This window comes from Kitasatospora sp. NPDC051164, assembly GCF_044455625.1.
Taxonomy (GTDB): Bacteria; Actinomycetota; Actinomycetes; order Streptomycetales; family Streptomycetaceae; genus Kitasatospora.
Map to the genome: position 1 here is coordinate 1 of NZ_JBITFB010000013.1, position 224,372 is coordinate 224,372.

194 protein-coding genes and 5 pseudogenes (1 of these 199 running past the window's edge) are annotated in these 224,372 nt (G+C 73.4%); 91 read left to right on the forward strand and 108 right to left on the reverse strand.

Translation table 11 applies throughout. The features are described from left to right. The first annotated feature begins 442 nt into the window (after window positions 1–442). Together ACIBEC_RS20160 and ACIBEC_RS20165 are read left to right on the forward strand one after the other, a co-directional pair. Complete coding sequence (locus ACIBEC_RS20160) at window positions 443–1,678, forward strand: glutamate--cysteine ligase (RefSeq protein WP_360502008.1); 1,236 nt, start codon at window positions 443–445, stop codon at window positions 1,676–1,678. A gap of 13 nt (window positions 1,679–1,691) precedes the next feature. After that, window positions 1,692–2,693, forward strand: coding sequence for a PHP domain-containing protein (locus ACIBEC_RS20165; RefSeq protein ID WP_360502006.1), 1,002 nt, complete (start codon window positions 1,692–1,694; stop codon window positions 2,691–2,693). 68 nt (window positions 2,694–2,761) lie between these two features. Here ACIBEC_RS20165 and ACIBEC_RS20170 read toward each other — a convergent pair whose 3' ends face one another. Next, window positions 2,762–3,631, reverse strand: a complete 870-nt coding sequence (locus ACIBEC_RS20170; RefSeq protein ID WP_360502004.1) for a hypothetical protein — start codon at window positions 3,629–3,631, stop codon at window positions 2,762–2,764. Window positions 3,632–3,757: 126 nt separating this feature from the next. Beyond that, entirely contained in the window at window positions 3,758–4,699 is a 942-nt protein-coding gene (locus ACIBEC_RS20175) for a TIGR01777 family oxidoreductase (RefSeq protein ID WP_360502001.1), read from the reverse strand. Between the two features lie 181 nt (window positions 4,700–4,880). On the opposite strand from ACIBEC_RS20175, the gene ACIBEC_RS20180 reads away from it, so the two are divergent. Further along, complete coding sequence (locus ACIBEC_RS20180) at window positions 4,881–6,140, forward strand: cytochrome P450 (RefSeq protein ID WP_360501998.1); 1,260 nt, start codon at window positions 4,881–4,883, stop codon at window positions 6,138–6,140. 126 nt (window positions 6,141–6,266) lie between these two features. On the opposite strand, the gene ACIBEC_RS20185 is transcribed toward ACIBEC_RS20180, so the two are convergent. Beyond that, entirely contained in the window at window positions 6,267–9,503 is a 3,237-nt protein-coding gene (locus tag ACIBEC_RS20185; protein ID WP_360501996.1) for a BTAD domain-containing putative transcriptional regulator, read from the reverse strand. A 351-nt stretch (window positions 9,504–9,854) separates the two neighbouring features. Here ACIBEC_RS20185 and ACIBEC_RS20190 point away from each other — a divergent pair, with 351 nt between their 5' ends. After that, entirely contained in the window at window positions 9,855–12,281 is a 2,427-nt protein-coding gene (locus tag ACIBEC_RS20190) for an RICIN domain-containing protein (protein ID WP_360501993.1), read from the forward strand. A gap of 189 nt (window positions 12,282–12,470) precedes the next feature. Here the strand turns inward: ACIBEC_RS20190 and ACIBEC_RS20195 are convergent, their stop codons facing one another. Further along, a complete protein-coding gene (locus ACIBEC_RS20195; protein ID WP_360501991.1) occupies window positions 12,471–12,893 on the reverse strand; it encodes a hypothetical protein in 423 nt (140 codons plus the stop codon). A gap of 178 nt (window positions 12,894–13,071) precedes the next feature. Between ACIBEC_RS20195 and sigJ the strand changes: the two genes are divergently transcribed. Then, window positions 13,072–14,067 (forward strand): RNA polymerase sigma factor SigJ, encoded by a 996-nt coding sequence (sigJ, locus tag ACIBEC_RS20200; RefSeq protein ID WP_360501989.1) that lies wholly within the window; start codon window positions 13,072–13,074, stop codon window positions 14,065–14,067. 181 nt (window positions 14,068–14,248) lie between these two features. After that, window positions 14,249–14,992 carry an SOS response-associated peptidase gene (locus ACIBEC_RS20205; protein WP_360501986.1) on the forward strand — a complete coding sequence of 248 codons (744 nt, stop codon included), beginning with the start codon at window positions 14,249–14,251 and terminating at the stop codon, window positions 14,990–14,992. Window positions 14,993–15,131: 139 nt separating this feature from the next. Here the strand turns inward: ACIBEC_RS20205 and ACIBEC_RS20210 are convergent, their stop codons facing one another. The 10 genes from ACIBEC_RS20210 to ACIBEC_RS20255 form a co-directional block, all read right to left on the reverse strand. Further along, window positions 15,132–15,905: a GNAT family N-acetyltransferase gene (locus ACIBEC_RS20210; RefSeq protein ID WP_360501983.1), complete on the reverse strand. Its 774-nt coding sequence runs from the start codon at window positions 15,903–15,905 to the stop codon at window positions 15,132–15,134. Window positions 15,906–16,038: 133 nt separating this feature from the next. Beyond that, window positions 16,039–16,542 (reverse strand): SagB/ThcOx family dehydrogenase, encoded by a 504-nt coding sequence (locus tag ACIBEC_RS20215; protein WP_360501980.1) that lies wholly within the window; start codon window positions 16,540–16,542, stop codon window positions 16,039–16,041. An 811-nt stretch (window positions 16,543–17,353) separates the two neighbouring features. Next, window positions 17,354–20,023, reverse strand: a complete 2,670-nt coding sequence (gene lanL, locus ACIBEC_RS20220; RefSeq protein ID WP_360501977.1) for a class IV lanthionine synthetase LanL — start codon at window positions 20,021–20,023, stop codon at window positions 17,354–17,356. A 77-nt stretch (window positions 20,024–20,100) separates the two neighbouring features. Continuing rightward, a complete protein-coding gene (locus tag ACIBEC_RS20225) occupies window positions 20,101–20,268 on the reverse strand; it encodes an SflA family class IV lanthipeptide (RefSeq protein ID WP_360501975.1) in 168 nt (55 codons plus the stop codon). A 325-nt stretch (window positions 20,269–20,593) separates the two neighbouring features. Beyond that, window positions 20,594–21,850, reverse strand: a complete 1,257-nt coding sequence (locus ACIBEC_RS20230) for a sugar ABC transporter permease (RefSeq protein WP_360501972.1) — start codon at window positions 21,848–21,850, stop codon at window positions 20,594–20,596. Then, on the reverse strand, window positions 21,847–22,635 hold the full coding sequence (locus ACIBEC_RS20235) for an ATP-binding cassette domain-containing protein (protein ID WP_360501970.1): 789 nt from the start codon (window positions 22,633–22,635) through the stop codon (window positions 21,847–21,849). The genes ACIBEC_RS20230 and ACIBEC_RS20235 overlap by 4 nt, the downstream gene beginning before the upstream one ends. Window positions 22,636–22,798: 163 nt before the next feature. Continuing rightward, window positions 22,799–23,893, reverse strand: coding sequence for a substrate-binding domain-containing protein (locus ACIBEC_RS20240; protein WP_360501968.1), 1,095 nt, complete (start codon window positions 23,891–23,893; stop codon window positions 22,799–22,801). Between the two features lie 451 nt (window positions 23,894–24,344). Beyond that, window positions 24,345–25,265 (reverse strand): phytoene/squalene synthase family protein, encoded by a 921-nt coding sequence (locus ACIBEC_RS20245; RefSeq protein WP_396288243.1) that lies wholly within the window; start codon window positions 25,263–25,265, stop codon window positions 24,345–24,347. Window positions 25,266–25,375: 110 nt separating this feature from the next. Beyond that, on the reverse strand, window positions 25,376–25,921 hold the full coding sequence (locus ACIBEC_RS20250; RefSeq protein WP_360501963.1) for a hypothetical protein: 546 nt from the start codon (window positions 25,919–25,921) through the stop codon (window positions 25,376–25,378). 130 nt (window positions 25,922–26,051) lie between these two features. Continuing rightward, a complete protein-coding gene (locus tag ACIBEC_RS20255) occupies window positions 26,052–27,290 on the reverse strand; it encodes a styrene monooxygenase/indole monooxygenase family protein (RefSeq protein WP_360501960.1) in 1,239 nt (412 codons plus the stop codon). A 223-nt stretch (window positions 27,291–27,513) separates the two neighbouring features. On the opposite strand from ACIBEC_RS20255, the gene ACIBEC_RS20260 reads away from it, so the two are divergent. Further along, entirely contained in the window at window positions 27,514–28,227 is a 714-nt protein-coding gene (locus ACIBEC_RS20260; RefSeq protein ID WP_360501957.1) for an SMI1/KNR4 family protein, read from the forward strand. Window positions 28,228–28,261: 34 nt separating this feature from the next. Here ACIBEC_RS20260 and ACIBEC_RS20265 read toward each other — a convergent pair whose 3' ends face one another. Further along, window positions 28,262–29,299 (reverse strand): ArsR family transcriptional regulator, encoded by a 1,038-nt coding sequence (locus ACIBEC_RS20265; RefSeq protein WP_360501955.1) that lies wholly within the window; start codon window positions 29,297–29,299, stop codon window positions 28,262–28,264. Window positions 29,300–29,425: 126 nt separating this feature from the next. On the opposite strand from ACIBEC_RS20265, the gene ACIBEC_RS20270 reads away from it, so the two are divergent. Beyond that, window positions 29,426–30,637, forward strand: coding sequence for an MFS transporter (locus tag ACIBEC_RS20270; RefSeq protein WP_360501953.1), 1,212 nt, complete (start codon window positions 29,426–29,428; stop codon window positions 30,635–30,637). Window positions 30,638–30,718: 81 nt separating this feature from the next. On the opposite strand, the gene ACIBEC_RS20275 is transcribed toward ACIBEC_RS20270, so the two are convergent. Next, window positions 30,719–31,108: a pyridoxamine 5'-phosphate oxidase family protein gene (locus ACIBEC_RS20275; protein ID WP_360502023.1), complete on the reverse strand. Its 390-nt coding sequence runs from the start codon at window positions 31,106–31,108 to the stop codon at window positions 30,719–30,721. 677 nt (window positions 31,109–31,785) lie between these two features. Here ACIBEC_RS20275 and ACIBEC_RS20280 point away from each other — a divergent pair. Further along, window positions 31,786–32,601 carry a slipin family protein gene (locus tag ACIBEC_RS20280; RefSeq protein WP_360502020.1) on the forward strand — a complete coding sequence of 272 codons (816 nt, stop codon included), beginning with the start codon at window positions 31,786–31,788 and terminating at the stop codon, window positions 32,599–32,601. A gap of 186 nt (window positions 32,602–32,787) precedes the next feature. After that, the gene (locus ACIBEC_RS20285) at window positions 32,788–34,152 is read left to right on the forward strand and encodes an FAD-dependent oxidoreductase (protein ID WP_360501950.1); all 1,365 of its coding nucleotides are present in this window, start codon (window positions 32,788–32,790) and stop codon (window positions 34,150–34,152) included. A 180-nt stretch (window positions 34,153–34,332) separates the two neighbouring features. Here ACIBEC_RS20285 and ACIBEC_RS20290 read toward each other — a convergent pair whose 3' ends face one another. Continuing rightward, complete coding sequence (locus tag ACIBEC_RS20290; protein WP_360501947.1) at window positions 34,333–34,950, reverse strand: TetR-like C-terminal domain-containing protein; 618 nt, start codon at window positions 34,948–34,950, stop codon at window positions 34,333–34,335. A 535-nt stretch (window positions 34,951–35,485) separates the two neighbouring features. Here ACIBEC_RS20290 and ACIBEC_RS20295 point away from each other — a divergent pair. Further along, complete coding sequence (locus ACIBEC_RS20295) at window positions 35,486–35,707, forward strand: hypothetical protein (RefSeq protein WP_360501944.1); 222 nt, start codon at window positions 35,486–35,488, stop codon at window positions 35,705–35,707. Window positions 35,708–35,812: 105 nt separating this feature from the next. Here the strand turns inward: ACIBEC_RS20295 and ACIBEC_RS20300 are convergent, their stop codons facing one another. Both ACIBEC_RS20300 and ACIBEC_RS20305 read right to left on the reverse strand, forming a co-directional pair. Continuing rightward, on the reverse strand, window positions 35,813–37,876 hold the full coding sequence (locus tag ACIBEC_RS20300) for an ATP-binding protein (RefSeq protein ID WP_360501941.1): 2,064 nt from the start codon (window positions 37,874–37,876) through the stop codon (window positions 35,813–35,815). Between the two features lie 134 nt (window positions 37,877–38,010). Beyond that, the gene (locus tag ACIBEC_RS20305) at window positions 38,011–38,205 is read right to left on the reverse strand and encodes a hypothetical protein (protein WP_360501938.1); all 195 of its coding nucleotides are present in this window, start codon (window positions 38,203–38,205) and stop codon (window positions 38,011–38,013) included. 224 nt (window positions 38,206–38,429) lie between these two features. Here ACIBEC_RS20305 and ACIBEC_RS20310 point away from each other — a divergent pair, with 224 nt between their 5' ends. The 7 genes from ACIBEC_RS20310 to ACIBEC_RS20340 all read left to right on the forward strand — a co-directional run bounded on the left by ACIBEC_RS20310 (window position 38,430) and on the right by ACIBEC_RS20340 (window position 46,943). Beyond that, on the forward strand, window positions 38,430–39,800 hold the full coding sequence (locus tag ACIBEC_RS20310) for an amidase family protein (protein WP_360501935.1): 1,371 nt from the start codon (window positions 38,430–38,432) through the stop codon (window positions 39,798–39,800). Window positions 39,801–39,925: 125 nt separating this feature from the next. Further along, window positions 39,926–40,786 carry an alpha/beta hydrolase gene (locus ACIBEC_RS20315; protein ID WP_360501933.1) on the forward strand — a complete coding sequence of 287 codons (861 nt, stop codon included), beginning with the start codon at window positions 39,926–39,928 and terminating at the stop codon, window positions 40,784–40,786. Between the two features lie 356 nt (window positions 40,787–41,142). After that, window positions 41,143–43,932: a LuxR C-terminal-related transcriptional regulator gene (locus tag ACIBEC_RS20320; RefSeq protein WP_360502017.1), complete on the forward strand. Its 2,790-nt coding sequence runs from the start codon at window positions 41,143–41,145 to the stop codon at window positions 43,930–43,932. A gap of 140 nt (window positions 43,933–44,072) precedes the next feature. Continuing rightward, window positions 44,073–44,570 (forward strand): SsgA family sporulation/cell division regulator, encoded by a 498-nt coding sequence (locus ACIBEC_RS20325; protein WP_360501930.1) that lies wholly within the window; start codon window positions 44,073–44,075, stop codon window positions 44,568–44,570. Between the two features lie 128 nt (window positions 44,571–44,698). Next, window positions 44,699–45,127 carry a hypothetical protein gene (locus ACIBEC_RS20330; protein ID WP_360501928.1) on the forward strand — a complete coding sequence of 143 codons (429 nt, stop codon included), beginning with the start codon at window positions 44,699–44,701 and terminating at the stop codon, window positions 45,125–45,127. 304 nt (window positions 45,128–45,431) lie between these two features. Next, window positions 45,432–45,899, forward strand: coding sequence for an SsgA family sporulation/cell division regulator (locus tag ACIBEC_RS20335; protein ID WP_360501925.1), 468 nt, complete (start codon window positions 45,432–45,434; stop codon window positions 45,897–45,899). Between the two features lie 174 nt (window positions 45,900–46,073). After that, a complete protein-coding gene (locus ACIBEC_RS20340; RefSeq protein ID WP_360501923.1) occupies window positions 46,074–46,943 on the forward strand; it encodes a Bax inhibitor-1/YccA family protein in 870 nt (289 codons plus the stop codon). A 407-nt stretch (window positions 46,944–47,350) separates the two neighbouring features. Here ACIBEC_RS20340 and ACIBEC_RS20345 read toward each other — a convergent pair whose 3' ends face one another. From ACIBEC_RS20345 to ACIBEC_RS20355, 3 genes are all read right to left on the reverse strand, one after another. Further along, window positions 47,351–48,964: a tannase/feruloyl esterase family alpha/beta hydrolase gene (locus ACIBEC_RS20345; RefSeq protein WP_360501921.1), complete on the reverse strand. Its 1,614-nt coding sequence runs from the start codon at window positions 48,962–48,964 to the stop codon at window positions 47,351–47,353. A gap of 171 nt (window positions 48,965–49,135) precedes the next feature. Then, the gene (locus tag ACIBEC_RS20350; protein ID WP_360501918.1) at window positions 49,136–49,843 is read right to left on the reverse strand and encodes a cytochrome b/b6 domain-containing protein; all 708 of its coding nucleotides are present in this window, start codon (window positions 49,841–49,843) and stop codon (window positions 49,136–49,138) included. Then, complete coding sequence (locus ACIBEC_RS20355; protein ID WP_360501916.1) at window positions 49,791–50,513, reverse strand: molybdopterin-dependent oxidoreductase; 723 nt, start codon at window positions 50,511–50,513, stop codon at window positions 49,791–49,793. The genes ACIBEC_RS20350 and ACIBEC_RS20355 overlap by 53 nt, the downstream gene beginning before the upstream one ends. Before the next feature lie 433 nt (window positions 50,514–50,946). On the opposite strand from ACIBEC_RS20355, the gene abc-f reads away from it, so the two are divergent. The 3 genes from abc-f to ACIBEC_RS20370 all read left to right on the forward strand — a co-directional run bounded on the left by abc-f (window position 50,947) and on the right by ACIBEC_RS20370 (window position 53,877). Beyond that, complete coding sequence (abc-f, locus tag ACIBEC_RS20360; protein ID WP_360501914.1) at window positions 50,947–52,581, forward strand: ribosomal protection-like ABC-F family protein; 1,635 nt, start codon at window positions 50,947–50,949, stop codon at window positions 52,579–52,581. A gap of 134 nt (window positions 52,582–52,715) precedes the next feature. Further along, window positions 52,716–53,279, forward strand: coding sequence for a CGNR zinc finger domain-containing protein (locus ACIBEC_RS20365; RefSeq protein ID WP_360501911.1), 564 nt, complete (start codon window positions 52,716–52,718; stop codon window positions 53,277–53,279). 130 nt (window positions 53,280–53,409) lie between these two features. Then, on the forward strand, window positions 53,410–53,877 hold the full coding sequence (locus tag ACIBEC_RS20370) for a hypothetical protein (protein ID WP_396288244.1): 468 nt from the start codon (window positions 53,410–53,412) through the stop codon (window positions 53,875–53,877). 380 nt (window positions 53,878–54,257) lie between these two features. Here the strand turns inward: ACIBEC_RS20370 and ACIBEC_RS20375 are convergent, their stop codons facing one another. Beyond that, window positions 54,258–54,683: an Ohr family peroxiredoxin gene (locus ACIBEC_RS20375; RefSeq protein WP_360501905.1), complete on the reverse strand. Its 426-nt coding sequence runs from the start codon at window positions 54,681–54,683 to the stop codon at window positions 54,258–54,260. A gap of 265 nt (window positions 54,684–54,948) precedes the next feature. Here ACIBEC_RS20375 and ACIBEC_RS20380 point away from each other — a divergent pair, with 265 nt between their 5' ends. The 4 genes from ACIBEC_RS20380 (at window position 54,949) to ACIBEC_RS20395 (ending at window position 58,890) form a co-directional block, all read left to right on the forward strand. Next, window positions 54,949–56,442 carry a DUF2079 domain-containing protein gene (locus ACIBEC_RS20380; protein ID WP_360501902.1) on the forward strand — a complete coding sequence of 498 codons (1,494 nt, stop codon included), beginning with the start codon at window positions 54,949–54,951 and terminating at the stop codon, window positions 56,440–56,442. Between the two features lie 100 nt (window positions 56,443–56,542). Continuing rightward, window positions 56,543–56,950 carry a GntR family transcriptional regulator gene (locus ACIBEC_RS20385; RefSeq protein ID WP_360501900.1) on the forward strand — a complete coding sequence of 136 codons (408 nt, stop codon included), beginning with the start codon at window positions 56,543–56,545 and terminating at the stop codon, window positions 56,948–56,950. A gap of 36 nt (window positions 56,951–56,986) precedes the next feature. Further along, the gene (locus tag ACIBEC_RS20390; RefSeq protein ID WP_396288245.1) at window positions 56,987–57,889 is read left to right on the forward strand and encodes an ABC transporter ATP-binding protein; all 903 of its coding nucleotides are present in this window, start codon (window positions 56,987–56,989) and stop codon (window positions 57,887–57,889) included. Next, window positions 57,886–58,890: a hypothetical protein gene (locus tag ACIBEC_RS20395; RefSeq protein ID WP_360501896.1), complete on the forward strand. Its 1,005-nt coding sequence runs from the start codon at window positions 57,886–57,888 to the stop codon at window positions 58,888–58,890. The genes ACIBEC_RS20390 and ACIBEC_RS20395 overlap by 4 nt, the downstream gene beginning before the upstream one ends. Window positions 58,891–58,984: 94 nt before the next feature. Here the strand turns inward: ACIBEC_RS20395 and ACIBEC_RS20400 are convergent, their stop codons facing one another. Further along, window positions 58,985–59,359, reverse strand: coding sequence for a zinc ribbon domain-containing protein YjdM (locus ACIBEC_RS20400; RefSeq protein ID WP_360501893.1), 375 nt, complete (start codon window positions 59,357–59,359; stop codon window positions 58,985–58,987). Between the two features lie 169 nt (window positions 59,360–59,528). Between ACIBEC_RS20400 and ACIBEC_RS20405 the strand changes: the two genes are divergently transcribed. After that, a complete protein-coding gene (locus tag ACIBEC_RS20405) occupies window positions 59,529–60,377 on the forward strand; it encodes a universal stress protein (protein WP_360501890.1) in 849 nt (282 codons plus the stop codon). 25 nt (window positions 60,378–60,402) lie between these two features. On the opposite strand, the gene ACIBEC_RS20410 is transcribed toward ACIBEC_RS20405, so the two are convergent. After that, window positions 60,403–61,494 carry a hypothetical protein gene (locus ACIBEC_RS20410; protein ID WP_360501887.1) on the reverse strand — a complete coding sequence of 364 codons (1,092 nt, stop codon included), beginning with the start codon at window positions 61,492–61,494 and terminating at the stop codon, window positions 60,403–60,405. A 103-nt stretch (window positions 61,495–61,597) separates the two neighbouring features. Here ACIBEC_RS20410 and ACIBEC_RS20415 point away from each other — a divergent pair, with 103 nt between their 5' ends. The 3 genes from ACIBEC_RS20415 to ACIBEC_RS20425 all read left to right on the forward strand — a co-directional run bounded on the left by ACIBEC_RS20415 (window position 61,598) and on the right by ACIBEC_RS20425 (window position 63,220). Next, the gene (locus ACIBEC_RS20415; protein ID WP_360501884.1) at window positions 61,598–62,065 is read left to right on the forward strand and encodes a nucleoside deaminase; all 468 of its coding nucleotides are present in this window, start codon (window positions 61,598–61,600) and stop codon (window positions 62,063–62,065) included. Window positions 62,066–62,102: 37 nt separating this feature from the next. After that, window positions 62,103–62,666 carry a YbaK/EbsC family protein gene (locus tag ACIBEC_RS20420; RefSeq protein ID WP_360501881.1) on the forward strand — a complete coding sequence of 188 codons (564 nt, stop codon included), beginning with the start codon at window positions 62,103–62,105 and terminating at the stop codon, window positions 62,664–62,666. A gap of 116 nt (window positions 62,667–62,782) precedes the next feature. Next, the gene (locus tag ACIBEC_RS20425) at window positions 62,783–63,220 is read left to right on the forward strand and encodes a universal stress protein (protein ID WP_360501879.1); all 438 of its coding nucleotides are present in this window, start codon (window positions 62,783–62,785) and stop codon (window positions 63,218–63,220) included. Window positions 63,221–63,298: 78 nt separating this feature from the next. Here the strand turns inward: ACIBEC_RS20425 and ACIBEC_RS20430 are convergent, their stop codons facing one another. Further along, window positions 63,299–63,598: a hypothetical protein gene (locus ACIBEC_RS20430; protein ID WP_360501876.1), complete on the reverse strand. Its 300-nt coding sequence runs from the start codon at window positions 63,596–63,598 to the stop codon at window positions 63,299–63,301. Between the two features lie 123 nt (window positions 63,599–63,721). On the opposite strand from ACIBEC_RS20430, the gene ACIBEC_RS20435 reads away from it, so the two are divergent. The 3 genes from ACIBEC_RS20435 to ACIBEC_RS20445 all read left to right on the forward strand — a co-directional run bounded on the left by ACIBEC_RS20435 (window position 63,722) and on the right by ACIBEC_RS20445 (window position 66,748). Beyond that, window positions 63,722–64,981 carry an MFS transporter gene (locus ACIBEC_RS20435; protein WP_360501873.1) on the forward strand — a complete coding sequence of 420 codons (1,260 nt, stop codon included), beginning with the start codon at window positions 63,722–63,724 and terminating at the stop codon, window positions 64,979–64,981. A 35-nt stretch (window positions 64,982–65,016) separates the two neighbouring features. After that, complete coding sequence (locus tag ACIBEC_RS20440) at window positions 65,017–66,201, forward strand: CopD family protein (protein ID WP_360501870.1); 1,185 nt, start codon at window positions 65,017–65,019, stop codon at window positions 66,199–66,201. Window positions 66,202–66,364: 163 nt separating this feature from the next. Then, the gene (locus tag ACIBEC_RS20445; protein ID WP_360501868.1) at window positions 66,365–66,748 is read left to right on the forward strand and encodes a hypothetical protein; all 384 of its coding nucleotides are present in this window, start codon (window positions 66,365–66,367) and stop codon (window positions 66,746–66,748) included. 19 nt (window positions 66,749–66,767) lie between these two features. Here ACIBEC_RS20445 and ACIBEC_RS20450 read toward each other — a convergent pair whose 3' ends face one another. The 4 genes from ACIBEC_RS20450 to ACIBEC_RS20465 all read right to left on the reverse strand — a co-directional run bounded on the left by ACIBEC_RS20450 (window position 66,768) and on the right by ACIBEC_RS20465 (window position 71,059). Continuing rightward, window positions 66,768–67,967, reverse strand: coding sequence for a sn-glycerol-3-phosphate ABC transporter ATP-binding protein UgpC (locus ACIBEC_RS20450; protein ID WP_360501865.1), 1,200 nt, complete (start codon window positions 67,965–67,967; stop codon window positions 66,768–66,770). A gap of 40 nt (window positions 67,968–68,007) precedes the next feature. Next, complete coding sequence (locus ACIBEC_RS20455) at window positions 68,008–68,841, reverse strand: carbohydrate ABC transporter permease (protein WP_360501863.1); 834 nt, start codon at window positions 68,839–68,841, stop codon at window positions 68,008–68,010. Next, window positions 68,838–69,683, reverse strand: coding sequence for a sugar ABC transporter permease (locus tag ACIBEC_RS20460; RefSeq protein WP_360502014.1), 846 nt, complete (start codon window positions 69,681–69,683; stop codon window positions 68,838–68,840). The genes ACIBEC_RS20455 and ACIBEC_RS20460 overlap by 4 nt, the downstream gene beginning before the upstream one ends. A gap of 98 nt (window positions 69,684–69,781) precedes the next feature. Further along, window positions 69,782–71,059, reverse strand: a complete 1,278-nt coding sequence (locus tag ACIBEC_RS20465) for an ABC transporter substrate-binding protein (RefSeq protein WP_360501860.1) — start codon at window positions 71,057–71,059, stop codon at window positions 69,782–69,784. Between the two features lie 273 nt (window positions 71,060–71,332). On the opposite strand from ACIBEC_RS20465, the gene ACIBEC_RS20470 reads away from it, so the two are divergent. Continuing rightward, window positions 71,333–71,734, forward strand: a complete 402-nt coding sequence (locus ACIBEC_RS20470; protein WP_360501858.1) for a hypothetical protein — start codon at window positions 71,333–71,335, stop codon at window positions 71,732–71,734. Between the two features lie 182 nt (window positions 71,735–71,916). On the opposite strand, the gene ACIBEC_RS20475 is transcribed toward ACIBEC_RS20470, so the two are convergent. Together ACIBEC_RS20475 and ACIBEC_RS20480 are read right to left on the reverse strand one after the other, a co-directional pair. Beyond that, window positions 71,917–72,531: a cytochrome b/b6 domain-containing protein gene (locus tag ACIBEC_RS20475; RefSeq protein ID WP_360501855.1), complete on the reverse strand. Its 615-nt coding sequence runs from the start codon at window positions 72,529–72,531 to the stop codon at window positions 71,917–71,919. Continuing rightward, window positions 72,515–73,228 (reverse strand): molybdopterin-dependent oxidoreductase, encoded by a 714-nt coding sequence (locus ACIBEC_RS20480; RefSeq protein ID WP_360501854.1) that lies wholly within the window; start codon window positions 73,226–73,228, stop codon window positions 72,515–72,517. Before ACIBEC_RS20480 ends, ACIBEC_RS20475 begins: the two co-directional genes overlap by 17 nt. A gap of 517 nt (window positions 73,229–73,745) precedes the next feature. Here ACIBEC_RS20480 and ACIBEC_RS20485 point away from each other — a divergent pair. From ACIBEC_RS20485 to ACIBEC_RS20515, 7 genes and pseudogenes are all read left to right on the forward strand, one after another. Then, window positions 73,746–74,549, forward strand: coding sequence for a hypothetical protein (locus ACIBEC_RS20485; RefSeq protein WP_396288246.1), 804 nt, complete (start codon window positions 73,746–73,748; stop codon window positions 74,547–74,549). Then, window positions 74,546–75,928: a lanthionine synthetase C family protein gene (locus ACIBEC_RS20490; RefSeq protein ID WP_360501849.1), complete on the forward strand. Its 1,383-nt coding sequence runs from the start codon at window positions 74,546–74,548 to the stop codon at window positions 75,926–75,928. The genes ACIBEC_RS20485 and ACIBEC_RS20490 overlap by 4 nt, the downstream gene beginning before the upstream one ends. Further along, entirely contained in the window at window positions 75,925–79,299 is a 3,375-nt protein-coding gene (locus ACIBEC_RS20495; RefSeq protein WP_360501847.1) for a lantibiotic dehydratase, read from the forward strand. The genes ACIBEC_RS20490 and ACIBEC_RS20495 overlap by 4 nt, the downstream gene beginning before the upstream one ends. 237 nt (window positions 79,300–79,536) lie before the next feature. Then, complete coding sequence (locus ACIBEC_RS20500; protein ID WP_360501844.1) at window positions 79,537–81,078, forward strand: MFS transporter; 1,542 nt, start codon at window positions 79,537–79,539, stop codon at window positions 81,076–81,078. A gap of 125 nt (window positions 81,079–81,203) precedes the next feature. Continuing rightward, on the forward strand, window positions 81,204–81,593 hold the full coding sequence (locus tag ACIBEC_RS20505; protein ID WP_360501842.1) for an SCO5389 family protein: 390 nt from the start codon (window positions 81,204–81,206) through the stop codon (window positions 81,591–81,593). Window positions 81,594–81,834: 241 nt separating this feature from the next. Continuing rightward, window positions 81,835–82,870: pseudogene (locus ACIBEC_RS20510) on the forward strand (LLM class flavin-dependent oxidoreductase). A 159-nt stretch (window positions 82,871–83,029) separates the two neighbouring features. Further along, window positions 83,030–84,055, forward strand: a complete 1,026-nt coding sequence (locus ACIBEC_RS20515) for an NADP-dependent oxidoreductase (protein ID WP_360501839.1) — start codon at window positions 83,030–83,032, stop codon at window positions 84,053–84,055. Between the two features lie 100 nt (window positions 84,056–84,155). Here the strand turns inward: ACIBEC_RS20515 and ACIBEC_RS20520 are convergent, their stop codons facing one another. Beyond that, window positions 84,156–84,617: an SsgA family sporulation/cell division regulator gene (locus ACIBEC_RS20520; protein WP_360501837.1), complete on the reverse strand. Its 462-nt coding sequence runs from the start codon at window positions 84,615–84,617 to the stop codon at window positions 84,156–84,158. 436 nt (window positions 84,618–85,053) lie between these two features. On the opposite strand from ACIBEC_RS20520, the gene ACIBEC_RS20525 reads away from it, so the two are divergent. Beyond that, window positions 85,054–87,870 carry an AAA family ATPase gene (locus ACIBEC_RS20525; protein ID WP_360502011.1) on the forward strand — a complete coding sequence of 939 codons (2,817 nt, stop codon included), beginning with the start codon at window positions 85,054–85,056 and terminating at the stop codon, window positions 87,868–87,870. An 89-nt stretch (window positions 87,871–87,959) separates the two neighbouring features. Next, entirely contained in the window at window positions 87,960–88,421 is a 462-nt protein-coding gene (locus ACIBEC_RS20530; RefSeq protein WP_360501834.1) for a hypothetical protein, read from the forward strand. 91 nt (window positions 88,422–88,512) lie between these two features. Here the strand turns inward: ACIBEC_RS20530 and ACIBEC_RS20535 are convergent, their stop codons facing one another. The 6 genes from ACIBEC_RS20535 to ACIBEC_RS20560 all read right to left on the reverse strand — a co-directional run bounded on the left by ACIBEC_RS20535 (window position 88,513) and on the right by ACIBEC_RS20560 (window position 93,458). Beyond that, window positions 88,513–89,346, reverse strand: coding sequence for an alpha/beta fold hydrolase (locus tag ACIBEC_RS20535; protein WP_360501831.1), 834 nt, complete (start codon window positions 89,344–89,346; stop codon window positions 88,513–88,515). 200 nt (window positions 89,347–89,546) lie between these two features. Next, window positions 89,547–90,155: a response regulator transcription factor gene (locus ACIBEC_RS20540; protein ID WP_360501829.1), complete on the reverse strand. Its 609-nt coding sequence runs from the start codon at window positions 90,153–90,155 to the stop codon at window positions 89,547–89,549. Next, window positions 90,152–91,405: a histidine kinase gene (locus tag ACIBEC_RS20545; RefSeq protein ID WP_360501826.1), complete on the reverse strand. Its 1,254-nt coding sequence runs from the start codon at window positions 91,403–91,405 to the stop codon at window positions 90,152–90,154. Before ACIBEC_RS20545 ends, ACIBEC_RS20540 begins: the two co-directional genes overlap by 4 nt. A 15-nt stretch (window positions 91,406–91,420) precedes the next feature. Continuing rightward, window positions 91,421–91,876 (reverse strand): hypothetical protein, encoded by a 456-nt coding sequence (locus tag ACIBEC_RS20550; RefSeq protein WP_360501823.1) that lies wholly within the window; start codon window positions 91,874–91,876, stop codon window positions 91,421–91,423. A 69-nt stretch (window positions 91,877–91,945) separates the two neighbouring features. Beyond that, window positions 91,946–92,512 (reverse strand): N-acetyltransferase, encoded by a 567-nt coding sequence (locus ACIBEC_RS20555; RefSeq protein WP_360501821.1) that lies wholly within the window; start codon window positions 92,510–92,512, stop codon window positions 91,946–91,948. A gap of 10 nt (window positions 92,513–92,522) precedes the next feature. Continuing rightward, complete coding sequence (locus ACIBEC_RS20560) at window positions 92,523–93,458, reverse strand: class I SAM-dependent methyltransferase (RefSeq protein WP_360501818.1); 936 nt, start codon at window positions 93,456–93,458, stop codon at window positions 92,523–92,525. Between the two features lie 429 nt (window positions 93,459–93,887). Here ACIBEC_RS20560 and ACIBEC_RS20565 point away from each other — a divergent pair, with 429 nt between their 5' ends. The 5 genes from ACIBEC_RS20565 (at window position 93,888) to ACIBEC_RS20585 (ending at window position 98,556) form a co-directional block, all read left to right on the forward strand. Continuing rightward, entirely contained in the window at window positions 93,888–95,564 is a 1,677-nt protein-coding gene (locus tag ACIBEC_RS20565) for an ATP-binding protein (protein ID WP_360501815.1), read from the forward strand. Window positions 95,565–95,581: 17 nt separating this feature from the next. Next, window positions 95,582–95,968, forward strand: a complete 387-nt coding sequence (locus ACIBEC_RS20570) for a roadblock/LC7 domain-containing protein (protein ID WP_199807809.1) — start codon at window positions 95,582–95,584, stop codon at window positions 95,966–95,968. A 95-nt stretch (window positions 95,969–96,063) separates the two neighbouring features. Beyond that, window positions 96,064–96,423 carry a DUF742 domain-containing protein gene (locus ACIBEC_RS20575; protein WP_360501812.1) on the forward strand — a complete coding sequence of 120 codons (360 nt, stop codon included), beginning with the start codon at window positions 96,064–96,066 and terminating at the stop codon, window positions 96,421–96,423. Further along, complete coding sequence (locus tag ACIBEC_RS20580; RefSeq protein WP_360501809.1) at window positions 96,404–97,027, forward strand: ATP/GTP-binding protein; 624 nt, start codon at window positions 96,404–96,406, stop codon at window positions 97,025–97,027. The genes ACIBEC_RS20575 and ACIBEC_RS20580 overlap by 20 nt, the downstream gene beginning before the upstream one ends. An 11-nt stretch (window positions 97,028–97,038) precedes the next feature. Continuing rightward, window positions 97,039–98,556, forward strand: a complete 1,518-nt coding sequence (locus tag ACIBEC_RS20585) for a cytochrome P450 (RefSeq protein ID WP_360501806.1) — start codon at window positions 97,039–97,041, stop codon at window positions 98,554–98,556. 239 nt (window positions 98,557–98,795) lie between these two features. On the opposite strand, the gene ACIBEC_RS20590 is transcribed toward ACIBEC_RS20585, so the two are convergent. The 3 genes from ACIBEC_RS20590 to ACIBEC_RS20600 form a co-directional block, all read right to left on the reverse strand. Then, complete coding sequence (locus ACIBEC_RS20590) at window positions 98,796–100,430, reverse strand: metallophosphoesterase family protein (protein ID WP_360501803.1); 1,635 nt, start codon at window positions 100,428–100,430, stop codon at window positions 98,796–98,798. 179 nt (window positions 100,431–100,609) lie between these two features. Further along, entirely contained in the window at window positions 100,610–101,437 is an 828-nt protein-coding gene (locus tag ACIBEC_RS20595; protein WP_396288295.1) for an SAM-dependent methyltransferase, read from the reverse strand. A gap of 206 nt (window positions 101,438–101,643) precedes the next feature. Continuing rightward, window positions 101,644–102,996, reverse strand: a complete 1,353-nt coding sequence (locus ACIBEC_RS20600) for an MFS transporter (RefSeq protein WP_360501797.1) — start codon at window positions 102,994–102,996, stop codon at window positions 101,644–101,646. Between the two features lie 148 nt (window positions 102,997–103,144). Between ACIBEC_RS20600 and ACIBEC_RS20605 the strand changes: the two genes are divergently transcribed. Then, window positions 103,145–104,749 carry an alpha/beta hydrolase gene (locus tag ACIBEC_RS20605; RefSeq protein ID WP_360501794.1) on the forward strand — a complete coding sequence of 535 codons (1,605 nt, stop codon included), beginning with the start codon at window positions 103,145–103,147 and terminating at the stop codon, window positions 104,747–104,749. Between the two features lie 77 nt (window positions 104,750–104,826). Here the strand turns inward: ACIBEC_RS20605 and ACIBEC_RS20610 are convergent, their stop codons facing one another. Together ACIBEC_RS20610 and ACIBEC_RS20615 are read right to left on the reverse strand one after the other, a co-directional pair. Beyond that, window positions 104,827–105,177, reverse strand: a complete 351-nt coding sequence (locus ACIBEC_RS20610) for an isomerase (protein WP_360501792.1) — start codon at window positions 105,175–105,177, stop codon at window positions 104,827–104,829. Window positions 105,178–105,584: 407 nt separating this feature from the next. After that, window positions 105,585–106,655 (reverse strand): phosphatidylinositol-specific phospholipase C domain-containing protein, encoded by a 1,071-nt coding sequence (locus tag ACIBEC_RS20615; protein WP_360501790.1) that lies wholly within the window; start codon window positions 106,653–106,655, stop codon window positions 105,585–105,587. 318 nt (window positions 106,656–106,973) lie between these two features. Between ACIBEC_RS20615 and ACIBEC_RS20620 the strand changes: the two genes are divergently transcribed. Then, entirely contained in the window at window positions 106,974–107,618 is a 645-nt protein-coding gene (locus ACIBEC_RS20620; protein ID WP_360501787.1) for a dihydrofolate reductase family protein, read from the forward strand. Window positions 107,619–107,698: 80 nt separating this feature from the next. On the opposite strand, the gene ACIBEC_RS20625 is transcribed toward ACIBEC_RS20620, so the two are convergent. Beyond that, on the reverse strand, window positions 107,699–108,577 hold the full coding sequence (locus ACIBEC_RS20625; protein ID WP_360501784.1) for a geranyl diphosphate 2-C-methyltransferase: 879 nt from the start codon (window positions 108,575–108,577) through the stop codon (window positions 107,699–107,701). A gap of 83 nt (window positions 108,578–108,660) precedes the next feature. After that, complete coding sequence (locus ACIBEC_RS20630) at window positions 108,661–110,049, reverse strand: family 2 encapsulin nanocompartment cargo protein terpene cyclase (protein ID WP_360501782.1); 1,389 nt, start codon at window positions 110,047–110,049, stop codon at window positions 108,661–108,663. A gap of 646 nt (window positions 110,050–110,695) precedes the next feature. Between ACIBEC_RS20630 and ACIBEC_RS20635 the strand changes: the two genes are divergently transcribed. Further along, complete coding sequence (locus tag ACIBEC_RS20635) at window positions 110,696–112,021, forward strand: radical SAM protein (RefSeq protein ID WP_360501779.1); 1,326 nt, start codon at window positions 110,696–110,698, stop codon at window positions 112,019–112,021. 116 nt (window positions 112,022–112,137) lie between these two features. Here the strand turns inward: ACIBEC_RS20635 and ACIBEC_RS20640 are convergent, their stop codons facing one another. Continuing rightward, window positions 112,138–112,941: a thioesterase family protein gene (locus ACIBEC_RS20640; protein ID WP_360501777.1), complete on the reverse strand. Its 804-nt coding sequence runs from the start codon at window positions 112,939–112,941 to the stop codon at window positions 112,138–112,140. A 161-nt stretch (window positions 112,942–113,102) separates the two neighbouring features. Continuing rightward, window positions 113,103–114,098: a sphingomyelin phosphodiesterase gene (gene sph / locus ACIBEC_RS20645; protein ID WP_360501774.1), complete on the reverse strand. Its 996-nt coding sequence runs from the start codon at window positions 114,096–114,098 to the stop codon at window positions 113,103–113,105. A gap of 312 nt (window positions 114,099–114,410) precedes the next feature. Here sph and ACIBEC_RS20650 point away from each other — a divergent pair, with 312 nt between their 5' ends. Together ACIBEC_RS20650 and ACIBEC_RS20655 are read left to right on the forward strand one after the other, a co-directional pair. Then, window positions 114,411–115,112 carry a hypothetical protein gene (locus ACIBEC_RS20650; protein ID WP_360501771.1) on the forward strand — a complete coding sequence of 234 codons (702 nt, stop codon included), beginning with the start codon at window positions 114,411–114,413 and terminating at the stop codon, window positions 115,110–115,112. Between the two features lie 75 nt (window positions 115,113–115,187). After that, window positions 115,188–115,760: a PH domain-containing protein gene (locus tag ACIBEC_RS20655; protein ID WP_360501769.1), complete on the forward strand. Its 573-nt coding sequence runs from the start codon at window positions 115,188–115,190 to the stop codon at window positions 115,758–115,760. Window positions 115,761–115,835: 75 nt separating this feature from the next. Here the strand turns inward: ACIBEC_RS20655 and ACIBEC_RS20660 are convergent, their stop codons facing one another. Further along, the gene (locus ACIBEC_RS20660; RefSeq protein WP_360501766.1) at window positions 115,836–116,576 is read right to left on the reverse strand and encodes a hypothetical protein; all 741 of its coding nucleotides are present in this window, start codon (window positions 116,574–116,576) and stop codon (window positions 115,836–115,838) included. A gap of 460 nt (window positions 116,577–117,036) precedes the next feature. On the opposite strand from ACIBEC_RS20660, the gene ACIBEC_RS20665 reads away from it, so the two are divergent. Then, complete coding sequence (locus ACIBEC_RS20665; RefSeq protein WP_360501763.1) at window positions 117,037–118,227, forward strand: hypothetical protein; 1,191 nt, start codon at window positions 117,037–117,039, stop codon at window positions 118,225–118,227. 65 nt (window positions 118,228–118,292) lie between these two features. On the opposite strand, the gene ACIBEC_RS20670 is transcribed toward ACIBEC_RS20665, so the two are convergent. Together ACIBEC_RS20670 and ACIBEC_RS20675 are read right to left on the reverse strand one after the other, a co-directional pair. Next, complete coding sequence (locus ACIBEC_RS20670) at window positions 118,293–118,508, reverse strand: hypothetical protein (RefSeq protein ID WP_360501760.1); 216 nt, start codon at window positions 118,506–118,508, stop codon at window positions 118,293–118,295. 86 nt (window positions 118,509–118,594) lie between these two features. After that, window positions 118,595–119,284, reverse strand: a complete 690-nt coding sequence (locus ACIBEC_RS20675; RefSeq protein ID WP_360501757.1) for a ribonuclease H — start codon at window positions 119,282–119,284, stop codon at window positions 118,595–118,597. Between the two features lie 189 nt (window positions 119,285–119,473). Here ACIBEC_RS20675 and ACIBEC_RS20680 point away from each other — a divergent pair, with 189 nt between their 5' ends. After that, the gene (locus ACIBEC_RS20680) at window positions 119,474–119,710 is read left to right on the forward strand and encodes a hypothetical protein (RefSeq protein ID WP_360501755.1); all 237 of its coding nucleotides are present in this window, start codon (window positions 119,474–119,476) and stop codon (window positions 119,708–119,710) included. On the opposite strand, the gene ACIBEC_RS20685 is transcribed toward ACIBEC_RS20680, so the two are convergent. Beyond that, window positions 119,686–121,404: a histidine decarboxylase gene (locus tag ACIBEC_RS20685; protein ID WP_360501753.1), complete on the reverse strand. Its 1,719-nt coding sequence runs from the start codon at window positions 121,402–121,404 to the stop codon at window positions 119,686–119,688. The two genes, ACIBEC_RS20680 and ACIBEC_RS20685, sit on opposite strands and share 25 nt — an antisense overlap. Before the next feature lie 160 nt (window positions 121,405–121,564). Between ACIBEC_RS20685 and ACIBEC_RS20690 the strand changes: the two genes are divergently transcribed. Beyond that, the gene (locus ACIBEC_RS20690) at window positions 121,565–122,056 is read left to right on the forward strand and encodes an Lrp/AsnC family transcriptional regulator (protein ID WP_360501750.1); all 492 of its coding nucleotides are present in this window, start codon (window positions 121,565–121,567) and stop codon (window positions 122,054–122,056) included. 79 nt (window positions 122,057–122,135) lie between these two features. On the opposite strand, the gene ACIBEC_RS20695 is transcribed toward ACIBEC_RS20690, so the two are convergent. Next, window positions 122,136–122,777, reverse strand: a complete 642-nt coding sequence (locus ACIBEC_RS20695; protein WP_360501747.1) for a TetR/AcrR family transcriptional regulator — start codon at window positions 122,775–122,777, stop codon at window positions 122,136–122,138. A gap of 89 nt (window positions 122,778–122,866) precedes the next feature. Here ACIBEC_RS20695 and ACIBEC_RS20700 point away from each other — a divergent pair, with 89 nt between their 5' ends. Both ACIBEC_RS20700 and tsaA read left to right on the forward strand, forming a co-directional pair. Further along, window positions 122,867–123,502: an NAD(P)H-binding protein gene (locus ACIBEC_RS20700; RefSeq protein ID WP_360501745.1), complete on the forward strand. Its 636-nt coding sequence runs from the start codon at window positions 122,867–122,869 to the stop codon at window positions 123,500–123,502. A gap of 85 nt (window positions 123,503–123,587) precedes the next feature. Then, window positions 123,588–124,034, forward strand: a complete 447-nt coding sequence (gene tsaA / locus ACIBEC_RS20705) for a tRNA (N6-threonylcarbamoyladenosine(37)-N6)-methyltransferase TrmO (RefSeq protein WP_360501742.1) — start codon at window positions 123,588–123,590, stop codon at window positions 124,032–124,034. 54 nt (window positions 124,035–124,088) lie between these two features. On the opposite strand, the gene ACIBEC_RS20710 is transcribed toward tsaA, so the two are convergent. The 8 genes from ACIBEC_RS20710 to ACIBEC_RS20745 all read right to left on the reverse strand — a co-directional run bounded on the left by ACIBEC_RS20710 (window position 124,089) and on the right by ACIBEC_RS20745 (window position 134,571). Then, complete coding sequence (locus tag ACIBEC_RS20710; protein ID WP_360501740.1) at window positions 124,089–125,246, reverse strand: hypothetical protein; 1,158 nt, start codon at window positions 125,244–125,246, stop codon at window positions 124,089–124,091. A 104-nt stretch (window positions 125,247–125,350) separates the two neighbouring features. Continuing rightward, window positions 125,351–125,791, reverse strand: a complete 441-nt coding sequence (locus tag ACIBEC_RS20715; RefSeq protein WP_360501737.1) for an ATP-binding protein — start codon at window positions 125,789–125,791, stop codon at window positions 125,351–125,353. A 57-nt stretch (window positions 125,792–125,848) separates the two neighbouring features. Then, window positions 125,849–126,475 (reverse strand): hypothetical protein, encoded by a 627-nt coding sequence (locus ACIBEC_RS20720; protein ID WP_360501734.1) that lies wholly within the window; start codon window positions 126,473–126,475, stop codon window positions 125,849–125,851. 106 nt (window positions 126,476–126,581) lie between these two features. After that, a complete protein-coding gene (locus tag ACIBEC_RS20725) occupies window positions 126,582–129,023 on the reverse strand; it encodes a SpoIIE family protein phosphatase (protein WP_360501732.1) in 2,442 nt (813 codons plus the stop codon). A 22-nt stretch (window positions 129,024–129,045) separates the two neighbouring features. Further along, window positions 129,046–132,909 carry a HAMP domain-containing protein gene (locus tag ACIBEC_RS20730; protein WP_360501729.1) on the reverse strand — a complete coding sequence of 1,288 codons (3,864 nt, stop codon included), beginning with the start codon at window positions 132,907–132,909 and terminating at the stop codon, window positions 129,046–129,048. A 219-nt stretch (window positions 132,910–133,128) separates the two neighbouring features. Beyond that, entirely contained in the window at window positions 133,129–133,500 is a 372-nt protein-coding gene (locus tag ACIBEC_RS20735) for an STAS domain-containing protein (protein WP_360501726.1), read from the reverse strand. Between the two features lie 160 nt (window positions 133,501–133,660). Beyond that, the gene (locus tag ACIBEC_RS20740; RefSeq protein ID WP_396288247.1) at window positions 133,661–134,119 is read right to left on the reverse strand and encodes an ATP-binding protein; all 459 of its coding nucleotides are present in this window, start codon (window positions 134,117–134,119) and stop codon (window positions 133,661–133,663) included. A gap of 11 nt (window positions 134,120–134,130) precedes the next feature. Next, window positions 134,131–134,571 (reverse strand): STAS domain-containing protein, encoded by a 441-nt coding sequence (locus ACIBEC_RS20745; protein WP_360501444.1) that lies wholly within the window; start codon window positions 134,569–134,571, stop codon window positions 134,131–134,133. A gap of 366 nt (window positions 134,572–134,937) precedes the next feature. Between ACIBEC_RS20745 and ACIBEC_RS20750 the strand changes: the two genes are divergently transcribed. The 3 genes from ACIBEC_RS20750 to ACIBEC_RS20760 all read left to right on the forward strand — a co-directional run bounded on the left by ACIBEC_RS20750 (window position 134,938) and on the right by ACIBEC_RS20760 (window position 137,692). Beyond that, entirely contained in the window at window positions 134,938–135,615 is a 678-nt protein-coding gene (locus ACIBEC_RS20750) for a phosphoribosyltransferase (RefSeq protein WP_360501441.1), read from the forward strand. A gap of 76 nt (window positions 135,616–135,691) precedes the next feature. Beyond that, the gene (locus ACIBEC_RS20755; RefSeq protein ID WP_360501439.1) at window positions 135,692–136,294 is read left to right on the forward strand and encodes a GNAT family N-acetyltransferase; all 603 of its coding nucleotides are present in this window, start codon (window positions 135,692–135,694) and stop codon (window positions 136,292–136,294) included. Window positions 136,295–136,789: 495 nt separating this feature from the next. Further along, window positions 136,790–137,692 (forward strand): S1 family peptidase, encoded by a 903-nt coding sequence (locus ACIBEC_RS20760; protein ID WP_360501436.1) that lies wholly within the window; start codon window positions 136,790–136,792, stop codon window positions 137,690–137,692. A 130-nt stretch (window positions 137,693–137,822) separates the two neighbouring features. Here ACIBEC_RS20760 and ACIBEC_RS20765 read toward each other — a convergent pair whose 3' ends face one another. Next, on the reverse strand, window positions 137,823–141,044 hold the full coding sequence (locus ACIBEC_RS20765) for a cytochrome P450 (protein WP_360501434.1): 3,222 nt from the start codon (window positions 141,042–141,044) through the stop codon (window positions 137,823–137,825). Window positions 141,045–141,213: 169 nt separating this feature from the next. Between ACIBEC_RS20765 and ACIBEC_RS20770 the strand changes: the two genes are divergently transcribed. Continuing rightward, entirely contained in the window at window positions 141,214–141,882 is a 669-nt protein-coding gene (locus tag ACIBEC_RS20770) for a LuxR C-terminal-related transcriptional regulator (RefSeq protein ID WP_360501430.1), read from the forward strand. 181 nt (window positions 141,883–142,063) lie between these two features. On the opposite strand, the gene ACIBEC_RS20775 is transcribed toward ACIBEC_RS20770, so the two are convergent. From ACIBEC_RS20775 to ACIBEC_RS20785, 3 genes and pseudogenes are all read right to left on the reverse strand, one after another. Then, entirely contained in the window at window positions 142,064–143,587 is a 1,524-nt protein-coding gene (locus ACIBEC_RS20775; RefSeq protein WP_360501427.1) for a helix-turn-helix domain-containing protein, read from the reverse strand. Between the two features lie 235 nt (window positions 143,588–143,822). Further along, window positions 143,823–144,986: pseudogene (locus ACIBEC_RS20780) on the reverse strand (xanthine dehydrogenase family protein molybdopterin-binding subunit); the annotation flags it as partial. Window positions 144,987–145,042: 56 nt separating this feature from the next. Further along, window positions 145,043–145,852: an SAM-dependent methyltransferase gene (locus ACIBEC_RS20785; RefSeq protein ID WP_360501424.1), complete on the reverse strand. Its 810-nt coding sequence runs from the start codon at window positions 145,850–145,852 to the stop codon at window positions 145,043–145,045. Here ACIBEC_RS20785 and ACIBEC_RS20790 point away from each other — a divergent pair. The 4 genes from ACIBEC_RS20790 to ACIBEC_RS20805 all read left to right on the forward strand — a co-directional run bounded on the left by ACIBEC_RS20790 (window position 145,851) and on the right by ACIBEC_RS20805 (window position 149,856). After that, entirely contained in the window at window positions 145,851–146,318 is a 468-nt protein-coding gene (locus ACIBEC_RS20790; RefSeq protein ID WP_360501421.1) for a helix-turn-helix domain-containing protein, read from the forward strand. The two genes, ACIBEC_RS20785 and ACIBEC_RS20790, sit on opposite strands and share 2 nt — an antisense overlap. A 131-nt stretch (window positions 146,319–146,449) precedes the next feature. Further along, window positions 146,450–147,145, forward strand: coding sequence for a hypothetical protein (locus ACIBEC_RS20795; protein ID WP_360501418.1), 696 nt, complete (start codon window positions 146,450–146,452; stop codon window positions 147,143–147,145). Window positions 147,146–147,438: 293 nt separating this feature from the next. After that, window positions 147,439–148,902, forward strand: coding sequence for an NAD(P)/FAD-dependent oxidoreductase (locus tag ACIBEC_RS20800; RefSeq protein WP_360501416.1), 1,464 nt, complete (start codon window positions 147,439–147,441; stop codon window positions 148,900–148,902). A 204-nt stretch (window positions 148,903–149,106) separates the two neighbouring features. After that, window positions 149,107–149,856, forward strand: a complete 750-nt coding sequence (locus ACIBEC_RS20805; RefSeq protein WP_360501413.1) for a phosphatase PAP2 family protein — start codon at window positions 149,107–149,109, stop codon at window positions 149,854–149,856. A gap of 28 nt (window positions 149,857–149,884) precedes the next feature. Here the strand turns inward: ACIBEC_RS20805 and ACIBEC_RS20810 are convergent, their stop codons facing one another. The 4 genes from ACIBEC_RS20810 to ACIBEC_RS20825 form a co-directional block, all read right to left on the reverse strand. Continuing rightward, a complete protein-coding gene (locus ACIBEC_RS20810) occupies window positions 149,885–150,562 on the reverse strand; it encodes a response regulator transcription factor (RefSeq protein ID WP_360501410.1) in 678 nt (225 codons plus the stop codon). Further along, window positions 150,559–151,866, reverse strand: a complete 1,308-nt coding sequence (locus tag ACIBEC_RS20815; RefSeq protein ID WP_360501407.1) for a sensor histidine kinase — start codon at window positions 151,864–151,866, stop codon at window positions 150,559–150,561. Before ACIBEC_RS20815 ends, ACIBEC_RS20810 begins: the two co-directional genes overlap by 4 nt. A gap of 141 nt (window positions 151,867–152,007) precedes the next feature. Then, window positions 152,008–152,856: an ABC transporter permease gene (locus ACIBEC_RS20820; RefSeq protein ID WP_360501404.1), complete on the reverse strand. Its 849-nt coding sequence runs from the start codon at window positions 152,854–152,856 to the stop codon at window positions 152,008–152,010. Then, on the reverse strand, window positions 152,853–153,812 hold the full coding sequence (locus ACIBEC_RS20825) for an ATP-binding cassette domain-containing protein (protein ID WP_360501402.1): 960 nt from the start codon (window positions 153,810–153,812) through the stop codon (window positions 152,853–152,855). Before ACIBEC_RS20825 ends, ACIBEC_RS20820 begins: the two co-directional genes overlap by 4 nt. A 205-nt stretch (window positions 153,813–154,017) precedes the next feature. Between ACIBEC_RS20825 and ACIBEC_RS20830 the strand changes: the two genes are divergently transcribed. Beyond that, complete coding sequence (locus ACIBEC_RS20830) at window positions 154,018–154,401, forward strand: hypothetical protein (protein WP_360501399.1); 384 nt, start codon at window positions 154,018–154,020, stop codon at window positions 154,399–154,401. 183 nt (window positions 154,402–154,584) lie between these two features. Here the strand turns inward: ACIBEC_RS20830 and ACIBEC_RS20835 are convergent, their stop codons facing one another. After that, window positions 154,585–155,265: a TetR family transcriptional regulator gene (locus tag ACIBEC_RS20835; RefSeq protein ID WP_360501396.1), complete on the reverse strand. Its 681-nt coding sequence runs from the start codon at window positions 155,263–155,265 to the stop codon at window positions 154,585–154,587. An 80-nt stretch (window positions 155,266–155,345) separates the two neighbouring features. Between ACIBEC_RS20835 and ACIBEC_RS20840 the strand changes: the two genes are divergently transcribed. From ACIBEC_RS20840 to ACIBEC_RS20855, 4 genes are all read left to right on the forward strand, one after another. Further along, window positions 155,346–156,221 carry an SDR family NAD(P)-dependent oxidoreductase gene (locus ACIBEC_RS20840; protein ID WP_360501393.1) on the forward strand — a complete coding sequence of 292 codons (876 nt, stop codon included), beginning with the start codon at window positions 155,346–155,348 and terminating at the stop codon, window positions 156,219–156,221. Window positions 156,222–156,418: 197 nt separating this feature from the next. Continuing rightward, window positions 156,419–157,252 (forward strand): PIG-L family deacetylase, encoded by an 834-nt coding sequence (locus ACIBEC_RS20845; RefSeq protein WP_360501391.1) that lies wholly within the window; start codon window positions 156,419–156,421, stop codon window positions 157,250–157,252. Between the two features lie 220 nt (window positions 157,253–157,472). Beyond that, window positions 157,473–157,595, forward strand: a complete 123-nt coding sequence (locus ACIBEC_RS20850; RefSeq protein ID WP_360501388.1) for a hypothetical protein — start codon at window positions 157,473–157,475, stop codon at window positions 157,593–157,595. Window positions 157,596–157,707: 112 nt separating this feature from the next. Continuing rightward, window positions 157,708–158,082 carry a hypothetical protein gene (locus tag ACIBEC_RS20855; RefSeq protein WP_360501385.1) on the forward strand — a complete coding sequence of 125 codons (375 nt, stop codon included), beginning with the start codon at window positions 157,708–157,710 and terminating at the stop codon, window positions 158,080–158,082. A gap of 62 nt (window positions 158,083–158,144) precedes the next feature. Here the strand turns inward: ACIBEC_RS20855 and ACIBEC_RS20860 are convergent, their stop codons facing one another. Further along, window positions 158,145–159,692 carry a long-chain fatty acid--CoA ligase gene (locus tag ACIBEC_RS20860; RefSeq protein ID WP_360501382.1) on the reverse strand — a complete coding sequence of 516 codons (1,548 nt, stop codon included), beginning with the start codon at window positions 159,690–159,692 and terminating at the stop codon, window positions 158,145–158,147. Window positions 159,693–160,101: 409 nt separating this feature from the next. Here ACIBEC_RS20860 and ACIBEC_RS20865 point away from each other — a divergent pair, with 409 nt between their 5' ends. After that, the gene (locus ACIBEC_RS20865) at window positions 160,102–160,752 is read left to right on the forward strand and encodes a lytic polysaccharide monooxygenase auxiliary activity family 9 protein (RefSeq protein WP_360501380.1); all 651 of its coding nucleotides are present in this window, start codon (window positions 160,102–160,104) and stop codon (window positions 160,750–160,752) included. A 147-nt stretch (window positions 160,753–160,899) separates the two neighbouring features. Here the strand turns inward: ACIBEC_RS20865 and ACIBEC_RS20870 are convergent, their stop codons facing one another. The 4 genes from ACIBEC_RS20870 to ACIBEC_RS20885 form a co-directional block, all read right to left on the reverse strand. Further along, window positions 160,900–162,597 (reverse strand): phospholipase D-like domain-containing protein, encoded by a 1,698-nt coding sequence (locus ACIBEC_RS20870; RefSeq protein WP_360501377.1) that lies wholly within the window; start codon window positions 162,595–162,597, stop codon window positions 160,900–160,902. A gap of 250 nt (window positions 162,598–162,847) precedes the next feature. Further along, window positions 162,848–165,598: an alkaline phosphatase family protein gene (locus ACIBEC_RS20875; protein ID WP_360501374.1), complete on the reverse strand. Its 2,751-nt coding sequence runs from the start codon at window positions 165,596–165,598 to the stop codon at window positions 162,848–162,850. Window positions 165,599–165,677: 79 nt separating this feature from the next. Continuing rightward, window positions 165,678–167,027, reverse strand: a complete 1,350-nt coding sequence (locus ACIBEC_RS20880) for an ABC transporter permease (RefSeq protein ID WP_360501371.1) — start codon at window positions 167,025–167,027, stop codon at window positions 165,678–165,680. Next, window positions 167,024–167,983 (reverse strand): ABC transporter ATP-binding protein, encoded by a 960-nt coding sequence (locus ACIBEC_RS20885; RefSeq protein WP_360501369.1) that lies wholly within the window; start codon window positions 167,981–167,983, stop codon window positions 167,024–167,026. The genes ACIBEC_RS20880 and ACIBEC_RS20885 overlap by 4 nt, the downstream gene beginning before the upstream one ends. A gap of 215 nt (window positions 167,984–168,198) precedes the next feature. Here ACIBEC_RS20885 and ACIBEC_RS20890 point away from each other — a divergent pair, with 215 nt between their 5' ends. Beyond that, a complete protein-coding gene (locus ACIBEC_RS20890) occupies window positions 168,199–169,359 on the forward strand; it encodes a polyprenyl synthetase family protein (RefSeq protein WP_360501366.1) in 1,161 nt (386 codons plus the stop codon). A 48-nt stretch (window positions 169,360–169,407) separates the two neighbouring features. On the opposite strand, the gene ACIBEC_RS20895 is transcribed toward ACIBEC_RS20890, so the two are convergent. After that, window positions 169,408–170,025: a TetR/AcrR family transcriptional regulator gene (locus ACIBEC_RS20895; protein WP_360501363.1), complete on the reverse strand. Its 618-nt coding sequence runs from the start codon at window positions 170,023–170,025 to the stop codon at window positions 169,408–169,410. A 133-nt stretch (window positions 170,026–170,158) separates the two neighbouring features. On the opposite strand from ACIBEC_RS20895, the gene ACIBEC_RS20900 reads away from it, so the two are divergent. The 3 genes from ACIBEC_RS20900 (at window position 170,159) to ACIBEC_RS20910 (ending at window position 172,969) form a co-directional block, all read left to right on the forward strand. Then, window positions 170,159–170,992: a class II aldolase/adducin family protein gene (locus tag ACIBEC_RS20900; RefSeq protein ID WP_360501360.1), complete on the forward strand. Its 834-nt coding sequence runs from the start codon at window positions 170,159–170,161 to the stop codon at window positions 170,990–170,992. 80 nt (window positions 170,993–171,072) lie between these two features. After that, on the forward strand, window positions 171,073–172,095 hold the full coding sequence (locus ACIBEC_RS20905) for a 2-dehydropantoate 2-reductase (RefSeq protein WP_360501357.1): 1,023 nt from the start codon (window positions 171,073–171,075) through the stop codon (window positions 172,093–172,095). Window positions 172,096–172,207: 112 nt separating this feature from the next. Then, window positions 172,208–172,969 carry a maleylpyruvate isomerase family mycothiol-dependent enzyme gene (locus ACIBEC_RS20910; RefSeq protein WP_360501355.1) on the forward strand — a complete coding sequence of 254 codons (762 nt, stop codon included), beginning with the start codon at window positions 172,208–172,210 and terminating at the stop codon, window positions 172,967–172,969. 152 nt (window positions 172,970–173,121) lie between these two features. On the opposite strand, the gene ACIBEC_RS20915 is transcribed toward ACIBEC_RS20910, so the two are convergent. After that, complete coding sequence (locus ACIBEC_RS20915; protein WP_360501352.1) at window positions 173,122–174,318, reverse strand: TIGR03364 family FAD-dependent oxidoreductase; 1,197 nt, start codon at window positions 174,316–174,318, stop codon at window positions 173,122–173,124. Between the two features lie 162 nt (window positions 174,319–174,480). On the opposite strand from ACIBEC_RS20915, the gene ACIBEC_RS20920 reads away from it, so the two are divergent. Both ACIBEC_RS20920 and ACIBEC_RS20925 read left to right on the forward strand, forming a co-directional pair. Then, entirely contained in the window at window positions 174,481–175,242 is a 762-nt protein-coding gene (locus ACIBEC_RS20920; RefSeq protein ID WP_360501349.1) for a GntR family transcriptional regulator, read from the forward strand. 4 nt (window positions 175,243–175,246) lie between these two features. After that, window positions 175,247–175,936 (forward strand): phosphonatase-like hydrolase, encoded by a 690-nt coding sequence (locus ACIBEC_RS20925; protein WP_360501346.1) that lies wholly within the window; start codon window positions 175,247–175,249, stop codon window positions 175,934–175,936. Window positions 175,937–176,028: 92 nt separating this feature from the next. On the opposite strand, the gene ACIBEC_RS20930 is transcribed toward ACIBEC_RS20925, so the two are convergent. Continuing rightward, a complete protein-coding gene (locus tag ACIBEC_RS20930) occupies window positions 176,029–177,561 on the reverse strand; it encodes an FAD-dependent monooxygenase (protein ID WP_360501343.1) in 1,533 nt (510 codons plus the stop codon). Window positions 177,562–177,806: 245 nt separating this feature from the next. Between ACIBEC_RS20930 and ACIBEC_RS20935 the strand changes: the two genes are divergently transcribed. After that, window positions 177,807–178,862 carry an NAD-dependent epimerase/dehydratase family protein gene (locus tag ACIBEC_RS20935; protein ID WP_360501340.1) on the forward strand — a complete coding sequence of 352 codons (1,056 nt, stop codon included), beginning with the start codon at window positions 177,807–177,809 and terminating at the stop codon, window positions 178,860–178,862. Here the strand turns inward: ACIBEC_RS20935 and ACIBEC_RS20940 are convergent, their stop codons facing one another. After that, window positions 178,863–179,999, reverse strand: a complete 1,137-nt coding sequence (locus ACIBEC_RS20940; protein ID WP_360501338.1) for a HAMP domain-containing sensor histidine kinase — start codon at window positions 179,997–179,999, stop codon at window positions 178,863–178,865. Continuing rightward, entirely contained in the window at window positions 179,996–180,778 is a 783-nt protein-coding gene (locus ACIBEC_RS20945) for a response regulator transcription factor (protein WP_360501335.1), read from the reverse strand. The genes ACIBEC_RS20940 and ACIBEC_RS20945 overlap by 4 nt, the downstream gene beginning before the upstream one ends. Window positions 180,779–180,975: 197 nt before the next feature. Between ACIBEC_RS20945 and ACIBEC_RS20950 the strand changes: the two are divergent. The 3 genes and pseudogenes from ACIBEC_RS20950 to ACIBEC_RS20960 form a co-directional block, all read left to right on the forward strand. Then, window positions 180,976–181,707: pseudogene (locus ACIBEC_RS20950) on the forward strand (glycosyltransferase family 2 protein); the annotation flags it as partial. Window positions 181,708–181,875: 168 nt separating this feature from the next. Next, entirely contained in the window at window positions 181,876–182,331 is a 456-nt protein-coding gene (locus ACIBEC_RS20955) for a DUF2064 domain-containing protein (RefSeq protein ID WP_396288297.1), read from the forward strand. After that, a complete protein-coding gene (locus ACIBEC_RS20960) occupies window positions 182,328–182,996 on the forward strand; it encodes an SAM-dependent methyltransferase (protein WP_360501332.1) in 669 nt (222 codons plus the stop codon). The genes ACIBEC_RS20955 and ACIBEC_RS20960 overlap by 4 nt, the downstream gene beginning before the upstream one ends. A 15-nt stretch (window positions 182,997–183,011) precedes the next feature. Here the strand turns inward: ACIBEC_RS20960 and ACIBEC_RS20965 are convergent, their stop codons facing one another. Beyond that, window positions 183,012–184,364: a glycosyltransferase 87 family protein gene (locus ACIBEC_RS20965; RefSeq protein WP_360501329.1), complete on the reverse strand. Its 1,353-nt coding sequence runs from the start codon at window positions 184,362–184,364 to the stop codon at window positions 183,012–183,014. A 114-nt stretch (window positions 184,365–184,478) separates the two neighbouring features. Here ACIBEC_RS20965 and ACIBEC_RS20970 point away from each other — a divergent pair, with 114 nt between their 5' ends. Further along, window positions 184,479–185,675 (forward strand): molybdopterin-dependent oxidoreductase, encoded by a 1,197-nt coding sequence (locus ACIBEC_RS20970; protein ID WP_360501326.1) that lies wholly within the window; start codon window positions 184,479–184,481, stop codon window positions 185,673–185,675. Next, window positions 185,672–186,148 (forward strand): hypothetical protein, encoded by a 477-nt coding sequence (locus ACIBEC_RS20975; protein WP_360501323.1) that lies wholly within the window; start codon window positions 185,672–185,674, stop codon window positions 186,146–186,148. The genes ACIBEC_RS20970 and ACIBEC_RS20975 overlap by 4 nt, the downstream gene beginning before the upstream one ends. On the opposite strand, the gene ACIBEC_RS20980 is transcribed toward ACIBEC_RS20975, so the two are convergent. The 7 genes from ACIBEC_RS20980 to ACIBEC_RS21010 all read right to left on the reverse strand — a co-directional run bounded on the left by ACIBEC_RS20980 (window position 186,114) and on the right by ACIBEC_RS21010 (window position 195,161). Then, on the reverse strand, window positions 186,114–186,971 hold the full coding sequence (locus ACIBEC_RS20980; protein WP_360501320.1) for an S-methyl-5'-thioadenosine phosphorylase: 858 nt from the start codon (window positions 186,969–186,971) through the stop codon (window positions 186,114–186,116). The two genes, ACIBEC_RS20975 and ACIBEC_RS20980, sit on opposite strands and share 35 nt — an antisense overlap. 283 nt (window positions 186,972–187,254) lie before the next feature. After that, window positions 187,255–189,879: a TIM-barrel domain-containing protein gene (locus tag ACIBEC_RS20985; RefSeq protein WP_396288255.1), complete on the reverse strand. Its 2,625-nt coding sequence runs from the start codon at window positions 189,877–189,879 to the stop codon at window positions 187,255–187,257. Between the two features lie 169 nt (window positions 189,880–190,048). Further along, the gene (locus ACIBEC_RS20990; RefSeq protein ID WP_360501317.1) at window positions 190,049–190,990 is read right to left on the reverse strand and encodes an SIS domain-containing protein; all 942 of its coding nucleotides are present in this window, start codon (window positions 190,988–190,990) and stop codon (window positions 190,049–190,051) included. 56 nt (window positions 190,991–191,046) lie between these two features. Continuing rightward, the gene (locus ACIBEC_RS20995) at window positions 191,047–191,919 is read right to left on the reverse strand and encodes a carbohydrate ABC transporter permease (protein WP_396288258.1); all 873 of its coding nucleotides are present in this window, start codon (window positions 191,917–191,919) and stop codon (window positions 191,047–191,049) included. Beyond that, entirely contained in the window at window positions 191,895–192,830 is a 936-nt protein-coding gene (locus tag ACIBEC_RS21000) for a sugar ABC transporter permease (protein WP_360501311.1), read from the reverse strand. Before ACIBEC_RS21000 ends, ACIBEC_RS20995 begins: the two co-directional genes overlap by 25 nt. A gap of 106 nt (window positions 192,831–192,936) precedes the next feature. Continuing rightward, a complete protein-coding gene (locus tag ACIBEC_RS21005; RefSeq protein ID WP_360501309.1) occupies window positions 192,937–194,223 on the reverse strand; it encodes an extracellular solute-binding protein in 1,287 nt (428 codons plus the stop codon). A 179-nt stretch (window positions 194,224–194,402) separates the two neighbouring features. Continuing rightward, window positions 194,403–195,161 (reverse strand): DeoR/GlpR family DNA-binding transcription regulator, encoded by a 759-nt coding sequence (locus ACIBEC_RS21010; protein ID WP_360501307.1) that lies wholly within the window; start codon window positions 195,159–195,161, stop codon window positions 194,403–194,405. A gap of 292 nt (window positions 195,162–195,453) precedes the next feature. Between ACIBEC_RS21010 and ACIBEC_RS21015 the strand changes: the two genes are divergently transcribed. Beyond that, window positions 195,454–197,691 carry an HAD-IIB family hydrolase gene (locus ACIBEC_RS21015; protein WP_360501304.1) on the forward strand — a complete coding sequence of 746 codons (2,238 nt, stop codon included), beginning with the start codon at window positions 195,454–195,456 and terminating at the stop codon, window positions 197,689–197,691. On the opposite strand, the gene ACIBEC_RS21020 is transcribed toward ACIBEC_RS21015, so the two are convergent. Further along, window positions 197,679–198,758, reverse strand: coding sequence for an inosamine-phosphate amidinotransferase 1 (locus tag ACIBEC_RS21020; RefSeq protein ID WP_360501301.1), 1,080 nt, complete (start codon window positions 198,756–198,758; stop codon window positions 197,679–197,681). The two genes, ACIBEC_RS21015 and ACIBEC_RS21020, sit on opposite strands and share 13 nt — an antisense overlap. A 478-nt stretch (window positions 198,759–199,236) precedes the next feature. Continuing rightward, complete coding sequence (locus ACIBEC_RS21025) at window positions 199,237–201,108, reverse strand: hypothetical protein (protein WP_396288262.1); 1,872 nt, start codon at window positions 201,106–201,108, stop codon at window positions 199,237–199,239. 244 nt (window positions 201,109–201,352) lie between these two features. Between ACIBEC_RS21025 and ACIBEC_RS21030 the strand changes: the two genes are divergently transcribed. From ACIBEC_RS21030 to ACIBEC_RS21040, 3 genes are read left to right on the forward strand one after another with little or no spacing between them, the layout of a single operon-like run. Beyond that, window positions 201,353–202,300: a CoA ester lyase gene (locus ACIBEC_RS21030; RefSeq protein WP_360501296.1), complete on the forward strand. Its 948-nt coding sequence runs from the start codon at window positions 201,353–201,355 to the stop codon at window positions 202,298–202,300. Window positions 202,301–202,302: 2 nt separating this feature from the next. Beyond that, on the forward strand, window positions 202,303–203,538 hold the full coding sequence (locus tag ACIBEC_RS21035; protein WP_360501293.1) for an aminotransferase class I/II-fold pyridoxal phosphate-dependent enzyme: 1,236 nt from the start codon (window positions 202,303–202,305) through the stop codon (window positions 203,536–203,538). 18 nt (window positions 203,539–203,556) lie between these two features. After that, the gene (locus ACIBEC_RS21040; RefSeq protein WP_360501290.1) at window positions 203,557–204,087 is read left to right on the forward strand and encodes a MaoC family dehydratase; all 531 of its coding nucleotides are present in this window, start codon (window positions 203,557–203,559) and stop codon (window positions 204,085–204,087) included. A 78-nt stretch (window positions 204,088–204,165) separates the two neighbouring features. Here ACIBEC_RS21040 and ACIBEC_RS21045 read toward each other — a convergent pair whose 3' ends face one another. The 5 genes from ACIBEC_RS21045 to ACIBEC_RS21065 form a co-directional block, all read right to left on the reverse strand. Continuing rightward, window positions 204,166–205,143 (reverse strand): zinc-binding dehydrogenase, encoded by a 978-nt coding sequence (locus tag ACIBEC_RS21045; protein WP_360501288.1) that lies wholly within the window; start codon window positions 205,141–205,143, stop codon window positions 204,166–204,168. After that, window positions 205,140–206,465, reverse strand: a complete 1,326-nt coding sequence (locus ACIBEC_RS21050; protein ID WP_360501285.1) for a peptide ligase PGM1-related protein — start codon at window positions 206,463–206,465, stop codon at window positions 205,140–205,142. The genes ACIBEC_RS21045 and ACIBEC_RS21050 overlap by 4 nt, the downstream gene beginning before the upstream one ends. Before the next feature lie 152 nt (window positions 206,466–206,617). Next, the gene (locus tag ACIBEC_RS21055) at window positions 206,618–208,162 is read right to left on the reverse strand and encodes an FMN-binding glutamate synthase family protein (protein ID WP_360501282.1); all 1,545 of its coding nucleotides are present in this window, start codon (window positions 208,160–208,162) and stop codon (window positions 206,618–206,620) included. Window positions 208,163–208,420: 258 nt separating this feature from the next. Next, window positions 208,421–209,101: a GPP34 family phosphoprotein gene (locus ACIBEC_RS21060; protein WP_360501279.1), complete on the reverse strand. Its 681-nt coding sequence runs from the start codon at window positions 209,099–209,101 to the stop codon at window positions 208,421–208,423. Between the two features lie 419 nt (window positions 209,102–209,520). Beyond that, window positions 209,521–209,874 carry a hypothetical protein gene (locus ACIBEC_RS21065; protein WP_396288266.1) on the reverse strand — a complete coding sequence of 118 codons (354 nt, stop codon included), beginning with the start codon at window positions 209,872–209,874 and terminating at the stop codon, window positions 209,521–209,523. 363 nt (window positions 209,875–210,237) lie between these two features. Between ACIBEC_RS21065 and ACIBEC_RS21070 the strand changes: the two genes are divergently transcribed. Further along, entirely contained in the window at window positions 210,238–211,452 is a 1,215-nt protein-coding gene (locus ACIBEC_RS21070) for a saccharopine dehydrogenase NADP-binding domain-containing protein (protein ID WP_360501273.1), read from the forward strand. An 83-nt stretch (window positions 211,453–211,535) separates the two neighbouring features. On the opposite strand, the gene ACIBEC_RS21075 is transcribed toward ACIBEC_RS21070, so the two are convergent. From ACIBEC_RS21075 to ACIBEC_RS21095, 5 genes are read right to left on the reverse strand one after another with little or no spacing between them, the layout of a single operon-like run. Next, window positions 211,536–212,303 carry a 3-oxoacyl-ACP reductase gene (locus tag ACIBEC_RS21075; protein ID WP_350520760.1) on the reverse strand — a complete coding sequence of 256 codons (768 nt, stop codon included), beginning with the start codon at window positions 212,301–212,303 and terminating at the stop codon, window positions 211,536–211,538. A gap of 5 nt (window positions 212,304–212,308) precedes the next feature. After that, window positions 212,309–213,682 carry an aldehyde dehydrogenase family protein gene (locus tag ACIBEC_RS21080; protein WP_360501270.1) on the reverse strand — a complete coding sequence of 458 codons (1,374 nt, stop codon included), beginning with the start codon at window positions 213,680–213,682 and terminating at the stop codon, window positions 212,309–212,311. Beyond that, the gene (locus ACIBEC_RS21085) at window positions 213,679–214,434 is read right to left on the reverse strand and encodes a gamma-glutamyl-gamma-aminobutyrate hydrolase family protein (protein WP_360501267.1); all 756 of its coding nucleotides are present in this window, start codon (window positions 214,432–214,434) and stop codon (window positions 213,679–213,681) included. Before ACIBEC_RS21085 ends, ACIBEC_RS21080 begins: the two co-directional genes overlap by 4 nt. Next, window positions 214,431–215,789: a glutamine synthetase family protein gene (locus tag ACIBEC_RS21090; protein ID WP_360501264.1), complete on the reverse strand. Its 1,359-nt coding sequence runs from the start codon at window positions 215,787–215,789 to the stop codon at window positions 214,431–214,433. The genes ACIBEC_RS21085 and ACIBEC_RS21090 overlap by 4 nt, the downstream gene beginning before the upstream one ends. Further along, window positions 215,786–217,387, reverse strand: coding sequence for an amino acid permease (locus tag ACIBEC_RS21095; protein WP_396288269.1), 1,602 nt, complete (start codon window positions 217,385–217,387; stop codon window positions 215,786–215,788). Before ACIBEC_RS21095 ends, ACIBEC_RS21090 begins: the two co-directional genes overlap by 4 nt. Before the next feature lie 214 nt (window positions 217,388–217,601). Between ACIBEC_RS21095 and ACIBEC_RS21100 the strand changes: the two genes are divergently transcribed. Beyond that, a complete protein-coding gene (locus ACIBEC_RS21100; protein WP_360501261.1) occupies window positions 217,602–218,351 on the forward strand; it encodes an FCD domain-containing protein in 750 nt (249 codons plus the stop codon). A gap of 397 nt (window positions 218,352–218,748) precedes the next feature. After that, on the forward strand, window positions 218,749–219,042 hold the full coding sequence (locus ACIBEC_RS21105) for a hypothetical protein (protein WP_360501258.1): 294 nt from the start codon (window positions 218,749–218,751) through the stop codon (window positions 219,040–219,042). Between the two features lie 329 nt (window positions 219,043–219,371). Here the strand turns inward: ACIBEC_RS21105 and ACIBEC_RS21110 are convergent, their stop codons facing one another. Both ACIBEC_RS21110 and ACIBEC_RS21115 read right to left on the reverse strand, forming a co-directional pair. Next, window positions 219,372–220,064 carry a VOC family protein gene (locus ACIBEC_RS21110; protein ID WP_396288272.1) on the reverse strand — a complete coding sequence of 231 codons (693 nt, stop codon included), beginning with the start codon at window positions 220,062–220,064 and terminating at the stop codon, window positions 219,372–219,374. Between the two features lie 114 nt (window positions 220,065–220,178). Further along, complete coding sequence (locus ACIBEC_RS21115) at window positions 220,179–220,487, reverse strand: hypothetical protein (RefSeq protein ID WP_360501254.1); 309 nt, start codon at window positions 220,485–220,487, stop codon at window positions 220,179–220,181. A 103-nt stretch (window positions 220,488–220,590) separates the two neighbouring features. On the opposite strand from ACIBEC_RS21115, the gene ACIBEC_RS21120 reads away from it, so the two are divergent. Then, window positions 220,591–221,163, forward strand: coding sequence for a TetR/AcrR family transcriptional regulator (locus ACIBEC_RS21120; protein WP_360501252.1), 573 nt, complete (start codon window positions 220,591–220,593; stop codon window positions 221,161–221,163). 485 nt (window positions 221,164–221,648) lie between these two features. On the opposite strand, the gene ACIBEC_RS21125 is transcribed toward ACIBEC_RS21120, so the two are convergent. The 6 genes and pseudogenes from ACIBEC_RS21125 to ACIBEC_RS21150 all read right to left on the reverse strand — a co-directional run. Continuing rightward, window positions 221,649–222,182 (reverse strand): hypothetical protein, encoded by a 534-nt coding sequence (locus ACIBEC_RS21125; protein WP_360501250.1) that lies wholly within the window; start codon window positions 222,180–222,182, stop codon window positions 221,649–221,651. Between the two features lie 261 nt (window positions 222,183–222,443). Continuing rightward, complete coding sequence (locus tag ACIBEC_RS21130; RefSeq protein WP_360501248.1) at window positions 222,444–222,965, reverse strand: CinA family protein; 522 nt, start codon at window positions 222,963–222,965, stop codon at window positions 222,444–222,446. Window positions 222,966–223,045: 80 nt separating this feature from the next. After that, window positions 223,046–223,159 (reverse strand): annotated as a pseudogene (locus ACIBEC_RS21135) (amino acid decarboxylase); the annotation flags it as partial. A gap of 100 nt (window positions 223,160–223,259) precedes the next feature. Beyond that, window positions 223,260–223,370, reverse strand: a pseudogene (locus ACIBEC_RS21140) (transposase); the annotation flags it as partial. A gap of 407 nt (window positions 223,371–223,777) precedes the next feature. Next, window positions 223,778–224,044, reverse strand: coding sequence for a hypothetical protein (locus ACIBEC_RS21145; RefSeq protein WP_360501245.1), 267 nt, complete (start codon window positions 224,042–224,044; stop codon window positions 223,778–223,780). Window positions 224,045–224,131: 87 nt separating this feature from the next. Next, window positions 224,132–224,372 carry the 3' portion of a plasmid stabilization protein gene (locus tag ACIBEC_RS21150; protein ID WP_360501242.1) on the reverse strand. 83 nt of this gene lie beyond the right edge of the window, so only the last 241 of its 324 coding nucleotides appear in the window; the start codon falls outside the window, past its right edge; it ends in the stop codon at window positions 224,132–224,134.

Consider the following 224,372-nt stretch of genomic DNA (forward strand, 5'->3'; position numbering starts at 1 on the left):
CACCAACTGCCGCTCCTCGTCGGCGGTCGGCAGCCAGTGCCAGGACCGCAGCACCTGCCGGCTGAACGCACGGCTGCGCTGCACCGCACCGGCGCCGACCCAACTGCCGCCACGGCCGGGAAAGACGAGCCTCCTGCTCACCTCCGCGCTCGGTGCCCCGATGGGGCGTGGGAGCGACACATGTCCGAAGAGGTCCATACCGTCCCCCTCACGCCGATCCGGGGTCGACGGACCCACCCGGATCCCGCGGCGCCGGACCCGGCGGGTCCGTCCCGGAGGTGGCCTGGCAGGCCGCCTGGTCCTCGTCCATGACCAGCGTCTGCCCGGCGCTCCTGCGCCTACACGCGCGCCTGCACGCGCCCGGGCGCGGGGCCGGCGGCGGCCTCGGGCGCAGGCCCGTCGGACGACGTTTCGGCGCCGGCCGCCCGGCAAGACGCCCGCCATGCGGATCCACATCCCTCCGAGTCCCGGCCTCGCGACCGACGCCGGGCCCGGGCCGATCGACGTCAAGGGCGCCGCGTGCGGCGCACCCGCCCCGGCGCGGCGAGCCGCGGTCACCGGGGGAGCAGCCAGGCGGGTTCTGCCCACCTTCGGGGTGGAGGAGGAGTTCCTGCTGGTCGACCGGCACACCCGGCTGCCCGCCGAGCGTGCGCCCCAGGTCATCGCGGACGCCGCGACCGTGCTGGGCGAGCAGGTCCAGGCCGAGTTCTTCGCCGTTCAGGTGGAGGTGTGCACGCAGCCTGCCACCCGGCTCGACGAGTTGCGGGCCGACCTCGTCCGCCTGCGCTCGGTCGTCGCGGCCGCGGCGGCCGACGCCGACTGTCTGCTGGTGGCCTCGGGCACGCCGGTGCTCGGCGACCCGCGGCCGGGCCGGGTCACCGACGACCCGCGCTACCGGGCGATGGCGGCCCGCTACGAGGGGGTGGTCGACGGCTACGCCGGCGCGCTCTGCGGCTGCCACGTCCACCTGGGGACGGTGAGCCGCGGACAGGCGCTGGCACTGGGCAACCACCTGCGTCCCTGGCTTCCGGTCGTCCAGGCCATCGCGGTCAACTCCCCGTTCACGGAGGGCCGGGACAGCGGGTACGCGAGCTGGCGCACCGTCCGGTGGGCACGCTGGCCCACCGTCGGCCCGGCCCCGGTGCTGGACGAGGAGCAGTACGAGGCCCTGGTGGCCGCCCTGGTGAGGTCCGGCGTCCTGCTCGACCGCCGGATGGTCTACTGGTACGCCCGGCCGTCGGAGCACGTCCCGACGCTGGAGGTCCGGGTCGCCGACGTCAACGCCGACCTGCGGACCGTCCTGCTGCTCGCCGCGCTGCTGCGGGGGCTCGCCGTCGTCCTGCTCGACGAGATCGGCGAGGGACGGCCGGCCCCCGTGTGTCCGGCCGCGGTGGTCCGCGCCTCCCACTGGCAGGCCGCCCGCAGCGGTCTGTCCGGGAACGGCGTCGACCCGCTCACCGGACGGCACGTCCCGATGGCCGCGCTCGCCGACCGCCTCCTCGAACGGGCAGCCCCCGGCCTGGCCGCCGCCGGTGACCTGGCCACGGTGGAAGCCGCCCTCACCCGGATCCACCGGCACGGCACCGGCGCCGACCGCCAGCGGCGCGCGCTGCGCCGCCGGGGCCGGCTGACCGCCGTGGTCGACGAGCTGGCGGCGCTCACCCTCGCGGCGCCCTGAGGCGGTCACGGCCGTGGACCCGACCGAAGCACTGCGGCGGATCGCCTTCCTGCTGGAGTGGAACGGAGCCTCGCCCTACCGGGTCCGGGCGTTCCACACGGCCGCCGACGCGGTCCACGGCCTGGCGCCCGGGCCGGTGGACGCCGCCCGGGTCCGTCGGCTGCGGGGCGTCGGACCGGTCACCTCCGAGGTCATCGCGCAGGCCTCCACGGGCGTGACACCGCCGTACCTGGCCCGGCTGGAGGCCGAGGCGGGTCCCGCCGCGGCCGCCGGGTGGCAGCTGCTCGGCACCGCGCGGGGCGACTGCCACCTGCACTCCGACTGGTCCGACGGCGGCCGCCCGATCGGGGAGATGGCCGAGGCCGCCCGCACTCTCGGGCACCGCTGGGCCGTGCTCACCGACCACTCGCCCCGGCTGACGATCGCCCACGGCCTCGAACCCGAACGGCTGCGGCGCCAACTCGACGCGGTCGCGGCCTGGAACGAGCAGGACGGCCCGTTCCGGCTGCTGACCGGGATCGAGTGCGACATCCTCGAGGACGGCTCCCTCGACCAGGAGCCGGACCTGCTCGGACGGCTCGACCTCGTGGTGGCCTCCGTGCACTCGAAGCTGCGCGCCGACCCGGAGCAGATGACCGCCCGGATGCTGGCGGCGGTCCGCGACCCGCGCACCGACGTCCTCGGGCACTGCACCGGGCGGATCGTCACCGGGCGGGGCCGGCCACCGTCCCGCTTCGACGCCGAGGCCGTCTTCACGGCCTGCGCCGAGGCCGGCACGGCGGTGGAGATCAACTGCCGCCCCGAGCGCCGCGATCCGCCCGACGAGCTGCTGCGCCTGGCCGCCGAGACGGGCTGCCTGTTCGCCGTCGACACCGACGCCCACGCGCCCGAGCAGCTCCACTGGTTCACCTCCGGGTACGCCCGCGCCGCCCGCCTCGGCCTCGGCCCCGAACGGCTGGTCACCACCTGGCCACGCGAACGCCTGCTGGCGTGGGCGGGACCGACCCGGGGCTGATCACGCCTCCGTGCCCGGGCAGCTCCGGCAGCGCTGGCGGGTCCGGGCCCAGCCGGGTCAGCAGGGGGTCAGCGGCCCGATCGTCGGCGCCAGTCCAGGTACTGCCGGCGGACGTACCCGCGCGGGTCGCCGTCGGCGGTGACGCCGTCGTGGTCGGCCAGTTGCTCGGCCGCGAGCCGCGCGCCCGCCACCGCCTCCAGGTCCGCGTCGCCGGTGCCCACCGCCACCCGGTCGCACAGCGCGGCGCGGCGCAGCAGGTACTCGCGCCGCCGCCGGGGCCGCTCGTTGCCGCTGCGCCGGTACGCGTCGAGGTGCCGGTTCTCCTCCGCGACAGCGGGCGCGTCCGCGTACGCCTCCCCGGGCGTGGGCACCGTCCCGACCGGCACGGTCCGTGCGGGTGGGGGTGGGAGCGGCGGCAGGCCGTGGGCGGAGAGCACGGCGTCCGCGAACTCCGGGCGGTCGACGGGCAGGCCGTGCCGACCGAAGAGGGCGAACAGCTCGGCGAGGGCGCGCGGTTCGACTCCACGCGGCCGGTCGTCGTCCGTGATCGTGAGTTCGCCGAGGAGCGGACCCCAGAACCGGCCGGGCGGGTCGACGAGACGCAGCCGCAGACGGACCCGATGGGCGCTGTTCTCCTGCTCCTCGTCGAAGTCCATGGCCATCCCCCGGATCTCCGACCAGGTGTAGTGCTTCGCGACGAGCAGGCGCACCACGGTGAGGCCCGACTCCGTCTCCCGCAGCCAGAACGTGCGCGGCGCGCCGACCGTCACGGCGGCGACGATCGCGGCGCCGATCAGCAGGGTCGTCCCGACGCTCGTGGCGCCGGTCGAGCTCAGCACGATCGCCGCGATCAGGGCCGGCAGGCAGCCGACCCCGATGACGTCCGCCCGTCGCCGCATGAAGGCCAGCCGTATCAAGGCCAGTTGTCCCGTCGCCATCCCGCCCCTCCCCGGTCGTGCTCCCACCCTCGCGGTCGGCGCGCGGCCCGGACAAGCGCGGGCCGGCAGCTGTGACGGCTCCGTGACGAACCCGCCCGCCACACCGGCCCGCTGCCCGCTACCTCCCTACCTCCCGCGCAGGCGCCGGACGAGGTCGCGGGCAGCGGCCGGCCAGCGCGGGTACTCGAAGGTGAAGCCGGCCTCGAGCAGCCGGGTCGGGACGACGCGGCGGCTCTTCAGCAGCAGTTCGGACTCGGAGCGCAGGGTGAAGGCGCCGATTTCGGCCATCCAGCGCGCGGCGGGCAGGGCCAGCCGCATGCCCCAGGCCGTGCGCAGGTCGCGCATGAACTCGCGTTGGGGCAGCGGGTTCGGGGCGGCGAGGTTGACCGGACCGGTCAGCTCCTCGTGGGCGATCAGGAAGTCGACGGCGCGGGCGAAGTCGTGTTCGTGGATCCAGGAGACGTACTGCGCGCCGCCCGCGATCGGGCCGCCGGCACCGAGGCGGGCCAGCCAGGAGAGCGAGTCGAAGGCGCCGCCGCGTTCGGGGCCGAGGACGACGGCAGTGCGCAGCGCGACCTTGCGGGTGGCCGGGGTGTCGGCTTCCGCCTGGGCCGCTTCCCAGGCCCGGGCAATGTCGATGCTGTACCGCCAGGAGGCCGGGGCGTCCGGTTCGGCGCCGCCGATCAGGCCGTCGTGCTCGCCGTTCGGGGCGTCGTGGCGGTGGGCGTAGACGGTGGCGGTGCTCATCTGCAGCCAGACGGCGGGCGGGCGGCGCGCGGCCGCGACGGCCAGGCCGACGGCGCGGGTGGAGAGGACCCGGGAGTCCATCATCTCGCGCCGGTTCTCCTCCGTGTAGCGGCAGTTGACGCTGCGCCCGGCGAGGTTGACCACGACGTCGCTGCCGTCGATCTGCTCCGCCCAGGCTCCGAGCGTGCGCCCGTCCCAGCCGACCTGCCGGGGTCGGGCGGGCCTGCGGCTCAGGGTGACCACCTGGTGTCCGGCGGCGGTCAGGCTGCGGTCGAGCAGCATGCCGAGGGCGCCGGATCCTCCGGGAATGACGACCTTCATGCGTTCCCCCTCTTCTTCTCGGAACAGCCTAGCCCAGAGTTCTGAACGCGTTCAATTAAACCGGTCCCCTGATTCCTGACACCACGCTCGCATCCTGAAACCGCGCTGAAACCACGCTGAAGGCGGCTCCCGGCAGGCTCTGGGACGTCGGAAACCCCACCTCACGAAACGAGAAACCCACGTGACCAGCACGCCCGCCACCCCCGTCCGGCTGACCCCCGAGGACATCGAGAACCCCGTCGGCGCCTACGCCGCCTTTCGCGAGCAGGCCGAGCTGCCCCACGTCGTCCTGCCCGGCCTGGAGAGCCCGGTGCGGCTGGTCACCCGCTACGCCGACGTCAAGGCCGCGCTCACCGAGCCGCGCCTGGTCCGGGACCGCAGCGGCATCGCCGCCCCGGCCGGCGCCGAGTCCGACCCGCAGGACGAACTGCTGGCCGCCGCCTTCGAGGGCTTCCCCGCTGACTACGCCAAGTACCTCTGCGGCCACCTCGCACTCTTCGACGGCGAGGACCACGCCCGCCGCCGCGCCCCGCTCACCCGCGCCTTCACCGCCCGCCGGATCGCCGCCCTGCGCGGCTTCGTCGAGCGCACCGCCGCCGAGCTGATCGCCGGCCTCGCCGCCCGGGGCGAACCCGCCGACCTGCTGGGCGAGTTCGCCTACCCGCTCACCACGTACGTGGTCTGCGAGCTGGTCGGCGTCGAGGCGGCCGACCGGGCCAGGGTCTGCGAATGGATCCGCGACTTCGCGTACGGCGACGGCAGCCGGATGGTCGAGGGCCTGGTCGGCATCGTCGACTACGTCAAGGAGCTGATCGCCCGCCGCCGCGCCGAGCCCACCGAGGACCTCATCTCCGCGCTGGTGCACGACACCCGCGACGGCGAGGAGCCGCTGGCCGAGGACGACCTGGTGACCGTCGTGTTCCTCCTGATCAACACCGGCATCACCCCGCCCGCCCTCTTCCTCGCCCACGGTTTGCTCGCCCTGTTCGACCACCCCGACCAGCTCGCCCGGCTGCGCTCCGAGCCGCAGCTGCTGGAGCGCGCCGTCCCCGAACTGCTGCGCTACATCAGCCTGGTGCGGATCGGCGCCACCCTCTACGCCACCGAGGACTTCGAGTTCGCCGGGACGGCGCTGAAGGCCGGCGACCCGGTGACCGTCGCCCTGCTGGCCGCCGACCACGACCCGCAGGAGTACGGCGAGACGCCCGAACGGCTGGACATCGCCCGGGAGTTCGGGCGCGGCGACGGCCACCTGGCGTTCGGCCACGGCGCGCACTACTGCCTCGGCGCGGCCCTCGGCCGACTGGTCACCTCGGTGGTCCTCGACCAGGTGCTCGTCCGGCGGCCGGACGCGGCGCTCGGCGTCGGACGGGGCGAGCTGGAGTTCGGCCACTGGCCGGCCGACGGCTTCCACCTACTGCGGCTGCCGGTGCGGCTCTGAGCAGGGGCGTCCCGCCAGGGCCCCGGGACCGCACCAGCGCCGACGCCTCCGCCGCCAGGGCGTCAGGGCGTCAGGGCGTCAGGGCATCAGGGCATCAGGGCATCAGGGCATCAGGGCATCAGGAAGTCAGGGTCGCACCAGCGCCAGCGCCAGCGCCAGCGCCTCCGCTGCCAGGGCGGCCCGGTCCAGCGCCGCGTAGCCGGTGACCGCCCGGTGGTACTCCCCCGCGTCGGCCCGCTCGGCGTCGCGCCGGGCCGGGGCCGATCCCATGGTCGGCTGGAAGCTGCGCAGGCAGCGGAAGCGCTCGGCCAGCGCGACCATCCGCACCCCGGCCCCGGCCCGCTCGGCGTCGGACTCGCGGGCACCCCGGTCCAGCTCGGCCAGGCCGAGTGCGAGCAGCAGTGCCCCGGCGAGCGGGCCCGCCACCAACACCGCCTGGCCGTCCTCGCCGTCGCCGGCCAGCAGTGCGGCCAGCCGCTCCGGGAGGGCGGCGGCCAGCGGCGCGACCCGCTCCAGCTCGCCGTGCCGGGCGTGCGCGGCCACGCAGACCGCCGCCAGTTCCAGCGCCCAGGACGGGTCCGTAAGGGGGCCCGCGGGCGGCTCCGCCCCACGGGCCGACAGCCCGGCGGCCCGCCGCCACAGCGCCAGTCCTGCCGCCGACTCGCCCCGGGCGAGCGCCAGTTCCGCCCGGACCCCAAGCTCGGGAGCCACCAGGTCGACCGCCTCCTCCGGCCGGTGCCGTACCGCCAGCTCCAGCCAGTGCTCGGCGCCGTCCGAGTCCCCGGCCTGCAGGCTACCGATCACCATGCCCCAGCGTAGGCCCAACATGTCCTTCCAGTCGCCGAGTTCGTCCAACACCGCGATCGCCGCGCGCAGCAGCGGCAGCGCCTCCGAACCCCGCTCATCCTGCAGGTACAGCTCGCCCAGGCGGGCCGGCGCCAGCACCCGCAGCCAGGGCACCCGCAGCGACTCGAAGGCCGCCAGCGTCCGCCGCGCCGAGGCGATCGCCCGCTCCACCTGCCGTGCGCCCTCCCACCGGTAGCCGGCCACCGCCTCGGCCACGCCCGCGAGCAGTGGCTCGGACGCGGCGCACAGCTCCGCCAGCCGGGTGCCGTCCGGGCCCAGCACCTCGGGCACGGCCGCCATCACGGCGGCGATCGCCCGCACGGGGGTGTCGGGCACGGCCGGGGGCAGCCGCCGCAGGGTGGCCAGCAGGCGCAGCGCGCCGGTGCCGGCGCCGAGGCCGCCGCCTGCGGTGAGCAAGGTGTTGACGGTGCTCAGGGCGGTGAGGGTGCGCACTGCATCCGCCAATTCTTGGGCGGTGTCGGCCCGTTCGAGCTCGGTCCAGTGCCGGGAGACCGGGCCGCCGGTGTCCTCGGCCAAGGCCAGCAGTCGGACGTAGTTGCCCTCGGTCGTCCACAGCGCGGCGAGGACGGCGGCGATCGCGGCGATCGCCGGACCAACCCCGGTATCCCCGACATCCCCGGTGCCCCCGGCGTCTCCCGCGCCCCCGCCGTTCTCGGCGTTCTCGGCGGCGAGGGCCAGTCGCAGCGCGCGGACCAGATTGTCCTGCTCCGCCCGGATCAGCCGCCACTGCACCACTGCCGCAGGACCGAACGGTCCGTCGTGGTGAGCGAGGCCGAACTCCCGTGCCCAGTCGAGGAATCGGCTGGTGACGGACTCCTCCTCCCCCTCGTCCGCGCGCTGGGCGGCGCCGAACTCCCGTACCGTCTCCAGCATCCGGAAGCGCCCGCCGGTCGGAGTGTCGACCAGTCGCAGCCACGACTGGTCGACCAGGTCCTCCAGCACGGTCAGCGCGTCGGGGTCGTCCAGCAGGTGCTCGGCGGTCCGGGCGGTGAAGCCGCCGGGGAAGACGGAGAGCGCGCGCAGCGCCGCCCGGCCCGGCGGCTCCAGCAGGTTCCAGCTCCAGTCGACCACCGCCTGCAGGGTACGGTGGCGCTGCGGCGCGTCCCGGGGACCGCCGCGCAGCAGGGCGAAGCGGTCCGCCAACCGTCCGGCGATCTCGGCCACCGACAACACCCGCACCCGGGCCGCCGCCAGCTCCACCGCCAGCGGCAGCCCGTCCAACCGGGCGCACAGTTCGGCGACCGGCCCGGCGGGCAGCTCCACGTCGGGGCGCGCGGCGCGGGCCCGCTGGGTGAACAGTTCGACGGCGGCGTCCCGGCCCAACTCCGGGAGCAGGTAAACCGATTCGGCGGAGATACCGAGTGGCGCACGGCTGGTGGTCAGCACCCGGACGTCCCGGCGGGCGGCCACCAGGGCGTGCGCCAACTCGGCGGCACCGCGCACCACCTGCTCACAGTTGTCCAGCACCAGCAGCGCCGGCCCGGGGCCCAGCGCGCCGGAGATCCCGGCCGGATCGCCCACGCCGAGCGCCGCCGCCACCTCCCCGGCCACGTCCTCGTCCGCCACCACCCCTGCCAGCGGCACCAGGTGCACCACCCGCTGCGCCGCCTCCCGCGCCATGGCCGCCGCCAGCCGGGTCTTCCCCAGCCCGCCGGGGCCCACCACCGAAACCACCCGGGCGGTCCGCAGCAGCTCGGCCACGGCGGCGAGGTCGGCCTCCCGGCCCACCAGCGCGTTCGGCTCGTGCGGCACCCCGCGCCGCACCGGGGCCGCCTCACCACGCAGCAACTCCTGGTGCAGCGCCCGAAGTTCGGGCCCCGGGTCGGTGCCGAGCGTGTCCCGCAGCCCACGGCGGTAGCGGTCGTACCGGCCGAGCGCGGACGCAGCCCCGGCGGTCCGGGCCTCGCAGCGCAGCAGCTCCAGCAGCACCTCCTCGTCCCGAGCCCGGCCGGTCGCCTCCACGGCGAGGGCCTCCACCGCCTCCGCGTGCCGTCCGGTCCGCGCCAGTGCGAGCGCCCGCGCCCGCCGCAACGCCCGGTAGGTGCGCGCCCGTTCGGCACGCAGCACGGCGACCGGGTCCGCCCCCGCGGGTTCGTCCTCGATGTCCCCCGGGCCCCAGAGCTCCAGCCCGGCCTCGGCCTCGGCGAGTGCCCCGGCATGATCCCCGGCCCGCGCCTTCTCCGCGCAGGCGGCGGCGTGCAACAGCACCGCCGAGGCGTCCACCCGCTCCTCCCCGAGCCCCAGCCGGTACCCGGTCGGGGTGCTGACGATCAGCTCCGCCCCGAACCTCGCCCGCGCCCGCGACACCAGCACCTGCAGCGCCTTCCCCGGCCGCTCGGGCCCCTCCTGCGGCCACAGCCCGTCCACCAGCCGCCCACTGCCGCACCCACCGCGCACCTCCCCCGCCAACAACGCCAACAGCCCCCGCAGCCCGGGCGCGGTGACCTCCTCGCCCCGGCAGGAGACCGTCGACAGAATGCGCAGCTCGATCGTCACCGCGCCAGATTAGCGATCAGGAACGATCACCGCTTTCCCAGTATTTGACCTGACCGAACAACCGTGCTCTCTGCACGGAGCATTGTCCGTGCCCCTCGCCGGAGGACACGCTCGCCGCGCTCGGGCGCCGAGCCCGGACCGCGCGGCCTCGCGAGGGCCCCTAGAAACCCCCGTCGGGCAGGGGCCCTCGCCGCTTCTTTTCGGACAGCCGGTGCCGCACGGCCCGTTGACGCGACTTGTCTGAACATGTGAAATATCACCCATCACACGCGATGCACCATCCGACGATTTGAACGTTCAAACAATTCCCGACCACCCAGCACCCCGCCCCCGACCGGAAGAGGATCCGCCATGCCGCCCCGCACCCGCGCCTTACCGTCCGGTCTCCTGCTCCTGGCCGTCCTCGCCGCCCAGGCCCTCGGCAGCGTCCCGGCGTTCGCCGACGACCCGGCGTTCGCCAACAACCGGGCACCGCTCGTGGACGGCGGCAGCTACGTCCTCGGCTCGGCCCTGGACGGCAGCTGCCTCGGCCCGCAGTACGCGCAACCGGCCCCCGGCACCCCCGTCGTCGGCGCGGACTGCCAACGACTGCTCAGCCAGCGCTGGCAGCTGCGCCGCACTGGCGACGACTACCTGCTCGTCAACGCCGCGAGCGGCCGCTGCCTCACCCTCGACGGCCCGGGTCGCCTGCCTGCCACCGGCGACTGCGGCACCGCCCCCGACGCCGAGCGCTTCACCGTCTCCCGTGGCCCCCGGGGTACGTACACCCTCGCCGTACGCGGCACCGGCGCCTGCCTGAGCACCGAGCCCACGCCGACGCCGACTTCGACCGCTACTCCCACGGTCGCTCCCACCCCGGCGCACGGCGGCTGCGACGCCCGTCCGGCCCACCGCTGGACGCTCACCCGCACCGAACCCCTCGTCCTCGCCAACCCCGGCTTCGAGCAGGGCGCCGACGGCTGGACCCTCACCGGGCACACCGGCATCGCCACCAACAACCCGCACGGCGGCGCCCGCCTCGCCTACCTCGACGCCGGGCCCGGCTACGCGATCACCCACCAGGCGACCGCCGCCGACGCGGGCAGCTACGACCTCTCCGCCTGGATCGCGACCGGCGGCCCCGGGGGCACCCTCTCGGTCAGCGTCAACGGCGCCGTCGTGCGCTCGCTCACCCTCCCCGAGCAGTCCACCTACGCGAAGTACACCCTCCCCCGGATCCGGGTCGCCGCCGGCGACCGGCTCGTCCTCACCGTCGGCTCCTCGCCAACCGGCTGGGTCAACGTGGACGACGCGGCCGTGGCCCCGTCCGCCCCCAACGACCCGGTCGCCACCTCCTCCGACCCCGAGGTCGCCGCCCTGTTCGACTGGGCCAAGACCAAGGCCAACAGCTGGGTACAGCAGGCCGGCACCACCGGCGTCCTCGACATGGACGAGAACCACCCCGGCGGCACCGGCAGCACCGCCTACGACACCACGTACTGGGCCGGCTACCCGTTCCGATCCGCCTTCTACAGCCGGGACTTCGCCCACCAGCTGGTCGGCGCGCACCTGCTGGGCCTGGACGCCGAGAACAAGACCATGCTGCGCGGCTTCGCCGCCTCCGCCACCGAGGTCAACGGGCTCTACCCGGTCTGGGCGCTCAACTTCGACGCCCGGACGTACGGCGCCATCGACTACCGCGGCCCGAACCGCTTCGTCCGCGAGCTGCCCGCGCCCTTCGAGCTCGTCCAGAAGGCCGGTGAGGCCTACCGCTGGACCGGCGACCGCGACTACGCCGACGACCCGGTCCTCGGAACCTACGTCCGCAACACCCTCGGCCCGTTCATCGCCGGCCACCCGGGCCCGGTCGACAACGGCGGCCTGCCGATCCCACAGGCCACCAGCCGCAGCATCTTCGCCGGCACCGCCAGCTACGCCGAGAACGCCGCCGGGACCTACGCCGAGGCCGGTGACGCGCTGGGCGCCCAGTACCAGGCCTACCTCGCCGCCGCCACACTGGCCGACGCCCGGGGCGACGGCACCTCCGCCGCCGGCTACCGGCAGGCCGCCGAGGCGCTCCGCTCGTACGTCAACTCCACCTGGAGCGTGGACAGTCAGCACCCCGGCGAGGTCGTGCACGGCTACGACACCGCCGGCCGGCCGGTCACCGGCTGGGGTTACGAGGCGAGTGTGCTGATGCCGGTCAAGCGGCTCATCGACCCAGGGCCCCGCCGGGACGCCCTCCTCGCCGCCGTCGACGCCGCCGACTCCGGCCCGGAACGCTCGGTCAACCTGGAGGCCTACACCTACCTGCCGGACGCCTTCTTCGCCAACCAGGACGGCACCACCGCCTGGAAGTGGATGCGATACGTCTACGAGAGCGTCGGCGCCCAGCACGCCAGCGGGCAGATGCTCAACGGCGACTACCCCGAGGTTCCGTTCACCCTGCTCGCCCAGACCGTCCAGGGCCTGCTCGGCGTCGAGCCGGACGCGGCCACCGGCACGCTCGCCACCACCTCCCGGCTACCCGTCTCGATGGGCTGGCTGCAGGTCGCGTCCATTCCGGTCGGCGACGGCACGGTGACCGTCCGCCACGACGGCGAACGGGCCAGCACCGTCACCAACACCGGTACGAAGCCGCTCACTTGGGAGGCCCGCTTCCGAGGGCCGCACGCGCGCGTCACCGTCGACGGCCAGGCGCGGGAGGCGCACACCAGGGTCGTCGACGGCGTCACGTACACCTACGCCACCGTCACCCTCGCCCCCGGCCGCTCCGCGACCGCGGCGGTCACCGACTGACCCCCGCCACACCACTGACCCCCACATCGCACCACCCGCGGCCGGCCGGCCCCACCCGGCCGGCCGCGGCTCCCCCAAGCTTCCTGACGGGCTGTCGCATCCCCCACACCCACAGGAGTGCGCGCATGCGCCCCCCGCCGACCCGCTCGGCAACGGCAACGCCCTGACCCCGCCGACGGGATGGCACCCTCAGCTCCTGAGCCACCCCGACCGGGTGCCGGCCGCCTGCGCGACGCGGGCGGCCGGCGCCCGCACCAGCACCGCCACGCTCAGGCCGAAGATCAGCACCCCCAGCGGGACGTGGACCGACGGAACGCGCGCGATGCCCAGGACCACCTGCGCCGAGGCCAGCACCAGGAAACCGGACGCGTACAGGATCGGCCGGGGCGATCCGCCACCCGGCCGCCACGCCAGGATCGCGGCCAGCACGTACAGCATCGACGCCCCGTACATCACCCGCGCCCCGACGCCGTGCAGCACCTCACCGTAGGAGGTGGACAGCAGCAGGCCGGCTGTGACCGCCTGGAAGAGGACGGCCGCGGTCTGCAGGGCGATCGCGGCCCGCAGGAACGTGACGCTGCGCGGTTCTGCTGCCGTCGTCGGTGTGACCATGACGCGGTCCCCTCTTCTGCCTCGCGGCGGTGATCGATAGTGTCTCGGTCAGCCGACGACGTAGGGCCGCCGAGTGTGAGGTCCGGTCCGGCCTCACAGCCCGGTGCGCTTCCTCGTCGACACGGCGAACGCCGCGACGGGCTGAAACGAACGAGCGGACCAGGGAGCGGCCCCGACCATGAGCACCCCCTCCGAGCCCGGACCCGGCCGGTCGCACGACGGACCGCAAGACCGACCGCACGACAGTCCCTTCGAACCGGACCTGAGCGTGATCGTCGGCGAGCGGCGGCAGCTGATCAACCTCGCCTACCGGCTGCTCGGTTCACTGGCCGAGGCCGAGGACGCCGTCCAGGAGACGTACGCCCGCTGGTACGCGATGCCGCGGGAGCGGCAGGAGGCCGTCGCCGCGCCCGGCGCCTGGCTGACGACGGTGGCCACCCGCGTCTGCCTGGACCTGCTCGGATCGGCGCGGGTCCGGCGCGAGCGCTACGTCGGCGAGTGGATACCCGAGCCACTGCCCGACCGTACGGAGTGGATCGGCGGGCCGGGCGGCGGCCGGGAGAGGGCGGCCGACCCGGCCGACTGGGTCACCCTGGACGAGTCGGTGAACATGGCCTTCCTCGTCGTCCTGGAGGCGATGACCCCGGCCGAACGCGTGGCCTTCATCCTGCACGACGTCTTCCGGTACCCCTTCCCCGAGGTCGCCGAGATCGTCGGCCGCACCCCCGCGGCCTGCCGGCAGCTGGCCTCCTCGGCCCGCCGCAGGGTGCGCGACGCTCAGCCGCCGACCGTCCCCAGGGCCGGGCAGGCCGGTCTGGTGCGGCACTTCAAGGAGGCCTGGGAGGCCAGGGACATCGAGGCCCTGGTCGGCCTGCTCGCCCCCGACGCCACGATGGCCGCCGACGGCGGCGGCCTGGTCGGCGCCGTCCTGCGCCCCGTCCTCGGCGCCGAGCGGATCGCGCAGTACCTGATCCACATCGCCGACAAGGCCCCCGGGCTCACCCTCCTGGAGCGGACGGTCAACGGCCGACCCGGCCTGGTCGCCCAGCTCGCCGGTGTCACCGCGACCGTGGCGGCCTTCGGAGTGGACGGCGGCCGCATCACCCGCATCTGGGCGGTCCGCAACCCGGAGAAGCTGCGCCCGTGGACGGAGCACGGGCAGCTCCCCCGCTGAGGCGCCACGGCTCGTCCACCACCAGCTGCGCGCCTCGCCCCAGCTGCGGCTGCACCACGCCCACACGGCGGCCACGAGCCGCGCTGACCCCTGCCCCTTCGGCCCGGTCATGGCCCGGATGCAGTCCGGCGATGGCCCCGTCGCGGCCCGGTTGTCCGTCGGGGGTGGCAGGCTGGGGGGCATGTGCGGCCGCTTCGTCTCCACCACCACGCCCCAGGACCTCGTCTCGCTCCTCGGAGAACTCCGCTGGGACCCGGCCGAGAGCTTCGCGCCGAGCTGGAACGTCGCCCCCACCGACCCGGTCCCCGCCGTCCTGGAGCGCGTCGACCGGGACACCGGCGAGCTGCTACGCCAACTGCGCCCGCTGCGCTGGGGACTGGTCCCGCCCTGGTCCAAGGACCCGTCCGGCGCCGCCCGCATGATCAACGCCCGTTCGGAGACGGTCGACACCAAGCCCGCCTTCCGCAAGGCCTTCACCGCCCGCCGCTGCGTCATCCCCGCCGACGGCTACTTCGAGTGGCGCGAGGTCCCCGCCACCGCCGACCGCAAGAAGTACAAGCAGCCGTACTTCCTGAGCACCGGCGGCCTGATGCTGATGGCCGGCCTCTACGAGTTCTGGCGCGACCGCACCCGCCCCGACGACGACCCGCTCGCCTGGCTCGCCACCGCCACCGTCATCACCACCGACGCCACCGACAGCGCCGGCCGCATCCACGACCGGATGCCCCTCACCATCACCCCCGACGACCTCCCCGGCTGGCTCTCCCCCGCCCACACCGACCCCGCCGAACTCCACCACCTCCTGCACCGCCCCGCCGACGGCGACCTGCGCGTCCGCGCCGTCTCCCCCACCGTCAACAGCGTCCGCAACAACGGCCCCGAGCTGCTGGAGAGCGCCCCCGACCCCCTGGGCCTCGCGGACTGACCCGTCCTGACCACGCCGCCCGGCTCTTCGCGCCTTCGCACCTCCGCCAACGGTGGCGCGGCGCGGCGCCGGACGTTCCTCAGCGGTCCGCAGAGCCGCCGAAGGCGCGTAGTGAGGGAATCGCGCCGGTTCGTCCGGGTCAGGTGCGCTCGAAGCCGTGGGTGTGCCCGATGACCTCGAAGCCCCGGCGCGCGTACCAGTTTCGCGGCCAGTCGTCGGACTCCGCGATCAGGAAGCGCGTGCCGCAGCCGGCGTCCGTCGCACGGCGCAGGGCGGTGGCCAGGACGGCATCGGCGTGGCCGCGCCGGCGGTGTGCCTCGGCGGTGAGCAGGTCCTCGACCTGGGCGATCCCGAGGACGGGTTCGAGGTAGAGGTCGGTCCAGGCGGCCACCTCGCCGTTGTCCGCCCGTGCGCCGAGGAGCTGGACGCGTTCGGCCCCGCGCCGGAACGTCACCCGCCGGTCGACCAGCGACCGGACCACCTCCTCGCCCGCCGCCGGAAGCGCCGTCCGCCAACTCGCCGAGAGCGGCTCCCGGATCGCCTCCAGGTCGACCTCCTCGACGCGGCGCCCTTCGCCGACGGCGGGGGTCGGGCCGGTGTGCAGCATCACCAGGTAGGTGCTGTGCCGGTACCCTGCCCGCCGGAACGGCTCGACGCACGCCTCCCCGAACTCCCCGTCCAGTACGGACACCAGACGGAACGGCCGCTCGCCCATCACCTCGTCGACGAGGCCGGGCAGGGCGGCCGGCTCCGTGTCGGTGCGGTCGACGAAGACCTGGTTGTTCGACCACGAGCCCGCGAAGCGGTCGTCGAACACCGCGAACCCGCCCGGGAGTTCGACCGTTCGCTCGGCCCGCCGACGCGCGAAAGCGGCCAGGAAGGCGTTGATCCGCCGCACTTCGTCATCCGACATGCCAGGCACTCTACGGCGTCCCGCCGACCGGGCCGCAGCGAGCGCGGGCCCGCCCATCTCCACCTCCCGATCGTGGTCCTGCCTCCAGGACGTGGGCGGCGGTACGCGAGCACCATTGGTTGGTGCCACGGCTTCACGCCACCGCCGGCCGACCCAGCGGGAGGAGGTACTGGATGGGCTCCTCCAGGTCGTCGAGGCCGAGGAGTTCGTGGGCGAGGTCGTCCTGGAGGCCGCCGAGGGGGGTGGTGCCGAGGCCGTGGGCGGCGGCGGTGAGGAGGAGGTTCTGGGTGAGGTGGCCGGCTTCGAGGAGGCCGAGGCGCAGGGCGCGCAGGCCGTAGTGGCGGCGCAGGAGGGCGAGGTCGAGGTAGACGGCGAGGACGGCGGGGGCCCGGTCGATGCCGATCGCCGCCGGGTCGGCGGCCGGCCGGAAGAGGTAGGAGGAGAGGGCCTTGAGGTCGTCGAGGGCGGGCGGCGGCCCGAGGGGGCGCAGGCGGCGGTGTTCCGGGAGGCACTGGTAGGTGCCGGCGGGCAGGCCGTCGACGGCGAGGGCGACCAGGCGGAGGCGGACGGTGTGCAGGGCGCCCGCGCTGGGTACGGGCGGTGGCCGGTGTCGGGACCCTGGGCGTGGGCGGACCACAGGAGGCTGCCGAGCGTGGTGGCGGCGAGCGGGCCGGTCAGGACGCCGCGGGTGGAGCGGCAGGTGTGCAGCGCGTCGGCGAGGGTGACGACCGGCAGGGGGTCGGCGGGCAGTGGGACGTCGCCGGGCCGGGGCTGTGGGGCGGGGGTGGGCGGCAGGTCGCGCAGGGTGGTGTCCTCGGTGCGGCCGATCCGGAACTTGCTGCGCTCCAGGTCCTGGTGGTCCGGGGCGTGGTGGTCGGCGGGGAAGAAGGTGAAGGACTGCTCGGTCTCCAGCAGGGTCCGGGCGGCGAGGCGACAGACCGCCCGTTCCTCGTCGGGGCCGACGCCGAGCCGGTTGAACAGCATGTGCAGCTGGGAGGCCCAGACCCAGGAGAGGCGTTCGGCGCCTCCCGTCGGCGGGACTGCCCGCATCCGGGCGGCGGCATCCGCCACGCAGGCAGCCCAGTCGCCGAGCCACGGTGCGTTCCAGCAGGTCGGTCAGGTCGGTGACCGGTGCGGGGGCGCCGGGCAGGCGCTCGGTCGAGGGCACCGGGGGCGGGCCGGTGAAGAGGAAGTCCAGCCGGGGCTGCGCCTCGGGCAGGGCGTTGAGGCCGACGTGGTCGTCCAGGCTGACGACCAGGTCGGGGCCGGTAGTCCGTGCACCGGCGGCGCATCCCCGTCACTCCTTCAGCCGCGCTTGAGCGATCCGCGACCGACATGCCACGTGCCACCGACGAAGGTGCCGAACATTCCTTTCATCACCTGGAGTTGGGAGTACACCGAAGCGCGGGTGCGGCCGGTCCCCACCCGCGAAGACCCTCCAAAGCTTCTCAGCGCAGCGGCAGCAGCCCCGGCACCGGGCCGCCGCGCCGGGACAGGCGGCGCAGGAAGGTGGCGACGCCGGGGGTGCCGACCGCCCAGGCGCGCGCCTCCGCGTCCGGTTGCCGGCCCGGGAAGACCGGCCGGTTCGGCGGGCCGCCGGCACGGGTGAGGAGGAGGCCCGCCAGGTCCTCGGCCGCCGCCCAGTGGCGGGCGTCTGCGGTGGCGTCCGCCAGGTCGATCAGGAGGTCCCCGACACCGGCCAGGCCGCAGCAGCGGAACACCTGGGCGGTCCTCGGGGCGACGGTTCGGCAGGTGGCGGCGGCGTCGGCGGCCAGGGCGAGCAGGTCCTCGTCGCCGTACCGGAGGCCGGCCTGGACCAGCAGCGTGCCGAGTCCGGCCAGTCCCCGGCACCAGGAGAGGTAGCGGCGGGTCGCGCCGGGCCGGCGGGCGGCGTCCGCGATCCGGGGGAGGTCGGCGGCGAGGCCGTCGACGATCCGGCGGGCGGTGTGCTGCGACGCCTCGTCGGGCATCGCGAGCAGGAAGTGGGCGACGCCGGCCCGGCCGTGCGCGAAGCCCTCCGCGAGGGCGGCGGTGCCGGGGTTGGGCGGGTCCTCGGGTTCGTCGAGCGGTCCGGTCGTCAGCCGTGCGGCGCAGCGGGCGGCAGCCGCGCGGTGCCGGTCGGCGCGCTGCCGGTCTCCCGCCGAGCCGACGGCCGCCGAGCCGCCGACGGCCGAGCCCACGGCCGCGAGCAGCAGGTGCCCGGTGCCGATCCCGGCCGCACCGGCGATCTGGTCCGTCCCCATGCCCAGGCCGGGCGCGGCACGCAGACCGGAGGGGAGCGGTTCCGTCCCGAGTGCGGCCGCCGCTTCGGCGAGGAACAGCTCGACGCCCGTACGGCCTTGGTACAGGGAGTCGTCGAGGCGGTCGAGGGCCGGGTGGGCGGCGGTCCAGCGGGCGAGGTCGACGGCGGCGGAGCGGGCGTCCGGGCGGTCCGCGTGCTGCAGCAGTTCGAGGCCGAGCCCGGCCGCGCCGTCGTAGAGGGAGAGCAGGGTGCGGGGCCGCTCCGCGCCGGGGCCGGCGGCGACCAGCTCGCGGGCCATCCGTACGCACGTGGTGACGGCGTGGTCGAGGGCCTCGTCCGGCAGCGCGCGCCCGGGCCGCGTCGGCCGCCGCCGTACGGGAGCGGCGTCCGCACGCGCGCGGCGCAGTCGCGAGGCCGCTGCGGCGCGCTGCGCCGGGTCGAAGCTCAGCAGCCCCGCGACCAGGTCCACCACCGGGTCGGCCTCGGGGAGGGCGGCGCGCAGGCAGGCGAGGGTGCGGTCGCGGTTGGTCGCCGGGTCGGGGTCGATGACGACCGGGTCGAGGCCGGTGAGGGCGTAGTGCAGGGTGGTGCCCAGCGCGTAGTGGTCTTCGGTGGGGTCGTCGCCGGTGCCGCCCGGCAGGCCGTAGCCGGCGGTGGCGCCCGGTGGGCGGTCGCCGGCCAGGGCGCTCACGCCGAAGTCGACCAGTGCGGCACGGCCGTCGGGGTCGAGCACCACGTTGGCGGGTTTGAGGTCGCACACCACCACGCCGCGCGCGTGCACCGCGTCGAGGGTCCGCAGCAGCCCGCGCGCCAGTGTCCACCCGTCGCGCCCACCGTCCCCGGGGCCTGCGACCGCAAGGGCGCTGTACGGGCCGGAGGTGAGGACGTCACGGCGCAGGTCCTGTCTCCCGCACGCGCCGCTGACCAGGTATTCGTCGGTGCCGTGCCGGAAGTAGTCGACCAGCGGCGGCACTCCGGGCACCCCGGCCAGTGCGGCGAGCACTCGGTGTTCGTGCCGCAGCCGGCCGCGTGCGTCGGTGCCGGCGCCGTCCTCGGCGACGAAGGCCCTGGCCTGTTTGACCACCACCTCGCGCCCGGTGGCGAGTTCGACCGCGCGGTAGACGTGGCCGCTCGGCGCGCGGGTGATGCCCGCCGTGATGCGGTAGCGCCCGTCGCCGACCCGGGTGGTCGCCGGACGGGCAGGGGCACCCTGCGGGGTGAACGGGTCCCTCGCCCAGGGTGGTTGGCGGTAACGGGCTTCGGCCAGGCCCGGGAACGGCGAGCCGTCGGGGCCGGTCATCCCGCGTTCCGCTTCGTCGTCCGTGACGCGGAACGGTCCGTAGCGGTAGTACAGCGGGGCGTCCGGCCGGATCCGGCGGTCGCTCACCACCGCGGGGCCGGCCCATCCGGTCAGGGCCCGCGCCAACTCCGTGCCCAGGGCGTGGACTTCGTCCGGCCGGGGGTAGAGCGTCACGGCTTTGCCGACGGCGGCGGCGCCGTGGCGGCCGCTGTTGAGTTCCTGCAGCACCGCCGCGCTCCGGGCGAACTTCGCGTCGCAGGTGTGGCGCAGCAGGATCGGGACCACCACGTCCAGCAGGTCCGCCAGTTCGCCCGGACGGGTGGACACGTGCAGCTTCCATCCGTGGGCCAGCTCCGGCATCCGCGGGTCCTGGAGGTACCACCACGGCCCGTCCTCGCGCAGTGGCCCGCGCGGGACGGGAGTGGCGGCGTCGAGCGCCTCGCCCCTTCTCGGCGGCGCCTCACCCCTCCGCTGCGGCACCTCGCCGCTTCGCTGCGGCACCTCGCCGCTTCGCAACAGCTCTTCGACTCTGCGTCGCAGCGACTCGGCGGAGCCGGGGTCGGGTGGTGCGTCCATGGTCCGTCCCTTCCCCGGTTCCGCTTCGTGCCCGGCTGATCGCTCGGGTCAGGCGTTCATCTCGCAGGGGAAGCGGGTCAGAAGTCGACCTCGCACGGGAAGCGGGTCGGAACGTACGTGACCCACGGGTCGGCGAGACACGCGACCGGCGTGAGGTCCGCGTCGAGCTCGTCCTCGAAGGTGAGGGTGTCCTCGTCGATGTCCAGCAGGCCTGCGTCGCGGATGTCGGTCATCAATGCGCTCATGTGGATCCTCCCGGTGATTCTGGTCATTGGGATCTCTGACTGGGCTGCCTCATGCTAGCCACGCCCACCGGGCCGTCACAGGGGTCGGACAGACCTGGCAACTCGCCTACGACAAAGGACGGTTCCGTTTGTGGACGCCGTCTGCGTCCACCCTCACACCTCGCCGCCTCCGCCCGGGTCCGCCCTCGACGAGGCGGTGAGCCGTCAAGCCCGGACCGGAGCAGTCAGCGCGGGCAGGGTTGCTCCCGGCCGGTACGACACGGCGGGCCGGCCCGGTACCCGAGGGGTGGGTACCGGGCCGGCCCGTGCCGCGTGTCACGCCGGGTCAGCGCGCGGCGGTCTTGCGGGTGCGGCGGGAGACGGAGTCCAGGACGACGGCGGCGAGCAGGACGGCACCGGTGATCATGTACTGAATGGCCTGGTTGACGTGGACCAGGTCGAGTCCGGTGATGATCGACTGGATGACCAGGATGCCGAGGAGCGCGGACCAGGTCTTGCCGCGCCCGCCGAACAGGCTCGTGCCGCCGATGACGGCCGCGGCGATGGAGTTCATCAGGACGTTGCCGCCGCCGAGGATCTTGTCCGCGGAACCCTGCTGGGAGGCGATGAACAGGCCACCGAGGGCCGCCATGCCGGCGGAGATCATGAAGACGGAAATCCGGATCCAGGCGACGTTGATGCCCGCACGGCGGGCGGCCTCCACGCCACCGCCGACGGCGAAGACCTGCCGGCCGTAGCTCGTGCGGCGCAGGACGAAGTCGGTGATGACGACGACGGACAGGAAGACGAGCAGGGGCAGCGGCAGGCCGCGGTCCTGGTTGAGCATGTAGGCGGCGGTCAGCGCGATGACGGCGAGGACTCCGGTGCGCAGCGCGATCTCGCTCATCGGGCGCGCGGCGAGGCCGGCGGTGGCGCGGCGGCGGGCGTCGAGGATCTGCCCGGCGGCGAAGAGCGCGACGCCGAGGACGGCGAGGCCCCAGGTGTAGGCGATGTCGCCGTCGCCGAGGAAGTACGTGTCCAGGTTGGCCACCACGCCGTCGTTGACGACGTTGACGGTGCCCTTGTCGCCCAGCACGTACTGCTGCAGGCCGCTCCAGGCGAGCAGGCCGGCGAGCGTGACGACGAAGGCCGGGACGCCGATCTTGGCGAAGAAGAAGCCGTGCAGGGCGCCGATGGCGACGGCGGCACCGATGGCGATGAGGCAGGCGACCCATTCGTTGTAGCCGGAGCGCACGGACAGGACGGCGGCGATCGAGGCGGAGACGCCGGCGACGGACCCCAGCGAGAGGTCGATCTCGCCGAGGAGGAGCACGAAGACGATGCCGACGGCGATCAGGCCGGGGCCGGCGATCCACTTGGTGATGTTGGTGAGGTTGTCGGCGTTGAGGAAGTCGCCGGTGATGCCCTGGAAGATGGCGCCGATGAGGATCAGGCCGAGGACGACGGGCACGGAGCCGAGATCGCCGTTCTTCATCTTCCGCTTGAACTCGGCGAGGTAGCCGGCGAGGCCGGCCTCGCGGACGAGCAGGCGGGGGTCGACCGCGGGGGCGGCCGGGGCGGGGGTGGTCTGTTCGGTGGTCACTTCGCTTCTTCCGCGATTCGGGCCTGACGACGGGTGACGGCGTTCTCGGTGGCGCCGGTGATGGCGGAGATGATCACCTCGTGCGAGGTGGTCGCCACCTCGAAGACGCCGTTGTTCCGGCCCAGGCGCAGGACGGCGACGGTGTCGGCGACGGCCTTGACGTCGGCCATGTTGTGGCTGATCAGGATGACGCCGAGGCCGCGGTCGCGCAGGCGCTCGACGAGGTCGAGGACCTGGGCGGTCTGCTCGACGCCGAGGGCGGCGGTGGGCTCGTCCAGGATGACGATCTTGGGGTCGCCGACGAGTGCACGGGCAATGGCGACCACCTGGCGCTGGCCGCCGGAGAGGGCGGCGATGGGGATGCGCACGCTCGGGATGCGGATGGAGAGGGTGTCGAGGAGTTCACGGGCGCGCTTCTCCATCGCGACCTCGTCGAGCGTGCCGAAGCGCTTCAGCTCACGGCCGAGGAAGAGGTTTCCGACCACGTCGAGGTTGTCGCACAGCGCGAGGTCCTGGTAGACGGTGGCGACGCCGAGGGCCTGGGCGTCGTGCGGGCGGCCGATGGAGACCGCCTGGCCCTCCCACTCGATCGCTCCCTCGTCGATCGGGTGGACGCCGGCGATGGTCTTCACCAGCGTGGACTTTCCGGCGCCGTTGTCGCCGACCAGGGCCACCACCTCGCCTGCGTGCACCTCCAGGTGCACGTCGGTGAGTGCCTGGACAGCGCCGAAGCGCTTGGAGACCCCGCGCAACGCCAGTACGGGTGCGCCTGTCACGTGAACCATCTCCTTCTTCCCGCGCGCCGTGATGGTGGGTCGGCGGCCGGGGTGGCCCGCGCGCCGTGCGGGCGGGCGGGTGAGCGTCAAAAGGGGTTGTCGGGGCGGGCCGAGGTCCGCCGCGGCTGCGGGCGGGCTCCCCGGGGATGCGGGGAGCCCGGCCCGGGCGGTGCTACTTCAGGCCGGCGGTGGCGCAGGCGGCGGCGTAGTCCGCGGTGCAGATGTCGGCGGCCTTGTAGAGGCCGTCGGCGATGACGGTGTCGTTGATGTTGGCCTTGGTGACGACCTTGGGGTCGAGCAGCTTGGCCGGGATGCCCTTGTCGGTGGCGCTGTCGACGCTGGCGGTCGCGACGGTCTTGACGTCCTTGCCCTGCAGGAGGTCGACGGCCAGTTCGGCAGCGCTGTCGGCGAGCGGCTTGTAGGCCTTGTAGATCGTGTAGGCCTGGTCCCCGTTGACGATGCGCTGGATGGCGTCGAGGCCGGCGTCCTGACCGCCGACCGGGACCTTGATGCCCGCACCCTGGAGCTGGGTGATGATGGCGCCCGCCATGCCGTCGTTGGCGGAGTAGACGGCCTGGAAGCCGTCCTTGCCGAACTGGGTGATCGCGGCACCGATCTTCTGACCGGCGACGGTGGGCTTCCACTCGCCCGACTGCTCGTAGACGACCTTCTTCACCTTGCCGTCGAGCACCTTGTGCGCGCCGGACTTGAACTGGCCGGCGTTCGGGTCTGCGTCGTCGCCGTTGATCATGACGATGTTGGCGTCGGCGGCCTGCGCGCCGAGCGCGTCGACCAGGGCCTGGCCCTGGAGTTCGCCGACCTTCTCGTTGTCGAAGGAGGCGTAGGCGGCGACTGGGCCGGTGGCCAGGCGGTCGTAGGCGACGACCTTGACGCCCTTGGCGGCGGCCTCCTTGACCCAGGACTGGGTGGAGGTGGCGTCGAACGCGTCGAGGACGATCACCTTCACGCCCTGGGCTATCAGGGTGTCGAACTGCTGCTTCTGCTTGGCGGCGCTGCCCTCGGCGTTGTTGTAGAGCACCTTGCAGTCCGCGCACAGGGCCTTGACCTTGGCCTCGATGAACGGCTTGTCGAAGGACTCGTAGCGGGTCGAGGACGCGTTCTCGGGCAGCAGCAGACCGATCGACTTGGTGTCACCACCCGCGGCGGAGTCCTTCTTGTCGCCGCCGGCCTTGCCGCAGGCGGCCATGGACAGGGCCATCGAGACGGCTGCGGTGGCGATAACGGCGCGACGCATCGTTGCGTTCATGTGGGGGTGCCTCCCTGACGTCGCCGCGACGGTGCGGCGGAGTGGGAGGGAGTCAACCCGCAGATGTCAGATGGAGTCAAGAAGTAAATCCAAGACGAGATCATGTTGGCTTTTTTGTTATCTTCCTGAACGCATGAAGGGCCGGGTTCTGCACCCGCGAACACGCAGAGAAGCATGAACGGGACTATCGGTGACGAAATCGACTGCAGGCCGGGCAGACTGCCGGAGGCGCTCCGCGGGCTGGGTGCCCTGGGTGCGGAGCGGCTTCCTACGGGGCTGGTGCGTTCAAGATGTGTCGACCGGGGTATAGTCCGCAGGTCGGCTACGGACTCCGCCGAGGAAGCCCCGTCGGGCAGGCATCTGCCCTGGCCCGCGCTGCCGGCCCGACTCGCCTGCCCGGAAGGCTTTCTGGCGGAACGTCAGCGGCGGCTCGCGTGAATGGCTCGGCCCGTCAGCCGCGGAGCCGCCGGGCCCGGAGGTACTCGCGGCCGAGCAGGCGCAGCGCGGCGGCCTTGGCGGGGCTCGCGGAGCGGCGGAGCAGCGCGCCCAGGTCGGCGCGGGCGGCGGCGCTGATGAGCTCGTCCACCCCGAGGAGGCAGCGGACCATCGGCCGGTGGGCGGGCGGCACCAGCTCGCTGACGGCCCTGCCCTCGGCGAGTGTGCGGTCGGCCCGGTCGAGCAGGTCGCCGAGCAGCGTCCGGACGGCCGGCAGGTCGCGGGCCTGTTCCAGGTCGGCCCGGGTGACGCCGTGCTCGCGCAGGGTCTGCTCGGGGACGGTCAGCCGGCCCTCGGCCAGGTCCTCCGCGAGGTCGTTGACGAAGTCGAGCCGCTGGGCGCCGTCGATGTAGGTGCGGCAGGCGGCGCGGAAGACCGCCTGGTCGCCGGCCGGGCCGAGCAGGCCGGCGACGACCATGAAGCCGGGCAGCGAGTACCCGTCCACGTACGCCTGGTACTCCGCCTCGGTGGCGAACCCGGTGAAGTCGAGGTCCGCGTCCGCCGCGGCGAGGAAGTCCAGGACGCGCTCGCGCAGGGCGGGGTGCGCGCCGACGCTGTTCAGCAGGGGGCGCAGCTCGGGGTCGTCGGTGCGGCCGGCGGCGAGGCTCTCGGTGACCTCCCGCTGCCAGCGGGCGGACGCCGCCCGGCGCTGCGCGAGGGGGCCGCTGTCGAGCAGGGTGTCGGTGCGGTGCATGAAGGCGGCCGCCGCGATCACGTGCGGGACCGTGCGGTCCGGCAGCAGCAGGCCGGCCGCCAGGGTGACCTCCCGCTTGTACCGGGTGACCTGTTCCCGCTGCCGGCCGTAGTCGGCCCGCAGTCCGGGGTCCTGCACGCCGGCGGCGTCCAGCGCCCGCTCCCACCTGCCCACTCGGTTCACCCAATCACTTGTTCGATCGGGGCCGAGCGTAGTCGGTGGGAGCCGGGCGACCTATTCGAGCCTCCCGCCTGAGAGGGTCGCCACCCGCCGAACGCCCAGGGACCGGACGGTCAGCGCTGGCGGATCGTGGAGAAGCCGCAGGCGGGGGTGCAGAGGGTGACGATGCCGCTGTAGCGGTAGGTGGTGCGGCCCTTGGTGACGCTGTGGACGGTGACCTTCTCCCGCAGGTTCAGTTCCCGGCAGCGCGGGCAGGCCGCGCTGACCGGCTTGCCCCAAGGGCGGTTCGGGTCCAGCTTGCTGTAGGAGACCACCATCAGGACGACGGCGAGGCCGGCGCCGCCGAAGCCGATGTACCGCCACACGCTGCTCGAGGACTCCCGGCGGTCGATCATCTCGTCGTAGGAGTAGGTGCCCCCGCCGCCGTGGTTGGACCAGATCCGGCACTCGCTGTCCCGGGTCATGGTCTTGCCGTCGCAGGTCGGCGCGGAGTTCGGGTCCGACTTCCCGACCACCAGCGCCAGGAAGAGGCCGACTGCGGCCAGCAGGCCCAGCACGACCACGGCGGTGGTCCGGCTACGGCCGGTGTGCAGCCGTTTGCGCTCGTTGTACGCCGTATCGATCACTGCCTGGGCCATGTTGCCCCCGTCGACCGCCACCACGTGTCTCCTGTTGTCCGGATGTCCGTACGGCTCGTGTCCCGAGCCGCATACCCGCTCGGCGAGGGGGCGACACGAACCCACCATGATCAACGCGTGTTCGCACCCGATTCGGAAAGGTTGTGACCTTTCAGTTATCGGCCGTGACCGAGGCCAGGTAGGCGGCGGCCTTCGCCGGGTCGAGGAACCACCGCTCCACGTCCGCCGGATCGTTGAAGTTGTTGGCGAACCGGTCGGCCACGGCCGGGTGTTCGCCCGCCGCGACGAGCAGGTCGAGGACGTGCGGGGGCGGCGGGGCGAGCATCGCGTTGGTCCACGTGGTGACCGGGCCCGCGGTCTCCCAGAAGCCGTCGAAGGCGGCCTGCTGGAAGTCGCGGTCGAAGGGCTTGTCGCCGTGGGCGAGGATCGCCGCCAGGTAGCCCGCCGCGCACTTGGCGGCGTTGTTGGCGCCCTGCCCGGTGATCGGGTCGTTGGTGACGACCACGTCCGCCACGCCCAGCACCGTGCTGCCGCCGGGCAGTTCGCCGACCGGGTGGCGGACCACCGGGGTGAAGCGCCCGGCCAGGGTGGCGCCAGCGTCGGTGAGTTCGACGCCGGACCGGGCCCGGTCGTACTCCCAAGGGGTGAAGGTCTCCATCAACTCCAGGGTCACCCGCAGGTGTTCCGCCGGGTCGCGGATCCCGTCGAAGGCATCCGCCGGTCCGCCCGGCACGGCCTCCCAGAGCAGGATGTCGCAGGGCCCCGACAGGGTCAGGGCCGGCATCACGAACAGCTCGGCGATGCCGGGCACCAGGTTGCAGCGCACCGCCGGGAAGTCGTGCTCGGGGCGCGGCGCGAGCCCGTGCACGTAGGCGGCGGCCAGCGCGCGCTGGGGCCGCTCGTGCGGCGAGCGCGCGTGGTCGCGCTCGAACAGCGAGCCCAGCGGGCCCTTGCCGGAGGCGATCAGCACCAGGTCGTACGAGCCGGCCAGGTGCTGCAGGTCGGCGGCGGTCACCTTGCGCAGCTCCACCCGGCCGCCGCGCTCGGCGAAGGTCTCCAGCCAGGCGGCCATCTTCAGCCGCTGGTCGACGGAGTGCGCGGAGGCGTCCAGCCGTCCGACCCAGTCGATCACCCGTGCCGACTCCGGCCCGGTCACCGACACCCCGACGCCCTCGATCCGGGGCGCCTCGTCGGCCCACAGGTCCAGGCCGAGGGCGCGTTCGGTGCGCAGCGCGGAGTCGAACATGCACTGGGAGGAGAGCACCCGCCCGGCCCGCACCTCCTCCGCGCTGCGGTCCGTCAGCACCGTCACGTCGTAGCCGTGGGACTGCAGCCCCAGGGCCAGTTGGAGTCCGGCCTGCCCGGCGCCGACGATCAGAACTCTGCGCATCGCCCCTGCTCTCCTGCTGGTACGTCCCGGTGGTGGTACGTCCCGGCATCGCGTACGTCCCGGCTCGGCGGCCGGCTCCGCCCGGTTACCCAGTGGCCTGGATACCAGTCATCGGCGCGCGCGTCCACGGGCCGAGCAGGGACCGTACGCAACGCCGGGGGGCCGCCGGGGGCCGCCGGGGTCCGCCGGGATCCGGCTCCCAGCCGCCTGACACAATCCGATCATGCGAACATCGGAGGTGGACTGGGACGACGTCCGGCGGCGGACGCTCGCCCTGCGGGCGAAGCGGGAAGCCGAACAGGGCGGTCCGCGTCCTCCCCTTCCGCCGCCGCTGACCGAGGCCCACATCCGGGAGGCCGAGGAACAGTTCGGCCTCGCCCTCCCCGCCGACTACCGCCGGTACCTGCTGCACGTCAGCGCGGGCAGCGAGCACAACCGCATCCGCGAGCTGCACCGCTCCGACCACGGCTGGCGCTGGCGGGGTGACCACGACACCCTCCTCGCCCGGCTCGGCACCCCGTTCCCCGACCACGACACCGCCCTCGCCGCCGAGGAGGAGGTCTGGGACCGCGCTCCGAAGGAGGAGGACCACGCCGACCCCGCCGCCTTCGCCGCCGCGCACGCCGCCTGGAGCGAGGAGGCGGAGGCCGCCGCCGAGGCCCGCGTCAGCGGGGCGGTCTTCCTGGTCGCGGGCGGCTGCAGCTTCTCCACCCTGCTCGTGGTCAGCGGCCCGCAGCGCGGCACGATGTGGTTCGACGGCCGGGGCACCTGCGACCGCCTCAACCCGCTGCTCACCGACGACGACCGCCCGGCGACCTTCACCGAGTGGTACCTCGACGACCTCGCGCACGCGGAGCGCCCCGACTCCCCGGAGAAGCGGGCCCACACCCCGATCTCCGGCCGCTGGTTCGACGACTGGCGGCAGTACCGCTCGTAGACGCCCCTCCTGAAACGCCGCCACGAACCCGCCGCTACGAACCCGCCGCGCGCCCGGCCACCACCTGGTCGCCCAACGCGCTGCGCCGGTACAGGACGTGCCGCCCGTCGCGCGCCCGGGCGACCAGGCCTGCCGCGTACAGGACCCGCAGGTGCTGGGAAACGGCGCTCGGCGTAACCCGCAGTCGGCGGGCGACCTCCACGGTGGCCGACGGCTCCGCCAGCAGAACCAGCAGCCGGGCGCGCGGCGCGCCGAGCAGCGCGGTCAGGGGTGACGGGCCGGTCGGGGAGGCCAGGCCGGTCAGGCCGCGCGGCCCGATCAGGCCCTCGGCCGGCGGGGAGTCCCACAGGGTGGCCACGCCCCGGCTCGGGTAGACCAGGCTCGGCGGCTCCTCCGGGCTGAGCGGCGGCGCGGGCTTGTGCGCGAACACGGACGGTATGAGCAGCAGCCCCCGGCCCGCCGCCGCGACACGGTGCCGGCTGATCATCCGGTCGATGTGCAGCACGCCGCCCCGCCAGCGCAGGTCCGGGTGCATGTCGGCGAACAGCAGGCGGGCGCCGCCGAGGGCGAGCCGCCGAGCCCGGTACGTCATGTCCGCCTCCAGCACCAGGCGCATCGTCGGCCACTCCGGCGCGATCGCCGACTCCCAGTACCGGCGCAGGAGTTCGCACAGGGCGTCGCGCAGCCCGGCGACGGCTTCGTCATCGCCCTCCGCCGCGACCCGCAGGGCCTCCGGCACCGGGTCCGGTGCGTGCGTCAGCCGCAGGTCGCGGCGGACCAGGGCCGGGGAGGTCCGGCGCACGACCGACAGCTCCTCCTCGAAGCCCGGCGCGAAACTCCCGGGAATCGGCGTCAGGAAGTCGGGGACGGTGCGCCGGCGGGCGACCAGGGACATCAGCAGCCCGGTGTCGAGCGCCCCCAGCCGGCCGAGGACCGACCTGCGCCACGGCAGGTGCAGCGCCGACAACCCCGGGTCCTGCAGCACCCGCAGGCTCAGCACGGCCTCGTGCAGCGGCGACAGCGCGAACCGGGTGTCCGCGAGGTCCTCGACGTCGAGTACGAAGCTGATCATCAAGCACCACGCTACATCGATTGGCGGCGCCACGACGATGCCGTGCACTGGCGCCATGACACCGACGACCCCGCTCACAACTCCCGTACGGCGCACCGCCGCCGGAGCCCCCGCGCGGGGTGACGGATGACCCGCCGACTGGTCCTGCTGCTGTCCGTCACCTGCGCCGTCGCGGTCGGCAACCTCTACTTCCCGCAGGCCGTCGGCCCGCTGATCGCCGCCGGACTGCACGTCCCCCCGGACGCGGCGGCCCTCGTCGTCACCGCCACCCAGCTCGGCTACACCGCCGGAATCGTCCTGCTCGTCCCGCTCGGCGACCGGCTCCCCCACCGCCCGCTCCTCGTCGCCCTGCTCACCCTCACCGGCCTGGCCCTGCTCGCCGCGGGCTGCGCGCCGACCCTGCCCGTCCTGGTCGCGGCGAGTGCCGCCGTCGGCCTCACCACGGTCGCCGCCCAGATCGTCGGGACGCTCGCGGCCGGCCTGGCGGGCCCCGACCGCCAGGGAAGGGTGACCGGCGCCCTGCTCAGCGGGTCCACCGGCGGCATGCTGCTGGCCCGCACGTTCAGCGGCACCCTCGGCGAGTGGCTGGGCTGGCGGGCCCCCTACCTGGCCGCCGCCGCCCTCACCCTGCTGGTCGCCGCCGTCCTGGCCCGCACCGTCCCGGCCACCGCCCCCACCTCCCACGCGCCGTACCCGGCCCTGCTCGCCGCACCGCTGCGCCTGCTGCGCGACGAGTCCGAGCTGCGCCGCTCCTGCATCTACCAGGCGACCGTCTTCGCCGGGTTCTCCGCCGTCTGGACCTGCCTGTCCCTCCTGCTCACCGGCCCCACGTACGGGCTGGACGCCCGGGCGGTCGGCGGGCTCGCCCTGGTCGGCGCGGCCACCGTGCTCTGCACCCCGTACGCCGGCCGGCTGGTGGACCGCCACGGCCCCGACCCCGTGAACCTGGTCTGCCTGCTCGGTGTCCTCGTCTCCGCCGCCGTCCTCACCGCGGGCGGCCGGGGCGGCCCGCTCGGCCTGGCCGCCCTGACCGTCGGCACCCTGCTGCTCGACGTGGCGATGCAGTGCGGCATGGTCGCCAGCCAGACCCGGGTCAACGCCCTGCGGCCGAAGGCCCGAGGCCGCCTCAGAACCGCCTACATGACCTGCGCCTACCTGGGCGGCAGCGCAGGCTCCTGGCTCGGCGTCCGGGTATGGAACCGGACCGGCTGGTGGGGCGTGTGCACACTCCTCGCCGCACTCGCCACCCTCGCCCTGGCCCGCCACCTCGCGGCGGTACGCGGCGCGGGCCGCACCCGGTCACCTGCCGACGGTGAGCAGCACTGCCTGACCCGATGACGGACGGACGCGCCCCGACCCCGCGGCAGCGCCGACACCCCGTCCCGCCCCGGCCACCCCTTCGCCCGGCGACCCGCCGCCTCAGCCCGAGACCAGCCGTCGCCCGGTGATCTCCTGCGGGCGGATCCGGACCCAGCACGGCCGGTCGCCGCCCGCCCAGGGTGCCGCGCCGGGCAGGCCGGCCAGGCGTTCCAACTCGTCCGGGTCGTCCACGTAGTGCGCCGGGCCGAGGGCGAGCACGCTCCAGCCGCGGCCGAGGTACTCGTCGATGTGGTCGACCTCGAAGGAGACCACGGCGCCCTCGTCCGGGGCGGTGCCCGCGTGCGCGCCGGTGCGGTAGGCGAAGGAGGCCCGGTCGACGACGTAGTTGACGGGCAGGACCTGCGGTCCCGGCTCGACCGGCAGGCCGATCCGGCCGATACCGTGGGTGCCGACGAGCTCCCAGCATTCGACTTCGGTGAGGTTCTGCAGCCGGGGCGCGGGCCGGGGCCGCCCTGTCCGGGCGGAGAGTCGGTGCGGCCCTCCAGGATTTCGGCCCGGCTGCTGCCGAGGGCGGCAGCGATCCGCAGGAACCCTCCGGGGTCGAAGACGGGCCCGGCTTCGAGCAGGTGCCGCAGGTAGCGGGGGGCCATCGCGGCCCGGCGCGCCAGGTCCTCCTCACTCAGGCCGAGTTGCTCGCGCCGTTCGGTGATCCGGCGGGCCACGGCGGCGGCATCGGGGGTGTCGTTCACGGTGGTGACTCCTCGGCTGGCCGGGGGCCGTCGGGTTGGCCAGGGCGCACCCATCCAAGCGTCCGGCCTGCGGCAAGTCGAGCAACAGCGCGGCCCCGTGCGTGTCGGTGAGCACCGTCGACAGCCCGGGGTTCCGACCTCGATCCCGGTCGACGGCCCCGGGTTCCGACCTCGATCCCGCAGGCCCGCACCGGGCCGGCAGCAGACCGCCACCCCGACCGGCCACCGTCCGCTAAAGATCTGTCAAAACCGGTGTGCACACGCCTGTCACCCCTCCCTCCCCCGGCGCATACTGTCCTGCGCGGCTCGCAGCGCGCGACAGGGCCCATCCGGTCCCGGCCCGGCTGCGCCGCGACGGGGGAGGTCGAAATCGTGGCAGTGGTCGTGATCGTGGTCGTGGTGCTCCTGCTCTGGCTGATGACCGGCGTGCGGGTGGTGCAGCAGTACGAGCGCGGTGTGGTCTTCCGGCTCGGGCGGGTGCGCGAGCAGGTCCGCGAGCCGGGCGTCACCCTGCTGATGCCGGTGCTGGAGCGGATGCGCAAGGTCAACGTGCAGGTCATCACCATGCCGGTGCCCGCGCAGGAGGGCATCACCAAGGACAACGTCTCGGTCAGCGTCGACGCGGTGCTGTACTTCCGCGTGATCGACCCGATCAGGGCCACCGTGGACGTGCAGAACTACGCCTTCGCCATGCTGCAGGTCGCCCAGACCTCGCTGCGCTCCATCATCGGCAAGAGCGAACTGGACGACCTGCTCTCCGGCCGGGAGAACCTGCACCAGGGGCTGGAGGTCATGCTGGAGAGCCCGGCCACCGGCTGGGGCGTGCACATCGACCGGGTGGAGATCAAGGACGTCAGCCTGCCCGACTCGATGAAGCGCTCGATGGCCCGCCAGGCGGAGGCCGACCGCGAGCGCCGGGCCCGGATCATCACCGCCGACGGCGAGTTCCAGGCCGCGGCCAAGCTCTCCGAGGCGGCCGCCAAGATGGCCGAGACCCCGGCGGCGATGCAGCTGCGGCTGCTGCAGACCGTGGTCGAGGTGGCGGCGGAGAAGAACTCGACGCTGGTGCTGCCGTTCCCGGTGGAGCTGCTGCGCTTCTTCGAGGCCTCCGCCGCCCGGATCGCCGACGGCTCGGCCGGCACGGACGGCACAGGCGGCTCGGACGCCTCGGCCGTCAGGGCCCCGGCCCAGCCGCCCGCCGTTCCGGCGCAGCCCTCGGCCGACGGGAGCTGACCGCGCGCTGCCCGACCGGTGACCGGGCGGGCGGCCCGCGCCGCCAGCCGGCCACCGGTCCTCGCCGTCATAGCTTGTCTCTATGGCCCCATAGACCGGAACCGACTACACCCCCGTCCCACCACCGGGTTGGCTGCAAGGGTCCAGACCACCTCCCGCTGCGCCCGACCGGAGGGACCGCCCGTCATGCCCCGCCCGATCAGAGTCGCGATCGTCGGTGCCGGCCCCGCCGGCATCTACGCCGCCGACGCCCTGCTGAAGTCCGACGCCGCCCAGACGCCCGGCGTCTCGATCGACCTGTTCGAGCGGATGCCCGCCCCGTTCGGCCTGATCCGCTACGGCGTCGCGCCCGACCACCCGCGCATCAAGGGCATCGTGTCGGCCCTGCACCAGGTGCTCGACAAGCCGCAGGTCCGCCTGTTCGGCAACGTCGACTACCCGTCCGACCTCGCCCTGGACGACCTGCACCGGTTCTACGACGCCGTCGTCTTCGCCACCGGCGCGACGGCCGACCGCCCGCTGGACCTGCCCGGCATCGAGCTGGACGGCTCCTACGGCGCGGCCGACTTCGTCTCCTGGTACGACGGCCACCCGGACGTGCCGCGCAACTGGCCGCTGGAGGCCGAGAAGGTCGCGGTGCTCGGCGTCGGCAACGTCGCACTGGACGTCGCCCGGATCCTCGCCAAGACCGCCGACGAGCTGCTGCCCACCGAGATCCCCGGGAACGTCCACGAGGGCCTGCGGCACAACCGCGCCCGCGAGGTGCACGTCTTCGGCCGCCGCGGGCCGGCCCAGGCCAAGTTCAGCCCGATGGAGCTGCGCGAGCTGGACCACTCCCCGACCATCGAGGTGATCGTCAACCCCGAGGACATCGAGTACGACGCCGGCTCGATCGCCGAGCGCCGCGCGGTCAAGCACGTCGACCTGGTCGCGGCGACGCTGGAGAACTGGGCGATCCGCGACGTCGGGGACCGCCCGCACCGGATCTTCCTGCACTTCTTCGAGTCCCCCGTGGAGGTCGTCGGCGAGGACGGCCGGGTGGTCGGGCTGCGCACCGAGCGCACCGAGCTGGACGGCACCGGCAACGTGCGCGGCACCGGCCGCTTCACCGACTGGGACGTGCAGGCGGTCTACCGGGCCGTCGGCTACTACTCCGACGAGCTGCCCAAGCTGCCCTTCGACCCGGTCTCGGGCACCGTCCCGCACACGGCCGGCCGGGTCGAGGACGGCGACGGCTCGCACCGCTCCGCCACGTACGTCACCGGCTGGATCAAGCGCGGCCCGGTCGGCCTGATCGGCCACACCAAGGGCGACGCCAACGAGACCGTCGCCTGCCTGCTGGACGACCACGCGGCCGGCCGTCTGCCCGGAGCCGTCGAGCCGGACCCGGCGGCGGTCGAGGAGCACCTGCGCGGCCAGGGCGTCCGGTACACCACCTGGGCGGGCTGGCAGCTGCTCGACGCCCACGAGCGCGCGCTTGGCGAGGCCGAGGGCCGCGAGCGGGTGAAGGTCGTCGAGCGCGAGGAGATGCTCCGCCACAGCGGGGCGTGAACGCGGCCCGCGCCTTCACCGAAAATCCCGGGAATTACCCCGGATCGAGCACGGGAGCGAGCACCGGAACAGACACCGGAACGAGCACCAGGCCGATAACCGGATGGGCACCGGCCCGATTCCGGCCGATTCCGGGGCCGGAATTCCGAGGGCTGCTGCCGATCGTCCTACCCGCGCCCGTCACGGACGGACGATCGGCAGCAGCAGCTCGTCGACGATCTCCTCCGGATCGAGCTGCACCGCGTCCCCGCCGCACATCTTGATCCGGTACAGCATCAGTGCCGGCACCAGGTCGGTGACCAGCGGGGTGACCGCCCCGGGGCGGACCTCGCCGCGTGCGGCGCCGTGCTCCAGCACCTCGGCCATCAGTGCGGTCGTCGGCTCGACCACCCGCTCGAACACGATCTCCACGAAGGCGTGCGCCCGCTGGTGGTCGAGCTCGCTCATGATCGCCCGGACGGCGGCGCCCAGCTCGCTGAACATCGCGGCGCGCAGCCTGGCCACCACCTCCAGCAGGTCCCCGCGCAGGCTGCCGGTGTCGGGGGCCGACGCGCCGGGCGGCAGGCTGTTCCGCAGCGCGTCCATGACCAGTTCCTCCTTGGAGGACCAGCGGCGGTAGAGCGCGGCCTTCCCGGTCTGCGCAGCGGCGGCCACCCCCTCCATGGTCAGCCGGGCGTAGCCGTCGGTGGTGAGCTGCTGGAGGACCGCCTCGTAGATGGCGCTCTCCAACGCCTCGCCGCGTCGCCGCAGCGGGGCGCCCGTCACCGGTCCTCGCACGGCATCCGTATCAGTGGTCATGGCTGCGCACCTTCTTCAGTCGCCCTTCCTCGATCCCACCGGTACACACATTCTCCCGCGCCGTGGTTCTCCGATCCGCCAGTATCCGCGAATGGTGAAAGGCGCTCGGCCGCCCACGCAATGGCGAATGCGTTTCTCCCTCACGGGCCCACTGTCATGGGCCTACTGTCGATGTTAGTGAACGAACCCGTTCCCTCCCACCCCCTCCGCCTTTGCACCCTTGCACCGAGTTCCCAAGTGGCCGAGTTGCAAAGGATGTTCGCCCCGCTACGCTTCCAGAAGAGGCTCCCGCGGTTGCGAAACCACCCCCCGACCGGAACGCGGGGGTGTCCCGTGCAACTCAGCGGAGCCCGGCCGCGGAGGTGCCGGACACCAGACCAGCTGCCGCCCGCACCGGCATCACGCACAGTGACCGTCCTCGCGCTCAGCGGGACCGGAACAGGACCCTCGCCCCATGCGGATGGGGCAGGACCGGCGGTGGTATGGAGGAGCAGGTCGGAGCGGCCGGCCTGCGGAACCCACCGTGGAGGTCACCATGACCGACAGAACGGTCGGCACGGCGCTGATGGCGGCCGGTGCGGCCGCGCTCTTCGCCGCCGTGAGCCTCGCCGCAGCCGCCCGGGCGTGCAGGTGCCCGGTCAGGAGCGTCGAGAGCGTCAAGGGCAGCCGCAGGCCGAAGCCGCGACCCCACCTCGGGCACGGTCACGGCGGCGGCCCGGCCAAGCCCCATTGCCCCAATCCGCCGAACTGCAATTGATTCCGTTGTCAACCCTTGTGCTCCTTGATCCCCCGCAGGTCCCGCCCCCGGCCGACCGCCCGTCGCGCCGGGGGCGGTGGCGTGCCACCGAAGGGGCGTCCGCACTCAGCCGCCCGCGGGCCGGCGCGGGAGGACCGCGTGCACCCGGGTGCCGCGGCCCAGGGCGTCGACGGTGCAGCTGCCGCCGATCTCCGCGGCCCGCTCGGACATCGACCGCAGTCCCACCCCCGGGTGCGCCGGCCCACTGCGGCCCGGGCCCTGGCCGTCGTCCTCGACGACGAGTTCCAGCGCCCCGGCGTCCACCCGGACGGACACCGTGGCGCTGCTCGCCCGGGCGTGCCGCAGCACGTTGTTGAGCGCCTCCGCGGTGATCCGGTAGACGGCGACCTCCACGGCGGCGGGCAGTTCCGGCAGCGGATCCGGCTCCAGCCGGGCGGTGACGGCGAGGTCGGTGCCGCTGAAGGTCTCCGCGAGCCGGTCCAGCGCCCGGGACAGTCCGTAGTCGCCCAACGCGGTGGGCCCGAGCCGGTCGGTGACCCGCCGGACCTCCCGGACCGCCGAGGCGAGGTCGTCCGCGACCCGCTCCAGCGCGCCGGAGAACAGCGCCGGGTCGTCCACCGCGGCCGCCCCCTGCAGCCGCAGCCGCAGGCCGGCCAGCAGCGGGCCGAGTCCGTCGTGGATGTCGCGGCGCAGCTGGCGGCGCTCCTCCTCGCGGGCCGCGACGATCTGCTCGCGGCTCGCCCGGAGGTCCTCCATCAGCTGGAGGGAGGCGACGGCGGGCGCGGCCTGGTCGGCGAGCGAGCGCAGGATGTCGCGGTCGCTGTCGTCGAGGGTCTGCTGGCCGGGGCGCGGGGCGACGGTGAGCCGTCCGATCTCGGCGCCCCGGTGGACCAGGGCGAAGCCCTCGCCGCGGCCGGAGCGGTCGCCGACGGCGGCCAGCGGGCGTTCGCCACCACGGGTGGAGACGGTCAACGCCACACCGGACAGCCGGAGTTCGTCACTGACCGTGGCGCACAGCACGGCCGGCACGTCCTGCGGGTCGACGGTCTGGCTGACCCGTCCGGCGAGGCTGCGCAGCACCTGGTACGGCTGGGCGCGCGCGCCGTAGTACCAGCGGTCGACGACGCCGGAGGCCCAGCCCACGCCCCGCGGCAGGCCGGCCGCGAGCAGGAAGACGAGGGCGACCAGCAGCAGCGCCCCGGCACCGCGCCGCCCGGGCATCAGCATGGTGGAGAGCACACAGGCCACCAGCACGAACACCACGACCAGTCCGGCGGCGATCAGCAGGCCGACCAGGACCCTCCGGGCCGCCCGGTCGAGCCGCCAGGAGCCGTCCCGGACGACGACGGCAGCCAGGGTGAGCGTCCACAGCGCGGAGGCGACCGCGAAGGCGACGTACGAGGGCGTGCTCTGGTCGTCGAAGTAGTAGCCGAGTTCGGCGCCGCCCCACAGCAGGTAGACGCCGAGGGCGAGCAGGACGTTCTGCCGGCGCCGCTTGGGCACCCCCCGGGTGCGGGCGAGCGGGACCAGGATCACCAGGACGGTCAGCACCACGAACACGACGAGCTGGGTGAGGTGCATCCGGTCGTTGAACGTCCGCAGCCACTCGGCGACGGTGCTGCCGGCGAGCGGGTTGGGCCGGCCGAACACCGTGGGCTGGTAGACGTAGTAGCCGGCCTGGGGCAGCATCCACAGGGCCAGGGCGCCGATCGCGTACCACCACCGGCGGCTCGGCAGGGTCCCGTACGGCAGCCACAGTGGCAGCGCGTGCCAGATGGTGCCGCTGACGGTGTATCCGGCCGACACCAGGACCACCACGGCTCCGACGACCCGCGAGTCGCCCACCTCGCCCCAGACCGGGGCCTGGGCGGCGAGCGGCACGATCAGCGCCGTCCCGTACGCGAGCAGCACCCAGCCGAGCTGGTTGCCCGGGCGGTGCGCATGCAGCAGCACCCCGCCCGCGACGGCGGCGAGGCCGTAGCCCAGGACCGCCAGGTGGTGGGCGGGTTGGGAGATCCCGGGGACGCCCTGGTGGCTCAGGACGTAGCCGATCCACAGACCCCCGGCCACCAGGCAGACGACGGCGCACAGGCCCGCCATGACCAGTTGCCGCTCCGCCGGGCCGGACCGGGGCCGCCCCCAGGCTCTCCGCGCACTCTCCGCAGCCATGAGCACCCCTTCCTCTCCGCGACCCACCGGATGCCAGCAGTCTCCTGCACCCGGTGTCCCGGGCACATGAGGCAGTGGCCCCGGCGGGGCGCGGCACCCCGGACGGGGGCCGAGGGGGTGGTCTCCGCCGGCGCCTACAGGCTCAGGTCGACGGCGAGGCAGTTGTAGAACGTCCAGGAGCCTTCGGGGTTGTACGGGTCGCCTGCCTGGCCGCTCGGCCCGGTGTCCACCCCTTCGGTCATGTCCTCGAAGCGGATGCGCTCGGGCAGGCTGCCGTAGCGCGCGTGCCGCGCTTCGGCGGCGGGGTCGCGGGCGAGGTCATCGTTCATCCGCTCAGCGTGCGCCTTGATACATCACCTGTCAAGGTGGTGACGATTCCGAGATGCCCCTCGCCGAGCCGGCCGGCCACACGTGTTTGACCGATTCCCCACTCTCCGAGGCCCTGCCTGAGGCATCGTTACCCGGGGCGGGCCACGGCGGACTCATTCACGACACACTCGTCCACGAACACACTCGTCCACCCACACGAAGAGCAGTGCGAAGGAGAACGTTCATGGTCAACCCGGACACGGCCGGCCAGGGCCTCGCGCAGGAGACGGTGTCGGCGGCGCTCGACCGCGCCGCTGCGACCGCCCACCTCAACGCGTTCATCACACTCGACGCCGAGGGGGCACTCGCCGAGGCAGCCCGTCACGACGCCCGGGGCGACGCTCGGGGTGATCGTCGGGGCGAGCAGGCCCACTGGTGCCTCGTCGTCAAGGACAACATCCATGTCGCGGGGCTGCCCAACACCGCGGGCACCCCCGCGCTCAAGGGCTTCGTCCCCGACGCCGACGCGCCGGTGGTCCGATCCCTGCGCACGGCGGGGGCGATCGTCCTCGGCAAGACGAACATGCACGAGCTGGCCCTGGGTGCCACCTCCTGCAACCACACCTTCGGCGCCGTCGGCAACGCCACCGACCCGGCCCTGTTCGCGGGCGGCAGCAGCGGCGGTACGGCCGCGGCGGTGGCGGCGGGCGTCGCGGAGGCCGGGCTCGGCACCGACACCGGCGGTTCCATGACCATCCCGGCCGCCCTCAACGGGATCTACGGCCTGCGCCCCAGCGCCGGGCGCTACCCCTCGGCGGGTCTCACGCCACTGTGCCCCACGCGGGACACGCCCGGTCCGATGGCGAACACCCTCGACCGCCTCCTGACGCTGGACACCCTCCTCACCGGGGAGACCGGGAGTCCGCAGGACCCGGAACGCCCGCTCCGGCTGGGCCTGCCGAGGCACGTGTTCACCGAGGACCTGGAGGGCCCCGTCCGGGACGCCTGGGAGGCGGCCGTCGACCGTCTCGCCGCGGCGGGGCACACCTGGGTCCCCGTGGACACGGCGCACCTGGTCGCGTACGACTCCCGGATCGGATTCCCGCTCGTCTTCGGCGAGTTCGCCGCCGCTCTCGGCCGCTACCTCGAGGAACACCGCGCCGGGCTCACGCCGGCCGACGTCCTCGACGCGGCGGGCGACCCGGTCATGGCGGAGACGCTCAAGGCGACCGCCCTGCCCAGCGGCCCGGGCCACCCGGGGCCCGCCGCGCTGCAGGGGGCGCTCGCGCAGCGGCAAGCGATGCAGGCGGCCTACGCGGACCTGTTCGCGGCCGACGGCCTGGACGCGATCCTCAGCCCCACCGTCCCGGTGTGCGCCCGGCCGCTGCGCCGCTTCGAAGACTCCCTCCCCCTCAACGGGCAGGACGCGCCCACGTTCTTCACCCTGATCCGCAACACCTCCCCCGCGGCCACGGCCGGTCTGCCCTCGGTGACGGTGCCGCTTCCCGTCACCGCGTCCCCGCCGGTCGGACTGCAGCTGATCGGGCGTCGGATGGCCGACCGGGACCTGCTGTCGGTGGCCGTGCGGGTCGACGCCCGCCTGCGGCGCGGGTAGCCGGCCCGACCCGTCACCACCTTGACAGGTGACTCGACGCCACGACAAACTCATCACCAGTCAGAGCGGTGACGGGTCGGCGCGTCCGGCCCGTCCACTGCCGAAATGTCCGAAAGGGGTTTGTCGTGGTGAGCATCAAGGGTGGACGCAAGCGAGTAGTGACGGGTGCGGTCTCGGCGCTCACGGCGGGTCTCGCGCTCTGCGCGCTCACCCTCCCGAGCTCCGCCAGCGGCGCGACCGGCGCCGCCGAGGCCGACGGCTTCGGCGGCCGCGCCAAGCCGACCATCGTCCTGGAGCACGGCGCCTTCGCCGACGGCTCCAGCTGGAACGCCGTCGTCGCCGAACTGCGCGCCGACGGCTACCCCGTAGTCGCCGCCGCCAACCCGCTGCGCGGTCCGGCCTCCGACGCCGCCGCCCTGCGCACCGTCCTCGACCACATCAAGGGCCCGAAGATCCTCGCCGGACACTCCTACGGCGGCAACGTCATCAGCGAGGCCGCCACCGACGACCCCGACGTCAGGGCCCTCGTCTACGTGGCCGCCTTCCTGCCCGCCCCCGGCGAGACCGCCCTGGAGCTCACCGGCAAGTACCCGGGCTCCACCCTCCCCGACGCCCTCGACCCCGTCACCTACCGACAGGGTGACGGCAGCACCGGCACCGACCTGTACATCCGGCAGGACAAGTTCCGCCACCAGTTCGCCGCCGACGTCCCCGCCGGCCAGGCCGCGCTGATGGCCGCCGAACAGCGCCCGATCGCCCAGGCCGCGCTGGAGGAGAAGGCCACCAGCGCCGCCTGGCAGACCAAGCCCAGCTGGTCCATCGTCACCACGCGCGACCTCAACATCCCCGCCGCGGTGCAGCGTTACATGGCCGAGCGCGCCCACGCCCACACCACCGAGGTGGTCGCCTCGCACTCCGTCGCCGTCTCCCACCCCCGCCTCGTCGCGGACGTCATCGAGCAGGCCGCCCGCGCCACCGCCCGCTGACCGCCCCACGCCCGGTCCCGCCGCCCAGTACCGCCGGAAACGGCCGTACTGGGCGCAGCCGTACGGCGGTCCGCAGCGGGTCGCGACGGGTCGCACCGGGCCGCGGCGGCTTCGGGCAGCACACATGTGTCTCGGCCCGGGCGCGGCCGGAGGCTGCGCCACCCGAATATGTCGGCCTGTACCAGGTGACGGAACACCTGCGGGACATCTAGTCTCTTGCGTCAGGGTGGCGGACATGTGTCGGACGGCCACCGGCTCGGAAGACCGCACGCAGCGTGTGGACGAAGACGCGTCGGCGGGTGTCAGTCGCCGCGGCGCGAAGGATGTGGGGAACGTTGGAATCGATCGACTGGACCATGGTCGGCCGCGCACACGAGCAGGAGGTGCTGTCCGACTTCGTGACGGCCTCCGGGGGCCGGGCCCTCGTCCTGCAGGGTGACACGGGGGTGGGAAAGAGCACCCTGCTGGACCACGTCGCCGACCTCGCGTCGGGCCGACGGCTCAGCGAGGAGCACGCCAAGGAGCACGGCGAGCCGCACCGGGTGATCAGGGCGGTCGGGGTCGAGGCCGAGTGGGAGCTGCCGTTCGCCGGCCTGCACCAGTTCCTCTACCCGCTGCTCCCCGACATGGACCGGCTGGACGACGGCCACCGGGCGGTCCTGGACGTCGTGTTCGGCCGGAGCGAGGGGCCGCCGCCCTCGGTCATGACCCTCGGCATCGCCGTCCTCGACCTGCTCTCCCTCGCGGCCTCGCGGCGGCCCCTCCTGCTGGTGCTCGACGACGGCCAGTGGCTGGACACCCCGAGCACCGAGGTGTGCGGGTTCGTGGGGCGGCGGCTGACCGGCAGTTCGGTGAAGCTCGTCGTCGGCCTGCGTTCCGACGTGCCCTCCGGCTTCGACACGGCCGCGCTGCCCCGACTGCCGGTGACCACGCTGTCGGAGCGCGCCTCGGAGGAGCTCCTGGACCTGCACCACCCCGGCCTGGCCCCCCAGGTCCGCCGCCTGGTCCTGGACGAGGCCCAGGGGAACCCGCTGGCGCTGCTGGAACTGCCGCCCCACGTACTGCGCAGCGGCCGACCGGCCGGCGACCGCGCAGAGCCCTTCGGGTACGCCGGCATCCCTTTGCCCCGGCGCCTGCAGCAGGTGTACGGCGCCCGCATCGAGGCGCTGGGTGGGGCCGTGCGCGCGGAGCTGCTGCGCGGTGCCCTGGACGGCGCCGGCGCGGGCACGGCGGGTGCGGCCGGCAACTCCCGCCGTACCCGCTATCGGATGACGGACGCCGCCGAGGCCGCGGACGGCGGGCTGCTGGACGTCGACCCGTTCAGCGGCGACCTGGTCTTCCGGCACCCGCTGGTGCGGTCGACGGTCGTCCAGCTGGCGACCCCCAACGAGCGGCGCGCGGCGCACGCTGTCCTCGCGCGGGTGCACCGCGAGGACGTGGAACGGCACGCCCTGCACCTGGCGGCCTCGATGGTCGACCCGGACGAGCGGGTCGCGGCCGCGCTGGAGGCCGCCGCCGACTCCGCGACCCGGCGCGGCAGCGCGGTGGCCGCCGTGGCCTGGCTGACCCGGGCGGCGGAGCTGAGCGAGGGTCACCGGGAGCGGTCCCGGCGGCTGGGCGACGCGTCGTTCATCGCCGGTCACGCCGGTCTGCTGGACCGGGCCCAGCAGCTCGTCCGCTCGGACGGCGCGGCCGGGACGGGCGAGTCGCCGGCCTCGGTGGTCGCGTCGGCCTACGTCGCGCTGTACGAGGACGGGGACGTGCGCTCCTCGCGGCGCCAGGTCCTGGCGGCGATCGAGGGCGTCCGCGACAGCGGGGTGCGGGAGCCGAGCGAGGTGCTCACCCGGCTGGTCAACCTGCTCCTGGCCATCAACCAGTACGCGGGCGACGAGACGGCGTGGGAGCGGACCCACGAACTCCTCGGCTCGCTGGGCGACCTGGTGTCCGCCAACTCCCGGATCTACCAGGACGCGTGGGGCGACGTGGTCCGGCGCGGGGCCGGCGTGCGGGCGCGGGTGGAGCGGGAGTTCGCCGACCTCGGCAGGCTCGAGCCGTGGGACATCAGCCGGCTGTCCGTCGCCGCGTACCATGTGGACACCCTCAGCCAGTACCGGCCGCACCTGCAGCGCACCGTCGACCGCGAGGTGGAGACCGGCGCCATGGTGTCCGGCATGACCATGCTTCACCTGATCATGCTCGACCAGATCGCCGTCGGTGAGTGGGACGAGGCCGAGCGGACCGGAGAGCGCGGACTGCGGCTGACGACGGCGCACGGGCACGCCCTCTTCGCTCATCACACCCGCGCGTACCTCGGCCTGCTGGCCGCGCTGCAGGGCCGGGCGGAGCGCGCGCGGGAGCTCCAGGCCGCCGTCGACGCCTGGGCCCGCCCGCGCGGCGTCGGCTTCCTCACCCAGATAGCCGACGCGATCGGCACCACCGCCGCCCTCGGCGAGGGCGACTACGAGGCCGCCTACCTCCACGCCATCGGCATCACGCCCCCCGGCTCCTTCGCGCCCTACGCCCACCAGGCCTCCCGCACGCTCCTCGACCTCGTCGAGGCGGCGCTGCACACCGGCCGCTCCGAGCAGGCCCGTCGGCACGCGCTCGCCGCCCGCGAGGCCGACCTGCCCGACATCTCGCCCCGCCTCGCCGTCATCACCCACGGCGCGCTGGCCATGACCGCCGCCGACCCGGCCGAGGCCGCCGAGATGTACCGTCGCGCCGAAAGCCACCCGGCCGCGCCCGGCTTCCCGTTCGAACTCGCCCGCATCCGCCTCGCCCACGGTGTCCGCCTGCGCCACTCCCAGGGGCGGAAGGCGGCCCGACCGGCGCTGACCCTCGCCGCCGAGGCGTTCGAACGGCTCGGTGCGGCCGCCTGGGCCGAGCGCGCCCGGGTCGAACTGCGCGCCGCCGGCGCCTCCCCGCTCGCCTCCTCGACCCATCTCGCGGCCCTGACCTGGCAGGAACGCCGGATCGCGGACCTCGCCGCCGGCGGTCTCACCAACAAGGAGATCGGCGCCCGGATGCACCTGTCGCCGCGCACGGTCAGCTCCCACCTCTACCGCGTCTTCCCCAAACTGGGCATCACCTCCCGGGCCGCCCTGCGCGACGCCCTGGGCGCGCTGCCCGACGAGCGGAACGCGTGAACTCCAGGATCGCCCGGACAGGGGCCGCGGACGACAGTCGAATGACTGAAGATCGACGGTCGACTTACCTATGAACGGCGACGCCGGGACGGCGAGAGTGGGGCGGACCGACGTCCGCCACAGGGAAGGACCCACCCGTCATGAGCGGCCACCGGCCAGGTGCCCGGGCGAACCGAACGACACCCGGCGTACCCGACCTCACCCTGGACATCGAGCGCGTCCTTGGCCTCTCCGCCCGGCAGGCGGTCCGGGCCGGGTTCCGGTACGACCCGGAGCACCCCTTGGTGGTGTCCGTGGAGTTGCGCGTCGACGGCGGCCCCTGCGTGCGGTGGCGCATCGGTCGGGACTTGCTCCGGCGCGGGCTGTCCGCGCGCAGCGGGCTCGGCGACGTCCAGGTCCGGCCGTCGGAGCGCGCGGACGGTACGGAAGGGGCGGAGGGTACGGAAGGGGCGGACGGTACGGACCGGGCGACCGCGTGGCTCCGGCTGGTCTCCGCCGACACCGCGGCCCTGTTCGAACTGCCCGTCGCACCCCTGGCGAAGTGGCTGGCGCACACCTACGAGGCGGTCCCCGCGGGACACGAACTCGCCGCCGTCGACTGGGACACCATCACCACCGGCCTGCTCGACGCCCGGTGACCCCGGCCCCCTCTCCCCGAGCGGCATCATGACACCTCAGCATCGTCACCTTCTTGACTGGTGACGCCTTGCCATGGAACCCTGTCGTCACCGGCCAGAACGGTCACTCTTCGGTGAGGAAACCCCACATGACAGTCGTACGGTTCCATCTCGTCTCCACGCTCGGCCCGGAGGAGGTCCTGGCGGTACTGACCGACTTCGGCCCCTCCCGCACCGAGACCTGGCCCACGATCGACGCGAAGCACTTCGAGGTCCACGACCTCGGCGACACCTGGGCCGAGGTCACCGAGGGCACCGCCGCCGCCTGGGAACGCGCACGGTACGAGTGGAAGCCGGGCGGCGACACCGTCACCATCACCACCCTCGACTCCAAGCTCTTCGGAGCCGGCGGCGGCTGGGTCTTCCGGATGACCCCCGAGGGCAACGGCACCCGGGTCGACGTCGAGCTCACCCGGCAACCCGCCACCGTCAAGGGCAAGGTGCTCGCCGCCCTCCTCCCGGTGGCCGCTCCCCCGTCCCTGCGCAAGTCCTTCGCGGGGCCCCTGCGGGCCAAGTGACCTGTCCCGCAGCCCTGTTCGGCGGGGCCACGGCGGAAAACGGAAGACCGAGAGGGGCCGACAGCGCGAGCTGTCGGCCCCTTCGCCATGCCCATTCCGGGCCCCGAGGTCGACGCGGCCGGGCGGTGGAACCGTCAAATGACGGTGCGTCCGACAGGCCGCGCGCGGCACGCCGAGCCGTCGCGGCCGCGTGAACTCCCCCGCATCGCACCGGGCCTTCACCGTCAAGTGACCGATGTGCGGGGGCCGCCCCGGGCGAAGAGTGGGGGCCGCACAGTTCGCACCTCGGAGGGGAACGCCTGCCATGTACCGCGACCAACCGCCTCTGCGGGCACGTTCGACGCCCGCACACCTGCCCTCGCTGCTCCTGGACATCGACCGGATGCTCGACGAGTTCACCCGGCTTCCCGTGCAGGCGGAGTTCCGGTTCGATCCGGCGACGCCCGCGGTGATCACCGTCGAATTCCTCGCGGAACGCGGCCCGATCCTCATCTGGCGGTTCGGCCGCGAGCTCCTGCACCGCGGCCTGACGACGATGAGCGGCTGCGGCGACGTCCGGATGTGGCCGGCACAGCCCGACGAGCGGGCCTCCTCCTGGCTGCTCCTCGAAACCCCGGAGCTGGAAGCCATGTTCGAGCTGCCGACCGGGCGGCTGGCGGCCTGGCTGGACGCCACCTACCGGATCACCCCGGCCGAGGCGGAGCTGGACGGGATCGACTGGGACGGATTCCTCCGCGGGCTGCTCGACCGCCCGGGAGCGCCGTCCGAATGAGCCCGGCCGGCCGCTTGCCGTGAGGATGACTTGCCGCCCCGCGCGTCACCTGTCAGAGTGGTGACGAATAGGTGTCGTCGATCCACGGGCGAGCATGTTCACACGTGTGCCGCCCCGGTGGCCCATGACGACGCCGCACCGCAGGCCGCACACGCGGCGACCAGGAGGAATGACATGAAGAGCACCAACCCGGTCTTCTCCCGTTGGGGCGCCGCCCGCGCCGCCACCCTCACCGACGCCTCGGTGCGTCAACCGGTCGGCGCCATGGCCGGAGGCCCGTCGGCGGGCGGCTTCCGGACCGCCGACACCCCCGCCGACACCCTCACACCTGACGCTCCGACCGCTTCCACCGCTTCCACCGCGATGACCCTGGACGACGTCGTCGTACGCACCGCGACGACGCTCGGCACCGTGACGCTGGCGGCGGTGCTCTCCTGGCTCCTCCTGCCGGTCGACGAGGCGCACCTCGGCCTCTCGTACGGGATCGCCGTGGGTGCCGCCGTCGTCGCATTCGCGCTGTCGATGCTCCAGGCCGTCAGGCGGCTGCCGTCCCCGGCCCTGATCCTCGGCTACGCGGCGTTCGAGGGCGTCTTCCTCGGCGTGGTCTCCAGCGCGACCTCGACCTACCTCGCCCCGGGCGTGGTCGTTCAGGCGGTCCTCGGCACCTTCACCGTGTCGGCGGCCGTGCTCGTCGCCTACCGGATGCGCTGGATCCGGGTCACCCGCCGGTTCGCCGGGTTCCTCACCGCCGCCGCGGCCGGCTTCCTCCTGCTGCTCCTCGCCGACCTCCTCTTCTCCGCCTTCGGCGCGGGCCACGGCCTCGGCTTCCACAGCGGCGGCCTCGGCCTCCTTTTCGGCGCGATCGGGGTCCTGCTCGGGGCGGGCTTCCTCGCCCTGGACTTCCGGCAGGTGGAGGACGCCCTCGCCGAGGGCGCGCCCCGCGAGGACGCGTGGCTGGCCGCCTTCGGTCTCACCACGACGCTGGTGTGGATCTACCTCGAGGTGCTGCAGGTCCTGACCATCTTCAACAACAACGACAACTGAGCTTCCCCGCTGGGGTTTTCCCCGACTGGGTTCCCCCGACGCCGGAGGGGCATGCGCGGCGCGCATGCCCCTCCGGCGTGTCCGCCCACGGGTCGATCGACGCGCTGCCGCCGTCGGGCGAGCTCGACCCCTCCGAGGCCTCCGAGGCCTCCGAGGCCTTCGACGCCCCTCTGCCCCTCTGCCCCTCTGCCCCTCTGCCCCTCTGCCCCTCTGCCCCTCTGCCCCTCTGCCCCTCTGCCCCTCTGCCCCTCTGCCCGCCACGATCATCGCCGATGCCACGCACCCGGGCCAGAGAGCGATGCCACGCACGCAGGCCCCGGAGCAACGCGACGGACCCGGGCCGCGGGAACGCAAAGGTCCCGGCCCGCGACACGGGGGGCGCGGGCCGGGACGGTACCGGAGGGGATTCAGTGCCGGGAGGGAAGGACGCAGCGGAAGCTGCTGGCGGCGGCCGGGTCGCCGTGGCCGGTGTAGCGGGACACCTTGGGGTAGGCGCACACGTCGCGGCTGACGTTCTGCCCGGCGGCGTCGACCAGGGTGGCGGGCAGCGTCCTGGGGGCCTTGCCCTGCTCGACCCAGGCGGTCAGCGCGGCGAGGTCGTCGATGGTGCCGGCGCCCTTGTTGAGGCCGCAGTGGCCCGCGCCCGGGACGAGGAAGAGCCGGTAGAAGTCGTCGACCCGCTTGGTGCCGCCCATCGTCCGCTCGACCTGCCGGCGGTAGTCGACGGTTCCCTGGGTGGGGATGTACTGGTCGGCTTGGCCGTGCCAGGTCAGGAGCTTGCCGCCGGAGTCGCGGAAGGCGGAGAGGTCGGGGTCGTCGGTGCCGATGATCCGGTCGTACTCGGCCCGGGACTGCTCGAACAGCTGGGTGAACTGGTCGTAGGTGATGGTCGAGACGTCGAACGACGGCTGCTTCTTCAGCCAGGTCGCGACCCAGAGCTCGGGCACCGGGAACGGTGCGCCCTTGGCCACGCCGTTCGCGTCGGGGGCGGTGCCGGCCAGTGCCGACAGGTCGGCCCCGACCGGGACACCGGGCCACAACTTCCGGCCCGAGGCGGTGCGCGGGCCGTCCCATATCTTGCGCACCACGGCCGCGTCGGCCGCCGTGATGGTCAGCTCCTTGCCGTTGCACACCACCTTGGTGCCGATCAGCCGGCGGGGGTCGAAGTCGCACCGCGCCGCGTCGTTGAGGAGGTGGTCCTTGACGCCGTCGAGTGGGTCGCAGGCCTCGACGGCGGCGTCGGTGAAGGCCTTGAACTCGCAGGCGGACGGGTAGGTATTCTCGTTGTTCATGACGACCTGCGGCCACAGGGTGGCGACTTCGAACTCGTCCCAGTTGACGGCGGGCGCGTTGGCGAGGATGCCGTCGAAGTCGTCGGGGTAGCGCTGGGCTTCCATGTAGCCCTGGCGTCCGCCGGTGGAGCAACCGTTGAAGTAGGAGTAGGCGGCGCCCCGCCCGTACGCGGCGGCGACGACCTCCTTGCCGACGATCGCCGCCTCGTGCTGGGACCGGGAGGCGAGGTTCTCGAGCAGCGCGGTGTTGACCTGCCCCTTGCCGTTCAGCGCCCAGCTGACGTCGATGGCGTCGCCGAGCCCGGCATCGGTGGTGGTCCCGGCGTACCCGTTCTTGACCGCGGTGCCCAGTCCGACGTTGTTGTCCCCGGCCGCGTAGGCGCTGCCGCCGACGGCCTGGAAGCGGCCGTTCCAGCCGCTCAGGGGGAGCCAGGTCCGCACCTTGGCATGGTCGTTGTCGCCGGGGTGGGTGATCGTGACGGTCACCTCGCAGTAGGCGGGGACGCCGGTCACCATGCCGCCCACGACCCCGGTCCCGTCGATGGTGCCGCCCTCCTGGCGAAGCGCCGTCACGGACTCCACCGTGGTGCCGGCGGGGGCCCGCACCGACACCGGCGAGCAGGAGAACGTGGCGGGTACGGAGCCGCTCCGGGCCTCCGCCGCCGCCATCGGCAGGTTCGCCGCGGCCAGGGCGGCGCCGGTCGCGAGCACGATCAGGAATCTCTTCATGGGTATCCCGTCCAGGTAGGTAGGTAGGTAGGTAGGTAGGTGCCCGGCCGCGAAGAAAGCGTGTGCGCGGCACATGAGCAGGGGGCTGGTCGAAAACATATCACCGGTCAAACAGGTGACGGTAGAGGTGTGGTGACGACAGGTCCGGTGGCGACGAGGGTCCGGTGACGCTCAGGCGTCCGACCGGTCCCGGGGCAGCCACCGGGAGTGGTGCCGCTCGGCCCAGGACCGGCGGACGTACCCGGTACGCATGCCGCGCCTCGACTCGGGGTCCTGGAACGCCTTGCACAGATGCCCGATCACCACGATGGCGATCGCCCAGGCCAGGACGTCGTGGACGAAGATCGCGCTGGTGCGGGAGATGGACGGCAGCAGCCCCGTGAACCACATCAGAAGTCCGGTGAACGCCATCACCAGCACGGCGCCGGCGATCCAGCCCGCGTAGAGCTTCTGCCCCGCGTTGAACTTGCCCGCCGGGCGCGCCCCGGGTTCCGTCCGGCGCCTGCGGGCGGCCCGCAGCCACTCCCGGTCGTACGGCGCGAAGCGGTTGAGCCTGCGCAGGTCCGCGCGGAACTCGGCGGAGAGCAGCCCGAGCAGGAAGGGCAGCGGCAACAGGATGCCCGACCACTCGTGGATCGTGACCATCAGGTAGCGCCGGCCGACGAGTTGGGCCAGCGGCCCGAAGTAGAGGCAGGCGGCGGAGGCCAGGCAGGCGAGCATCAGCCAGCCGGTGGCCCGGTGGACCATCCGCTCGGCGGTGCTGAAGCGGCGGACCCGGTCGACGCGGTGAGGCCGCCTCGCCGGGCCGGTCCGCCCGCGCGTCGCGTCAGGCCGCCTCGCCGTGCCGGTCCGCGTCGTCGAGCCAGCCGTCGACCGCATAGCCGCGCTCCTCCCAGTAGCCGGGGACGACCTTGTCGGTGACCGAGATGCCGGACAGCCACTTGGCCGACTTGTAGAAGTACATGGGCGCCACGTAGAGGCGGACCGGTCCGCCGTGGGCGTGGGTGATGGGCGCGTCCTGCATGGTCAGCGCCACCAGGACGTCCGCGCGGCGGGCCTGCTCCAGGGTGAGGCTCTCGGTGTAGGCGCCGTCGAAGCAGGTGAACCGGACCGCCGCGCCCGGGGAGCGCACTCCGGCGGCGTCGAGGAGGTCGGCCAGCTTCACCCCCTCGAAGGGCGTCCGGTCCACGCGCCAGCCGTCCGTGCAGAGCACGTCGTGGACGACCCGGGTCTGCGGCAGGGCACGCAGGTCGCCGAGCGTGTAGGTGGCCGGCCGGTCCACCAGTCCGTCGATCCGCAGTTCGTAGGTGGTCTCGTCCTTCTGCGGCACCGAACCGACGACGCTGTAGTAGCGGAAGCCGCCCGGGTTGGGCAGCAGTCCGGTCAGGCCCGTCGCGTCGTGCTCGGAGGCGGCGGCCAGGAACCGCTCCCAGCCGCGTTGGAGGTACGGCGCCGCGGCGAGCCCCGCGGCGCCCGCGCCGAGCATGCCGAGCACGGCACGCCGCCCGACCGGCGCGCCCTCGGCTCTCCGCTTCGGTTTTCCCGTCATGGTCAGTGCGCTCCTTCGAGGTGGCAGCCGCGCCGACGAGGCCGGGAACCCAGGCCGTCCGTGGTCGCGGGCACGTACACACGTGTGAACATCGTCGAACCGTCCCAGCATCATCACCGGTTCAATTGGTGACGATGCTGACATGGCCCTCCACGGCTGTCAACGAGCCGACACCGCCGGGCCGGTGAGAAATGACGGCCGCCTGCGAGCAACACCTGCTAGGCTGCATGTGACCTGACGTTCGTGTGATCGAGGAGTGGCAGACATGGCGGGTGACGACGACATCTCCGGGTGAGACCCGGATCTAACGGCCACCGGCCGGCGCTTCAGGAGCGCCGCAGCCGAAGTGGTCCGTTTCGTCGTACCCCCTTCCCCGTGCCTGCCCAGGGCAGAGCTCTCACTCCTGCCCTCAGTCTCCTTCGAGGTCACCTCCATGTCCGACGCCGCCATCGTCTGCTCCAACCTCTCCTTCGCCTGGCCGGACGACACTCCGGTCTTCCACGACCTGTCCTTCACCGTGCCCGCCCGCCGGACCGGCCTGGTCGCCCCCAACGGCTCCGGCAAGAGCACCCTGCTCAAGCTGATCGCCGGCGAACTCACGCCCACCACCGGCTCGGTGACCGTCGGCGGCACCCTGGGCTACCTCCGGCAGAGCCTCCCCCTGACCGGAGACCTCACGGTCGCCGAGGTACTCGACATCGCCGAGGTCGTCCGGGCCATCGACGCCGTGGAGTCCGGCGACGTCGACGAACGGCACTTCACCACCATCGGCGACGACTGGGACATCGAGGAGCGCACCCGCGCCCAGCTCGACCGGCTCGGCCTGGGCCACCTCGCCCTCGACCGCAGCCTGAGCACGCTCAGCGGCGGCCAGATCATCTCCCTCGGCCTCGCCGCCCAACTACTCAAGCGCCCCGACGTCCTGCTGCTCGACGAGCCGACCAACAACCTCGACGCCGACGCCCGGCACAAGCTCTACGACGTGCTGACGGACTTCAGCGGCTGCCTGCTGCTGGTCAGCCACGATCGCGCGCTGCTCGACCGCATGCAGGGCATCGCCGAACTCGACGGCGGCGAACTGCGCTTCTACGGAGGCGACTTCACCGAGTACGAGGAGGCCGTGCGGGCCGAGCAGGAGGTCGCTGAGAAGAACGTCCGCAACGCCGAGCAGGAGCTGAAGCGGGAAAAGCGCGAGATGCAGCAGGCCCGCGAACGCGCCGAGCGCCGCGCGAGCAACGCCGCCCGCAACCTCAAGAACGCCGGTCTGCCCCGCATCTTCGCGGGCACCATGAAGCGCGGCGCCCAGGAGGCGGCGGGCCGGTCCGGCCAACTGCACGCGGCCCGGGTCAGCGACGCCAAGTCCCGGCTCGACGAGGCCGGGCGCGCGCTACGCGAGGAGCAGCGACTCTCCCTGGAGCTGCCCGACACCCAGGTACCCGCCGGGCGCAACCTCTTCCTCGGCGAGGGCCTGCAAGTCCGGCACGCCGGCCGGGCCGTGTTCGCCGACGGCGGCGTCGACCTGAACATCCGCGGCCCCGAACGCATCGCGCTCACCGGGCCCAACGGCGCGGGGAAGTCCACCCTGCTGCGGCTGATCACCGGCGACCTCACGCCGGACGACGGGCAGGTCACCCGCAGCGACGGCCGGATCGCCTACCTCTCGCAACGGCTGGACCTGCTGGACCCGGACCTCACCGTGGCGGAGAACTTCGCCGCGTTCGCGCCCGAGCGGCCCGAGACGGAGCGGATGAACCTGCTCGCCCGCTTCCTGTTCCGCGGCGCCCGGGCGCACCTGCCCGTCCGGGTGCTCTCCGGCGGCGAGCGGCTGCGCGCCACCCTGGCCTGTGTGCTGTGCGCCGAACCGGCCCCCCACCTGCTGCTGCTCGACGAACCGACCAACAACCTCGACCTGGTCAGCGCCGGCCAGTTGGAGAGCGCGCTCCAGGCCCACCAGGGCGCCTTCCTGGTGGTCAGCCACGACGAGCGGTTCCTCACCGAGATCGGGGTGAACCGCCGGCTGCGGCTGGCCGACGGGGCACTGCGGGAGACCGGGGGCCCCGGGGTGTGACCCGCCGGTGTGTGGCGTGGCCTGCGTCCGAGGCTTCGTGCCCGGCGGGCCCGCCACCGCTCACAGCCCGTAGGCGGCCCCCACCCGCCTGCCCGGTTCTTGCGCCCCTCACAGTCACCTGTCAGGATGGTGATGTGAACCTTGACCATGTCTTCGTGTGCGGGCACCCGGCCCTCGACTTCGCGGCGACCCTCCGCGCGCGGCGCTCGACCCGGTTCGAGATGTTCGTGACGCCCGAGCGGCTGAACGCCTGGTACCTGGACTGCGGACTCGTGGACACCATCACGCCCGGCGACGAGCAGGACGTCCGGGACGCGAAGACCGTGCGCGAGGCCGTCTACCGCCTCGTCACCAACCGCCTCTCCGAGGAGGAGTTCGACCGCGAGGCCCTCGCCGTGCTCAACGGCGCCGCGCGCAAGGCCCCCGTGACGCCGCAACTCACCATGACCGGGCGGCACAACGAGGCGACGCCCGAGCAGGCCCTGGCCACCGTCGCGCGGCACGCCGTCGAACTCCTCAGCGGCCCGGACGTCCCCTTGATGAAGGAGTGCGGCAACCCGGAGTGCACGCGGATCTACATCGACCGCTCCCGGGGCATGCGCCGCCAGTGGTGCGGCATGGATTCCTGCGGCAACAAGATCAAGGCCGCCGCCTACCGCGCCCGGAAGAAGACCGCGCCGGCCCTGGGTGTGCGCTGACCCCACCGACCGACATGTTCCGCCCCGACCGCGCCGGCACCCTCGGCATGGGTACCATGCAACACCACCCATCTCGAGGAAGTGAACGGTTGTGACCCGCCAACCAGCCTCCACACTCCGGTCCCGGTACGTGGAACAGGTCGCATCGGACCTGGAGAAGAACCACCGGCGACAGCAGGAGCTGGAGGAAGCGATCAGGGTGCTGAAGCAGGAGGAAGCCCTCCTGGTCGACATCCTGTCCCTCGCCGAGCGGTACGAGGGTTTCTCGGACCCGTCGCGTCTGCCCGAACAGACCCAGGACGAGCCCGTCGCCGCGCAGGCGCGACCGGCGGCGCACGCGACGAAGGCCGACGCGAAGGAGAACTCGCGCCGGCCTCTGCTCGGTGACCTCCTGGCGGACCTGCTGGGTCACCACGACGAGCCCTGCCCCGCGAAGGAGTTGCGCGAGGAGCTCATGGCGACGTACCCGAAGCGCAACCCCACGCCTCAGGTGGTACGGAACACCCTGGAATCCCTCGTGGCCAAGGGGCGCGTCCGGCGCCACAAGCAGGAGCGCACCGTCCTGTACACCCTCGTGACGCCGGGCGTTACCGACTGACCCACCGGCCCGCCGGCGCCACCACCCTCACCTGCGGCAGGTCACACGCGCCGCGTCACACGAAGTACCACGCTCCGGGACCGTACCCCGACGACACCACGGTTTCCGCCCAGTTCCACACCTGTGCGCCGTCCGGCCAAGGCCACTCCCCTGAACGCTCCGGGCCCCGGCTCCGGCTGCGCCGCTCCGCAGGGCCCGTGGAACACCGGTCAGGGGCGTGACGACGGTGCGCGGCCGCCCGTTGATACGTGTGTGTCGTGGCGGCCATCTCCGGCCCTCGCTCTCCGGTCGGCGGTGCGGTGTGACGGCGGTGCTGCGTGACGGTGGGAGCGGGTCCCGTGCGGCGGGGGTTCCGCACGGGACCCGCCGTCTTGGGGGGATCAGGCGGCGGCGGCGTTGATGGTGACGGGGATGTTGTCGCGCGTGGCCTTGGAGTACGGGCAGATCTGGTGGGCGGCGCGGGCGAGTTCCTCGGCGGTGGCCTGGTCCACGCCGCCGAGTAGCGGGGTGAGGACCGCGGAGAGCGAGAACTCGTCGTCGTCGCCGTGGGTGAGCGTGATCTCGGCGGTGATGGTGGTGCTGGTCAGCCGGATCCTGCGGAGGGAGGCGGCGCGGCGCAGGGCGCCGAGGAAGCACGCGGCCCAGCCGGCGGCCAGGAGCTGCTCCGGGTTGGTCGCGGTGCCGGCGCCGCCCAGCTCCTTCGGGAGGGCGAGGCCGGTCTCCAGCAGGCCGTCGGAGGACCGGACGCGACCGCCGTTGCGGCCCTCTCCGTCGACGTTGACGACGGCGGTGTAGCTGACTGCCATGGTGCGCTCCCCATCTGGGTCGAAAGGTATCCGTCCGCCGTCCGACCGGGACCAGGCCGGGGCCGGCGTCGAGACACGTTTCTCGTCACTGGTTGAGGCGGTGATGAAATGATGGCAGCCACTCACATCACCAGTCAAGACAGTGACGCACACCTGCCCCACACTCCGACCCGAACACCGACCCGCACCGGCCACCCGATCTTGACGCCCGCTCAGACCTTCCATCACCCTTCCACTAATCGAATAGTGAAAGGGTTCTTTGTCGATGCCCCTGGCCCTCTCCCCGCACAGCCCGCCCCGCCCCCTCCCGCCCGCGGCCCCGCTCCGACGGGCCGCCCTGCTCGCACGCCGCCCTGCCGCACTGGCCTGGGGCCTGGCGGCGGGCTTCGCCGCGCTCTACGCCTGCGTCGCCGTCAACCGGCACCGGCGCGGCCTCACCAAGGCCTACGACCTGGGCATCTTCGAACAGGCCATCCGGGCGTACGCGCACCTCCGGCCGCCGATCGTCCCGCTCAAGGGGCCCGGCTACCACCTGCTCGGGGACCACTTCCACCCGCTGACCGCCGTCCTCGCCCCCGCGTACCGGGCCTTCCCGACCCCGCTCACCCTCGTGGTCGCCCAGGCGCTGCTCATGGCGCTGGCCGTCGTCCCGCTCACCCGCTGGGCCCACGAGGTGGCCGGGCCGCGGGTGGCACTGCTCGTCGGCTGCGCCACCGGGGCCTCCTGGGGGATCGTCAGGGCGGCGGCCGACGACTTCCACGAGATCGCGTTCGCCGTCCCGCTGCTCGCCTTCGCCGCCACCGCGCTCGGCCGGCGCCGCCCGCTCGCCGCCGCGCTCTGGTCGCTGCCGCTGCTGCTGGTCAAGGAGGACCTGGGGCTGACGGTAGCCGCCGTCGGCCTGCTGATCGCCTGGCAGGCCCGGCAGGACCGGCGCTCTCCACTGCCGGGGCTCGCCCTGGCCGCCGTCGGCGTCGCCGCGACCGCGCTGACCGTGCTCGTGGTGCTGCCCGCGTTCAACCCGAGCGGGGGCTTCGACTACTGGCAGCAGTTGGGCGGCGGCGGACAGCCCTCGGTCTGGGCCCTGCCGTTGCGGCTCGGGTGGCCGCCGGTCAAGTGGCTGCTGTTGTTCCTGCTCGCCGCCACGGCCGGCTTCCTCGGCCTGCGCTCGCCGCTCTTCCTGCTCTGCGTGCCCACCCTGGTCTGGCGGCTCTTCTCGGCCAACCCGCACTACTGGGGCGTCAGTTACCACTACAGCGCGGTGCTGATGCCGATCGCGCTCGCCGCCCTGGTCGACGCCGTGCGCCGCTGCGGCGGCCCGCGCCCGGCCGACCCACCGACCCTGACCACCCGACCCGCCCCGCTCCCCCGCCGCGCACGGCACGCACTCACCGTCAGCACCCTGGTGACGGCCGTGACGCTGCCGCTCTACCCGCTGCACGAGGTGGTGATGCCGGAGGCCTGGCGCACCTCGCCCCGGCTCACCGAGACCCGGGCGATGCTCCGGCTGATACCGGACGACGCCACGGTGGCCGCCTCCAACCGGCTGGCGGCCCAGCTCACCAGCCGGGCGGAGGTCACCCTGGTGTGCCGGGAGCCGGTGTGGCCGGGGCCGGAGTGGGTGGCCGTCGACCTGCGCGACCCGAGTGTCCAGGCCCCGTGCGCCATCGCCGACACCACCCGGATGCTGACGGTGTACCAGAGTTTCGGCTACCGCCGGCTGGTCGAGCAGGACGGGCTGCTCCTGCTCAAACGCCCCTGACCGGGCTGCTCCTCCCGCCCCCGCCCCCCGGTCCGCCTTGACCATCGCGCCGCAGTGGGCCACCATTCCACTATTGAACTAGTGAAAGGCCGGAACGCCGGTGATCGAGTACCGCATCGAGCGGCGCAGCGGCGTCTCCACGTACCAGCAGATCGTGCAGCAGACCAAGCAGGCTCTGCGGCTCGGGCTGCTGCAGCCCGGAGACAAGCTACCGACCGCCCGTGAGGTGGTGGAGCTGACCGCGATCAACCCCAACACCGTGCTGAAGGCCTACCGCGAACTCGAGCGCGAGGGGCTGGTCGAGCCCCGCCCGGGGCTCGGCACCTTCGTCCGGCGCTCGCTCGCCCGGCCGGAGGCGGCGGCCGACGGTCCGCTGCGCGCGGACCTGGTCGGCTGGGTGGACCGGGCCCGGGAGGCCGGGCTGGAGCGCGAGGACATCTCCGCGCTGATGGCCTCCGTCCTGGAGCAGCGTTTCGACACCGGGGTCTCCCCGGAAACACCGAACTGAGAACAGTGGGGGGACCGGGTGGAAGACCCGACAATCATGACGCCCGCGCTGGAGGCCGCCGGCCTCGGCAGGCGATTCCGGGGCGACTGGGCCCTGCGCGACTGCGACTTCACCGTCCCGGCCGGGCGGATCTGCGGCGTGGTGGGCCCCAACGGCGCGGGCAAGAGCACCCTGCTCTCCCTCGCCGCCCGCCAACTCTCCGCTACTGAAGGTGAGTTGCGCGTGTTCGGCGAACCGTCCGGCACCCCGGACGAGCGCGCCCGGGTCGCGTACGTGGCGCAGGACAAGCCGCTCTACCCGGGCCTCACCGTCGCCGAGACGCTACGGATGGGCCGCGAGCTCAACCCGGCATGGGACCACGAGACGGCCCAACGCATCGTCGACCAGGGCGAGTTGCGACCCAAGGCGCGGATCGGCTCGCTCTCCGGCGGCCAGCGCACCCGGGTCTCCCTGGCGCTCGCCCTCGGCAGGGTCCCCGACCTGCTGCTGCTCGACGAGCCGATGGCCGACCTCGACCCGCTCGCCCGGCACCAGCTCATGGGCACCCTGATGTCGGCCGCCGCCGAACGCGGCACCACCATCGTGGTCTCCTCGCACATCCTCCCCGAGCTGGACGGCGTCATCGACCACCTGCTGCTCGTCCAGCGCGGAGGGATCCGGCTGGCCGGAGACCTGGACGATGTCCTGGACGGGCACCAGCTGCTCACCGGGCCCGCCGAGGCCGCCGACCTCCCGGCCGATCTGGTGGTGGAGCACCGCGTCGGCGGCCGCCGGGCCACCGCGCTGGTACGCACCGGGGAACCACTGGACGGCCCGTGGGAGAGCGAGCGGCCGAGCCTGGAGGACCTGCTGCTCGGCTATCTGCGCGCACCGGCCGATCCGCGACCGGACACCACCCCGGCGAACGACCAGCACCGGAACGAGAAGGCCGCCGCATGAGCACGAACGTCCTGCCCGACCGCGCCACCGCGCCCGTGGGCCGCCGCCCCGCCACCCCTCGACTGCGCGGACTTCTCTGGCTGTCGATCCGTCAGAATCGCGCCCTGCTATGGGTATTGGCCGCACTGCTGGTCCTGGTGGGGGCCGACCTCCTCTGGATCCACCTCGTCAGCAGCCACATCGTGGGCGTACTGCGGCGGACCGGCTGCTACAGCCCCGAGAGCTGGTCCGGCGCCCGGTGCTGGAACCTGCTCTCGCCGATCGACCGGCCGACCTTCTGGTACACCCAGGTCCTCCAGCCCGGGGTGACCGCCGTCCCGCTGCTCATCGGCGTCTTCGTCGGCGCGCCACTGCTGGCCCAGGAGTACGAGCGCGGCACGATCCGGCTGATCCGCGCGCAGTCCGTCAGCCCGATGCGCTGGCTGGCCGCCCGCCTCGCGGTGCCCGGCCTCGCCGTGCTGGCCTTCAGCGGCACGCTCGCCGCCCTGATGACCTGGGTGTGGTGGACGGACATCGTGCACGGGCCGGCCGCCTTCGATCCGCCGTTCCAGTTCTTCACCTATCCGGCGCTCGGGGTCGCGCCGGTCGCCTGGTCACTGTTCGCGCTGGCGCTGGGCGTCCTCGTCGGCCGGCTGGTGCGCCGGACACTGCCCGCGATGTTCCTCACCGGCGCACTGGTCGCGGCCGCCCACGGCCTGATCCGCTGGGCCCGCCCGTACTTCCATCCGATCGTGGACGAAGTTGTCCCGCTGGGCCCCGCGCACCGGTACATCGCGCAGCCCACCAACGCGTGGCTGATCGACCGCGGCGCCGTCCTGGCCGACGGCAGCCGCGTCGGCGACGACGCGTGCCGGTACACCACGTGCGACGGAGCCACCGGCTCCTGGCTGCGGTACCACCCGGTCGGCCACCTCGTACCGATCCAGCTCGTCGAGGCCGGCATCCTGCTGGCGCTCACCGCCGTCATCCTGGTGGTCGCCTTCCGCCGGATCCGCACCTGACGAGCCGGCACGGCCGGGCGGGACAGGCGGGTCGGAACAGGGCAGGTCGAACAGGCGGGGCAGGTCAAGGCGGGGCGGGTCAAGGCGGGGCGGGTCAGGCCTTCTTGACCACGCTGGACTTGAGCTGCATCGCCCCGAAACCCTCGACCCGGCAGTCGATGTCGTGGCCGTCGACGCCGTCGACCAAGCGGATGTTGCGGACCTTGGTGCCGGCCTTGATGCCGGAGGCGCTGCCCTTGACCTTCAGGGCCTTGATGACGGTCACGGTGTCGCCGTCGCTCAGCACATTGCCGACCGCGTCCTTGACCACCCGCTCGCCGGCCCCGGCGGAGACGGCCCCGGCGGAGGCGGCCTTGTCGGCGTGGGCGGGCGCCCACTCGTGGCCGCACTCCGGGCAGACCATGAGGGCGTTCATCTCATAGGTGTACTCGCCGGCGCACTGCGGGCAAGGGGGAAGGTTGTCGCTCATGTGATCAGGATATCCAGTCACCCGAGGGGCGTTTCCCGTGGTCAGCGGGCACGAGGCGCTCGGCGCCGCCTCCCCGGGAGGCGCCGGGCGCGCCCACTGCCGATACTGGGGCCGCACCCGAGGCGGCCGGGCACCGCCCCGATCGAGCACGGGAACCGAGGAGGACGCCATGACCGGATCCGTGGTCGCCGGCTTCGACGACTCGCCCGAGAGCCTGGCCGCCACCGAATGGGCCGCCCGGGAGGCGCGGCGCCGCGGCCTCCGGCTCGAACTCCTCCACGCCTGGCCCTGGCCGAAGCGGGACGTGGTCGGCAGCGACCAGAGCTACCGGCACACCCTGTCGCGACTCGCCGCCCGCGAGGCCGCCCTGCGCGCCCTGGCCCCCGGGCTGACGGTCTCCTCCTCGTCCGTGTCCGCCGAGCCCACCGAGGCACTGGAGGCCGCCGCGCAGAGCGCCGCCGTGCTCGTCCTGGGCTCACGCGGGCTGGGCACCGTCCGCGGTTTCCTGGTCGGCTCGGTCAGCCAGGAGGTGCTGCGCCGGGCCGCCTGCCCGGTGGTGCTCGTCCGGGCGGGCGAGGAGGAGGCGGACGGCGCGGTGACGGTCGGCCTCGACCTGGCGCATCCGGCGGACCCGGTGCTGGCGTTCGCCTTCGAGGCCGCCGCGCTCCGCTCGGCGCCGCTGCGTGTGGTCCACGTCTGGGCCCCGCCGGCCGGCAGCGAGCACATGTCCTACGGCGCCATCGGCGGACTGGAGGGCGAGGTGTCCGCCGACGAGCGGGCCGATCTCGCCGAGGCCCTGGAGTCCTGGCGGGCCCGGCACCCCGAGGTGGCCGTGAGGGCCGACCTGGTCCGGGGCAAGCCCACCGTCGAACTCGTGGACGCCGCGGCGACGGCCCGGCTGCTCGTCGTCGGCCGCAGAACCCACAGGATGCCGCGCCTCCACCACCACCTCGGCCCGGTCGCGCACGCCGCGATCCACCACGTCCACTGCCCGGTCGCCGTCGTCCCGTACGGCTGACCCGGCCGCCGCCGGAAGCGCCCCGTCAGCTGTCGCGGGCGCCACCCTCATGCGCGAAGCACGGGTAGCCCGGCAACGGCTCCACCTGCCATCCGTCGGCGACCTCCCGCAGCAGTCGCCGCATCGTCTCCGTGAACGCGGGGAACCCTTCGAGCCGCGCCGCCGTCTCCCAGCGGTGCCTGAGCACCTGGCGCCTGGTCGCCACCGGCCGCCGGGTGCGGTGCATCGGGCCGTCCTCGGCGGTGCGCGGCAGCAGGCGCAGGGTCGCGTTCGTCGTCCACACGGCCACCGCCCGCGTCATCCCTGCCTCCCACACCGCGTCCTCGGCCAGCGCCGGATACACCGGGACGACCTCGGCCCGGTACGCCGCCTCGATCCGCCGGGCGATCCCGGCCGGCAGGGCGAAGACGCACCAGCAGGTGGCGAACGGCATCCGGCAGTACGCCGCGGTCAGGAACACCGACTGGTAGCAGGCGACCTCGAAGTCGAGCAGCCGCAGACCGTCCGGGGTGAGCAGGTTGTTGTCCGGGCAGGTGTCGCCCGGGGAGAACGCCGGGTACTCCTCCGCGCCCGCCGTCCCGATCCGCGCGAGCTCCTCGACCAGGCCGCCCGGCACGGCGACACCGGCCGCTTCGAGCACGCCGGGGAGGTCGGCGGCGTTGCGGGCGATCCACGGCTCGTCCGCCCAGGTCGGCAGGCCGGTGTCGTACCGCGCCCACAGCCGGGTGAGGTCGGCGCGCCGGTCCACCGACCGTGCCGCCAGCCGGCCGAGCCCGACCGCCCAGGCCAGCAGTCCGTCCTCAGCGGCCTTCGGGTCGTCCCCGAGCAGCACGTCCGCGAGCGTCGGCGCGTCGCCGAGGTCGGCCAGGACCAGCAGCGGCACCTCCGGGTCCACCCCGAGCACCGGCGGGCCGGCCAGGCCGAGCGAGAGCCCGGCGGCCTCCGCCGTGAAACCGCGCAGGGCGTCCGGTCCGCCGGTGTAGGCCTTGACGACGACGCTCCGTCCGTCGGCCGTCCGACAGCGCAGCACACTGGTGCGGCTGCTCCCGCCCAGGTCGACGGGATCGGACAGCCGGGTGGCGAGCAGGCGCTCGGCGGCACGCATGATGTCGTTCACCCGGGCATCCTGTCACCCACACGCCCGGCGTCGGAGCGCTTTCGTCCGGAGACTGACGTCGTACGTTCGACCCCACCACCCGGCCCACCCTGAGGAGTACGCCATGGCCGACCGCGACCACCTGCTCGCCGCCCTCGAACTCGCCCACAGCGCGCGAGCGCACGGCAATCACCCCTTCGGCGCGCTGCTGACCGACTCCGACGGGAACGTCCTGCTCAGCGCCGAGAACTCGGTGCTGTCGGACCGCGACGTCACCGCCCACGCGGAGACCAATCTGGTGCGGCAGGCATCCCGCACCCTGGCCCCGACACAGCTGACCCGGGCCACCCTGTACAGCAGCACCGAGCCGTGCGCGATGTGTGCCGGCGCGATCTACTGGAGCGGCATCCGGCGGGTCGTCTACGCGCTCTCCGCCACCGAGCTGAACGCCATCGCGGGGGTCGACCCGGAGGAGCCGGTGCTCGACCTGCCGTGCCGACAGGTCTTCGCGGCCGGCGGCAACACCGTGGAGGTCTCGGGGCCTCACCTCCCGGAGGAGGCCGCCGCGGTGCACACGGGGTACTGGGGGTAGCCGGGCGGGGGTGAGGGACCGCGCTACAGTCCGTCCCATGAGCGAGTCCGCACCCCCGCCCTTCGGAAACGTCCCAACGGCCTTCGCCGCCCTGGAGGTTCGCGACGACCTGGCCGCCCCCGTGGCCGACGCCCTGAAGAACTGGGACGCCCGGGACGCGGCCGCGGCCGTGCTCTACGTGGATACCGACCCCGAGAAGGCGGACACCGCGGTGTTCTGCGCGGCCTACGACACGCCGCCGGAGCTCTCCGCGAACTGCGTGGTGGTCGCCGCCAAGCGCGCCGGCGAGGTCACGCACGCCGCGTGCCTCGCCCTGGCCACGACCCGGGTGGACGTGAACCGGACGGTCCGTACCCACCTGGGGGCCCGGAAGGCGTCCTTCGCCCCAATGGACACCGCGGTCGAGCTGACCGGCATGGAGTACGGCGGCATCACCCCCGTCGGCCTGCCCGACGCCTGGCCACTGCTCCTCGACGAGGCCGTGGCCGCCGCGCCGTACGTCCTGGTCGGCAGCGGTCGGCGCCGGGGCAAGCTGATCCTCCCCGGGTGGGCGCTGGCCCGGCTGCCGGGCGCCGAGGTGCTGCCGGGCCTGGCCGGCTGAGCGGTCGGCCGACGACCGGGTGCCGCCGTCGTCACCCGGGTGCCGGACCGTACTGGCGGCGGCATCGGGTGGCCCGCACCGTGGTGGAAGGGGCGACGACCGACAGGACGGTAGACATGGACGCGAACGACTCCGCTCCCCGCGTGGTGGTCGGCGTCGACGGCTCGCCGTCGTCGCACGCCGCGCTGCGCTGGGCGGTCCGGCACGCCACGCTGATCGGCGGGGTCGTGGAGGCGGTGGGCGCGTGGGATCCGCCGAGCCACGTCGGCTGGTCGGCGCCGGTGGTCGACATGTCCTTCGACCGGGACCTGGCCGGGCGGCGGTTCGCCGAGGAACTCCGCACGGTGCTCGGCACGGACCGCCCGGTGGAGGTCCGGCCGACGATGGTGATGGGCGACCCCTCGGACGTCCTGCTGGACGCGTCGAAGGGCGCCGAGGTCCTGGTGGTCGGAAGCCACGGCCGCGGCGGCTTCACCCGGGCCCTGCTCGGCTCGGTCAGCACGCGCTGCGCGCAGCACGCCGCCTGCCCGGTGGTCATCGTCCGCGCGCAGTGACGACCCGCGGCCCTCGCCCGGGCGTCCGGGCCCTGCGGGGGCGCGCGGGTGCTCGCGGGGAGCACCCGCGGCTTCCGGCTACGCGGCGCCGCTGACGCCCGGGGCGACGAAGCGCCGATGCAGCGGGCTGAACACCGTCTCGGGCTCCCCGGGGATGCCGGCCTTCTCGATCGCGGGTGCCAACCGTTCGGCGAAGAACGTCTCGAACGCCTGCTGGGACTCCCACACATCGGTCACGTGCAGGCCCTGCGCGTCGAACCAGGCGACGTGCAGCTGCCCACCGGCCGGCTCGACCTCCTCCCAGCGGACTTCGTCACGCACCGTGTCGTACTGCTCGGGCGTGGCCTCGGCCCACCGCATCGACATCACCACAGCCATGTCACCGCTCCCTTGCTCTCGTCCCTGCTCTCGTCGCGGTTCCCAACCCCCGGTGCTTCCAGCCAACTCCCGCTCCCGCCCGCGCGCACCTCGACCGGCCCGCGCAGCCGATAGGGTGTGGGGATGAACCGGCCCACCCCGGCGGAGCGGTCGACGGGTATGCGACCGTGGCGGTTCGTCGTGTGGTTCGGGATCGTGAGCCTGCTCGCCGACTTCGTCTACGAGGGCGCCCGGTCCGTCACCGGGCCGCTGCTCGCCTCCCTCGGCGCTTCCGCGCTGGTGGTCGGCGTGGTCACCGGAGCCGGGGAGGCCGCGGCGTTCGGCCTGCGGCTGGTGTCCGGGCCGCTGGCGGACCGCACCGGCCGGTTCTGGGCGCTGACCATCGCCGGGTACGCGCTGACCGTCGCCGCGGTGCCGCTGCTGGGCGTGGCCGGGACGCTCACGGCCGCGTGCGTGCTGGTGGTGGCGGAGCGGGTCGGCAAGGCCGTCCGGTCCCCGGCCAAGGACACCCTGCTCTCGCACGCCACCGCCGCCACCGGCCGGGGTCGGGGGTTCGCGGTGCACGAGGCACTCGACCAGTTCGGCGCGGTGATCGGCCCGCTCACCGTGGCCGGGGTCCTGGCCGTGACCGGTAGCTACGCGCCCGCGCTGGGCGTCCTCGCCGTGCCGGGCGTCGCGGCGCTCGCCGTGCTGGTGTGGCTGCGCGCCCGCGTGCCCGAACCCGCCCGCTACGAGCCCGCCTCCACGCCCGGCCACCCCTGCGGCGGCAACAGCGACGGCGGCGAAGAGGCCGAACCGCCGCGGCTGCCACGCGCGTTCTGGGTGTACGCGGCCTTCACCGCGGCGACGACCGCCGGCTTCGCCACCTTCGGCGTGGTCTCCTTCCACCTGGTCCAGCGCCACCTGGTGTCCGTGTCGTTGGTGCCGGTGCTGTACGCGGCCGCGATGCTCGCCGACGCCGTCGTCGCGCTGGCCACCGGCTGGCTGTACGACCGGGTCGGGCCGCGCGTCCTCGCGGTGCTGCCGGTGCTGGTCACCGCGATGACCGCGCTCGCCTTCAGCGGCTCGCGGGCCGCCGTGGTCGCGGGCGTCCTGCTGTGGGGAGCGGTGATGGGAGTTCAGGAGTCGACGCTGCGCGCCACCGTCGCCGACCTCGTGCCCGCCGCCCGACGGGCCACCGCCTACGGCGTCTTCGCCGCCGTCGTCGGCGCCGCGACCCTGGCGGCGGGCGCCCTGACCGGCGCGCTGTACGAGGTGTCCGTGCCGGCCCTGATCGCGGCGGTGACGGTCGTCCAGGCGGGCGCCCTCGTCCTGCTCGTGGCCGTCCGACCCGACCGCGAGTCACAGATTGATGACGGTAGAACAATCAAGGGCAAAGAATGAGGGAAGGCTATCCTTAGAAAGGTTAGCCTTCCCTCATGAACAGTCTGCTGTCGGCCGCGAACACGGCCGGATACGCCACGCCCCAGCTCTGGCGGGTCCTCACCAAGACCGGCTACTTCATCGGCCTCAGCGGAGCCATCGGCACCACCGTCACGTACGCCACCACCGTCCGCCCCGCCCTCAGGACCGCCGAGCGCAGCGGGAACAGCGACGACGCCGCGGTCCTGAGGTTCGGATCGGCGGCCTGCCTCGCCGGGGCGGGCGTGGTGCTGCTGGTCGCCGGCTACTTTCAGCTCGCCGCCCGCGTCGCCCGCTCCGGCAAGGGCATGCCCTTCGGCGACGCCCTGGCCCCGGGCCGGATCCGGGACTTCCTCCAGGCCCCCGCCGCCAAGGACGCCTGGGTCGCCCAGGGCACCGTCTACCTGGTCCAGAACCTCGTCCTCCTGGCCACGGCCGCCGCGCTGATCGCCCTGTTCGTCCCGGCCGCCCGCCGGCACACCGACCGCATCGTCTTCGCCGTCCTGCCGGCCGCGCTCGCCGCCACCCTGGTCGCCGCCGTCCCGACCACCTCGCCCGCCGACCTCGACCGCTGGCTCGACCTGGCCCTCGACCAGGTCCACATCGTCTCCGGCACCGTCTGGCTCGGCGGCCTCGCCCTGCTCGTCGCCCTCGCCGGCACCCGCGGCCGCCTCGGCGACGGCGCCGGCCTGCTGTGGGCCGACCTGTGGCGCCGCTTCGGCCTCGTCGCCATGGTCTGCGTCGGCGCCGTCCTCGTCTCCGGCCTGTGGCTCAGCTGGAAGCACGTCGGCTCGGTCTCCCAGCTGTGGACCACCGGCTACGGCCTCGCCCTGCTCGTCAAGGTTGTCCTCGTCCTCGGCCTGGTCGCCGCCGGCGCCGTCAACCAGTTCTGGCTGATGCCGCGCATCGCCCGGGCCCGCCGCGCCGACGACACCGCCTCCCTGCGCCACCTCACGCTGCGCCACTTCCCCCTGGTCGTCTGGGGCGAGGTCGCCCTCGGGGTCACGGTCCTGGTGGTCGTGCCGTTCCTCGCCGGGTCCGCCCGCACCGAGGCCTGCAGCGCCAAGGCCGTCTCCTCCGGCAGTGTCTTCGCCGCCGGCGCCGCCCTGGTCGTCGCCCTGGCCATCTCCTTGTACGCCACGGCCAAGGCCTCCGAGGCGATGGCCCGTCGCCCGTCTGCCACCCCGGCGGCGACTGTCTGACACCACCGGTCCTCACCTCCCCCGCGCGCGTCGCCGACCTGGGTGTCCTCCGGACCGGCAGCTCGCGTTGGGGCGTCCGCCTCCGGATGCGCCCGGCCGTCCGGGGTGGTCGACTCGACACGACGGGAAGTCTCGGGGGGCGTCACCGAGAGGAGCCGTAGCAATGCCGAAGGTTTCCAAGCAATCCGCGCCGCAGGTCCAGGAGTTCGGGCCGGTGACCGACCGCCGGGCGGAGATGGACGGCTACACCGTCGAATTCGTCTCCTTCGCCGCCGACGCCGACCTCGACGGGCCGCTGCAGGCGCTGCCCGACGGGTCGTGCCAGTGCCCGCACTGGGGCTACGTCATCGCCGGCCGCATGCGCTTCGTCTTCGGCGACCAGGAGGAGGTGTACGAGGCCGGCGACGCCTTCTACCAGCCGCCGGGCCACCGGCCGTACGTCGACGCCGGCACCGAACTGCTGCAGTTCAGCCCGACCGACAAGCTCGCCCGGACCGAAGAGGCCATCTCGGACTGGATGAGCCGCCAACAGGGCGGCACGCCGTAGCCCCTGCCCCCGCCCCGCGCTAGTCCGGCAGGCGTTCCGGGTGGGTCAGGTTGGCCCCGCTTCGGGGGTCGAAGACGTGGATCCGCGCGGTGTCGACCCACAGTTCCAGCGGGCTGCCCTCGGTGGCGCGGGTGGCGGTGTTCAGCCGTGCGACGACGCGGTGCTCCTGCATGCCGGTGTCGGCCCGGCCCGAGTCCGCGGCGAGTTCGGCGAGTTCGTCCGTCGGCGCCGGCCCGCCCTCCTCGGCGAAGTGGACGTAGACGTCCGAGCCCACGGACTCCCTGACCTCGACGGTGACGGTGCAGGTGACCCCGCCGGTGTGCCCGACCCCGGCGTGCTCGGTCAGGGAGGCGTCCTCGAAGTCCTCGGGGCGGATGCCGACGATCAGTTCGCGCGGGGCGTCCGCGTGCTCGAGGGCGCGCCGGGTGCGGTCGTCCAGCGGCAGCGCGCCGAGTGAGGTGCGCAGCGCGTTCTCCTCCAGCGCGGCGCCGAGGAAGTTCATGCCGGGCGAACCGATGAACCCGGCGACGAAGAGGTTGACCGGCTCGTCGTACAGGTGTTGCGGCGAGCCGACCTGCTGGACGACGCCGGCGCGCATGACGACGACCCGGTCGCCGAGCGTCATGGCCTCCACCTGGTCGTGGGTGACATAGACGGTGGTGGTGCCCAGGCGGCGTTGGAGCGCGGCGATCTGGGTGCGCATCTGGACCCGGAGTTTGGCGTCGAGGTTGGACAGCGGCTCGTCCATCAGGAAGACCTTGGGGTCGCGGACGATCGCCCGTCCCATGGCGACCCGCTGGCGCTGTCCGCCGGAGAGGTTGGCGGGCTTGCGGTCGAGGTGCTGGGTGAGGTCGAGGATGCGGGCGGCCTCTTCGACCTTGGCGCCGATGGTCGCCTTGTCGACCTTGGCGAGGCGCAGCGCGAAGCCCATGTTGTCGCGCACGCTCATGTGCGGGTAGAGCGCGTAGCTCTGGAAGACCATCGCGATGTCGCGGTCCTTGGGCGCGCGGTCGTTGACGACCTGTCCGGCGATGCGCAGGGTGCCTTCGGTGATGTCCTCCAGGCCGGCGATCATGTTGAGCGTGGTGGATTTGCCGCAGCCGGACGGGCCCACCAGGATGACGAATTCGCCGTCGGCGATGGTGAGGTTGACGTCGTGGACGGCGAGGGCGCCGTCGGGGTAGCGCTTGGTGATGCCGTCGAGGACGATCTCGGCCACGGTTCGCCTTCCTGTTCCTGGTCCGCCGGGTGGGGCGGTCTCAACCTTTGACTGCGCCGGCGGTGAGCCCGGCGACGATGCGGCGTTGGAACAGCAGCACGAAGACCACGATCGGGATCGTGATGATCACGGCGGCGGCCGCGATCGAGCCGGTCGGCTGCTCGAACTGGGAGCTCCCGGTGAAGAAGGCGATGGCGGCCGGTACGGTCCGGGCCGAGATGGTGGAGGTCAGCGAGATGGCGAACAGGAAGTCGTTCCAGCAGAAGATGAAGACGAGGATGCCGGTGGTGAACACGCCGGGTGCCGCCAGCGGGGCGATGACCAGCCGGAACGCCTGCCATGGTGTGGCGCCGTCGACCTTGGCGGCTTTCTCCAGGTCCCAGGGGATCTCCCGGAAGAACGCCGACAGTGTGTAGATCGCCAGCGGCAGCGAGAAGGTCATGTAGGGGATGATCAATCCGGCCCAGGTGTCGAAGAGGCCGAGCACCCGTTCGATGTTGAACAGCGGTGAGACCAGCGAGATCGGCGGGAACATCGCGATCAGCAGGGACACCCCGATCAGCAGCCGCTTGCCGGGGAAGCGCAGCCGGGCCACCGCGTAGGCCGCCATGGTGCCGAGGACGACGGCGATGGTGGTGGCGATCACCGCGATCCCGATCGAGTTCACCAGGGCCCGGGTGAACTCCGAGGTCTGGAAGATGCCGCGGTAGTTGGTCCAGGTCCAGGTGCGCGGCACGAAGTCGCCGTCGGAGAGGGTGCTGGGGTCCTTGAAGGAGAGGGCGACGATCCACCAGACCGGGAAGAGCGCGTAGAGGACGACGACCAGGTTGGCGATGCCCCAGCCGGTCAGCGCGCGGGTGTGGCGGGTGCTCATCGGTGCTCCGGTTCGGCGCCCGGCGTGGCCGCGCCGAACAGTTTGACGAAGACCAGGGCGATGAGCGCGACGCAGCCGAAGATGAGGACGGAGATCGCCGAGCCGATGCCGAGGTTGAGCGCGGTGAAGAGGTTGTCGTAGCCGAGGATCGAGACCGATCCGGTGCCGTTGGAGCCGCCGGTGAGGACGTAGATGTTGTCGAAGATCCGGAAGGCGTCCAGGGTGCGGAAGAGCAGGGCGACCAGGATGGCCGGTTTCATCAGCGGCAGGATGACCAGGCGCAGCCGTTGTCCGAACGTCGCGCCGTCCACCATGGCCGCCCGGACGGTCTCGTCGGGCACCAGGGCAAGGCCCGCGAGCAGGAGCAGGGCCATGAACGGGGTGGTCTTCCACACCTCGGCGAGGATGATCAGGCCGATGGCGGGCCACTGTTCGGTCAGCGGGGCGCTGCCCTCGGGCAGCAGGGCGGCCAGGTAGCCGGTGCCGGGTGTCCAGGCGTACTGCCAGGAGTAGGCGGCGACGACGGTGACGATCCCGTACGGCACCAGGACCGCGGTGCGGACGGTGCCGCGTCCGAAGACGGCGCGGTGCATCACCAGGGCGAGTGCCAGTCCGAGGACCAGTTCGACGGCGACCGACACCGCGGTGATCAGCACGGTGACGCCGAGCGCCTGCCACCAGAAGTTCGAGGTCAGCACGGCGCCGTAGTTGGCGAGCCCGACCCAGTGCGCCTGTTCGGGGAAGCGCAGGTCGTAGCGCTGCAGCGAGAGGTAGAGGGCGTAGCCGATGGGGTAGGCGGTGACGGCCAGCATCACGATGACCGCGGGTGCGCAGAGCAGCAGGCCGAGCCGGCGTTCCTGGCGGGCGCCGCGGGAGCGCCCGGCCGGGGTGTGGACGGCCGGGGCGGGGGCGGCCGCGTCGCGGGCTCCGGTGGGTGGTGTCACGGAATCAGCCCCTTCGAGCCGAGGGCGTCCTGGATCTGCCCGCGGAGGTCGGCCACGTCCTTGTCCGGGTGGATGTCGGCGGGCGGGGAGAGGGTGTGCGAGATGGCGATGGAGACGTTCTGGTAGGCCGGGGTCTGCGGCCGGATGCTCGCGGAGTCGAGGGCGGTGAGCACGTCGGCGGCGAAGGGGTAGCTCTGGGTGAGTTCCGCCGCCTGGTAGAGGCTGCGCAGGGACGGCGGGAGGCCGCCCTTCAGGGCGTTGGTGAGCTGGTTGTCCCGGTCGCGCAGGCACAGGGTGGCCTCGAAGGCGAGGTCGGCGTGCCGGCTGTAGGCGCCCACCGCGAGGTCGATCCCGCCGATGGTGACGCTGGCGGGGCGGTCGGGGGTGACGGCGGGGTACGGGGCCCAGCGGAAGTGCGGGAACAGCTTGGGCTGGTTGGCCTTCATGGAGGGGTAGACGAAGGGGTAGTTGATTTCGAAGGCGGCCGTGCCGGACTCCATGGCGAGCCGGTTCTGGTCCTCCATCTGGTTGGGCAGCGAGGGGTCGGCGGCCGCGGAGGTCGCCAGGTCGTGCATCACCGTGGCGGCGGTGACGGCGGGGGCCCCGAGCGCGGGTGCCTGCGCGTCGGGGGTGAGGATCGAGCCGCCCGCGCTGGTGACGAGGGTGTTGAACCAGACCGTCAGTCCCTCGTACTGGGCGCCCTGGATCTCCACGTAGTGCGGTTTGCCCGCGCGGGCCAGCTCTTCGGCCTTGGCAAGCATCTCCGCCCACGTCCCGGGCGGGGCGTCCACCAAGTCGTCGCGATACCAGAGCAGTTGGGTGTTGGAGTTGTACGGCACGGCGTACAGCCGGCCTCGCCAGGTCGCGGTGCGCACCGCCGCGTCGAGCGTGTCGGCGGTGGCCCGCTCGCGCATCGCCCCGGTCCACTCGCGGATCCAGCCGGCTTCGGCGAACTCGGCGGGCCAGGTGACGTCGAGGCCCAGGATGTCCACGTCGGCGTCGTGCGCCGCCATCCGGCGCACCAGCTGCTGGCGTTGGCCGTCCGCGCCGCGGGGCAGTTTGTTGTAGTGGATCGTGTAGCGCCCGCCGGACTGCTGCCCGCAGCGGTCGGCGGCCTGCTGGAGGGCGCCCGAGTCGTCCGGGAAGTTGTACCAGTTCAGCGCGACCGGGCCACCCTGCCCGCCGCTCCCGCAGCCCGTCAGGGCGGACGCGACCACGGCCAGTCCGGCGGCGGCACGCGCCCACCGTGAGCGGAGACTGGGGACCCTCGGCATCGTTCTCCCGTGGTGGGGCGGACCGGCCCCGCCGACCCTAGCCCGCCGCTCCCCCCGGTTCCCGGCGTGCCGCGCCGCCGACCACCCGGACGGGTCAACCCGTCAGGGCCCGGTGCCGAAGTGTCGGCTCGGACAGGTGGCCTCGACCGGCCCCGGTGACCCCGTCCGACACGCCACGGGCGGCGGATCATCGCCCGCCGCCCCGAGGGGCAGCGCCTACTGTCACCTTCGCCCACACATGGACATCTACTGACAGAAGCGGAGAAATCCCTCATGAATCGTTGCATCACCCGGACGCTGATCCTCCTCGCCGCCGCCGGTCTCGCTGCTGTGCCGACCGCCGCGAGCGCCGAGGTCGTCTCCGGCGGCAACCACGGGACGGTCATCGTCGGCGACGACAACCAGGTCGCCGGCTACGACATCATCAACGCCGGCCACGACGCCACCGTCGGCTCCCACAACGGCGCGAGCGGCGCGGCCGGGGTGGCCGGAGCAGCCATGGACGCCGCCCAGGCCGCCGGGGGCAACTACGGGACCGTGATCGTCGGCGACCGCAACCAGGTCGCCGGGGACGACATCGTCAACGCCCGCGACGACGCCACCGTCGGCTCCTACAACGGCACCTCCGGGATGGCGGCGACGATGACCGCCGCGCTGAAGCCGATCACGGGCTGACGCCCCCGTGCCGCCGGCCCGGAAGCCGCCTTCCGGGCCGGCGGCACGCCGTCCGCCCCCTGGTGGCGTTCCACACCGGCCGCCCACGGGCCCGCTACCTGGCGTTGACGACACGTCACCCCGCCGCCGGTTCCGGGCGGTCGATCGGCGGGCGCTCGGCGCGCGACGACGGCTCCCCCGGCCTACTCCGGCTCCGCGTCCGCGGCCTGCCAGTGCGGGTGCTCGCGCTCGGCCCAGCCACGCTCCACCAGCCCGGTCCGCATCCCGCGCCGGGCCTCAGGATCCCGCCAGGCCATCCGGACGTGCCCGGCGACCACGATCGCAATGGCAGCGGCCAGCCAGTCGTGGACGAAGGTCGCGCCGGTCCGCCAGGACGGCGGGGCGAGGTGGGTGAGCCACATCAGCAACCCGGTGCCGACGATCACCAGCATCGACCCGAGCGTCCACTGCGCGTACAGCTTCTGCCCGGCGTTGAACTTGCCCGCCGGCCGGTCCCAGGAGCGCCACCGGACGGCCCGCAGCCACGCCCAGTCCGCCGGCACGAACCGGCTGAGCCGGGCGACGTCCGCCCGCAGCGCACGGGACGCCAGCCCGAGCAGCAGCGGCACCGGCAGGGCTACGCCGCACCACACGTGCACGGTGACGACCAGCGGCCGGTTGCCGACCAGCGTGGCGAGCGGCGCCAGGTAGAGGAAGGCGGCCGTGGCCAGGCAGACGCCCATCAGCGCGGCGGTCGTACGGTGCACCCAGCGCTCGGTCCGGGTGAAGCGGAGGATCGGCTCAACTCGTCGGCGCATCGTCCCGCCCGTTCGACCGGCCGACCCAGGCGTCGACGTCATAACCGTTCTGCTCCCAGTAACCCGGCTCCACCGAGCCGGTGACGGTGATCCCCGACAGCCACTTCGCGGACTTGTAGAAGTACATCGGCGCGACGTACAGCCGCACGGGCCCGCCGTGGTCGTGCGAGATCGGATTGTCCTGCATGCGCAGCGCCACCAGCACGTCGTCCCGGCGTGCCTGCTCCAGGGTCAGGCTCTCGGTGTACTCGCCGTCGAAGCAGTTGAAGCGCACGGCCTTCGCCCCGTCCTTCACCCCCGCGGCGTCCAGGAGGTGGGCCAGCGGCACGCCCTCGAACGGGGTGTTCGGCACCCGCCAGCCGGTGACGCACTGGACGTCCTTGACCAGCCGCCGCTGCGGCATCGCCTGCAGATCGGCCAGCCGGTGGGTGGTGGGGCGCTCCACCAGTCCGTCCACCGTGAGCGCGTAGTTCGCGGCGTCCCGCCCGGGGACGGAGGTCACCACCGAGTAGTAGCGGAAGCCGTTGTTGCCCGGCAACAGCCCGCTGAGTCCACTCGGATCCCGCTCGGCCAACGCCGACTCGGCACGCTGCAGGTACGGGCCGACCGCCACGCCGGCCGCACCGAGCCCGAGCAGGCCCAGCACGACCCGCCGGCCCACCGGACTGCCCTTGGGATGTTCCACTTCTCTCGTCACGCCCCGATTCGACCAGCTCAGGGCGGGCCACGGCCAGCGACCGGGGCGTTCCGTCAGAATTTCGTCATCTCCGGCACCACACCGCGCGCCGGCCGCGACCAGCGCCGGTACGAGGCAGACGGCGGGGGCCAGTATCAGATTCCCCGGTATCCATCGGATCACAGGGCAAGGCCGCCTCGGTGCACCTCCTCGGTGACGGCTCCGGGATCCGTCGTCACCCCGCCCACGGGCCCGTGCGGGTACGGGCAAGCGGGCCCACAATGGAAAGAGGAGACAGGACCGAGCGTGACGCAGAGTCAACACGGACAGTGCGGTTTCTCGTCCCGGGCCCGTCTCCTCGCAAGCTCCGGCATGCGGCAGGACCACTGACAGGCCGACGGTCTGACGCGGACGGCGGCCTCCCGCCGGTGACGCCGCCGTCCGGCTGGCCCGGACCGTACACCACGGGAACCCGCACCCTGTGCAACCGGCGCCGCCGTGGAAGCGCGGAACCTCATCAGTAGCACCCGAGGTTGACATGGCCGACAAGAACTCCGAACCCGGTGGGCCCAGCGGCATCGGCGACCGCCCACAGGACGACTTCGTGGCAAGGAACCTCTCCGACCCATCCGAGCGGCCGGCCAAGACGCTGACCCTCAGTGGCCTGCTGGGCGACAGCGACCGCACCGGATTCCGGCGCCTGTACTTCAACAAACAGCTCGACTACTACGCCGAGTTCGCCTCCGCGGACGTGCTCTCGGTGGAGACCGTCGCGACCGACCAGCCGCCGTTCGTCGGACTCGACGCGACGAAGGTCACCCTGCGTCGCGACGCGACCGTGCACTTCACCCGCGTGGAATCGGCCGCTCCCGTGGACGAGTTCGACCTCGACCTCCGCCTGGGGCAGCCACGCCCGACGGGCATGCAGCCCCTCGGGCCGGAGACCGGGGCCCCCTGTCACACCGACTTCGCCTGCGGCACCGACTTCGACTGCCCGACGGAATTCAACACCGGCTGCAAGCCGCACACGTGCCAGTGCACCGACGACACGGTATGCGCCACCCTCCGCAGGACCTGCCAGACCTGCCAGACCTGCGCCACCTGTGGTGAGAACACCTGCGCCACGTGCGGTGAGGACAACACCTGCGTCACCTGCGGCGGAGCCACCTGCGTCACCTGCGGCGAAGCCACCTGCGTGACCTGCGGCGGGTTCACTTGCATCACCTGCGGCAGAGGGACCTGCGCCACCTGTGGCCAGGCCACGTGCCACCTGTGCGAAACCCGCGACACCTGCAACCCGCACGTGTTCACCTGCGGACCGAACCCGCAATGCCGGATGTGACGGCATTCGGCACGGCCTCGCCCACACCGCCCGCGCCGGCGGCGCAGGGCCGCGACGGCTGGACACCCCGGCTGGGGCCGGCGGCCGGGGCACGTGCGCTCGAAGCCGCCCGGCTGATCGCCGACCGGGCCACCGACCCCCCGCGCGTGCGGGCGGCGATCGAACTCGCCGCCCGGCAGACGTCGTTCCCCGGATCGGTGCGCTGGGACCCCGTGTCGCTGGCGCAGGGCGACACCGGCCAGGCCCTGCTCTGCGCCCAGCTGCACCGCTGCTTCCCCGCCGAGGGCTGGGACCGCACCGGGCACGCGCACCTCGCGCGCTCGGTGGCCGCGCTGGAGCGGCGCGGCAGCGCCCCGCCGAGCGTGTTCGGGGGGCTGAGCGGTGTCGCGTTCTGCGCGGCGGTGCTGGGCGGCGGTCGCGGCTACCGGCGCCTGCGCCAGGTCCTCGACGGCCGGATCGCGGCGGTGAGCCTGTCCGCGGCGGCGGCCATGCGCGGGAGCAGGGGCGTGCCGGTGTCGGCCTTCGACCTCATCTCGGGCCTCAGCGGCATCGCCACCCACCTGCTGCCCTCCGGTGCGGACCGGCCCGCGCATCCGGCGCTCCCGCAGGTGCTGCGCGCTCTCGTGGGCCTCGCCCGCTCCGGTGGGCACCCGCCCGCCTGGTACACCCCGGTGGCGCTGCTCCATGACGAGGAGCAGGCCCGCTCCTATCCGTTCGGCAACCTCAACTGCGGTCTGGCGCACGGCATCCCGGGCCCGCTGGCGGTGCTGGCCCTGGCCGTCCGCAGCGGGGCCGTGGTCGAGGGCCTCGAACCGGCCGTCCGCGAGCCGGCCCAGTGGCTGTCGGCCCACCGGGTGGACGACGCGGCCGGGCCGAACTGGCCCGCCGTCGTCCCGCTGGTCGACGGCGGGCCCGGCCTGCGCGAGGGCCGCGCGCACCACGCCACCCGCAGTGCGTGGTGCTACGGCAGCCCGGGGATCGCCAGGGCGCTGTGGCTGGCGGGCAGCGCGCTCGGCGACGACGGCCTGTGCGGCGCGGCGGTGCAGGCGATGGAGGCCGTCTACCGTCGGCCCGTCCCCGAGCGCGGCATCGACTCCCCGACCTTCTGCCACGGCGTCGCCGGGCTCCTCCAGGTGACGCTCCGCTTCGCCGACGACACCGGGCTGCCTGTGTTCACCGAGGCCGCCGTCGCTCTCACCGAGCAGATCCTGGCGCACGTCGACCCGTCACGGCCGATGGGGATCGCGACGGTGGAGCCGGCGGGCAATCTCGTCGACCAGCCCGGCTTCCTCGACGGGGCGGCCGGGGTCGCCCTCGTCCTGCTCGCCGCCGCGACGGACCAGGAGCCGGTGTGGGACCGCGCCGTGGCGCTGTCATGACGCCGGCCCCGAGCCCCGACCCGGCCCCGGCAGCGCCCGTGAACACCCGCGCCGCCGCCGACGCGGCCCCGCCGCACCGCCGCAGCCCCGCCCCCCTCTACGAACCGGCCCCCTGGCTGATCGTCCGCACCCCCCTGCTGCCTGCCCGCGGACCGGGCGCCGCCACCACCGCGAACCCCCGCGACGCCCTCGCCGACCCGCGCATCCGCCGGGCCCTGGCCATCGCCAGCCCCGACCTGCTCGAAGCACTGCAGCGCCCCGGGGCGAGCCCGCGCGACGCCGCCCGGGCCGAGCTGAAGCTGGCCCGCTACCTGATCCGGATGAGCACCCGGCCCACCCCGTACGGCGCGTTCGCCGCCGTGTCCCTCGCGGGCTGGGGCGAGCGCACCACACTGTCCGTGCGCAACGACGCCGACCGCATCCGCACACGCCCGGACATGGGCTGGCTGACCGACCTGTGCCTCACCCTGGACGACGACCCAGCCGCCCGCGCCGACAGCCGGTGGGCGGTCGGCGCCCACGCGGTCGAGCGCCACGGCCGGCTCGCCCTGGCCGACGGCGGACCCGCGCAGAGCACCGGCTCGGTCCGCCTCACCACCGCCGTACGCGAGGCACTGCGCGCCGCCCGCCGCCCCGTCCCGTACGCGGCGCTGCGCCGCCACCTGTTGGACCACACGGGCGGCAGTCCCGAGCAGGTCGACCGGCTGCTCACCGACCTGTGGCGCCAGCGCCTCCTGGTCACGGACCTGCGCGCCGCCCTCACCACCACCGAACCGGCCGACGAGCTGCGCGGCCGCCTCGCCGACCGCCCCGCCTGCGCCCGCACAGCCGGCCGACTCGCCGACCTGCTCGCCGAGATGGCCGATCTCGACAGCGCCCCGGCGGACGAGGCACCGAAGCGGGCCCGCGGCATCGCCCAGCGTGCGAAGGCCGTCCACCCGGCCGACGGACCGGCGTTCCAGACCGACATGGCCCGGCCCGTGGCCGGCGACCGGCTCACCGCCCACGTCGGCGAGGCCTGCGCCCAGGCGGCCGAGCTGCTCCTGCGCCTGTCGCCGCAGCCGCTGGGCTGCGCCGAACTGTCGGCCCACCGGGGCGCGTTCACCCAGCGCTACGGCCACGACCGGGAGGTGCCCCTGCTGGAGCTGCTGGACGAGCACACCGGGATCGGCCCGCTCGCACACGCGCACGGCGCCCGTCAGGCGCTGCCGCCCGAGGTGGCCGCCCGGCGCGCGAACGCACTCACCGACCTCGCCCTCGGCGCCCTGCGGGACGGGCAGCGCGTCGTCGAACTGACCGACGCCCTGCTGGCCGACCTCCAGACCCGGGACCCGTCGACCGAACCCGTACCCGCGCCGCTCTCCCTGGAGCTGTCCGCCTTCGTCGCCGCCGCCTCCCCCGAGGCCGTGGACCGCGGGGACTTCCTCCTGGTCGTCGGACCCAACCTGGGCGCCAGCAGCGCCGGCCGCTCGCTCGGACGGTTCGCCGACCTCCTCGCGCCGCAGGGCCCGGCGGCACTGCGCGCCCTGGGCGAAGCCGAGAGCCGGGCCCGCGCCGACGCCGCCCTGCCCGCCGAGGTCGTCTACCTCCCCGCGAACCACCGGATGGCGAACGTCGTCGTGCGCCCCGCCGTCCACGAGCACGAGATCGTCCTCGACGTCCCCGCCGGGGTGCCCGCCGAGCGGGTCGTGCCGCTCGACGACATCCTGGTCGGCATCCTCCACGACCGCTACCGGCTCCGGTCTCGGCGGCTCGACGCCGTGCTGCGCCCGACCGCGCGCCACATGCTCAACACCCATCAGGCGCCCGCCGTCTGCCGCTTCCTCGACGAGGTCGCCCGGGACGGCTCACCCGAGTTCGCGGCCTTCGACTGGGGCCCGGCGGCCGGCTTCCCGTTCCTGCCCAGAGTGCAGTACGGCCGGATCGTGCTGGCCCCCGCCCGCTGGCTGCTGCGCCCGGCCCTCGACGGCGGCGAGGGCCGGCCGGCCGGCGCCGAGGCCTTCGCCGCCCACGTGGCCGCCTGGCGCACGCAGTGGTCGGTCCCGGCGCGCCTCTACCTGACCGTGGCCGACAACCGGCTGCTGCTCGACCTCGACGACCCCGCCCAGGTCGAACAACTGCGCGCCGAGGCCCGCAGCAGCCGGGCCGGGCTGCTCGTGCTCCAGGAGGCACTGCCCGACACCGCCGACGCGTGGGTGCCCGGTGCGGACGGCGTCTTCATGAGCGAGCTCGTGGCACCACTCGTCCTTCGCCCGCAGGCGGCAGCACGGGCGGACGGGCGTGCGGACGGGCAGGCGGGCAGGCGGGTGGCCCCGGGGACGGCGACGCGGACGACACCCGGACCACAGGCGGTACCTCAGGCCGTACCGCAGACCGGGCCCGCGCCGACGGTCGCGCGCGGCGACGACCGCCCCGTCCCGATCCGGGACCGGCTCCGCCTGCCGGGAAGCGACTGGCTGTTCGCCAAGCTCTACTGCGACCACGACCAGGAGAACGGCCTCCTGGCCGGCCCCCTCAGGCACCTGTGCGAGATGGCCGAGGTCTCCGGGCTCGCGCAGCAGTGGTTCTTCATCCGGTACGCGGACCCGGACCCGCACCTGCGCCTGCGCTGGAAGGGCGACCAGGAGGCCCTGACCCGGCACCTGCTCCCGGAGATCGCCCGGCTCGCCGCCCGGCTCACCGATGAGGGCCTGGTCTCCCGGCTGGTCATCGACACCTACGACCGTGAACTCGAGCGGTACGGCGGTTCGGAGGGAACCGACGTCAGCGAGCAGATCTTCTGCGCCGACAGCCGGGCCGTGATGCGGCTGCTCGCCGAGACCGGGCCGGCACACACCCAGCCCCTCGCGGACGGCCCGTCCGCCGTGGACAACCCGGACGGCTCGGACGCCCCGGACGGCGCGGACGGCGGCGACCTCACCGAGCTCGCCGCCGTCAGCACCGACGACCTGCTCGCCGGGCTCGGCCTCGACGCCGATGAGCGCCTGCACTGGTACACCGACCAGGCCCGGCAGTTCTACGACTCCGCCCGCCGCCAGGCCGGCGAGGACTACCGCGTGCGCCAGCGGCGCCTGCGCACCCTGCTCGGCACACCGCAGGGCCCGGCCCTGCTGGGCGGCGCGGTGCAGACGATCCTGGCACAGCGCCGCAGCGCGCTCGCCGAGGCCGTCGACCGGCTGTCCGAACTGGAGGCTGCCGGGCGGCTCGCCACGGACCGCGACCGGCTGCTCGGCAGCTACGTCCACCTCCACTGCAACCGGCTGCTGGCCGAGCGGCGCCCGTCGGAGGGGCTGCTGGTCCAGATGCTCCAGCGCACGCGCAAGGGCCTGAGCGTGGAGAGCGAAGCTGCCCACCGCGACCAGCCGGCCTGACCGACTCGCCGAGGGCGAACAGTCTCGTGTTGCGAGCTCCGGGCCGGCAAGAGGTCTTGCCCGATGACCCGCCATGGCCGGGACGGGGTTTACACCCCCGATCGACGGTTGTCCGGAAATCACCGCTTGTCCGTAATGAACGGTTGTGTTCCCTATCTCCTGGGGATACTGTCGAGGTTGGTGAACGAATCCGTCCCCCTTCCACTCGTTCGCTCCCGAGCCATTGGGGAACCTGCCATGGCCACCTCGCGTGCCCTGGCCACGGCTCCGCCCGCGACCGCACGTCGGGGCCAGCATCCAGGGATAGCCCTCACCGTCATCGCGGCCACCCAGCTGATGGTCGTCCTGGACATCACGATCGTGAACATCGCGCTGCCGCACATCCAGCAGGCGCTGAAGTTCAACACCACCGACCTGTCCTGGGTCATCAACGCCTACACCCTGACCTTCGGCGGGCTGCTGCTGCTCGGCGGCCGGGCGGGCGACATCCTCGGCCGTCGGCGGGTGTTCGTCGTCGGTGTGCTGGTGTTCAGCCTGGCCTCGCTGCTCGGCGGGGTCGCGCAGTCCTCCGCCTGGCTGCTGGCCGCGCGGGCCCTGCAGGGGCTGGGCGGCGCGATCGCCTCGCCGACCGCGCTGGCACTGATCGCCACCAACTTCAAGGAGGGCCCGGACCGCAACCGGGCCTTCGGCGTGTTCTCCGCCGTCGCGGGCGCGGGCGGCGCGATCGGGCTGCTGCTCGGCGGCATGCTGACGTCCTGGCTGTCCTGGCGGTGGGTGTTCTTCGTCAACGTGCCGATCGGCATCGCGATCGCGCTCCTGGCGCCGCTCTACATCAACGAGTCCGAACGCCACCCCGGACGGTTCGACCTCACCGGCGCTTTCACCTCCACCGCGGGCATGGTCTCGCTGGTGTACGGCTTCATCCGCGCCGCCGAGCACGGCTGGACGGACACCGTGACGCTGACCGCGTTCAGCCTCGCCGTCGCCCTGCTGGCGGCCTTCGTGCTCAACGAGCGGCGCGTGACACAGCCGATCACCCCGCTGCACCTGTTCCGCGACCGCAACCGCTCCGGCGCGTACGGGCTGATGCTCTGCGTGGCCGCGGCGATGTTCAGCATCTTCTTCTTCATCACCCTGTTCGTGCAGGAGATCCTCGGTTTCAGCCCGCTGCGGGCCGGCTTCGCGTTCCTGCCGATCAGCGTGGCCATCATCGCCGCCGCCCAGTTCGCCGCCCGCAACCAACTGCGGTGGGGCCCGAAGCCGTTCCTGGTCACCGGCTCGGTCCTGGTGCTGGCCGGAGTCACCTGGGCCACCCGGATCGACATCAACACCAGCTACGTCGGCGGCATCCTCGGGCCGACCCTGCTGTTCGGCTTCGGCATGGGCTCGATCTTCGTCCCGGTGATGCTCACCGCCGTCTCCCGGGTCGCCCCGCACGAGACCGGCGCCGCCACCGGCATGCTCAACACCACCCAGCAGGTGGGCGGTTCGCTGGGCCTCTCGATCCTGGTCACGGTGTACGGCACCGCCAGCCGCAACGAGGCCCGCCAGCAGGTCGGGAAGTTCCTCCAGCAGGCCACCCCGCAGGAGGCCCTCCGCTTCAAGGCGACCGGGCAGCTGCCCGAGCCGTACTCCTCACAGGTACTGGTGCACGGCATCGCGAGCGCCTTCCAGCTGGGCCTCGTCTTCGCGGCGCTCGCCGTGGTGATCGCCTCGCTCGTCATCAAGGTCCGCCGGCTGCCGGAGGCGGATGTCAGCCCTTCGGGGGGCGGCACTTGACAGGGCGTCGGGGATACCGAAATCTTAACCGCAATGGTTTTCATCTTCGATAACCATCGCGGGCAGGTGTTTGCGCACCGATGCCCACGTACGCCACTCCCGGCACCCCCCGAAAGAGGACACCCATGTCGCTCGACGTCTCCCCCGCCCTCCTCGACCAGGCCCGGGAGGGCCGCGTCGACGAGGCCGACTTCCTGGCCACCGTCCGGGCCTCGCTCCCCTACGCCTACCAGGTCGTCGCCGGGCTCAGCACCGAACTCGCGGACGGTGACGAGGAGTTCACCACCGACAACACCACGCCCAGCGACGAGCAGCGGGCCCAGCTGCTGCGCGCGCTCGCCAGCAACGCCATCCGGGGCAGCCTGGAGGACCACTTCGGAGTGAAGCTCGCCTTCGTCAACTGCCACCGCGTCGGCGCCTTCCGGCCCGGCTCCGAGGACAGCGAGGCGTACCGCGAGTTCACCTCGCTGCACAACCAGATCCGCAACCAGAGCCCGGAGCTGCGCAGCTGCTGACGACCGCCGTACGGAGGGCCCCCGCCCGGGCGGGGGCCCTCCGCGCGTAATGTCGCGTGACGCCACATGGCGCCGCATGGCGCCCGGTTGCGTCCCGCTGCGCCCGGTTGCGCCTCGTTGCAGCCGGGTGTCCGGATCGCATTGCCGATCTTGTCGGGCCGAGGGGCGGGCGCTACGTGCGGAGGGCACGGACCGTCCGGCCCTCCCCCGGGCCGCCTCACACCCAGCGGAGCCGCCCACCATGCCGGACCCCCGCCCGCTGCGCAGACTCGGCTTCCTGACCATCGGGCTCTTCGACGAGGCGGACCCGCGCCGGGGCCACGAGTCCACCCTGGACCTCATCACCCTCGCCGAGCAGCTCGGCTTCGACAGCGCCTGGCTGCGCCACCGCCACCTCCAGTACGGGATCTCCTCCCCCGTCGCCGTCCTCGCCGCCGCCACCCAGCGCACCAGCCGCATCCAGCTCGGCACCGCCGTCACCCCGCTCGGCTGGGAGAACCCGCTCCGGCTCGCCGAGGACCTCGCCACCGTGGACATCCTGTCCGGTGGCCGGCTCAACCCCGGCTTCAGTGTCGGCCCGCCCACCCAACTACAAGCACGTACGCGACGCGCTCTACCCCGACACCGGCGAGCACGAGGACTTCAGCCCCCGCCGTGCCGAACGCCTCCTCGCCCTGATCCGCGGCAAGGACGCCTCCGATTTCGCCGGCACCGAAGGCGTCGAGGTGTACTCCCGCCGGGTCCAGCCGCACTCCCCCGGCCTCGTTTCCCGCCTCTGGTACGGCGCCGGCAGCCTGCGCTCCGCCCGCTGGGCCGGCGGACAGGGGCTCAACCTGCTCACCAGCAGCGTGATGAAGACCGAGCCGGACGACCGGCCGCTCGACTTCGCCGCGATCCAGGCCGAGCAGATCCACGCCTTCCGTGAACGCCACCCCGACGGCGAGCGGGCCCGGGTCTCCCAGAGTCTGGTGGTCATCCCCACCGACAGCGCCACGCCCGAACAGCGCGCCAAGTACGAGGCGTACGCCCGCGCCCCGCGCACGCACGCCCCACAGGGGCCGGCCCGGCTCCTGTTCGCCCCCGACCTGGTCGGCACGACCGCGGAGCTCGTCGAGCGGCTGCACGCCCACGCCGGGTACCGGGAGGTCGACGAGGTCGCCTTCGCGCTGCCGTTCACCTTCGAGCACCGGGACTACGTACAGATCCTCACCGACCTCGCGACCCGGCTCGGACCGGCCCTCGGCTGGCGCCCCGCCGCGGCGCCCGGGGAAGGCTGACCGGCCGAAGATCTCCGAGGGCCGGCAGGTCGGGCGGACTCGACCTCCGGGCGTTCCTACGGGTCTCCGTGGGTCATCGGCTCTGGTCAGATGAATAAGCGCTTGCTTAGAATCGGGTGCGTCGGGTTCCAGAGCCGCGTGCACACCCCAGGAGACGTCATGACCGGAGACACCGGAGACATCGCAGTCAACCGCCAGATCCGCCTTGCCCGGCGGCCGGTCGGGGAGGTGCGGGCGGAGGACTGGACGCACGGGAGTGAGGCGGTCGGGGTGCCCGGGGACGGGGAGTTCCTGGGGCGGACGCGGTACGTGTCACTGGATCCGGCGATGCGCGGGTGGTTGGACGACCGGCCGTCGTACCTGCCGCCGGTCGGGTTGGGCGAGGTGATGCGGGCGGGCTCGGTGGTCGAGGTCGTCGCGTCGAACCACCCGAAGTTCCGGGTCGGGGACCACGTGGTCGGCGCCTTCGGGGTCCAGGAGTACGCGGTGTCCGACGGCAAGGGCGCGATGACGGTGGATCCCGCGCTCGCACCGCTGTCCACCTACCTCGGCGCCCTCGGGATGCCCGGTATGACGGCGTACTTCGGGCTGCTGGACGTCGGGGCGCTCAAGGAGGGCGAGACCGTGCTGGTCTCCGGCGCCGCCGGGGCGGTCGGCAGCATCGTCGGGCAGATCGCCAAGGTGAAGGGCTGCCGGGTGATCGGCATCGCGGGCGGTCCCGAGAAGTGCGCGCTGCTCACCGAGGAGCTGGGCTTCGACGCGGCGATCGACTACCGCGCCGACGACGTCCGCAAGGCGCTGCGCACCCACGCCCCGGACGGCATCGACGTCTACTTCGACAACGTCGGCGGGCCGATCCTGGACGCCGCGCTGACCCGCCTCGCCATGCACGCCCGGGTGGTGATCTGCGGGGCGATCAGCCAGTACAACAACGAGAGCGCCGTCGAGGGCCCGTCCAACTACCTGTCGCTGCTGGTGCGGCGGGCGCGGATGGAGGGCTTCGTGGTGTTCGACTACGCCCGCCGGTACGCGGAGGCGACCGCCGAGATCGCGGGCTGGATCGGCGACGGCCGGATCACGGTGAAGGAGCAGGTGGTGGAGGGCACCGTGGACGACTTCCCGGAGACCTTCCGGATGCTGTTCCGCGGTGAGAACACCGGCAAGCTGGTGCTCCGCCTGGCCTGATCCGCCCCACCCGGGAAGACCCCTCGTCGGACTCTCCCTCGGCCGTGGCCGCCGGCGTCGGTCACGGCCCTCGGTCACGGCCGTCGGTCACGGCGCTCGGTCACGGCTCGGTGCGCAGCTGCGTGACGAAGGCCTCCCAGTCCAGTTCGGCGGCCTTCCGCGTCTGCTCCGCCGACACCAGCCGGTAGGTCGCCTCGAACCACTGCGCCAGCGCGGCGACGGGCAGTTCAAGGACGGCGCTCGTCTCCCTCGACGCCAGCCGTAGCCAGGCCAGTTCGCCCCGTTCGCCTGGCACCGGCCAGATCCGGACGTCGCCCTCGCCGCTCGGTTCGGAGAGACCCCGGTACAGCAGCTCACGGCTGATCCGCCAGGTGACGCTCCGTCCCCGGGGCGGGGTGAGCGTGACGGACACGAGGACCGGTGTGTCCCGATCGAAGCGGAAGTCCGCCCGTAGGGGCTGCCGCTCGACCCGTCCCAGCACCCGCCGGACGTCCAGTGAGAGCTCGAGGACGTCCTTCGACGCCTCCCGGCAGCCGCCGTGTCCGAACCCTTCGCCGCTCATGGGCGGTCTTCCCCTCTCGTGGATCCCCGTCGTCCCCTCGACTGTTCTGCAACCGGCCGGTCCGGAGCATCCGTCACTTGACCGAAGGTTCCCGTACGTCACGGGCCGCTCGACGGCCCGCTCGACGGTCCGGCGCGGGGCGGTACGGAACGACGCGGGGCGGGGCGAGGCGCTGCGGGCCGGGGCGAGGCGCTGCGGGGCTGTACGGTTCGGGGCGGCGGAGGGGAACAAACCGTCAGATGACTGGTGTGCGCCGCTCCCTCCCGAGGTCACACCTATGTGTGGAGGGAAGCCGATGGTGACGTCGGCCGAAAACCTGATCGGAACACCTTTCCGCCCGTGGGAAAATGGCGGAAGGACACGGCAGCGCTGGGCTTCCTGTGGACCGTAGTCGTAGGGGGAGCCCGTGAACGAGCCGGCCAGGACCGTCCGGACGATGGTCGGCCGCCGGCACGAGGGGGACGTACTGTCCTCCTTCGTGACGTCCGCGCAGGGACAGGCACTCGTCCTCAAGGGCGAGACGGGGGTCGGGAAGAGCGCGCTCCTCGAGCACGCCGCCGAACTCGCGGCCGCGAAGGTCCACCGGGTGATCCGGGCGACCGGCGTCGAGGCCGAGTCGGACCTGCCGTTCGCCGGCCTGCACCAGTTGCTGCACCCGCTGCTCCCCCAGCTCAGCCGTCTCGACAGCGGCTACCGCGGGGTGTTCGACGTCGTGTTCGGGCGGAGTCAGGAGAAGCCGCCGTCGGTCATGACCCTCGCCATCGCGGTCCTCGACCTGCTGTCCCTGGCGTCCTCGCAGAAGCCGCTGCTGCTGGTCCTCGACGACGGGCAGTGGTTCGACACCGCCAGCGCCGAGGTGGCCGGTTTCGCGGGCCGCCGGCTCAGCGGCGGCTCGGTGAAGCTCCTCGTCGCGCTGCGCTCGGACATCCCGTCCCGGCTGGACACCGCGGCCCTGCCCGAACTGTTCGTGCCGACCCTGTCGGAGGAGGCGGCCGGGCAGCTCCTGGACCGGCAGCACCCGGGCCTCGACCCACAGTTGCGCCGGGTCGTCCTGCGGGAGGCGCAGGGCAACCCGCTGGCCCTGCAGGAGCTGCCGCCCTACCTGAGCGGCAGGCCCGCGCGCGGGGCCGAGGAGGCGTGGGGCTATCGGGGCGTCCCGCTGCCGCGCCGCCTCCAGCACGTCTACGGCACCCGCATCGAGGCCCTGGGCGCGGAGGTGCGCGCGGAACTGCTGCGCGGCGCGCTGGACGGGGTGGAGGCCGGGCCCTCGGTGGGCCACACCCGCGGCGCCCGGTACCGGATGGCCGACGCGGACGAGGCGGCGTTCGGCGGGCTGCTGGACATCGACCCGGTCAGCGGCGACTTCGTCTTCCGCCACCCGCTGGTGCGCTCGACCGTGGTCCAGCTGGCGACCCCCAACGAACGCCGCGCGGCGCACGCCACGCTCGCCCGCTTCCACCGGGACGACATCGAGCGCCGGGCCACCCACCTGGCTGCCGCCACGGTGGACCCCGACGAGCGGATCGCCGCCGAACTGGAGGCGGCCGCCGAGTCCGCGACCCGGCGCGGCGGCGCGGTCGCCGCGATGGCCTGGCTGGTCCGGGCCGCGGAACTCAGCGAGAACCACGCCGACCGCTCCCGGCGGCTGGGCGACGCGGCCTACCTCGCCGGGCAGGCCGGCCTGCTCGACCGGGCGCAGCGGCTGGCCCACGCGGACGTCGTCCCGGGCCGCGGCGAATCGCCCGCCGCAGTGCTCGCCGCCGCCTATCTGGCGCTGTACCAGGACGGGGAGGTGCGCTCCTCGCGACGCCGGATCATCGCCACGATCGAGGCCCTGCGGGCCGACGGCCTGCGGGAGGACGGCGTGCGGGTCGACGGCGTGCGGGTCGACGGCGTGCGGGCCGACGGACTGCGGCGAGACAGCGCACGGGAAGACAGCGAGACGGTCAGCCGGCTGATCAACCTGCTGCTGGCGAACTGCCAGTACGCGAGCGACGGCGCCGCATGGCAGGAGGTCCGCGCGTTCCTGGACCGGCTGGGCGACCTGGTGCCGACGCGCTCGCTGATCTACCGCGACGCCTGGAGCGACGTGGTGCGGCACGGCGCCGGGGCACGGGAGCGCCTGGAGGCCGCGTTCGCCGGCCGGCAGGACCTCGAACCCTGGGACGTCACCCGCCTCGGCGTCGCCGCCTACCACCTGGACACGCTCGGCCCGTACCGGCCGCACCTGCAGCGCGTCGTCGACCGCGAGGTGACGACCGGCGCGATGTCGGCCGGCATGACGATGCTGCACCTGATCATGCTCGACCAGATGGCCGTCGGCGAGTGGGACGAGGCGGAGCAGAGCGGGCTGCGCAGCCTGGAGCTGGCGACGGACCACGACCACGACCTCTTCGCCCACCACAGCCGCGCCTACCTCGCGCTCCTCGCCGCCATGCGCGGCCGCCTGGACCGGGCCCGCGAGCTGCAGGCCGCCGTCGACGCCTGGGCGCGACCGCGCGGGGTGGGGTTCCTCACCCAGATCGCGGACTCCGTCGGCACGACCGCCGCGCTGAGCGAGGGCGACTACGAGGCCGCCTACCTGTACGCGATCGGCATCACCACCCCGGGCTCCTTCACGCCGTACGCGCACCAGGCGTCCCGCACCCTGCTCGACCTCGTCGAGGCGGCGCTGCATACCGGGCGCGCGGACCAGGCGCGTCGGCACGCGCTGGCCGCGCGCGACGCCGGACTGCCCGACATCTCGCCCCGGCTGGCGCTGGTGACGTACGGCGCGCTGGCGATGACGACCGACGACGAGAAAGCGGCGGCCGAGCTCTTCGGGCTGGTGGAGACGCTGCCGGACGCCGTCCGCTTCCCGTTCGAGCTGGCCCGCATCCGGCTCGCCCACGGCGTGCGGACCCGGCACTCCCGGGGGCCGGCGGCGGCCCGGCAGCCGCTGGCCCGGGCCACGGAGGCCTTCGAGCGGCTCGGCGCCCCCGCCTGGGCCGAGCGCGCCCGGGCCGAACTGCGCGCCTCAGGCCTGCCCGCGCGGGCCTCCTCCGCCCACCTGGCCACCCTCACCTGGCAGGAGCACCGGATCGCCGACCTCGCCGCCGCCGGCCTGACCAACAAGGAGATCGGCGAGCGGATGCACCTGTCACCCCGTACCGTCAGCTCACACCTGTACCGGGTGTTCCCCAAGCTCGGCATCACCTCCCGGGCCGCCCTGCGCGACGCGCTGGGTGACGCCCCGGCCCCCGGCGCGGGCTGAGCCGCACACGTGCGCCCCGGACAGGCCGCTGCCGTCCGCCTCTCGGGGGTACCATGCGCAGCACCAGCTACGACGAGGGAGTGAACGTTGTGACCAGCCAATCGGCCGCCACCCGCCGATCGCGGTACGTCCTGCAGGCCGCGTCGGACCTGGAGGACAACCGGCGCCGGCAAAGGGAGTTGGCCGAGGAGATCAAGCGGCTGGAGCAGGAGGAGGCCCTCCTGGAGGAGCTCCTGACCCTTGCCGAGCGGTACGAGGGACTGTCGGAGCCGTCGCCCCTCCCCGAGCAGGCGCAGAGCGAACCCGTACTCGCCGGGGCGCGGCCGCGCGGCAAGACGCGGCAGCCGCTCCTCACCGAACTCCTGCTGGACCTCCTGCGCGGTCACACCGAGCCCTGCGCGGCGAAGGAGCTGCGGGCGGAGCTGATGCGCGCGCACCCGGACCGGGAGCCCACCCCGCAGGTGGTGCGCAACACGCTTGAGACGCTCGTCGCCAAGGGGCGGGTCGGGCGGCAGAAGCTGGACCGCTCGGTGGTGTACACCCTCCTCTGAGGGGCACATGTGCGGGAGGTACATGTGTGTGAAGGCATCTGCGTGGCTCACGTGTGCGTGGCATCCGTGTGCGTGGCATCCGGAGGGGGTCTCAACTCCCCGGCCGGTCCGCCCGGATGTCCTGCCGGGCCAGCCAGTCGAGGACGTGGTCCGCGACCGGGCGCCAGCCGCTGTCCACGAACAGGGTGTGGCTGCGGTCCGCGAACTGCTTCAGCTCCGTCACCGCCGCGGAGTCGCCGTACTGCTTGTAGACGGCGCGGGTCACCGCGTCGGGTACGAGCAGGTCCTCCTGGCCCGATATCAGGAGCAGCGGCCCGCGGGCCCTGCGGCCGACGTCCACGGCAGTCAGCTCGGACCGGCCGCCGGCGCCCACCTCGGTGATCAGTCGGCGCGGGGCCGGGACGGCGTACCGCTCGTAGAGTTCCGCGGCTTCCCGTTCGTCGGAGGTGTTCGCGAAGAGCTGCCGGAACTGCCCTCCCGAGAGCGCGAGTTGTGCCTCCGGGCGGCCGGCCGGCGACTCGGTCGAGGGCTCGGCCGACCCGGCGCAGGGCGGCATTCCGAGCGCGGCGAGCGGGCCGGGCAGCGGCACGCCGTTGATGGGCGCCGAGGCGATGGCCACGGCCGCACGCCCGAGACCCGCGGCGAGGAGCCGCTGCACGATCAGCCCGCCCACCGAGTGCCCGATGAGCACGGGCGGACTGTCGAACGACCCGACGACACCCGTGAAGTGCTCGGTCAGTGCCGCCAGCCCGAGGTCCGGGAGCCGGTCCGGACGGCGCCGCGCCTCGTCGGCCGTGGGAAGCTCGCCCGGCCAGCCCGGGGCCACGACGGTGAAGCCCCGGGCCGTGAAGCGCTGGGCCCACGCCTCCCAGCACAGCGCATGGAACCACGCTCCATGGACGAAGACGACGGGCGTACCGGGCACTGCGGGGCCTCCTGGCGTGATGACCGCCCAGCACCGACGTGTGGGCACCCGGCCAGGATCGAACGGGAACGGCAGCACCGAAACAGTCGAATGACTTAATTGCTGTCGGAGCTGCGGTGTTGCGGTGTTGCGGTGTTGCGGGCCAGGGGAGCTTCGCGTCGGCGGGGGCGGGTGCGGGTGCGGTCGAGGGTGGCGCGGGCTCAGAGCCAGCCGCGCTCGTCCGCGACCCGCAGGGCCTCCGTACGGTTGCGGGTGCCGGTCTTGGCGATGGCCGAGGAGAAGTAGTTGCGGACCGTCCCCTCGGAGAGGTAGAGCTTCGCGGCGATCTCCGCGACCCCGGCGCCCGGGCGGGAGGAGTTCAGCACGTCGCGCTCGCGGGCGGTGAGCGGGGAGGTGCCCGCCGCGAGGGTGGCGGCGGCCAGGTCCGGGTCCACCACCCGCTCCCCCGCCGCGACCCGGCGGATGGCGTCGGCCAGCACCTCCGCGGGCGCGTCCTTGACCACGAAGCCGACCGCGCCCGCCTCCATGGCCCGGCGCAGGTAGCCGGCGCGGCCGAAGGTGGTGAGGATGACGACCCGGCACTCCGGCGCCTGCTGGGCCAGGACGGCGGCCGCCGCCAGGCCGTCCAGTCCGGGCATCTCGATGTCGAGCAGGGCGACGTCCGGCCCGTGCTCGCGGGCCGCCTCCGCGACCTGGTCGCCGCGGCCGACGGCGGCGACCACCTCGAAGTCGTCCTCCAGGTCGAGCAGGGCGCGCAGCGCGGTGCGCACCAGCTCCTGGTCCTCGGCGAGCAGCAGGCGGATCGTCATGTCGTCCCTTCGGGAGGGGAGTCGGAGCCGCCCGGCGGGACGGTGACCAGCAGCCGCCAGCCGCGCGGGGCGAGCGGGCCTGCCTCGACCGTACCGCCCGCCGCCGCGACCCGTTCCCGCAGGCCGGTGAGGCCTTTGCCGTCGCCTTGGCCGCCTTGGCCTCTGGGGCCGCCGGGGCCGCCCTGATCGCCCCGACCGTCGTCGCGGATCTCCACCGAGGTCGCGGTGAGCACCACCGAGCAACGGGCGGCACGGGCGTGCCGGACCGTGTTCGTGATGCCCTCGCGCAGTACCCAGCCGAACAGTTCGCGGTGCTCCGGCCCGACCGCGTCCGCCGCCGTCGGCAGGTCGGCCACCACCCCGGCGGCGCGCAGCAGTTCGCGGGCGCGGGCCAGCTCGCCCGCGAGGGTCACCTCGCGGTAGCCGGTGACGGCGGCGCGGACGTCGGACAGCGCCTGCCGGGAGAGCGTCTCCACGGCCGCCATCTCGGCGAGCGCGTGGTCCGGGTCCTTGTCGGCCAGCCGTTGCGCCAGGCGGGACTTGACGGTGATCGCGGTCAGCGAGTGGCCGAGCAGGTCGTGCAGGTCGCGGGCGATCCGGTTGCGTTCGGCCTCGGAGGCCAGCCGGGCCACCTCGGCCCGGGCGGCGACCAGCTCCCCGTTGGTGGCGGCCAGTTCGGCGAAGGCGCCGCAGGTGAGCGCGGTGAACAGCAGGGCCAGCGCCTGGAATCCGCCGGGCCCGGTGTGCCAGGGGCGCACCGCCCACGGCACCAGGAACGCGGCCAGCGTGGCGACGGTCACCACCCGGGCGGCCTGCCGACGCCACAGGGCCGCGACCGCCGAGACGACCACGGTGGCGAGGTAGAAGGCGTCCGCGTGGGCGAACGGGAGCGCGGCGAGGAACAGGGCGGTCATCACCGCCAGCAGCAGTGTGACCCGGTGCCGTCGGCCGCGTTCGAGGGCGAGGGCGGTCAGCACGTAGCAGAGGCAGAACGCGGCGACCACGGCGTATCCGGCGAACGCGGCCGGCCCGGCGACGTCCTGACTCACGGCCACGGCGGTGAGCGCCGGGAAGACCAGCATCCCGGCGCCCAGCAGGAGGCGTCGCCGGCCCGGCCCCCAGCGGTGGGCGGAGCCCGGCGCGCTCGTCGTGGTCGGTGCGCTCGGCGTCGTCGGCACAGTCGTTGCCGCAGTCGTCGGCGTAGCCGTCGGCGGCGCGCTCGGTGCGGTCTCGCGGTCGAGGTCGGTCACCCTCGCGCCCCCTTTTCAGAGCCTGGCGAACAGGGTACGCAGGTGCCGCCCGTTGACCAGGACGGCCACGCCCAGCAGGGCGAGCCCGCACAGGCCCTGCTCGACCTTCATCCAGACCGGGAAGAGCCCCGGCAGGACGATGATCGTAGCGATCGCGGCGAGCATGGCGGCCGAGATGATCCGCAGCCGCCGGAAGGCACCCCGGGAGCCGCGGGCCGCGCGGGCGGTGAGCAGCAGGGTCACGGCGGCGCCGGCCACGACGATGGTGCCGCGGACCCAGACCGCCGAGGTGACGAGGGAAGGGTGGTCGCGGAGGGCGAAGGCGACCGCCAGCGTCAGCACGCTGAGGCCGAGGTAGGCGAGGACGAACCGCCGCACGGTGCGGAAGGCCCGCCGGGTGTCGGGGTGGTGCAGATCGGGGTCGGTGCCGGTGCCGGTTTCGCGGTCAGTGGAGGTCTCGGTGGAGGTCATGGACCCATCGTGGGCGCAGGCCCGGTGCGCGGGGCAGTGTGCTCGCGCACCGGTGCGCCATGACAATTGTCAGCGCCCGGCCGCCGTCGGCTCGGCGTCCAGCAGCCGCACCATGTGCAGCTTCGCGACGGCCAGCCCGTCCACCAGCACGGCCCTCGGTTCTCGGCCCCACACCTCGAAGCCGCAGGCGGTGTAGAGCCGCAGGGCGGCCTCGTTGCCCTCGGAGACGGTCAGCAGCACCTGCCGCAGCCGCCCGTCCTCGGCGGCCGTGCGCAGCACCTCCCGCACCAGAGCCCGGCCGATCCCCCGCCGGGCGGCGCTGCGGGCCACCGCCATGCCGTACAGCGTGCCCTTGTGCCGCTCCTGGCTCCGCGACGCCACCTTGAGCCCGGCGGTGCCGACCAGCGTGCCCGTGTCGTCGAAGGCCCCGAGCAGGGCGCCCGGCCCGTCCTCGGCCTCGGTCAGACGGCGCAACGTCGCGGCCATCGGCTTGGCGCGCTCCTCGGCGTGGCGGGAGGTGAAGGCGGTGGGCGTCTCGCGCAGGGCTTCCAGGCGGAACGCCCGGTACGGCTCGGCATCCGCGCGGCCCAGGCGGCGCACAGTGACGGGCCGGGGCACGGTGACGGGCCCACGCACCGTACCGGGCTCAGCCGAGGCGGACACGGGTGCACCGGGTGAGGTACGGCAGGGCGATCGTGTCCCGCCCCGCCAGGTCCGGGTGGGTGGCGAGCAGCTGCCCGACGTCGGCCAGCAGCCGGACGCGTTCGCCCTCCGGCAGCGCGATGACGTAGCTGCGCGAGGCCACCATGTCCACGATCCCGGCCCGCGTGGTCTCGTGCTCCCAGCGGATCTCCAGCCGCTCGGGCGGGCCGAAGGGCGCCGGCAGGACGGGCCTGGTGTCGATCCGCTGCCGCGTCGACCGGTGCATCAGCGCGCCGAGTTCGGCGGCCCAGGGCTCCGATTCGTCCCGGACGTTCCACACCAGGGCGAGCGTCCCGCCGGGGGCGAGCACCCGGGCGATCTCAGGCACCGCGACGGCCGGGTCGAACCAGTGCCAGGCCTGCGCGACCACGACGGCGTCCATGCTCCCGTCCGGCAGCGGGACGCGCTCCGCCGAGCCCGCCCGGACGGCCGCCTTCGGCACCGCCGCGGCCAGGTGCGCCCGCATTCCCTCGTCGGGCTCGACCGCGACCACGTCGAGGCCCGCCTCGACCAGCAGCCGGGTCAACTTGCCCGTCCCGGCCCCCAGATCGAGCACCCGCCGGGCCTCCCGGGGCACCGCGGACCCGATGAGCGCCTGCGGGTATCCCGGCCGCCCGGCCTGGTACGACGCCGCCGCGACCCCGAACGACCGCGCCCGCAGCCGCCCGGCCCACCGCCGCGTCGCGCCCTGCCGGGTCATCCCGCAGGCCCGTCCGATCTCCTCCCAGGTGGCCTCGCGCCCGCGCCGCAACTCCTCCACCAGCTCCGTCCGCCGCTCCTCCAACGCCTCGATCACGCCCGACAGCCGCCGCAGCCCCTCCACTCCGCCCCCACCGACCACATCCTCCGCCACCCGCCGACCAAGATCGTCCGTCTCCATGGGCCCGCACTGTAGGGACTGCTGCGGCCACGTGTCAATGATCGTTGCTTCACTACGCAACAGATGTTGCTCATGACCGCGCCGTCCCCGCACGGGTGATCACCGTTCGACGCCGACCGCCACTTAGCACGAACTCTGCTTTTCGCGCGGGGACTTGGCGTAGAAACCCTTCTGATGGGCGAATCCGGGGCGGGTTGGCGGTGCGGGGGCGGCGGGGCGAGAAGCCTGGTGCGGGGCGGCGTTCCGCCGGGCGCGGGACTGGTGTGCGAGATGTCGGGCATGTCCGGCAAGTTGCCACAAGTCGGTTGAGGGACAGTATTTTTGAGTTTCGGTCAGGATTGTCCTGAACTTGGCTATGCTGCAGCACCACGCCTCCGGAGCCGGTCGCCGTCCGTCCCCCGTACTGTTCCGATCGTTTGAGGATGCTGAATGCTTCGAGCTGGATCGTCACCCGCCAGACGGCGCCGCGCGCCCCTGCTCGGCTGGCTGCTGCCGACGGCCGTGATGGCCGCGGCCGTGGCGGTCGCCGCGGCGCTGGTGGGCGCCGGGGCCCGGGCCGGGGTGCTGTGGTGCGGGGCGACGGGCACCGTGCTGGTGGCCGTGGTGGCCGCCGAGTCGGCCCGCCGGGGGCGGGCGTTGAGCGAACTGCGGGACCGTAGCGTCCGGCAGGCGGAGGACTTCCAGCGCCGGCTGGCCGGGCAGGAGGACGAGCTCGCGCGGCTGGCCGAGGTCGAGCTGCGCCGGGTGGTCGCCGGGGCCCGGTACGGGTACTCGATGGACGTCCTGCTGAACCCGATCGGGCAGGACCTGGTAGCCGTGTCGCCGAGGTTCCGCAAGTCCCTGGTGTCCGTCGCGCACGGCATCGCCGTCGCCGTCGACGACGAGGTCAGCCGGCGCGACTCCGCCGAGCGCGCCTTCGTCAACATCGCCCGCCGGGTCCAGGCGATCATCCACCGGCAGGCCAAGGACCTGCGGGAGATGGAGGACCGGCACGGCAACGACCCGGCGGTCTTCGACGACCTGCTGCGCCTGGACCACGGCAACGCGCTGACCGGCCGCCTCGCCGACAGTATCGCCGTCCTCTCCGGCGCTCGCCCCGGCCGCCAGTGGACCCGGCCGATCGCCCTCTACAGCGTGCTGCGCGGCGGCATGTCCCGGATCCTGGAGTACCAGCGGGTGGACCTGCACCCGGTGGCCCAGATCTCGGTCACCGGCCCGGCCGTCGAACCGCTGATCCACGCCGTCGCCGAGCTGCTCGACAACGCGACCCGCTACTCCCCGCCGCACACCCACGTGCACCTGAGCGCCTCCGAGGTGCAGAGCGGGATGGCGATCGAGATCGAGGACGGCGGTCTCGGCCTCACCGACGAGGCCACGGCCCGCGCCGAACGCGCGATGCGCGAGGCCATGGTCTCCAAGGACTTCGACGACCTCACCGAGTCCCCGCGGCTGGGCTTCGCCATCGTCGGCCGGCTCTGCCAGGCGTACGGCTTCCAGGTGTCGCTGCGCCGCTCCGCGTACGGCGGTGTGCGCGCGGTGCTGGTCGTACCGCAGGAACTGCTCACCACCGCTCCCCCGACCGGGCGGGCGCACGGCATCGGCGCCTTCTCCGGCCCCCGTCCGCTCCCGCCGAACCCGCCCCGGCACGCGGCCCCGGCGCGGCCCTGGGGCGCCCGGACCACCTCGGCCGGCGTCGGCCCGTCCTACGGCTCGACCAGCCCGTGGGGCTCGCCGTCCGTCTCGGCGGCGGCCGGGGACGACGAGGTGATCGTGACCGAGCGGACGGCCACCGGCCTGCCGCAGCGCCGGCGCCACCGGCCGACCGGCCGCGCCGCCTTCGCCACCCCTGCGCGCGGCACCGCCCAACCGTCCGCGCCGCTCGCCGGTCCGACGGCCGGGCCTGCGGCGGGCCCGGCGGCGCAGGCTCCCCGCCCCGCCACGGAGCCGAAGCAGCCCGGCCTGTGGCTGGAGGCGTTCATGGACGGCATCAAGGGCACCGGGCCCGGACCGTCCGCCGGTCCGGTCGGCCGGGTCGGTCGGCCCGGTGCCGCGCAGACCGGCCCCGGACACACCACTGAAGAGACGGCAGGGAAAGGCGAGCAGTGATTCCGCACCGCAGCAACATGGACTGGATCCTCAACGACCTCGCGCACAGCGTCCCGTGCGTGCGCCACGTCATCGTGCTGTCCGCGGACGGTCTGCGGATCGCCCAGTACGGCACCGATCCGGACACCGCCGACCGCCTCGCCGCCGCCTGCGCCGGGCTGCAGAGCCTGGCCGGCGCGGTCGGGCACGAGTTCCCGCACGGCGACGGCTCGATGCGGCTGGTGGTGATCGAGGTGGACGGCGGCTACTTCTACCTGATGGCGGCCGGTGACCGCGCCTACCTCGCGGTGCTCGCCGACGAGGGCGTGGACGCCGGGCTGGTGAGCCACCAGATGCGTGACCTGGTGGCCCGGATCGGCGAGCACCTGTCCACGCCGCCGCGCAACCCCGAGGTGGTCGCGTGAACCGGCCCCCGGACCCGCGCGGCGGCGGGACGGCCACATGAACGGGCACGCGCATGAACGGCCACGCGCATGAACGAGCACAGTGAGGCGGTTGCATGACGGCAGACCAGGGCGGCTGGGACGGCCCCGAGCCCGACCGCCTGTACGTGATCACCCGCGGCCGCAGCGGTCCGTCCGGGCCGGGCGTCTTCGACCTGGTCACCCTGATCGTCTCCCGCGCGGAGCCGACCCCCGCCCTGCAGCCCGAGCACGCGGCCATCCTGCGGCTGTGCCGCTCCCCGCTCTCGGTGGCGGAGGTCTCCGCCTACCTGGGGCTACCCACGAGCGTGGTCACCGTGCTGCTGGCGGACCTACTCGACGACGAACTGATCGAGGCCCGCGCCGCCGTGCCGGCGGCGGAACTTCCCGACCGGGCCCTGTTGGAGGCGGTGATCCATGGACTTCAGCGGCTCTGACACGGCGGTGGGGCCGGTCGGCGCGGACCTGCTGCCGGACACCGTCACCACGGCGGTCAAGGTGGTGATCGTGGGCGGCTTCGGCGTCGGCAAGACGACGCTGGTCGGCTCCGTCAGCGAGATCCGCCCGCTGACCACCGAGGAGACCATGACCCAGGCCGGGGTCGGCGTGGACGACCCGACCGGGGTCGAGCTCAAGACCTCCACCACCGTGGCCATGGACTTCGGCCGGATCAGCCTCAGCGACCGGCTCGTGCTGTACGTCTTCGGCACCCCCGGGCAGGAGCGGTTCTGGTTCCTCTGGAACGGCCTCTTCGAGGGCGCCCTCGGCGCGGTGGTGCTGGTCGACACCCGCCGGCTGGAGGTCAGCTTCGAGGTGATCGGGCGGCTGGAGGAGCGCGGTGTGCCCTTCGTGGTCGCCGTCAACGGCTTCGCCGAGGCGCCGAGCGTCCCGCTCGCGGACCTGCGTGGTGCGCTCGACCTGCCGTCCGACGTGCCGATCGTCAGCTGTGACGCGCGCAGCCGCGAATCCAGCCGGGACACCCTGATGACGCTGATGCACTACCTGTACGAGCTGGCCGCGCCGACCACCCGAACCCTGTGACCGGAGACCCTGTGAGCACCCCGTTCCCCGACGACGCCGTCCCCACCCCGCCACCCGGCTGCCCGGCGCACGGCGGCACCACCGGCCCGATCGGCCCCGGCGGCCTGCGGCGCCTGTACGGGCCGGAGGCCGAGGCCGACCCGGCCGGCCTCTACGAGAAGCTGCGCGCCGAGTACGGCGAGGTGGCCCCGGTGCTGCTGCACGGCGACCACCGGGCCTGGCTGATCCTCGGCCACGGCGCCAACATCACCGCGATGCGCACCCCCTCGCTGTTCTCCCGCGACTCGCGCCTGTGGACGGCGTTCCGCACGGGCGAGATCCCGATGGACTCCCCGCTGCTGCCGGTGGTCGCCTGGCAGCCGATCTGCGTGTTCGCGGACGGCGACGAGCACCGCCGGCTGCGCGGCGCCGTGCTGGACGGCCTGAACCGCTTCGACCGGCGCGGCATCCGCCGCCACGTGCGGCGGTTCACCACCGACCTGGTCCAGGTGGTCGGGCCGACCGGCCGGGCCGAGCTGATCACCCAGTTCGCCGAGCACCTGCCGATGCTGGTGATGACCAAGCTGCTCGGCATGCCCGACGAGTACGGGCCACAACTGGTCAACGCCGCACGGGACTTGATGAAGGGCACCGAGACGGCCATCGCCAGCAACGAGTACGTGGTGGCCGGCCTGCGCCGGACCATCGCCCTCAAGCGTGAGGAGCCCGGCGACGACCTGACCAGCCGTCTGCTGGCACACCCGGCCGGTCTGACCGAGGACGAGGTGATGGAGCACCTTCGGGTGGTGCTGCTCGCCGCCAACGAGACCACCGTCAACCTGATCGCCGACTCGCTGAAGATGGTGCTCACCGACCCGCGCTTCCGCGCCCACCTGTCCGGCGGCCAGATGACCCTGGGCGAGGCGCTGGACCAGGTGCTGTGGGACTCCCCGCCGCTGTCCCTGGTGGCCGGCCGCTGGGCGACCGCCGACACCGAACTCGGCGGGCAGCAGATCAAGGCCGGGGACCTGCTGCTGCTCGGACTCGCGGCCGGGAACGTCGACCCGGTGGTCCGCCCCGACCTGGCCGCCCCGCTGTACGGCAACCGCTCGCACCTGTCCTTCGGCGCGGGGCCGCACGAGTGCCCGGGCCAGGACATCGGGCGGCACGTCGCCGAGGCCGGCATCGACATCCTGCTCACCCTGCTGCCGGACGTCCGACTCGCCGTACCGGAGGAGGAGTTGACCTGGAGCTCGGCCTGGATCTCCCGGCACCTGACGGCGCTGCCCGTGGAGTTCACCCCGCGCGACATCGACCCGGACCCGGTGTCGGTCGCGGAGGCGGAGCGGGCGGCGGTCGCGGCGCAGGCGGCGCAGGCGGCGCAGGCGGCCGAAGCGGAGCGGGCGGCCCGGGCCGTCCCGACGGCGGGAGCCGCCGGGACGGGCGCGCAGGACGGAACCGGCGGGACGGGCCGGAGCGTGGCCCCGACCGTCCCGGCGCAGCGGCGGCGCAGCTGGTGGCAAGTGCTGACCGGCGCCTTCCGGCGCTGAACCGGCACTGAACGGGCACTGAACCGGGGCGGGGGGGGGGGGCGCCCCCCGGGGGGGGGGCCCCCGGCCCCCCGGGGGGTGCCCCCCCCGGGGTGGGACCCCCCCCCCCCGCGGCCGGCCGCGGCGCCCGCGCCCCCGCCCCCCCCCGCGCGCCCGCGCCCCCCCCCGGGGGGGCGCCCCCCCCCCCCGGCGGGCGGGGGGCGCCCCCCCCCCCGCCCGGGTGTCAGCCGCGCCGGGTGTCAGCCCTCGCGCCCGTCGGTCCGGCGGCGGTAGAGGGTGAAGGTGTCCACCGGGGTGAGGTCGCCGTGCGGTCCGTCGAAGGTGTAGTAGGTGACCTTCATGGTGGTGGTACCGCCGCGCCGGTCACCGGGGTCGACCTCGAAGGCCGCGAAGCCGTGGGCGTGTTCGCGGTCCTGGACGGCGGCCCACGGCGCATCCTCGGTGAGCCAGACCGACTCCCGGTACGGCGCACCGGGCTTCGGGTCCTCCAGCCCGATGACCACCCGGCCCTTGGGCGTCGGGAAGAGGTCGTCCTGTGTGGTGGCGGCGTTGCCGCCGGCGCCGATGATCATGTGGACGGTTCCGCGCCCGGTGTCGATCATGTCGGTGCGGGTCTCGGTCGGCACCGGAGTGCGGGTGTCGTTGGGCAGGGTGCCGCGGACGGGGTGGGAGCGCTCGTAGTAGTGCTCGTGGCCGCACAGCACCAGGTCGACCCCGTAGGCGTCGAACAGCTTGCCCCAGGTCTCGCGGATGCCGAGGTCGCTGCCGGCGCCGTGCATGGAGCTGGAGATCATCGGGTGGTGCATGCACACCACGATCCAGTCGATCGCCCGGCTGCTCCGGGCGGTCCGCAACTCGCGTTCCAGCCAGCGCTGTTGGGCGCCGCCGGAGTAGCCGCGCAGGTAGATGTCGCCGGAGTTCTGGATGGCCACGTCGTCGTTGGCGAGGCTGATGAAGCGCACCGAGCCGACGGTGAAGGCGTACCACATGCCCCGGGTCTCCTCGTCGGAGGAGGCCGTGGAGTCGGGGAGGGAGAAGTAGGCCTGGTAGCCGAGGGCGCCGATCGGGCCGTTGCCGCCCTCGTTCTCGTGGTTGCCGACGCAGGGCATCCAGGGGCGCAGCCGGGTGGAGCGGCTGTTGCTGATGAACCAGTCGGCCCAGGTCGCGGTGCGGCTCTGGCCGTGGCGCCCGGCGTAGGAGGAGTAGCAGAGGTCGCCGTTGACGAGGTTGAAGAGCGGGCCGACGCGTTCGACGGCCGAGACGATGTCGGCGGAGGCCGAGGTGCCGACCTGGCTGCTCATGAAGACCGGGTACTTGCCGAGCGGCGAGGGCATACCGGCAGGGAACGTGACCAGGCGGCGGAGGTTGGGCGCGGCCTGGTCACCGAAGCTGGTGAAGGTGAAGGGGGCGCGGCCGCGCGGGGCGGTGGTGAAGGTGCCCGTCTCGGGGTTGGCGCCGTCGTGGCCTGCGCTGTAGAGGTAGGTGGTGCCCGGGCGCAGGCCGGTGAGGCGTGCGTGGTGGACGTACACCTCGATCTTGTCGATCGAGTCCCGGTAGGTGCGGGTCTCGGCCTGGACGACCCGGCCGAGGCCGCCGTCCGTCGTGCCGTACCGCACTTGCGGGCGACGGACGGACTGCGGGGTGAGCCAGGAGACGGTCATCTCCGTGCCGGCGTCGGTGCCGAACTGTAGGTGCAAACCGGTCACGCCGGCCGTTCCGGCGCGGTGCGGGGTGGTCTGCAGGAGTGGGCTGGTGGGGGCGTCGTCGGCCGCTTGGGCGGCCGCGGGTTGCGCGGCCGCCGTCGAGCCTGCTGCCACCAGGGCGGCTCCGGCCGCCGAGGTGCTTTTGAGGATGGACCTGCGTGCAATGGTCATGGGTTCTCCGCCTGTCGAGTGGGGGTTCGACGGGCAGTCACTTTAATGACACGTACACGTAAAGACGATGGTTTTGGCGCACTCCGGGTTCGACGGACGTCGAATTGACGAAATATCGGCGGTGGCGGACCGTACGGAGGCGACTACCCCTCGCGGGCCGGTTCCGCCTCGCGGGTCGGCTACGCCTTGCGGCCCACTCCGCCGTACACCGGGACCTCCTCGTCGGCCAGTGCCGGGGACGGCGCTTCACCCAGCTCCGGATGCCAACGGTTGATCAGCACCACGCCCGGGTCGTCCAGTTCGAGGCCGGCGAAGAAGCGCTCGACGCCCTCGCGCGAGCGCATGTGGACCTCGATCCCGGCCTCCGCGTAGCGGCGGGCGCCGATCTCCGCCCGATCGGGCGAGGTGTCGCCGGTGCCGGCGGTCAGCGCGAGGAAGCTGCCCGTCGGCAGGGCGTCCAGGAGCTTGCGGACGGGCGGGTGCGCGGCCTCGTCGGAGAGGAAGTGCACGATGTTGATCAGCGTCAGCGCGACCGGCTCGTTCAGGTCCAGGGTGGCGGCGACCGCCGGGTCGGCGAGGAACTGCTCCGGCTCGCGCAGGTCGCCCTGGACGTAGGCGGTACGGCCCTCGGGGGTGCTGGTGAGCAGCGCGCGCGAATGGGCCAGCACGATCGGGTCGTTGTCCACGTAGACCACGCGCGACGACGGGTCGACCGACTGGACGATCTCGTGCAGGTTGGGCGTGGTGGGGATGCCGGTGCCGACGTCGAGGAACTGGCGGACGCCGTGCAGTTCGGCGAGCCGGCGGACCATCCGGTGCATGACCGCGCGGGCGGCGGTCGCCCCCTCGCGCGCGCCGGGCAGGTCGGCCATGACGCGGTCGCCGACCTCGCGGTCCGCCGGGAAGTTCGTCTTGCCGCCGAGCAGGTAGTCGTAGACCCGGGCGGAGTGCGCCCGGTCGGTGCGCAGGTCGGCCTGCGGCGGCTCCTCGAACCCGGCCTCGGTCAGCCAGCTTTCGGATGTGTCGGCGCCGAACGCGTCGGCGCCGAACGCGTCGGTGCCGAACGCGTCGGTGCCGAATGTGCTGCTCTCCGCAGCCCTGCTGTCCGATGCGCTGCTGTCCGATGCGCTGCTGCCCGGTGTGTTGACGTCCACGCTCGCTCTCCCCGTTCGGCGTAAGTCCGGACCACTCAACCACAGTCGATGATCGTCCGTCAGGCGGTTCCCGGTGAACGCCCGGCCACAGTCTCGGTGTCCCGGACGGCGGCCGCGAAGCCTGGCACCTTCATCGCCGTCAGCAGCGCGAGGGCCGGGCCCATCGTGCAGAGGGTGACGTACCCGGGGATCACGCCGAGCCAGTGCCGGTCGCTGAGCCACTCGGCGAGCAGCGGGAAGGTGCCGCCGAACGCGGCGATGGTGGCCGCGTTGACCACGCCGAGGCCGACCGCCCGCACCTCGGTCGGGAACAGCAGCCCGGTGAAGACGTTGAGCGTGCCGAGCACCGTCGCCACCAGCATCCCCAGCAGCACGGCGACGACCTGGAACGGCAGCCAGCCCTGGCGCAGCCCGGCGAGCAGCACCCCGACCAGTGGGATGGGCAGGGCGAACCCGATCCGGGCGACCGGCAGCAGGCCGAAGCGGTCGGCGGCGGCGCCGGTGAGCAGCATGGTGACCAGCACGACGCCGAGCACCACGGTCATGAACGAGGCGGCCGACTCCTTGTCGATCACGTGGTAGGCGGCGGCGTACTGCGGCAGGTAGACCAGGGCGAAGTAGTAACCGACCGTCCCACCAAGGGTGTTGAGGAAGACGGTGAACGCCGCCCACCGGTGCTCGCGGAGCATCCGCAGGAACGGCGGGCGGGCGCCGTCCGCCACGCTCGCCCGGGCCCGGTGGAACTCCGCGCTCTCCGGTGCCGAGCGTCGTACCCAGACGGCGGCCAGCCCGAGCAGTGCGGCGACCACGAAGCCCCAGCGCCAACCGCCGTTCTCCAGGCCGGACTTGCCGATGGTGTGGATCAGCAACGTGAGCACCCCGAAGGAGAGCAGCGAGCCGAGGATGATCCCGCCGTACGACACCGAGCTGAACGCGAACCGGTGCCGCGGCGGGGCCGTCTCGGTCACGTACGCGGCCACACTCGGCGCCTCCCCGCCGAAGGCGAGTCCCTGCACCACCCGCGCGAGGACCGCCAGCACCGCCGCCCAGACCCCGATCGAGCGCTGGCCCGGCACGGCCGCGATGCCCAGACTGGCGACGGCGATCACCGCCATGCCGAGGCTCAGCGCGAAGCGCCGCCCCCGGGTGTCACTGAGCCGGCCGATCAGGTACGACCCGACCGGGCGGGCCACGAAGCCCACCGCGAAGGTCACGTACGCCCCCAGTACCCCGCCGACCCCGTGTTTGCCGTGCCCGAAGAGGTCTGCCGCGAAGTAGGGCGCGAGGACGGCGTAGATGTTCCAGTCGAAGGACTCGACCACCGAGCCAACCGTCGCCGCGGCCAACTCCCGCCGCCGTCCGCCGACTTCCGACCTCTTACGGAGTGGGGTGAGCGCACCGCTGTCTGTCATGGCCCCAGCATGGCACCGTTCGGGACCCTGTGGAATCGGGCGCCCCCGGGTCCGGCGCGAGGCCGCCGGGCCACGTCCGGTACGCCTACGGAATATCGAGGTGACTGATGTGATGATGACCAGGTGATATTTGTGTGCGGTGCATTCCATGATCCCCCGAACCTCGCGGCGCATCCTGCCCGCCGCCGTCGCGGCAGTCGCCACCGCCGCCCTGCTGGCCGGCTGCACCAGTGGCAGCAGCGGCAAGACCGCGCCCACCACGGCCGCCGCCGACGCCGCAACGCCGAGCGTCACTCCGACCCCCACGCCGACGGCCAAGCCGACCGGCGCCGCAGACCCGGCGCTCCAGGCGTTCTACGCTCAGCAACTCGCCTGGGCGCCCTGCCCGAAGGACCCGCAGAGCGAGGGGGACACCTCCGCCCTCCAGTGCGCCTCCCTCAAGGTCCCGCTCGACTACAGCACCCCGGCCACCGGCACCCTGGACGTCGCGGTGGTCCGCAACCCCGCGACCAAGCCCGACCAGCGGATCGGCTCGCTGCTGCTCAACCCCGGCGGCCCGGGCGGCTCCGGCGTCCAGATGGTCACGTACAACTCCAAGGGCTTCGACGGCCCGCTGCACGAGCGCTACGACATCGTCGGCTTCGACCCGCGCGGCGTGGCCGGCACCAGCCCGCTCAAGTGCCTCGACGACCAGGCCCGGGACGGCTGGCTCAACACCGACGAGCCCGGCGCCGACCACGGCAAGCAGCTCGCCGACGCCTGCCAGGCCAAGTACGCCCAGCTGCTCCCCTTCGTCGGCACCCGCAACACCGCCCGGGACATGGACGTGCTGCGCGGCGCCCTCGGCGACCAGAAGCTCAGCTACCTCGGGATGTCCTACGGCACCTACCTCGGCTCGCTCTACGCCGAGGAGTTCCCGGACCGGGTCGGCCGGCTCGTCCTGGACGGTGCCACCTCGCCCTCCTTCTCCCTGGTGCAGCACAACATCGAGCAGGAGGCCGGCTTCGAGCGCGCCCTGAAGGCCTTCGCCGCCGACTGCGTCACCAAGGACCCGTGCCCGCTCGGCACCGACGCCGGCCGGGCCCCGCAGAAGCTCGCCGACTTCCTCGACGGGCTCAAGGACAAGCCGCTGAAGACCGCGAAGGGCCGCACCCTGACCTCCAGCGCGGCGTGGACCGGCGTGATCAGCCGCCTCTACGGCGGCGAGAAGGCCTGGAGCGGGCTGCGCAACACCCTCGGCTGGGCGATGGTACGCGGCAAGGGCGACGACCTGCTCGCCCTGGCCGACGGCTACAACGGCCGTGACAAGGACGGCCGTTACACCCCCTCGGTGGACGCCTACACCGCCATCCACTGCGCCGACGGCGCCACCGACGCCCCGGCCGGCGACCAGCTGCAGGCCTCGCTCACCGACCTCGCCGCCAAGGCCCCGCTGGTCAGCAAGCACGACCCGCTCGCGGCGCTCTTCGACCCGGACTGCCGGATCTGGCCGTTCCGCGCCACCGAGAAGCCGCACGTCATCACATCGACGGCCACCACGCCCATCGTGGTCGTCGGCACCACCGGCGACCCGGCCACCCCGTACGCGTGGTCCGAGAAGCTCACCGCCGAGCTCGGCAACGCCGTCCTGCTCACCCGCGACGGCGAGGGCCACACCGCGTACGGCGCGAGCAAGTGCATCCGCGCCTCGGTCGACGCCTTCCTGGTGGACGGCACCGTGCCGACGGCGGGCACCCACTGCCCCACGGACTGACCCCGCCCGAACGACAGCGGTCCCGTGTGCCCGGCCGACCGGCCGCGCGCCCGGGACCGTTGTGCGTCCGCCGCCGGTCAGTGCCCGGGGTGGTGGACGAACCGGTAGGTGTCGCGGTCGAGTTCGGTGACCTGGACGCCGAGGGCGGCAGGCTCGGCTATCCGGGAGCGGAGGGCGTCGAGGACCCGGTCGGTCAGCTCGGCGCGCTGTTCGGCGGTGCGGCCGGCCAGGATCTTGACCTCGACCAGGACCACGGCCTCGCCGGTCGTGCCGTCGCCGACCCGGTGGTGCGCGGCGGGGCGGAAGACGGTCTTGCACTGCGACACCGTCGTATCGATGACCTCGGTGATCGCCTGGTGGACCTCGTCGGCCAAGGCCGCGCGGTCGAAGTCGAGTTCGGCCGAGTGATCGACCAGGATCTGCGGCACGGGAACCTCCCGGAGTCGGACAGTACGGCGCCGACGCTACCGCGCGGCGGTGGGTGGTCGGCGGACGGGGCCCCGGACGGCGAGACGGGCGGTACAGCGGGCGCGCAGGCGAGACGAACGGCGCAGTGGACGGTGAAGCAGACGGCGAAACGGACGGGCCCCGGCGCGGGGTGGCGGTTTCTAGGGGCCCTGCGGTGGAGCGGTGGCCGGGTCAGCAGCCGAAGTCGACCTTGCGGAAGGTCGCGTAGTGGTCGGCGGTGTAGTAGTCCTCGTGGTACTGCTTGCCGGTGATGATCCAACTCTTCACCTCGGGTCAACTCGACGTACCCGAAGGTGACGTGACCTGGCCGGTTACCGCAGCGGCCGGCCGCCTGCGGGCCCATCCGGGGCCCGCAGGCGTCACGCCGTCAGCCGCGCGGCAGGACCAGGGACTGCGCCGCCGGCAGCTTGCGCCAGTCGCTCGACACGATGCTCGCGTGTGCCTTGGCCAACTGCTCGATGCGGGCCCGCGCCTGGTCGGCTGTCGGGTCGGTGCCGCTGATCTCCGGCGCGACCTTGTGGGCGTCGGTCATCACCAGCAGGTAGTGCGCGTTGTCGTACCACGCGGTGTCGATGCCGTTGACGTAGGTGGCGGCGTCGCCGTCGAAGACCACGAACCACGGCCGGATCGAGGCGTCCGCGCCGGTGTACTGACCACGCGGGTCGCCGGCCGCGGCGCCCAGCACGGCCGGGAACACCTGGGCCTGGCCGAGCCGGCCCGCCGCCGCCAGGTCGCGCAGGTGCCGCCCGTACTCGACGTCGGTGTGCAGGGTGTCGAAGGGGTTGCCCAGCTCGACCGTGCCCGGGATCGCGTACAGCAGCACCTTCCCGGCCAGCGCCGAGCGGCTCGGCCAGTTGCCCGCCCGCACCGCCTCGTCGAGGCTCGCGTACGAGCCGCCGCCCGGCTTGGCCAGCAGGTCGGCGGGGCGCAGCACGGCGGAGCCGAGGTGCTGGGCGATCAGGGCGTCCAGCTGGTCGGGGCCCATCCCGAGGTTGGCGGAGAAGCCCGGCTTGAGTTCCAGCTTGATGACCAGCGGCCCGGCCGCCGGGTGCGCGGCGAGCCAGACCCGGACGTCGTCCAGGCAGTTCTCCAGGTTCTTGTTGGTGCCGCCGCTGTAGAGCTGGGCGGGGGTGGTCGCGGCGGTGCAGTTGTTGCCGTTGCCGAGCGGGTTGGAGTGGCTGACCTTCCACTCCTTGGTGACGATGTTCGGCCAGAGGTCCAGCTCGATCATCCCGGTGCCGGTGTCCAGCCCCTGGGCCAGGTACGGGAAGGCGGCCGGGTCGTAGGTGTTGTGCAGGCCGACGGTGGTGGCCGAGCCGAACGGCAGGTCGCCCGTCCCGCTCGGGGCGGCGCCCGCCGGGACGGTCGTGATCAGCGCGGCCGCGCCGGCGAGCAGGCCGGCCGCCAGGAATCCGGACAGAGTGCGGCGTACGGTCATGGGAACCCCCCGAGGTTCGGAACGTGCCGGCTGCCCTCCTCCGGGCAGCCTGACGAAGCATCGCCCACCTGGGCGTGCTCCGCGTGAAGAAGGCCCGACAATAGCGTGACGGGCGCACTGCTTCTCCGCCGGTCCCCTCCCCCTCCTCCACATCCGCCACTCGCGACCCACCGCCCACACCCCCGCCCCCGCCACGCCACGCCACGCCACGCCAGAGACGGTGACGGAGCCTCAGGGTGTCGGACCCGCGGGTTAGCGTGGGCCCGCGAACAGGGTGCGGCCCGCCCGCACCGAGAAGCCGAGCGGCGGAGGAAGCCGATGTCCCTGGTCCGGGTCCACAATTTCTCGATCTCCCTCGACGGCTACGGCACGGGCGAGGGGCAGAGCCTCGACGCGCCGTTCGGCCACGCCGCCCACCGGCTGCACGGCTGGTTCTTCAACACCCGGACGTTCCGGCGGATGCACGGCGAGGAGGGCGGCGACACCGGCGTGGACGAGGCGATGGCCCGCGCCTGGGGCGACGACATCGGCGCGGAGATCATGGGCCGCAACAAGTTCGGCCCGCAGCGCGGCCCCTGGCAGGACGAGGAGTGGAAGGGCTGGTGGGGCTCCAACCCGCCGTTCCACACCCCCGTCTTCGTGCTCACCCACCACCCGCGCCCGACGCTCGAGATGGAGGGCGGGACGACCTTCCACTTCATCGACGCGACGCCCGAGGAGGCGCTGCGCCAGGCCCGCGAAGCGGCCGGCGGCAAGGACGTGCGAATCGGCGGCGGCCCGAGCACGGTCCGCGCCTTCCTGGAGGCCGACCTCATCGACCACCTGCACGTGGTCGTGGTGCCGATCGTCCTCGGCCGGGGCGAGTCGCTCTGGGCGGGGCTGGAGGGCCTGGAGCAGCGCTTCCGCACCGAGGCGGTGACGGGCCCGAGCGGCGTCACGCACCTCACCTTCACCCGGCCGTAGCGAGGCCGCACACGTGACGGCGGCCTCCCCGCGGGTGCGAGGGAGGCCGCCGTCGGTGTTTCGGTCGGATCGGACCTCGGTCAGACCCGGTCCGCCGCGATCAGCACGTACTGGAACGAGCCGTCCTTGTAGGACTCGATGAACGCCTCCTCGATGCCGGTGACCAGCGAGGTGGTGTTCCGCAGCTCCCAGTAGGGCAGGGTGTCCGGGGTCAGGTCGATGACGGCCTGGGGCACCAGACGGTTGTCGGCCATCGCCCGCAGGTACTCGCGGCGGGAGTGGATGTTGCACTCGAAGTGGGCATTGATCTGCGAGACCCACTTCGACGGCTGGCCGTACCGCGGGTTCCAGCAGCCGGTGATGGTCACGTACCGGCCGCCGACGCTGAGCACCCGGGAGTGCTCGGCGAACAGGTCGTGCAGGTCGACGTACATGCTGGACTCGTTGTTCCAGGAGCCCGCGACCGAACCGGTCTCGATCGGCATGTCCAGCATGTTGGCGACCCGGGAGCGGACGAACGAGCCGATGCCGAGCTCAGCGGCGCGCTTGTTGCCGAAGTCGGCCTGCTGGGTGGAGAGGGTCAGGCCCTCGACCCGGCAGCCGAAGCGCTGGTGAGCCATCACCATCGAGCCGCCGCGGCCGCAGCCGGCGTCGACCAGGGTGCCGTCGGCCGGGATGGCGCCGAGGTTGTCGAGCAGCACGTCGGCCTGGGCGGACTCCAGGCGGTGCAGCTCGGCGATCACCTTCTTCTCGCGCTCGCTGTCGGCCGGGTCGCCGATCGCGGCCTGGTCGATCTCGCCGATGCCGTAGTGGTGGTGGTAGAGGCCGTCGACGTCGCCCAGACGAAGGTTGACCGGGCGAGCCTCGTGGTCCCAGTAGCGTGCGATGTCGCCCTGGTACGGAGTCGCCGGGCCGGGGATGGCCTTGCCGGAGGTGGTGCGGTCGTCGGTCAGGGACATGGGTCAACTCCAAGGTTCTTAAGAATGGTTACCGAGCACGGGTGTCGTCGCCGAGCTCGGGTGTCACCGCCGGGGGCGAGTGGTCACCAGAAGTCGGGCAGGGTGTAGCGGTGGGTGTTGGTCTGGTGCCAGTAGTGGTTGCCGTCGAGCCACGCGGCCACACCGCGCAGGAAGCGCACCAGAGTCGGCACCGGACAGGCGACGGCCAGGGCGGCCGACTCGGCCTCGAAGGCGCGCATCAGGTCGTTGTGGACCTCGACGGCCTTCAGGTAGCCCTCCTTGCGCGAGACGCCCTCGCGTTCGGAGATCACCACGGGCAGGTTCAGGTGCAGGCCGGGGCCGGCCAGCTCCTTGGTGTACGAGTACAGGTCGTTGACAATCGTGGTGGCGTTGCCCGCGAGCGCGATCACCCGCTGCATGGCGGGCAACGCGTGCAGCTCGACGGGCAGCTCGTAACCGCCGACGGTGTCGGTGATCGTCGGACAGGGGCGGAAGTTGTTGAACTGGCGCATGGCCAGGTACTCCCACACCTCCGGCACGTGGTCCGTCTCCGCCCAGGCCGCCTCGGCCAGGTACCCCAGGTGCAGCCGTGCCATGTCGTGCCGGAAGCGGTCCGACTGGGAGGGCGTGGAGGCACGGACGAAGTAGTCCATCGCCGAGCGGTACGAGCGCCGGGGGGCGTCCTCGGACAGCGAAGCCTCCCAGGCCGGGTGGTACTCCGGCGTGGTGTGCAGCGGGTCGATCGCGGTGTGCGCGAGCAGCAGGCGGCTGCCCAGGCCGACCGGCGATCCGCCGAGGTCCTCGCAGTAGCAGTCGTCCACCGCGTTCTCGGCCACCATCAGGCGGGCCGCGAGCATCAGGTGGTCGATGCTGGGTGCGTCGGGGTGGCAGGCCACCATGTAGCGCCCGGTGGAGAACCCGTCGAAGTCCTTCTCCCACTCCGGCGGGTAGAGCTCGATCTCGTCGATCGCCCAGGCCTTGATCTTCAGGCTGAGCGCCTCCACCCGGACCGGGTCGGGCTCGGCGATCGGGTGGTGGTAGAGACCGGGGATGGGGTCGCCGGTCCTGGGCTTGCCACCGCTCGGAGCCTTGGCGGCCGGAGCCACCCCGAGCGCGGCCGATCCGAGCGCCGCCACGCCGGGCAGGGCGGGGACGGACAAGGCGGGGAGGGACAGGGCAGGAACGGACAAGGCAGGGACGGGCGGCACCTGGACGTCGGACACCACGACTTCGGACACCACGGCCTCGGACACCGGGGTCTCCGCAGCCGAGACCTCGGGGGCCGACACCTCGGGGATCGCGACCTGCGGGGCTGCGACCTCGGGGGCCGACACCTCGGGGACCGCGACCTCGGGCTCCGGGACCTCAGGCGTCACGGCCTCAGGCGCCGGGACCTGCGGCCTCAACTGCAGCCCGGCGGTGCCCAGTCCGGTGGGCCCGCGCAGGATCCGCTCGATCGCCGGGGAGCTCATGAGCCCACCGCCGGGGCGGCGGCGGGCCCGGGTGGTGAGTCCGCTCGGACACACAGGGGCATGAAGCCTCCTCTGAGAAGGATCGCACGATATGACGGGTCGTCATCTCGCCCGCCGCGAAGGGAACTCCTGGCAACGGACCCCGTCTTCGCTCGATTCCCAACCGTAGGCGCGAAGGCCCGTTCCGGAACGCAACGGACGATCTTCTACACCCGATAGGGTGAACGTTCATGCTGGCGGCGTTTGGTTGCGCCCCTGTCATGCATCTGCCCGCACAGGGCGCCCCGCCCCGCATCGACCCCCTCGACGCCCCCGGCCCCCCGCGTCAACCCGGCGCACCCCACCCGTGTCCCGTTCCGGCCGTCGGCGTTGTGCCCTTCGCGGCGGGGTTTGTTCGAATGCAGATGGCCGACCTCACTCCGGAGAACCCGTTGGAACGCGGGCCGGCCGACCTCTGGGCCGGTGGGATCCTCTGGTCGGCCCAACTCCTCGAACACGCCCTGGGCCCGGAGCTTCCACCGTGCCGCCGACATCGTCGACGACCTGTCGGTCTTCCTTCGCGTGGCCGGGCACGGCCGGGCGCGTAAGGGGGAGAAGAATGGCCACGGCTCCGTGGAGGATCGGAGCCAGGAAGGAAGACCAGCGCATGGAGAGCCAGGCCCGCAGCCGCACCGCACTCATCGAGGGGCTCATGGAGCGCTATCCCGACGTGCCCCGGGAGGCGGTGATCAAGGAGGACCTGCTGCGGGGCGGCATGGCCTTCGACGAGTCCGCGCTCAGCGGCAGTGCCGGCACCGACGGGGGCGGCGAGGTCAAGCCGAAGTCGTACTTCATCTTCTCCTTCGACCACCGCACCCTGCCCGAGCTGGGCGCCGCCGCGCTCAACCGGCCGCCGGAGGAGATCGTGCTGACCGGCGGGCCGTACGGGCTGCGCCGCACGGTGGTGTCGGTGCGGGTCAACCCGGACTCGCCGTACCGGGTCGGCGCCGGGGAGGACGGCACGCTCGGCCTCTACCTGGACGGTGCGCGGATCGCCGACGTCGGTCTGCCGCCGATGCCCGACTACTACCGGCACACGCTGGCCAACGGGAAGTCGGTGATGGAGGTCGCCCCGACCATCCAGTGGGGTTACCTGATCTACCTCACGGTGTTCCGGGTCTGCCAGTACTTCGGCGCCAAGGAGGAGTGCCAGTACTGCGACATCAACCACAACTGGCGCCAGCACAAGGCCGCCGGCCGCCCGTACACCGGGGTCAAGCCGGTCGAGGAGGTGCTGGAGGCGCTGGCACTGATCGACGAGCACGACACCGCCCGCGCCTCCCAGGCGTACACCCTCACCGGCGGCGCGATCACCTCGCACGTCGGCGGCCGGGACGAGGCCGACTTCTACGGGCAGTACGCCAAGGCCATCGAGGAACGCTTCCCCGGCCGCTGGATCGGCAAGGTGGTGGCCCAGGCGCTGCCGCGCGAGGACGTCCAGCGCTTCCACGACTACGGCGTGCGGATCTACCACCCCAACTTCGAGGTGTGGGACCGGCGGCTCTTCGAGCTGTACTGCCCGGGCAAGGAGCGCTACGTCGGGCGCGACGAGTGGCACCGCCGGATCCTCGACTCCACCGAGGTGTTCGGGCCGGAGAACGTGATCCCCAACTTCGTCGCGGGCGTGGAGATGGCCGAACCCTTCGGCTTCACCACGGTCGACGAGGCGATCGCCTCCACCGAGGAGGGCCTGCGCTTCTTCATGTCCCACGGCGTGGTCCCGCGCTTCACCACCTGGTGCCCCGAGCCCACCACCCCGCTCGGCAAGGCCAACCCGCAGGGCGCACCGCTGGAGTACCACATCCGGCTGCTACAGACCTACCGCGCGACCCTGGAGGAGTTCGGGCTCTCCTCGCCACCCGGCTACGGCCCCGCCGGCCCGGGCCGGGCGGTCTTCTCCGTCAGCTCCTTCATGGACTCGCTGCCCGCGTAAGCCCGCCCTCCTGAGCGCACACCGCTACGGCGCCGCCCCCTCAGAGGGCGGCGCCGTCGGAGGCGCTTCGGGGCATCACGGCCGCATCGGATTGACCGGCGCGATCGTCGGGCCGGTCAACTCCCGTTCTGCGGGCGGACGGTGAGGATCTGCTCGGCGCGGCCCACCGGCCCGTACTCGTCGTGCAGGACGGTGCTGGTGACACCGTGACCGGCCGGGCCGAAGCTGACGCTGGTGTCCAGGCCGGTCCAGGGGCCCTCGGGGCGGCGGTGGAGGTGGATCGTCAGGTCGGTGTTGGGGAACATCCACTCGGTGGGGTCCTGCCGGGCGGCGATGCCGTTGGCGGTGTCCACCAGCGCGATGAAGGAGGCGTGCGGGCTGCTGGGCTCTCCGGCGACCAGTCCGGCCCGGCTGGAGATCCAGGCGGCGGCGCGGCCGGGGGCCGTCTCGCGGCGGCGGACGTCGATCGAGGAGATGTAGCCGCCGCCCCACAGCCCGCTCATCGTCCAGGGCTCGAACTCCTCGGGCGCGGGCAGCCGCTGGTCGTGGGTCCCGGCGATGGCGGCGGTGTCGAGTTCGGCGAGGAACCACGCGCGGGCCCGGACGACGGCGCGCTCCCCGATCATCACGGTGGCCTCGACCAGTTCGATGGTGCGCCCGGGCCGGACGGTCTCCACGGTGACCTCGAACTCCTCGAGGGCGATCAGGCCGAGTATGTCGAAGCTGATCCGGGTCAGCGCCAGGCCGTTGCCGGGGCGGCCGGCACGGTACTGGTCGATCGCGTGGACGATCAGGCCGCCGAGCGGGCTGAAGTGCTGCTCGTCGGGGTGCCAGGCGCCCTGGGCCTGGAGGGTGGGCTTGTAGCGGTTCTCGCCGGTGCGCTGGTAGTAGCTGTCGGGCGCGGTGGTGGGGGTGGTCACGTGCGCTTCTCCTCGGGCCGATCGCTGGTCACCGGGCGGGCGCCGCCGGGGTACGACGGCGCCCGACCTCGGCGTTCAGGATCGTAAGGGGCCGAACCGCCTCCGGGGCGTGACGGTGACGCATCCCACACCCCGCTGCCCCTTCGGCAGCCCGCGCGGCGTCAGTGCGCGGCGAGCGGGTAGTGGTCGGAGAGGTCGGTGTAGGTGTAGCTCTTGCCCCAACTGCTCACCGTCCAGGGCGCGCTGTGCACCCGGACGACCTGGTTGGTGTACTGCTGCGGGCGGGCGTGGTCGGCGCGGTAGAGCACGTAGTCGAGGTCCTCCCTGGGCTCGCCCGGGTAGCGGTAGGCGGCGATGGAGTTGTCGGCGGTGTCGAAGGAGTACGGCCAGCCGGTGCGGGCGGACGCCGGGGCGAGGTTGCCGTTGTCCAGCAGCGCCTGGTACTCGGAGCCGTGGGAGTCGATGTTGAGGTCGCCCGCGAGGACGATCGGCTCGCCGGCCGGGATCCGCTTGGCGTCGAGGAAGCCGCGCATCGCGGTGAGCTGCTTGGCGCGGATGTCCGCCGCCTGGCCGCTGGTGCAGCCCGAGTCGGTGGACTGCAGGTGGGTGCCGACCACGTGGGTGCGGCGTCCGTCGACGTCCAGCACGGCGTAGACGAAGCCCTTGTTGGAGAACCAGTCCGAGCCGCACGCGTCCTTGTAGACGTACTGTTCCTTGTGCAGGATCGGCCACTTGCTGAGCAGGGTGACCCCGCCGTCCTCGGGGGTGGTGGAGCTGTAGCTGCCGGAGGTGGCGTCCCAGCCACTCGTGGAGCGGCCGACCACGGGCGTGTGGTACGGGTACGCGGCCGAGGCCTTCGCGGTCAGCGCGTCGGAGGCCGCGTTGTCGAAGGCCTCCTCCAGCACGACCACGTCGTGGCCCTGGAAGAAGTCCGCCGAGGTGACCGCCTGCGCCCGGTACTGCTGGCCCCAGTTGGGGTAGAGCGTGGTGCTCATCAGGAACACGTTGTAGGTGAGCACGTCGAGCGGGGGCGCACTCTTCTCTGTCGACGTGGCGGCCGGCGCGCTCTCGGCCGAGGCGGGGGCGGCGCCGAGCGTGGCGAGCACGGTGGCGGCGGCGCCGGCGGCGAGGGCACGGCGGACGGACGACAGCGGCATCTGGGCTCCGTGGGGCGTGTCGTGGACCCGTCGGGTCGCGGGATGTTGTGTATCCAACGTGCCGGTCGGCACGGACCGCAAGACGTCGGGCGAGCATTCGGTGAACTCGCCGGTAACACCCGCACGAACCAGCGAACAGGCGGTCACCGGACCGCCCTGCCTGCCCCCGCTCTTCCGGCCGTCGGGGACTGCGGTCACACTGTCGCAGGCACGGCAAACGGGCACCGCAAACGGGCACCGCAATGGCCACGGCAGCGGGCACGGCAGTGGGCACGAAAAGAACGCACCACCGCACCACCGGACGGGGGCCACATGGCAGGCAGGAAGAAGCAGAAGAGACCGCTCGCCGAAGGGGTGGTCCGGCCGCCGAAGCGGGTTCGCAGGCGCCCGGCACCGGAGCTGTCGCCGCGGGCGGTCCGCCGGACGGCGTGGCTGGTCGGGCTGCTCACCCCGGTGCTGATGGTCGGCCTGCTGGCGATCGCCACCGACCCGGACTACCAGCTCCTCTGCACGATCCCCGCGTTCCTGGTGTTGTCGACGGGCATCATCGGCATGGGGGTCGTCCGGGCCCGCGGCTGGGTGATCTGGCCGGCCGTCCTGCTCGGTGTGCTGCTGATGGTGCTTCCGACGACGAGCATCCGCGCGCAGATCCTGTCCCATCGCGCGGTGAAGACCGAGGTCGTGGTCACCGGCGCCCACAGCGCGAAGGACCGGAGCGGGAAGGTGAGCTGGACCTGCGACATCCGCCGCGCCGACGGGCAGCCGCTGCCGCACGGCCAGGTCGGCGGGTTCGGCTGCTCGGGCAGGTCCGACGTCGGCACCACCATGAACGTCCTGGTCGACCCGGAGGGCTGGGCCCCGCCGGCCTCGCTGGACGAGGACCTGTCCTTCCGCGGCGGCGGCCTCTACGTCACCGCCGCAGCCGCCGTCCTGTGGGGCCTGCTCACCCTGGGCGCGGCGCGCCGCACCCTCCGGGAGTCGGCCGCGACCGCCGGCCGGAAGGGCCGCAGGTAGCGGGCGAGGAGGTCCCCGGGAAGTGATCCGCACCCCCCTGTTCCGGCCCGGGGGCGCAGGCGTAATCTGCGCCGTGTGAACGAACTGATCTTCCGGGGGAAGGACTTGTTCCGGCCCTCGTGGTCGAACCTCGGGCCGCTCCTCGTCGTGATCGTGCTCCAACTCGTCTTCGGCGGGATGAAGCTCGGCACCTGGGGCGCACTCTGGCTGGTCCTCGGGACCCTGGTGCTCGCCGTCCCGGCCTTCGTCCTGAGCTGGCGCTGCTGGAGCCGGGTCGGCGGCGACGGCGTCACCGTCTGCTGGGGTGTCGGCCGCGGCCGCACCTACCCGTGGCACGAGGTCCGTTGGATCGATGTGCGGGAGACCAAGAGCAACGGCTCGACGTCGTACGCGGCGCGGATCCACCTCACCGACGGGCGGCGCCGCTCGCTGCCGGGCCTGCAGACCAGCGCGATCTACCCGGCCGCGGACTTCGAGGTGAACTTCCGGCGGCTGGTGAACTGGTGGGAGTACAGCACGGACGCGACGCAGCGGGTGAAGCCGGCGAAGCAGTTCCGGGACCGGCTGACGCCGACGGTGATCGGCGTGCTCGTCGGGATCGTCGTCGTCGTGGTGGTCTTCGTCGTCGTCGCCCTGCAGGGGCAGTAGTCACGGAAAGCCGATCGGCCCCGGCTCCCATCGGGGAGCCGGGGCCGACGCGTGTTCAGGCCGCCTACGGCGAGGTCACTGCTGCCCGGGGTAGCCCGGCTGGCCGCCGTAGGGCGACGCCTGCGGCGGGTACGGCTGGGCCGGGGCCGCCGGGTAGGCCTGCTGCGGCGGGTAGGGCTGCGCCGCCGGGTACGGCTGCTGCTGCGGCGGGTACGGCTGGGCCGGCGGGGCCGGGTAGGCCTGCTGCGGCGGGTACGGCTGCGCGGGCGGCGCCGGGTAGGCCTGCTGCTGCGGGAAGGGCTGGCCCTGCTGCGGGTATGCCTGGCCGGGCTGCCCCGGGTACGGCATGCCGGTGGGCGCGAGCTCGAACGGCTGCGAGGACGGGTCGATCGACCCGGGCGGGAAGGCCGTGCTCAGCTGGTCCATCTCGGCCCGCCAGTAGCGGTGGATGTTCAGCCGGGTCGGCTTGGTGCTGGTGGGCAGCTGCAGGTACATCGAGCTCCAGATCGAGGCCCGCTTGACCCGGCTCACCGGGAAGGCGTTCCGCGGGAAGACCGCGACCACCTCGCCGGGGCGGTTGGTCCAGCGGCTGGCCGTGTTGACCACGATCGAGCTGTTGGTGAGCGTCAGGAAGTAGAACTGACGGGTCAGTGCGACGATCAGGCCGAGCAGCGGCACCTCGTCGAAGACCGCGTTGAGCCACGGGCTGGGGCCGGTCTCCACGTGCACGCACGCGATGAACGTCTCCCCCGGCGGCGCCACCTGCGAGAGCTTCTCGATGACCTGGGCCTTCTGCTTCGCCCGGCGTATTGCCATGCTTTCGGTACCTCTTACCCCGTCGTGTCCGCCGACCTTGCCCGGCGGGAAATCGGCTGAGGTTAGCAGGTGGTGGGCGGGCTCTGAACATCCCTTCCTGGCAAAGGTTTTGCCATGTTTCCGCTGGTCAGCGCGGCGGCCACCGCCATCGCCCGGCGGGCGGACGACGGATCAGGCCGCATCGGGCGTTCTCGGGCCGGATTGGTTAAAGCCTGGGCCAAATAATCGTGTGACTACTTGCTGATAATGTGTTCACCTGTGTAGGCGCTGTGGCGCTGCATGCCGCAGGGGAGGAAAGGCCCGTCAGTCCGATCGGGCCCAGTCACACAGGAGTTGCACCATCAACACCGCCATCCGCAAGGCCGCTCGCGGTGCGATACCCGTCGCCGTCACCGCTTCCGTCCTCGCCACCGGTCTCGCCGCCTGCGGCACCGTCGAGCAGCTCTCCGCCGCCCAGAAGGTGTCCAAGGCCTTCGACAAGGTCGGTGACGGCAAGTCGGCCGGCTTCGCGCTCTCCATCGACGCCACCCCCGAGCAGATCGTCGCCTTCGCCAAGGCCACCGGGGAGAAGGGCGTCGGAGGCAAGGGCGCCGGACGCAAGCGCGCCGACGGACAGATCGACGAGAAGAGCGCCAAGGCGCTGTCCGGGCTCACACTCGCCGTCGCGGTCTCCGGCGACAAGCCGCTCAAGGACATCGACGCCTTCAAGAGCGCAAAGGGCTCGGCCGCCGGCAACGACCTGACGCTCGACAAGTCGGTGCGCATCTCCTACGTGCTCTCCGACCGCAACGGCACCGCGCTGCTGGAGTACCGCCAGGTCGACGCCACGGGCTACCTGCACGTCGACGCCAAGGGCCTGGTCAAGCTCGTCGGCGAGGACCCGTCCCAGGTGGACGCCGTCAGCAAGGACCTGCCGCCGGACATGGGCCCGGTCAAGGAGGTGCTGGCCGGCACGTGGGTCTCGCTCGACCTCCAGGAGCTCGCCGACGAGGCGAAGAAGAACGACGGCAAGAAGGCCACCCCGAGCGCCGCGCCCACCGCCGACCCGGAGGCCGCCAAACAGCTCGTCAACTCGCTGAAGGACGTGCTCAGCCGCACCGTCACGTACGAGGACAAGGGCAAGAAGGACGGCGCCGAGCACATCTGGCTGAGCGCCCCGGCCCGCCAGCTGGTGGACGAGATGTTCAAGGCCGTCAAGCCGGTCGCGGACAAGTTCCCGCAGCAGTTCGGGAAGTTCCCGAGCCAGGCCCCGAGCGACGTGCCGGACCGCAAGGTCGGCGTCGACCTCTACCTGAAGAACGGCGCCTTCTCCTCCGCCACGTTCGACCTCGCCCAGCTGCAGGACAAGATCGAGCCGGGCGTCAACTTCCCGGTGAAGCTCGCCTTCAACCAGTCGGCCCCGAACGTCCAGGTTCCGGCCGGCGCGGTGAAGATGACCAGCGCGGACCTGACGAAGGCGGTGCTCGGCCTCGCCGCCGGCCCCGGCGGCGGCCTCGCCCCGGAGGGCGGCCCGGCCACCACCGCGGCACCGCTGACCGACGCCCAGCTCAAGGAGCTCGCCAAGCTCGGCGTCCCGGAGTCCCAGGCCCGCGCGTTCAACTCGCTGGGCATGAGCTTCGAGGACATCAAGGAGATCACGCAGGAGACCTGATCCAGCTCGACCCCGCCACCACGACCGGCCGGCCGCACCTGCGGCCGGCCGGTCGCGTTCCGCCCCTACACCGCCTGCACGGCACGCCTGGCCGACAACTCGACCCGGCCTGACCGCAGATGGCTGCGGTGACCGTCGGTGAACTCCAGCCGCAGGCTGCGGTCCACCGGGGCGGCCACGACGACGGCGCTCTCGACCGCGGCGTAGGACGACTCGCGATAGACCCACACCCGGTCCCCGACATGGAACTCCGCCGTCGCCGAGACGATCACCGCACCCACCTCCGGCTCCGCCGGGACCTTCCCACCGGGATGTACGGACGGGAGCCCCGGCGGACTCAGCGCGACGGCGGTCCAGGTACCCGCTGTCAGGCGTGGGCCGCGACGCACTCCGGGTGGCCCCAGCTGCTGCCGACCTTGGTGATCTTGTCGCCCTTGGCGTACGGGCGGCTGCACGGGCAGGTGCCGGGGTAACGGGCGGCGAGGGTACGGGCGGTGCCCGAGGAGGTGCGCTTCGCCGGGCTGCCGGCCGAGGCGGGGCGGGTGGTGCGGGGCTTCGGGGCGGCGGCCGGGTCGGGCTCGGGGAGGTCGGCGGCGGTGCCGGAGGCGTCCCGCTGGGTGCGGGCGGCGTCGCTGGCGGCCTTGTCGGCGATGGCGTTCAGCGGGTCGCCGTCCACCTGGTGGGCCGGGACGTAGACGAAGGTGACGTCCCGGTCCTCCAGCAGCGCGTCGATCGCCTGGATCAGCTCCTGGTTGGCGACCGGCTTGCCGGCCGCCGTCTTCCAGCCGTTGCGCTTCCAGCCCTTCAGCCACTTGGTCACCGAGTCGCGGGTGTAGGTGCTGTCCAGCCGCACCTCCAGCGGCACGGCCGGGTCGGTCGCCGCCAGCAGCCGCTGGAGCGCCGTCAGCTCGCCCACGTTGTTGGTGCTGTGCCCGAGCGCCCCGGACTCCCAGCGCTGGGGCGCCCCCTGGGCGTCCGCCACCACGTACGCCCAGCCCGCCGGGCCCGGGTTGCCCTTGGCTGCTCCGTCACACGCTGCAATGACTCGTTCGACCATGCCCCGATCATGCCTGGTCGGGCAGCCGGGAACCAAAGCCGCTCGGCCGCACAGCCCGCTCAGTCCCGCAGGCCCGCAGGCCCGCAGGCCGGCGGTCCGGCAGTCCCGCGGAGAGCGACCCGACCTGGTGGGCGGCGAACGGCCGCTCCGGACTCGCCGTCGTCCCGACTCCGTGCTGTCGTAGGGCGCATGATCACTTCACCGTCGGCCCGCCTGGCCGTCCCGCTCGCGACCGCCCTCCTCGTCTGCGCCGCCGGCGCCCCCGCCTGGGCGCTCCCGTACGACGTCACCGCCGAGCAGTGCCAGGAGGCCGGCGGCACCGTGCAGGGCGTCGGCTACTGCGTGGGCGCCGTCGGTGCGGACGAGTGGGGGGCGGACATCGACGGGCAGGGCGTCAACGCCTACCCGAACGCCGGGGACCGGTGAGCGTCCTCGACCGGTAGGCCCAGGATCGCCGGGTCCTCGGCGAGTTCGGCCAGCAGGGCGTCCAGCTTCGCGCGGTCGACCGAGGGCATCACGAAGACGTGCACGTAGCTGCGCCGGGTGGTCTCGTCGCCCGGGACCAGCAGCACGTCCTGGGAGGACAGCGACCACTTGGCCACCAGCTCCGGGCTCGGCTGGCGGAACCGCACGGTGACGGCGCCCGGGGTGCGGGCCGGCCAGAGCTCGACGCCGAGCTCCCGCTCCATGGCGACCAGCCGCCGCTCCAGGTAGGCGGCGAGCTCCTGGGCCGCGCGGATCCGGTCCACCTGGTCCTGGTAGGAGTACCGGGACAGGTGGTCCCAGAGGATCAGCGGGGAGAAGCCGTTGCGGGAGCCGGCGAACGTGGTGTCCGGCGCGCCGATGTAGTCCGGCTGGGACGGCGGCGAGATCTGGTACTTCACCTTCGTCATGTAGATCCCGCACGGCCACGGCGCACCGGCCCACTTGTGGCCGCTCATCGCGATCGAGGAGACCATGTCGACCTCGCCGCACTCGGCGCTGGGCAGCCGCAGGCCGAAGTCGAACTCGGGCAGCTCCACCTCGGGGGTCCAGCCGTACGCCTCCGGGTCCTGGGCGGCCAGGCGCAGGAACGGCGCGTAGCCGGCGCCGAGCGCGCCGTCCACGTGGATCCAGAAGCCGCGGCGCACGTCGACCAGCGGCTCCCCGGTCACCGGGTCGGTGCCGCAGACCACCTCGCGGCGGACCAGGCCGTACCGCTCGAAGATCGGGAGCAGCCGCTCGCAGACCGCGCGGACGTCGTCGTGGGCGCCCTTGAAGGTGCTGCCCAGGTTGAGGTTGACGAAGACCGGGTGGCCCTTGGCGGCGAAGAACTCGACGAGTGTGGCGAGGGCGTCGACGTCTATCGCGCCGGGGCCGTCCCAGGACAGGCCGGACGGCCCCGGGCTGGACGGCACCTCGGTGGGCCAGGTGCGGAGGCCGGTCACGGGGTCGACCAGCGGGCACTCGTCGGCGTACTTCTCCAGGCCCACGGCGTGGAAGGTCTCGACGCCCAGGACGCGGACGGCCTTGGCGAAGGAGTAGTGGGTGTCCTCGGAGTAGAACGCCACCGGGTGGTGCGCGTTCGGGTTCGACCGGTCGGGCGTGGCCTTCACGTAGCGCAGCGCGTCGAAGGGGGTGGTCGGCGGCTGGATCAGCGCCTTGCCGCTCAGGTAGTCCCGGGCGTTCCAGAGGGCGTACATGTTGCCCTCGGTCGAGCCCATGGACAGCATGTAGCCCCAGTAGGACTCGGGGTCGGCCGGGTCGTGCGGGCGCTCGGCGTGCCACAGCTTCGCGTAGTAGTCGAGGACGGCCCGCTCGACGACCTTGGTGTTGGGCTTGTAGCCGCCGCTCTGGAACGGGTCGCCGAGGTTGTTGATGTTGTTGGGCATGAACCGGGCCAGGTCCAGCGCGGTGCCCTGCATGTCCTGGGTGGCCTGGTACCCGACCAGGTGCTTGCGCTTGCGGGTCAGGTACTCGTCGACCGCGTCGAGTGCGCGGAGCCGCTGTGCGTCGTCCAGTCCGCCGGCCGGGAGCGCGAAGTCGCCGCCGGCCAGCTCCGGGCCGGGGTCGACGGCCGTCGGGGCGGCGGCGTCCGGGTCGGCGGCCGGGGCGAAGGTGGCGGACGCGGTCGGGCTCATGGGCAGGGCACTCCGGGCTCACGGTGGGTGGCGACGGGCGTTCGCCGGTCGCGGCAAGGATGGAACCTTTCGCCGCCCACGGGAAGCTCCTCCGAAGAACATTCGATCCGGTGTCGATCAGGTTTGCGAATCTGCGGAAACGGCTGCCATCCTGGCGGGCATGCCGAACAATCCGCAGGCCCGGCGGGCACCGGTCGACGACGTGGACCGGGCGATCATCCGCGCCCTGGCCGACAACGCCCGCCTCCCGAACAACGCCCTCGCGGCGGCCGTCGGCATCGCCCCCTCCACCTGCCTGGCCCGGGTCCGGGCGCTCCAGGAACGCGGCATCATCCGCGGCTTCCGCGCCGAGCTCGACCCCGCCGCGATCGGGCTGCCGCTCCAGGCGATGATCTCGGTCCGGCTCCGCGCCCACACCCGCGAGCAGAACGAGAGCTTCCGCAGCACCGCCCCCGACCTGCCCGGCGTCCTGGCCGTCTTCCACATGGCCGGCTCGGACGACTACCTGCTGCACGTCGGCGTCGCGGGCCCCGAGGCGCTGCGCGACTTCGTGGTCGACCACCTCACCACCCACCCGGCGGTAGCCCAGACCCGGACCAACCTGATCTTCGAGCAGATACCGGGCCGCCGCTACCTCGCGCCCGGGCGCTGAGCGTCCGTCGCCCTCGGGCCACTGATCAGCGGAGGCCGTCGAGTCCCCGGATGGCGCCGGGTCCCCGGATGGCGCCGAGTCACCGGATTCCGTCGAGCAGGGCCCGCACCGTCGCGGTCGCGAACTCGTCCAGGGTGACCGGACGGATCGCCTCGGCCGGGCCCTCACCGGCGTAGAAGAGCTCCAGGAAGGCGCGGTGGAAGCAGGCGCCGATCAGGAGCATCGCGGCAGCGTCCGGGTCGACCGCCGTGGAGACGCGGCCGAGCCGCTGCTCGGCGCGCAGGTAGTCGGCCAGGTGCACACCGACGTGGTGCGGGCCGGAGTCGCCGAGCTTGGCGCGGTGGGCGGCGAGCAGCTCGGGGCTGGCGAAGAGCGATCCGGCCATCGGGAACGACTGCCGGTAGAACGGGACGGCGACCCGGACCACCGCCTCCAGGTGCTCGCCGACCGTGTCCTCCCCTGCCCGGCCGGGCAGCTCGGCGACGGCGGCCGCGAGACGCGGGGCGCGTTCGCGCAGGACACGGACGAAGATCTCCTCCTTGTCCCGGAAGTGCTTGTACAGCGCCGCCTCCGAGCAGCCCGCCTCCCGGGCGATCTCCTTCGTGGTGGCCCGGACGAGCCCCACCGTGCCGAGCAGGCGGGCGGCGGCGTCGAGTACCCGCGCCCGGGTCAGCGCCGCCCCGGTGAGCGGCTCGGTTCCGTCATGTCCGTCATGCGTCATGGACGTGATCCTACCTTGACAGGTGGGTGAGTACTCACTCACCATCGAAGAAGAAGGAAGTGAGCACTCACCCACCCCCGGGAGGGGTCATGAAACTCGCTGTTCTGGGCGCCACCGGCGGCGTCGGCCGCCATCTGGTCGCCCATGCGCTCGCCGACGGACACCACGTCACGGCCGCCGTCCGCGACCCGGGCCGGCTGACCGTCCACCACGACCGGCTGACCGTGGTCAGGGCGGACTCCCTCGACCCCGCCTCCCTGAAGCCGGTGATCGAGGGCGCCGACGCCGTCCTCTCCGGCATGGGCCAGGCCGGCCGTTCCGATCCCCTCAAGCCCGCCTCGACCTCCGCCCGCGCGGCGGCCACCGCCATGGCAGCCGTCGGGGTCCGGCGCCTCCTCGTCGTCAGCGCCGCGCCCCTCAACCGCGCCGGGACCGGCCAGGCCTTCGCGACCGCGAAGCTGTTCGGGCCCCTGCTGTGGGCGGTCCTCAAGGACGTGTACACCGACCTCGAAGCCATGGAGCGCGTCCTGCGCGACAGCGGCCTGGACTGGACGGCCGTACGGCCCCCGCGCCTCACCGACAAGCCCGGCCTGGGCCGGTACCGCCACGCCGTCGAGGCCGGCCCGGCCGGCAACAGCATGCCCCGCGCCGACGTGGCCCGGGCCATGCTGGACTTCCTCCCCGACCCGGCCACCTACCGCCACGCCGTCGGCATCAGCTCCTGACACCCGCCGCCGAGCACCCGGCCGCCGACGGTCGGGCCCGCTACGGTGCTGGCGGACGGAGTCCCGGACTGCAACGGAGGGCGCAATGACGGACACGGGTTTCCCCGGGCGGGGCGAACCGGAGCAGAGCTTCGAGGTGCGGGTGATCGGGCGGGTGGAGTCGCCGTTGCTGGAGCGGGCGGGGGCGCCCCGGCAGGGGGACGAGGGCGGGCCGGCCGCGTGGGTGGCGTTCGACGCGTCGGTGGGCCGGGGGCTGCGGGACCTGGCGGTCGGCCAGGAGGTGCTGCTGCTGACCTGGTTGGACCGGGCCGACCGGGAGGTGCTCGCGGTGCATCCGCGCGGGGAGCGCTCCCGGCCGGAGACCGGGGTGTTCGCCACCCGCTCGCCGGACCGGCCCAACCCGATCGGGCTGCACCGGGTCACCGTCCTGGCCGTGGACGGCCTGCGGCTGCGGGTCAGCGACCTGGAGGCCATCGACGGCACCCCGGTGCTGGACGTGAAGCCGGTGCTGCCCGGGGTCGGCGAGCGGTAGCGGGCGAACGGCCGTCAGGCGGGCCGCGCCGCCGTCAGGTGGGGCGAACGGCCGTCAGGCGGGCCAGCGCAGGACCGCGCCGAGGCCTCCGGGCGGCCCGGGGACGGTGTCCGGGACGAGCAGCGCCTCGGCCCCGGAGGCCGCGCCGGCGCGCAGCAGGGCGTCGGCGGCGGGGGCCTGTGCCGGGTGGGCGACGCCCATGCTGCGCAGGTCGGCCCGGTGGACGCCGAGGTGTTCGGGTTCGGGACCGGTCCACACCGGGCGTTCCGGGTCGTGGCCGCTCGCCTGTAGGAGCAGCGCGGCGAGCTGGTGCTGCCGGGCGGCGCTCACCACCGCGGGGATGCCCCGGGCGGCCGGCCCGGGCGCGGTCTCGGTGCCGGCGCTGTCGGTGCCGTGCTCGCCGGGGCGGCCGACGGCGGTGTGGAAGGTTTCCAGCACCTCGGCCAGGTGCCGGGCGCGGTGGTCGTCCCAGGCTTCGGCGAGGCGCCGGCCGAAGGCTTCGCCGATGTTCCCGTCGGACCGGCCGCCGCCTTCCAACTCGACGGTCAGGGGCTGCAGTTGCCTCGGCAGCCGGTCGTGGACGGCCCGGCGCTCACGGGCTTCCCCGGTGAGGACGAGCAGGCGGGCGCCACTGTCCGGCCAGACCCGGGCGAGGTGGTCGGCGATGATCCCGGCGGTGCGGTCCCAGGTGTCCTCGACGCGGTGCCGGTAGTGCCACTCGTAGCGGTCGGCGGGCGGGGCGCGGTGTCCCCGGCCCTGCCACTGCGGGCTCTCGACCGTGCCGAGCGGGTCGCTGCGGCCGAGCTCGTACCGCTCGAGCGTGGCGCCGGTGCGGTCGACGGCGGCGAGCAGGCAGGCGGGCGCGGCGTCGTCCAGCAGGCCGACCAGCGGGCTGGTGTGCGGAAGCGGGGCCCAGGTGGCGGCCACGTCGGGCGGGGAGACGGCGAGCGGGACGTCCAGGGCCACCTCACCGTCGGTTGCGAACAGCGCCCGCCCGGCCGGGGAGCCGGCGGCTGGTTCGGCGGCCAGGTGGTCGCGGACGGCCGCGCAGGTGTCCTCGTCGGTGCCGGCGTCGGCCAGCCGGTGCACGGCGGCGCGGTCGATCAGCGCCCGGCGCCGGACGGCGTCCTCGGTGGCACGGTCGGTGTCGAGGTAGACGGTGGCCCAGGGGCCGGGCCGGTCGAGCAGCGGGGTGAGGAACGCGAGGTCCATGGTGGCCTCCCGTGGTGGATGGGCAGGCTCTACGGGCTTGTCCCGGTGCGCTCGCCCCGGTGGGGCGGCTGCCGGGTCCGCCGTGGACGGCTTACTCGGGGCACCTACCCGCCTGGGCCCGGCGGACACCGCTGCGCGGGCATCCGCAGCTCGCACCAGACCGCCTTCCCTGGGCCCAGCGGGCGCCAGCCCCAGCGCCGGCTGAGCCGGTTCACCAGGAACAGTCCGAGGCCCCCCGATCCGTCGTCGCCGTATGGTGCCCGGGGCATCGGCGGGCGGCGGCTGGGGTCGCTGACCTCGATGCGCAGCGCGCCGTCGGTCCGGACGAGCAGCAGTGCGCCGGGGCCGGCGGTGTGGCGCTGCGCGTTGCCGACGAGTTCGGAGACCAGCAGCACGGCGTCGGCGACCACGGCCCGGTCCGGCACGTCGGCCAGGAACCGGGCGGTGACGGCGCGCGCCTCGGCCGCCGCCCCTCGCCGGCCCGCGAGTGGCAACCGCACCGCTTGCGCGGCCGGGCGGACGGAGGGCGCCCGGGCCCTCGACATGCGATCGCCTCTCCTCCGTGCCGACTCGACGGGCTTCGGTCCGTGTGCGGGCTTCGGTCAGCGGCCGAACAGATGACGGATCCGGCCTCCCGGTTGTGGTGACGCCTCCCGGCCACCCTGCTCGGCGGCTTGTTCCTCTGACGGCGGTTCATCCGGCCGCGCGAACCCCTCGTCGGAGCCCGTCGCCTGGGCGGCGCGGTCGCCGTAGGCGCGTTCGTCGTTGGCGCGGCGGTCGTCGTAGGAGCGCTCGCCGTAGGCCCGGTCGTCGTAGGCCCGTTCGTCGTAGGCCCGTTCGTCGTTTGCGCGGCGATCGTCGTAGGCCCGCTCGCCGTCGACCGGCGCCGCGCGCTCCGCCGGGGCGGACCGCCCTACCGGCTCCACCCGCTCGACGGGCTCCACCGGCTCCACCGGTTCGGCCTCCTGGTACGCCACCCGGCGCCGTGCCGGTCGCGCCGCACCCACCGCACGCCCGGCCCGCCGGGTCGACCGCATCAGGGCGAGGCCGAGGCAGAAGAGCAGCGCGAGGGCCACGCCGGAGAGGAAGACGCCCAGAGTGTTCAACGTCACGAGGTCGTTTCCCAGGATCGTGACCTGGTAGTCGGGCCCGCCGGAGAGGTTGTCCGCGATCAGCAGCCCGACGAACGCGCCGGACGCCGACATCAGCAGAAGTCCTAGCAGCAACATGGGGGTCCCTTCCGTCCCGTTCTGCGCCCCCGACAGGTCGCGCCTACCCGGACCGTGCGGTCCGTAACGGGCCGTGTCCTGCGGCCCCCGGTGCTGCCCCGTGGCCCTACTCGGTCTGGACGGCGATCAGGCAGGTGTCGTCGTCGGTGTCGGCGGGGCTGAGTTCGAGCAGCCGGTCCAGGTACTGCTCCAGGTCCGGGCCGGGGGCTCCGGCCGCGCGGATCAGCTGCTCGACGGATTCCTCGACCGGGTGGTCCCGGCGCTCGACCAGCCCGTCGGTGTAGAGCAGCAGGACGTCCCCGGGGTCGAGCCGGGCGGTGCTCTCCCCGTACTGGGCGTCGTCCAGGGCGCCGAGCAGCACGCCGTGCGGCAGGGGCAGCACGTGGGCGCCGTCGGCGCCGAGCCGGATCGGCGGCAGGTGGCCGGCCCGGGCCCAGCGCAGCTCGCCGTCGGCCGGGTCGAGCAGCACGCAGACGGCGGTCGCGGTGACCTGCCCGGGTTCGCGCAGGGCGACGGCGTTGGCCCACTCCAGCAGCCGGCCCGGGCCGGCGCCGGTGACCGCGAGGCCGCGCAGGGCGTGCCGCAGCGCGACCATCCCGGTGGCCGCGCCGACGCCGTGTCCGGCCACGTCGCCGACCGCGAGGAGCACCCGTTTGTCGGGCAGTGGCATGACGTCGTACCAGTCGCCGCCGACCCGGTCGCGCTGGGCGGCGGGGCGGTAGCGGACGGCGGCGTGCACACCGGTGACGCCGAGCGGAGGCGGTGCGGCCGGGAGGATGGCCTGCTGGAGCCGCAGCGCCAGCTGCTCCCGTTCGGCGGACTCCTGCTCGCTGTCGGCGAGCCGCTCCCGGGTGGCGCCGAGCGCGACCTCCGTCCAGTGCTGGGCGGACACGTCGTGGTAGGCGCCGCGGATCGCGGTGAGCTGTCCGGCGTCGTCGAGTACGGGCTCGGCGATCACCCGGGTGAAGCGGTGGGTGCCGTCGGGCCGGTCGAGGCGGATGACGGCCGAGGCGGTGCGGTGGCGGTGCCGGACGGTGTCCAGCAGGCGGCGGATCGCGGGCCGGTCGTCCGGGTGGGTGTGCCGCGCGAGCCGGGCCAGCGGCACCGGCGCCGCGTCCGGCGGCAGCCCGTAGAGCTCGCGCAGCCCGTCGCTCCACCGGATCCGGCCCTCGGCCGGCCGCTCCTCGAAGCCGGCCACCCGGACGAGCCGGTGGGACTGGCGCAGCAGTGCGGTCCGCTCGTCCTCCTCGGCCCGCTCGTCGTCCAGCTGCCAGCACACCAGCAGTCGGCCGCCGAGCGGGACGACCGCGAGCAGGGCGGCGGCGGGGCCGGCGGCCCCGGTGTCCTGGAAGGCCAGCCGGACGCGTTCGGCCGGGCACGGCGTGCCCGTCTCGTACGCGTGGACCAGGCGGTCGAGCAGGCCCGCCGCGCAGGCGACCGGGTAGGACTCCAGCAGTGAGGCGCCCTCCAGCGTGTCCCGGGGGCGGCCGAGCGGGTCGCGGAACCGGGCGTTGAACCGCCGGATGGTGAAGTCGGCGGCCCGGTCGTCCCGGACGACGGGTTCCAGCAGCAGGGCGGGGGTGAGCAGCCCCTCCAGGAGGGCGGCGGTCTCCTCGGGCGTCACGGGCTCGCGGGGCGGGCCGAGCAGGGTCGTGCAGAGGTCGGCGAGCGCGTACAGCCGGCGGTGCTGGGGCGGGCCGAGCGCCGGGGCGGAGCCGGACCAGACCAGCTCCAGGGCGCCCCGGCGGCGGCCCTGGTCGACCAGCGGGAGGACGGCCCGGGCGGAGCCGACGCCCACCGAGGGCGCGTCGGTCCCCGGCTCACCGGGCCACAGCGCCACCCCGCCGCCGATCACCCACTGCGCGGGGGTGAGGACGCCGGGCGGCACCCGGTCCCAGGCGGCGGTCTCGTCGGCGGACAGCCCGGCATGCGCGGCGAGGGCGAGCACGCCGCCGGGCAGCCGCAGCCAGACGGCCACGGCACGGGCGCCGAGGGCCGCGCCGGTCTGGTCCAGCACGGCCTCGGCGGCACGCTGCAGGTCGGACGCGGCGGCGAGCGCGGGCGCGACGGGCGAGCCGGTTTCGGGCAGGTCCGGGTCGAGCGCGTCGAGGTCGGACGCACTGCCGTCGGATGTACCGAGGTCGGACGTACCGACGTCGGGTGCACCGAGGTCGCGCGGGTCGGCGCCGGGGGCCCCGAAGGTTCCCGCCTCGGGGGCCGGCTCCGGCAGCCCGGCGATGTCCGCCGCCAGCCCGGCGACCGGCACGCCCGCCTCCCGGGCCAGCCGGGCGAGGTACGCGGCGGCCTCGGCGACCCGCAGGCCGAGCCGCTCGGCCAGGATGCCGGTGGCGAGGTCGACGGCGGCCCTGGTCCGCGCCTCGGCGTGTGCCCGGGTGGCGGCCCCTTGCAGCCGCCGGACGGTCTCGGCCAACGCCCGGGCCGCGCGGTCCGCGGCCTCCCGCGCCGCGTCGCCCGCAGGTTCCTGCCCCGCGGCGGCGCCCACGGGCTGCGGCTCCGGGCGGTCCGCGGGTTCCCGCGCGGCGGTCATGGCGGGTCCGGTCGGCTCGTGGTCACAAGGCGTCCAGCCGGGTCCGCATGCGGTCGAGCAGGTGGACGGTGTCGACCGGCTTGGTGACGTGGTCGTCGGCGCCGGCGGCCAGGCTGCGGTCCCGGTCGCCGGGCATGGCCTTGGCGGTGACGGCGACGACGGGCAGCCGGTCGAAGCGGGTGTCGGCGCGGATCGCCTCGATGGCCGCGTAGCCGTCGAGTCCGGGCATCATGACGTCCATCAGGACGAGGTCGGTCTCCGGGTGGGCACGCAGCAGGTCGAGTCCGGCGCGGCCGTCGTCGGCGTGCAGGACGGTCAGCCCGTGCTGTTCCAGGGCCGCGGTGAGGGCGAAGACGTTGCGGATGTCGTCGTCGACGATCAGCACGGTCCGTCCGGCGAGCGGGTCGGCCCTCTGCGGGGCCGCCGGGTCCTGGACGGGATCCGCTCCTTGCGCCCCCGCCTCCCCCTTCGCCGCCGCCTCCCCCGCCGCCGACGGCCCGTCGTCGAGCAGCCGGATCAGCCGCTCCCGCAGGTCGTCCAGTCCCCGGGCGCGCTCCACGCTCCCGGGTGTGTCGCCCTCGCCGCCGTACCCGAGCACGGGTGTGCCCGCCGCCGCGGCGTCCGTCAGGGCGGGTGCGAGGCCGGCGGAGCGGGCGAGGTCGAGCAGCACGCACCGGTACGGGCCGCCGGCGAGCGCGTCCCGCAGCGCGGCCTCGTCGCCGACCCCGTCGACCCGCACCGGCGGTGCCGATCCGCCCAGTTCGGCGACGGCGGAGCGGGCGAGCTGGGAGAGCAGGGCCGGCGGGTCGGGCTCGACCACCAGGACCTGCGGCGCGGCGTGCGGGGCGTGGTCCGACGGCTGTTCGGGTTCGCCGAGCGGCAGGTAGAGGGTGAAGCTGCTGCCCCGTCCGACGGTGGAGCGGACGGTGATGGTGCCGCCGAGCAGCCGGGCGAGTTCCCGGCTGATCGACAGGCCGAGGCCGGTGCCGCCGTAGCGTCGCGCGGTGGAGCCGTCGGCCTGCTGGAAGGCGCCGAAGATGGTGTCCAGGTGGTCCGGGTCGATGCCGATCCCGGTGTCCTCGACGTGGAAGGCCACCGCCGCTTGCGGGCGGCCGAGTTCGGGCGGCAGGTCCGGCCCTTCGGCGCGTTCGATCCGCAGTTCGACCCGGCCGGCGTCGGTGAACTTGACGGCGTTGGAGAGCAGGTTGCGCAGTACCTGGCGCAGCCGGGCCTGGTCGGTGACGATCCGTTCCGGGACGGCCGGGCCGACGGTCACCTCGAAGGTGAGGCCCTTCTGGTCGGCCAGCGGCTCGAAGCCGGACTCCACGTACTCCAGCAGCTCGCGCACGGCGAAGGGTTCGGGGGTCAGCTCCATCTTCCCGGCCTCCACCTTGGAGAGGTCGAGGATGTCGTTGATGAGCTGGAGCAGGTCGGTGCCGGCCGAGTGGATCACGCCCGCGTACTCGACCTGTTTGGGGGTGAGGTTGCCGCCGGTGTTCTCGGCGAGCAGCTGGGCGAGGATGAGCAGGCTGTTGAGCGGGGTGCGCAGCTCGTGGCTCATGTTGGCCAGGAACTCGGACTTGTACATCGAGGCCAGGGTCAACTCCCGTGCGCGTTCCTCGAGTTCCTGGCGGGCCTGCTCGATCTCCAGGTTCTTCGCCTCGATGTCGCGGTTGCGCTGGGCCAGCAGGGCGGCCTTGTCCTCCAACTCGGCGTTGGAGCGCCGCAGTTCCTGCTGTCCTTCCTGCAACTCCTCGGATCGGGCCTGGAGTTCGGCGGTGAGCCGCTGGGACTCGCCGAGCAGCTCGTCGGTGCGGGCGTTGGCGAGCAGGGTGCCGATGTTGACGCCGCAGGCCTCGGTGAACTGCTCCAGGAAGTCGCGGTGGACCTCGGTGAAGGAGTGGACGGAGGCGAACTCCATGACGCCGAGCAGCCACTCCTCCAGCGCGATCGGCAGGACGACGACCGAGCGGACGTCGGCGGCACCCGCGCCCGAGGCGACGGTGGCGTAGCCGGGCGGCAGGTCGTCCACCAGGACGGTCCGCCGGGTGCGGGCGGCCTGTCCGACCAGGCCCTCCCCCAGCCGCACCCGCCGTTCCTCCCCGGCCGGGCGGCCGTAGGCGCTGATCAGGGCCAGCTCGGTGTCGGCTTCGCCCTCCACGGCGAGGAAGAACGCGCCGTACTGGGCGCCGATCAGCGGGGTCAGCTCGTCGGTGATCATCTCGGCGACGGAGCGGATGTCCCGGCGGCCCTGGATGGCGGCGGAGAAGCGGGCCAGGTTGGACTTCAGCCAGTCCTGCTCCTGGTTGGCCAGGGTGGTCTCGCGCAGTGACCCGACCATGGCGTTGATGTTGTCCTTGAGCTCGGCGACCTCGCCGGAGGCGTCCACGCTGACCGAGCGGGTCAGGTCGCCGGCCGCGACGGCGCTGGTGACCTCGGCGATCGCCCGGACCTGCCGGGTCAGGTTGCCGGCCAGCTCGTTGACGTTCTCGGTGAGCCGCTTCCAGGTGCCGGCGACCCCCTCCACCCGGGCCTGGCCGCCCAGCCGGCCCTCGCTGCCGACCTCGCGGGCCACCCGGGTCACCTCGGCGGCGAACGAGGACAGCGTGTCCACCATGGTGTTGACGGTGTTCTTGAGCTCCAGGATCTCGCCGCGCGCGTCCACGTCGATCTTGCGGGTCAGGTCGCCCTCGGCGACGGCCGTGGTGACCTGGGCGATGTTGCGTACCTGGCTGGTCAGGTTGTGCGCCATGAAGTTGACGTTGTCGGTGAGGTCCTTCCACGTCCCGGCGACGTTGGGTACCCGGGCCTGGCCGCCCAGGATGCCCTCGGTGCCGACCTCGCGGGCCACCCGGGTGACCTCGTCGGCGAACACGGACAGGGTGTCGACCATGGTGTTGATCGCGTCGGCCAGGGCGGCGACCTCGCCCTTGGACTCGACGGTGATCTTCCGGGACAGGTCGCCGCGCGCCACGGCGGTCGCCACCTCGGACATCGAGCGGACCTGGCCGGTCAGGTTGGAGGCCATCACGTTGACGTTGTCCGTGAGGTCCTTCCACGTCCCGGAGACGCCCCGGACGGTGGCCTGGCCGCCGAGGTTCCCCTCGGTGCCGACCTCGCGGGCCACCCGGGTGACCTCGCCGGCGAAGGCGGACAGCTGGTCGACCATCGTGTTGATGGTCTCCTTCAGCTCGAGGATCTCGCCGCGCGCGTCCACCCGGATCTTCTGCGACAGGTCGCCCTCGGCCACGGCGGTGGTCACCGAGGCGATCGCCCGGACCTGGGCGGTGAGGTTGTCGGCCATGACGTTCACCGAGTCGGTCAGGTCGCGCCACGTCCCGGCGACGCCCGGCACCTGCGCCTGCCCGCCGAGCCGGCCCTCGCTGCCGACCTCGCGGGCCACCCGGGTCACCTCGGCGGCGAACGAGGACAGCGTGTCCACCATGGTGTTGACGGTGTTCTTGAGCTCCAGGATCTCGCCCCGAGCTTCCACCTCGATCTTCTGGGTGAGGTCGCCGCGCGCCACCGCCGTGGTCACCTGGGCGATGTTGCGCACCTGCCAGGACAGGTTGCCCGCCATCGCGTTGACCGCGTCGGTCAGGTCCAGCCAGGTCCCGGCCGCGTCCGGCACCTGCGCCTGGCCGCCGAGCCGCCCGTCGGTGCCGACCTCGCGCGCCACCCGGGTCACCTCGGAGGTCACCCGGGCCAGTTGGTCGGCCATCCCGTTGAAGACCTCGGCGATCTCCCCGAGCACGCCCGGCCGGTCCGGGGCGAGCCGGGTACGGAAGTCCCCGTCGCGTACGGCGGTCAGTCCCGCGAGCAACTGCCGCAGCGCCTGCTCGGCCGGGTCGGCCGCCGCGGCGCCGGGTACCGGGTGCTCGTCCATCCGTCCACCGTCCGGATCGCCCACACGGCCGGGGTGCGCCGTCCGGGCACCTCGGGTCCGGGGACGGCGGGGGTCCGCCGCCCTGCTCCCACTGTGCCACTGCGGGCCCCGGGGCCGCAGGTGGGGCAGGCGGTGCGGGCCGGGGAAGGCGGGAAGGCGGGCAGGCCGGGGGAAGGGAAACGATGCAGGCGGCCCGGACGGGAGCCGCGCCGGGCGGGCTCAGTCCGGCACGGCCTCGCGGATCACGAAGGCGTCGGTGACCCCGGTGAGTTCGAGCATGCGCAGGATCAGCGGCCTGGGCCGGGCCAGCTCGAACCGGCTCCCCTCGAGGGCGGCCCGAGCCTTGGACCGGAGCAGGGCGTTGAGCCCGGTGGAGTCGCAGAACTCCAGCCCGGCGCAGTCGATCACGATGACGGCGGCCGGCTCGGCGAGGGCACCCTCGACGGCGGACCGCAGGTCGGCCACCGAGTCCAGGTCCAGCTCGCCGTGGAGGACCAGCACGGTGCCCCGGGCCCACGGCCTGGCCTCGACGACGAGCCCTTCGACCCGATCGGCGGCCGGGTTCCCGGCCCACTGCGGGCGCTTCGTCATGAGCCTCGGGCTCCTCTCGCCGCGTCCGGGCCCCGGAGCCCGGTGCTCCCTGGCCGCTGACGCCTGCGACAGCGCGGTTATCCCGTTCGGGCCGAAGGAAACACCCGTGGCCGCGGACGGGGCGGACGGGAGGGACAGCTGCGGCGCCGAGGGGCAGCCGTCAGCCCCGGACGGAGCCGACGGGCGGGCCCGCCACCTCCAGCCAGACCAGCTTCCCGCCGCCCTCCGGCTCCGAGCCCCAGGACCGGGAGAGCCGGTCCACCACCCGCAGCCCGTGCCCGCCCGGCCGACCCGGGTCGGCGTACGGGCGCAGCCTCGGCGGCACCGGACTCGCGTCCGCGACCTCGACCCGCAGCCGCTCGCCGTCCCAGCGCAACCGCAGCTCACGCGGGCCGCCGGGGGCGTGCAGACAGGCGTTGGTGACCAGCTCGGAGACCATCAGCAGGACGTCCTCGACCACCAACTGCCGCTCCTCGTCGGCGGTCGGCAGCCAGTGCCAGGACCGCAGCACCTGCCGGCTGAACGCACGGCTGCGCTGCACCGCACCGGCGCTGCCCGCGAGCATCAGTCGCCGGATCTGCTCCGGTCCGGGCAGTTCGCCGTCGCCGAGCCGGTCCACGGCCGCCCTCCTCATGTCCGCTCGGGCGGAGCGGCGGGCCCGGCGGTGCCCCGCGGCGCCTTGGTCGCCGAACCGAGGTCGGGGTGGATCCGCAGCACGGTGTCGGCCCCGGTGACCGCGAGGAGCCGCGCCACGACGGGGCTCGGGCCGGCCAGCTCCAGCCGCAGCCCGGCCGCCTGCGCGTCCAGGTGCGCGCGGAGCAGGACGTTCAGGCCGGTCGAGTCGCAGAACCGCAGGTCGGTGAAGTCGATCACGATCCGTTCGACGCCGTGCGGCGGCGGCGCGGCGAGCGCGGCGCGCAGCGCATCGGCCGTGTCGTGGTCCAGTTCTCCGGCCACGGTGACGACCCGTACCGGGCCCTCGTCGGCCACCGCGACGCGCAGGTCGCCGAACGCGTGGTCTCCGGCGGGCTCACAGGGTTTCTCGGATGGCCCCTCGGATGGCCGTGGCATGGCTCGCTCCCGGTCGGGTCGGGACGGCGGTGCGCCGTCGGGACCATCATCGCGCGCGCCCTGGCGGGCCGCGCGGACGGCCGTCCCCGGACCCGGCCGCCGCCCGGCGACGGCCGGAAGCGCTGTCCGTCGGACGTCCACGACCCGCGTCTGCCCCGGCTCGCCGTGGCCACACCGGCAGAACCGCCGAGGCCGGACGTCAGGGAACCGCGGGGCCGGACGTCAGGGATTCCCGGGGCCGGACGTCAGAGCGTGCCGTGGCGGGGAAGCCGCCCCCGTGGCGGGGCCGGTGCCGCACGCACACGGCCGCCACCGCGAGAACCCCGAGAGGGCACGCGGGAGAACCCCGAGGAGGACGAGCCGCCCGTGAGATTCCTCGACCGCAGCACCGCCGGGCACCAGCTCGCCCAACGGCTCGCCCCGCTCCTCGACGGCCGGTCCCGTCACCGGGTGGTGGTCCTGGGCCTCGCCCCCGGCGGGCTGCCGGTGGCCGCGGAGGTCGCCGAGGCCCTGGACGCCCCGCTCGACGCCGCAGTGGTCCGGCCGCTGGTCGTCCCCGGCTGCGACCACCCGATCGGCGCGATCGCCGACCGCGACCCGCCGCTGTTCGACCGGTACACCCTGACGATCCTCGGTGTCACCGCGGCGCAGCTCGGCGCGAGCGTCCAGCGCGAGCGCGTCGAGGTGCACCGTCGCGAGTCGCTGTACCGCCAGGGCCGGTCCCGGCACCCCCTGCACGGGCGGACCGCGGTCCTGGTCTTCGACGGCCTGACGGACGCGCTCACCGCCCGCGCCGCCGTCCACGCCGTCGCCGCCGAACACCCGGACCGGCTGATCCTCGCGGCGCCGGTCGGCGACGCCCGGATCGCGGCCGACCTGCGGCGGGACGTGGACGAGCTGGTCTGCCTCCCCCTGCCCCGCTACGCGCACGCCGCCGGCCCCTGGTACGACGAGTTCCACGACGTCACCGACCGCGAGGCCGCCGTCCTGCTGCGGCGGCACGCCGTGTCCGTCCTCCCCGGGTCCGTCGGCGAACGGACCTGAGGAGGCCTCACCGCCGCCCGGCCGCCGTGCCCCGGTCCATTTGCCCGATGAGACGGATGCGGACCATCCTCTGTCCATGGAACGCACGGAACGCACGGAGTCCCCGGCACCCCCGGAATGCCCCCGGCACGTCATCGACCTGGGTGAGGTGACGCTGCGCCGCTTCGCCGGCGAGGCCGACTTCCCCGAGTTCTTCGCGGTCATCGAGGAGTCGGTGGAGCACCTGCGGCCGTGGATGCCGTGGGTGGCCGAGCACAGCCGCGCCAAGACCACCGAGTACCTGGCCACCCGGGCGGAGCGCTGGGCGAGCGGGCAGGACTTCGCCTACGCGATCGTGCTGGACGGCGCCATCGTCGGCGCCTGCGGGTTGTACCGGCGCGACGACGCCCCGGACGACGGCCTCGAGATCGGCTACTGGCTCCACCCCGCCGCCATCGGGCGCGGTCTGGCCTCCCGGGCCGCGGCGGCCCTGGTCGACCAGGCCTTCGGCCTCCCCGGGGTCGAGTGCGTCGACATCGTCCACGACCCGGGCAACCGGGCCAGCGGCGCGATCCCGGCCCGCCTCGGCTTCACCGTGCACCTGCGTCGCCCCTCCGAGGCGATCGCTCCGGCCGAGACCGGCGAGGAGCAGGTGTGGCGGCTCACCCGCGAGCAGGCCGCCGCGAACGCCCGGCGGTGACCCGTTCGGTGATCCGAGCAGTGACCCGAGCGGTGGCCCCGGCGGTCCGCCGTCGTGGGGGAAACGTGCGGACCGCCGGGCGCGTCCGGCCGGACGGGACGATCCGGCGGCGCGGCGGGAACGGACGCGGTGGAGGCCGCGCCTCCGCGCGGAGCGCCCCATCTCGAACTCCGCAGCCCCGCCGCGGACCTCACCCGCGGCATCGTGCGTCCGTTCCCGTGCCTGGGAGACCCCACCGGGCCGCAGCGATAACACTTTCATCGGATCGCCCCGCACGGCGCTGAATTGACGGACAGTCATACCGGCTGCGGAATCCGCCGACACCCGGTCAGGAAGCTTGTACCGAACCGTCCGTTTCCTGATACTTCCGGTCAGCGCCTGTCAGGGGCAGATCATCCGTCGTGCTACCGGACAGCACAGCCGGAGCCCGCCCACCGTCTGACCGCGCCTCCCGGCCCCCAACCCCCCAGGGGCCGTACTCCCAGGAGGAGATCGGTGAGGACCAAGCGCGGGACCCCCCGCACCGGCACCACTCGACGCCGTACCCGCCTGCTCGCCGTGGCCCTCGGCCTGCTGACCGCCACCGCGGTCGCCGTGCCGGGCGCCGCGGCGGCCCCCACCCACACCGCCCCCACCCGCACCGCCGAACCCGGACAGCTCGCGGCCGTCAGCGACGCCGTCCTGCACGCCGAGGTCGACGGCACCGCGTGGTACGTCGACGAGGCCGCCGGACGCGTCGTGGTGACCGCCGACAGCACCGTGTCCACGGAAGCGCTCGACCGGATCACCCAGGCGTCCGGCGGCGACGCGTCCGTCCTGACCGTCCGCCGCGTCCCCGGCACCCTCGCCCCGCTGCTCGCCGCCGGCGACGCCATCTACGGCGGCCAGTACCGCTGCTCGCTCGGCTTCAACGTGGCGGACGCCGGCGCCCACTACTTCCTCACCGCCGGGCACTGCGGGAACGTCGCCCCCCAGTGGTACACGGACGCCGCCCGCACGACGTCGGTCGGAGCCACCGTCGCCTCGACCTTCCCGAGCCATGACTACGCGCTGGTCCGCTACGACAACTCTGCCCTGAGCCACCCCGGCGGCTTCACCTCCGCGCCGAACGCGTTCGTCGGCGAGGCGGTCAAGCGCACCGGCTCGACGACCGGCACGCACGGCGGCAAGGTCACCGGGCTCAACGCCACCGTGCGCTACAGCGGCGGCGGCACCGTGCGCGGCCTGATCCAGACCGACGTGTGCGCCGAGCCCGGCGACTCCGGCGGCCCGCTCTACGACGGCGCCAAGGCGCTCGGCATCACCTCGGGCGGCAGCGGCGACTGCACGGTGGGCGGCACGACCTTCTTCCAGCCGGTCAACGCGGCGCTCGCCGCGTACGGGGTCAACGTGTACTGATCCCCGAGACCCTGAGCCGTCGAGACCCTGAGCCGTCCGGACCCTGCCGTCCGGACCCTGAGCCGACGAACCGACCAGCCGCCGGCCCCGTTGCGCGCAGCAGCGGGGCCGGCGGCCGCGTCCGGCCCGGTCAGCCCGCGTACACGTCCTCGACGTACCGCCCGGCCTCGATCAGTCCCTGCAGCCAGGCCTGCGCCCGCTGCTCGTCGGCCCCCGGCGTCCGCTCCCGGTACAGCTCCCGGAAGGCCGCCCGGACGCCCGGCGCCATCCGCCCGCCGTCGCCGCACACGTACACCTCGGCGCCCGCCGCGAGCAGCTCCCAGACCTCGGTGGCCTCCGCCGCGAGGCGGTCCTGCACGAAGCGCCGCCCGTCCTGCGGCCGCTCGCTGAAGGCGGGCCGCATCGAGACCGCGCCGGCCCGGTCGGCCGCCTCCAGCTCGGCCCGGTGCAGGTAGTCCGCTTCGGCGGCGTCGCAGCCGAAGTACAGCAGGGCGGGGGCGAGTTCGGCCCCGTCGGCGAGCAGCGCGCGGCGGTCGGCGACGGCGCCCCGGAAGGGTGCCAGGCCGGTGCCGGCCGCGATCATGATCACCGGGGTGCGGTGGCCGATCCGGAACGCCTCCCGGCAGGGCTGGACCCGGGCGAGCACGGTGTCGCCGACCGCGAGCCGGGCGAGGTGGCCGGAGCCGGTGCCCCGGAAGGTGCCCCGCCCGGAGCGGGCCGGGGCGCTGAGCACGGAGACCATCAGGTCCACCTCGCCCGCGCCGCCGGTCGGCGAGGAGGAGATCGAGTAGTGCCGGGGCCGGATCGGCGGCAGCAGCTCCAGCAGCACCGGCCAGGTCAGGCTCCCCTGCAAGGCCGGGTGGTCCTCGATCAGGTCCAGCAGGGTGCGCGGGTCGTCCTCGGGCAGCGCGCGCAGCGCGGCCTGCTCGGGCGGGCAGGGGTTGCGGGCGGCCAGCGCGGCGCGCTGCTCGGCGGTCGGGCGGTCCTGCAACTCGACGTGGTGGGTGAGCAGGTCGCGCACCGTCAGCGGGCGGTCGAGGGCCAGGCCGGTGCGCCGGTGGGCCACGATGTTGAGCACGGTCTGCGGGTCGGCGCCGAACAGCTTGGCCGCGCGCTCGACCAGGGCCGAGTCGTTGGCCGGGAGCACCGTGAGGTGGTCGGCGGTCCGGTAGCCGGCGCCCTCGGGCAGGGCCAGCCGGACCAGGCGCTTGACCCGGGGGTAGCCGGGGTCGGTCAGGCTGTCGACGGCGGTGACGGTCAGCTCGGTCATGTCGTGCCGGGCGGCCAGCGCGGCCAGCGGACCGCCGGCCACCTCGGTCACCGTGTACGCGGCCTCCTGCCACGGCGCGGCCGGGGCGTCGGCGTCCCCGTACCGCTCCAGCAGGGCGACGCGCAGCGCCTCGGTGAACTGCCGCACGGTGCCGGCCAGGTCGCCGGAGGCGTCGGCCTCGGCGCGGGCGAGCAGCCGGGTGCCGCCGAGGGCGGCGAGCCGGTCGTCGATCAGGACGGGGACGCGCTGGTAGGTGGCGGCGTAGGTGCGGTCGCCGATGCCGAGCACCGCGTACTCCACGCCGTCCGCAGCGCCGTCCTCCTGGAGGCGGCGGACGAAGAGGGCCGCGTCGTCCGTCGGCTGCCCGTTGTACGAGGCGGCCGTGATCACCACCGGACGGTCGGTGGGCAGCCCGTCCGCGTACGCGTCCAGCGGGGCGATCGCGGTGTCGCAGCCGAGGTCGGCGGCGGCCTCCGCGAGCTGCCGGCTGAACTCGCGGCAGGCGCCGTAGTTGGAGCCGTGCAGGAGCAGCAGCCCGGTGCCCTGGCGGACCCGGCCGGGGCGCTCGGCGGCGGCGCCGGTCCGCGGGTCCGCGCCGGTGGCCGGCTCGGCGGCCGGGGGGACGGGCGTGCGCCGGGCGAGGCCGAGGGTGAACTCGTCGGGCTTGATGGTGAGCGTCTGCTTGATGGTCAGCCGGTAGTCGGCGTGGTCGATCAGCCGGTAGCGGTGGACCAGCATGCCGAGCAGCATGGTGGCCTCGTGCAGTGCGAACTGCCGTCCGATGCAGGCGCGTTCGCCGGTGCCGAAGGGCTTGAAGGCGTGCGGGGAGCGGGCCGCCTCGGGCTCGGTGTCGAACCGGGACGGGTCGAACAGCTCCGGGTTGTCGCCCCACGCGGAGTCGCGGTGCAGCATCGGAGTCGACACGAAGACCGTCTCCCCGGCGCGCAGCGGGATCCGTCCGCCGAGCAGGGTGTCCTCGCGCGCCTCGCGGCTGAAGGCGGGCGCGGTGGGCCACAGCCGCAGCGCCTCGTTGAGCACCTGCCGGGTGTACCGCAGGCGTCCGACGTCCTCGTACGAGGGCTCCGGGTCGGCCTGGTCGCCCCAGAGGGCGTCCACCTCGCGCTGCACCTCGCGCAGCACGGCCGGGTGCTTGACCAGGTAGTACATCGCGAAGGACAGCGCGCCCGAGGTGGTCTCGTGGCCGGCGATCAGAAAGGTGATCACCTGGTTGCGGATGTTCTCGGCGTCCAGCCGGGTGCCGTCGGAGGGACGCACCGCGCCGAGCATCAGGCCGAGCAGGTCCTCGGCCGGGCCCTGCTCGTCCTCCCCGGCGCGGGCGGCGATCACCTCGTCGACGACGTCGGCCAGGTAGTCGGCGTCGGCCCGGAAGGCCGCGTCGCGCTCGCTGTGGTCCAGCTCCGGGTCTCGGGTGAGCTGGGTCATCGCCCACTCCAGGCAGCGCACCATCGCGTCGACGAACGGGTGCGGTTCGTCCCGCTCGAAGGAGCCGAAGTCGAAGCCGAAGCCGGCCAGCCCGATGGTGTCCAGCGTCATCCGGGTCATGTCGCCGGGCACGTCCACGGGCAGCGCGGCGGCCTCCCGGCGGTCCCAGGAGTCGATCACCCGGCGGGCCACCCGCAGCATCACCGGGTGGTAGGTGCGCATCGAGCCGAGCGCGAAGGCGGGCATCAGGATGTCGTGCGCCCGGGCCCAGTTGGGCTCGTCGTTGAACGCGGTGAACAGGCCGTCGCCGGTGAACTGGCGGACGTTGACCAGGCCCGGGCCGATCGACTTGGTGAACCGGGTCTCGTCGGCCAGCTCCTCGACCAGCTCCAGGCCGCTGACCACCAGGGTGTCCCGGCCGTGCAGCCGCTGGACGAAGGCCGGGCCGTGCGCTCTGGCCAGCTCCATGGTCCGCAGCATCGGGGCGGCGATCGGCGGCGCCGACGAGATGTCCACCAGGGGGACGGCCGGGGTCTCGCCCGCGGCTCCGCTCCCGGCTCCGTCCCGGGTCTCGGCCCCGGCTTCGGCCGTCGCCCCGTCGCTTGCCCCGTTCCTCGTCTCGGTCATCATCTCGGTCATGGTGGGTCCCTCCCGCAGCGGAAAAGTTCGGCTCTCCCACTCTGTGCCCACCGGGAGGGAGGACCGGCCGTGATCACTACATGATTGTGTAGTACCCGGAGCGTCCGCGGGCTTGCCTACGAACCGTCAGCTCCGGATGCGCGGATGCCACGGGGAGGGGAGGCCGGAGATGCAACCGACCGAGGACTGCGGTCCGGTACCGGGGAGCCCGCAGAACGCGGCGGTGATCTGGCGCAACCGGGCGTTGCGCCTGCTCGACCACGTGCCGATGCCGATCGCGGTGGTCGAGTTCGGCGGCCGGGTCCTGATCGTCAACCGCGCGATGGCGGCCGAGTTCGGCCTGCTGCCGGGGCAGTTGCGCGAGCGGAAGATCCTGGAGTTCTTCACCCTCCAGGACAGCGACACGCTGCAGGCGCTCGCCGAGGCGGTCCGGCTGCACCGCCGCTCGCGGTACCCGGCCCGGGTCTCCTGGACGCCCGCGGACGGCGGCGAACGGCACGGCGAGATGACCGTCGACCTGGTCGGCGACACCCCGGAACAGACCCCGAACCTGCTGCTCTCCCTGCGGACCGTCGAGGCACCCCGGGAGGTGCCGCCGCCGGGCCCGCAGGTCGAGGTCAGCCCGGTCGAGGCCCGGATCCTCGCCGCGGCCGCCCGGGGCGCCACCACCGCGCAGATCGCCCGGGAGATCGGCCTCACCGCGGACGGCGTCAACTACCACCTCGCCCGGCTCTCCCGGCGCTGGCGGGTGCCCAACCGCACCGCCCTGGTCGCCCGCGCCTACGCCACCGGCGTGCTGGCCGCCGACACCTGGCCCCCCGAGCCCGCGGCCTGGTGAGAGCCCGGCGACGGGCGCCGAAACGCCCCGAACGGGTGACGGCGAGCTTCGGCCCGGCTACGCCTGGGCAGCCGCCCCGGGCGGACGGAGCGCTTCGAGGAGGAGGACGGCTTGCGCCAGGGCGAGGGCCGGACCAGCGGCGACCGGGCGGAGGCGGGCCGGGCGGGCCGGGCCTGCGGCGTCAGGCGGGTGTGCAGCGCAGCGCCGCCCACAGGTCGAGCCGGTCCTCCAGCTTCAGCAGGCTGCGGCCGGTGAGCTCCTCGATCCGCTTCATCCTGTAGTGCACGGTGTTGACGTGGAGGTGGAGTGCCTCGGCCGTCCTGGACCAGGAGGCGCTGTGCCGGAGGAAGGCGTCCAGGGTGTCCAGCAGGGAGACGGTGTTGGTCCGGTCGTGCTCGATCAGCGGCGCGAGGAGCCGGCGGCGGAAGTCCGCGGTGATCTCGGCGGGGACGCCCCGGAGCAGCGTTTCGAGGGAGGTGATCCGCGCGCAGCGGCCGACCGTCCCGGGCGGCTCGACGTGGAGCGCGTAGCGGGCCTGGACGAGCGCGGTCCTGAGGGCCCCGGCGGCCGGTTCGACGGTGGAGCCGATGCCCAGGCGCAGGCGCCGTCGGCCGGTCAGTCCGGCTTCCAGGCGGGGGAGGACGCGCTGCAGGGTCTCCGCGATCCGGGCTTCCGGGGCCGGGGACAGGGCCGCCGCGCCGCCCCGGCCGTCGGGGGCGGCGACGAAGGGGGCGGACAGTTCATGGAGGGCCTCGGCGAGGGCGGCGGCCGTCCAGGTCGCGGGGGCGCCGTCGATCCGCGCGGCGACCGGGGTCAGGCTCTGGTGCGGGGGCAGGCCGGAGAGGGCGAGCGCGCGTTCGGCCTCGGTGTCGGCGCCGGAGTCGAGCAGTTCGATCAGCCGGGTGCCGGTCTGCCGCTGGGCGGTGGCGGTGGCCCGGTCGCGGGTGGCGAGCGGGGTGAGCAGTTCGGCCAGGCCGTGCAGCATGGCGGTGGCGGTGGGGCCGGGTTCGGTGTGGGGCTGCAGCAGCCAGCCGTCGAAGGGTGACTCGCCGGGCGGGCCGACCGGGACGGGCGTGGCCGCGGCTCGGGCTGCGGTTCGCGATGCGGAGGGCGCCGAGGAGTGCGCAGAGGAGTGCGCAGAGGAGTGCTCCGAGGAGGCCAGCACCCGGCCGGAGCCCGTGGTCAGGGAGCAGCCGGGCAGTCCGAGGTCGGTCACGGCCCGCTCCAGGAGGTCGTCCAGGGAGGCCTCGGTGCGGAGGAGCTGGGTCAGGGCGTGCCGGGCGGCGGCCGGGAGGGCCGCCTGCCCCTCGGCGTGCGCCTGCAGGTCGCCCCACAGGCGCAGGTAGACGCGGTCGGTGACGGAGCGGAAGCCGGTTCCGGCCGGGACCGACAGCAGGGGTACGCCGTGCCGGCGGCAAGCCTCGACCAGTTCCGGCGGGACGGTGCCGTGGGTGCCCTCGCCGGCGAGGAGCGCGGCGACCTCGGCGGTGCGCAGCGAGTTGGCGAAGCGCATCGCCGCCTGGCTCTCGTCCGGCCGCCACCAGACCAGTCCGGAGAGGACCAGTTCGCCGCGCTGCAGGTAGCGCGCCGGGTCCTGCAGGTCGGTGGAGGTCACGCCGGTCACCTCGCGGTCGAGTTGGTGGGGGCTCGCCCAGGCGACCTCGATGTGGAGGTCGTCCAGCTCCAGGAGGTCTCCGACGATCATGTTGTTGCTCCTTGTGCGCCATGTGCGACGTGGGGGTCTCGCACATGCGATGGCTGACGCGTATCAGGCATCGTAAACACAAGGGGTAGGGTGCGGTTTTCCTCTTGTGTGATCACCTGATGGCGAGGGGTGCGGAGGGGGCCGTGGTCCGGCGGTCCCGACAGTGGACCGCCGCCCGGACTGCCCCGGGCCGCCTCCCGGGCCACGTCCCGGACCGTCCCGGGCCGCCTCCCGCTCACGGCGCCGCGGGCCGCCGGCGGTGCTCGTCAAGGGCCCGCCAGACCTTGTCCCGCAGGAACGGCGCCTCGGTGAAGCGGATCCCGGTGGCGTCCCGCAGGGCGTTGGCGAAGGCCGGCGGCACCGGGTTGAACGGGCTCTCCGACATCGACTTGGCACCCAAGGGCCCGATGGCGTCCGAGGTCTGCGAGAAGTGCACCTCGGTGCGCGGCACGTCCGCGAAGGCGGGCAGCCGGTAGCGGCGGAACGCCGCCGTACTGACCTCGCCGCGGTCGTCGACCAGGACCTGCTCGAACAGCGTCGCGCCGAGGGCCTGGGCGACGCCGCCCTCGACCTGGCCGCGACACTGCAGCGGGTTCATCACCTTGCCGGCGTCGGCACCGTGGACGCTGCGCAGGATCCGGATCTCACCGGTGTCCGGGTCCACCGCGATCCGGAACCACTGGGAGTTGAACGCCACCGAGCGCGGTGAGCCGCCGAAGTGGCCGTCGGCACTGAGCTCCACGCCCTGCCCGCGAGCCGCCTCGAAGACCTCCTTGAGCGCGACCGCCCGCCCGTCGCACTCGACCGCGTCGGCGGTGAGCCGCAGCTGGCCGCGCGGAGTGCGGGCGTACTCCGCGGTGAAGGAGAGGATCCGCTCGGCGAGCGCGTCGGCGGCCTTCATCACGGCCTTGCCCGCGACGACGGTCCCGGCGGAGCCGAAGGCGCCGGTGTCGTGCTTCACCACGTCGGTGTCGGACTGCCGGATCGAGATCCGGTCGAGCGTGGTGCCGAGGGCTCCGGCGGTGATCTGTTGGTGCACGGTGGTGGTGCCGTTGCCGAACTCCGCGGTGCCCACCGCGATGTCGTACGTGCCGTCCTCCAGCAGTTTCACCGTCGCGTCGGCGATGTGGCCGCCGGGCGGGCCGCAGGCGATGGCCGCCATGGCGAAGCCCTGGCCGACCAGCCAGCCCTCGGGGGCGAGTTCGGCGCTGGTGTCGTGCGCGAGGGCGTTGCGGACCACCTGGAGGCACTGGTCGAGTCCGTAGGAGGCGATGTGGAGGTCCTCCTCCTCGCCGAGCGGGCCCTCCATGTGCTCGCCGGGGCCGATGACGTTCCTCTCCCGGAGCACCAGCGGGTCGAGGCCCAGCCGCCGGGCGAGTTCGTCCATCGCCGACGCCACTGGTCCGGGCCCTGCGGCGGGTCGGGAGCAGCGGGCGGGGCCGGCCGGGCGCGGGCTCAGCCGTCCGTGCGTCGGACGGCCTCGATGAAGCCCCTGGTGGAGGGCCCGGAGAGTGGGCGGCCGTAGCGTTCCCCGACCTGGTCCAGGGGGGTGAGTGCGGTGGTCCAGCCATGCCGGTCGAGCCAGCCGTGGGTGTCGGGGCCGAGGCCGCCGCGCCACAGGTCGGTGATGTGGGCGAGGGACGGCTCGTGCGGTGCGGCGCTGACGTCCCCGCCCTTCTCCGTCAGCAGGCGGCTGCCGGGGGCGGCCAGGCCGGCGACCGCCGTGAGCAGTCCGGCGGCCTCCTCGGGCGTGAGGTAGACCAGCAGGCCCTCCGCCAGCCAGGCCGAGCGGCGCGACGGGTCGAACCCGGCCTCGACCAGCCGGGCGGGCCAGTGCGGGTCCAGCAGGTCGGCGGACAGGGTGGTGCGCTCGCTCCTCGGCGCGGCACCGAGCCCGTCGAGGACCTGTTCCTTGAAGGCCAGCACCGGGGCCAGGTCGAGTTCGAACACCCGGGTGCCGGCGGGCCAGTCCAGCCGGTAGGCGCGGGTGTCGAGGCCCGCCGCGAGCAGCACGACCTGGTCGGCTTCGGCGGCGAGGAGGCGGTCGTCGTAGTGGCGGGTGCGCAGGATGCCGTGCGCGACCAGGGCCCTGGCGAGGCCGCTGCCCTGGCCGGCTGCGGGCAGCGGCAGCGCGGCGGCCGTGACGAAGGCGGCGGCGTACGGGTCGACGAAGAGCGGGTCGGGGCGGGCGCTCTCGTAGGCCCGCACCCGGGCGACGGACAGGGAGGTGCGGGACACCGGGCTCAGCGGTTCGGAGGTCGTCATGCCCGCAATGTACATCGCCACCGATGCATCGGTGAAGATGTATTATGACGGCATGGACGGCGTGCAACTCCTCAGACTCGGCAAGCGGTTGACCGAGCTCGGCCGCGCGATGATCACCGACCCGGCCTCCGCGCACCTCACCGCCGGCGAGATCGCCGTGATCTCCGACGTGTACCGCCACCCCGCCACCTCCGTCCAGGAGATCCGGGTCCGCACCGGCTTCGCCCAGAGCCACGTCTCCGTCTCCGTCGCCCGGCTGCGCGAGGCCGGCCTACTCGACGCCGCCGCCGACCCGGCCGACGGGCGGCGCACCCTGCTGACCGTCTCCGAGCGCGCCCGGACCGCCATCCGCGCCCGCGTCGCGCAGCCCGCCGAGCCGGTCATCTCGAAGGCCGTCCCGGACCCGGACCAGGCCCGCCGGGTCACCGAACTGCTCGACGAACTCGCGGGCCTCCTGCTGCGCTGACCAGCGGACCCGGCCGGATTTCCACAACTGCGCTACAAGGAGCCCGGTCTGCTTTCCCGTCAGCCGTCTCCCTGGAATCATCCCCACTGGGCATCGGGGAGGTGCCCGGGACGCGATCGATGGGGGTTGCGATGAACGCTCGGATCAAGGACGCGCGGCCGCCCGGCCGGCCCCGAGTCCTGGCGGCGGTCGGCCGCACGCTGGCCCGGGGCCTGCTCCTACTGGCGGGCCTGGCCACCGTCTTCGTCGCCTTCAGCTGGTTCGTGGGCGGCTACCGCTCGGTGGACGCCTACCTCGCCGCCCCGGACTGCGGAACGGCGGCGGCCGCGCCCGGCGCGGCCTGCGTACGCCACGAGACGGGCAAGGTCACGGCGGGGAAGGTCGACAACAGCGGCGACTCCACCAGCTATGAGCTGACCGTGGCCCGGGAAACGGCGCGCAGCCACACCTTCGACGTCGGCGAGGCCTTCTACGACGAGGTCGCCATCGGCACGGACGTGGACCTGAAGATCTGGAACGGCCGGGCGGTCGAGGTCTCCTGGCACGGGCACCGCGCCTCGGTACCCGACATCCCCTGGCTGACCTGCCTCAAGGTGGCCCTCCTGGTCGGAGCGGGGACGGCCCTGACCCTGTACGGCCTGGCCTGGCCAAGCGCGAGCGCCCAGGCGGTACCGCCGGCCACCGCCCTCGGGATGGCCTTCGTCTCCCTCCTCGGCAGCTTCACCCTCTGCCTCGCCCAGTGGCCCCTCGTCGTCACCCTGGCCCTCCCCATCCTCGCCTGGCTGCTCTTCACCGCCGTCACCACGGTGGTCGCCCTCGAGGACTGACCCTCCGATCCCGACCGGACCTTGACCCCGCTCCGGTCACGTCCGGGTCCGCGAGCGACTCACCAGGTCATCGCCGGCGAGCCGGCTACCCGGGGGCGTGCCCTCGGGAACGGGCGGGCGGCGAGGGCGGCCTCGATTTCGGCCTGGAACGGCGGCGGGAGCGGGGCCGGCCGCCCCGGTCCCCTACCGTGGGAGGAGACGGCCCCTACCGTGGGAGGCCATGGCCGACGTCCGGAACGCCGCGGCCCGCGGACGGCCCCGGGCAAGCTCGGGCCGGGAAGGGACGGTGACCGGTGGGTCCCTTGGAGGCGCGGCAGCCCAGGCACCCCGTCACCGAGGCCGTCGTCGTCGGCTCCGGTCCCAACGGCCTGGCCGCCGCCCTCACGCTCGCCGTGCACGGGCTCGCGGTCACCGTGCTGGAAGCCGCCGAGGAGATCGGCGGCGGCGCCCGCAGCGGCGAGACCACCCTGCCCGGCCTGCTGCACGACCACTGCTCGGCGGTGCACCCCTTCGGCGTGGCCTCCGCACTGCTGCGCTCCCCCGACCTCGCCCGGCACGGCCTGCACTGGGCCTGGCCCGACGTGGACCTGGCACACCCCCTGGACGACGGGGACGCGGCCGTGGCCCTGCGCTCGGTCCGGGACAGCGCCCGCGCGCTCGGCGCCGACGCCGAGGCCTGGCTGCGGGTGTTCACCCGGCCGAGCGAGCACTTCGACGCCCTCGCCGACGACGCCCTGCGCCCGCTCCTGCGGGTACCCCGACACCCGCTGCTGCTCGCCGACTTCGGGCGCCGAGCCGTGCAACCCGCCACCGTGCTCGCCCGGCGCTGGCGCACCGACCGGGCCCGGGCCCTGTTCGCCGGGGCGGCCGCCCACGCCTTCCAGCCCCTCGAACGCCCGCTGACCTCCGCCGTCGGCCTGCTCCTCCTCGCCGCCGCCCACCACCGCGGCTGGCCCGTCGCCCGAGGCGGCTCCGGCCGGATCACCGCCGCCCTCGCGGCCCGACTCACCGAACTCGGCGGACACCTCGAAACCGGGCACCCGGTGCGCTCCCTCGCCGAACTGCCGCCGACCGGTCTCGTCCTGCTGGACGTCGCCCCCGGCGCGGCAGCGGACATCTGCGGCGACCGACTGCCCCCACGCGTACGGCGCGCCTACCGGCGCTGGCGGCACGGGCCGGCCGCCTTCCGGATGGACTTCGCCGTGGCCGACGGCATCCCGTGGCGCCACGAGGACTGCCGCCGGGCCGGCACCGTCCACCTCGGCGGCACCCTGGAGGAAATCGCCCACGCCGAACGGGAGATTGCCCACGGCCGGATGCCCGAACGCCCCTTCGTCCTCGTCGCCCAGCAGTACCTCGCCGACCCCGGCCGCTCACGCGGCGACACCCACCCCGTGTACGCCTACGCCCACGTGCCGCACGGCTACGACGGAGACGCCTCCAGGCAGATCCTGGCCCAACTCGAACGCTTCGCCCCCGGCTTCCGGGACCGCGTGCTCGCCACCACCATCACCCCGGCGTGCCGACTGCCGCGCCACAACGCCAACCTCGTCGGCGGCGACATCAGCACCGGCGCCAACACCCCGCTCCAGACCGTCCTGCGCCCACGCCCCGCCCTCGACCCGTACGCCACCGGCATCCCCGGCGTCTACCTCTGCTCCGCCGCCACCCCACCCGGCGCCGGCGTCCACGGCCTGTGCGGCATCCACGCGGCCCGGTCCGCCCTAGGGCACGCGGGGATCACGGCGGCCGGCTGATCAGTCGGCCGCCCGGAGAGCGGGCGACGGGTCGTCGGGGCCGCCGTGGCGTGGCTGCGCCCCGCCGGGCGGTGCGCGCCGCGAGCATAGGGCCTGGCGTCGCCGTCCCCCGGTCGGCGGCCGCGACCGGACGCGACCGGAGGCGGCTGCGACCGAACCCCGACGGTGACCGAACCCCGTTCCCGAGGAAAGGCGTCGTGCTCGATGAACCCCCCGCCGGGACCTGCCCGCCCGCCCGAACCCGATGCGCGGGCGGCCGACGGCGGGCGCCGGTGGCTCCTCGTCGCGGGGATCGCGGGCGTGCTGTTCACGGTCGTGGCCGTGCTGACGGCCGCCCACGGCTGGGCGCCGTACCCGTTCGAGCGGGCTGCCAATGACTGGAGTGTCACCCACCGGCCGGCCGCCGCCCGGAACACGGCCGTCGCCCTCACCTGGCTCGGCAGCGGCGTGGTGCCCTACCTCCTCGCCCTCGCCGCCGGGGCCGTCACCCTCCGCGCCGCGCCCGCGCCGCGTTCCCCACGCCGCGCCGTCCTGCAGCTGACGGGCCCCGTGCTGTGGCTGATCGCGGGCCAGCTCCTGCGGCTGGGCGTGATGCACGCCTGCGGACGGCCCCGGCCGCCGCGGATGAACTGGGCGACGGACGCGTCCGGGTTCTCCTTCCCCTCCGGCCACTCCTTCACCGCCACGGTCAGCGCCGGTCTGCTCGCCCTGGCCGTCGCCCGGGCCCGCCCGGCCCGGGCCGGGGCCGCGATCGCGGGCGCCGCCGTGTTCGCCGTCGCGATCGGCCTCACCCGCGTCTACCTCGGGGTGCACTGGCCCCTGGACGTCCTCGGCGGCTGGCTCCTCGCCGCCGGCTGGCTCGCCGCCGGCGCCGTCGTCCTGCGCCCGGGCCCACCGCACCGCCGCCGGACACCCGGGAGCCCGACGGATCACCACGCGAGCGACCGAAAGTGACCACCCCGGGAACCCGGCGGGTGCCCGCTCAGACCGGCGGCTGTGCCCGGGCCAGGCCGCGGTCGTACGCGAAGATCACCGCCTGTACCCGGTCCCGGGCGCCGATCTTCGCCAGGACGCGGCTGACGTGCGTCTTGACGGTCGACTCCGCGAGCACCAGGCGTTGGGCGATCTCGCCGTTGGTCCAGCCGTTGGCGACGGCGATCAGGATCTCGCGTTCGCGGTCGGTCAGGGCTTCCAGCCGGGGGTCGGCGGCGGGTGCCGTGCCGGGCGGGCGGATCGGCAGGCGGTGGGCGTAGGCGTCGAGGAGGCGCCGGGTGATGGCGGGGGCGACGACGGCGTCGCCCCCGGCGACGGAGCGGATCCCGGAGAGCAGCTCCTCGGGGCGGGCGTCCTTGAGGAGGAAGCCGCTGGCTCCGGCGCGCAGCGCGGCGTGGGCGTACTCGTCGAGGTCGAAGGTGGTCAGCACGAGGATGCGGGAGCGGCCGCCGCTGGCGACGATCTGCCGGGTGGCCTCGATGCCGTCCATGCCGGGCATGCGGATGTCCATCAGGACGACGTCGGGTCGCAGGTCGGCGGTCAGCCGGACGGCTTCGCCGCCGTGGGCGGCCTCGCCGACGACCTCGGTGTCGGATTGGCTCTCCAGCAGCATGCGGAACCCGTACCGCTGGAGTGGCTGGTCGTCCACGATGAGGACGGTGGTCACGTCGGTCCGCCTGTCGGGTCGGGGGTGAGGTCGAGTACGGCCTCCACGCTCCATCCTGCACCGGGGCCGGGGCCCGCCGTGACGGTGCCGCCGTAGAGCGCCGCGCGTTCACGGATGCCGGCGAGGCCGTGGCCTTCGCCGCCGGGGTGCGCGGGTGTGCGGGCGTCGGGGGGCGGCCCGCTGTCCTGGACGCGGACCCGCAGCCGGTCGGTGTCGGCGGTCAGGGTGACGTGGGCCCGGGTGTCGGGGCCGGCGTGCTTGAGCGTGTTGGTGAGCGATTCCTGGACGATGCGGTAGGCCATGAGTTGCATGCCGCGGTCCAGGCGGTCGAGGTCGCCGGCCGCCGTGTACACGACCTGCGGTCCGGCGGCGCGGATGCGGGCGCACAGCCCGTCGAGGTCGGCGATGCCCGGCTGCGGGGTGAATTCGGCGGTCTCGTCGCCCTGGTCGCGCAGGACGCCGAGCATGCGCCGCAGTTCGCCGAGTGCCTGGCGGCTGGTGTCGCCGATCAGCAGCAGGGCCTCCCGGCCGCGCTCGGGGGCGGCCTGGGCCGCGTAGGCGCCGCCGTCGGCGAGGGTGACGATGACGGACAGGTTGTGGCCGATGATGTCGTGCATCTCGCGGGCCACCCGGGTGCGCTCGGTGGCGGTGGCGAGCCGGCTGCGCTGGTCGCGTTCGATCTCCAGGCGGGCGGCGCGTTCGCGCAGTCCGGCGAGCTGGGCGCGCCGGATGCGTACCGCGATGCCGAGGGCGACGGCCGCCGTGGCGGCGCTGAACAGGAAGAACAGGGCGTCGCCGACCGGCAGCCCCCCACCGGAGACGGCCACGGCGACCAGGGCGACGGCGCCGACCATGGCCCCGCAGGACCAGGCCAGGTGCCGTAGCCGGCCGTGCAGGGCCAGGCTGTACAGGGCGACCAGCAGGGCGGCGTCGGCGCGCAGGCCGACGCCCAGCGACCACTGCAGGACGAAGACCGCCATGATCGCGACGAAGGCCGCCGTGGGCCGGCGGCGGCGCCACAGCAGCGGGACGACCAGGCCCGCCTGCAGGGCCAGCGTCGCGGGCAGCGACAGCCGGGCGAGGACGATCCGGTGCTCGCGCGGGCCCTCGCCGTGCCCGGGGAGGAGGTCCGGCAGGCAGAACAGCAGGATGGCGGCGACGACCACGGCGGCGTCGAGCACCCAGGGGTGGTCGCGGTCCGCCTGGCGCACCCGTTGGCCGATCCGGGCCAGGCGCGCGAACAGCGGGCCGGACAGGACCTCGGCTCCGGTGAACGGGCCCGTGGAGGTGGCGTGCTCGCTCACCGGTGGCACCTCCCTGGTCGGACGTCTGTACTGCACGATCGCGGAAAGCGGCGCCGGTCTGTCCCGGCGCCGCACTCCGATTGTCTCAGGCCTCGTGCCGCAGGCGCCGTGCCTCAGGCATCAGGCCTGACGCCTGGTACCTCAGGCGTCGGTGCGCACCAGGCGCACGGCGGCTCCCGTCAGGGCGAGCACCGTCCAGCCGAGGAAGACGACCAGTCCGGCCGTCGGCGACAGCGTGGTGCTGTCGTGCTGGAGGGCGAACATCGCCTCGCCCGCGTGGCTGGGCAGGTAGGGGCTGATGTCGCCCTGCCAGGAGCTGGGCAGCAGCGAGGTCAGCCCGGGGATCAGCATCAGCGAGGCCACCAGGACGGCGATGCCGCCCGCCACCGAGCGCAGCAGCGCGCCCAGCGCGACGCCGATCACGCCGACCAGCGCGAGGTAGAGCCCGGCTCCGAGCAGGCCGCGCACGACCCCGGTGTCGGAGAGGGTCATCGCGGCGCGGGTGTCGGCGAGGATCCGGCTGTCGACGAGGAAGGTGGCGAACACCCCGACGGTGCCGAGGACCAGCGCGATCACCCCGAACACGGCGGCCTTGGACCACAGCACCGGCAGGCGGCGCGGCACGGCGGCGAGCGTGGAGCGGATCATGCCGGTCGAGTACTCGCCGGCGGCGACCAGGACGCCGAGGACGCCGAGTGCCAGCTGGGCGAAATTGGTGCCGAACAGGGACAGGCTCAGCGCGCTCGCGGTGGCGAAGTCCCGGTCCATCGGGCGGCCCTCGCTGATCCGCGACTTGAACTGGGACGCGGCGATCAGGCCGAACGCGACCAGGAAGAGCAGGGCGAGGCCGAGGGTGATCCAGGTGGAGCGCAGCGACCACAGCTTGGCCCACTCGGAGCGCAGCACGCGCAGTGCGGTCACCTTGTACGCGGGGCGGGCGGGCCGGAGGTCGGCGGGCGCGGACGTCGGGCTCGGTGCGACAACGCTCATGCCGCGCTCCTCGGGGTTTCGGTGCCGACGGTGTCGGCGGCCTTGGCGGTGGTGGTGCCGTGGTACTCGACGGCGTCGCGGGTCAGCTCCATGAACGCCTCCTCCAGGGAGACCGTGCGGGGAGTGAGCTCGAAGAGCGCGATGCCCTGTTCGGCGGCGGCGAGGCCGATCTCGCGGGCCGTGCGGCCGGTGACCAGGAGTTCCTCCGAGCCGGCTCGGCCGGTGATCTCCACTCCCGGTCCGGCGAGCGCGGAGCGCAGCCCGGCCGGGTCGGCGCTGGCGACCTTGACCGCGTCGCCGCCGGCCTGGCGGACCAGTTCCTGCACGGTGGTGTCGGCCAGCAGCCGACCCCGTCCGACGATGATCAGGTGGTCGGCGACCAGGGCCATCTCGCTCATCAGGTGCGAGGAGACGAAGACGGTGCGCCCCTCGGCGGCGAGCCCGGTGAGGAGGTTGCGGATCCACAGGACGCCCTCGGGGTCGAGGCCGTTGACCGGCTCGTCGAGCATCACGGTGGCCGGGTCGCCGAGCAGGGCCGAGGCGATGCCGAGCCGCTGGCCCATGCCGAGCGAGAACGCCCCGGCGCGCTTGCGGGCCACCGACTGCAGGCCGGTCATCTCGATGACCTCGTCGACCCGGCCTCGCGGGATGCCGTGGGTGTGGGCCTGGGCCATCAGGTGGTTGAAGGCGGAGCGACCCGGGTGGATCGACTTGGCCTCCAGCAGCGCGCCGACCTCCTGCAGCGGCGCCGCGTGCTCGGCGTAGCGGCGGCCGTTGACGCGGACCGTTCCGCTGGTGGGGGCGTCGAGACCGACGATCATCCGCATGGTGGTGGACTTGCCCGCCCCGTTGGGCCCGAGGAAGCCCGTCACCGTGCCTGGCCGGACCGTGAAGTCCAGCCGGTCGACGGCGGTCTTCTCGCCGTACCGCTTCGTCAGCTGGTGTGCCTCGATCATCGGTCATCCCTGTGCTCCGGGGCCGGGCCGTCCCGGCCGCCCTCGCCTTCCACGCTAGGGGCAGGGGCGGCCGGATCCGTGGTACCGGGGGCCGATCATCGACGCGCCCGTAGTACCGCGGTACCACGGGCCACGCGTCGTCCGGGCAGCTCGACGGGTGACGTTCCCGCGGGTCGGCCGCCACCGTCCGGGGGTCGGAGCAGGCTTGGCCGGTACGGAAGCCCACCGCCGCCCCTGCGTCAGCTCTCCGCGGCCCGAGCGCGGCCCGGCGCTCGACGTCCTGCGGATCGCCGAGCAGGCCAAGGCCGAGATGGACCTCAAGTCCGTCATCCTGAGGGTCACCGTCGACGGCCGCGAGCTCGTCACGACCGCGCTCGGCGAGTCGATGACGGGCGTCCCGGCCGAGCCCGCCATGCACTTCCGGAACGGCAACGTCAAGGCCCCCGCTTCCAGGAGGCCGTCTACGCCGACCCGTTCCGCCAGTGGACGCCCGAGGAGCTGCGCCCCGGGCGGCCACAGCGCCCACACCATCGCCCAGCGCATCGCCGCCGCCCTCGCCCCGGACCACCCCATCCCCGACTTCGGCTGAGCCACCGCGCACACCGGCCCCGGTCCTGCTCGGACCGGGGCCTGCCGGTGTCCGCAAGGACGTCAGGCCTCGCCCTGCTCCCGGAGGATCCGTTCCACGCGGCGAACGCGGCGCGCACGCGCGGATCGTCGGTGCGCCCTGACCAGGGAGGACTCCGCACTCACGCGGCGGCGTGACCGCCGGTCAGTCCTGCGCGGAACCCGCGCCCGCGGACAGTCCGAGGATCGTCGCGGTCAGGATGCGGGCCAGCCGGGGTTCGACCTCGATGACGGCGTGGGCGAGGCGCGGGTCGCTGCGGTAGAGGGCGGCGACCTCGGCGCCCGGGTTCGCGATCTGCCACATCGCCCCGGCCAGGGCGACGGCGGTGGCGATCAGGTCGACGACGTCCTGGTCGTTCAGGGTGGGCACCTGCGCGCGGACGGCCGCGGTGATCGGCTCACGGGCGGCGCGGGTGGCGAGCTTGAAGTCGCGCACCGCGTCGAGCGAGACGTTGCGTTCGAGGTTGAGCGGTGCGTGCGCGAGCAGGTCGCAGAACATGCCACGGGCCGCGAGCGTGGCGGCGAACGCCCGCGCCACGGCGGCCGGACCCGGGTCCGCGGCGTCCCGGAGCCGCTCGGACAGCGCGTCCGACCAGTCCTGCCAGCCCTCCGCCGTCAGCCGCAGGAAGATCTCCTCGCGCGTCTCGAAGTACCGCAGCAGCGCCGACTTGTGCATGCCCACCGCGGCGGCGATGTCGGTCAGGGAGACGTCCCGGATGCCGCGCTCCCGGCCGAGTGCCCGGGCCGCCTCCAGGATCGAGGCCTCGCGCAGGCGCTTGGCCTCGGGCGAGCGCGCCCGCTGGAACTCCGATGCTGCTGCTTCCACCCGCCCATCGTAGAACAACGCCGTTGCGGTATTACCGCAACACCGTTGCACTATTACCGCAACGGTGTTTTACTAACGGCATGGAACAGACTTGGTTCATCACCGGCAGCTCCCGCGGCTTCGGCCGCACCCTCGTCCGCGCCGCCCTCGAAGCCGGCGACCGGGTGGCCGCGACCGCCCGCCGCCCCGATCAACTTGCCGACCTCGTAGAGGAGTTCGGCGACCGGGTCCGACCGATCGCACTCGACGTCACCGACCCGGAGGCCGCCCGGGCGGCCCTCGCCGAGGCGCACGCACACTTCGGCCGGATCGACGTGCTGGTGAACAACGCCGGCTACGCCAACGTCTCGCCGATCGAGACCACCGAGGACGCCGACTTCCGCGCCCAGTTCGAGACGAACTTCTGGGGCGTCTACCACGTCACCAAGGCCGCGATCCCGCTGCTGCGCGAGCAGAAGGGCGGGCTGGTCATCCAGTTCTCCTCCATGGGCGGAAGGGTCGGCGGCTCGCCGGGCATCGCGTCCTACCAGGCGGCGAAGTTCGCCATCGACGGCTTCAGCCGCGTCCTGCGGGCCGAGACCGCGCCGTTCGGCGTGCGGGTGCTGGTCGTCGAACCCAGCGGCTTCCGCACCGACTGGGCCGGCTCCTCGATGGTCGTCCACGACGTCCCGGAGGCCTACGCCGAGACGGTCGGCGCCGTCAACCAGCGGCTGCGGCAGAACAGCGACGGAGCCGGCGTCGCCGGCGACCCCGTCCGGGCCGCCGAGATCCTCGTGCGGATGGCCAAGCGGCGCGACATCCCCCACCACCTGCCCCTCGGGGTCAACGCGGCCGAGGGCTCCATCGCCATGGACCGCCGGCTCCTCGCGGACGACACCAAGTGGCGCGAGGTCTCCCGCTCCGCCGACTTCGCCGAGGCCTACCCGGCCCCCTTCCCGCCGGACTCCACGCACTGACCGGCCTCCACGCCCGCCCCCACCTCCGGGTCCCGGCCGTCTCCGTCTTCGCGTCCGTCTCCGTCTCCGTGTCCGTTCCGTGTCCGCGTTCGGGAAGTCGGCGCCCGTCCGGTCGGTTACCCGATAATGCGCGGCGGCCGTGTGCCGTCGTAGCGCAGACTCGGAGCGAGCACTTTCCAGACCGGAGGATGGTTTTCATGATTGACCGGCCGTTGACGCTGATGGCAGTACACGCCCACCCCGACGACGAGGCCAGCGGAACCGGCGGTGTCCTCGCGCGGTACGCGGCGGAAGGCATCCGTACGGTCCTCGTCACGTGTACCGACGGCGGTTGCGGTGACGGACCTGACGGTGTCAAGCCGGGCGACCCCGGGCACGACCCGGCGGCCGTCGCCGCGATGCGCCGGCAGGAACTCGAGGCGAGCTGCGAGGTCCTGAAGGTCAGCCACCTGGAGCTGCTGGAGTTCGCCGACTCCGGGATGATGGGCTGGCCGACCAATGACGCACCCGGCTCGTTCTGGCGGACGCCGGTCGAGGACGGCGCCGCCCGCCTCGCCGAACTGATGCGCCACTACCAGCCCGATGTGGTCGTCACCTACGACGAGAACGGGTTCTACGGCCACCCCGACCACATCCAGGCACACCGCATCACGATGGCGGCACTGGAACTGACCGGGATGACGCCCAAGGTCTACTGGACGACGGCGCCGCACTCGATGATGCGGCGGTTCGGCGAGATCATGCGCGAGTTCGGCACGGACCGGGAGGAGCCCGAGCCCACCGAGGCCGCCGAACTGCCCGAGATCGGCCTCCCCGACGAGGAGATCACCACCTGGGTGGACACCACCGAGTTCGGCGACCAGAAGTTCGACGCCCTCGCCGCGCACGCCAGCCAGGGCGAGAACATCTTCTTCCTGCGCATGGGCAAGGAGCGTTTCAACGAGCTGTGGGGCGTGGAGACCTTCGTCCGGGTCAAGGACGCCACCGGCGCGGCCGTGCCGGAGACCGACCTCTTCGCCGGGCTGCGCTGACCCCCGGCGCGACTCGAACCGCTCGGCCCGCTCGGCCCGTTCCGTGACACCCGCCGCCCGGCTCGCTCGACCTTCGGGTCGGGCGGGCCGGGCGGCGGTTTCGATCGGGCGGCGGCGTTCTGCATCGGTGGAAGCGGGTTCTGCGCGTCACCGCCTCCAGCACCTCCGGCGCCGTCACCTCCTTCGCCCAGAACTGGGCCAAGGTGCACGACGGCAACGTATGGACGGCGAGGCGAAGAAGCTGGACAAGTACGCGTCGGCGCTGACGGACCCCCGCAACAAGGTCAACCACCTGGAGCTGATCACCAACGACGGCAAGGCCACTCCTACTTCCAGGCCCTGATGACCGCCAAGGGCGTCACCGGCAACGTCCGCGTCGTACCGTGACCGTGACCGCGACCGAAGTACCCGGCCCGCACCCGACCCGCAGCACCGAGAGATAGCGAGAACACCCCGTGGGAGCCACCTTCTACGTCAGCGCCGACCGCGAGCAGGCCGGACCGTGGACCTTCACCGGCGAACAGCTGAAGGACTGCGTCCGCCGCCACTGGCCGGACGCCACGGTGAGCGGCGCCTTCGAGCACTTCCTGGAGATCCACGCCGAGGTCGAGCCCGGCCGGTGGGCGGAGGTGTCGTACAACCTGCGGCACGGCGCCTTCTCCTTCGAGGACCGGGAACCGCACTCCGCGCCGCTCACCGTCATCTACGCGGCGCTGCACGAACTGGCGCCCGCCGTACCGGTGGTCTGGTGGGTCGACTACGACGCCGAGCTCGAGCCCCTCGACCTGGCCGGCGGCCGGGAGGCGTTCATCGACAGCTTCCCCGCCTAGGGTCCGCCTGGGGTCCGCCTGGAGTCCGCCCGCCCGGGGTCCGTTCTCGACCGCCCGGCCGGTCACCTGAGTTCGCGCTTGAGGATCTTGCCGGTGGCGGTCATCGGCAGGGTCTCGACGATCTCCACGACGCGCGGGTACTTGTGGCCGGCCATCTGCTCCCTGCCCCAGGCGATCAGTTCGTCGGGGGTGGCCCGGGCATCGGGGTTCAGGATGACGTACGCCTTGACCTCCTCGCCGTGGCTCTCGTGGGGCACGCCGACGACCGCGGCCAGGCCGATCGCGGGGTGCGTCATCAACACCTCCTCGATCTCGCGCGGGTACACGTTGAAGCCGCCCCGGATGATCATGTCCTTGGCGCGGTCGACGATGTAGTAGAAGCCGTCCGCGTCCCTGCGGGCCAGGTCGCCGGTGCGGAACCAGCCGTCCCTGATCGCGGCGGCGGTGGCCTCGGGCCGGTTGTGGTAGCCCTTCATGACGGCGTGGCCCTTGACCGCGATCTCGCCGACGGCGCCGGGCTCGGTGACCTCCGACCAGTCGTCATCGATCAACATGAGCTCGACGCCCCAGATCGGCACGCCGATGGAACCGGGGCGCGGCTCGCGCTCCGGGTCGGAGAAGGTCACCACCGGCGAGGTCTCGGAGAGGCCGTAGCCCTCGAGGATCCGGATGCGGAACCGCCCCTCGACCCGGCTGAGGAGCTCCACCGGCATCGGGGCGCCACCGGAGACGCCGATGCGCAGGTTGCGGGCGATCCGGTCCACGTCGACGGCATCGGTGAGGGCGCCCAGCAGACCCCACCACATGGTCGGGACACCGGCGAAGAAGGTGATCTCCTCGGTGTTCATCAGCCGCACGACCTCCTCCGCGTCGAAGCGCGGCACCAGGTGGAGGGTCGCGGCCGTCGAGAAGCCGGTGTGCATCTGGACGGTGGAACCGAAGGTGTGGAACAGCGGCAGGCACAGGACGTGGCTGTCCGTGGCCGGCGTGCTCCGGAACATCCGGTTGCAGGCCAGCACGTTCATCACCGTGTTCACGTGGGAGAGTTCGGCGCCCTTGGGCTGACCGGTGGTGCCCGAGGTGTAGAGGATGACGGCGGTGTCGGTCGCCTCGGTGGCCACCGCGTCGAACACCGGGGACTTCCCGGCCAGCGCCGCGCCCATCGTCTCCGTCCCCTCGATCGGCGAGGGCGCGGCCGGATCGGCGGTGATCAGGAAGAAGTCCTCGCAGGTCCCGACCTCGTCGAACGCCTTCCGGCCCTCCTTGCCGATGGCCAGGCCCGGCGTCCCCTCGGAGCAGAAGTACGCCTTCACCTCGGCGTCGCGCAGATGGTAGGCCACCTCCCGCGACTTGAGCAGGATGTTCAGCGGGACGACGACCCCGCCGGCCTTGAGGATGCCGTAGTAGACGACCGGGAACTGCGGCAGGTTCGGACAACTCAGCGCCACCCGGTCACCGGGTCGGATCCCCCGTTCCACGAGCAGGTTGGCGACCTGGTTCGCGGCGGCGTCGACCTGGGCGTAGGTGAGCCGCGTCGGGCCGAGGACCAACGCGTCACGGTCCGGGTGCGTACGGGCGGAATCCTCGAGCAGGACCGACAGGTTCAGCATGACACCTCCGAAGGTGCGGGTCCGGGCCGAGCGGCGGAGGGCTGCTCGGCCCGGCCCGGGACGGGTGGGACTCCTACGGTTCACACGCGGTTCGGGCGCCGAAGCGGTGGGTGCAGTCGTCGGCACGGCGCACCGCGACATCATCGTCCTCGGAGCGGATCACCGCTACAGGGCCCGCCTTCAACTCTCCTGCCGCGCGCCCACGCGTTCACGCGTCGCCCTTCGAACGGAGGAACCGCGCCGTACGCGGCCACCGTCATTCCGACGGGCCAGGCACGGATGCAGTGGGCGGGATGCCCGGTGTTCAGTGGGGAACGTGCGCCGGCGCCCGACTGATCGTCCGGTACCCGCACGCGGCCCGGTGTGATCCGGGCCTTCCATGGGGGGAATCGCACTCTGGAGACTTCCGATGAGCAAGGAACAGGCCAAGCCCGGCACCGAAGCGTCGACGATGAGCGGCGAGGCGATGAAAGTCCGGCACGGCCGGGTGACCGATCCGGCGTCCCGGGCGGCGCTCTACATGCCCGAGTGGATCGCCAACGAGATGGAGTCGGGCAAGTTCTTCCCGGCCACTCAGGGCGGTCTCGCCGACCCCGTCGCCCCCGACGACGTCCGGAACGACATCCCCCCGATGGACGGGCGGATCGCGAGCGCCAACCGCGCTGACGCCACGCAGCTGGACGAGCCGATGGACCCCGACGGCCGGGAGTGGCGGAGCCACGAGGTCGTCCCGGGCCAGTCCCTGGCCGTCGTGTGGAACTACGCCATGGCCCACAAGACCCGCCGGTGGAACTACTTCATCACGGAGGCGGACTGGGACCCGGCCAAGCCCCTGAGCAGGGCGCAGTTCGAGCCGAAGCCGTTCCACAGCGTGGAACTCACCTGCCAGCCGTACTGGTCCTGCGGCGAGGAGCTCAACCCGCCGATCCCGACCACGCACACCATGGTGCTGCCCACCCGCACGGGGCACCAGGTGCTCCTCGCGGTGTGGGAGGTCGCCGACACCGCCCGGGCCTTCTACCAGGTCATCGACCTGAAGTTCACGGGGACGCCGAAGTAGGCGGGAACAGGCTGATCTGCCCGCCACCTCGAAGCCGGGCACCTCTCCACCGCGCCCCCTGCCCGTCGACGGGCAGGGGGCGCGGCGCTGCCCGTCGGGCCGAGGTCCGGCGAGCGTGGCCCGACGGGCCGTCAGGGCGGCGTGGTGTCAGCCCTGGCAGAGGCCGCGGGTGTAGTCGACGGTCGCGGCGGCCTGCGAGTACTGCCACTGCGGGGCGAGCAGCTGCTGGTCGAGCTGCGCGGCGGCGGCGCGGTTCTCGACGACGTAGCCGAAGTCCTGCAGCCAGGCCGGGTAGAGGTTCTTGGAGCCGATGAAGAAGGCGGATCCGTCGACCGAGACCAGCTTGTGGTGCAGCGCGTAGGGGTGGCCGTCGGCCCAGGTCGGGGTGGCGGCGGCGCGGAAGGGGGCGAGCTGGAGGTTGTGGCACATGGTCGCCTTCGCCTGCGCCGGGTCGCCGAGGCGGGCGGTGAGGCGGGCGGCGAGGGTGTCGCTGATCTCGTTCAGGGACTTGATCTGCGAGTAGCCGCCGCTGCCGACCGTGCCCCGGTTGCCGGGGTCGCTGACCACGATGCGGACCTTGACGCCGTCGGCCATCTTGGCCGCGAGCAGGTCGAAGAGCCGCACATCGTAGCGGGGCAGCGGCGGGCAGGTGCCGGTCACGTCCTGCTGGGAGATGTCGATGCGGCTGCCGGCGCTCGCGATCAGCGTGCGCAGGGCGGCCTCCTCCGGGTTGACGCTCGCGTAGTCGCGGTCGGCGTTGGTGTTGTCGTGCAGGCCGATCGGGCCGCACTTGACGTCGTCGGCGGCGGGCACCGGGTCCGGGCGGTAGGCGGAGGCGGAGTCCTTGTCGCGGATCCCGACGCCCAGGCCGCCGACGGCGATCACCGGCACTCCGCCGGTGGCGGGCACCTGAGCGGCCGACGGGTTGCGGCGCCGCTCCAGGTCGGGGGTGCAGGTGGCGCCGTGGGAGGAGGCGAACCAGGCGGCCGAGAACACCCCGGTGTTGCGGCAGGTCCAGTCCCACAGGGTGTCCAGGTAGGCGCCGGCGGAGGCGGCGGCCGGGCCGTTCAGCGCGAGGTCGACGTCGGTGACCGGGTGGGCGGTGTCGAGGTAGTCGTTCTTCCAGTTGTTGATCCCGCCGGTGATGACGCTCTGCCCGTCCACAACCAGCAGCTTGGAGTGGTTCCAGGAGAACGCGGTCTTGGCGGTGGTCATCGCGGCGACCTCGAGGGTGACCCGGCCGGCCGCGTCACCGAGCTTGGCCACCAGCTCGTCCCGGTACTTCGACGGCAGCGCGGTGATGTTGTACAGCGGCGCGGCCCCGGCGAGGATCCGCACGTGCGGCGCGTTGCCGGCGGCCACCGAGGCCTTGAGGCCGGCCACGATGGCGTCCTGGAACGCGCCGTCCGGGAACGGTGCGAGCGTCGATATGTCGACGGTCCGGGTGGCGCGCGCGATGTTCTCGCGCATGGTGTCGAGCAGCCGGCGGGTGCCGGTGCGCTCGGTGCAGGAGGGGTCGCCCCAGCAGCCGGGGGTCTGCAGCAGCCAGCCGCCCGGGTCGTCGGCCGGCGCGTCGAGCCGGTTGCCCGCCGTGCGCTGCCACACCGTCCCCTCCAGGCCGGGGGACACCTGACGCAACGCCTGTTCCACCGCGTCCAGGTGCGGGGTCGCGTCGGCTTGCGCGGCCGGCACGGGGGCCGACACCGTCGCCGCCGGGGCCGGGACCGGGGCGGGGGCCGGGTCGGCGAACGCGGGGGCGACGGGCAGCGCGCAGGCGGTGGCGACGAGGGCCAGCGCCGATCCGGCGAGACGGCGTCCGGAACGGCGGGACTGGTGATCGAGCACGTACAGGTCCTTCATGAGGGGCCGGGGATGTTCACCCGAGCGACATCGTTGGATTACCCAAGAGTAACCTGATGTGATGTCAGGATCCTGCCAACGTACCGGCGCCACAGCTCGGAGCGGCCGGCCGCCCACGCGGGAACGACCGTGCCCCGGACCGGAGTTGGCCGGCCCGGGGCACGATCGGATTTTTCCGCGGAGATCGGAATTCCCCGGTCGGGACCGGAATCCCCCGGTGGAGGTCGGAGCCCGGTCAGCCGTCGGTCTCAGCGGACGGCAGGTAGGAGCCGGGCACGTCGTTCGGCGCGTGGATCCCGGTCTCGCCCGGGTACGGCGTGGTCCAGTTGTGCGTCTGGTACCAGACCAGGTGCTCCATCTGCGCCGGGTTCGCGTGGTCCGGCACCGCGTTCGGTCCGGTCAGCCGCTGCTGCGACCTCCAGGCCTCCCACTGGGCCGCGACGGCCTGCTCCGCCGCCGGCGGCGCGGTCGTGGCGGGCACCGCCGCCGCGCGGAGGTCCTGCGCCCCGGGCACGTCGACGCCGCACGGAGGCGGTGTCTTCAGGCCGTCGGTCAGCGAGGTCCGGTTGGGCACCGCCGTGTACGGCGTGTAGTCCGGTGTGCGGGTGAAGGCCGTGGCCATCGGGCTGGCTGCGCTGTCCTTCTGGTTCATCGGGTGGATCCCGAGGATCTGCTCGATGGTGCGGACCATGGTGATCTGCGTGTAGTAGCGGCTGTCGACGGCCCCGTGCTGCGCCCACGGGCTGATGATCTGGATCGGCGCGCGGTGCCCGTCCACGTGGTCGAGGCCCGCCTGGGAGTCGTCCTCGACGACGAAGACCGCCGAGTCCTTCCAGTACTCGCTGTGCGAGATCTCGTCGACGATCTTCCCGGTCGCCAGGTCGTTGTCGGCGACCTGCGCGGCCGGGCCGGCCGGACCGCCGGTGTGGTCGCTGGACAGCCACAGCATGTTGAGGTCGGCCGGGCCGTTCTGCTCGAAGTCCTGCTTCCAGATCTGGTACCGGTACAGGTCCGGCACGCTGGTGTCGAACTTGGGGAAGCCGGGCACCGACACGCTGTTGAGCGACGGGATCGGCGACGACGAGTTCAGCGTGTACGCGCTGCCCTGGCCGCTCCCGTCCATGGACTTGGCGTCGCAGTACAGGTTCTGCCAGCTCGCGTCGGCCGGCTTGGTCAGGAACTGGTGGAACTCCCCGAAGTCGCGCACCGTCCGGCCCGCCGCCTGCGCGCCCGTCCACAGGAAGCCCGTCCGCTGGTGGCCCAGCGCGTCGTCCTCGGTGTCGTAACTGCGCTCGTACTCGCCCGCCGAGGACTCGGTGTACTCCGGATTGTCTGCCTGCATCAGCCAGTTGTGGCCCTCGGCGGAGTTCGTGCCGATGTCGTAGGTGTTGTCGTAGAGCCCGAACTGCTCGGCCAGCGCGTGCTGGTTCGGCGTCACGTTCACGCCGAACTGGGCCAGCTTCGGATCGCCGTTGGCCTTCGCCACGTCGCCGAAGAGCTGGTCGTAGGTCCGGTTCTCCTTGACGATCAGGAAGACGTGCTTGATCGGCGAGGGATCGCCGATCCGGTTCGGGACCGGCACCGCCTTCGCCTTGTGGCCGTTCGCCGTCCTGACCGCGCCGTCGGTCCAGCCGTTCTGCCGGAAGACGTCGGCGGTCCGGGAGCGGATCTCCCGGTCGCCGGGCAGGGTGAACTGGGTCAGGCTGGAGGTGGTGTCGTGGGTCTTGTGCGCGCCGGTGCTGTCTGGCCGCCGCGCGTCGATGCCACGGGTGTTGGAGACGACCACCTTCGAGCCGACCGTGGCGACCTCCGCCGGGAAGTAGTCCGTCGGCAGCAGGCCGACGTAGCCGACCGGCTCCTGCGCGCCGCTGAAGCGGTAGACGGCCACCGCGTTGGCGCGGCCCAGGGTGACCAGCAGCCGCCCGTCGTCGGTGAGCGTCACCGCGGTCGGCTCGTAGCCCACCGAGGCCTCCGGCCACGGCTTGGTCGAGACGGTCTGGACGACCCTGCCGTGCGCGGTGTCGATCACCGACACCTCGTCGCTTCCGGTGTCGGTGACGAACAGGACGCCGTTCTTGGCGTACACCGCCGTCGGGTGCAGGCCGACGGCGACGGACCGGACGGCGGCGGCCGGGTCCGCGAGGTCGATCACGCTGACGGTGCCGGTGGTCGTGGCACCGGTCGCCGGATCGGCCGGCACCTGCGTGCCGTAGGAGTTGAGCGTGTCGTCGTCGGCCGTGGCCGCGCGCCCGCCCTCGTTGGCCACGTACAGCTGGTGGCCGACCCGCGCGATGCCGCGCGGGGCGTTGCCCACCGTCCAGCTGTGCCGGATCGCGCCGCTCGCCGCGTCGATGGCGACCACCCGGTTCTGCCCGTTGACCGCCGCGTACACCGTCGAGCCGTCGGCCGAGAAGACCGCCCCCGACGCCAGCGCGTGCTGGTCGCCCTCGGCCGGGATCGGCACAGCCGCCGGGGCGGCCAGGGTTCCGTCGGCGTTCACGGAGAACCTGGTGTAGCCGTCGAGCCGGCCCAGCCACAGCTGCTTGCCGTCCGGCGAGTACACCGGGGACTCCTGGCCGACCGCACCGCTGGGGATGTGCAGTTCGTCCACCGCGGCGGTGCCGACGCGCTGCCGAACCTTCCCGGTCTTCAGGTCCACCACGACCAGCGCCGCGTCGCCGTCCGCGACCGAGGCCGCCAGGTGACCGCCGTCCGGGCTGATCGCGGACCCCATCAGCTTGCCGTCGTCGACCACCGACCGGCTGCCGTACGGGGCGAGGTACTGGTCGCTGGAAATGACCTGGCCGTCGGCGTTGACCTGGCCGACCTGGTCCGTGCCGAACTGATGGGTGGTCGCGAAAGCCGTGCCCGTGGCCACGGCCACCGCCGTGACGCAGGCCGTGACGAGTGTGGCGCGGCGGCCCGCACGGCGGCCGCGAAGGACGAAGTGCTCCTTCTGGGAACGTCGACGACGCGTTACCTGCATGGCGTCAGCCCTTCCTTGGGTTCGGTGAGTTCGGTGAATTCGGTGCGATCGGCGGGTTCGTCGGGTTCGGTGAGTTCGTTCAGGTGGAGAGCAGGTCGACCTGGCCGTCGAACTGCCACAGCGGATTCGGCGCGTCCCCGGACGGGGTCCGCACCAGGAAGTAGCCGTTCACGTCCTTGGGCCCGTCACCGTCGGCCATCAGCCGCCCGTCCGAAGCCACGTCGAGCTGGTAGATCGCCGTCCCTGGCGCGTCCGTACCGGGCAGGTGCCAGGTGACGACACAGCGCCAGTCGTTGCCCGGCCCCTCCGGGTCGACCTGGCCGCCGCTGCGGTCGCACGCCGCCGTGACCCGCAGCTGCTCCTCCGTGACGGCCGGGCGGTGCAGTTGCTCGGTCTGCAGCCGGTACAGGTGCGCGAACACGGTGGCCACCGACCGCTGCACCTTCGCCTGCGAGATCCCCGAGCCCGTCGAGGGCGTGGCCGCGGCGACCGCCCCGAAGGTCAGCGCGAGCAGCCCGGCCAGCGGCAGCACTCCGAAGGCGAGCGCGCGGCGCCCCACGCCGTCCTCGCTGCCGGTGGTGAAGTCCCGCCGTACGAACAGCAGGTAGGCCGCCCCGGTCGCCACCGCGGCCCAGACCAGGCTGACCGCGACGGCGACCAGCAGCTCGTCGAGCCGTACGGGGCCGGCGAACAGCCCGTTCCAGGACACGAAGGCGTAGCCGGGCAGTGCCAGGCGCAGCGCCACCGGCAGCGGCAGCATCTGCGCGAGCTGCATCGCGACCGCCGCCACCGCGGGGACGAGCAGCCCCATCGGCGAGCGCCCCAGCAGTACGGAGCCGAGCAGCCCGAGCGCGGCCAGCGCCAGCGTGGGCGCCAGCGCGCACCCCCACGCCAGCAGCACGCTCCCGGCCGCGTCCGCCGGCGACAGCGGGTGCCCGTCGACGCCGACCAGCGGACCGTTCCCGACCGCCGCCAGGCCGCCGACCGTGCCCGAGGCCACCAACCCGGCCACCAGCAGCACGATGACGGTGGTGCTCGCCAGCGCCTTCGCCGCGAAGATCCGACGCGGCGAGCGGACCGTCACCAGCAGGTGCCGCCAGGTCCCGAGCCGGTCCTCGGCCGCGAACACGTCGCCCGCCACCACCGAGGTCAGCAGCGGCAGCGCCCACGAACCCGAGAACCCCAGCACGACCAGCGGGCCGGCCCAGCCCGTGGCGTGCATCCAGCGGCCGAACAGCGTGTCGGACGGCAGCGTCCCCTGCTGCGCCACCGCAGCCACGAACAGCCCCGGCCCGATCCAACAGGCCAGCATGAGCAACCGGATCCGCCACTGCGAGACCAGCTTCACCAGCTCGAAGCGGTACACGCGGCGCACCGGCACCCGGCTCGCGTCGGGTACGGCACCGACGCCCACGACGGCCGTGCTCATGGCTTCCCCTCCTCCTGCCGCCCGGTCAGGGCGAGGTACGCGGCCTCCAACGGCGGCACCACGGGAGCGACCTCGCGCACCCGCACCCCGGCGCGCACCAGCGCGGCCACCAACTCCTCGACGGCCGGGCCCGACGCGCGCACCACCAGCGCCCCGGCCCCGCCCGACGTCCCGCCCCGCGACCCGGCCTCCGTCACCGCCCGCACCCCCGCGACCCCGGCGGCCACCCGGCGCGCGGCCCCGGGATCGGAGGTGAGCAGGCGGTGGTCCGACGCGCGGCTCTGCGCCACCAGCCCGCCCAGCGGGCCGGAGTAGCGGACCCGCCCGGTCCCGAGGATCGTGACCTCGTCGCACAGCGCCTCGAGGTCGTCCATGCGGTGACCGGACAGCACGACGGTCACCCCGTCGTCCGCGAGGCGCCGCAGCGCTGTGTGCACATGCTGCTTGCCCGCCGGGTCCAGGCCGTTGGACGGCTCGTCGAGCACCAGCAGCCGCGGATCCGTGAGCAGCGCCGCCGCCAGCCCGAGCCGCTGCCGCATCCCCAGCGAGAACCCGCGCACCCGGTCGTCGGCGACCTCCGTCAGCCCGACCTCGGCCAGCACCTCGTCGATCCGCCCCGCCTCCGTGCCCGGCCCGCGCAGCGCGGCCAGCGCGGCCAGGTTCCTGCGCGCGGTCAGCGACGGGTACAGCCCGGGCCCGTCCACGAACCCGGCCACCCCGGGCGGCGCTGCCGACACCCGCCCGACCGGCCGGCCCAGCACCTCCAACTCGCCGCCGTCGGCGACGGCCAGCCCGAGCAGCAGCCCGAGCAGCGTCGTCTTCCCCGCGCCGTTCGGCCCGGCCAGCCCGTGGATCCGGCCGGACGCCAGCTCCAGGCCGACCCCGTCGAGCGCCACGACGTCACCGAAGCACTTCGTCAAAGCTCGTGCGCGTACGGCCAGTTGAGTTTCGTTCATAGCCCCTTCTCGCAGTTCCCCAGGGAACGTAGGGCCATGACGGGGCACAGTCAGGAGCGGGCGCTTGAACACCGGTGGAACATCCGGCAGGTACGCCGTGGAGGCCACCGGTGGAGAACGGCCGGGCGCGGCCCGGCCCTCGACGCGGCTCAGTCCTCCCCGGGCCGCCCGCGTTGCGTCTACCCCTCCTCCGCGCCCAACCCTATGGTGAGTGCATGGTTATGGCACCAGCCGAGGACGTCGGGCCGTTCGGCGACGGCGCGTGCGCCGGGAACCGGATTGCTGAGGCCGACCGCGGGATCGAGCGCTACCTGGACCGGCTCTGCCCGCCCGCCCCCGGCGGACTGGCCGTGTGGCTCCCGGACGGGCACGGCGGCGGTCTGTCGGCCGACACCGCGCACGCCCTCGACCGCCGCCTGCACCAGGCCCTCGCCGAGCCCGTGCGGCACATGGTGGACGCGGGCGGGCAACGGTGGCGTCCCACCCTGCTGATGCGGATCGTCGACCTGCTCGGCGGCGACGGCGACCGCTTCGGCGTCCTCGCGGCCGCCCTGGAACTCGCCCACACCGGCTCCCTGGTCGTCGACGACATCCAGGACGGATCGACGATGCGCCGCGCCAAACCGGCCGCACACGCGGTGTACGGCCTGCCCGCCGCCCTGAACGCGGGCACCTGCGCCTACTTCGCCTTCGACCGGGCCATCGGCCTGTGCGCCGCCGACGACCCGGCGCTGCAGGGCCGGATGCGCGAAGCCCTGCTCGCGGCCCTGCGGGCGGCCCATGCCGGACAGGCCCTCGACATCCAGGGCCACCACCACGAGCTGGACCGGGCCCTGGCCGCCGGCGACAACGGCCCGCTGCTGGAGCTGGTGCTCGCCACCCACCGGCTGAAGTCCGGTGCCCTGGTGGGGGCGTGCTGCCAGATCGCCGCGATCGCCGCCGACGCCGGCCCGGCCCTGAACCGGGCACTGCTGGACTGGGGGTCCGCGATCGGCACCGCCTACCAGATCGCCGACGACGTCGCCGACCTGCGCGGCGTCACGGGCGAGGACGGCACCCTCACGAAGCACGTCGCCGAGGACCTGCGCAACGCCAAGGTGACCCTGCCCCTGGCCCACGCCGTCACCCTGCTCCCCCGCCCCACCGCCGAGGCCCTGTGGACCACGATCCGCGACGGTGACGCGGCCGAGGCCGACATGCACGAAGCCCGCCACACCCTGCTGGCGTGCGGCGCCGTCGATGCGAGCGAACGCGACGCCGACCGGCTGTGCGCCGACGCCTGGCGGGCACTCGAACCCCTGCTGCCACCCGGCCCGGACACCGCCCGCCTCCACGCCATCGGCCGCGGCGCCGTACACGCCCGCCGGATCGCCTGACCCGGCTCCTGCTGCCACCCGTACGGACGTGGGGCGCCTGTGAGAACGTCAGGACGTTCCGGAATCCGCGGTCAGCGCCGTCAAAAGGGGTGCCAGGAAGCGCTGTTCGAGCCTGCCCGGTGGCAGCCGCTCGGGTTCGACGTAGCTCTGCGCCAGGCCGCCCTCGCGGATCGCGATCAGCAGGCGGGCGACTTCGTCGGGGTCCGCGGTGAGGGTACGTCCGGCCCGGGCCAGGTGGTCGGTGAGGGCACGGGCCAGTTGGGCGCGCAGCCGGGCGTCGTGCTGGGCAAGCACCCAGGCGGCCTGGGGGTCGCGGATGGCGTGCAGGGTGAACTCGGTGGTGACCAGGTACCAGTCGCGTTCGGCCGGTTCGACCTCGCAGAGGACGTCGACCAGGGCCTGCACGGTGAGGTCCTCGGTGGTGATGGAGTCGACCAGTTCGGTCATCCGCCGGACGATCCGGTCGCTGTGCGCGTCGAACAGCGCGAGGAACAGTTCCTCCTTGCTGCTGAAGTTGGAGTAGAACGCGCCTCGGGTGTAGCCGGCCCGCTCACAGATCTGCTCGATGGTGGCGGCGCGGAAGCCGTGCGCGGCGAAGGTCTCCAGTGCGGCCTGGAGCAGCGCCGCACGGGTGCGCGGGCGTCGCTTGGTCTCACCCTTGGGCATCGGTGGCGTCCCGGTTCGGTCGGATGGCGGCCGGTCGGATCCAGTGGTTCCGGCAGATCTGTCGGTTCCTTGAGATCTGTCGGCTTCATCGGATCCATTGGCGTATCGGATACATCATTGTATCTTCTGGGCCATGAGCACCCCACCGCCTTCCGGCGCGGGCACCCCGCTGCCCGCCGCGCTCGCCGCCGCCGTCGGACCGCTGCCCGCCGGAGTCACCCTGCCGCTGCCGCCGAGCTTCGATTCGGTGGCGGACGAGCGCCGCTACCGCAAGGAACAACTTGCCGCCGGCTTCCGGCTGTTCGGCCGGTTCGGCTTCTCCGAGGGGGTGGCCGGGCACATCACCGTGCGCGACCCGGAGCACCCCGACCGCTTCTGGGTGAACCCGTTCGGGATGCCCTTCGGCATGATCAAGGCCTCGGACCTGATCCTCGTCGACCACGAGGGCACCCTGCTGCACGGCAACCGGCCGGTGAACCGCGCCGCGTTCGTGATCCACTCCCAGGTGCACGCGGCCCGCCCGGACGCGATCGCGGCCGCCCATGCGCACTCGCTGCACGGGAAGGCCTTCTCCAGCCTCGGCATCACGCTCGACCCGCTCACCCAGGACGCCTGCGCGTTCTTCGAGGACCACGGGCTGTACAGCGACTACCGCGGCGTGGTGAACGAGGTCGACGAGGGCAAGCGGATCGCGGCCGCGCTCGGCGCACACAAGGCGGTGATCCTGCAGAACCACGGACTGCTGACGGTCGGCCGGTCGGTCGCCGAGGCGGTCTGGTGGTTCGTCACGATGGAACGCTCCTGCCAGGCCCAGCTGCTCGCCATGGCGGCCGGGACGCCCAAGCACATCGACCGGGAGACGGCGCTGATCACCCGCGGGCAGATCGGCAGCCACCTGGCCGGCTGGTTCCAGGCGCAGCCGCTCTTCGAGCAGATCGGCGCGACCGACCCGGACCTGGTCGACTGACCCCGCCTCGCCCCCTGTCTCCCATCCCCCGAACCCGTCTCCCCTCCCCCGAACCGCCGGCTGCCGGAAGGACGCTACGAGTGAGCAAGGAACCACGGATCGCGGTCTTCGGCGCCGGCAGCATCGGCTGCCACCTCGGGGGCATGCTGGCCGGCGCGGCGGACGTCACGCTGATCGGCCGGCCGGCCGCGATGGCCGCCGTCGAACGGGACGGGCTGACGCTGACCGGCCCCGGCCACGCACGGCGGGAGGTGCGCGAGCTGACCGTCGCCACCGACGCGGCCGCCGCCGCGACGGCGGACTACGTGCTGGTGACCGTCAAGTCCGCCGACACCCGCGCGGCGGCGCGCGAGCTGGCCGGGCGGCTGGCAGCCCACGCGGTCGTGATCAGCTTCCAGAACGGCCTGCACAACCCCGAGGAGCTGCGGGAGGAGCTGCCGGGCCACCGGGTGCTCGCCGGGATGGTCCCGTACAACGTGCTGCGCAGCGGTCCGGCCGCCGTCCACCAGGGCAGCGGGGGTGCGCTCATGGTCGAGGACGCCCCGGCGGCCCACCGGTTCGCGGCGGCGGCCCGGGCCGGCGGGCTGAGTCTGGCGCTGCGCGCGGACATGCCCGCCGTGCAGGCCACGAAGCTGGTGATGAACCTGAACAACGCGGTGAACGCCCTGTCCGGACTGCCGCTGCGCGAGGAGCTCGGCGCCCGGGCGTACCGCGACTGCCTGGCCCGGTGCCAGCGGGAGGCGCTCGCCGCGTTCCGGGCGGCGGGGATCACGCCCGCCCCGCTCGGCCCGGTACCACCGCGCTGGATGCCCCGGGTGCTCGGGCTGCCCGACGCGCTCTTCCGGCGGGTGGCCGCCGCCAGTCTGCGGATCGACGCCCGGGCCCGCTCGTCCATGTGGGAGGACCTGCAGCGCGGCCGTCCGACCGAGATCGATTCACTGCAGGGCGAGGTGATCGCGCTCGCCGCGCGGAACGGCCTGGCGGCACCGGCCAACGCCCGGCTGGCCGCGCTGGTCCGCGAGGCCGAGCGGGCCGGTCCGGGTGGCGCGCGGCGGTGGTCGGGCCCGGAACTGCTGGCGGCACTCGGCCCGGGGGATGCTTGACAAGCTCAACCTTTCAGGCCTAGCGTCGCCACCGTTATTTCATGCGATGAACCATTGGGCGCGCAAGCCCTCCCAAGGCGCCGCGAGGCCCGCACTCCCCGGAGACACGTTCATGACCCCGCACGACCACAGCACGGCCGTCAGCGCCGAGACCGCCCGCTTCGTCGCCGCCGTCCGGCACGCCGACCCGTCGCTCCCGGTGCCCAGCTGCCCCGGCTGGACCCTCGCCGACCTCGTCCGCCACGCCGGCAGCGTGCAGCGCTGGTTCACCGTCCTGCTCCGGCAGCGGATCCAGGAGCCGCCGCGCAGCCGCGACGTCGACCTGCAGCTGCCCGAACGGGCGGAGGACTACCCGGCCTGGCTGGCCGAGGCCGCCGAGCAGGCCGCCCAGGCGTTCGCCGAGACCGACCTCGACGCGCCGATGTGGGCCTGGGGCGCCGACCAGCACGCCCGCTTCTGGGTCCGCCGGATGCTGTTCGAGACCCTCGTCCACCGCGTCGACGCCGAACTCGCGCTCGGCCTCACGCCGGACATCGACCCGGCCCTCGCCGCCGACGGCGTGGCCGAGTTCCTCACCAACCTGCCCTTCGCCGCGATCTTCGCGCCCAAGACCGCCGAGCTGCGCGCCGACGACCGGACCATCCGCTTCGCCCGCACCGACGGCGAGGGCGACTGGCTGGTCCGGCTGCGCCCCGACGGCTTCGCCCTCGCCCCGGAGGCCGCGGACCCGGCCACCGCGGACGCCACCGTCCGGGCCACCGCCGCCGACCTGCTGCTCATGCTCTACGGCCGGCTCGACCGCAGCGCCGACCGCGTCGACGTGTCCGGCGACGACGCGCTGCTGGCCCACTGGTTCGCCAACTCCGCCTTCTGACACCCACGAAAGCACCCCGGTCGGCCAACGCGGCGTCCGCCGAACAGGCGACGCGTGCCTCGCGACGGCCGACAGTGGACGCTGACGTGCTAGGCGGCGAGGCGTGACCGGACCCGGTTTTTCCGGGTCCGGTCCCACGGACGTCGGGTGGATCAGGCCGTCGCGGCGAGGGTGCCGTCGAAGGTGGCGGCCGCGAGGCCGAAGGACAGGGTCATCCCGATGCCCGAGGTGACCGAGATGGCGCGGACTCCCGGTGCCAGGTCGCGCACCAGCAGGGGGCCGCGGGGGCTGCTGGCGTAGACGCCCTGCCAGCGTTCGAGGATCCGCAGGCGTTCCACGCCCAGGATCCGGGCGACCGCGCCGGTCAGCAGTTCGTGGGTGTGCTCGTCGATGAACGGCGGGGTGGTGGCGTCGTAGTGGTGCGAGTCGCCGAGCAGCACCGTGCCGTCCGGGAGGCGGGCGAACATCACGTTGGCACCGATCTCGAGCAGTTCGGCGCTGTGCCCCTGGACCTCCTCCCGCAGCCGGGCGGCGGACGGGCGGGTGGTGAAGGCGTCGTAGCGGAGCATCGACGTGGCCGTCAGCACCGCGGAGTCGGTGCGGAAGCCGGCCGGGGCGGCGGCCCGCGCCATGGTGAGGCGGCAGCGCTGGATCTCGTGGTCCTCGGCGATGTCGGGGAAAAGGTAGTCCAGGTCGTGGCCGACGCAGATCAGGATCCGGTCGCCGTGGACCGGGCCGCGTGTGGTGTGGACCGTCCCCGGTTCGACGCCGGTGACGGCGGTGCCCCACAGGACACGGCCGCGCGGCTGTTCGGCCACCCAGCGGGCCAGGCCGGGCGCCGCCTCGCGCGGGTTCACCCGCAGGTCGGCGGGCAGGAGCGCGCCGCCGGCCAGGTCGTCGGCGTCGCCGTCCGCGCGCCCGAGCAGCGACGCCGTCTGTGCGGCGGTGCGCAGTTCGACGGCGTCGCCGCCGCGCTCGGCGCGCAGTTCCTCCAGCACGGCCGCCTCGGTCACCGACCGGGCCACCACCAGGGTGCCGGCCTCCGCGGCCCAGATCCCGGCGGCCTCGGCGGCGCGCAGCCAGCCGGGCCGGGAGCGCTGGGCGAGGGCGAGCAGTTCGCCGTCCTGGGCGCTGATGCAGCAGTGGCCGAAGTTGCGGACCGAGGCGCCGACGGGCTGCCGGTCGCGGTCGACGACGGTGACGGACAGCCCGCTGCTCAGTGCCTCGAAGGCGTGGGCGAGGCCGATGATGCCGGCGCCGACGATGACCACGTCGCTGCGGCCGGGTGTGCCGGGCGTGCGCGGACGGGAGGCGGCGGAGGCGGGTGTGGGTGCGGTGCTGCTGCTCATGGCTCCAGATTCCGGGCTCGGCGACCTCAACGTCAAGAGGTGTCTATACAAGTTACCGTCCGTTCATCCGGTCGACGAACACCGGAGGGGAACGGTTGTCCTGGGAAACGACCAGGTGGGCCCGCCTTGAGAAGTCCCGCCGTCGAGTGTCATAGTCAACTTGTGAAGACAAGTGAGGACCCCCCTCTCCACCAACGACTCGGCGCCGAGTTCCAGCGCCGCATCGAGTCCGGCGAGTGGCCCGAGGGCCGACCGGTGCCCAGCGAGTCGCAGCTCTGTGCCGAGTTCGGCACCTCCCGCGGCCCGGTCCGCCAAGCCCTCGCCATGCTGCGCCACGAGGGCAGCCTGACCGGCGGACGCGGGAAGCCGCCCGTCGCCCGCCGCACGGCGCCCTCCCAGCCGTTCGGCACCTTCCTGTCCTTCACCCAGTGGGCCCGCAGCATCGGCCGCGAGCCCGGGCAGACGACCGTCGAGGTGGCCCGCCGCCGGGCGTCCCCGGGGGCGGCGGCCCGACTCGGCCTCGCCGAGGGCGCGCCGGTCGTCGAACTCGTCCGACTGCGGCTGCTGGACGACGTCCCGGCCATGCTGGAGCGCTCCACCTTCGTCCACGAGGTCGGCCGCATCCTCTTCGACTTCGACCCGGACACCGGGTCCGTCTACGAGGAACTGCTGCGCCGCGACGTCGATCTGCACCACGCCCGGCACACCATCGACGCCGTCGCCGCCGAGCCGCACGACGCCGAACTCCTCCGGGTCGCCGTCGGCGACCCGCTGCTGCGCGTGCGGCGGCTCACGACGTCGAGCCGGGGCGTGCCACTGGAGGACGCCGACGACCGCTACCTGCCCGCCATGGCCACCTTCACCATCGAGAACACCATCGAAGGCCGTACCGTCATCGGCCGCTACCGCACCGAAGAGGACTGACACCGTGATCGAGCTCGCCGCCCTGGACATGGCCGGTACCACCATCAACGAGGCCGGTGCCGTCTACCGGGCGCTGCGCACCGCCGTCGAACGGACCGGCGTGGCCGTCGCCGAGGCCGACCTGCAGACCTGGATGGGCACCGACAAGCGCGAGGCCATCGCCGCCCTGGTCCGTCTCGGCGGTGGCACCCCGACCCCCGAGCTCGTCGAGGACGGCTACGCGGCCTTCGCGGCGTTCCTGCGCGAGGCCTACCGGGCCACTCCCCCGCAGGCCATCCCCGGCGTCGAGGCCACCCTGGCCGAGCTGCGCCGACGCGGCATCAAGGTGGCCCTGACCACCGGCTTCAGCGACGACGTGGCGTACCCGCTGCTGGAGTCGCTCGGCTGGTCGGTCGGCGAGGGCGGCAACCTCGACGCGGTCGTCACCTCGGACGAGGTCCCGCGCGGGCGCCCGGCGCCGCACATGATCCACCGGGCGATGGAGAAGACCGGGGTCATCGACACCCGCCGGGTGCTGGCCGCCGGCGACACCGTCGTGGACGTCGAGGCCGGCGCCAACGCCGGGGCCGGCGTGGTCATCGGCGTGCTGACCGGGGAGCTCACCCGCGGCGACTTCGAGGGACACCCGCACACCTACGTGCTGGACAGCGTCGCCGACATCCCCTCGCTCCCCGAGGCCCGGCCCACGGCCTGACCCCACCGTCACGACCACCGTACGAGCCGCCGGGGGCACCTCCGCCCCGGCGGCTCGTACGCGCTTCCGCCGGCCCGGGCCCGGCCGTGGTGCTACGCCTGCAGCAGCGCCTGGTAGGCGTGCAGCGGCGCGTCGTCGTCCAGCGGGGCGACCGCGGCGACGTAGCCGTCCGGGCGGACCATGATCCGGCCGCCGTTCGGCAGACCGTAGCGGTCGGCCGTGGGGCCGTCGGGGTCCTGGAACACGGCGTCGTAACCCATCGCGGCGGTGTCGGCGGCACCGACCAGCAGTTGACGCACCGTCACGCCGCTCACCGGTGCGGGTGCCGAGCCGTTGACCGCCACGGTGAGCAGTACGTGCTCGTGCGCTTCGGCGAGCGCCGCGCGCAGCTCCGGGCCGGCCGCGGGGAGGTGGTCACCGGCGTGCAGTTCGCCGCCGCCCCGGCCCCGGACCACGATCGGGCTCTTCCGGTACGCGACCGCGGTCTCCTCGGTGCGGTCGGCCATCGCCTGGCGGACCGGGGCGAGGCCGGTGAGCAGGTGCATCCCCTTGTTGCGCAGCTTCTGCGCGATCGGGTTGGCGAGGGTGGCGACCCGGGTGAGCGTGCCGGCGAACTGGATCACCTGGGCTCCGACCGGGTGGCGCTCCGCGTGGTAGCTGTCCAGCAGGGCCGGGCCGGCCTGGCCGGTGCTGACGAGGGCGAGCTTCCAGGCGAGGTTGTGGGCGTCCTGGATGCCGGTGTTCATGCCCTGGCCGCCGGCCGGGCTGTGCACGTGCGCCGCGTCGCCGGCCAGCAGGACCCGGCCGACCCGGTAATCGGGCACCTGGGCGTGGTGCACTTCGAAGACGGTGAGCCAGCGGGAGTCGCGGATGCGGATCGGGCGCTCGGCGCGCTCGTCCACCACTTGCTGCAGCCACTCCTGGGTGGCGGTGCGCTGCTCGTCCGTGGGGATGTTCGCGATCAGTCGCAGCCGGTCGCCCTCCATGGGGAAGACCAGCAGCGGGCCGTCGTGCGGCGAGAAGAAGGTGTACATGCTGTGCGGGTCGAGGTCGTGGTCGGCGTTCACGTCGCCCATCAGGAACTTCTCGCCCTTGAACTTCCCGGCCAGGGCGCTGCCGACCAGTTTGCGTGCCTGGCTGTGCCCGCCGTCGGCGCCCACCAGCCAGCCGGTGCCGGCCGTCTCCTGGCGCCCGTCGGCGTGCTCCAGCACCACCTGGACACCGTGCTCGTCCTGCGTGAGACCGGTCAGGGTCACCTCGCGCTCGACGGTGACGCCGTGCTCGGCGAGCGCCTTGGTGAGGATGCGCTCGGTCTCGGTCTGCGCGATGGTCACCGAGTACGGGAACGGGCTGTCCACCAGGTCGAGTGCGATCCGGGCGACCACCTCGCCGTCCGCGTGCATCTCCATCCCGGTGGTCCGGACGCCGGCCCGGATCAGCTCGTCCACCAGGCCCAGCCGCTCGAACATCTCCAGGCTGCGGGCGTGCACGATGATGGCGCGCGATTCCGTGGTGGGCTCCGCCAGCCGGTCCACGATCCGCACCGGCACCCTCCGCCTGGCCAGCTCCAACGCAGCGGTCAGCCCCACCGGGCCCGCACCTACGACGATGATCGGGTCGCTCATCAGTAGTCCTCACGTTCGTGCCGACGGCGGATGGACCGGACGGATCGTCAGCCGCGTTGCCTGTCAGCTTGATCGGCGGGAAGCTTATCGATCACCCGTGCGATTTCCACCCCATTTCCACGTACCCGTCGGGGAACGCCACGCGGCGATCCGTTCCGCGGTCTCGGACGCCAGGCCTTACGGATCGCTGACACCGTCCCGTCGCGACGGCCCGGCGGGCAGATCGCCCGGTAGCGTCCCAGGTCATGAGGATTCTGGTCACCGGCGGCGCCGGGTTCATCGGTTCGACGGTCGTGCGCGCCCTGGTCGCCACGGGCCACGAGGTCCGGGTGCTGGACGCACTGCTGCCCGCCGTCCACCCTTCGGGGTCGGCTCCCGGCCTGCCGGCCGGCGTCGACTTCCGGCACGGCGACGTACGGGACGCGGCAGCGGTGGAGCGCGCCCTGGCCGGGGTGGACGCGGTCTGCCACCAGGCGGCGATGGTCGGTCTCGGGCTCGACCTCGACGACGCACCCGCGTACGCCGGCTGCAACGACCTCGGCACGGCGGTGCTCCTGTCCGCGATGGCGCGCGCGGGAGTGCGGAACCTGGTCCTGGCCGGATCGATGGTGGTCTACGGCGAGGGCCGGTACGCGTGTCCGGAGCACGGGACCGTGGCGCCCGGTCCACGGCGCCCGGAGGATCTCGACGCGGGCCGGTTCGAGCCGCCGTGCCCGGCGTGCGGGGCCCCGCTCCGGCCGGGCCTGGTGGCGGAGGACGCACCGGGTGATCCCCGTAACGTGTACGCCGCGACCAAGCTCGCCCAGGAGCACCTGGCCGCCGCCTGGGCCCGCGCCTGCGGCGGATCCGTCCGGACGCTGCGCTACCACAACGTCTACGGCCCGGGCATGCCGCGCGACACCCCGTACGCCGGGGTGGCCTCGCTGTTCCGCTCCGCGCTCGCCCGTGGCGAGGCTCCCCGGGTGTTCGAGGACGGCGGCCAGCGCCGGGACTTCGTCCACGTCGACGACGTCGCGGCGGCGAACCTCGCCGCCCTGGAGGACGTCCGCGGCGGGCTGCCGGGCCGCGCCCGGGCGTACAACGTGGGCAGTGGGGAGGTGCGCACCATCGGCGAGATGGCCGAGGCGCTGGCCGACGCCCACGGCGGACCGGCGCCGGTGGTGACCGGCGAGTACCGGCTCGGGGACGTCCGGCACATCACCGCCGACTCCTCCCGGCTTCGGGCGGAGCTGGGTTGGCGAGCCCGGGTGCCGTTCCGTGCGGGGATGTCCGAGTTCGCCGCCGCGGCCCTGCGGACCTGACTACCCGGGCGCCGCCGGGAGCGCGATCTCGAAGCAGCAGCCTCCGGCGACGTTGTGCACCCGGGCCCGGCCGGAGTGGGCCTCGACGATGCCGCGGACGATGGCCAGGCCGAGCCCGGCCCCGCTGTCCCCGCCCTCTCCGGGATCGCGCCGTGGCGTCCGGGCGGCGCTGCCGCGCCAGCCGGTCTCGAACACGCGGGAGAGGTCCTGTTCCGGGATTCCTCCGCAGCCGTCGGTGACCGAGAGGACGACCTCGTCCACCTCCCGGCGGGCCGAGACCGCCACGACGCCGTCCTCGGGCGTCGAGCGAATCGCGTTGACGAGGAGGTTGCCCAGCACCCGGGTGATCTCGCGGCTGTCCACCTCGACCGGCTCGGCGGCGACCTGACGGCCCTCCAGCCGGACGCCGCGCCGGCGGGCCAGGGGGTGGGCGCCGGCCAGTGCGTCGTCGACCAGGTCGTAGACGGACACCCGGGACACCGACAGGGACAGCGCCCCGGCCTGGATGCGGGAGAGTTCGAAGAGGTCGTCGACCATCCCGGTGAGCCGCTCCACCTCGGTACGAATCCGCGTGAGGTACTGCTCCGGCTCGTCGGCCACTCCGTCCTCCAGGGCTTCGGCCATGGCGCGCAGCCCGGCGAGCGGGGTACGCAGGTCGTGGGAGATCCAGGCGATCAGCTCGCGCCGCGAGGCGTCCAGCGCCCGTGCCCGGGCCCGGGACTCGGCGAGCCGGGCGCTGGTGGCGGCGAGTTCCTCGCTGAGCTGGGCCAGTTCGAGCCCGAGCGGGTGGTCCGGCGCGGTGAAGCCGGCGTCGCTCCCGACCGTGCGGGCGGCCGCCGTCAGAGCGCGGCTGCCCGCCACCACCTGGCGTCCGAGCAGCGCGGCCGTGAGCAGCGAGACCACGGACGCCATGCCGAGGACGGTTATCACCACCCCGAGGTCGTGCCCGGACAGGAACATCGCCTGGGCGACGGCGAACGTCCCGGAGGTGACGGCGAGGACGGTGACGACGGCCACGCAGAAGAGCGAGAGCGCCACCGAGCGCCGGCGCAGCAGCCGCACGGCCAGCCAGCCGAGCAGGCCGGCGCCGGTGGCGCCCAGCCCCGCGAACAGGGCGATCAGCAGCAGGTCCTTCACGCCGGGCCGTCCGTCTCGTCAGCCTTGTCCGTCTTGTTCGCCTTGTCGGCCATGGGGTCGTAGCGGTATCCGACGCCCCAGACCGTGGTGATCAGTGTCGGTGCGGCGGGATCGTCCTCGACCTTCTCGCGCAGCCGGCGGACGTGGACGGTGACGGTGGACAGGTCGCCGAAGTCCCAGCCCCAGACCCGCTGCATCAGCTCCTGCCGGGTGAAGACCGTCCGGGGGTTCCGGAGGAGGAAGGCGAGCAGGTCGAACTCCCGCAGGGTGAGCAGGAGTTCACGCCCCCTGCGGTCGGCTCGGCGGGCCCGCGGGTCGAGCGTGATGTCCCCGGACACCATCCGCACGGGAGACGGCGCCGGGGAAGCCCCGGCGCGGGAGCGGCGCAGCACGGACTGGACGCGCAGGACGAGTTCCCGCGGGCTGAAGGGCTTGGTGACGTAGTCGTCGGCGCCCAGTTCCAGGCCGAGGATGCGGTCGGCCTCGTCGCCCTTGGCAGTGAGCATGATCACCGGGAGGTCGGCGCCATCCTCGGTCGCGCGCAGCCTGCGCAGGATCTCCAGCCCGTCGATCCCGGGGAGCATGAGGTCCAGGACCAGGAGGTCGGGCCGGTGGGCGCGGGCCAGGTCCAGGCCTCGGTCGCCGTCGCAGGCCCGGTCGACGTGGTGGCCGGCCCGGGTGAGGTAGCCGGCGACGACCTCGCCCACGGTGAGGTCGTCGTCGATCACCAGGATGCGGGCGGGGTCCGGTGGGCCGGCGGAGGCGGGGCTGTCGTTCACGTCGCCGAGGATACGAGGCGTGGCCGCCGTGGGGTGCCCCACCCTGGTCGACGTTCGTGTTCCGTAAGATCGCGGCTCCGGCCGCACGCCGGTCCCTCCGCCGGCGAGCTGACGTAGGACTTCCGTAAGGGCGCGGTTCGGCCGCCACCGACCCACCCGCCCCTAGCGTGGCCGACGTGACCTCTCCGACTCCCCCGTTGCCGGGTGCCGATGCGACCTCTCCGACTCCCCCGTCGCCGGGTGCCGATCTGATCCTGCCGTGCCTGGACGAGGCCGAGGCCCTGCCCTGGGTGCTGCGGCGCGTCCCCCCGGGCTGGCGGGCGATCGTCGTCGACAACGGCTCCCGCGACGGCTCGGCCGAGCTGGCGCGCTCGCTGGGCGCGACCGTCGTCGAGGAACCGCGACGCGGCTTCGGCGCCGCGTGCCACGCCGGGCTGCTCGCCGCCACCGCCGAGCTCGTCTGCTTCATGGACTGCGACGGCTCGCTGGATCCCGCCCAGCTGCCGCGGGTCGCCGCTCCCGTCCTCGCCGGCTCCGCGGACCTGGTGCTGGGCCGACGCCGCCCCGCGACTGCCGGGGCGTGGCCGCCGCACGCCCGCCTGGCCAACGCGTTCCTGGCGCGCCGGCTGCGGGCGAGGACGGGAGCGCCGCTGCACGACCTCGGGCCGATGCGGGCCGCCCGCCGTGACCGGCTGCTGGCCCTGGGCCTGGGCGACCGCCGCTCCGGCTACCCCCTGGAAATGGTGCTCGCCGCGTCGGCAGCCGGGATGCGGATCGCCGAGACGCCCGTCGACTACCTGCCCCGCGCGGGTCGCTCCAAGGTCACCGGAACCGTGCGCGGCACCCGGCAGGCCGTCCGCGACATGCGGGCCGTCCTGGCCGCACCGGCCCCGACCCTGATGGTGATCGCCAAATCGCCGGTCCCGGGCCGGGTCAAGACCCGCCTCACCCCGCCCTGCACACCCGAGCAGGCGGCGGCGCTGGCCGAGGCCGCCCTCACCGACACTCTCACCGCCCTCTCCCGGATTCCGGCCGGACAGCGGCTGCTCGTCCTGGACGGCGCCGTCGGCGCCTGGCTCCCACCCGGCTGGCAGGTCGTGCCGCAGGCGGACGGCGGACTGGACGCCCGGCTCGCGGCGGCCTTCGCGGCGGCCGCCGGCCTCGCCCAGGACGCGCCCGCCCTGCTGGTCGGCATGGACACCCCGCAGCTGGACGCCGCCCTCCTCGCCGAGTCCCTGTCACCCGCCCGGCGAACCGGCGTCGACGCCTGGTACGGCCCGGCCGGCGACGGCGGGTTCTGGGCGCTCGGGCTGGCCAGGCCCACCGACCGGCTGGCCCGGCGGCTGCTCCTGGGCGTGCCGATGTCCACGCCGGACACCGGACGGGCCCTGCTCGACCGGCTGGCGGCGGAGGACCTGACGATCAGCCACCTCCCGGTGGTCACCGACGTGGACACCATCCGGGATGCGCGTCACGTCGCCGCCGAGGCTCCGGACGGCAGGTTCGCGGCCTGCCTCCGATCGATCGGGACCGCCCGGGAGGTGGCGGAGTGACCGTCGCGTCGGAGGCATGGGTGGACGACCCGTTCGCCGAGGCCGTCCGCGCCGGCCGGGGCCCGTTGTGGCTGCGGGGCGAGGACGGCCTCCGGATCCCGCTCGACGTCGAACGCTGGTGCGCACCGGCCGCCGGAGCGGATCACGGGCTGCTGCTGCGCTGCACCCGGCTGGCCGCGCCGGTGGTGGACCTCGGCTGCGGCCCCGGCCGCCTGGTCGCGGCCCTGCTGGGTCTGGGCGTGCCGGCGCTGGGTGTCGACGTCACCGGAGCCGCGGTGGCCCGGACCAGGAGCCTCGGCGGGCCGGCCCTGCGCCGGTCGGTGTTCGACCGGCTTCCCGCGGAGGGCCGCTGGGGTGGCGCGCTGCTCGCCGACGGCAACCTCGGCATCGGCGGCGACCCGGGGCTGCTGCTCGGCCGCAGCGCCGAGATCCTCGCTCCGGGTGCCGTACTCCTGGTCGAGGTGGAGCCGGCGGAGGTCGACGAACGGATCACCGTTCGGGTCGAGGGCGCCGACGGGCGGGTCGGGCCGCCGTTCGCCTGGGCCCGCTGTGGTGCGACGGCCACCGCCCGGCGCGCCGACCGGGCCGGGCTCGTCGAGACCGAGCGCTGGTCCTCGCACGGCCGGCACTTCCTCGCCTTCCGGAAGGCGGCCCGTCCCGGCTGACGAGGCGTACTTCCGTCACTCCTCGGCGCCCACCGCCACGGCCGCCCGTCCCGTGCGGCGCCGGCGCAGCAGCGGGACCAGGAGGACGACGCACAGCGCCGTTCCGTACGAGAGCTGCTGCGCCTCCTGGCCTCCCGTCAGGTAGAGCGCCTGCCCCGCGGCCGGGACGGCCAGCCACTCCCAGCGGCCGTCGAGTGCGGCCATGGCGACCACGAGCAGCCCGTACCACGGGTAGGAGGGCGCGACGAGCAGCAGCGCCGTGCCCGTCACCAGCAGCGCCCCGGCCCACGGCCGGCTCGGGTCGCCCCGGCGCAGGACCTCGACCACCACCACCGTGAGGACCACGGCCGCCGCCCAGGGCAGGAGGCGGTCGGGCAGCACCAGCCGCAGCAGTCCGAACCGGTCGATGTGCCCCTGCTCGTAGCCCTCCTCCCGCAGGTAGCCCGGCAGGTAGCCCAGGACGGAGGTGCCCGAGGCCACCACGTACGGCAGGTAGGACAGCGCGAAGGCACCGAGCGCGGATCCGAGGAGCAGGACGTCGTTGCGGGTCGGACGCCGGGCGAGCAGACCCGACAACGCACCCGGGAGGGCGAGGGCCGGCAGCAGCTTGGCCGCGACCGCGCCGCCCAGGAGGAGCCCGCCCCGGACGGCTCGGCCCCGCACCTCTCGGGCCCGCACCGCGCAGCCCAGCCCGGCGACCGTGAGCAGCACACCGAGCGTGTCCACGTGCGCGTCGTTGACGGCCCACACCGTCACGCCCGGGAACCACCCCCACAGCGCGGCCCGCCACTTCTCCCGGCCCACCGTCAGCAGGAGTCCGGTGGTCGCCACCGCCAGTACCGCCCCGCCGGCCTGTACCCCGCGGATCCCGCCGCCGAACGGGTGCACCGCGACGAACCACGCCTGCGCCACCGGCGGGTAGACGGTGTGCACGGCCGGCCGGTTGATCCGGGTGCAGTCCCCTGCCGTGGTGAGTCGCTCGTCCCAGCCCGCGCACCCGTCTCCCACCGGGAAGAGTCCCGGATCGCGCAACCGCGCCAGCGCCGGATCGTCCGGGGTGTGGGCGTACGGCGAGATCCCGGCCGCCTGCACCCGGCCGTCCCAGACGTAACGGTAGGCGTCGTCGCTGGTGCGCGGCGGGGCGAGCAGCCCGACGGCGGCCACGGCGGCGGAGCCGGCCAGGACCAGCGGCACGACCTGCCCGCCGGGCACCTCGCGCAGCAGCAGCACCGCGACGACGAAGAGGGCGACGTCGAGGACGTACCAGCCGGGGAGCGGGAGGGCACCGGCGCGGGCGACGGTCAGCGCGAGGGCGGTCGCCAGGGCGGCGAGAGCGAGGAGGCAGGGCAGGACGGTACGGGAGGTCACGCCGCCCACCCTCCCACCGGCCCGCCTCCCCGGCCCCGCCGGCGAGGCCGCCGTTCGGAATCCGTAAGCACGTCGGAGCTCCGGCGGGACGTGCCGAGGCGCTTCGATGGGCGGATGGCAACCGAACCCGCCGACTCCGGCGCTCCCGCCCCCCGCCGCCGCCACGACCCGCCGCTGCCCGCTCCCCCGGCGTTCCTGCGTCGCGGGCCGTTCCGGCAGGGGGCTTTCACCTCAGCCCTGCACGAGCCGCGGACCGTGGTCGTCATCGGCCGCTGGCTGGGCGCGGCCCTCCTGGTCTGCTTTCTGACCGGCCTGACCAGCCATCTGCTCCAGGACCCGCCCGGCTGGCTCGCACCGCACCTGCCCGCACGGCCGGTGAACGGCTACCGGGTCACCCAGGGCCTGCACGTGATCAGCGGCCTGGCCGCGATCCCGCTGGCCGGCGCGAAGCTCTGGGCGGTCTACCCCCGGCTGTTCGAGTGGCCGCCGGCGCGCAGCGTGCTGCACGCCCTGGAGCGGCTCGGCATCGCACTCCTCGTGGCGGCCGTCCTGCTGGAGCTGTTCACCGGCCTGCTGAACACCCTTCAGTGGTACCCGTGGCCGTTCCCGTTCCGGCAGACCCACTTCTGGCTGGGCTGGCTGGCCACCGGCGGACTGCTGGTCCACCTGGCCGTCAAGGCGCCGCTCATCGGCGCGCACTGGTGGCGCCGGGCCGCTCCGGTCCTGGCGCAGCGCCGCGCGTTCCTCACGACGACCACCGCCGCCGTCGGTGCCGTCACCCTCGTCACCGCGGGACAGAGCGTGCCCTGGCTGCGCGCCGTGGACCTGCTGGCCCCGCGCCGCCCCGACCTCGGCCCCCAGGGCCTACCGGTGAACCGCACCGCCGCCCAGGCCGGAACGGTCACGGTGCCCGCCGACTGGCAGCTCCGGGTGGACGGGCCGCGGCCGTACCAGCTCACCCTCCCCGAACTCGCCGAACTCCCGCAGCACTCGGTCGAGTTGCCCATCTCCTGCGTGGAGGGCTGGAGCGCCGTGGCCCGGTGGACCGGGGTCCGGCTCTCCGAACTGGTGCGGCGGGCCGGAGCCCCGCCCGGCTCGGCGGTACGGGTCACCTCGCTGGAGGCCGAGGGGCCGTACCGGGTGATGGAGATGCCCGCACCGTACGTCGACGATCCGCTCAGCCTGCTCGCCCTGCGGGTCAACGGCGACGTCCTGGCAGCGGACCACGGATTCCCCGCCCGCGTCATCGCGCCGAACCGGCCCGGCGTCCTGCAGACCAAGTGGGTCACGCGCATCGAGGTGATCGCATGACCGCCGGGCGCCGGGCTCTGCTCCTGGCCGCCGGCCTCGCCGTGATCGGCTACGGCCTGTACGGGCTGCTCGGCGACCCGTACATCACCGACCCGGTGGAGGTCCTGGTCTGGGCGTTCGGCGGGCTGGTGATCCACGACGGGCTGTGGGTGCCGCTGGTGTGCCTGCTCGGCTCGTCCCTGGTGCGCGGGCTCGTGCTGCGCGGCTGGCTGGTCGTCGCGGCGGCCGTCACCGCCGTCGGCCTGCCGGCCGTCCTGCGCGCCGACGACGACCACGGCAACCCGTCGGTGCTGCCACTGCCCTACCTGCGCAACTGGCTGCTGGTGCTGGCCGCCACCGCCGGTGTCGCGCTGCTGGTCGCGCTCGCCGGACGGTGGCGGCACCGGGACCGGGCCGCCGGGCGCCGGAACCGGGCCGTCAGACACCGGGACCGGGCCGTCAGGCGCCGGTCACCCCGGGAAGACCCGTCGTGAGACCGTCCAGGGCGTGACCGCACGGGCACTCGCGCACCGCCGGCAGCCGCTCCAGTGCCTTGAACAGCACGGTGCGCAGCCGGTCCACGTTGCGGGCGAAGACCTTCAGCACCTCGGCGTGGGTGACGCCCTCCCCGCTCTCCACCCCCGCGTCGAGGTCCGTGACCAGGGCCACCGAGGTGTAGCAGAGCCCGAGTTCACGGGCCAGCACCGCCTCGGGGTGGCCGGTCATGCCGACCACCGACCAGCCGTTGGCGGTGAACCAGCGGGATTCGGCGCGGGTGGAGAACCGCGGCCCCTCGATCACCACCAGGGTGCCGCCGTCCACCGGCTCCCAGGCCGCGTCGTGGGCCGCGTCCATCGCCGCGTGCCGCCCGACCGGGCAGTACGGGTCGGCCATCGACACGTGCACCACCCCGGGGACGGTGCCGTCCGGCAGCGGCAGCCCGTCGTAGAAGGTCTGCACCCGCCCCGACGTCCGGTCGACGAACTGGTCCGGCACCAGCAGCGTGCCCGGCCCGTACTCCGGCCGCAGCCCGCCCACCGCACACGGCGCCAGCACCTGCCGCACGCCCAGACTGTGCAGCGCCCACAGGTTGGCCCGGTAGTTGATGCGGTGCGGCGGCAGCCCGTGGCCGCGCCCGTGCCGGGGCAGGAACGCGACCCGGCGCCCGGCCACCTCCCCCACGAACAGCGCGTCGCTCGGCGCCCCGTACGGGGTGTCCACCCGCACCTCGGTCACGTCGTCCAGCAGCGCGTACAGCCCGGAGCCACCGATCACGCCCACCTCGGCGCTCGGCAGGACGTCCTGGTCGACCGTCATCGCAGTCCACCTCTCTTCTCGGGAACAAGCTCCCGGCAACTGTAGGAACGGACGGCGACGGAACCGGCGCGCCGGGCCTTACGAATCGTGAACGTCCCCACGCCGTGCCCGCGACACGCTGGCACGCCGGTTCACGCTCTCTGGTGGAGAGGCGGGCGCGCTGATCAACGACGCCCGCCGCACCCGGTCACCCGGCCCGAGGGGCCACGGCCCCGGGCGGGCCGCCCACGCGGGACCCCGGGAGGGAGCCCCGCGTGCGGCTTCGGTACCGGTCGGGTCGCGGTCAGTTGCCGCCGTGGATCAGACGCAGCGAGAAGCTGTCGTCAGTGGGCAGGGACGGCGTGCGGATCTGCGTCACCCCGGTCGCAGCGTCGTAGTACCAGCCCGAGCCGGCCGCGTCGAGTGCGGCCGCCGAGTCGAGCCGGGGCAGCGGGCCGTCGTCGGTGACCACCAGGCGCGGGGCGGGGCGGCCGTGCACGGTGAAGCGGTAGCCCCGCTCGGCCGGCTTGCCGGCGTAACTGCCCTCGCTGGCACCGACGTCGACGGTGGTGACGGCCCGGTTGGTGTGCACGTCGACCTGCTGGGTGGCCGAGGACCCGGCGATGAACTGCCGGGTGACGCCGTCGTCCTCGTACAGGGTGTAGGAGGAGTCGCCGTTCGCCTGCGGGTAGAGGTCGTAGTCGAGTTCGGAGCGGTCCCGGTTCTCCCAGGAGAGTGTGCCCTTGGGCCACATCGGCACGATCGCACCGCCGCGGACGAACAGCGGCAGGGTGTCGAGCGAGGCGGAGTAGCCGTTGACGGTGGTCGGGCCCTGGTAGGTGCGACCGGTCCAGTAGTCGGTCCAGGTGCCCTCGGGCAGGTAGATGCCGTCGCGCACGCTGGTGTCCGAGTAGACCGGTGCGACCAGGAAGTCGGGCCCGGCCAGGAACTCGTACTTCGCGTTCGGCCCGAGGGCGTCGGTGTCGTGCGGGTACTCCAGGGCGAGCGGGCGGACCGCGCCGATGCCGGTGCGGGTGGCCTCCGCGGACAGGCCGTACATGTACGGCAGCAGCCGCTCCTTGAGCTGCAGGTACTTGCGGTTGATCGAGGTGTACGGCTCGCCGTCCAGCCAGGGCTGCTGGTCGCGCTGCTGCTTGCCCGTCATGTCCTTCGCCCAGCCGTCCATGGTCATGATCGCCGGGAGGAAGGCCTTCCACTGCAGGTCGCGGGTGTACATCTTCGGGTCGCGGCGGAAGATCGAGCCGACGTCGCCGGTGTCGTAGGCGATGCCGGACATGGTGGCGCCGGCGTAGGTCGGGATCTGCCAGCGGATGTAGTCCCAGGACAGGCTCTGGTCGCCGCTCCACAGCACGCCGCAGCGCTGCGCGCCGGCCCAGGAGACCGGCAGCCAGACGAAGCCGCGGGCGTCGCTGCTGTCCTCGATGCCGGCCTTGGCCTGGTCGCAGGCGTTCAGCGCGAAGTCGTAGCCGTTGCCGACCCAGGCCACGTCGAGCTTGCGCACCCGGACGCCGGCCTTCACCTCGGCGGCCTGGTCGGGCAGGCCGTTCTGGGTCCAGAGGCCGAGCTGGGCGTGGTCCTTGCGCAGACCCTGGCCGGTCTGCGCGAGGTTCTCGTAGCCGCAGCCGTAGCCGTCGTTGACCAGCATCCAGCCCAGCGGCATCTGCTGCTGGACGTAGCCGTCGGCGACCTTCAGCGCGTCCAGGGTGTGGCGCTCGCCGCGGTTGGCGTTGTGCAGGTAGCAGTCGGAGTCGCCGGGCTCCAGGCCGTAGACGGGAGGCATGAAGGGCTTGCCGACCAGGGCGGTGTACCGGCCGATCACCGACTTGACGTCACCGGTGAAGTAGTAGGCGTCCAGGCGGCGTTCCTGCTGTCCCGTACGGACGGGCGAGCCGAAGTCGTAGATCCCGGGCGCGAAGGTGTTCCGGAGGACGCCGTAGCCGGCGGTGGAGACGTAGAACGGCTGGGAGTTGTTGTAGCCGCCCTCGTTCCAGTCGAAGCTGTTGGCGACGTGGATGGTCTGGTCGCGGTGCGAGAAGGAGCCGTTCTGCTCGCCGCCGCCGAAGAACTGCTCGTCGGCGCCGCGCACCAGGCTCTGCCGCAGTCCGCTGGTGCTCCAGCGCAGCGGGGCGTCCTCCTGCCACAGGGCGGTGCGGTCGTCGGCCTTGTACAGGCCGAACCGCAGGGGGTGCTTGTAGACCCGCAGCACCAGGCCCTTGGAGCGGATGCCGTAGTACGCGCCGGCGTCGAAGGTGCTGGTGTCGCGCTGGGGCTCGGGCTGCGTGCGGATGATCGTGCTGCCCGCCGGGTCGGTGAGGACGCCGTCCGGGGCAGCGCGCAGGCGCAGCTGGTCGTCGGCGAGGAAGTCGACCTTGGCCTTCAGCGTGCCGGCGGAGACGTCGTAGCTGCCCTGGGAGCCGCTGAAGGAGGTCAGGTCGCCCGCGTCGGCGGTCTGCGGCAGGTAGGCCGTGCCGGTGTACGAGCCGCCGTGGACGTCGTAGGGGACGACCAGGACGCGGTAGCTGCCCGAGGCCTTCGGGATCACCGTAGCCTCCGGGTCGGCGGTGCCCGCGCTGCCGGCCACCTGTTTGCCGGCGGCGTCGTAGATGTAGAGGTCGAAGTCGTCGGTGGGGTTCTGCCAGCGGACGGAGACCGGGACGCCGCCCTCCGGGTTGTCGTCCCAGTAGCCGGCCGGCACGTTCACGGTCAGGTCGAAGTGGTCGCAGACCGCGCCGCCCGGATCCTGCGCGGCCGGCGGGCAGGAGGCGGGGTCGCCGAGGGTGCCCTTGGCGTACTGCGGGCTCTGCCAGGTGACGCTCTGGTGGCCCTGGTCGAGGACGGCGGAGCCGGGGGTCGCGGCCCGGGCGGGCAGGGCGGGCCCGGCGAGGGCGGTGATGCTGCTCAGGGCCACGGCGAGGGCGGCCCGGCGGAATCGGGGTCGGCGGAGTCGGAGCCGGGTCCGGGTCCGGTGGGGTTCGGGTCGTCGTAAGCGCACGGTGGTGCCTCCGGTCGAGAGCTGGGTGGCTGGCGGGCGAGGAGCAGCAGGCGGCGCCGGGGCGGGGCGGGTCCGGGGCGCGTTCTCAGCCGTGGTGGTCGCGCAGGACGACGGAGCGGGTGAGGTGGCGCGGCCGGTCCGGGTCGCAGCCGCGCGCGTCGGCGACCGCGACGGCCAGCCGCTGGGCCCGGACCAGGTCGGCCAGCGGGTCCAGGTCCGTCGCGGCGTCGCCGGACCCGGCGACGAGCAGGCCGCCGGCCCGGGCGATGTCCTCGGTGAGCCCGGCGGGCAGCGGGCCGAAGGCCCAGGCGACCCGGCCGGGCGCGGCGATGGCGATCGGCCCGTGCCGGTACTCCATGGCCGGGTACGCCTCGGTCCAGGCCCCGGCCGCCTCGCGCAGCTTCAGCCCGGCCTCCAGCGCCAGCCCGTACGTCCAGCCCCGGCCGAGGAAGGTGAACTGCTCGGCGCCGCTCACTGCGGCGGGCAGCGGCTTCGCGACGGCCCGTTCGGCGTCGCGCACCGCCCGGGCGAGCGGGCGCACTCCCGCCGCGAGCGCGCCGTCGGCCTCCAACTGGGCCCGGAGCAGGGCCAGTACGGTGGTCGCGAAGCGGGTCTGCACGACCGAGCGCTCGTCGGCGAAGTCCAGCACGGCGACGGTGTCGGCCAGTGCCATGACCGGCGTGCCCGGATCGGCGGTGAGGGCGCCGGTGGGCACCCCCGCCGTGCGGGCGCGGGCGAGCAGGTCCAGTACCTCGGTGGTGGTGCCGGAGCGGGAGATGGCGAGCACCCGGTCGTAGCCGCGCCCGTGGGGGAACTCCGAGGCGGCGAAGGCGTCCGTCTCGCCGTGGCCGCCGCTCTCGCGCAGCGCCGCGTAGGCCTGGGCCATGAACCAGGAGGTGCCGCACCCGGTGACGGCGACCCGCTCGCCGCGGCGGGGCAGGACGTCGGCGTACCGGGGCAGGGACGCGGCGGCGCGGCGCCAGCACGCGGGCTGGGAGGCGATCTCGGCGGCGGTGTGGGAGGTCATGCGGCGGCTCCTTCGGATGGGGGTGGCCGTACGGGTCGACCGGGCGGCAGCCGCCGCTACTTGACCGATCCGGCGGTCAGTCCGGAGACCACCCGGCGCTCGATGAGGGCGAACAGCACCACGACCGGCACGATGGCGACGACCGAGCCGGCGAAGAGGTAGTTCCACTCCACGGTGTAGTTGCCGATGAAGCTGTTGATCCCGACGGTGAGGGGCTGGCGCTCGGGCGCCGTGGACAGGGTCAGGCCCATCACGAACTCGTTCCAGGCCGCGATGAAGGTGAAGACCAGCGCGGTGACCACGCCGGGCATGGCCAGCGGCAGGACCACCCGGCACAGTGCCCCGAGCCGGCCGAGCCCGTCGATCATGGCGGCCTCCTCCAGCTCGACCGGGATCGAGCCGATGTAGGCGGTGAGGATCCAGACGGCGAAGGCCAGGTTGAAGGCGGAGTTGCAGAGGATCAGCGTCCAGACCGAGTTGAGCATGTCCAGCCGGTAGAACTCGCGGTACAGGCCCACCAGCAGCGAGGTCGGCTGGAACATCTGGGTGACCAGGACCAGCAGCAGGAAGAGCCGGCGCCCCCGGTAGCGGACGCGCGCGGTGTGGTACGCGGCGGGCAGCGCGACCAGCAGCACCAGCAGGGTGGAGCCGCCGGCGACCAGCAGGGTGACCCGCAGGTTGGCACCGAGCGTGGAGTCGCGCCACACGTCGACGAAGTTGGACCAGGCGAAGTGCCGCGGCAGGTAGCTCGCGTCGCGCAGTTCGTCGGCCGGGCGCAGCGCCGTGACGGCCATCTCCAGGTACGGCAGCAGGAACACCGCGGCCAGCAGCCAGGCCAGTGCGGCGACCACCAGGGTGCGCGGGCGGATGCCCCGCCCGGTCCGGTGCCTCGTCACCTGCCTCGTCACCTCTCCTCCCGGCTCGTCCATCGGCTGACCTTGAGGAAGACCAGGACCATGACCACGACCAGGGCGAAGTTGACCACCGACATGGCCGCGGACTCGCCGATGTCGGAGCTCTTCAGCTGGTACATGAACACCGTGGTGGTGGCCGTGTCGCTGCTCGGGCCGCCCTGGGTCATGCCCCAGATGACGGGGAAGGAGTTGAAGACGTTGATCAGGTTGATCACCAGGCCGACCAGGAAGGCCGGGCGCAGCAGCGGCAGGGTGATCCTCAGGTAGGTCTGCCACCGGGAGGCGCCGTCCACCCGCGCCGCCTCGTACAGCTCGCCGGGGACGGTCTGCAGGCCGGCGAGCAGGGTGTAGGTGGTGAACGGCAGCGAGACGAAGACCGCGACGGCCACCATCCAGGGCCAGGCCGTCGCGGGATCGCCGAGCCAGTCGCGGGGCCCGTCGACGAGGCCGAGGTCCGTCATCGCGGTGTTGAGCACGCCGGCGGTCCGGTCGAGCATCCACCGGAATCCGATGGCGGTCATCAGGACGGACGCGGCCCAGGGCGCGATCAGGGCCCAGCGGGCGAACCTGCGGCCGGGGAAACGCTGGTCGAACAGCTGGGCCAGGCCGAGCGAGAGCACCATCGTCAGACCGACCACGGCGACGGTCCAGAGCACGGTGGAGAGCAGCACGTGGCCGAGGTCGGCCTCGTCGAAGAGCTTGCGGTACTTGTCCAACCCGGCCGAGCCGCGGACGAAGCCGCTGGTGCTGACGCGCAGGAACGAGGTGCGGACCATCTCGTACACGGGCCACAGGACGACGAGGACGATCAGCAGGAGGGCCGGGGCGATCCACGGCAGCGGTCCGAGTCCGCCGGGGCGGCGCGGGCGGGCGGGCGCGCGCCGGCGAGGCCTGGCCGCCTGCGGCGCACGGGAGTTGAGGGTCACTGCGGGTGCCTTTCGCGGGGCACGACGACGACGGCCGACTGGGGGCGTGGCTGCCCTGTGGGCATGACTGCGCTGGGGGCGTGGCTGCGCTGGGGGCGTGGCGTGGCTACTTGTTGGCGACGGCGTCCTGGGCCTTCTTCTGCAGGTCGCCGAGTACCTTGGCCGGGTCGCCGGCCACGGCGCTGCCGACGGACTTCTTCAGCTCGGCCGAGACCGCGTCCCAACTGGTGTCGCCGAGCGGGTAGAAGGAGGCGTGCGGCAGCAGGGCGAAGAACGGTTCGAGGTCCTTGTGCTTCCCGCCGGCGGTCATGTCCTGGAGGGCGTCCTGGGTGACCGGCATCAGGTTGTAGGTCTCGTAGAACCGGAGCGTGTTGTCCTTGGTGTAGACGAAGTCGAGGAAGGTGCGGATCTGGTCGCGGTGCCCGTTCTTCTTGAAGGCCATCATCCAGTCGGCCACGCCGAGGGTGGACGGGAGCGGGCCGGCCTTGCCGGGGACGGGCGCGACGCCGTAGTCGACCTTGCCGTCCCGGGCCATCGTGATCAGCGAGGGGTGCCCGTTGAGCATGGCGGCCTTGCCGGCGGCGAAGTCGGCGAACGCGGTCTTGCGGTCGGTGGTGGCCGGGTTGGCGTAGGTCAGGCCCGGGTCGACGAGGTTGGCCCTGAGCCAGCGGAAGGTGTCGACGTTGGCCTGGCTGTCGATGGTGTAGGTGCCGTCCTTGCCGGTGGGGCCGCCGCCGTTCCCGAGCTCCCAGAGCATGCTCTCGCCCTGGGCCTCCTCCGGGCCGAGCGGCAGCGCGTACGGGGTGACCCCGGGCACCTTGGCCTTGATGAGCTGGGCGTCCGCGCGCACCTCCTCCCAGGTGGTGGGCGGCTGGGTGAGGCCGGCCTGCTGGAAGACCTCCTTGTTGTAGAAGAAGGCGCGGGCCGAGGAGACGAACGGGATGCCGTACTGCACGCCGTTGACGCGGCCGGCCTGGGCGAGGCTGTCGATGAAGTCGGCGCGGGTGTCGGCGGACAGCACGTCCTCGGCCTTGTAGAGGAGGTCGTCGGCGACCTTGTCGGCGTAGCCGCCGGTCTGCAGGACGTCCGGGACGTTGCCGCTCTGGATCATCGTCTTGACCTGCTTGTCGATGTCGTTCCAGTTGACCACCTGGACGTCGACCGTGATGTCGGGATGGGCCGCCGTGAAGGCGGAGGTGACGCCCTTCCAGTAGGCCTTCGAGCTGTTGGCGTCCTTGTCGCCGTAGTCGGCGGCGACCAGTCTGAGCGTCACCTTTCGGCCGGAGCCGGACCCGCCGTCGTCGCTCCCGCTGCCACCGCCGCTGCTGCAGGCCGTAAGGGTGAGTGCACCGAGGGCGCACACCGTGGCGAGGGCCAGCACAGGTTTGTTCACCGCAGTTACCGCCTTCGTACGCGCTTGATTCGCTGATCCAAGTTGCTTGAAGAAAGCTGGTTTTGAGCAGTTCCGAAAGAGCTTCCTGCCTCTGACAGTTCATGTCAACGGGTGGTGCACCAGAAAGCCCGGCCGGGGCGGCCCGGCCGGGCTTTCCAGTGGGTACGGTTCGGCGGGATTCAGACGCGCAGGACCCGCACTCCGCAGGCGGCCACCGCCGTCTCCTGCGCCGTGGTGGCCTCGCCGTCGGTGACGAGGTCGTCGACCTCGGCGAGCGGACAGATCCTCGCGAAGGTGACCCGGCCGATCTTGGTGCTGTCCGCCAGGACGACCGACCGCGCGCTGCTGCGCAGGAACGCCCGGTCCGTCTGGGCCTCCATCTCGTCGTGCGTGGTGCAGCCCTCCTGGGCGGTCAGGCCGTCCACCCCGATGAAGGCGATGTCCAGGTGGTACTGGGCGAGCATCCGGTCGGCGGCCGGCCCCACCAGCTCGTAGCTCGTGGTCCGGGCCAGGCCGCCCACCACCACCAGGCGGATGTCCGGCCGGACGATGAGGTCGGCCGCGATGTTGACGGCGTTGGTGACGATGGTGATCCCGCCGCGCTCCGCCAGCACCCGGGCCAGCTCGCTCGTCGTCGTGCCGCCCGTCAAGCCCACCACCGCGCCGTCCGGCACCAGCCGGTCGGCCGCCAGGGCGATCCGCCGCTTCTCCGCCTGGCGCTTCCCGTGCTTGTGCCGCAGCGGCAGTTCGAGGTTGACGGCCCCGGTCACGGCGCCGCCGCGGGTGCGGTGCAGCAGCCCCTGGTCGTGCAACTCCTGCAGGTCGCGCCGGACGGTGGCCGGGGACACCCGGAGGAGCCCGGCCAGCCCGTGCACGTCGGCGCTGCCCGCCTCGGTGATGTGCGCGAGTATCCGGGCGGTTCGGTCAGCTTTGAGCATGGCGGAAGTCTAGTGCCGCCCTCACGGTCGCCGGTTCCGCGCAGAACTGCTCACCGGCTACCGGACGGCCGCCGTGACGGCACACGCCTTCGGGCCTCCCCAGTCGACCGGTTCACCTCCAGCGTCCGGTCCACCACGTTCCTCCCGCTCGGCCGGGCCGGGCTCCCGCTCCCGGCTGAAGTCCTCGGCGCCGGACCGTACTTCGCGGATCCGGTCCACCCTGGCCTGCGCCGCCCGCTTCGGCTGAAGTGAACACTTCACCACGCCCGGTGATCGTGTTAGCGTCCGTCGGATGTCGAGGATTCTGGTCACCGATCTGGACGGCACCTTGCTCGGCGGCGGAACCGACGACCGGCGCCGATTACGGGAGGTCCTGGCCCGCCACCCCGAGGTGACGGTGGTCTTCGCCACGGGCCGCGGCGCGGCCTCGGTCCGCGAGGTCCTGCGCGACGCTCTGGTGCCGCCGCCCCGGTGGATCATCGCGGACGTCGGCGCGACCGTCCTCGACGGCACCGACCTGTCCACCGTGGAGCCGCTGCAGGAGCAGATGCGCACCGGCTGGCCGGGCGCGGAGCGGGTACGCGCCGCGCTGGCCCGCTTCCGCACGCTCGACTACCAGCACGAGGTGGCGCAGGACGGCCGCTGCTCGTTCCACCTGCCGCCGCAGGGGCTGACGGGCGAGCTGACCGCGGCGGTGGAGTCACTGGGCTGCGCCTGGGTGTACTCCGGGGACCGCTACTTCGACGTCCTGCCACCGGGTGTCTCCAAGGGCAGCGCGCTGCGGGCCCTGGCGGACAAGCTGGCCTGGCCGGCGGAGTCGATCCTGGTGGCCGGCGACTCGCTCAACGACCTGTCACTGTTCCGGCAGGGTACCCACGGGGTGATCGTCGCCGGTGCCGAACCCGCCCTGAGCGCCGCGGTCGGCGCCGACCCGCTCGTCCACCGGGCGCACCGGCGCGGTGCGGGCGGCATCCTGGCGGCACTGCTCGCGCTCGGCTGGGTGACACCCGCCGCCCGCCGCACCGGGCGCCGGCACTCCCTCGTGGTGGGCTACCACCGCCCGCCCCCGTCTCCGCGCCGGACGGACCCGCGCCGGACGGACCCGGCCGCCCGGCCGACGGCCAGCCCCAACGGCATCCTCCCGACCTTGACCAGTGCCTTCACCGACGGGCTGCCGGGCACCTGGGTCGCCGCCCGGCCCGGCGCCGGCGACACGGCTGCTGGTGGCACCGCTCCCGGTGGCACCGCCGGTGAACGGCGCCACGGGCTCCCGCTGTCCCTCGTCCCGGTCAGCACGACCGAGTGGAGCGCGTACTTCCACCAGGCGTGCAAGGACACCCTGTGGCCGGTGCTGATGTCCGAACCGCACCGCTCCGTCCACGACGCGCAGACCTGGGCCGCCTACCGTGCGGTGAACGCCCGCTTCGCCGAGCGCATCGGCGCCGAGGCCGCTCCCGGCGCGACCGTCTGGCTGCACGACTACAACCTGTGGCTGGTGCCCGGGCTCCTGCACGCCACCCGGCCCGATCTGCACGTCGGGCTGTTCCACCACACGCCCTTCCCACCGGCGGACGTCTTCGCCGCCCTGCCCGTCGCGGCGGAACTACGCGCCTCGCTCGGCCGCCTGGACTGGGCGGGGTTCCACACCGCCGCCTTCGCCGAGCACTTCCGGGACGTCCTGTCCTCGGCCGGCCTGCCGTCCACACCCCGGCTCGGCGTGCATCCGCTGGGGATCGACCGCCCGGCCATCGAGGCCCTGGCCCGCTCCCGGCCGCCCACGGTCCGGTCGGCGGAAGGCCGGCTCGTCGTCTCGGTCGAACGCCTCGACTACGTCAAGGCGCCGGTCCAGAAGGTGGACGCGCTGGACCGGCTGCTCGCCGACCGGCCCGACCTGCGCGGCCGGCTCACCTTCCGGCTGGTCTGCCCGCCGCCCGAACCGGGGATCACCGCCTACGACACCACCCGGGCCCTGCTCGAAAGACGCATCGACGCGGTGAACGACACCTGGCGGAACGGAAGTTGGCAGCCGGTCGACTACCGCTCCCATGCCCTTGCCTTCGCCGAGGTCGTCGACGAGTACCTGGCGGCGGACGTGTTCTGGGTGACCTCGCTCCAGGACGGCATGAACCTCACGGCCAAGGAGTTCGTGGCCGCCCAAGCCGCCCGAGCCGCCCGGGCCGCTCTCCCCGGGCACCGTGACCGCGGGCCGGGCGTGCTGGTGCTCTCCCGGCACACCGGCGCCGCCACCCAGTTCGGAGACGCGGCCCTGCTCACCGATCCCCGCTCGCCCGAGGACCTCAGCTCCGTCCTCGCCCGCGCCCTCGACGCCACCCCGGGCGAGCGCCGCACCCGCATGGCACGGCTGTCCGCGCTCCTCGCCCACGAACGGCCGGTGGACTGGGCGCTGCGGGTCATCGACGCGATCCGCCGGCCGCCGGTGGATCGCGTCGATGACCGCTCCACGGGCGGGCCCGGCCGACGGCTCGCGGCCGCCGACCGGGACGGCCCCCGCGCGTGTCAGGACAGGTAGTCCTCCAGCCCGCCGTCGCGCCGGATGTCCAGGGTGACGCAGTGGAAGCCGCCCCCGAGCACCCGGGAGTGCCGCAGCCGGTGCGGCAGGACGGTGATTCCGGAGTGCTCCAGCAGCTTGATCAGGCTCTCCTGGCCCGACTCGACGATCGCCGTGTCCGGGGAGACCATCAGCAGGTTCATGCTGATCCAGCTCTCGCTGAGCGCGTGCTCGGGCAGGTCGCCGGAGGGCTCGGCCGGCGGGCACCACAGGATGTCCCAGCCCCGCAGCGGCTCCGGGACGGTCTCCGGGCTGATCCGCTCCGGGTTGAGCAGCACCAGCCCGGGCCGCAGCAGGGCGATGGTGCTGTCGATGTGGGTGTAGCCGTAGATGTCGCGCAGCGGGTGCAGCCTCAGGCCGCCGTCGCCGAGCAGGCCGAGGGTGGATTCGAGCCACTGCAGGCCGAGTTCGTTCCCGCTGCGGGAGACCTGGTAGAACACGTCCCGGCCGAGCCGCAGCACGTTCGCGGCGTCGAAGACCGGCTCGGCCTCGCCCAGCAGCGGGAGTCCGTCCGCGTCGTACTCGAAGAGCGCGTCCGTCAGCTGCGGCCGGGGGGCGGCCAGCCAGCGCGCGCCGCGGCGCAGGTAGTCCTGGAAGAGTCCGCGCAGCCCGAAGACCTCGAAGTAGCGCTGCCGCATAGGGCTCGCGACCTCGATCACCGTCTCGCCGACCACCAGGGTCAGGTCCCGGGGGCAGTAGGAGTGGAAGCCGCCGTCGGCCTTCCAGAGCGGGGAGGCGAACTCGGCCGCGTGGTCGATCGCTTCGGGCTGGTGGACGGTGACGCCGAGGCCGCGCAGGGTGGCCACCAGCGCGTCCAGGTCCTCCTCGGTCTCCTCCACGACCTGCTGCGAGTAGGGGCCGACCTGGATCGAGGCGAGGTCGGCGGCGCTGGTCTTCGGGAAGCAGGACAGCCAGGAAGACGGCTCGGTCTGCTCGGGAAGCCGGGCGCCGACGGCGCTGCCGACTACGACCTCCCGCAGTGTGGTGAACTCGTCCCAGCTGTGGACCGGACGGGCCGAATTGGACATGACTCCCCCTTGACGCAGGTTTAGTGACACGGTTTTAGGGAAACGCGGATACGGCGGCGAACAACCGCGCGCCGGCGGCGGAGCGTGGTCCCCCCGGCCATGCGGAACCGGCCAGGGAAAAGGGAAATCGGTACGGATTGTTCGCCGGACCGCCTCCGGCCGACCACGGCGTACGGGAAATCACCGGCCGGGCAGCCGAATTCGCCTTTCGACGGGCCGGGATCGATCGTCAAGCTACCCGCCCGGCCGACGGCGGCGCAAGGACCGTGATCGGCACCGAAGGCGCCGCCGTGACGAACCGTCGATTGATCCGCGCGTTGTTCAACTCCCGTGCTCCGGCGCTGATCAACACCCGGGCAACCCCGGGCAATGCCCCGACTGACACCCCGGGCAACAACCGGGCGACGGCCCGAGCGGGTCGTTCGCGGGAACGGCCGCCGCCGCTCCCGCGAACGACCCGGCACTCACACCCCGGCGCTCACCACGGCCAGGCCCGACGGATCCGGCTGCCGCCCGCCAGGGCCAGCAGCGCCCCGCCCGCCGCGGCGACCCCGGCCACCGCCAGGTTCTGGCGCTGCGCCCGGCGCCGGTCGGCGACGGCCGCCCGCGCCGAGGCCGCCAGGAAGGCCCGCTCGACCCCCGCCGTGGTCAGCTCGCCGGCCGCCACCCGCCGCATGAGCTGCTCCAACCGGATACCCCGGTACAGCAGTTCCGGATCCTGCTCGGCGGCGGCCCAACTCCGCGCGGCCGTGGTGAGCCTGCGCTGCTCGCCGAGTGATTCGCGGCCCTCGGCCAGCCAGCCGCGCAGTCTGGGCCAGGCCTGCGGGAGCGCGTGGTGGGACAGTTCGACGCTGTCCCGGTCCACCACCACGAGCCGCGCCCGGATCAGCCGTTCCATCACCTCCGCCACGCCGGGATCGTCGAACTCGGCACGCCGGACCGGCTTGCGGGTGCCCTCGTCGCCGCCCGACACCAGCTCGCCGCCGGGGGTCAGCCCGTCGCCCAGTGCCATCGCGCCGCCGGCGGCATCCTCGCCCGCGCCGAGCAACTCCCCACCGAGCCGCAGGAACACCGCCTGCGCCCGGCTCCGGTCGGAGGCATCCAGCCCGTTGTACAGCGTCTCCGCCGTCCGGGCCAGCGCGCCCTCGAAACCTCCGGTGGCCTGGAACCCGGCCAGGGTGAGCGCGTTGCCGCTGCGCCGCCGCCAGGTCTCCAGCAGTGCCGCGGACAGCAGCGGGAGCGCGCCGGGCTGTTGAGCGGCGGTCGAGATGAGGACGGCCAGCAGGGCACCCTCGACGGTGCAGCCGGCCCGTAACGCGGGTTCGGTGATCGCCCGCCGCAGCTCGTCCGGCGCCGGACGCCCCATCGACAGGACCCCGTGGCGTCCGGCGTCGGCCAGCCCCGGGTGCTCGGCGAACAGCGGCCCGCTCTGGTCCGAGCGGATCACCAGCACCACCCGGCACCGGGCCGGCGCCGCCACCGGCAGCCCGGCCAGGGCCTCGCCCGGACCGCCCTCGGCCGTCGCCACCAGGGCGTCCAGGAAGCGGGCCCGCTCGGCGGCGTCCCGGCAGCGGGTGCGCAGTTGCTCGCCCTGGTCCACCACCAGCACCGGGTCGCCGCCCGTCGGTCCGGAGGCGCCGCGCATCGTCTCCCCGGCTCGCTGCCCGAGCCGGGCGAGCGCGAGTGCGTACGCCTCCATCGGTCGTTCACCCGGCGTCAGCAGCGCCACCGGGACGCCGCCACCGGCCGGGGCCCGCCCCGCTCCGCCCCTGGCCCCGCCTCTCCCGGCAGCGGTACCACCGGCGGCGCCGGCAGCCGTACCGACAGCGGCACCGGCGGCCGTACCGGCGGCGGGAGCCCCGCCGAGCCGGGCCAGCAGACCGGCTCTGACCAGCGAGGACTTGCCCGCCCCGGACGGCCCGGCGAGGATCACCAGCCGCCGTTCGGCCAGCAGGGCGACCAGCCGGTCCAGCAGCGCCTCGCGGCCGAAGAACCGCTCGGCGTCGGCCGCCTCGAACGCCGCCGAGCCGGGGTAGGGAGCCCGCCCGGCGTCCTGGGCGCGCCGCCGGGCGGCGGTGTCGGCGGCCAGTTCGGCGGCGAGCAGCTGCCAGCGGTGCCGCCACTCCCGTACGTCCCCGCCGCAGGCCTGGACGTAGGCGAGGGTGACGGAGAGGCTGGGCAGCCGCCGGCCTCCCGCGGCCACCGACAGGCTGGCGGCCGAACAGTGTGCCCGGAGGGCGAGTTGACGGTACGGCGGACTTCCGGCGCGTTCCCGCATGGCCCGTAAGTCGCCCGCGAACCGCAGCAGCGGCCCGTCCCCGGGCTCCAGTGGACTTTCCCGACGCGGCACTTCGGCCCCCTTCTTCGTTGAAGCGGTGTCCTGACACCCTTGTGTGCCCACGTGCCCACGCGCGCCGCGCGTGTCTCGTGTCCGTCCCCCGGTGATTCATCATGCACAGCACGGTTGGCGTCAAACAATGGTGCGTGCGGGTCGGTTGTTCCGAGTTGATGTTCAATGTCCAGTCACACGGCGCCGAACAAAGCCGGTGGGATAGAACCGGAACCCGCAGCCTTCGCTGACTTCGGAGATATCCATGAAGTTCACGCGCTACTGCCGTTCCCTCCTGTCCACACCCGCGATGGCGGTGGAGCGGTACGCCAAGAGCCACCAGTCCGGCGCCGACATCGCCATGGTCGATCTGGAGGATTCGGTCCCACCGGCCCGGAAGGAGGAGGCCCGCCGGCTCGCCGAGGAGTTCTTCGCGCTCCCGTCCACCAAGCTCGCGCGCAGCGCGGTGCGCATCAACACGCTGTCCGGACCGGACGGTCTGCGCGACCTGATCGCCATCACCCGGTACCGGGTCAAGCCGGACATCGTGCTGATCCCGATGGCGGAGTCCCCCCGGGACATCGAGATCGCGGCCGGCGCGCTCGGTCCGGACTGCCCGGAGACGGAGTTCCTGGCCGTCGTGGAGACCCCGCTGGGCATCGAGCACGCGCCCGCCATCGCGGCCGCCGGGCACCGGCTGCGCGGGCTGGTCTTCGGCTCGGCCGACTACGCCTTCGCGGTCGGCGCCCGGCTCTCCTGGGAGGCCCTGGCCCACGCCCGCGCCCGGGTGGTCAACAGCGCCCGCGCGGCGGCGGTGGAGGCGATGGACGCGCCGTTCTTCGAGGTCGCCGACCTCACCGGGCTGCGCCGGGAGGCCGGGCTCGCCCGGGACTTCGGGTTCAGCGGCAAGATCGCCGTCCACCCGCGCCAACTTGCGCTGATCAACGAGACGTTCAGCCCGGACGAGGAGCTGCTGGCGCGCGCTCGCCGGGTGGTCGCGGCGGGTCTGGAGAACGGCCGCTCGGTCACCGTGGTGGACGGGGTGATGGTCGGCATGCCGTTCTTCGAGGCCTCGCAGCGCCTGATCGAGCAGTTCGACCCGCCCCGGCCGGACGGTTCGCACCATCCCCAGGGCCACGCGCAGGGCCGCGCCCAGATCCCCCCGCAGGGCCACGCGCCCACCGATACCCCGAACCACGCGACGGAGAAGTGACGATGACCGAAGAATCCATCCTGGGCCCGCGCCGGTACCGCAACGCCGAGGCCATGCTGGCCGCCGCCGACCCGGTCTGGCAGGCGGCCGCCGCCAACGGCCTGATCGGCATCACGGTGGACTCGGAGTCCAACAACCGGCTGATCGTCCGCGAGACCGGGCACGAGTTCGCCAACATGGTCTCCTGCGCGTACCTGGGCCTGAACAACCACCCCTCGGTCGCGGCCGCCGCGGTCGACGCACTGGCCGAGTCCCGCAGCACCTGGCTGGTCACCTCCACCACCCGGATCCGGCACAACCTGCTGGTGCGCCTGGAGGAGGAACTCGGCGAGCTGTTCGGCGCGCACATCCTGCCGGGCGCCTCCTGTACCTCGCTCACCGCCGGCATCCTGCCCCTGATCGCCTCCGGCCACCTGGACGGCGCCTGTCAGGGCGGCGGCGGACCCCGGGTGATGGTCTTCGACCGCTTCTGCCACTTCTGCATGGCGTACGTCAAGCCGATCTGCGCGGACGAGTCGCTGGTGCTGACCTGCCCGCACAACGACCTGAACTACCTCGAGGACATCTGCCGCAAGTACCCGCGGGTCGCCTACGTGGCCGACGGCGCGTACTCGATGGGCGGCGCGGCGGCCCTCGACGGGCTGCTCGAACTCCAGGACCGCTACGGACTGTTCCTCTACATCGACGACTCCCACTCGCTGTCCATCATGGGCGAGCGCGGCGAGGGCTTCGTCCGCTCCCGGCTGGAGATGAACCCGCTGACGGTCATCGTCGCGAGCCTCGGCAAGGGCTTCGGCACCGGCGGCGGCGTCGCGATGCTCGGCAACCGCGAGCAGTTCGAGTTCCTGCACCGGCACGCCGGCCCGGTCGGCTGGTCGCAGAACGTCGCGCTGCCGCTGGTCGGCGCCTCGCTGGGCAGTGCCGCCATCCACCGCTCCCCCGAACTGGGCGACCTGCAAGCCCAGTTGAACCGCAACATCGACCTCTTCGACGAACTGCTGCCGACCACCTTCGCGGGCAACGGCCTGCCGGTGCGCCGGGTCGACGTCGGGGACGCCGAGCGGGCCGTCAAGCTGTCCGCCCAGCTCTTCGAGCGCGGCTTCTACAGCTCGGCGGTGTTCTTCCCGATCGTGCCCAAGGGCGAGGCCGGGCTGCGGCTGATGATGCGCGCCGACATGGACGAGCGGCTGATCCGCGAGTTCGCCGGCCACGTCAAGGAACTCACCGCCGACCTCTAGGACTTGGGGACAGCCACCATGGAAGGAACCGAACCCGCGGGCTACCGGCGGATCGGCGAGCGCCGCTACCGCGAGGTGGTCGGGCGCTACTACGAGGAGTTCGAGGTCGGCGAGGTGGTCGAGCACCGCCCCGGGCGGACCGTCACCGAGCTCGACAACGTGCTGATGAGCATGCTGAGCATGAACGACGCCCCGCTGCACATCGACGCCGCCTACAGCGCGCACACCCCCTGGGGGCGGCCGATCGTCTCCAGCCTGGTGACGCTCAGCATCGTCGGCGGGATGACGGCCCGGTCCACCAGCGGGCGCACCATCGCCAACCTGGGCTGGGAGAACATCCGGATGACGCACCCGGTGTTCACCGGCGACACCCTCTACGCGGAGACCGAGACCCTCGCCAAGCGGCTGTCCAAGAGCCGTGCCGGGCAGGGCATCGTGAGCTGCCGCACCACCGGGACGAAGTCCACCGGCGAGGCCGTGGTGGTGTTCGAACGCAGCTTCCTCGTCCCGCTGCGCGGCCACGGCCTGGACGAGGTCGCCGGCTACTGACCGGTCACCGGGCCCGACAGTCCGCTGTCGGGCCCGGTGCGCACACCGCTCGGTCCTCCCGGCGCCCTGTTCGCGGGCTCACTCCTCGCGGCGGACGTCCACCAGCAGCTTGCCCATGGTCTCCCGCGCGGCCAGCGCCCGGTGCGCCCCGGCCACCCCGGACAGCGGTACGGTCCGGTCGATCCGCGCCACCAGCCGTCCCTCGGCGGCGAGTCGGAACAGGCGCTCGGCGATGCCGGCGAACAGCACCCGGTCCGCCAGGACGTGCTGGAGCCAGAAGCCCAGCAGTCCCGCCGAGCGGTCGGCCAGCTCGTCCACCGAGAAGCTCTCCTCCGGTCCGCCCCGGGCCCCGACCGACAGCAGCCGCCCGAACGGCGCCAGTGCGGCCAGCCCGGCGCGCAGCACCCGGCCGCCGACCAGGTCCACGAACAGGTCCACCCCGCCCGACCCGCCGATTCGCTCGGCCAGGTCGGGATCCTCGGGGTCGATGACCTCATCGGCTCCCAGCGAGCGCGCGAACTCCCGCTTCGCCGGGGTGGAGGCCAGGGCGATCACCCGGCCCGCGCCCGACTCCCGCGCCAGCTGCACCGCCAGGTGTCCGACCCCACCGGCGGCGGAGGTCACCGCGACGGTCTCGCCCGGCCGCAGCCGCCCCGCCAGGGTCAGCGCGCCGTAGGCCGTCGCTCCCTGCTCCAGCAGGGCGAGCGCCTGCTCGTCGTCCACGCCGTCCGGCACCTCCACCGTGTACGCCGTCTCGGCGCGGGCGACCTGGGCGTACCCGCCTCCGGTGCGCAGCAGCGCGGCGACCCGCCGCCCGTCCCCGCGCCGCCGCCCGACCACGTCGGCGCCGAGCACCGCCGGCAGCGGGTAGCGCGCGTACTCGCCGGTGCGGCAGTGCAGGTCCGCGTAGTTGAGCCCGGCCAGGGTGACGTCGATCAGCACCTGGTCAGGGCCGGCCACGGGTTCGGGCACCGTCTCGGTGCGGAACTCCTCCGGCCCGCCGTAGCGGTGGATCACCGCCGCACGCATCCCGCTCCCGGCCGTGTCGGGTGTCATCCGGCGAAGAGCGCGAGCAGCGCGGTCTCCAGGGCGCGGGTGTCCTCCGGGCTCTCGGCGATCACGCAGTACATCACCGAGCCGTCGGCGGGCGCGAAGTCGCAGCTGTACAGCACGCCGGTGCCGGTCTGCGGGTCGAAGGCCAGCCCGGCCGTGTCGATCGCCGCCACGGCCTGCGCGAAGGACGGCACCGTGAGGCCGGCGAGCTCCAGGATGTAGCGCGAGTCGCGGTGTTCCGCGCGCAGCAGGCGGCCGAAGTAGGCGTCGTGCAGGTGGCTGGAGCCGGTGAGCCGACCGTTGGTCTCGTGGAAGTAGATCTCGCCCTTGGGGGTCAGCACGGCGTCGGCGCTGACCGTGCCCCGGTAGCCGATCACCCGAAGTGCCTCGGACAGCCTGGCGCCCTGGGCGACGAGTTCGGCCAGGACGTCGGAATCCGGGGTGACCGGCGGGGTGATCTCGCCGATCACCACCGGCCGCATGACCATCTCGCCGCAGCCGGAGAGCACCACGGCCGTGTCGTCGATGAGGAACTGGGCGTACAGCGGCGCGGAGTCGGCGAAGTACCGCTCCACCACCACCCGTTGGCCGCGCCCGCCGGTCAGCCAGGTCCACCGCTCGGCCACGTACGCGGCCACCGCCGCCCGGTCCGGCAGCGGTACGACCCGTTCGGCGCCGACCGCGTCGACCTGCTCGTCCCGGGAGAGGATCTCGTTGCCGAAGCCACCGGCCTGGTACTCGACCTTGACCATCACGCTGTGCCCCTGCGTGAGCAGGTGCTCGATGGCGGCCTCGACCTCCGCGGGCGAGCCGGCCACCCTCCCGGGCGGGATCGGCACCCCGGCGCCGGCGGCCAGCGCCCGGAAACCGGCCTTGCTGTTGACCAGGGCGTTGCCGCCCTGCGCGGCGAAGGGGTGGCCGGGCATGGCGTGCGCCAGGCCGAGCGCGTCCGCCAGCTCGGCCACCGCGCCGTTCGGCGAGATGGCCAGCACCTGGTCGACGGTGCGCCCGGCCAGGGCGCGGCGCAGCTGCGCGCGGAAGTCCGGGTCGACCAGGCGGTCGGTGGTGAGCACCTGGTCGCCCTGGGCACCCGGCGGCGGCACCACGAAGGTCAGGCTGTCGGCCCGCACGCCGGTCAGCCCGGTGACGTACGCCAGGTACTCCGGGTCGGGGCCCCAGGGCAGCACCAGGACGTCGCCGTCCTCGGCCCACCAGAGCATCCGCTGCGCCCCGCACCCGGCGAACCGCTGCTCCAGCGGCTCCATCCCGGTGAGGTCCCCGACCATCTCCTCGGTGCGGTTGTTCGCGATGCAGAGCGTCGTCATCTGGTGAACTCTCCCGGGGTTCGGCGCTGTTGCGGCCCTGGTCCACGCACGGCACGGGTGTGGCGTGCGCTACTGGTGTAGCGCACCGGGATTGTTCTGGTTCGGCCCTCGGTCATTGAACAAAACGCCGAACAACCGCCTCGGTCGGCGGATCAGACGGCCGGCTCCCGGGCGGAGGTCGGCTTGGTGGTGAGAAGTGCCGTGATCTCCTCGGCGAGGTGCGGTCCGAGTTCGCCCCAGCCCTCCTTGTAGCCGTAGACGCCGGCCAGGCTGCGGGCCTCGTAGTCGCCGTTCATGATCTCGACGTCGTCGGCCGTGATGAGTGCCGGGTGGGCGACGCCGACAGCCGCCGACACCTTCGCCAGCTCCCTGCGCAGGGTGCGCAGGTAGACGGCCGCCCGGGTGGCCTTCGACGCCGGGTCGAGGCCGCGGGCCAGCCACGGGTTCTGGGTGGCGATGCCGGTGGGGCACTTGTCGGTGTGACACTTCTGCGCCTGGATGCAGCCGATCGACAGCATCGCCTCGCGGGCCACGTTGATCATGTCGACGCCCAGGGCGAAGGCGACCGCGGCGTTCTCGGGCAGGCCGAGCTTGCCGGAGCCGATGAAGGTCAGGTCGTCGGTCAGCCCCAGCTCGGCGAAGGTGCCGTAGACCCGGGAGAAGCCCATCCGGAACGGCAGCGACACCGAGTCGGCGAACATCCGCGGCGCCGCCCCGGTGCCGCCCTCACCGCCGTCGATCGTGACGAAGTCGACCCCGCGGTCCCCACGTGCCATCAGCGTGGCGAGCTCATGCCAGAAGCCCATCTCGCCCACCGCGCTCTTGATCCCGACCGGCACACCGGTCTCGGTGGCGAGCAACTCGACGAAGTCGAGCATCGAGTCGACGTCGCCGAACGCGGTGTGCCGCGACGGGGAGGCGCAGTCCTCGCCGACCGGGATGCCGCGGATCGCGGCGATCTCCGGGGTCACCTTCGCGCCCGGCAGCATTCCGCCCAACCCGGGCTTGGCGCCCTGGGAGAGCTTGATCTCTATCGCCCTGACGGGCGCACCGGCGACCACGTCCTTGAGCTTGTCGAGGTTGAAGCTGCCGTCCTCGTTGCGGCAGCCGAAGTACGACGTACCGAGCTGGAGGACGAGGTCGCCACCGTTGCGGTGGTACGGCGAGAGGCCGCCCTCGCCCGTGTTGTGCATCGCGCCGGCCAGCGCCGCCCCCTTGTTGAGCGCCGAGATGGCCGCACCGGAGAGCGATCCGAAGCTCATCGCCGAGATGTTCACCACGCTGGCCGGCCGGAACGCCTTGGCGCGCCCGCGCGGCCCGCCCAGCACCTTGGCCGAGGGCAGGGGAGCCAGCGGGTCGTGCGCATCGGGCAGTGCGCCGGCGAAGGTGCGCTGCTTCAGGTAGGCGTGCCCCTGGACGTGCTCGACGTCGACCTCGGTGCCGAACCCGGAGTAGTTGTTCTCCTCCTTCGCCGACGCGTAGATCCAGGTGCGCTGGTCGCGGCTGAACGGGCGCTCCTCCTCGTTGGAGGTCACGATGTACTGCCGCAGCTCCGGCCCGATCGTCTCCAGCAGGTACCGGGCGTGCCCGACCACCGGGAAGTTCCGGAGCAGCGCGTGTCTCTTCTGGAGGAGGTCGCGGGCCGCCAGAACCGCCACCGCGGTTACCGCGGCCGCGCCGATCTTCCGGGCTTGCATGAAGGTTCCTCCTCGATGCCCGACTCCATCGCCGTGCGGTGGAGTCGAGGTGTCGTGCCGGGTGGTGGACGGCGGGCACCCGGCCATGCGGGCAGCGGTGTCCGTCGAAGAATGCGACACGATGCTAGGAGGCCCCCCGAACGGGCGTGCGACCAGGGGGCTGATCCGGGAGGTCGGCCTTGCCGAGGAGGCCCCGGGCCGGGCCCGCTCGCAGGCGGTCCCGCGCCCACTCGGAGGCGGGCCCGGGACCGCCGGCTGTCAGCTGACGGCCGCCGTGGCGGCCGTGGCAACGCTGACGGCCGTGATGGCCGCGACCGCGACGCGCATGTTCCGGATCGCCTGGGTGACGGACTCCCCCGCCCAGTCGCCCGCGGCGATCTCCGAGAAGCGCAGCTCGACCCGCGCGCGGGGGAGGTCGGGGAAGGCCAGACCGTGCAGCCGGGCGGCGTGCAGGAGCGCTATCAGGGTCGCGGTGCGGATGTCGGGCGTCCCGTGATGGCGGATCACGGCAGCGAGCCGCTCGCGGAGCTCACGCTCGACGGAGCCGTCCGCCTCCGGATAGCGTCGGACCGGGAAGAGGCCGAGGACCCGGTGGCGCTCCTCGACGACCAGGCCGCGCTCGCACAGCCGCTCCACGGTGGCACGGACCGCCGTGGGGTGGTCCTTGGTCAGCCAGTCCGCCGCCTTCGCCTTGCCGGGAGCCTTGCGCGCGACCCACTCGGTGAGCCGCTCCAGCCGCCCGTCGAGCAGCGGGTCGCCGGTCGGAGTGTGGTCGGTGACGCTGAGCCGGCCTTCGTCGAGCGCGACCCGGCCGGCCAGTGCGAGGTCGGCGAGGAGGCCTCCCGCCACCGCCCATCCGGCGCTCGAACTGTCCTTCGCCACACCGGACTCGTCGTCCAGTGAGAGCAGCATCAGCTCCTCGGCGAGGGTGACGTGCATGTGCAGTTCCTTTCCCTGTTCGGATCGGCCACCCCCCAGCGCGCCGACCAGCAGCCCCGCCCGGGTGTCCTCAGCCAGCAACGCCCGCACCCGCGGCCCGGTTCCCCGGTCGGGTCCGCTCCCTGACGGGTGCTGTTGCCGCTGCGCCGACGGCTCGACCGAACCGTCACACGAACGACACCCGACCCGCGCAGAAGCCTCGCGCCGGCCGGGTGTCGCGAACCGGTCCGATCTGCGTACGCTCGCATCCCATCCGGCCCGGCCTGCGGGCGGCGTGGCAGTCACCGCCGGGATCCCGGTCACGCGCACCTACGGAAAGACCCCATGAGTTACTGCACGCCCTGCCAACGCCACCTCAACGGCGCGCTCTCCTGCCCCGGATGCGGCCGGGCCGCCGAGCCCGCGACCGGGGAGGCCGCTCACCACCGGTCCGCGCGACCGAGCGAAATCTCCGCCACCGCGTCCGCACCGCCACGCCGCTCGGCAGCGCGGTCGGCCCGGCGGCGGGCCGGCCGGCCGCGGAGCACGGTCGTGGCCGTGTCGACGGCCGGGGTGGTCGTCTGTGGACTGGCCACCGTCCTGCTGACCGGCGGCAACTCGGACGGTGCGGTGGCCCCGGCCTCCGCGGGCGCCGAGTCACCCTCGCAGAGCGCCCCGGCCGTCCCCGGCACGTCGGCCTCACCGGCACCGGCCACCGCCACGGCCGCAGCCCGCCCGCAGCCGTCGGCCACCACCACCCGGCCCAAGCCGTCCGGCAGCCCGACCCCGACCACGGCGTCCCCCTCGGGCCCGCCCCCGTCCCCCGGCGCCCCTCTTCCGGCGGACCCGCCCTCGGCACCCGCCCCGAGCACGACCAGACCGAACACCGGCCCCGTCCCGCCGACCTCCGCCACCCGGCACCCGACCGACCCGGCAACCACACCGGGCTGTACCCGTCTCCTGTTCTGGTGCACGTGAGCACGAGGCACCGTTCGTCAGGCCCGCCGAGCCGATGCGGGCCGACGCGGCCCTTCGACGCTCACGACCCGGCCGGCTGTCGTACCGAGGTCGTCCGACGGCCCGGGGACGAACCGTTGACAGTGCCACGGCGCGCTCCTAGCGTGGCGCAGTCGATTACCCGCGAGTAGGGACTGCTGATGGCCGAGCCGCGCCCGTACGACCTCGTCCTGTTCGGTGCCACCGGGTTCACCGGCGGACTCACCGCCGAGTACCTGGCCCGGACCGCACCCGAGGGCTGCCGCTGGGCACTCGCCGGACGGGACGAAGGCCGGCTCGCCGCCGTCCGGACGAGGCTGGCCCGGATCGACCCGCGCTGCGCCGACCTCCCCCTGCTGATCGCGGACGCCGCGGACCGCGAGGCGCTGCGCGCCGTGGCCGCCGACGCCCGGGTGGTGGTGTCCACGGTCGGCCCGTACCTGCGGCACGGCGAGCCGCTGGTGGCAGCCTGCGCGGACAGCGGCACCGACTACGTGGACCTCACCGGCGAGCCCGAGTTCGTCGACCGGATGTACCTCCGGCACCACGAGCGGGCGGTGGCCACCGGCGCTCGCCTGGTGCACGCCTGCGGCTTCGACTCGGTCCCGCACGACCTCGGCGTGCTGTTCACCGTCGAGGAACTGCTGCGCCGCGGCGGCCCGGCGGCCCGGGTCTCCGTCGAGGGCTTCGCCCGCGCCGGCGGCACCGTCTCCGGCGGCACCTTCGCCTCCGCGATGACGGCCTTCTCCCGACCGCGCGCGATGGCCCGCGCCGCCCGGGCGCGCCGCGCGGCGGAGCCCCGGCCGAAGGGACGGCTGGTCCGCACCCCGGTCGGCCGGCCGCACCGGTCACGGGCGGCAAGGGCCTGGGCGGTGCCGATGCCCTCGATCGACCCGCAGGTGGTGTCCCGCTCGGCCGCCGCGCTGGAGGAGTACGGCCCGGACTTCGGCTACACCCACTACGCGGCGGTGCGACGGCTGCCGGTCGCCCTCGGCGGTGTCGCCGCGGTGGCGGCGATCGCCCTCGCCGCGCAGCTGCCGCTGCTGCGCCGGGCCCTGGGACGGCTGCGCAAGCCCGGCGACGGGCCGAGTGCGGAGCAGCGGGCACGGTCCTGGTTCGCCGTCCGGTTCGTGGCGCGGGCGCAGGGCGGGCCCACGGTCCTCACCGAGGTGTCCGGGGGCGACCCCGGCTACCAGGAGACCGCGAAGATGCTGGCCGAGGCGGCGCTCTGCCTGGCCTACGACGACCTGCCGCCCGTGGCGGGGCAGCTGACCACCGCGGTGGCGATGGGTCGGCCGCTGATCGACCGGCTGATCGCGGCGGGCATCTCCTTCCGGGTGCTGGACACCCCGCCGACGGCCGCCCCCGGCCGGTAACGGCCGCCGCGACACGCCGACGGCTCGCCCGCCCCTGTCGCGGGGCGGGCGAGCCGTCGGCATCCTCCGGGGGGTGGCCGCCGCTACTGCGGGGTCACGTAGGCGCCGGAGATGCCGCCGTCGACGAGGAAGGTGTTGGCGGTCATGAAGGAGGAGTCGTCGGAGGCGAGGAAGGCCACCGCGGCGGCGATCTCCTCGGGCTCGGCGAAGCGGCCGAGCGGGATGTGGACCAGCCGACGGGCGGCCCGCTCCGGGTCTTTGGCGAACAGTTCCTGCAGCAACGGGGTGTTCACCGGGCCGGGGCAGAGTGCGTTGACCCGGATGCCCTCGCGGGCGAACTGCACGCCCAGCTCGCGGGACATGGCCAGCACGCCGCCCTTGGAGGCGCTGTAGGAGATCTGCGAGGTGGCCGCGCCCATCACGGCGACGAACGACGCGGTGTTGATGATCGAGCCCTTGCCCTGGCGTTGCATGTGCGGGATCGCGTACTTGCAGCACAGGTAGACGCTGGTCAGGTTGACCTCCTGGACCCGCTTCCAGGCGTCCAGGCCGGTGGTGAGGATGGAGTCGTCGTCCGGCGGGGAGATGCCCGCGTTGTTGAAGGTGATGTCGAGCCGGCCGTACTCGTCGACGGCCCGCTGGAAGAGGTCGCGCACCGCGTCCTCGTCGGTGACGTCGGCCTGGATGAACAGGCCGCCGACCTCGTTCGCGGCCTTGGCGCCGGTCTCGGCGTCGAGGTCGACGCAGACCACCTTGGCGCCCTCGGCGGCGAAGCGGCGGGCGGTCGCCAGGCCGATGCCGCTGCCCGCGCCGGTGATGACGGCCACGCGGCCGTCGAGTCGCTGGGTCATGCTGATCATTCCTCCGTGGAGATGAAGACGTTCTTGGTCTGGGTGAAGGCGTCGAGGGCGTCGGGGCCGAGCTCGCGGCCGAGGCCGGACTGCTTGAATCCGCCGAACGGCGTGGTGTAGCGCACCGAGGAGTGCGAGTTGACGGAGAGGTTGCCGGCGTCGACGCCGCGGGAGACCCGCAGCGCGCGCCCGACGTCCCTGGTCCAGATGGAGCCGGACAGCCCGTACTCGCCGGCGTTGGCGATGCGCAGGGCGTCCTGTTCGTCGCTGAACGGGACGACCGCGACGACCGGGCCGAAGATCTCCTCGGTGAAGGCCCGGTCGTCGTGCCGCACGGGCGCGAGCACGGTCGGCGGGTACCAGAAGCCGGGCCCGTCGGGGGCGCTGCCGCGGAAGGCGACGGCCGACCCGTCCGGAACGTAGGAGGCGACCCGCGCCCGGTGGGCGGCGGAGATCAGCGGGCCCATCTCGGTCTTCTCGTCGGTCGGGTCACCGACCCGCACCCCGCGGACGGCCGGCTCCAGGAGCGCCATGAAGTCCTCGAAGACGGATGCTTCGACCAGGATCCGGGAGCGGGCGCAGCAGTCCTGGCCGGCGTTGTCGAAGACCGCGTAGGGCGCCGTCGCGGCGGCCTTGGCGAGGTCCGCGTCGGCGAAGACGATGTTGGCGCTCTTGCCGCCGAGTTCGAGGGTGACGGGTTTCACCTGGGCGGCGCAGCCCGCCATGATCTCCTTGCCGACCCGGGTGGAGCCGGTGAACACGACCTTGCGCACGTCGGGGTGGGTGACGAAGCGCTGTCCGACGACCGGTCCGCGGCCGGGCAGGACCTGCAGCACGCCTTCCGGGATCCCGGCTTCCAGGGCGAGTTCGCCGAGGCGCAGGGCGGTGAGCGGGGTGAGTTCGGCCGGTTTGACGATGACGGTGTTGCCGGCGGCCAGGGCCGGGGCCAGGGCCCAGGCGGCGATCGGCATCGGGAAGTTCCACGGCACGATGACCCCGACCACGCCGATCGGTTCCTGGAAGGTGACGTCGATGCCGCCTGCGACGGGGATCTGCCGGCCGAACAGCCGCTCGGGCGCGGCGGCGTAGTACTCGATGACGTCCCGCGCGTTGCCCGCCTCCCAGCGGGCGTTGCCGATGGTGTGGCCGGCGTTGGCGACCTCCAGTGCGGCGAGGTGCTCGCGGTCGGCGTCGACGGCGGCGGCGAAGGAGCGCAGCAGCCGGGCCCGGTCGGCGGGGGCCACCCGGCGCCAGGTGTCGAAGGCGGCGCGGGCGCGAGCGACGGCGGCGTCGGTTTCGGCGAGGCCGGCCAGTTCGACGGTGGTGATCACCTCCTCGGTGGAGGGGTTGACGACCTCGAAGAGGTCCGGATCGGTCATGGAGCTGTCTCCCTGTGCGTGGCGGTGGTCCTGGCGGTGGTCCGGCCGGCGGTGGTCCGGCCGGCGGCGAGCAGGGCCTCGAAGAGGCGCAGGTCGTCGGGGTCGGTCTCGGGGTGCCACTGGACACCCAACGCGAAGCGGTGGCCGGCCAGTTCGAGCGCCTCGACGGTGCCGTCCGTGGCCCAGGCGGTGGCCCGCAGACCGGTGCCGAGCCGGTCGACGGCCTGGTGGTGGTAGCAGGAGACCTCGACGGTCGGCCCGAGGACGGCGGCGAGCCGGCTGCCGTCCACCAGGCTGACGCGGTGGCGGACGAAGCGGGCGGGGACGATCTGGTGGGTGCCGTCGGGCAGGTGCTGGCGGAGGGTGCCGCCGCGTTCGACGTTGAGCAGCTGCATGCCGCGGCAGACGCCGAGCACCGGCAGGTCCCGGGCCAGGGCGGCGCCGAGCAGCCGGCTCTCCCAGTCGTCGCGGGCGTGGTGGGGCGGGCCGGTGCGCGGATCGGCCACCGCCGCGTACCTGGCCGGGTCGATGTCCGGTCCACCGGCGAGGACAAGCCCGTCCAGGGCGTCGAGCAGGTGGTCGGCCCCGCCGGGTTGCGGCGGCAGCAGCACCGGGCTGCCGCCCGCGCGCGCGACCGCGTCGACGTACGTCTGGGGCACCAGGGAGGCGCGCTGGTTCCAGACGGACCAGGCGGCGTCGTCCTGGTAGCTGGTGATGCCGATCAGCGGGCGTCGGCCGTCGTCGCGCGTCACAGCCGCTCGAATCCGCGGCGCCGCTCCCAGTCGGTCACCGCCCGCTCGTAGGAGGCGAGTTCGGTGCGTCCGGCGTGGGTGTAGTGCCGGACGACGTCCTTGCCGAAGGCCTCGGTGGCGACCGCGCTGCGCTCGAAGGCGTCTGTCGCGTCGCGCAGGGTGGCGGGCACCCGGGGCGCGGCGGAGGCGTACGCGTTGCCGGTGAACTCCGGTTCGAGTTCGAGCTGTTGCTCGACACCGTGCAGTCCGGCCGCGATCAGGGCGGCGACCGCGAGGTACGGGTTGACGTCGCCGCCGGGGACACGGTTCTCGAAGCGCAGCGACGGGCCGTGGCCGACCACGCGCAGCGCGCAGGTGCGGTTGTCGCGGCCCCAGGCGATGGCGGTGGGCGCGAAGCTGCCGGGCACGTAGCGCTTGTAGGAGTTGACGGTGGGGGCGAACAGCAGGGCGAAGTCGGCCAGGCAGGCGAGCTGTCCGGCGAGGAAGTGCTCCATGGTGCGGGAGAAGCCGTGCGGACGGTCACCGGCGAACACCGGGGCGCCCTGCTCGTCGCGCAGGCTCAGGTGGATGTGGCAGGAGTTGCCCTCGCGTTCGTCGTACTTCGCCATGAAGGTGAGGCTGCAGCCCTCCTGGGCGGCGATCTCCTTGGCTCCGGTCTTGTAGACGGCGTGGTTGTCGCAGGTGGTGAGGGCATCGGCGTACTTGAAGGCGATCTCGTGCTGGCCGAGGTTGCATTCGCCCTTGGCGGACTCGACGGTGAGGCCGGCGCCGGCCATGCCGTTGCGGAGCCGGCGCAGCAGGGGCTCGATCCGGCCGGTGCCGAGGATGGAGTAGTCCACGTTGTACTGGTTGGCCGGGGTGAGCCGGGTGTAGTCCTTGTCCCAGGCCTGTTCGTAGCTGTCCCGGAAGACGATGAACTCCAGCTCGGTGGCGGCCTGGGCCTGCCAGCCGTAGCCGGCCAGGCGGTCGAGCTGGCGTTGCAGGACCTGGCGCGGGGAGACGGCGACCGGGGTGCCGTCGTGGTGGACGATGTCGCACTGGACCATGACGGTGGCGGGGTGCCAGGGGATTGACCGCAGGGTGGCGAGGTCGGGGCGCAGCGTCAGGTCGCCGTAGCCGTTCTCCCAGGAGGAGATCTCGTACCCGTCGACGGTGTTCATGTCGACGTCGACGGCCAGCAGGTAGCCGCAGCCCTCCGCGGCGCCGGGCACGACGTCGTCGAGGAAGTACTCGGCGGCGACGCGCTTGCCCTGGAGGCGCCCCTGCATGTCGGTCATGGCGAGCACGACGGTGTCGACGGACCCGTCGGCGACGCGGGTGCGCAGCTCGTCGAGGGTGAGCCGGGGGGTGGTCATCGGGTCTCCAGTTCGGTGTCCGGGACGTCGTGTTCGGGCGGCGTGGCGTTGATGTGGGGCCCGGTGAACCAGTGCCGGGCGGAGGCCAGCCACCACACGCCGGCGAAGCCGACCACGACGGCCACGGCGACGGGGGTGTAGTTGAAGCTCTCGGCGGTGATCGGGCCGGCGGTGGGGAGAATGAACAGGACGGTGATCACCGCGGTCCAGGCGACGGCGACGACGCCGATCGGCCGGCTCCAGCGGCCCAGGTGCCAGGGGCCGCGCGGGAAGTCCTCGCCCTGGCGCAGCCGCAGGTACACCGGGATGACGTAGGAGATGTAGAGACCGATGACGGAGATGGAGGTCACGGCGGTGTAGGCGGTGGTGTTCCAGAGCGCGGGCAGCCCGAGCAGCAGCGCGCCGCCGGTGGCCAGCCAGACCGCGTTGGTCGGGGTCTGGGTGCGCGGGTCGATGCGGTGCCACAGGCGGGAGCCGGGCAGCGCGCCGTCGCGGGAGAAGGCGTAGATCATGCGGGAGTTGGCGGTGACGGAGGCCATGCCGCAGAAGAACTGGGCGCCGATGACGATGAGCAGCAGGAGTTGGGCGCCGCCGGAGCCGATCGCGTCGATGAAGATCTGCGCGGGCGGGACCTGGGTGTCGCTGTTGAGGGCGCCGTCGTAGTCCCGGATCGCGAAGGTGATGCCGAGCAGCAGGATCCAGCCCGCCACCAGGGAGACCGTGATGGCGTTGACGATGCCGCGCGGGCCGGAGCGGGCGGCGTCGCGGGTCTCCTCGGTCATGTGCGCGGAGGCGTCGTAGCCGGTGAGGGTGTACTGGGCCATCAGCAGGCCGAGCAGCGCCACGTAGAACTGGTTGTGGAAGCCGGTCTGGTTGACGAACTCGGTGAGGACGAAGGAGACCGAGGCGTGCCGGTCGGGGAGCACGGTGAGCGCGCCGACGATGATCGCGACGCCCACCAGGTGCCACCACACGGACACGCTGTTGAGGACCGCGACCAGGCGCACCCCGAAGGTGTTGAGCAGGCCGTGCACCAGCAGGATGACGGCGAAGATCTCCATGGTGTGCGCGGGGCTCGCCTCGACGCCGAAGCGGAGCGTGAGGAACGCGTTGGTGAAGAAGGCGGCGCCGTAGTCGACGCTGGCGGTCACCGCGACCTGGCCGAGGAAGTTGAACCAGCCGGTGAACCAGCTCCAGGCCGGGCCACGGGTGCGGGTCAGTTTGGCGGACCAGTAGTAGAGCCCGCCGGCCGTCGGGTAGCTGGAACAGATCTCGGCCATCGCCAGCCCGACGCAGAGCGTGAGCAGGCCGACCACCGGCCAGCCCCAGACGATCAGGGCCGGGCCCCCGGTCTTCATTCCCGTTCCGTACAGCGTCAGGCAGCCGGAGAGGATCGAGACGATGGAGAAGGAGACGGCGAAATTGGAGAAGCCCGACATCGAGCGGGCCAGCTCCTGGGTGTAGCCCAGCTCGCGCAGTCGCTGTTCGTCGTCGGAGACGGAGGTGGAAACAGGGACGGAAACGGCAGCGGAAACGGGGGCGGTGTTCTCCGGAAACTTTTCGGGGGCAGGCTGGTCGGGTGAGCGTGCGTCGGTCATGGGCACCCCTGGGGGTTGAGGGTGTGCCGGGGAGCACGCGGCCACGACGGCGTGGCCCGGTCGCCCCGACGGGTTCGACGGTCGGACGGCTCTTCAATGGTCTGGAATCAGTCCATTGGGGTGGGTGAGCAGCATCGTTCCGGCTGGGCCGGGGCCGCGTCAAGAGCGACAGGGGAACGAGTCGGGGAAACCCGGTCGTAGGTACGATTCCGGCGTGGACGTGGACGAAACACGTGAGCGAGCGCGGCTCGACTGGCAGGCCGGGGCGATCTTCCGCCCGGTCCGGACCGGCAACGCCTTCGAGGAGACCGTCGAGCGGCTGCTCCAGGCGATCAAGCTCGGCGTCTTCGGCCTCGGCGACCGGCTGCCCGCCGAACGGGACCTCGCCACCCGGCTCGGCGTCAGCCGGGAGACCCTGCGCGAAGCGCTCCGCACACTGCAGCAGACCGGCTGCGTCGAACCCCGCCGCGGCCGGTACGGCGGCACCTTCGTCACCTACCGGATGCCGGCGCCGGACATCGCCGACCTGCGCCGCGCGGCCCGCGACCTCGGCGGCGCGCTCGAGGACGCGCTGACCTACCGCCAGGTGCTGGAGATCGGCGCCGCCGAGGCGGCCGCCCGCCGCCCCCTCTCCCCCGACCAGCGGGCCCGCCTGGAGAGCCGGCTGACCGACCTGGAGGGAGCCCCGCCCGAGCAGTACCGCCAGCTGGACTCGCGCTTCCACCTCGCCATCGGCGAGCTCACCGGCTCCCCCACCCTCGCCGCGGCCATCGCCGAGGCCAGGATGCGCCTCAACGACCTGCTCAACGCCATCCCCATGCTGGACCGGAACATCGAGCACGCCGCCGAGCAGCACCGGGCGATGGTCCGGGCGATCCTCGCCGGCGACGGTGACGCCGCCCGACGCGCCACCGAGGAACACCTCGCCGCCACGGCCGCACTGCTGCGGGGCTTCCTGGCCTGAGGCTGCCGGACCTCTCCGTACGCCCGCCATGACCGCCCACCCCTCTCCGCTGGTCACTCCTCCGACGCTCTTGATCACTCCTCTGACCGCCCCCTGACGGCCGCCCGGGTCCTCCGGACGATCGGACGATTACCCGCAACCCGGCCGCGCCCCTACCGTCGGGGATCACCCGCAGGTCGCTGTCGCCCGGTCGGGCCGGTTGCGGGAGGCGGGCGCCCGCACCGGCTCCGCAGAGAGGCGTGCGCGGTGTCCGTGGCGTTGAACTTCCGCATGGCGAAACAGCTGACGGGCGGCCGGGTGCTGCGGCGTCGGCGCCGCCCTGTTCGCGCTGCACCCCACCGCCACACCGGGCGTCCCGGCGCCGTCCCACCCTCGAACCCGCTCCGCCGGGCGGCTGTTGAGCACCCCGTACGTCACCCGCGGCATGGGCAGCTTCTTCAAGGAGTGCGAGCACCCCGAGTCCCGCTGGAGCAAGTGCCCGCACGAGTACAAGATCAGGTACCGCAACGCGGCGGGGCGCCAGACAGAGGCGTCCGGCTTCTCCACTCAGGACAAGGCCAAGACCCGCCTCGCCGAGGTCCACCACACGCGGAAGAACTCCCCGCAGAGCCGGCGCAAGGCCGAGCGCGTCCAGAAGTACGGGGTGATGCACTTCTCCGACTACGTCGCCGAGTGGCTCTCACCGAGGTGAAGGTCGGCGAGGCCGCCGACCTGATCATCAGGGACCTGGAGAGCTCCGGCTTCACCATCACCCGCCGCCCGGAAGGCCCCGACGACCGGTACCTCACGGTCATCGCCACCAAGGGCTACCGCACCCACCCTGTCCGCCTCGCCATGGACAGCCCCCGCTTCGTCGGCACCCGGCTCACCACACACTTCGGCGACTTCGACGTCCTCGGTCTCTACGCCCTCACCAACGGCATGACCAGGGAGAGCAGCCGCAACCGGCGGGCCTTCCAGGACCAGGTGTTCGACGCCGTCCAGACCCGTCTCGCGGCAACACGTTCGGACGGAGCGGGACTATCGGACGCGCTGGGTAAGGCCGAACAGAGCGCCGGTGGGATCGCGCATGACGACGTCTCCGCTGGAGTCCCGGCGAACTTCGGTCGCACCGAGCCGTCGGGCCCGCTCAGCGTCGGCGGCGGGTCTGTTGCTGGCGAAACTGACCAGCCAGAGTGATCGCTGCGCCGTTGGTTTCCCTGGCGGCTTGCCGGTGGCGGCGATGGAGTCGTCCGGCAACCGGAACTCGGTGTGCCGGGGGTCGGAGTTCCAGTGCAGTGCTGGTCGATAGAAGGCGGCGGCCTCCGCGGAGCAGTCGGTGAGAAGGCTGATGCGGGCGAAGGTCCCCGGTTCGTGGTTCAGCTGCATGCCGTCATGGGTTCCGGGCTGCCAGAGTGACAGTGGTGCACCGACGGGGTCAATCGTGACGGCGTAGTGGCCGAGTGTCCCGACTTGGGTTGGTGCCACGATGATCTGGGCGCCCAGGTTCGTGAAGCGGGTGGCGGTGGCTTGGACGTCCGACACGGTGACGTTGGTCGTCCAGTAGGGTGCGCCCGCGTCCTCGGCCGGCCCCAGAGCGGCGACGAGATGTCCGCGCAGCGTGCAGAGCCGGTAGCCGTTGGAGTCCGGTTGGGCGACGGTCCAGCCGAACAGCGCGGTGTAGAACGCCGTCGTCGTCCCCATATCGGGGGTGCCGAGGTCGATCCAGCTCACGGTGTTCTCGGGGTGCCGCGTGATGTTCATCGAGATGCCTTTCCGTTGGGACCGCCTCGCCCCGGTAGTGGAGCGAGGCGGTGTCCGGCTCTGACGCCGCGGCGCCCTGCGGTGTCAGGTGTAGTAGGGCGAGTTCAGGTCGATACTGGCGTCCTTGACGATGTCGCCGTCGAACAGTCGTGTCGTTGCCGGGGCTCCGGCCCGGCGGGCTTCTTCGGCGAAGGGGCCCTGGGCGAAGGCCAGGGCCTTCTCGGCGCTGTCGAACTCGTAGAAGCCACCGATGGTGTGGGTGCCGATCCCGGACAGCCACGTCTTGCGGATCAGGCCCGGCGCGGTCTTCAGAGCCACGTTGACCTGGTGCCAGTCGAACTGATCGAACGGCACTGCTGCCTGGATCTCGGTGTAGAGAAACGTCTTGCCCATCACGAACCTCCGGTTTCGGGGGCCGTCCCGCCCCCACTACTAGTACGTGCGTCCTAGTGGGTGAGCATGGACTAGGATGGCCGTACTAGTCAAGGGGGTCGCGATGGCCGCGGACACGAAGTCCCGCATGATCAGCGCAGCAATCGGACTGCTGCAACGCCACGGCCTGGCCGGGATGACCTTCAACGACGTCCTGGCCGAGAGTGGTGCCGCGCGCGGGGCGATCTATCACCACTTCCCAGGCGGCAAACAGCAGCTCGCGCTCGAAGCCGCCCGCCGCAACGCCGAGGACGTCCGCAGGCACCTGCACGAACTGCCGGCCCGCACGCCACGCGAAGTCGTGGAGGCATTCCTCGGCAACGTCCGGCCCGTGGTGCAGGCGTCCGCCGGGGGCGGCGGCTGCGCAATCGCGGCGGTCACCATCGACGGCGGCGCGGCCATTGCCGACCAGAGCAGCCTGCGCACTGTCGCGGCCGAAGCATTCACCGGATGGGACGGCGAACTCGCCGGAAAACTCACCCACGCCGGAATGAGCGCGTCCCAGGCCGCTGATCTGGCCACCCTCATGATCGTCACACTCGAAGGCGCCCACATCCTGTGTCGCGCTGCCGGGAGCATCGCCCCTTTCGACAGAGCTGCCGCAGCCCTGCTCTCCGGCCTCCCGAGCTCGGGTTGAACCGGTGTCGGAACACAACAACGTGGCGCGCTGACAAGATCAGGCTTCTGCCATGGCATGCACAGGGCCGCGCGGGTACCCCCAGGTCAGGTCCAAGGTCGACGCGGGCTGCCGGGGACTTGCCAAGCAGTTCCCCGACCAGGTTCAAGCCCCGCCGCTCAAAGGAAGAACGGCGCCCCGCCCGAAGACATCGCCGCCTGGGACGCACCCCGTCATCAGCAATCCTCGGAGCGCATCTGCGTCGAGCACGCAAACGCTGAACACAAGCAGTGGCGAACCGTCCAGCGCTACCTGGGACGCCGCGAGTACTTCGACGAGACCTACGCGGCAGTCGCCGCCCTGGTCTCCGACCGCGCCGCCGAGAGGTGAGCACCCATCAGACAACCCGCCGGGTCAACACGCCCCGACCTCATTCGTACACAAGGCCGTAAGAACGTCTCTTCCCCGCCATGACCCTCAACTTCCCCTCTGGTCACGACTCCACGCTACGAGGGGAATGTCAGCTGGCCGGCTCCTCGGGGTGCAAGCAGGATCTCCGCGTACTGGAGCAGCCCGGTCGACGACGGGTCCTCCGCACCCTCCTCCCGGATCCCCTGTGCCGTGGTTCGCACCGCGACCCGCGCGCGACCGGTCCACTCCGGGTCCTCCGTCCGCTGGGCTTCGTACGCCGCGGACCGCAGGTACCCCAGGGCGTTCGGCCGGTCGTCGTCGAGCCACCGCAACCTGGCCCGGGCTGCGAGCAGTTCGGCGGCCGGGCCGGCGGCGAACTCGGCGATCACCCGGTCGGCGATCGGCGAGCCGCCGGGCGGGCCGCCCGCATCCTCCTCGCGCTCGGAGAGGTTGTTGAGCGATCTCGCGAGGTCGGACACGAACGCCCCGGGGTCCTCCAGGGCCGGCGCCCGCAGGTGTGCCACCGACTCGGTGACCGATTCCAGGGCCGCGCGGGCCTGGCCGCCCGCTTGCCCCTGGGCGGTCGAGGATCCAGGCCCTGCTCGGCCCGTGCCGCCGCGTGCAGCCACGCCCCCGACAGCAGGTTCGCCGACCCGCTCCTGCGCAGCCGACGCGACTGCGCCGACAGGCCGACCGACCCCGACAACGGCGCCCGCCACCGCTCCAGCCGCTCCGCCCGGCCATCATCGCTGACCGCTGCCTGGCTTGCCTCGCTCAAGAAGACCTCCCCTTGTCCCGCACGACATGAACAGGCCGGGCAGCGAGTGCCCGGCCTGTCAGAAGCATGACAGTATGCGTTCGGTCGGGTGGTGCCAGTAGCCGCCCCGATGTCATGGCGTGCGAGCTTCGCCTGGAGGCCGCAGGAGGTCGCGGAGCAGTTGGAGGGCGGCGAGGACGGTGCGGTTCTGGATGTCCTCGCGGCGCCCCGGGTCCGGACGGGGGGCGGCCGTGACGGTGGTGTAAGGGGCGGCGGCGGCGATGAAGACGGTGCCGACCGGCTGGCCGTCCTGGGAGGCAGGGCCGGCGACGCCGGTGGTGGCGAGGGCATAGGTGGCCCCGGTGACAGCACGCACACCCTGGGCCATCTGGGCGGCAACCTCGACATCCACCGCTCCCCGCTCGGCAAGGAGGGCGGCGTCCACCCGGAGCAGGACCGCCTTGAGGTCGGTGTCGTACGCGACGACCCCGCCGAGGAATGTCTGCCCGGCACCGGGAGCGTCCGCGAGGGCCGCGGCAAGGCGGCCTGCCGTCAGCGATTCCGCGACCGCGACGGTATGCCCGGCCGCCGCCAGGGCCGCGGTGATCTGCCGGGCCAGGACGCCGGCGGGACCCAGTGCCGTCCGCCCGGACACAGTCGGGTCCTGCCGGCCGGGAGTGCGAGCTTCGGCAGGTGGGGCGGGGCCGGGGTGATGCCGCATCAGCGTCGGTCAAGGACGCGGGGATCAGCGCCCCGGCCCTGCTTGTGGCCGGGCGGAGTGAAGGTGGTCAGCGGGTTGGCGTGGAACGCGGCGAGAGCTTCGAGTACCGGTGCCTGGGACTGGTCCATGCCGGTGCGTGTGCCCGGCCACCTCGCTGGAAAACGGGGGCACCCGCCAGCGAGGTGGCCGGGGTGCCCCCTTCGGTGCAAGGGCCGGTGGCGGATCGGTACGGGCGCCGGCCGCGTGCTGGTGGGCGCGCACGATGGTCGAATCGACCGAGACGTCCCAGTCGATGTCGCCGGCCGCGTCCGCTTCCGCCTGGACCCGCTGGAGCAGACGCTCCCAGGCCTGTGCCTCGCCCAGGTGCACTCCGGCGGTGGCTGCCGCGTCGCGGGCGTGGAAGGTGAGCGCGGCAACGAGGTGGTGCCGGCGTGCGGACAGCTCCCGCAGCACGGGACCGGCGAGGTCGGCTTGCGCTTGCCGCAGCGCCTGGCCTACGTCCAGGAACTGGGCGACCTCGGAGGGGTGGTCGCGCACGAGGCGGTTGAGGGCGTACGCCGCGGCGGTCGGGCGCCGCAGCCCCTTGATACGGGCGGCGAGCTGCCGGTCGCCCAAGGCACGGGCACCGGCGGCGGCGCTGTCCCGGGCACGGGTGAACTCGCCGGGCGGCGCGGCGTACAGCGCGGCAGCGACGGCCTCGAAGCCCTCGGCCTCGGGCCGGTCCTCGTTGGCCGGTGGCCGCCGGTTCACCGTGCCCGCAGGGCGGCTTCGCAGGCGTGGCAGCGCCGTTCCGCCATGGCCGACGGATACCAGGGCTCGCCCGGGCGGACGGGCCGGTAATGGGAGTGCTCCATCGCGCCGGTGTCCAGCCCGCACAGCGTCCGCGGGAGGGGGTCCTCGGGAACGTCGGGGTCGGCGCCGGCTGCGTGAACCGCGAGCACCACCGGCTCTACGCCGTCCGGCCCGAGGGCCTCATCCTGCTCCATCTCGAACAGGACGATGATCGATCCCATACTCCGAGCCTCTGGCAACGCCGCACTGCGCACACCCCGGGGTGACCCGTCCGTGTAAGCCGGGGATGCCACAGGAGTGGGCCTCGGTCAGTGGCCGAGCGCGCTGGCGAGCTCCTTCTTGTTCATCGTGGAGCGGCCGTGGATGTTGCGCTTCTTGGCCTCGTTGTACAGCTGTTCCTTGGTCGGGCCCTGGGAGCCGGAGTGCGAGCGTTGGCCTCCGCGCCGGGAAGAGGACGTGTCGTGGGTGGAGGGACGGCCGGCGGTCTTCGACCCGGCGTGCCGGGCGCGTTCCTTGTTCACGGTGCGGGCGGCGGTCTCCTTGGCCCGC

Excerpts from the sequence above, each read along its gene's own strand:
- ACIBEC_RS20160 (WP_360502008.1), top strand. The coding sequence starts at position 443 with ATGCGGATCCACATCCCTCCGAGTCCCGGCCTCGCGACCGACGCCGGG.
- ACIBEC_RS20170 (WP_360502004.1), bottom strand. The coding sequence starts at position 3,631 with ATGGCGACGGGACAACTGGCCTTGATACGGCTGGCCTTCATGCGGCGA.
- ACIBEC_RS20175 (WP_360502001.1), bottom strand. The coding sequence starts at position 4,699 with ATGAAGGTCGTCATTCCCGGAGGATCCGGCGCCCTCGGCATGCTGCTC.
- ACIBEC_RS20190 (WP_360501993.1), top strand. The coding sequence starts at position 9,855 with ATGCCGCCCCGCACCCGCGCCTTACCGTCCGGTCTCCTGCTCCTGGCC.
- ACIBEC_RS20195 (WP_360501991.1), bottom strand. The coding sequence starts at position 12,893 with ATGGTCACACCGACGACGGCAGCAGAACCGCGCAGCGTCACGTTCCTG.
- sigJ (WP_360501989.1), top strand. The coding sequence starts at position 13,072 with ATGAGCACCCCCTCCGAGCCCGGACCCGGCCGGTCGCACGACGGACCG.
- ACIBEC_RS20205 (WP_360501986.1), top strand. The coding sequence starts at position 14,249 with ATGTGCGGCCGCTTCGTCTCCACCACCACGCCCCAGGACCTCGTCTCG.
- ACIBEC_RS20210 (WP_360501983.1), bottom strand. The coding sequence starts at position 15,905 with ATGTCGGATGACGAAGTGCGGCGGATCAACGCCTTCCTGGCCGCTTTC.
- lanL (WP_360501977.1), bottom strand. The coding sequence starts at position 20,023 with ATGGACGCACCACCCGACCCCGGCTCCGCCGAGTCGCTGCGACGCAGA.
- ACIBEC_RS20225 (WP_360501975.1), bottom strand. The coding sequence starts at position 20,268 with ATGAGCGCATTGATGACCGACATCCGCGACGCAGGCCTGCTGGACATC.
- ACIBEC_RS20235 (WP_360501970.1), bottom strand. The coding sequence starts at position 22,635 with ATGGTTCACGTGACAGGCGCACCCGTACTGGCGTTGCGCGGGGTCTCC.
- ACIBEC_RS20240 (WP_360501968.1), bottom strand. The coding sequence starts at position 23,893 with ATGAACGCAACGATGCGTCGCGCCGTTATCGCCACCGCAGCCGTCTCG.
- ACIBEC_RS20255 (WP_360501960.1), bottom strand. The coding sequence starts at position 27,290 with ATGCGCAGAGTTCTGATCGTCGGCGCCGGGCAGGCCGGACTCCAACTG.
- ACIBEC_RS20260 (WP_360501957.1), top strand. The coding sequence starts at position 27,514 with ATGCGAACATCGGAGGTGGACTGGGACGACGTCCGGCGGCGGACGCTC.
- ACIBEC_RS20265 (WP_360501955.1), bottom strand. The coding sequence starts at position 29,299 with ATGATCAGCTTCGTACTCGACGTCGAGGACCTCGCGGACACCCGGTTC.
- ACIBEC_RS20270 (WP_360501953.1), top strand. The coding sequence starts at position 29,426 with ATGACCCGCCGACTGGTCCTGCTGCTGTCCGTCACCTGCGCCGTCGCG.
- ACIBEC_RS20280 (WP_360502020.1), top strand. The coding sequence starts at position 31,786 with ATGACCGGCGTGCGGGTGGTGCAGCAGTACGAGCGCGGTGTGGTCTTC.
- ACIBEC_RS20285 (WP_360501950.1), top strand. The coding sequence starts at position 32,788 with ATGCCCCGCCCGATCAGAGTCGCGATCGTCGGTGCCGGCCCCGCCGGC.
- ACIBEC_RS20290 (WP_360501947.1), bottom strand. The coding sequence starts at position 34,950 with ATGACCACTGATACGGATGCCGTGCGAGGACCGGTGACGGGCGCCCCG.
- ACIBEC_RS20295 (WP_360501944.1), top strand. The coding sequence starts at position 35,486 with ATGACCGACAGAACGGTCGGCACGGCGCTGATGGCGGCCGGTGCGGCC.
- ACIBEC_RS20300 (WP_360501941.1), bottom strand. The coding sequence starts at position 37,876 with ATGGCTGCGGAGAGTGCGCGGAGAGCCTGGGGGCGGCCCCGGTCCGGC.
- ACIBEC_RS20305 (WP_360501938.1), bottom strand. The coding sequence starts at position 38,205 with ATGAACGATGACCTCGCCCGCGACCCCGCCGCCGAAGCGCGGCACGCG.
- ACIBEC_RS20310 (WP_360501935.1), top strand. The coding sequence starts at position 38,430 with ATGGTCAACCCGGACACGGCCGGCCAGGGCCTCGCGCAGGAGACGGTG.
- ACIBEC_RS20320 (WP_360502017.1), top strand. The coding sequence starts at position 41,143 with ATGGTCGGCCGCGCACACGAGCAGGAGGTGCTGTCCGACTTCGTGACG.
- ACIBEC_RS20325 (WP_360501930.1), top strand. The coding sequence starts at position 44,073 with ATGAGCGGCCACCGGCCAGGTGCCCGGGCGAACCGAACGACACCCGGC.
- ACIBEC_RS20330 (WP_360501928.1), top strand. The coding sequence starts at position 44,699 with ATGACAGTCGTACGGTTCCATCTCGTCTCCACGCTCGGCCCGGAGGAG.
- ACIBEC_RS20335 (WP_360501925.1), top strand. The coding sequence starts at position 45,432 with ATGTACCGCGACCAACCGCCTCTGCGGGCACGTTCGACGCCCGCACAC.
- ACIBEC_RS20340 (WP_360501923.1), top strand. The coding sequence starts at position 46,074 with ATGAAGAGCACCAACCCGGTCTTCTCCCGTTGGGGCGCCGCCCGCGCC.
- ACIBEC_RS20345 (WP_360501921.1), bottom strand. The coding sequence starts at position 48,964 with ATGAAGAGATTCCTGATCGTGCTCGCGACCGGCGCCGCCCTGGCCGCG.
- ACIBEC_RS20350 (WP_360501918.1), bottom strand. The coding sequence starts at position 49,843 with ATGCGGTCGACGGCTGGCTCGACGACGCGGACCGGCACGGCGAGGCGG.
- ACIBEC_RS20355 (WP_360501916.1), bottom strand. The coding sequence starts at position 50,513 with ATGACGGGAAAACCGAAGCGGAGAGCCGAGGGCGCGCCGGTCGGGCGG.
- abc-f (WP_360501914.1), top strand. The coding sequence starts at position 50,947 with ATGTCCGACGCCGCCATCGTCTGCTCCAACCTCTCCTTCGCCTGGCCG.
- ACIBEC_RS20375 (WP_360501905.1), bottom strand. The coding sequence starts at position 54,683 with ATGGCAGTCAGCTACACCGCCGTCGTCAACGTCGACGGAGAGGGCCGC.
- ACIBEC_RS20380 (WP_360501902.1), top strand. The coding sequence starts at position 54,949 with ATGCCCCTGGCCCTCTCCCCGCACAGCCCGCCCCGCCCCCTCCCGCCC.
- ACIBEC_RS20390 (WP_396288245.1), top strand. The coding sequence starts at position 56,987 with ATGACGCCCGCGCTGGAGGCCGCCGGCCTCGGCAGGCGATTCCGGGGC.
- ACIBEC_RS20395 (WP_360501896.1), top strand. The coding sequence starts at position 57,886 with ATGAGCACGAACGTCCTGCCCGACCGCGCCACCGCGCCCGTGGGCCGC.
- ACIBEC_RS20400 (WP_360501893.1), bottom strand. The coding sequence starts at position 59,359 with ATGAGCGACAACCTTCCCCCTTGCCCGCAGTGCGCCGGCGAGTACACC.
- ACIBEC_RS20405 (WP_360501890.1), top strand. The coding sequence starts at position 59,529 with ATGACCGGATCCGTGGTCGCCGGCTTCGACGACTCGCCCGAGAGCCTG.
- ACIBEC_RS20415 (WP_360501884.1), top strand. The coding sequence starts at position 61,598 with ATGGCCGACCGCGACCACCTGCTCGCCGCCCTCGAACTCGCCCACAGC.
- ACIBEC_RS20420 (WP_360501881.1), top strand. The coding sequence starts at position 62,103 with ATGAGCGAGTCCGCACCCCCGCCCTTCGGAAACGTCCCAACGGCCTTC.
- ACIBEC_RS20425 (WP_360501879.1), top strand. The coding sequence starts at position 62,783 with ATGGACGCGAACGACTCCGCTCCCCGCGTGGTGGTCGGCGTCGACGGC.
- ACIBEC_RS20430 (WP_360501876.1), bottom strand. The coding sequence starts at position 63,598 with ATGGCTGTGGTGATGTCGATGCGGTGGGCCGAGGCCACGCCCGAGCAG.
- ACIBEC_RS20435 (WP_360501873.1), top strand. The coding sequence starts at position 63,722 with ATGAACCGGCCCACCCCGGCGGAGCGGTCGACGGGTATGCGACCGTGG.
- ACIBEC_RS20440 (WP_360501870.1), top strand. The coding sequence starts at position 65,017 with ATGAACAGTCTGCTGTCGGCCGCGAACACGGCCGGATACGCCACGCCC.
- ACIBEC_RS20445 (WP_360501868.1), top strand. The coding sequence starts at position 66,365 with ATGCCGAAGGTTTCCAAGCAATCCGCGCCGCAGGTCCAGGAGTTCGGG.
- ACIBEC_RS20455 (WP_360501863.1), bottom strand. The coding sequence starts at position 68,841 with ATGAGCACCCGCCACACCCGCGCGCTGACCGGCTGGGGCATCGCCAAC.
- ACIBEC_RS20465 (WP_360501860.1), bottom strand. The coding sequence starts at position 71,059 with ATGCCGAGGGTCCCCAGTCTCCGCTCACGGTGGGCGCGTGCCGCCGCC.
- ACIBEC_RS20470 (WP_360501858.1), top strand. The coding sequence starts at position 71,333 with ATGAATCGTTGCATCACCCGGACGCTGATCCTCCTCGCCGCCGCCGGT.
- ACIBEC_RS20475 (WP_360501855.1), bottom strand. The coding sequence starts at position 72,531 with ATGCGCCGACGAGTTGAGCCGATCCTCCGCTTCACCCGGACCGAGCGC.
- ACIBEC_RS20485 (WP_396288246.1), top strand. The coding sequence starts at position 73,746 with ATGGCCGACAAGAACTCCGAACCCGGTGGGCCCAGCGGCATCGGCGAC.
- ACIBEC_RS20495 (WP_360501847.1), top strand. The coding sequence starts at position 75,925 with ATGACGCCGGCCCCGAGCCCCGACCCGGCCCCGGCAGCGCCCGTGAAC.
- ACIBEC_RS20500 (WP_360501844.1), top strand. The coding sequence starts at position 79,537 with ATGGCCACCTCGCGTGCCCTGGCCACGGCTCCGCCCGCGACCGCACGT.
- ACIBEC_RS20505 (WP_360501842.1), top strand. The coding sequence starts at position 81,204 with ATGTCGCTCGACGTCTCCCCCGCCCTCCTCGACCAGGCCCGGGAGGGC.
- ACIBEC_RS20515 (WP_360501839.1), top strand. The coding sequence starts at position 83,030 with ATGACCGGAGACACCGGAGACATCGCAGTCAACCGCCAGATCCGCCTT.
- ACIBEC_RS20520 (WP_360501837.1), bottom strand. The coding sequence starts at position 84,617 with ATGAGCGGCGAAGGGTTCGGACACGGCGGCTGCCGGGAGGCGTCGAAG.
- ACIBEC_RS20525 (WP_360502011.1), top strand. The coding sequence starts at position 85,054 with ATGGTCGGCCGCCGGCACGAGGGGGACGTACTGTCCTCCTTCGTGACG.
- ACIBEC_RS20540 (WP_360501829.1), bottom strand. The coding sequence starts at position 90,155 with ATGACGATCCGCCTGCTGCTCGCCGAGGACCAGGAGCTGGTGCGCACC.
- ACIBEC_RS20550 (WP_360501823.1), bottom strand. The coding sequence starts at position 91,876 with ATGACCTCCACCGAGACCTCCACTGACCGCGAAACCGGCACCGGCACC.
- ACIBEC_RS20560 (WP_360501818.1), bottom strand. The coding sequence starts at position 93,458 with ATGGAGACGGACGATCTTGGTCGGCGGGTGGCGGAGGATGTGGTCGGT.
- ACIBEC_RS20565 (WP_360501815.1), top strand. The coding sequence starts at position 93,888 with ATGCTTCGAGCTGGATCGTCACCCGCCAGACGGCGCCGCGCGCCCCTG.
- ACIBEC_RS20570 (WP_199807809.1), top strand. The coding sequence starts at position 95,582 with ATGGACTGGATCCTCAACGACCTCGCGCACAGCGTCCCGTGCGTGCGC.
- ACIBEC_RS20575 (WP_360501812.1), top strand. The coding sequence starts at position 96,064 with ATGACGGCAGACCAGGGCGGCTGGGACGGCCCCGAGCCCGACCGCCTG.
- ACIBEC_RS20580 (WP_360501809.1), top strand. The coding sequence starts at position 96,404 with ATGGACTTCAGCGGCTCTGACACGGCGGTGGGGCCGGTCGGCGCGGAC.
- ACIBEC_RS20590 (WP_360501803.1), bottom strand. The coding sequence starts at position 100,430 with ATGACCATTGCACGCAGGTCCATCCTCAAAAGCACCTCGGCGGCCGGA.
- ACIBEC_RS20600 (WP_360501797.1), bottom strand. The coding sequence starts at position 102,996 with ATGACAGACAGCGGTGCGCTCACCCCACTCCGTAAGAGGTCGGAAGTC.
- ACIBEC_RS20605 (WP_360501794.1), top strand. The coding sequence starts at position 103,145 with ATGATCCCCCGAACCTCGCGGCGCATCCTGCCCGCCGCCGTCGCGGCA.
- ACIBEC_RS20615 (WP_360501790.1), bottom strand. The coding sequence starts at position 106,655 with ATGACCGTACGCCGCACTCTGTCCGGATTCCTGGCGGCCGGCCTGCTC.
- ACIBEC_RS20620 (WP_360501787.1), top strand. The coding sequence starts at position 106,974 with ATGTCCCTGGTCCGGGTCCACAATTTCTCGATCTCCCTCGACGGCTAC.
- ACIBEC_RS20625 (WP_360501784.1), bottom strand. The coding sequence starts at position 108,577 with ATGTCCCTGACCGACGACCGCACCACCTCCGGCAAGGCCATCCCCGGC.
- ACIBEC_RS20630 (WP_360501782.1), bottom strand. The coding sequence starts at position 110,049 with ATGAGCTCCCCGGCGATCGAGCGGATCCTGCGCGGGCCCACCGGACTG.
- ACIBEC_RS20635 (WP_360501779.1), top strand. The coding sequence starts at position 110,696 with ATGGAGAGCCAGGCCCGCAGCCGCACCGCACTCATCGAGGGGCTCATG.
- sph (WP_360501774.1), bottom strand. The coding sequence starts at position 114,098 with ATGCCGCTGTCGTCCGTCCGCCGTGCCCTCGCCGCCGGCGCCGCCGCC.
- ACIBEC_RS20650 (WP_360501771.1), top strand. The coding sequence starts at position 114,411 with ATGGCAGGCAGGAAGAAGCAGAAGAGACCGCTCGCCGAAGGGGTGGTC.
- ACIBEC_RS20660 (WP_360501766.1), bottom strand. The coding sequence starts at position 116,576 with ATGGCAATACGCCGGGCGAAGCAGAAGGCCCAGGTCATCGAGAAGCTC.
- ACIBEC_RS20675 (WP_360501757.1), bottom strand. The coding sequence starts at position 119,284 with ATGGTCGAACGAGTCATTGCAGCGTGTGACGGAGCAGCCAAGGGCAAC.
- ACIBEC_RS20680 (WP_360501755.1), top strand. The coding sequence starts at position 119,474 with ATGATCACTTCACCGTCGGCCCGCCTGGCCGTCCCGCTCGCGACCGCC.
- ACIBEC_RS20685 (WP_360501753.1), bottom strand. The coding sequence starts at position 121,404 with ATGAGCCCGACCGCGTCCGCCACCTTCGCCCCGGCCGCCGACCCGGAC.
- ACIBEC_RS20690 (WP_360501750.1), top strand. The coding sequence starts at position 121,565 with ATGCCGAACAATCCGCAGGCCCGGCGGGCACCGGTCGACGACGTGGAC.
- ACIBEC_RS20695 (WP_360501747.1), bottom strand. The coding sequence starts at position 122,777 with ATGACGCATGACGGACATGACGGAACCGAGCCGCTCACCGGGGCGGCG.
- ACIBEC_RS20700 (WP_360501745.1), top strand. The coding sequence starts at position 122,867 with ATGAAACTCGCTGTTCTGGGCGCCACCGGCGGCGTCGGCCGCCATCTG.
- tsaA (WP_360501742.1), top strand. The coding sequence starts at position 123,588 with ATGACGGACACGGGTTTCCCCGGGCGGGGCGAACCGGAGCAGAGCTTC.
- ACIBEC_RS20710 (WP_360501740.1), bottom strand. The coding sequence starts at position 125,246 with ATGGACCTCGCGTTCCTCACCCCGCTGCTCGACCGGCCCGGCCCCTGG.
- ACIBEC_RS20715 (WP_360501737.1), bottom strand. The coding sequence starts at position 125,791 with ATGTCGAGGGCCCGGGCGCCCTCCGTCCGCCCGGCCGCGCAAGCGGTG.
- ACIBEC_RS20720 (WP_360501734.1), bottom strand. The coding sequence starts at position 126,475 with ATGTTGCTGCTAGGACTTCTGCTGATGTCGGCGTCCGGCGCGTTCGTC.
- ACIBEC_RS20725 (WP_360501732.1), bottom strand. The coding sequence starts at position 129,023 with ATGACCGCCGCGCGGGAACCCGCGGACCGCCCGGAGCCGCAGCCCGTG.
- ACIBEC_RS20730 (WP_360501729.1), bottom strand. The coding sequence starts at position 132,909 with ATGGACGAGCACCCGGTACCCGGCGCCGCGGCGGCCGACCCGGCCGAG.
- ACIBEC_RS20735 (WP_360501726.1), bottom strand. The coding sequence starts at position 133,500 with ATGACGAAGCGCCCGCAGTGGGCCGGGAACCCGGCCGCCGATCGGGTC.
- ACIBEC_RS20745 (WP_360501444.1), bottom strand. The coding sequence starts at position 134,571 with ATGCCACGGCCATCCGAGGGGCCATCCGAGAAACCCTGTGAGCCCGCC.
- ACIBEC_RS20755 (WP_360501439.1), top strand. The coding sequence starts at position 135,692 with ATGGAACGCACGGAACGCACGGAGTCCCCGGCACCCCCGGAATGCCCC.
- ACIBEC_RS20765 (WP_360501434.1), bottom strand. The coding sequence starts at position 141,044 with ATGACCGAGATGATGACCGAGACGAGGAACGGGGCAAGCGACGGGGCG.
- ACIBEC_RS20770 (WP_360501430.1), top strand. The coding sequence starts at position 141,214 with ATGCAACCGACCGAGGACTGCGGTCCGGTACCGGGGAGCCCGCAGAAC.
- ACIBEC_RS20775 (WP_360501427.1), bottom strand. The coding sequence starts at position 143,587 with ATGATCGTCGGAGACCTCCTGGAGCTGGACGACCTCCACATCGAGGTC.
- ACIBEC_RS20790 (WP_360501421.1), top strand. The coding sequence starts at position 145,851 with ATGCCCGCAATGTACATCGCCACCGATGCATCGGTGAAGATGTATTAT.
- ACIBEC_RS20785 (WP_360501424.1), bottom strand. The coding sequence starts at position 145,852 with ATGACGACCTCCGAACCGCTGAGCCCGGTGTCCCGCACCTCCCTGTCC.
- ACIBEC_RS20795 (WP_360501418.1), top strand. The coding sequence starts at position 146,450 with ATGAACGCTCGGATCAAGGACGCGCGGCCGCCCGGCCGGCCCCGAGTC.
- ACIBEC_RS20805 (WP_360501413.1), top strand. The coding sequence starts at position 149,107 with ATGAACCCCCCGCCGGGACCTGCCCGCCCGCCCGAACCCGATGCGCGG.
- ACIBEC_RS20820 (WP_360501404.1), bottom strand. The coding sequence starts at position 152,856 with ATGAGCGTTGTCGCACCGAGCCCGACGTCCGCGCCCGCCGACCTCCGG.
- ACIBEC_RS20825 (WP_360501402.1), bottom strand. The coding sequence starts at position 153,812 with ATGATCGAGGCACACCAGCTGACGAAGCGGTACGGCGAGAAGACCGCC.
- ACIBEC_RS20840 (WP_360501393.1), top strand. The coding sequence starts at position 155,346 with ATGGAACAGACTTGGTTCATCACCGGCAGCTCCCGCGGCTTCGGCCGC.
- ACIBEC_RS20845 (WP_360501391.1), top strand. The coding sequence starts at position 156,419 with ATGATTGACCGGCCGTTGACGCTGATGGCAGTACACGCCCACCCCGAC.
- ACIBEC_RS20850 (WP_360501388.1), top strand. The coding sequence starts at position 157,473 with ATGGACGGCGAGGCGAAGAAGCTGGACAAGTACGCGTCGGCGCTGACG.
- ACIBEC_RS20860 (WP_360501382.1), bottom strand. The coding sequence starts at position 159,692 with ATGCTGAACCTGTCGGTCCTGCTCGAGGATTCCGCCCGTACGCACCCG.
- ACIBEC_RS20865 (WP_360501380.1), top strand. The coding sequence starts at position 160,102 with ATGAGCAAGGAACAGGCCAAGCCCGGCACCGAAGCGTCGACGATGAGC.
- ACIBEC_RS20875 (WP_360501374.1), bottom strand. The coding sequence starts at position 165,598 with ATGCAGGTAACGCGTCGTCGACGTTCCCAGAAGGAGCACTTCGTCCTT.
- ACIBEC_RS20880 (WP_360501371.1), bottom strand. The coding sequence starts at position 167,027 with ATGAGCACGGCCGTCGTGGGCGTCGGTGCCGTACCCGACGCGAGCCGG.
- ACIBEC_RS20885 (WP_360501369.1), bottom strand. The coding sequence starts at position 167,983 with ATGAACGAAACTCAACTGGCCGTACGCGCACGAGCTTTGACGAAGTGC.
- ACIBEC_RS20890 (WP_360501366.1), top strand. The coding sequence starts at position 168,199 with ATGGTTATGGCACCAGCCGAGGACGTCGGGCCGTTCGGCGACGGCGCG.
- ACIBEC_RS20895 (WP_360501363.1), bottom strand. The coding sequence starts at position 170,025 with ATGCCCAAGGGTGAGACCAAGCGACGCCCGCGCACCCGTGCGGCGCTG.
- ACIBEC_RS20900 (WP_360501360.1), top strand. The coding sequence starts at position 170,159 with ATGAGCACCCCACCGCCTTCCGGCGCGGGCACCCCGCTGCCCGCCGCG.
- ACIBEC_RS20910 (WP_360501355.1), top strand. The coding sequence starts at position 172,208 with ATGACCCCGCACGACCACAGCACGGCCGTCAGCGCCGAGACCGCCCGC.
- ACIBEC_RS20915 (WP_360501352.1), bottom strand. The coding sequence starts at position 174,318 with ATGAGCAGCAGCACCGCACCCACACCCGCCTCCGCCGCCTCCCGTCCG.
- ACIBEC_RS20930 (WP_360501343.1), bottom strand. The coding sequence starts at position 177,561 with ATGAGCGACCCGATCATCGTCGTAGGTGCGGGCCCGGTGGGGCTGACC.
- ACIBEC_RS20935 (WP_360501340.1), top strand. The coding sequence starts at position 177,807 with ATGAGGATTCTGGTCACCGGCGGCGCCGGGTTCATCGGTTCGACGGTC.
- ACIBEC_RS20970 (WP_360501326.1), top strand. The coding sequence starts at position 184,479 with ATGGCAACCGAACCCGCCGACTCCGGCGCTCCCGCCCCCCGCCGCCGC.
- ACIBEC_RS20975 (WP_360501323.1), top strand. The coding sequence starts at position 185,672 with ATGACCGCCGGGCGCCGGGCTCTGCTCCTGGCCGCCGGCCTCGCCGTG.
- ACIBEC_RS20980 (WP_360501320.1), bottom strand. The coding sequence starts at position 186,971 with ATGACGGTCGACCAGGACGTCCTGCCGAGCGCCGAGGTGGGCGTGATC.
- ACIBEC_RS20990 (WP_360501317.1), bottom strand. The coding sequence starts at position 190,990 with ATGACCTCCCACACCGCCGCCGAGATCGCCTCCCAGCCCGCGTGCTGG.
- ACIBEC_RS20995 (WP_396288258.1), bottom strand. The coding sequence starts at position 191,919 with ATGGACGAGCCGGGAGGAGAGGTGACGAGGCAGGTGACGAGGCACCGG.
- ACIBEC_RS21010 (WP_360501307.1), bottom strand. The coding sequence starts at position 195,161 with ATGCTCAAAGCTGACCGAACCGCCCGGATACTCGCGCACATCACCGAG.
- ACIBEC_RS21015 (WP_360501304.1), top strand. The coding sequence starts at position 195,454 with ATGTCGAGGATTCTGGTCACCGATCTGGACGGCACCTTGCTCGGCGGC.
- ACIBEC_RS21020 (WP_360501301.1), bottom strand. The coding sequence starts at position 198,758 with ATGTCCAATTCGGCCCGTCCGGTCCACAGCTGGGACGAGTTCACCACA.
- ACIBEC_RS21030 (WP_360501296.1), top strand. The coding sequence starts at position 201,353 with ATGAAGTTCACGCGCTACTGCCGTTCCCTCCTGTCCACACCCGCGATG.
- ACIBEC_RS21035 (WP_360501293.1), top strand. The coding sequence starts at position 202,303 with ATGACCGAAGAATCCATCCTGGGCCCGCGCCGGTACCGCAACGCCGAG.
- ACIBEC_RS21040 (WP_360501290.1), top strand. The coding sequence starts at position 203,557 with ATGGAAGGAACCGAACCCGCGGGCTACCGGCGGATCGGCGAGCGCCGC.
- ACIBEC_RS21045 (WP_360501288.1), bottom strand. The coding sequence starts at position 205,143 with ATGACACCCGACACGGCCGGGAGCGGGATGCGTGCGGCGGTGATCCAC.
- ACIBEC_RS21050 (WP_360501285.1), bottom strand. The coding sequence starts at position 206,465 with ATGACGACGCTCTGCATCGCGAACAACCGCACCGAGGAGATGGTCGGG.
- ACIBEC_RS21055 (WP_360501282.1), bottom strand. The coding sequence starts at position 208,162 with ATGCAAGCCCGGAAGATCGGCGCGGCCGCGGTAACCGCGGTGGCGGTT.
- ACIBEC_RS21060 (WP_360501279.1), bottom strand. The coding sequence starts at position 209,101 with ATGCACGTCACCCTCGCCGAGGAGCTGATGCTGCTCTCACTGGACGAC.
- ACIBEC_RS21070 (WP_360501273.1), top strand. The coding sequence starts at position 210,238 with ATGGCCGAGCCGCGCCCGTACGACCTCGTCCTGTTCGGTGCCACCGGG.
- ACIBEC_RS21075 (WP_350520760.1), bottom strand. The coding sequence starts at position 212,303 with ATGACCCAGCGACTCGACGGCCGCGTGGCCGTCATCACCGGCGCGGGC.
- ACIBEC_RS21080 (WP_360501270.1), bottom strand. The coding sequence starts at position 213,682 with ATGACCGATCCGGACCTCTTCGAGGTCGTCAACCCCTCCACCGAGGAG.
- ACIBEC_RS21090 (WP_360501264.1), bottom strand. The coding sequence starts at position 215,789 with ATGACCACCCCCCGGCTCACCCTCGACGAGCTGCGCACCCGCGTCGCC.
- ACIBEC_RS21095 (WP_396288269.1), bottom strand. The coding sequence starts at position 217,387 with ATGACCGACGCACGCTCACCCGACCAGCCTGCCCCCGAAAAGTTTCCG.
- ACIBEC_RS21115 (WP_360501254.1), bottom strand. The coding sequence starts at position 220,487 with ATGGGCAAGACGTTTCTCTACACCGAGATCCAGGCAGCAGTGCCGTTC.
- ACIBEC_RS21120 (WP_360501252.1), top strand. The coding sequence starts at position 220,591 with ATGGCCGCGGACACGAAGTCCCGCATGATCAGCGCAGCAATCGGACTG.
- ACIBEC_RS21145 (WP_360501245.1), bottom strand. The coding sequence starts at position 224,044 with ATGGGATCGATCATCGTCCTGTTCGAGATGGAGCAGGATGAGGCCCTC.